Source organism: Enterovirga aerilata (assembly GCF_013044135.1).
In the GTDB taxonomy this organism is placed as follows: domain Bacteria; phylum Pseudomonadota; class Alphaproteobacteria; order Rhizobiales; family Beijerinckiaceae; genus Enterovirga; species Enterovirga aerilata.
This window is the reverse complement of the sequence record NZ_JABEPP010000002.1, coordinates 1-224,523: the sequence shown is the minus strand read 5'-3', so window position 1 is coordinate 224,523 and position 224,523 is coordinate 1. Positions and strand designations below refer to the sequence as shown.

Here is a 224,523-nt window from a genome sequence, read left to right as displayed (position 1 = left end):
CGGCTGGCGCGGCGCCCGCCGGTCGACCGGCGGGTCCGGCTCGACCTTGATCCCGGCGGCGTCGTAGGCGGACATGGGGGAGCCGGGACTGGCCAGCGTCGCCGAGAGGCTCGGGAAGCCGTGATCGTCCGAGGCGACGCGCATGAAGAGCTTGCGGTTCGGCGGCACCTCGCTCGCTTCCCGGAGAATGCGGCGCGAGGCGCGGTCGCTCGCCTGGAACTCGCGGTCGCCGATCATCGTGATGATGGCGGTCGAAGGGTCGATCTTCGACAAGCTCGCGAGCTGGATGCCGCGCGACTTCTCGTCAGACGCGATGCCGCCGACCATGGTGATGAAGACGAGCTTCGGCACGGGCAGGTCCGCCGCCGCGGCCTCCGCCGCGAGATTGGCGGCGACGCCGCCGCCCGCGGAATGACCCAGATACGCCACTCTGGAGAGATCGGGCCTCGCCGCCGGATCTTCGGCGAGGGCCGCGAGCGCATCCTTCACGAGCGCGGCCGCATTCTTGGTCGCATCGACCGGCCGGGTGCGGCCGACGGTCTGGAAGGCGGGATAGAGAACGAGGTAGCCCCGCCGGGCGAGGTGGTCGATCCAGCCGCCGTACAGCGATGGGTTCACCGCACCCCAGGCGTGAAGGAAGACCACGACCGGACGTGCGGCCTGCGGCTCGCTGGCCATGTGGAAGACGTAGGTGGCGGCGCTCGCCCGCCCGACGGATCGCTTGACGATCTCGGCATCGGGATTGTCCGCCCCGCCCGGCATGCCGGCCTTGGGCTGAGGCGGCTGGTTGGCCGCGAGAGCCGGGCCGGGCAGCGCCAGACAAGCGAGAAGACCAAGGACGAAGCGGCGTTGCATTCCGAAGGCGCTCACATGCGCGGAAGGGACCGCCCGATCCTGTAGCAGAGATTGCCGAAGCGGTCGTTACGCTTTTCGGGTGCGGCGCAGCTCGGCGAGGGCCCGGATCGCTCCGCGCCAGGTGCGCACGTCCTGCTCCGTCGGGCCCATGCGGTGGAACATGTCGCGCATGTTGCGGGCCATCACGGGTTTCTTGTCGGGCGGGTAGAACGCCGCGGCCTCGAGCTCCGCCTCGAGGTGCTCGAACAGCCCGATCAGGGAAGCCCGGCTCGCGGGCGGGGTCGCGGGATTGGCCTCGAACGGCAGCGCGAGGCCGCGGCTCGCGCGCGTCCATTCGTAACCGACGAGCAGGACGGCCTGGGCGAGGTTGAGCGACGCGAAGGCGGGATCGACCGGAAAGGTGACGAGCGCGTCGCACAGCGAGATATCGTCGTTCTCGAGGCCCGTCCGTTCGCGGCCGAACAGGATGCCAGTCCCCTGCCCTGCCCGGCTGCGCAGCGCGAGATCGGCCATGGCCGCATCCGGGGCGAGAACGCGCTTCATCTGGCCGCGCGAGCGGGCACTCGTGGCCAGAACGCAATGGAGATCAGCGACGGCAGCGGCGGTGCTCGGGTAGACCTTCGCCTTGTCGAGCAGTGCGGTGGCTCCCGCCGCGGCTGCCACGGCGGCCGGGTTCGGCCAGCCGTCCCGCGGTGCGACGAGGCGCAGCTCGGACAGGCCGAAATTCGCCATCGCCCGCGCCGCCATGCCGATATTCTCGCCGAGCTGCGGCTCGACCAGGATGATGGCGGGGCAGCCGGCTCCGCTGTCCGTGACGCTGTTCACGGCTGCCATTTGCCACGGCGGCCCGGGGCTGCGCTATGGTGGGCGAACAATGCTGGGAGGATCTCGCATGCGTGTTCCGATGGTCGCAATGGCGCTCGTCGCCACCCTGCCCGCCGCGGCTCAGGCGGCCTGCCCCTCCGACCAGGAGGTCGCCCGCTTCACCTCCGAGTGGCTGGGGAAGCAGCCTGCCAAGGGTATGCCGGTCGAGACGATGGAGGATGCCGCCTGCGCCCGCGACAAGGTCGTCGCAGCCCTGGAGAAGAGCGGCGGCAAGGTCGTCGGCTACAAGGCTGCGCTTACGGCCAAGGCGGTGCAGGAACGCTTCAAGGCGAGCGCGCCTGTCGCCGGCGTGCTTCTCGACACCATGATCCTGCCGGACGGTGCGACGGTGCCGGCGAGCTACGGGGCCCGTCCGGTCTTCGAGGCCGACATGCTGCTCGTGGTCAAGGACGAGGGCATCAACGATGCCCGGAGCCCGGAGGAAGCGATCAGGCATATTTCCGCCATGCGGCCCTTCATCGAGCTGCCTGACCTCGTGCTCGCGCCGGGTGAGAAGCTCGAAGGCGTGCAGCTCCTGGCCATCAATGCCGGCGCCCGGCTCGGCGTGGCCGGAGCCGAGGTGCCGCTCCAGCCGACACCCGAGACCGTGAAGCTGCTGGCGGAGACCAAGATCGTCCTCGCGGACGCCTCCGGTCAGACGATCGCCGAAGGAACGGGCTCGGCCACCCTCGGCAATCCGCTCAACTCGGTGATCTGGCTCGCCACCGATCTCGCGAAAGTCGGACGCAAGCTGAAGGCCGGCGACCTGGTGAGCGTCGGCTCGTTCTCGCCCCTCACTCCCCCAAAGCCCGGCCAGACCGTCAGCGTGCGCTATGACGGCTTCCCCGGCACGCCCAAGGTCTCGGTCACCTTCAATTAGCCGGGCTGCCTCTACGGCATCTCGATCAGGGCCCCGAGCTTCGCCGGGTCGGGATTGTCGCCGAGCTTCATGCGCTTGGCCGCGATGATGGTGCCGTTGAGCTCGCCGCCGAACAGGAACATCGCCGCAAGCCAGTAGAGGAAGACGAGCGCGATCATGGCGGTCGCAAGGCCGCCATAGGTGGTGAAATAGGCGCCCGCGAAATTGTCCAGGTAGCGGCTGAAGGCCAGGCCGCCCAGCAGCCACAGCACCAGCGTCACGGTGATGCCCGGCAGGGTATCGCGCAGGCGGCGCCGGCCGGCCGCGATGAACTTGTGCGCGACGGCGAGCGCGCCGACGATGAGGAGAGTCGCGATCCCGTAGCGGAGGAACGTGATGGTGACCCCGAAGGGCTCGAGCGCCGGCACGCGCGCGGACAGCCAGCGGTACAGGAAGGGCCCGAGCACGACCAGGAACGCGAAGCCCAGCATCGCGAAGGCGCCGAGGATCACATAGGCGATCGACTCGAGCCGGGTGACCCACCAGGCCCGGACCTCGCGGATGCCGTAGGCCCGGTTCAGCCCGACGCGCAGGCTCTCCACGCCCGAAGACGAGAAATAGAGTGCGAGCACCGCGCCGAAGGTGACGACGTCCCGCCGGCTCTGGCTCAGGACGTTGTGCACCTCGCCGGCGATCGGGCCCGCAACCTCCTTGGGCCACGCCTCCAGGATGATGTTCGCAGCCTCGTCCGCGAGCGGGGCCGTGCCGAAGAGCGGCGCGAGCGCCGTGAGCAGGATGAGGAACGGAAAGAGCGATGTGAGCGCGGAGAGCGCGATGTGGCTCGCGATCGCCCAGCCGTCATGCAGGACGAAGCGCTGGAAGGCGAGCGAGAGCAGTTCGAGAAAGAATCGCGGACGGAACACGGGGCGGCCTTCCGGCCGGCAGATGGCAGCCGCTGCCGTGAGGCGCAAGTCGGGCGCCGCCTGCGCCCAAAGCCGGATCGCCTGACCGTCCGGGCTGGGCTACAGCCCGGGACCATGCCGGCGCGCCTCGACCAGATCCTGATCCCCGGTGCGTTCGTCCTCATCTGGGCGACCGGCTTCGTGGTGGCGCGCCTCGTCGCACCCTATACCGAGCCGCTCATCTTCCTGGCGATCCGGTTCGGGCTCGCCACCGCGATCCTGGCCGGCGCGGCGCTTGCGGCGGGAGCACCGTGGCCGCCGACCGGGCGGGCCTGGCGGGATGCGATCATCGCCGGGATCCTGCTGCACGGGATCTATCTGGGCGGCGTCTTCTGGGCGGTCCGGCACGGACTTCCCGCCGGCATCTCCGCGCTGATCGTCGGGTCGCAGCCGCTGCTGGTTGCCCTGCTCGCGCGTCCACTTCTCGGCGAGCACGTTCCGCCCCGACGATGGGCGGGAGTGGGCGCCGGCTTCATCGGCTTGGGGCTCGTCCTCGGGCCGAAGATCGGCGGAGCGGGCGGCTATTCCGTCGCGCCGCTTCTCGTGTGCCTGGTCAGCTTGGCCGGCATCACGGCCGGAACGCTCTGGCAGAAGCGGACGGGTGGAGCGCTCGACCTCCGGTCCGGAACCGCCGTGCAATATGTGGGGGCGACGCTCGTGGTCCTCGCCGGAAGCCTCGCGACGGAGGAGATGCGGATCGAGCCCGCGCCCGCCCTGCTGTTCGGGCTCGCCTGGTCGATCTTCGGCCTGTCGATCGGGGCGATCGCGTTGCTGCTCGTCATGCTGCGGCGCGGGGCAGCGGTGGGCGTCTCGTCGCTGCTCTTCCTCGTGCCGCCGGTCTCGGCGCTCATGAGCTACGCTTTGTTCGGGGAGACGTTGACCGTCATCCAGCTCGTCGGGATGGCGCTTGCTGCTTTCGGCGTAGCGCTCGCAGCCCGGGCCTGACTACCCGTCGCCGCCATTCCGCGTATTGTGCGCCGCACAGCCGAGCTTTCAGGGTCCCGCATGTCCGCTGCCTCACCGACGCCCCGCCCCGTGGGCGACCTCGCCTCCTTATCGCGGACGGCGGCACCGGATCTGCACGCGCTCGTCGCCGAGGCCGGGCGGCGTCTCCGCTCGAAGCTGCTGGAGGGTGGGCGGCTCTCCCCGGCCCGCCTCGATGCCGAGCAGCACGCGGCCCATGCCCTCGCGTGGCTCTCGACCTACGCGACCGCGATCGGAGAGCTCGCAGCCTATGCCGAGCGTATGGCCGCCGAGGGCCGGTTCGGCGAGACGGAGGAGCTGCTGGTCCGGATCGGGATGGGCGAGTATCTCGACCAGGCCTTCTCGGGGATCCCGATGAGCCAGGTCGAGACGGCCCGCCTCGCCGATCTCGGGCTCGTCGCTCGCGAGGCCGCACGCTTCCGGACGGACGCGATCGAGACGCTGATCGAGGCCGGGAACACCCCCGCGAACCGGGCGCGGCTCGCCGAGTTGATCGGCCAGACCGGCGGCGGCGTGGTCGGCGATCCGGGGCTCGACGAGACGCTGGAGGCCATCCGCACGGAGATGCGGCGCTTCGCGGAAGCCGAGGTCGAGCCGTACGCGCACCAGTGGCACCTGAGGAACGAGTACATCCCGCTCTCCGTCATCGGCCAGATGGCGGAACTCGGCGTCTTCGGCCTCACGATCCCCGAGGAGCACGGCGGCATGGGCCTCTCGAAGGTCTCCATGTGCGTCGTGTCGGAGGAGCTGTCGCGGGCCTATATCGGCGTCGGCTCGCTCGGCACGCGATCGGAGATCGCGGCCGAGCTGATCCTCGGCGGCGGGACGGAGGAGCAGAAGGCGCGATTCCTGCCCCGCATCGCCTCGGGCGAGCTCCTGCCGACGGCCGTCTTCACCGAGCCGAATACCGGCTCCGATCTCGCCTCGCTGAAGACGCGGGCCGTGAAGGAGGGCGAGGTCTGGCGCATTTACGGCAACAAGACCTGGATTACCCATCCGGTCCGGGCGGACATCATGACGATCCTCGTCCGAACCAATCCGGACGAGCCGGGCTACAAGGGCCTTTCCATCCTCATCGGCGAGAAGCCGCGCGGCACGGACGCCGATCCCTTCCCGGTCGAGGGTCTCACGGGCGGCGAGATCGAGGTGCTCGGCTATCGCGGCATGAAGGAATACGAGCTCGCCTTCGACGGCTTCGCGGTGCCCGCCGCGAACCTGCTGGGCGAGGTCGAGGGCCAAGGCTTCCGCCAGCTCATGCAGACCTTCGAATCCGCCCGCATCCAGACGGCCGCGCGAGCGGTCGGCGTCGCGCAATCGGCGCTGGATGTCGGGTTGAGATATGCGCAGGAGCGGCAGCAATTCGGACGGCCGCTGATCGCCTTCCCGCGCGTCGCGGACAAGATCGCCATGATGGCGGTCGAGACCCACATTGCCCGCCAGCTCACCTATTTCGCGGGCCGCTCCAAGGACGAGGGAAGGCGGTGCGACCTGGAGGCCGGCATGGCGAAGCTGCTCGCCGCGCGCATCGCCTGGTCCGCCGCCGACAACGCGCTGCAGATCCATGGCGGCAACGGCTTCGCGCTGGAATATCCCGTCAGCCGCCTTCTCTGCGACGCCCGCATCCTGTCCATCTTCGAGGGTGCCGCCGAGATCCAGGCCCAGGTCATCGCCCGCCGGATCCTCGAAACGCAGTAAGGCGGCGTTCGGTACATGGCCGGGCTCGTCCCGGCCATTCGATCGTCGGGATCCTCGGGTCGAGCCCGAGGATGACGCGCCCCGCGCGTCACTTCGTGATCTTCACCGAGACCGGGTCGCTGCCCGGAAAGGTCTCGTCGACGGCGTTGTCGAGCTTCTCGTCGAGGTTCTCCTGCGAGTTCTCGGGCAACTTGTGGTCGTCCGACCTCGCCTTGGCGCCGAAGCCCGTCTTGCGATCGCCGTCTGTCTCCGCGGCCTTGCGCGTATCCAGGTTCATAGGTCGTCTCCGGTCTGTTTCGTACGGAGGCAACGCCCGCCGGCCGGAACCGATCCAGTCCGGGCCCGCATTCAGGAACCGAGCGCGGCCCGGATCAGCGCGAGCGCCTCGGGCGAGGCCCACTCGGCCGGGCCCGACATGTGGCCGAGCCGGCAGCCCGCCGGGTCGACCAGGACGGTGGTCGGCATGCCTTCCGCCAGGCCGGCGCGGCGCAGGTCCTGGAAGATCTTCGCCTCGTGATCGGTGTAGTAGGCGAGGTTGTTCACGCCGGCCTGGGCGAGCCAGAGCCTCGGCCGTTCGACGTTGCGCGTATCGATGTTGACGGCTGCGACCTCGAAACGCGGGCCGCCGAGTTCGGCCTGCAGCCGGTCGAGCGCGGGCATCTCCCGCTTGCAGGGCTCGCACCAGGTCGCCCAAAGATTCAGGAGCACCGTCCGCCCGCGGAAGCTCGCGAGGTCGCGCCGCGTCCCGTCCGGGGCCTGGAAGGAAAAACCGGGCGCCTGCACCGGCTCGCGCGAGACCTCGAAGGCTGCGACCTCTCCCCGCGCGAGCGGCCGCAGGCGCTCAAGGACGGACGCGGAGGCGGCGCAGCTCGCCTCGCCGCGGTTGCCCCACAGCCGAGCCGTCCCGTATAGGCCGGCCCCTGCGGCGAGAAAGGCGAGCACGGCGATGCCGGCCAGGATGGGCCGGCGCAGAGGCGTGCGGGCGAGGATCTTCAGCATGTCGAACCGGATGTGGGGCGGGCGCTACGAGAGCGGCCCAGCCGAGATCATGGAGGAGATCAACGCCTCCATCGATTTCGACAGGAAGCTCGCGCCGCAGGACATCCGCGGCTCCCTGGCGCATGCCGCGATGCTCGGCAAGACGGGCATCCTGCCTCAGAGCGATGTCGAGGCGATCACGCAGGGGCTTCGGACGGTCCTCGGCGAGATCGAGGCCGGAAAGATGGCCTGGTCGCGCTCGCTCGAGGACATCCACATGCATGTGGAGAGCCGGCTCAGGGAGCTGATCGGTCCGGCCGCGGGCCGCCTTCACACCGCGCGCTCGCGCAACGATCAGGTCGCGACCGACATGCGGCTCTGGATGCGCGACACGATCGACGCCGTCGACGGGCAGATCGCCGACCTGATGCTGGCCTTCGCGGAGGCGGCGCGCGCCCATGCCGGTCTCGTCATGCCGGGCTTCACCCATCTGCAATCGGCGCAGCCGGTGACCTTCGGCCATCACCTGCTCGCCTATGTCGAGATGCTCTCGCGCGACCGCGGCCGCTTTGCCGATGCGCGGCGGCGGCTGAACGAATGCCCGCTCGGCGCCGCCGCGCTTGCCGGCACGTCCTTCCCGATCGACCGGCACATGACGGCGGAAGCGCTCGGCTTCGACCGGCCGACCGCGAACTCGCTCGATTCCGTGTCCGACCGGGATTTCGTGCTTGAGGCGCTCGCGGCCGCGGCGATCACGGCCGTGCATCTCTCGCGCTTCGCCGAGGAGATCGTCCTGTGGACGACGCCGCAATTCAACTTCATCGCGCTGTCGGACGCCTTCACGACCGGCTCCTCCATCATGCCGCAGAAACGCAATCCGGATGCAGCCGAGCTCGTGCGCGGCAAGACCGGGCGCGTCGCCGGCGCGCTCCAGGGTCTGCTCATGGTCCTGAAGGGGCTACCCCTCGCCTATGGCAAGGACATGCAGGAGGACAAGGAGGGCGCCTTCGACGCCATGCAGACGCTGTCCCTCTGCCTTGCCGCGACCGCCGGCATGGTGCGCGACATGAAGCCGAACGCGGACGCGATGAGGAAGGCTGCCGGCGCGGGCTACGCGACCGCGACCGACCTTGCCGACTGGCTGGTCCGTGCGCTCGGCCTGCCCTTCCGGGACGCGCACCACGTGACCGGCCGGCTCGTCGGCCTCGCCTCGGCGCGCGGGATCGGGCTGGAGGAGCTTTCGCTCGCCGAGATGCAGGGCGTCGAGCCTCGGATCACCGACGAGGTATTCGAGGTGCTGGGGACCGAGGCATCCGTCCGCAGCCGGCGCTCCTACGGCGGAACGGCGCCCGACAACGTCCGTGCGCAGGCAGAAGGCTGGCTCGCCCGTCTTCGCGGCAGCGCGGCCACTTAGGCGATCTCGCCTCCGCATCCGCCCTGTGCTTATGGTGCCTCGCGACCGCCGGGATCCCTCGATGACGACACGACTCCACCCCCTCGGACGAGGCCTGCTCCTCTCCCTGGCGGCGCTGCTTGCGCTCGGGCTCTCGGGCTGCGGCCGGCGCGGACCGCTCGAACCGCCGGAGGCCGCCGCCTCCGCTCCCCCCGCCGCGGCGGCTCCGGCGGACCCGCGGCTGCGGCGAGGCGGGACCGCGGCGGGCCAGGCGGCCCCGCCCTCGACCACCCTCGCGACGCGGCCGGGTGCCGTGGTCGAAGACGCGCCCGACGACGAGGACGACGAGGCGGAGACGCTGCAATCGGTGGTCCCGACGCCCAATCCGACCCCGCGCAAGCGCAACCGCGGCTATGTCGTCCCGAACGAGCCTTTCGTCCTCGACCCGCTGCTCTAGCCGATGCACCATTTCGAGTACCGGCGCGGCGTGCTTCATGCCGAGAACGTCGATCTGCGCATGCTCGCCGACGAGGTCGGCACGCCGTTCTACTGCTACTCGACTGCGACGCTCGAGCGGCATTACCGCGTCTTCGCAGCTGCCTTCGCAGATGCCGATGCGCTCGTCTGCTACGCGCTGAAGGCGAACTCGAACCAGTCGGTCATCGCCACCCTCGCCCGCCTCGGCGCCGGCACGGACATCGTCTCCGAGGGCGAGCTCCGCCGCGCGCTCCTCGCCGGCGTGCCGGCCGAGAGGATCGTCTTCTCGGGGGTCGGCAAGACAAAGGCGGAGATGGCGGCCGCACTCGATGCCGGCATCCTCTGCTTCAATGTCGAGAGCGAGCCCGAGATGGAGGCGCTCTCGGAGGTGGCGGTCTCGAAGGGGACGGTCGCGCCGGTCTCCGTCCGGGTGAACCCTGACGTGGATGCCAGGACGCACGCCAAGATCTCGACCGGCAAGAGCGAGAACAAGTTCGGCATACCGATCTCGCGCGCCCGGCATGCCTATGCCAGGGCCGCGGAGCTCCCGGGCCTGCGGGTGACCGGCGTGGACATGCATATCGGCAGCCAGATCACGGATCTGGATCCATATGCGAACGCGACCGAGCTCATGGTGGAGCTCGCGCGCGACCTCATGGCCGAAGGGCACCGGCTCACCCATCTCGACCTGGGTGGCGGCCTCGGCATCCCCTACAAGCACGACGATCCGCCGCCCCCCGACCCCGCCGCCTTCGCGGCCGTCGTCAAGGAGAAGACGCGCGGGCTCGGCCTCAAGCTGATCTTCGAGATCGGCCGCATGATCGCCGGCAATGCCGGCATCCTCGTCACGCGTGTCGTCTTCGTGAAGGAGGGCGAGGATCGGACCTTCGTCATCGTCGATGCCGGCATGAACGACCTCATCCGGCCGACGCTCTATGAGGCTCATCACGATATCGTGCCCGTGGCCGAGCCTGCGGCGGGCGCGGCCCGGATCACGGCCGACGTGGTCGGTCCGGTCTGCGAGACCGGCGACTATCTCGCCCTGGGACGCCGCATGCGGCAGCCCGCACCGGGCGACCTCCTCGCCGTGATGACCGCCGGCGCCTATGGCGCGGTGCAGGCCGGCACCTACAACACGCGCCCGCTCGTTCCCGAGATCATGGTGCGCGCCGAGAGGTACTCCGTGGTCCGGCCGCGCCAGACCTACGATGAGCTGATCGGCATGGACCGCCTGCCGGACTGGCTGGTCTGACGACGCCAACCGGACGAAAGGGGGCGCGCCCGTCGGCCGCGCTGGCCAGGGCGGATAAAGTTGCTATCTTGCCCGGGTGAGCGCTCCTGCTTCCTCGGGGCCGAGATGCGCCTGACTCGCGGCCCGAATCCCGCCGAAATCCCGGACAGCCCTGCCCGGGCGCGGCTCGACGCCCTCGTTGCGGGCTCCCGCCGTGCGCTTCTGTGGGAGCGGCTCTGGCCCGCCCTTTGGGCACCCTTCACGGTCGTGCTCGTGTTCCTCGCCGCGTCCTGGCTCGGGCTATGGCTCGACCTGCCGGTGACCTGGCGGCAGGTCGGTCTCGCCCTGTTCGGGCTCGCCTTCCTGACGTCGCTCTACCCGCTCCTGCGGGTTCGGCCTGCGCCGCGGGATGCGGCGCTTGACCGACTCGACCGCGATTCGGCCACGGCGCACCGCCCCGCGCGCAGCTACGAGGATAGCCTCGCGCTCGGCGCGGATGACCCGGCGAGCCGCGCGCTCTGGGACCTGCATCGCAGGCGCGCCGAGGCGGCGATCGCCCGCCTTGCGGTCGCGCCGCCCCACCCAAACATGCCGCGGCGCGACCCGCGCGCCATCAGGGCCGCTGCGCTCGTCGGTGCCGTCGCCGCCCTGTTCGTCGCGGGACCGGAAGCGGGGCGCCGCATCGCGGCGGCTTTCGACTGGCGCGGCCCGGCCGCGGCGGGGCCGATGTTCCGCGTGGATGGCTGGATCGACCCGCCGCTCTACACGCGGCTGCCTCCGCTGATGATCGATCTGGCGGCGGGCGAGCAGCGTCTCAGGGCACCGGTCGGATCCACGCTCGTGATCCGCGTCGCCGGGCGCGGCGACGCCGAACTGCAGCCCGGCGGCGGCTTCGCTCCGCTCAAGCCCGCCGAGGACCAGAAGCCTGATCTGAAGGAAACCCGCTTCAAGCTGACCGGATCGGCGGAGCTCGGGATCCGTACCGGGCTCACCGGTGCGATGCGGCTCTTTGTCGAGGCTATCCCGGACCGTGCGCCGGAGGTGACGATCGCGGGGCCACCCGAGGTGAACGCCCGCGGCACCTTCTCCATCACCCATACGATGAAGGACGATTACGGGATCAGCGCCGCCGAGGGCCTGGTCGAGAAGCCGGACCTCGCAGGCCGCCGCTCGCTTGTTCCCCCTCCTCGGATCACCCTGACCCTTCCGGCCGATTCCCGCTCGGGCGAGGAGACGAAGTCGGGGGTCGACCTTACGGCCCATCCCTGGGCTGGCGCGCGGGTGAAGATCACGCTCCTCGCCAAGGACGAGGCCGGTCAGGAAGGCCGCAGCCAGGCGATCGAATTCACGCTGCCGCAGCGCCCGTTCACGAAGCCGCTCGCCAAGGCGCTCGTCGAGCAGCGCCGGAACATCATCCTCGACCCGGACAATCGCCGTCCGGTCCAGATCGCGCTCGATTCGCTCCTCATCGCGCCTGAACGGTTCACGCCCGAATGGGGCGTGTTCCTCGGGCTGCGCGCTGCAGCGGAGCGCTTCCGTCGGGCCCGGAGCGACGCCGACCTGACCGAGGTCGCCGACTGGCTCTGGGCCATGGCGCTGCAGATCGAGGACGGCGACCTCTCCGACGCGGAGCGGGAGCTCCGCGCCGCGCAGGAGCGGCTGCGCGAGGCGATGGAGCGGGGCGCGAGCGAGCAGGAGATCGCCCGGCTCACCGAGGAGTTGCGCCAGGCGATGGACCGCTTCCTGCGCGAATTCGCCGAGCGCATGCAGAACCAGCCGCAGGACGGACAGCAGCAGATGTCGCGCGCGCCGGACCGCGTCATCAGCCAGGACGACCTCAACCGCATGCTGAACGAGATGCAGGAGGCAATGCGGCGCGGCGACATGGCCGAGGCGCAACGCCTGCTCGATCAGCTCAGGAATATTTTGGAGAACCTCCGGACGGCACAGCCGAACTCGCGCATGAGCGATCCCATGGCGCGCGAGATGAACCGGCAGATGGAGGAGATGGACAACATGATCCGGGAGCAGCAGCAGCTCCGGGACGAGACCTTCCGGCAAGGCCAGAACCGCCGCGACCGCCAGGGTGCCCGCCAGGGACAGCGGCAGCGCGGCCCGGGCCAGCGGCAGCAGCCTGGGCAACAGGGACAGCAGGGCGACCAGAGCGAGGACGGCGAGCAGGACAGCGCCGAGAACGGCCAGGACGGTCAGAACGGCCAGGGCCTGAGCCGGCGCCAGCAGGCGCTACGCGAGCGCCTGCAGGAATTGCAGCGCCGGATGCGCGGCATGGGGATGCAGGGCGAACAGGGTCTCGCGGACGCCGAGGGCGCCATGCGGGAGGCGGAAGGTCAGCTCGGCCAGGGCCGCGAGGGCAGCGCTGTCGAATCGCAGGGTCGCGCGCTGGAAGGCCTCCAGCGTGGCATGCAGGGCATGGCCCAGCAGATGCAGCGCATGATGGGCCAGAACGAGGGCGAGGGCGAAGGCGGCGAGCCTTACGGGCCGGGCAACCCGCAAGGCCGCGCTCAGAACGATCCGCGCAACGACGATCCGCTCGGGCGCCCCACCCGCAGCCGCGAGTTCTCGGACGGGCGCGTACGCATTCCCGGTGCAAACGAATCTGCGGTCGAGCGTGCCCGCCGGATTCTCGAGGAGCTGCGCCGCAAGCTCGGCGATCCGACGCGCCCCCAGGAGGAGCTCGATTATTTCGAGCGCCTGCTCCGCCGCAACTAACTGGACATCTAGGACCTGCCACCCGTGTCGGGATCGAGCTTCGTCGTCCTCCTTGCGACGCTTGCCGTCGCGGCCGTGCTGCTTCTCGGCCTCGGCAACATGATGCGGGGCGGCCCCGCGCAGAGGTCGCAGAGCCTGATGCGCCTCCGCGTCCTGCTCCAGTTCGGCGCGATCGTGCTGATCATGATCGTGCTGTGGTGGCGCGCCGCCTCCGGGGCGTGAACTGCGCCGATTGAGACGGTCCATGGTCACGCTCAACCGCATCTACACCCGCGCCGGCGACGGCGGCCGCACCGCGCTGATCGGCGGAGAAACCCGCCCGAAGCATGATCTCAGGATCGAGGCCTATGGCACTGTCGACGAGACCAACGCGGCGATCGGGCTTGCCCGGCTGCATACAGGATCCGAGCCCTCGCTCGACGCCATGCTCGCGCGGATCCAGAATGATCTCTTCGATCTCGGGGCGGACCTCGCGACGCCGCAGGTGGAGCGGAAGGGGCGACAGGACCTTCGCATCGCGGAGAGCCAGGTCGAGCGGCTCGAGGCCGAGATCGACGCGATGAACGCCGAGCTCCAGCCGCTCCGCTCCTTCGTGCTCCCCGGCGGAACGCCAAGCTCCGCCTATCTCCATCTCGCCCGCACGGTCTGCCGGCGGGCGGAGCGGCTGGTCACCGCGCTCGCCGACAGGGAAGGCGAGTTCGTTTCGCCCGGCGCGATCAAGTACCTGAACCGACTCTCGGACCATCTCTTCGTGGCGGCGCGCCACGCAAACGCGCGTGGTGCTTCGGACGTGCTCTGGGTGCCGGGGCAGAATCGTCAAGGGTGATCGCGGCTCGCGTTGCTTTCGGCCAGTCGCGACTTTACCGTCCGCCCCCTTTCGTGATTGAGGGTCCGCAAGCGGTCGCGCTCCCCAGTGCGGCGCAGCCCTCCTGGCAGGTCGAGATCGAAGGACGCGTTTGCGATGAAGGTGCTTGTGCCCGTGAAGCGGGTGATCGACTACAACGTGAAGGTTCGCGTGAAGCCCGACGGCTCCGGCGTCGAACTCGCGAATGTGAAGATGTCGATGAACCCCTTCGACGAGATCGCCGTCGAAGAGGCGATCCGGCTCAAGGAGGCCGGCAAGGTCACGGAGATCGTCGCAGTCTCCATCGGTCCGCAGCAGGCGCAGGAGACGATCCGCACCGCCCTCGCGATGGGCGCCGACCGGGGCATCCTGGTGAAGACGGACCAGACGGTCGAGCCGCTCGCGGTCGCCAAGCTCCTCAAGGCCGTGGTCGCCGAGGAGAATCCCTCGCTCGTGATCCTCGGCAAGCAGGCGATCGACGACGACGCGAACCAGACCGGCCAGATGCTGGCTGCTCTGCTCGGCTGGCCGCAGGGCACCTTCGCGTCGAAGGTGGAACTTTCGGACGCCTCCGTCGACGTGACGCGCGAGGTGGACGGCGGCCTTCAGACCCTCACGCTCAAGCTGCCGGCCATCATCACGACCGACCTGCGGCTCAACGAGCCGCGCTACGCGTCGCTGCCGAACATCATGAAGGCGAAGAAGAAGCCGATCGCGGAGACGAGCCCGGAGACGCTCGGGGTCGATATCGCGCCGCGGCTGAAGGTGCTGAAGACCGTCGAGCCCGGTGGCCGCAAGGCGGGCGTGAAGGTGGGCTCCGTCGCCGAGCTCGTGGACAAGCTGAAGAACGAGGCGGCCGTCCTCTGACGGCGGCGCGGACAGGAACGGATTGATGACAACGCTGCTCGTTGCCGACCACGACAACGCGTCCGTGGCGGATGGAACCAAGAAGGCGCTCTCCGCGGCGAGGGAGCTCGGCGCGCCGGTGCACGTACTCGTGGCCGGCGCGGGCTGCCGCGCCGCGGCGGAGGCCGCCTCCAAGCTCGAGGGTGTCGAGAAGGTGCTCCTTGCCGAGGAGGCCCGCTACGACCACGCGCTGGCGGAGCCGCTGGCCGCCCTCGTCGTCTCGCTCGCACCCCAGTACGACGCGCTCGTTGCGGCCGCGACCACGACGGGGAAAAACGTGATGCCCCGCGTCGCGGCCCTGCTGGACGTGATGCAGGTGTCGGACGTGACCAAGATCGTCTCGCCCGATACCTTCGAGCGCCCGATCTATGCCGGGAACGCCATCCAGACCGTCCAGGCTACGGATGGAAAGAAGGTGATCACGGTCCGGACGGCGGCCTTCAAGGCGGCCGGCGAAGGCGGCTCCGCGCCGATCGAGACGGTTTCTGCCGGCGAGGATCCAGGGCTCTCCACCTTCAAGGGCGAGGCGATCGCGCATAGCGAGCGCCCGGAGCTGACCTCGGCCAAGATCATCATCTCGGGCGGACGCTCGCTCGGCTCCACGGAGAACTTCAAGACCTATATCGAGCCGATCGCCGACAAGCTCGGGGCCGCGATGGGCGCCTCGCGCGCCGCTGTCGATGCGGGCTACGCGCCGAACGACTGGCAGGTGGGCCAGACAGGTAAGGTCGTCGCTCCCGACCTCTACATCGCGGTCGGTATTTCCGGCGCGATCCAGCACCTCGCCGGCATGAAGGACTCGAAGGTCATCGTGGCGATCAACAAGGACGAGGAGGCGCCGATCTTCCAGGTCGCCGATTACGGTTTGGTCGGCGACTTGTTCAAGATCCTGCCGGAGTTGGACCAGGAACTCGGCAAGGCGCAACGCTGACCAGGTCGCGGCGAGGATAGGCAAAGGGGCCATGGCTACTGAGATCAAGACGGTCGGCATCATCGGCGCGGGGCAGATGGGCAACGGGATCGCCCATGTCTGCGCCCTCGCGGGGCTCGATGTGCGGCTGAACGATCTCACGCTGGACCGGATCAACCAGGGTCTCGCGACGATCAACGGCAACCTCGCTCGCCAGGTTGCTCGCGGCGCGATCACGGACGAGGAACGCAAGGCGGCCCTCGCCCGGATCAAGCCCGCCGAGAGCTACGAGGAACTCGGGAGCTGCGACCTCGTGATCGAGGCCGCGACCGAGGACGAGAAGATCAAGCGCGAGATCCTGCAGAAGCTCTGTCCCGCGCTTCGGCCGGACACGATGATCGCGACGAATACCTCCTCGATCTCCATCACTCGCCTCGCCGCGGCCACGGACCGGCCGGAGAAGTTCATCGGCATCCATTTCATGAATCCGGTGCCGGTGATGCAGCTCGTCGAGCTCATCCGCGGCATCGCGACGGAAGAGCCGACCTTCGAATCGGCCTGCGAGCTGATCGCGAAGCTCGGCAAGACCTCGACCGTCGCGGAGGACTTCCCGGCCTTCATCGTCAACCGCATTCTCCTGCCGATGATCAATGAGGCGATCTATACGCTCTACGAGGGCGTGGGCTCGGTCGACGCGATCGACACGGCCATGCGGCTTGGTGCGAACCATCCGATGGGCCCGCTGCAGCTCGCGGATTTCATCGGGCTCGATACCTGCCTCTCCATCATGCAGGTGCTGCACGAGGGGCTGGCGGATTCGAAGTACCGCCCCTGCCCGCTCCTGGTGAAATACGTCGAAGCCGGCTGGCTCGGCCGCAAGACGAAGCGCGGCTTCTACGATTACCGCGGCGAGACCCCCGTCCCGACACGCTGACGGCCCAGGCCGCTTCACCGGCCCGAAAGGCCCCTCGGCGAGGATGGGCGCATGTCGATATCTCCCGCAAGCCTCGCCGCGACGCTCCTCTCCATGCATGCCGCAGCTACCCAGCAGGCGATCTCGGCTGCGATGGTGAAGCAGGAGGCGGATGCCGAAGCATCCGTGGTCGGGCTCGTCGAACGGGCGCTCGAGGCGAGTAAGACGGGCTCGCCGCCTCCCGGCCAGGGTCTCGCGGTCGATCTCACGGTGTGAACGTCACTCGACCCACAGATCGCAGGAGAGGTGCCACTCGATCGCGAGCGAGGCGGCATCGGCGCCGAGATTGATGCCGTATCCGCCTCCGCCGCCGGTCTTCCGACAGATCGAGCAGTAGCAGAGCTGACGGGGGGCACGGCGTGTGGCTCCTGGACGGAGAATCTGACCGCGCCGCAGCGGCACGATCCCTCGATCGTGACCGGGGCATGTCCGCCCCTCCCTCAACCCCTTGTGAATGCGGCAACTCTGCTCGGCGCCCAAGCTTCACAACCCCGTCACGAAACCTGTAGATTGCTCCCGTGCGAGCCCCGTGGCCTCTCGTCCATCCGGAGGAGGTGTTTTGACGGTTCACGTGCAGCCTACGGTCAGCGCGGAAGCGTGTCCGGCGCTGGTGCTCAACGCCGATTACAGACCGCTCAGCTATTTCCCCCTGTCGCTCTGGTGCTGGCAGGACACGATCAAGGCGGTGTTCCTCGACCGCGTGAACATCGTGTCGGAATACGACAGGACCGTGCGGAGCCCTTCCTTCGAGATGCGGCTTCCCTCCGTCGTCTCGCTCAAGACCTACGTCCAGCCTGCCCGCAATCCCGCCTTCACCCGCTTCAACGTGTTCCTGCGCGACCGCTTCACCTGCCAGTATTGCGGCGCGCGCGAGGATCTCACCTTCGACCACGTCATCCCGCGGTCGAAGGGCGGGCTTACGACCTGGGAGAACGTCGTCGCGGCCTGCTCTCCCTGCAATCTCCGCAAGGGCGACCAGCTTCCCCGCGACGCAGAGATGTGGCCCCGTCAGGCGCCCTATGCGCCGGACCTCCACGACCTCCACCGGGCGGGCCGCCATTTCCCGCCGAACTTCCTGCACGAGAGCTGGCTGGACTACCTGTACTGGGATACCGAGCTCGAGCCCTGAGGCCCTATCGCCCCCATCGCCGCGATCGCGGCGATCAGGAGCGAGGCGAGCACGTTCCAGCCGGCGAGCGAGAGGCCGAGAAGGCGCCACGCAGCCTCCGTGCAGCTCACGACCCGAACGTCGTCGAGCTGCTTCAGGAAGTCTCCGACCGCGCCCGGCGCCTCGCCCGTCCCGCCGCCGCAATCGGAGGGGCCGAGGAACCAGCCCCATTCGACCCCGGCATGGTAGGCGCCGAGGCCCGCGCTGCCGAGAAACACGAGCGCGAGCACGACGAGGCCGGGCCGCAGCAGGGAGGCTGGCGCAACCGCAACCAGAAGCGCGAGGGGGATGCCCCAGTAATAGGGCTGGCGCTGCCAGAGGCACAGCTTGCAGGGCACGAGCCCTAAGACGTGCTCGGAGACGAGCGCGCCGCCGATCGTCGCGAGGGCGAGGGCGAGAACCGCGGCCGCCGCCCGGCGCGGGCTGATGCTGTCCAGCATGCGGCGCCTCAATACAGGAACTTGATGGCCGCGAACCCGCCGATGATGAAGACGGCGAGGATTGCCGTCACGGCCCCGAGATGGCGATCGAGCAGGAGCTTGATCGGTCCGCCATACCGTCCGAGGAGCGCCGCCAGCACGGCGAAGCGCGCCCCGCGCGTGATGATCGACAGGACGGTGAAGGCCAGCAGGTCGTAGCCGGCGAAGCCCGACGTAATCGTGACCAGCTTGTAGGGGATCGGCGTGAAGCCCTTGAGCAGGATGATCCAGGCTCCGTACTGGTTGTAGGCGGCCCGGAACGCCTCGGCGCCGGCCTCCAGGCCGTAGAGCTGGAACAGCCACTTGCCGACCGAATCGTAGAGGAGCGCGCCGATCGCGTAGCCGACAAGGCCGCCCGCTACGGAGGTCACCGTACAAAGCGCGGCATAGAACCAGGCGCGGTCCGGCCGCGCGAGCGCCATGGGGACGAGCATCACGTCCGGCGGAATCGGGAAGAACGAGCTCTCCGCGAAGGAGACGGCGCCCATCACGTAGGGCGCGCTCGGCCGCCCGGCGATGCGGAGCATCCAGTCGTAGGTCTTGCGCAGCATCCAGTCTCGGCCCCTCGAACGGCGCGCCGTTTGACCACACCGCCGGAAGGCTGGCCAGCGCGGCACGGTCGCAGCCTGCGCCCGGTTTGACCCTTCGATCCCGCCCATGATAGGCGCGATTTGGCCCCTGTGGCGGAACTGGTAGACGCGCCCGACTAAAAAGAGGTTTGTCTACCAATCCACAGAAATCACGACGAGTTGAAATTGTCGTATTTTTAGGCGGTTGCGGAAGGTGAAGGAAGAGAGGTTGAAGCTGTCGAAAGTGGGCTAGGTGCATTATAGGTGCAGAGAGCCTGGGCTACTAACGGCGGCAAAAGTGCGGGCGTGGCGAAACGGTAGACGCAGCGGATTCAAAATCCGCCGTAGCAATACGTGTCGGTTCGAGTCCGACCGCCCGCACCATGAAGCAAAGTCTCCAGACGATTGGTTCAGACTCCAGCCAGGGGCGCCGGCTGCGCAGCCGGCCATGATCGGCAGCGTTCGGTCAGCGTGGTCTAACAGGTTCGATACAGGCCGCGTCGCGCGCCGGATTGCCTAATTCCACGCGCATCGAAGACTTGCCGCGCCGCTTCGATCTCAGCTCGTTTGTCCGTCGCCCACCGTGCCAGGTGAGCTAGCGGCCTGGTGAGCGACCGACCGAGTTCCGTCAGTGCATAATCGACGCGCGGCGGCACGGTCGCGCGCGAGCCTCTCGGAATAATGGCGGGGCGCGCTCGGGAATGCCGGATGAGGCCAATCCGGCCGCTTGCGGCCGGACGGTCTTCAAGCAGAAGCGCGGAAGCGCCTCGTCCCTCCGCACCGCACCGGCATAGGTGTTGAGGCGCAGTCCTGTCAGCGATCCACCGAGAGGTCTACCTTGGACGTACCGCCCTCGCCGGCAATTTCGGCGCCACGAACGCATGGTCGGCCGGGTAACGGCCTCGGCGATCACCTCGGCGCGCTCGCCGTCGGTCTTCCGGGCTTCATATGGGCCTTCACGTACGCTCGCGGCATGAACCGCATCTCGTGGCCGATCGCCATCAGTTCATGCGCCCAGTGGTGGACTGAGGCGCAAGCTTCGATCTGGCGAGGCAGGATCCGATTGACTCGAAGAAGGCCAGCACCTGGCCGTCCCGCAGCTGCGCCTCACGACGATCGTGCCGTCTGCGGCTACCGGTATTCAGGCAAGTCGACGCTTTCGGCGGGAGGCATCGCCAACTTGGTTAGAACCTTCTGGATGCCGGGCTTCGACGCAATGCCGAGTACGGATCGCTGTAGCGATACACCCAGACGACTATGCGGCTGCATCAGGCGCGGTCCGATCTTGGGAACGTTCTGACCCTTCTTGACGAAAGGACGCATGACGTCTTCGTAGCGCTGGAACGCCTGCTCGATGTCGTCCGTCTCCGACAGCTCGCCGGCGAGCACATAGGCGCCGACGATCGCCAGCGTCGTGCCGATGCCGCTGAGCGGCGTCGCGCACCACGCCGCATCGCCGGTGACAGCGACCCGACCCTTGTGCCACCGCTTCATCTTCACTTGCCGCAGAAGGTCGAAGTAGAGATCGTCGGCCACTTCGAGCCCGTCGAGCACCCGGGGCGTCTCCCAGCCGGCATCGGCAAACCTTTCCCTCAGCCACCGCTTCTGCTCCTCCGGTGACTCCGGCGCCTCGCGAACCGGGGCTTGCAGCGTCAGGACCGCGCGCGTCGTTCCCTTGTTGTCCGGGCGCAGGAAGACGCTCCTTCCCCCCGGCGCATTGTACCAGCGGGCGTCGCTGCCGTCGCCGGGGCCCTTCGGGATGGTGAAATAGCCCATGGTGACGTCCATCCAGCGCGGCTGGTTCTCGCCCGGGAAGACCAACTCGCGCGTCGACGATCCCACCCCTTCGGCGATCAGCACGAGGTCGTAATCCTCCTCTCTGCCGCTCCTGAACCGGACATGGGCGGCATCAGCGCCATCCTCGATCGCGGCGACGGCGTCGCCGAAACGATAGTCGACGCGGTCGCGGACGCTCTCGTAGAGCAGCCTGGCTAGGTCGCCGCGCAGAATCTCCAGCTCGGCCGTCGGGCCGTTCGCGCCCAGGTCCTTCAGCGCGAACCTGGCGATGACCTCGCTGTTCTCGTCGACGAAGGTCCAGGACGTCTCCCCGGTGCCGCTTCGATCGACCTTGTCTTCAAGACCCATGCGCCGCAGCACGCCGCGCGCCACGCCGCGCACGTCGACATTCTGCCCGCCATCGCGGAACTCCGGCGCCTTCTCGACCACCGTGACCTCGAACCCGCCCTTGACCAGCCACCACGCCAGCGTGTTCGCGGCGACGCTGCCGCCCGTGACAAGAACCCGCTTCGCCATACCTGTCTCCTTAGACTCGACTGTCCGACAGCAGGCGCTTGCCGCGTCGCTTATATTTGCTGATCAATCCGGGGCGCCGGCCGCGCCCGGCCGCGCCGAGGCGCCTCATTGAAGGAACCGCAGCAGCCGCTGTGTGAAAGCCTTGGCTTCATCGACGTTTGCGAGGTGCTTCGCCCCCGGAACCTCGTCGTACCGGGCATTCGGCGGTGCGGCGGACAGCGCCCTCATCTGCGCGGCGGCAGGATCCGCTCCACCGCCGAGAAACAGCGTCTCGGCAGCAATGGCCGGGAGACGACCGGTGATGTCGAAGCCGGCAACGCCCTCGACCACATGAGCCATCGCGGGGCCGTCCACCTTGGCGGCGATCGCGTGCCAGAGCTGATAGGTCTGACGACCTTCATCGCTTTCGCTGAATTCCTCGTTCACCGAGAACGACCACAGCTCGTCGAGCAGCTTCGAGGGACCGTCCTCGCCGCGCAGCGTGGCGGCCCACTTGGACAACATCGCCTGAAACTCGGGCACAGCCGTGGACGGGCCGGCGTTGACGACAACCAGCCGGTTGACGCGCTCGGGCGCCTCGACCGCCGACGCGAGCGAAACCGTGCCGCCCATCGACACGCCGACCAGATCGGCCTTTTCGACCCCGAAATGGTCAAGAACCGCTACGAGATCGGAAACCAGATCGGGAACGGTGACGGGGCGGCGATCGATCGGATCGGAGGCGCCGTGCGCCACCATGTCCGGCACGATGACGCGGAAGCCCGCGCCCGCCAGCGCGGTGACCTGCGAGCGCCACGCGATCCCCGCATTCGCCATCCCGTGCAGCAGGACCACTGGAGGCCCCTTGCCCGTCTCGAAGCAGTAGAGACGCCGACCCGCGAGCGGCACCCACCCCGCATGCATGTGTCCATCCTCCGTGGTGGGTCTCTCTTAGGATAGGATTATATCGATGTTGATGTATTGTACTGTCAAGGCCGCCCGACCAGGGCGGCGCTCCAGCCTCAGCCGTCGCTTTCGAGGTTGGCGATCAGCCGCTGGAGCAGAGTCGTCAGCGTGCGGCTTTCCTCGGCGGTGAACCCTGACAAGGCGTGCGCGTTGGCCTCAACCAGGAAGGGCGAAGCGACCTCGACAGTTTCCCTGCCTTTGTCGGTCAGTTCGATGATCGTGGCGCGGCGGTCCTTCTCGGCCGGCCGGCGCGATATGAATCCCCCTTCTTCGAGCCGGGCGATGGCATGGACCATGCCGGGCTGCCCCACCCCCAGCCCACGGACGAGGTCGCGCTGAAGCATCGGCCCGTCCCGGTGGAGAAGCATCAGCGGCGACAGGTGCGCCAACACGAGCCCGAGCGGCCGGAGCAGGGTATCCATCCGGCGATTGAACACACGCGCGGCGTGGTTGGTCAGAAGACCCGGGGCCTTGCCGGGAGAGCAGGCGTCGACGTTCTTCACTTGAAAGGTTTCCGTCCGGCCGCCAAGCTTATCAAATCAACGGCAGTGATATCTGCAGGCTTTAGGCGGCGGATCCCAGTTTCGGCGAGACCGAGCAGCTGCACGGAACCGAGGCGCGATCGCCAATGAGCTATCGCTTACATTGACGCCACACGAGCCGAGCCCTCGTCCTGCTGCCTGCCAAGCCCGTTCACCTTTGCGGCCGAGTGAAGCGCTCGACGTCAGGTTTCCTGTCGTCAGCGCTTCTTGCGAAGCAGGCCGGCCGCCATCAGGCGGAACGCTTCGACCGCTTTGGGCAACAGGCTCGGCGGATCATCGGCAGCGGCGACCCAGAGCGCGGCGCTGAGCGCCGCGCCGTTCAGCAGCCGCGCGGCCGCCTCGACATCGACCGGCTGCACGACGCCCGCCTCGATGAGGGACTGGATCGTTCGCATGGTGACCTGCAGGCAGGAGTTCTCGCCGGGCCATTTCGACGGGTCGCCAAGCACCGCGGGACCGTCGAGGAGCATGATCCGCTGGATCTCGGGCTCGCATGCCATTTCGATATAGGCGGCTCCCTCGTCGATAAGGCCCTGCCAGGGATCGGGAGCCTGCTCGCGGACCGCGCGCAGCCGCTCCGCCATCTCGCCGTCGATCTGCTCGACGACAGCCCAGAGCAGCCCCTTCTTGCTGCCGAAATTATGATAGAGCGCGCCGCGGGTCAGCCCGGCGGCGGCGGTGAACTCATCCATTGACGCCGCAGCATATCCCTGCGTCGCGAACGCGCGTCGCGCAGCGCTGACCAGCTTGTCGCGGGTCTCCGCCATTCCCTCCGCGCGTTTGTTGCTCCCCATATCTGCTGCCCTCAACGCCTCCACGTCGGTTGACATACGCGATGTATGCAACCTACCTCCGGCATACGGCGCGTATATCGAAGGCGCGCGATCGTTCAAACAACCGGCTCGGTTCAGGAGACACGTATGGCAAAACGCGACGCGATCTTCCCCGCTGATCGGCACGCGCTGTACGAGGCGCATCGCTACTCGGCCGCCATTCGATCCGGCGACATTCTCTTCGTGTCCGGTCAGGTCGGCAGCCGCGAAGACGGGTCTCCCGAACCACTGTTCGAGGATCAGGTTAGGCGAGCGTTCGCGAACCTGCGCGCTGTGCTGTCAGCGGCCGGATGCACCTTCGACGATGTGGTCGACGTGACCACATTCCATACCGATCCCGAGGCACAGATCGAGACCGTCATGGCCGTGCGCGAAGCGGAAATCGGCGAGCCGCCGTATCCGAACTGGACTGCGGTCGGAGTGAACTGGCTCGCCGGTTTCGACTTCGAGATCAAGGTCATTGCCCGGATTCCCCAGTCGGAGTGAGCGCGAATCTACGCTCTTGGATGCAAGTCGGTTTCAGGCTGCACGCTGCCGGACGTCTTCGATTGACACAGTCATCGATGACCAACGGCGGGTGACTGACCTCCCGCCATCTCCGCACAGTGTGGTGCGCCGTCTTGCAGACAAACACAAGCTAGGCTCCCCTTTATTCCGGCAGGCCTGTCCGCTCGTAACGCCGCTGCATCTCCTCGGGCGAGACCTCCTCGATCGAATGACCGATCATCCATTCGTAGCCAAACGGGTCCCGGACTCGGCCTGACCGCTCGCCCCAGAATCTGTCGGCGGGGTCCACTACGATCCGTCCGCCGGCCGCAACGGCGTCCGCCATCATGCGGTCGGCGTCCTCGACATGGAGGTGGATGAGAAACGTACAGGGACCATCTGGATCGGGCGCGTGAATGCCGAGTTCGGGAAACGGCGCCGAGAGCATCACCGTGGTCTCGCCGAACAAGAGTTCGACATGACCGATCCTGCCGCCCGGCTCGACCAGCCGGAATTTCTCGGTCGACAGCCATGTGCCGGCCGAGCACCTGTTGCGCTCCGTCGACCGCTTCGTCCACCTCGCGGGCGGCCGTTACGGCTGCCAGCCGGAGATCGGCTGCGACCGACGCGACAGAACCGCTGTGATCTCTGCGCTCGGTGCCGGCGTCCCCATTGAGGGCGGCGGCATCCGGCAAGCTCTTCGCCGCACCGGGTGGACAGGACAGGGCGCCTTTGCTAAGTGCCCGGTCTCGTCGGTGCATGCCGCCGACGGTCGGGTGTATAGCTCAGTTGGTAGAGCAGCTGACTCTTAATCAGCGGGTCCAAGGTTCGAATCCTTGTACACCCACCAATCAGATCAAGCACTTAGCACAGGTCCAAGGGGAACGCAGCGGGAACGTGTGATCCGCGATTTCGGGTCCTAAAGGTCATACGTGTGACCTTGACCCTCATGGATGGCTGTTTCCCGTGGGACTTTTCCGCTAGTTTCTCGGGCCCGCGGAGCGTCCTCAGGCAGCGCCGTCCGGCGGCGTCAGGACCGGACCATCAGAGGCGCAAGTCGCTTCTTCGACGGCGGATCGAGACGTTGATTGCGCGGTCGACGCCCCTCTCCAAAAGCGTCTCGGCAAAAGGGTACAAGCAACCAGCCGCAGGGTCGCCTCGGCGCAGGGCCAGGATGCGGCAGCGCCGTCCCAGCTTTCCACAGGCGCTCGCATTTCGCTCAAATGCGAGCGATCCTCTTCACCATAGCTCCATGGCCGAGCTCCAGACCGGTTGCGCGGGACGGGAGAGATTCGCATGGCGTGGCTGTTCCAAGGCTCGGAGACGGAGCTTCTCGGCCTGAGCGACTTGGATTTCATCGAAGTCTGGTCCGCCCTGTTCGGGGAGCCGCCCGCGGCCATGATCGACCGGGCGCAGATGGTCGGGCTGATGCGGTCGGCGCTCGAGCCCGATGCAGCGCCGGCCTTTCGCTCCGAAGCCCGGGCCGTGGCCGCCCGTCATGCCTGGGCCGCGTTCGGGGCTAGGGAAGCGCCTTCACGCCGCCCGTGAGCGGCTCGCGCACGCCGGTCGTCGACGGGAAGGTGATCGGCAGCCCGAGCAGGCTCAGGACGGCCAGATAGGCGAAAGCCTGCGCCTCGAGATAGGCCGAGGACCATCCGACTGCGTCCGCCGTCGTGATCTCGGTCCGCAGATGGTAGTTCAGGAGCCGCATCAGTTCGCCGTTGCGGGCCCCTCCCCCGGCCACGATCCAGCGCAGCGGCGGCTCGGGCGCGTGATCGAGCGCGCGGGCGACCGCCTGGGCTGTGAAGGCCGTGAGCGTCGCCGCGCCATCCTCGGTCGAGAGCTGGCCCGCCAGCTTGTGCGAGAACCAGTTCCGGTCGAGCGACTTGGGCGGCTTCCTGGCGAAGAACGGATGCGTGAGGAGCCACGCGAGCAGCGCCCCGTCGGGCCGCCCGCGCGCCGCCGTACGGCCGCCGTCGTCCAGCGGGCGTCCGGTCCGCTCGCGCATCCAGTCGTCGATCAGCGCGTTGCCCGGGCCGGTATCGAAGGCGAGGAGGTCGCCCCTCTCGGTGATGAGCGTGACGTTCGCCACCCCGCCGAGATTGAGGATGCCGAGCGGCCCGGCGAAGCCAGACGCCTCCGCGAGGGCCCGGTGGAACACAGGCACGAGCGGCGCGCCCTGGCCGCCCGCCTCGATGTCCGCCCGCCGCAGCTCGTACACGACCGGGATCCCAAGCCGTGCCGCGAGCCTTTGCCCGTCCCCGATCTGGATCGTCATGCGCTGGTCCGGCCGGTGCACGACAGTCTGCCCGTGGAAGCCGATCACGCCGATTTGGCCCGGATCGAGCCCGTTCTCGGCCAGGAAGGCCTCCACGGCCTCCGCGTGGCTCCGCGTGACGAGCTCCTCCGCCTCGGCGAGGCAGCCCGGGCGCTCGTCGCGCGCCTCGATCTTTTCCGCATCGACCAGCGCCTGGCGCAGGAGCGCACGCTCCTCGTCCGAATAGGCCCGGTAACCCGTCGGCCCGAGCGGCTCGATGAACCCGTTTTCCGTGCGGGCCACCTTCAGAGCGGTGCCGTCCGTGTCGATCAGCGCGACGTCGACCCCGTCGAGCGAGGTCCCGCTCATCAAGCCGATCGCCCGCATCATCTGCTCCCGTGAAAATCGCCGCCGAAGCTGTTACACGCGCCGGCTTGCACTCCCAACGACCAACAGAGTGATGTCCGCGACCCTCTCCTCGCCGAGCTCGGCCTTTCTCCGCATCCTGACCGAGCGCGGCTTCATCCATCAGGCCTCCGATCTCGCCGGCATCGACGCGGCGGCGCGCGAGGGCCGGCTCACGACCTATGTCGGGTACGACTGCACCGCGCCCTCGCTTCATATCGGGCACCTGCTCTCGATCATGATGCTGCACTGGCTCCAGGAGACGGGCGCCGGCCGGCCGATCGTGCTGATGGGCGGCGGTACGACCCGCGTCGGCGACCCGTCCGGGCGCGACGAGACTCGCAAGATGCTCACCGTCGAGCAGATCGAGGAGAACAAGAACTCGATCAAGGAGGTGTTCTCGCGCTTCATCCGCTTCGGCGAGAGCGGTCACCTCGCCGCGATGGCGGACAATGCCGAGTGGCTGACCAAGCTCAACTACATCGACATGCTGCGCGAGATCGGGCGCCACTTCTCCGTCAACCGCATGCTGTCGATGGATTCGGTGCGGCTCCGGCTCGAGCGCGACCAGGAGCTCTCCTTCATCGAGTTCAACTACATGATCCTGCAGGCCTACGATTTCACCGAGCTGCACCGCCGCTACGGGGTCGTCCTGCAGATGGGCGGCTCTGACCAGTGGGGAAACATCGTCACCGGCATCGACCTCGGCCGCCGTCTCGGGACCGGGCAGCTCTACGCGCTGACCTGCCCGCTCATGACCACCGCCTCCGGCGCGAAGATGGGCAAGACGGCCTCGGGCGCCGTCTGGCTGAAGGGCGAGATGTTCTCGCCCTACGACTACTGGCAGTTCTGGCGAAACACCGAGGATGCCGATGTCGGCCGCTTCCTCAAGCTCTTCACGACACTTCCTATGGAGCGCATCGCCGAGCTCGAGCGGCTGCAGGGCGCGGAGATCAACGAGGCCAAGAAGGTCCTCGCGACGGAGGCGACCGCCCTGCTGCACGGCCGGGAGGCCGCGGAGAGTGCGGCCGAGACGGCGCAGAAGACGTTCGAGCAGGGCGTCACGGCGGATACCCTGCCCTCCGTCGAGGTGCCGCGGGAGGACATCGAGACGGGGATCGGCATTGCGCCGGCCTTCGTCCGGGCGGGGCTTGCGGCCTCCAACGGGGAGGTGATCCGTGCGATCGCCAATGGCGCGATCTCGGTGAACGACGCGCGGGTCACCGACCGGAGCCGCATCGTCGCCGCTTCCGACCTCAAGGACGGGGTGGTGAAGCTCTCCTTCGGCAAGAAGAAGCACGTGCTGCTCCGGGCGGTGTGAGCCGCGTGCAGCGTGCCAAACCGCACAACAGACCGCCGCGTCCTGATGTAGAACATTCCTGTCGCCCGGAACTGATCTTCTCCGGGGCAAAGACAGGAGGTTCACATGGCGGTCGACATCTTCCTGAAGCTTGACGGCATCAAAGGCGAGGCGATGGACGACAAGCACAAGGACCAGATCGACGTGCTGGCCTGGTCGTGGGGCATGGCGCAGTCGGGCACCACGCACATGGGTTCCGGCTCCGGCTCGGGCAAGGTCTCGGTGCAGGACCTGTCGATCACCAAGTATGTCGACAAGTCGAGCCCGACGCTGGCGCTGCACAGCTGCAACGGCAAGCACATCCCCAAGGGGCAGCTCATCATCCGCAAGGCGGGCGAGAAGCCGCTCGAATACGTCAAGCTCGACATGGAGGACATCATCGTCACCCACGTCTCGCTCGGCGGCACGGGCAGCGAGGACCGCCTGACCGAGAACGTCACGCTGAACTTCGGCAAGTTCAAATACGTCTACACCACACAGACCAAGGACGGCTCCGCCGGCCCCGAGATCGAGGCCAAGTGGGACATCCAGAAGAACACCTCGGCGTGACGAGCGGCGCCTGACGCCCTTCCGCACAGGAGGGGCATGCCGACCTCCTGCGAGCCGTCCCCGGGGCGGCTCTTGCTTCAGTCGGCCGGCTCCGGCTCGGCGCGGGGCCTACGCAAAGCCCGCTCTTTCCGTTCCGGCGGTGGCGCAGTGGCCCCGGTCGCCTCTTCCTCCGGGAGCATCCAGCTGAACAGCTTGCGCAGGATCCCGGGGGCGACCGCCGTAAGCGGATTGACCGTCAGGGTCGGCGCGCTCGCCTGGCCGGACACCTTGAAGTCGATCGCGAACAGGCCCTCGTTGCGGTTGCCGCCCCCGAGGAGCAGGCCCACGATCGGGACCTGGCTGAAGGCGTTGTTCAACCCATACGCCGGCACGAAGGTCCCCAGGATCTCGGTGCGGTCGCGCCCGTAATCGACATAGCCGGCCAGCGTGAAGCCGACCTGCGAACCCCAGATCACCACGTCCTTGTACTCGACGCGCGATGCGCTGCGCCTGAACTCGGCGTTGAGCTTGGCGAATTCGACGATATCGGCCTCAAGGCGTTCGGTGATCGCGCCCGTCCGATCCTCCGAGCCCGACTGGGTCGTGTTCGCCGCGATGGAGCGCAGCGCCGGCTCGTTCCTCACCGAGAACGAGCTGATCGCGACGGTCCCGCTCTGCACGGCATCGCCGAGGCTCGTCTTCACGACGAGATCGCCCCCGACCATGCGGCGATATAGGTCCAGAAAGCGGAGCGTCGCCCCGGCATCGTCGGATCTGACGACAAGCTGCGGCTGGCCCGCCTCCCGCACGAGCTGCGCGTCCACGGCGGCGGAGCGGAACTTGCCGCGAAGCTGAAGCGCCCGTAGGTCGCGGCCGCGGGTCCCGATCCTGGCCACGACCCCCGTCAGCGCCTCCTCGTTGTAGCCCGTGACGATGTTGACGGTCGCCTCGATGTCGAGATCCGGCGGCTCGCGCCCCTTCTGGCCGCCCCCCTCTGAGCCGGTGAGCCATTTCAGCACCGGCCGGGCGTCCCCGACATTCCCCTTCAGGGCGACCTTGTAGAGTTGCCCGCTCCGGTCGACCGAGGCCCGCATATCGTCGCCGGACGAGAGCTTGAACGTCCCAAGCTCCGCCTTCTCCAGGACGCCGTCGGTCGCGAAGGTGACGGTTCCGCGCAGCTGCACCGGCCCGGATTCCACCACGAGGTCACGCAGCTCGGTCCCCTCCCCCTCGCCGAAGGCGAAATGGATGCGCCCCGGCCGGCCCGCCGGCTTGCTCCAGCCCGGCAGCAGGCCCTCGATGGCGACCTTGGAGAGGTCCGCCTCGACCTTGGTGGGTCCCTTCGCGCCGGCTCCGAAAGGCACGACGAGCTTTACCGGAACGGTGCCTGAGACCTGAGGCGCGGTCGGGAGCGACCGCCGCGCCCGTGCCGCCTCGTCGAGGCTCAGATGGACCGCCACGTCGCCCGGCGCGGCCTTCGGCTGACGCAGATCGAAGGTCGCCGGCGCCCCTCCGAGCCGGCCCTCGCCACGGATTGAAAGCGCTCCCGCCTCGTAGCCTACGGCGAGCTGAGCGCCTTCCAGTTTCTCCCGGCCGACGATGCGCTCGACCGAGATGTCGGCGAGCGTGCCGGAGACGCTCACGGGAAGATCCGACAGCGGGGGAATTCTGTGCACGGTCAGCGGCAGCGAGACCCGCAGATCCGCCCTGCCCTTCACGTTCGCGGGGTCGATGTCGAAGGAGCCGAGCTCGCGGAAGACGGGAGAGCGTAGGAACGAGGCGAGCGCGTCGGCCCCGCCGTCGAGCCGGAAGTTGATCTGCGCCACGCTCGTGGCCAGATGCTCGTCAGCCTGACGGAAGCTGCCCCCCGAGAAGTTCAACCGGCGCCCGTCCGACATCTCGACCCGGCCCTGCCCGCTTGTCAGCGTCGTCGTGTTCCCGGTCGCCGCACCCACGAAGCTCAGCCCCGTCAACGGCGGGAGCCCGTCGATGACGTTCATGCTCGCGCCCGAGATCGTGAACGAGAGGCTGAGCCCGTTGTCGGAGATCGGCCGCCCCGAAAAGGCGCTCCGCAAGTCCTCGGGAGCGAGCTCGGTGCGGAGCTGCATGTCGCCGAGCCGCCCCGCCGAGAGGTTCCGGGCGAGGTAGCTGCGGAGTTCCGGATTCACGTTGCCCGGCCAGAAGGCGAGGAGCCGGCGCACGCTCGTCTCCTTCGCCTGGATGAGCGCGTGGAGCGAGACCCCTTCCGGCGACGTCGTTGCGGCGCCCTCGAGCGCAAGGTCCAGCTCCTCGCCCGTGAACCGGATCCGGTCGATCCGGATCCCCGTCTCGGCGAAGCTCGCCTCCGCGTTGAGCTCGGCGACCTTGAACGCCGGGTCCCGCGCCGTTGCACCTGCCCAGGTCGCGTCGCGCCCGGCCAAGCTGAGCCGCCAGGCACCATCTTCCCTGGAACGGAGTTCCCCGGCCAGCCGTGCTTCGATCGCGCCGCTTTTCACGTCGAGATCGGAGAGGTGGAAACTCCGCGCAGCCTCGTCCCAGGCGGCCGTGACTGCAAAGCGGTCGACCGGGATCGGCGTCTGCCCGGTTGCCGCCAGCGTGCCCTGCGTGCTCTCGAAATGGCCTGCGAAGCGGGTCAGGCGGCCCTCCGCCAGCTCGGCCGAGACCGCGCCGGAAAGCTTCAGGTCTGCGATCGCGGGGAAGTTCGCCATGCCGGTCAGCAGCATCGCGTCCTGGAGCGGGATCGCGGAGGCTTCGAGCTCCGCCCGTCGACCGGCCGCGCTCTCGCCGATCTCGCCGCCGAGCCGCCACGCCCCGCCCGGCCCTTCGAGCGAGATCGACATGCGCCGCAGCCCGTCGCCTAGGCGCTGGAACAGCGCGTTCACGCGCCCGAAGGCAGCCCGCTCGCGGCCATCCGACCCGATCACGATCAGCCGGGCATTGGCCACGGAGGCGCGGTCGAGCGCGGCGATCAGGCTGGCGGACCCGAGCACCGGATCGAGGAGGGAGGCGACCGCGCGGGAAACGGATGAGGGGCCCACCTCGCTGGCGGTCCCCTTTGGCTCCTCGGGACTCCGCTTGTCGGCGCCGACCGGCGCCGGCGCCGGGGGGCCGGACCCGCCTTCCGCAGGGGGCACGAAGGACAGGCCGCCGTCGCGCGCGACCTGAACCACGAGCTGGAGGTCGCGAAGCTCGATCTCGCGCGGGGAAAGCGCGCCGAAGACGAGCCCTGAGGGGTCTAAGCTCACCACCGCATAAGGCGCGCGGATGACGAGCTGGCCGGCTGGGTTGCGGATGTCGAGCCCCGTCGTCCGCACGGCCGGCATGGCGCCCTGGAGCTCGATCGCCGTGTCTGCCAGTTCCACCCGCCAGCCGGGGCCGATACGGCCGGCGAGCGCGGCCTCGAGCTGTTCCGAATAGTCCTTGAGGCTGACCGGGCCGGCCACCAGGCGCAGGTAGAACGCGAACGCCACGAGGAGGAGGCCGAAGGCCACGCTCAGCTTGACGTAGAAGGTGCGCCGCACGACCCGCCGCCAGCGGGAATCATGCCGGGTCCGTCTTGCGTTCCTGGTGGCGAGCAGCTTCATCCCCCCTCGAACAAAGTCACTCGCCCGGATCAGCGGTCCGTGATTCGGCCGGCAGCGTGCGATGGATTAGAAAACACCTCGTTTCCGGGCGAAACCGCCAGCGGCAGGCACCGGCATCACAATCAAGCCAATAGGTCGAAAGGAAGGCGAAGAATGCAGCTTCAGGTTGGTTCTCCGGCACCCGCGTTCACGCTTCCCGGACCCGGTGGACGCGAGATCGCCCTCTCGGGCTTCGCCGGGCGCAAGGTCGTGCTCTACTTCTATCCCAAAGACGACACGAGCGGCTGTACTCAGGAGGCTCGGGAATTCAGCGCGCTCAAGGCCGATTTCGAGGCGGCCGGGACGGAGGTGATCGGCATCTCCCCGGACAGTCCCAAGAGCCACGAGAAATTCGTCGGCAAGCACGGGCTGGAGCTGACGCTCCTGTCCGACGAGACGAAGGAGATGCTGCAGGCCTACGGAGTGTGGGTCGAGAAGAGCATGTACGGCCGCAAATATATGGGGGTCGAGCGAACGACCCTCCTGATCGACGGCGACGGCAAGATCGCCCGGATCTGGTCCAAGGTGAAGGTCCCGGGCCATGCCAAGGAGGTGCTGGAGGCCGCGCGCGCCCTCGGCTAGCCCGTCCGGCACGGCCGGCGTTGCGGGATCCTTAACCCTAACGATGTGTGATGGGGCCCGACCTCGACAGACGGTGCCCATGCGTCCCCACGCCTCCCCGGTCCATCGCCATGCGCATCGCCCGGCGCCAGCCCCGGGCACGGTCCTGCTCAGCCGCCGGGCCCTCCTGACGGCGGGCTTCCTGGCTACGAGCGCCCTCGCCTGGGCGGCCGCTACGACCTGGTACATCGCTTCGCGCGACGAGCTCGCGCAGCGCGTCTTCGTTCGCGAGACGGAGATGAGATTTGCGTACGAAGACCGGATCGCCCAGCTCTCCGCGCGGCTCGAGCGCGAGGTGACCGGGAACATGGTGGAGCGGCGCAGCTTCGAGGCCCGGATCGCGGCGGTCGCGGCCCGCCAGGCCGAGATCGAATCCCGGCAGGCATGGCTGCGCGCCGCCGCCGAACAGGCGGGCCTGACGGCTGCCAGCCCTGCCCTGACGGTCGCGGCCGGAATGCCGGAGCGGAGCGCGCGCAGAGTTCCGGCCGGCGAGGAGGCCAGGCCTGCGCCGCTCCTCGATTTCGGGCTTCGCCTGCGCGACGGCCGTGGCGAAGGGCCGCGGCCGGAATCCCCGCGCGACCGGCTGTCCGCGCTGGAGCGCAAGCTCGAGGCGACGGCAGCGGAGGAGGCGGAGATCAGCAAGACCGTGGGGCGGATCGCGCGCCAGCGGCTCGTCCGGCTTCGCTCGGCTCTCGACGCCACCGGACTCGATCTCGCCGGTTCTCCCTCTCCCGAGCGCGACATCGGCGGCCCCCTTGTGCCGGTCGACGTGAAGCCCGGATCCGGTCCCCTGGGCTTCCTCCTCTCGGATCTCGGCTCGAGCCTCGCCGAGATCCGGCGGCTCGACGCGCTGGCGCGCACGCTGCCGCTCGGCCAGCCGCTCGCAGGCGAGGTCGAGCAGACGAGCGGCTTCGGAACGCGCTTCGATCCGTTTACGCGCGGCCCGGCACTCCATACCGGGCTCGACTTCCGGGCCGAGCCGGGCACGCCCGCACGCGCGACGGGCGATGGCCGAGTGGTGTCGGCGGAGTATTCGGGCGGTTACGGGAACATGGTCGAGCTCGACCATGGGAATGGCGTCACGACGCGCTACGGTCACCTCATGTCCATTGCGGTGACCCCGGGCCAGCGGGTTCAGGCTGGCCAGATCGTCGGCCTGACCGGGTCGACCGGCCGCTCGACGGGCCCTCATCTTCATTACGAGACGCGAGTCGGCGGAGAGCCGGTCAATCCCGTCCGGTTCATCGAGGCGGGCAGGCTGAGCGGCCGCCTGAACGGGTGATCGGCTCGCAGGTCGGCCCGGCACAGGACGCGGCACCGCCACGGCGACCGATAACGGCTGGATAGCCCCGACGGGGCTCTGCCCCAGCCCTGCCGACACTGGATCGTCCGCCTTTCAGGCGAGCGGGTCCGGTCCGAAACGGTTCGGACCCGGGGTGCCGCGCAGGAAGCCGTTCTCCACGAAGGCCCAGATCCACCCGATCACAGGCACGAAGACGATCAGCACCCACCAGCCCGACTTGTCCCGGTCGTGCCACCGCTTCACCGCGACGGCGATGCTCGCCACAAAGGAGACGAGCCCAACGACCATCGAGGCGAGGCTGTTCGACCGGCCGAAGAGGAGCCAGTCGACAACGGACGCCGCGAGGGCCGCGGCGAGCAGCACCACGACCGCAAACCAATAGGCCTTGCGGCCGATGCGGCCCTCGAAGCCGAAGAGGAGCTGCGATAGCGTCATCGCCCTCCTGGCTCCGCTTCACGTCGCGAGCTCAGTTGCTCGCGAGATACTGCATCGGATCGACAGGGGTCGAGCCCTTCCGGATCTCGAAGTGGAGCTGCGGCGAGGTCACGTTGCCGGATTGGCCCGACTTCGCGATGACTTGGCCGCGGGACACCCTCTGGCCGCGCTTCACCTCGATCTCGCCGTTATGCGCATAGGCGGAGACGTAACCGTTGTCGTGCCGGATGAGGACGAGGTTGCCGTAACCCTTCACCTCGTTGCCGGCATAAGCGACGGTTCCGGCTTCCGCCGCCTTCACGGGGGTTCCGTCCGGGACCGCGATGTTGATGCCCTCGTTCCCCCCTGCCCCGCCGAAGCCGGAGATCACCCGGCCGCGCGCGGGCCACCGGAACTCGGCGGAGGGCGTCGCGGGCTGCACGGGTAGCGAGGCGGTCGATTCCGGCTCCCTGGCCGGCTTGGCGGGCTCGGGCTTCGGAGCCGCAACCGCCGCGACCTTCTGCGGCTCCGGCTTGGCCGCGGCCTTGACCGGCTCGACCGATTTCGGCTGCGCAGCAGCCATCTGAGCGGGCTTCGCAGGCTCCACCTTCGCCAGCCTAGGAGCTTCCTTCACGGCGACAGGCTTCTCCGGCACGGCCGCCATCTTCTGCGCGGAGCGCGGCTGAGCCTTCGGCTCGGGAACGGCTGCGGCCTTGGCCGGCTCGGGGCCCTTCTGCCAGGTGAGCTGGCCCGGGCGGATGCGCGCCTTCTCGGCTGCAGGCGCCGGGGCCGGCCTGACCTCCGCCATCTGCGAGCGCGAGACGAGCCGCCCCTGCTCGGGGCGCGTCGCCGGAGCCGGCACAGACTGGGCGACACGGGCCGGAGCCGCAGCGCGAGGTGCGGGGGCGCTCACGGCCGGGTTCAGACCGGCGACGGCCGGCCGCGATGCGTTGGCGCCTTCGACGGGAGCCGGCCGGTTGTACGCCGGGGCGGAGGCAACCTTCTGGGCGGGCGGGGCGAGCGGCACGGAGCGGACTGAGCTGCGGGGCATCGGAGCCGCAGTCGACGGCGCGTCGACGCTGCCCGTGAGGCTCGGCTCCTCGCTCTGCTCGGAGGCGAATGGGTTGGCGAAGGGGGTGCTGGAGAGACGCATCGCGTCCGAGCTGCAGGCCGCCGCCAGACTGCCGACCGCTCCGATCATCGCGAACCGGGACACGGTACGAGCCAACTCGCTCACCACACCGTTACGCATCGAACCCACCCGCACTGAACGCCTAACGCCACGATCCGATTAAAGCCGGATTCAGGTTAAACTTCCGTTGTGCCTCCGCCTGCGCGCTTAAGGGTCGTGACGGCACGCGACGAGGGGCGACAGCCTGACGGGCGCGCCGAAGGCGTGCGAAAGATCGCCCTCCTCGTCCCGAAAGATCGTGAGCAGCTGGGGCACCCCGTTCTGGATGGCCCCCCCCACCAGGCGGCCGCCGGCGACGAGGCGCGACGTGAGTGCGGGACTGAGATAGGGCAGCACGCCATTCAGAAGAATGCGGTGATAGCGGCCCTGCGTATCGCCGCCCTCCAGCCCGTCGCCGCAAACATGCTTGATGCGGGAAAACCCGGCGAGCTGCAGGCGCCGCTCCGCGCTTTCAGCGAGGATCGGCTGCCGCTCGATCGTATGGACCTCCGCCCCGATCCGGGCGAGGAGCGCGGTGACGTAGCCCGTCCCCGTTCCGACTTCGAGGATGCGCTGGCCCGGCTTGACCTCGAGCGCCGCCAACATGGCGGCGACCACGGCCGGCGCCGTCATCGTCTGGCCGCAGGGGATCGGGAGAGCGACGTCCGAACGCGCGAGGTCGGCGAAACGCCGGGGCGCGAAGAAGTCCCGCGGCACCGTCTCCATGGCGCGCAGCACGTTGAGGTCGAACACCCCGCGCTCGCGGAGAGACAGTACGAACGCGGCGGTCCCCTGCCGGAGGAGTTCGAACTCCGACGGCGGATCCAGGCTCAGAGCTGCGGACACGATACGCTACTCGACAGCTACGATGCCGCCGAAAGTAGCAAGGGCCGGTTAGGGAAAGGTTTTGGGTCTGGCCTCGCCCCAGCTCCCGTCACGGAGTGCCGCCGCTGCATGCGAGACGCAGCGCTCGAACGTCCCGAGGTCCCGCCCGGGATCGCTCCTCGCGGGCGCGGCCGGCGTGAAGACGCCCGTCCCGCCATGGGCGAGCAGCGCCTCGGCCAGCATCAGATTGTCGAACAGCTCGAAATTTTCGACCGCGTAGCCGTCCGCAGCGAAGAACTGCCCCCGCTCGGTCCGGAGCGGGCCGAAACCCGACCGCACGCGCTCAAGATGCGCGAGGGGATCGTTGGTGTAGCCGAAGACAGGCCGACCGAAGGCAAGCATGTAGCCGAGCTCGAACGCGGTGCCGGGATCGGCACCGACGCCGCGGAACGGAGTCAGGTTCGCGATCACCGCGTCCGCCTCTCGCATGGCGGCGCAGCAGGCCTGGAAGATGGCTGACGAGGTCGGCGCGACGGCTGGCCCGTCGAGATCGAGCGGGAAGAGACCGGCAAGGCCGTATCGCGCACAGATCGCGACCTTGCGCCGACCGACCTCGACGGCGTCGGGCAGGAAGACCTCCGGCCCGGCGAGATAGACCTTGGGCGTCAAGCGTCCGGGCCGAGGCTCAGACGAGCATCGCCATCGGGTTCTCGACGAGCTGCCGGAAGGCGGCGATCACCTCCGCGCCGAGCGCGCCGTCGATGGCCCGGTGATCGCAGGAGAGCGTGGCGGACATGACGGTCGCGACCGCAGGAGCGTCGCCCCGGACCACGACCCGCTTCTCGCCGGCGCCGACGGCCAGGATTGACGAATGCGGAGGGTTGATGATCGCGGTGAATTGTTTGATCCCGTACATGCCGAGATTGGACAGCGCCGTGGAGCCGCCCTGGTACTCGTCCGGCTTCAGCTTCCTGGCCTTCGCGCGGGCGCCGAAATCCTTCATGGCGTTCGAGATGGCCGAGAGGCTCATCGTGTCGGCCTTGCGGACAATGGGCGTGATCAGCCCGTCCGGGATTGCGACGGCCACGCCGATATCGACGTGCTTGTGGCGCAGCATCGAGCCCTCGGTCCAGGAGACGTTTGCGGCCGGCACCTGCATCAGGGCTAGCGCGTGCGCCTTGATCATGAAGTCGTTGACCGAGAGCTTGTAGGCGGGCTTGCCGTCCTTGTCCTTCGGGGCCGCGGCGTTCAGCTCTTCGCGCAGCTTCAGCAGCTTCTCCAGGTCGCAATCGACGGTCAGATAGAAGTGCGGCGTCGACTGCATCGAGGCGGCGAGCCGGCGCGCGATGGTCTTGCGCATATTGTCGTGCGGGATCTCCTCGAAGGAGCCCGGCTGGAAGAACTTCTTGATCTGCTCGTCCGACATGGCAGGCGCGCCGGCCGGAGCCTGAAGGGGCGCGGTCGATGGCGCACCAGCCTGGGGGACCAGGGGCCGTTCGGCCGCGGGCTTCGCTGCTCCTCCCTCGATTGCCGCTTTCACGTCGGCCTGAACGATGCGGCCATGCGGGCCGGACCCGGAGATCTGCGACAGGTCGAGCCCGCCCTCCTTCGCGATCCGTCGGGCGAGCGGAGAGGCGAAGATCCGTCCGCCCGGGGTACCGGCCCCGTTCGGCCGCGCGGCCTGCTGCGCTGCCGAAGCCTGGGTTGCCGGCTCGGCCGGGCCCTGCGGCGCCTCGTTCGAGCGGGCATAGCTCTGCTGCGCCTCGGCCGAGACCTTCATGTCGTCGTCGGCCTTCTTGGGCGCGGACGCCTCCCCTGGCCCGGCCTGCGAGCCGGGTTCCGTTGCGGCGATGCTCGTCGGGTCTTCGCCCTCGGCCGCGATGACGCCGATGACCTGGTTCACGGGTACGTCGGGTGTCCCGTCCGGGACCGTGATCTTGGCGAGCACACCCTCATCGACCGCCTCGACTTCCATGGTCGCCTTATCGGTCTCGATCTCGGCAAGGACGTCGCCGGACTTGATCCGGTCGCCCTCCTTCTTCAGCCACTTGGCGAGGTTGCCCTTCTCCATGGTCGGAGACAGCGCGGGCATGAGGATGTTGGTCGGCATCTGTTCAGGCCTCTGTCGAGGGCGGCGTATCGAAGGGGAAGAGATCGTCGAACGGAAAAGAGATCGCATCGAACGGTGGCGCTTGAACGAGCTCGCCGGCTTCGATCGTCGCAACCAGCAGCCATCGTCGCCCCATAAGCGAGAAAACCTCAAGCACGCGCTGCTCCGGGTCGAGCAGCCAGAGATGTTCAACACCGGCTTCCGCATAGAGGCGACGCTTGCCGCCGCGATCAAGCCTTGCCGTTGACGGCGAAAGTATCTCGCAGACCCAATCCGGCGAGACCTCGAAATAGGCCGTCTCCGGCAACCGCGGCAGACGCTCACGTCTCCAGCCGGCGAGATCCGGCACCACGACATTCTCCCGCAGGTGAAGCTCCGGCTCGGCAGCGAAGACCCAGCCGCCCGGACCGCCTCGACCGCGCCCGAACGGCATGTCGAGTTCGCCGCCCAAACGGAGCGACGTCGTGACGTGAGCCGGCCGCGGCCGCGGATGGGTCTCCAGCACGCCGTCGATGATCTCGGCGACGAGATGCTCCGGGACGGCTTCGAGATCGGCATAGGTGGCCGGTCGGCGCACGGGCTGCGACATGTCAGGCTCGGCTGGCGGCGGAGGCCGGATCATACGTCATCAGGCGGAACGTATCATCGAGCAGCACGGGATCCGCCGCGGCGCCATCAGTTGACCGCCCGGGTGGACCCGAGATCCGTCGGCCTGTTCAGCTCGGCCTCCATGCCCTGCCTGATGGCGGCGAGCGCCTCGTCCTCCGACATCCCGGTCTCGAGCGCGTAGATGCGGCTGGCATGCCGGGCGAGGTCGACGAGCAGGATCCCCCAGGTGAAGGGGTCGTCGAAGCTCCGCCTCAGACCGACGCTGACCGCCCCCTCGACGATCGAGGCGCGCAGGATCTCGACCCCGCCGCGCTCCACGGCGTCGGGCGGGACGGCGAGTTCCTCGAATTTCGGCTGGCTCACGACCTCACCGATACAGGACGGCTTTCGCCGCCTGCACCACCTCGCCGACGTTTGGAAGCGCGAGCTTCTCGAGATTGGCGGCATAGGGCATTGGCACGTCCTTGCCGGTGATGCGGGCAACCGGCGCGTCGAGATAGTCGAACGCCTCCTCCATGATGCGCATCCCGATCTCGGCCGTGACGCCCGATTGCGGGAAACCCTCCTCGACCGCGACGCAGCGGTTCGTCTTCTGCACGGAGCGGATGACCGTCTCGACATCCATCGGCCGAATGGTGCGGAGGTCTATCACCTCCGCCTCGATCCCTTCCTTGGCAAGCTCCTCGGCCGCCTTGAGGGCATAGGTCATGCCGATGCCGAAGGAGACGATGGTGACGTCCTTGCCCGTGCGGTGGATGCGCGCCTTGCCGATCGGCAGGACGAAGTCGTCCAGCTTCGGCACGGGCATGGACTGCCCGTAGAGGATTTCGTTCTCGAGAAAGATGATCGGGTTCGGGTCGCGGATCGCAGCCTTGAGCAGGCCTTTGGCGTCCGATGCGGTGTAGGGCATGACGACCTTCAGGCCCGGCACGTTGGAGTACCAGGCGGCATAGTCGTGGCTGTGCTGGGCGGCGACGCGCGCCGCCGCGCCGTTCGGCCCGCGGAAGACGATCGGTGCGCCCATCTGGCCACCGGACATGTAGAGGGTCTTCGCGGCCGAATTGATGATCTGGTCGATCGCCTGCATGGCGAAGTTCCAGGTCATGAACTCGACGATCGGCTTCAGTCCCGCGAGCGCCGCGCCGACACCCAGTCCGGTGAAACCGTGCTCCGTGATCGGCGTGTCGATCACACGCTTCGGGCCGAATTCCTGGAGAAGGCCCTGGGTGACCTTGTAGGCGCCCTGGTATTCCGCGACCTCCTCGCCCATGACGAAGACGTCCTTGTCGCGGCGCATCTCTTCCGCCATGGCGTCCCGAAGCGCCTCGCGGACGGTCATGGTGACCATCTCGGTGCCTTCCGGGATTTCGGGGGCGGCGGTAGTCTCGGGCTGAGGCGGAGATCCTGCCGCCGAGGGCGCCTTCGGGATGGCGGGGACGGTCGCGGGGGCGCCGCCTCCGGCCGGCACCTCCCCCTTGGCCTGCCCGCCGCCCGAGCCCGTACCAGACCCCGTCTCGCTGGCTGGCTCGACATTGGGCGCGACGCCCTTCGCCTCGGCCCCGTTCGGCTGGCCGGACCTGGCAGAAACGTCCTCGCCCTCCGCGGCGATCACGCCGATCGGCGTATTGACCGCAACGTTCTCCGTCCCGTCGCCCACGAGGATCTTGGCGAGCACGCCCTCGTCGACCGCCTCGACCTCCATGGTCGCCTTGTCGGTCTCGATCTCGGCCAGGACATCGCCCGACTTGATCCGGTCGCCCTCCTTCTTGAGCCATTTCGCGAGCTTGCCCTGCTCCATCGTGGGAGAGAGGGCGGGCATCAGGATGTCGGTGGCCATGGGTGCTCTGTTCGTTCGACGGGCAGGGCGGCGCGGACGGCGATCAGGCCTCGCGGAGCACGTCCGTCCAAAGCTCGGATACGTCGGGCTCGGGATCGTGAGTGGCGAACTCGGCGGCGTCGTTCACGATCTCACGGACCCTCCCGTCCAGCGTCTTGAGCTCGTCCTCGCCGATCTTGTGCCGCTCGATCAGGCGGCGGCGCACCATCTCGATCGGATCATGCTCCTCGCGCATCCGCGAGACCTCGTCCTTCGACCGGTACTTCGCCGGGTCAGACATCGAATGGCCGCGATAGCGGTAGGTCTGCATCTCGAGGATGTAGGGACCCTGGCCCGAGCGCGCGAAGTCGATGGCCCGCCGCCCGGCTGCATAGACCGCGCGGACGTCCATCCCGTCCACCTGCTCGCCCGGGATGTTGAAGGACACGCCGCGCTTGGAGAAATCGGTCTGCGCGGAGGCCCGGGACACGGATGTGCCCATGGCATAGCGGTTGTTCTCAATGACGTAGACGACCGGAAGCTTCCACAGCTCCGCCATGTTGAAGCTCTCGTAGACCTGCCCCTGGTTCGCCGCCCCGTCCCCGAAATAGGTCAGGGAGACGCGGCCGTCCTCGCGGTACCAGTTGGCGAAGCCGAGGCCCGTGCCGAGCGAAACCTGCGCGCCCACGATGCCGTGGCCGCCATAGAAGTGCTTTTCCTTGGAGAACATGTGCATCGAGCCGCCCTTCCCCTTGGAGTAGCCTCCACGGCGGCCGGTGAGCTCGGCCATCACGCCGCGCGCATCCATCCCGCAGGCGAGCATGTGCCCGTGGTCGCGATACCCGGTGATGACCTGGTCGCCCTCCTTGGCGGCCATCTGCATCCCGACGACGACCGCTTCCTGGCCGATATAGAGGTGGCAGAACCCGCCGATCAGGCCCATGCCGTACATCTGGCCCGCCTTCTCCTCGAAGCGGCGGATCAGCAGCATGAGGCGGTACGCTTCGAGCTCCTGGTCCTTGTTCAGCTCCGGCAGCTCGCCCTGTCCCTCGGCCTCGGTCGCATTCGAGGCCGCGCGGCTCTGCTTACGCGCTGCGACTGCCATCCAGGTTCCTCCGACGGATCTTGCGGCGACGGTAGACCACTCGGAGGCCGAAATCGAGTATGCCCGTCAAGGTTCCGCGGAGAGCGGCTGCACGATCACGAGGTCGTTCCTGTGCACGCGGCCCAGCATCACACGCGCGCGCTCCTCCAGGAGATCGCGATCGACCTGGTCGGAACGCAGCAGCGCCAGCCGGCGGTCCCAGGCGGCATGCTCGGCCTGCACGGCTTCGAGCTCTCCGCGCAGCTCGAAGACCTGCGTCTTGAGCGCCCGCTTGGCCGCCAGGCCGCGATTGCCCACCTGGGCGTTGTGGACGAAGTAGCCGACCGCCGCCGCCGCGACCGCGTACAGCGCGAGCGGGATGAGGAAAGCACGGAATCGTCGGCGAACGACCATGGCCCGAGCATCGCCCGGCCATGGTTAAGGCGGCGTTGAGCAACCGCCCGGCCACTCCGGAGCGATCCGGCGGGCACAGCTGCGCAGCTCAGTGTTCGGCAGGCCGCCGAAGCCGCATCCCGAACAGGGACGCGACGATCCCGCCCACGATCAGGACGAGGCCCAGCCACTGAGCCGGGCCCGGCACCTCGCCGAGGACCGGGATCGCGAAGAGCGCCCCGAGCACCGGAATGAGCGGCGGAAAGAGCTGCGTGCGGGAGGCTCCCAGCGTCCTGACGGCATGGCCCCACAACCAGAGGCCGACGATGCTGTTCAGCACGCCCTGGTAGAAGCACTGGAGGATGATCATCCAGAGCGGCACGGCCGCAAGGTGCGACACGCTGCCTGCAAGCCAGACCGGCAGGTACACGAGGGAAAGCACCGCGACGACGGCGGCGGACACGATCGGGCCGATCCGCCAGCGGTGCAGCAGGATGGGGTAGAAACCCCAGAGCAGGCCCGTGGTGAAGAACAGGAGGTCGCCGAGGAGGACATTGCTTCCGCCCGCCGACGAGCCCGCGATCGCGATGGTCGCAAGGCCGGCGAGGATCGTCACGAGACCCAGGACCGTGAGGAAGGGCGGCATCCCGCGCGCGGCGAAGACACCGTAGAGGACGCCGACCGTCGTCACCGTGCCCGGGCCGAGCGCCGCGCCATGGACGGCTGGGGCGAGCTTGAGGCCGGTATTCATGCAGAGCGTCATCACCACCCCGCCGGTCACGGCCAGGAGGATGCCGCGACGCCAGCCTAGCCCCGCGCAGGTGACCGCGTCGTGCCGGACGAAGACCGGCAGCAGCAGGAGCCCGGCCACCCCGAACCTTGCCGCCGCGAGATCGCCGGGTGTCAGGCCGTATTGCGTGCCCAGTCGCGTGACCGCGAAGTTCGCGCCGAAGATGACCATCGCGCCCAGGATGGCGAGGACGGCGAGGCGCGGGCTCACGAAAGGATGGAGAAAGTCGGCATCGCAGCCGACCTATCAACTCCCGTGCCGCTCGGCACTCCTCAGGCCGCCGATCTCACCTTCAGGGCGGACCGGCCGGCATAGCGCGCGGCCGAGCCCAGCTCCTCCTCGATGCGGATGAGCTGGTTGTACTTCGCCAGACGGTCGGACCGCGCGAGCGAGCCGGTCTTGATCTGCCCGCAATTGGTCGCGACCGCGAGGTCGGCGATGGTCGAGTCCTCCGTCTCGCCGGAGCGATGGGACATCACGGCCGTGTAGCCCGCACGCTGCGCCATCTCGACGGCGGCAAGCGTCTCGGTGAGCGAGCCGATCTGGTTCACCTTCACCAGGATCGAGTTGCCCAGGTTCATCTCGATGCCCTTCGAGAGGCGCTCCACGTTGGTCACGAAGAGATCGTCCCCGACCAGCTGGCAGCTCTCGCCGATGCGGCGGGTCAGCTTGAACCAGCCGTCGAAATCGTCCTCCGCCATCCCGTCCTCGATCGAGACGATCGGGTAGGAGCCGACGAGCTTCGCCAGGTATTCGGCCTGCTCGTCGGGCGAGCGGGTCACGCCTTCCCCCTCGTAACGGTAGGCGCCGTCCTTGAAGAATTCGGTCGAGGCGCAATCGAGCGCGAGGAGGACATCCTCGCCCGGCCGGTAGCCGGCCGCCTCGATGGATTTCATGACGAAGTCCAGCGCCGCCTCGGCCGACGGCAGATTTGGCGCGAAACCGCCCTCGTCGCCGACATTCGTGTTGTGCCCGGCATCCTTCAGGGCCTTCTTCAGCGTCTGGAAGATCTCGGCCCCGGTGCGGACCGCGTCGGCAAGCGTCGGCGCGCCGACCGGCATGATCATGAATTCCTGGAAGTCGATCGGATTGTCCGCATGCGCACCGCCATTGATGATGTTCATCATGGGCACCGGCAGGACGCGCGCCTGCGTTCCGCCGACATAGCGATAGAGCGGCAGGCCGGAGGCGTCCGCCGCGGCCTTCGCGACCGCAAGGGAGACGCCGAGTATCGCATTCGCGCCAAGGCGCGACTTGTTCGGCGTGCCGTCGAGCTCGATCATCGCCTCGTCGATCTCGACCTGGTCCTCGGCCTCCATCCCGCCGAGCGCATTCATGATCTCGTTGTTGACGGCCTCCACCGCCTTCAGCACGCCCTTGCCGCCATAGCGCTTCCTGTCGCCGTCGCGCAGCTCGACCGCCTCGTGAGCGCCGGTCGAGGCGCCGGACGGGACCGCCGCCCGGCCCATCGAGCCGTCCTCGAGCACCACGTCCACCTCGACCGTCGGGTTGCCGCGGCTGTCCAGAATCTCGCGGGCGACGATGTCGATGATGGCGGTCACAGGGCTCTACTCCAGAGGGAACGGCCGGCAAGCGCGGGGCCGGAATGCCCGCGGCTTATTGACCGAAAGCGCTGACCGGGCAAGCGAATGGGGCTATCTGGAACCGAGCTTCCCTGCGCGACAGACAGATGACCGACGACCTTTCCCGGGCGGGCCTCCAGCTCGGCCAGCCGACCCCCCTGCCCCGCTCGCCCGAGGAGGCGCGGCTCGACCGGGTGCCGAACCCGCATCCCGACACGGATTACCTCGCGCGGTTCACGGTGCCGGAATTCACCTCCCTCTGCCCGGTGACCGGACAGCCAGACTTCGCAACGCTCGTGATCGACTACGTGCCGGATCGCTGGCTCGTGGAATCGAAGTCGCTGAAGCTCTATCTCACGAGCTTCCGCAACGAGGGGGCGTTCCACGAGGATTGCACCGTCAAGATCGGCAAGAGGCTCGTCGCACTGCTCGAGCCGCGCTGGCTCAGGATCGGCGGCTACTGGTATCCGCGCGGGGGCATCCCGATCGACGTGTTCTGGCAGACCGGCGAGCCTCGCCAGGGGGTGTGGCTGCCGGACCAGGGCGTGCCGGCCTACAGGGCGCGCTGACGGGGGAACAGCACCGCGGCCGAGACGATCCCGAGAGCGAGGACGCCGCAGGCCGCCGCCGCCAGCGTCGGCATCACGCCGGCGGCGACGAGCCCGGCCCCGATCACGGGCGCACCGATCGCCTGTCCGGTGAAGTAGCTGAAGGCATGGAGCGAGACCGCGGATGCCCGCGCCTCGGCCGTGAGCTCGGTCACCTGCGTCTGGTAGCTGTTGTGCAGCATGTAGAAGCCGACGCCGAGCAGCAGCATCGCCGCGGCCTGGAGGGGCCAGCCCGGCCCGGCGGCGATCACCAGGAAGGGGCCGGCCCCGAACGCGCCCGCCGTCATCAGCATGCGCCGGACCCCGAGAACCCGAAGGAGCGCCCGTACCGAGAGCGTATAGAGCATGCCGCCCGCCGCGAAGCAGGCGATCATGATCCCCGCTTCCGGCGCGCCGCCGAGCCCCCGCTCATCGAGGAGCGGGGCCAGATAGGGCTGCACGCCGAAGATGATCCCACCCTCGACGAAGACGAAGGCGAAGAGGGCGCGCGCCCGCGGCATGGCGAGGATCGCCCCGTATCGCCGGACTGCGACCCGCACACTGAACGTGCCCGAAGCGGGGCGGGCATGGCGCAGGCCGACAAAGGCCGCCACGGTTGCGGCCGCACCGAGGAAGCCGGCGAGCGCGAAGACGCCCCGCCAGCCGATGGCCGCCGTCAGCACCCCGGACAGCGACCCCCCGAGGAGCTGGCCGCTGATCGAGAACAGGAGGAAGCGGCTGATCGCGACCTGCCGCTCCGCCATCGGCACCCTGTCCCCGATCGCCGCGAGGACGAGCGGGATGATGCCGCCTCCGGCCGCGCCCGACAGGATCCGCAGGGCGAGCAGCGTGTCGAGATCGGGCATCAGGCTCGCGAGGCCGAGCGACACCGCCAGCACCAGGAGGCAGATCTTGATGATGCGCTCCTTGCCGAGCGCGTCCCCGACGGGTCCGAGGATCGGCTGGACGAGCGCGTAGGGCAGCGCGAAGGCGCTCGCGAGGAGGGCGACGTCGTGCGCCGGCCGGGCGAGATCGCGGGAGATCTCGCCGACCATCGGGTCGACGAAGCGCATCGCGAAGGTCGACGCGAAACCCGAGAGCGACAGGACGAAGAGGAGCCGGCGCGTCTCCGCCCCGTCGTCCGAGCCGTGGCTCACCGTGCGGCCAAGCCCGAGGAGGATCGGTGCCTCTTGGCGAGCTCGTCGAAGGCCTTCAGCTCGGCGAGCAGGGCAGGCATGTCCCGCAAGGGCACCATGTTCGGGCCGTCGGAGGGCGCCTTGTCGGGGTCCTGATGCGTCTCGATGAAGAGCCCGGCGACCCCGACCGCGACCGCCGCGCGGGCGAGAACCGGGACGAAGCGGCGCTCGCCGCCAGAGCTGGTCCCCTTGCCGCCGGGCTGCTGCACCGAATGGGTCGCGTCGAAGATGACCGGCGCGCCCGTCGTCTCGGCCATGATCGGCAGCGAGCGCAGGTCGGACACGAGGGTGTTGTAGCCGAACGAGGCGCCGCGCTCGGTCACCAACACGTTGGGGTTGCCCGAGCTCGTTACCTTGGCGGCCACGTTCGCCATGTCCCAGGGTGCGAGGAACTGGCCCTTCTTGACGTTCACCACGCGGCCGGTCCGGGCGGCCGCGACGAGCAGGTCCGTCTGCCGGCACAGGAAGGCCGGGATCTGCAGGATGTCGGCGACCTCGGCGACGGGGGCGCATTGCTCGGCTTCGTGCACATCCGTCGTGACCGGGAGCCCGAGCCGCTCCTTGATCTGCGCGAACACCTCCATGGCCGGCGCAAGTCCGATGCCCCGCGCGCTCGAAGCCGAGGTGCGGTTCGCCTTGTCGAAGGAGGACTTGTAGACGAGCCCGATCCCGAGATCCTCCGCCATCTCCTTGAGGGCGGAGGCGATCTCCAGGGCGTGGTCCCGGCTCTCCATCTGGCAGGGCCCGGCGATGAGCGCGAGCGGCAGGCCGTTGCCGAACCGGACCGGCCCCGCCGCCACGATCGGGGCGGCGCCGGTCACGTCGGCGTCCTCAGGCGGGCAAGCGCCTCGTCGATCTTCGCGCGCCGGGCCTCGGCTTCCGCGCGGCGCTCGCGCTGCTCCTCCACGACCTCCTCGGGCGCCCGGGCCAGGAAGTCGGGATTGCCGAGCTTGGCGTCGATCTTGCCGATCTCGCCGTCGAGCTTGCCGCGCTCCTTCGTGAGCCGCGCGACCTCCGCCGCGATGTCGACGATGCCGGCGAGCGGGAGCGCCGCGACCTCGCCGCGCACGATGAGCTGCAGAGACTGCTCGGGCGCGACATCGGCGGCAGAGATGGCGGAGACGCGGGCGAGCCGGCGAATCGTCTCGCCCCAGGCCTCGACGCGCGAACGCGTCGCGGGCGACGGCGAGAGGAGAACGAGCGGAACCTGAGCGCCGGCGGGCACGCCCATCTCGGAACGGACGGAGCGGATCTCGGAGACGAGGTCGACGACCCAGCCGATCTCGGCCTCCGCCGCCGGATCCGCAAGGTCCCGAGCCTCTGGCCAGGCTGCGAGCGCGAGCACCCCTCCCCCCACGGCCGGGCTCGCGGCGCCGCCACGCCCCTCCTCGAGCAGCTCGAGCGAGGCCCCCAGCGCGTCCGCGGAGCGCACGGACCAAAGCTCCTCCGTCAGGAAGGGCATGAAGGGATGGAGCGTCTTGAGGATCAGCTCGAACACATGGGCGATCGTCGCCCGGGTCTCGTCCTTCTCCGGCCCGTCCGCGCCCTGGAGGACGGGCTTTGCGAGTTCCAGATGCCAGTCGCAGAAGGTGTTCCAAACGAAGCGATAGGCTGCGCCCGCGCCGTCGTTGAAGCGGTACTCGTCGATCGCCGCCGTCACCGCCGCGACCGCGCTCGCCGCCTCGCCCAGGACCCAGCGGTTCAACGGCAGTCGGACGGCAGCGGGATCGAACCCGCGCACCGGGACGCAGCCGTTCATCTCGGCGAAGCGGGCCGCGTTCCAGATCTTGGTCGCGAAGTTGCGGTATCCCTCCACCCGCTGCAGGGAGAGCTTGATGTCCCGCCCCTGCGCCGCCATCGCCGCGAGGGTGAAGCGGAGCGCGTCCGCGCCGTACTTGTCGATCAGCTCGAGCGGATCGATGACGTTGCCCTTCGACTTCGACATCTTCGCCCCGCGCTCGTCGCGGACGAGAGCGTGGATATAGACCGTGTCGAACGGCACGCGGTCCATGCAGTAGAGGCCCGTCATCATCATCCGGGCGACCCAGAAGAAGATGATGTCGAAGCCGGTGACCAGCGTGTTGGTCGGATAGTAGCGCGCGAGCTCCGGCGTCTCCTCCGGCCAGCCGAGCGTCGAGAAAGGCCAGAGCGCGGAGGAGAACCAGGTGTCGAGGACATCCTCCTCCCGCGTCAGATAACCGGCGGCGCGCTCCGGGTCGGACGCGATCGCCGCGCCCTCCTCTTCGGTGAGGGACCCCTCGACGACGTCCCGCGCGAGCGCCGCGGCGAGCGCCTCCTCCTCCGTCTCAGCGACATAGACGTGGCCGTCCGGGCCGTACCAGGCCGGGATCTGGTGGCCCCACCAGAGCTGGCGCGAGATGCACCAGGGCTCGATGTTCTCCAGCCACTGGAAGAATGTCTTCTCCCAGTTCTCCGGCACGAAGCGCGTCTCGCCGGAGCGGACGGCGGCGAGCGCCCGCTCGGCGAGCGGCTTCACGTTCACGAACCACTGATCGGTCAGATAGGGCTCGATGACGACGCCGGAGCGGTCCCCATGCGGCACGGCATGCGTGTGCGGCTCGACCTTTTCCAGGAAACCCTGCGCCTCCAGCATCGCCACGATGCTCTTCCGGGCGGCCTCGCGGCTCTCGCCCTCGAGATGGGCGAGGTTGAGCTGGGCTTGCTCCGCCGCTTCGGGCGAGAGGTCGTCCCAGAAGCCCTCGCTCTCCAGGATGCGTATCTCGGCCGCCGGCCCGAGGACATTGATCGGCCTGAGGTCGTGGCGCCGGCCGACCTCGAAGTCGTTGAAGTCGTGCGCCGGCGTGATCTTGACCGCGCCGGTGCCCTTCTCGGGATCGGAGTAGTCGTCGGCGACGATCGGGATGGGCCGCCTGACGAGCGGCAGGATGGCCCGCCTGCCGACGAGGTCCGAGAAGCGCTCGTCCTCCGGATGGACCGCCACGGCGACGTCCCCGAGCATCGTCTCGGGACGGGTCGTCGCGACCGTGATGAAGCGTTCCGGCTCACCCTCGATCGGATAGCGGATGTACCACAGGCTGCCCCGGGTCTCGACCTGCTGCACCTCGAGATCCGAGATCGCCGTCCCGAAGGCCGGATCCCAGTTCACGAGACGCTTGTCCTTGTAGATCAGGCCGTCGCGGTAGAGCTGGACGAAGACCTTCAGGACGGCGCGCGACAGGCCTTCGTCCATGGTGAAGCGCTGGCGCGACCAGTCGCAGGAGGCGCCGAGCCGCTTGAGCTGGCTCACGATCGTGCCGCCGGACTCCTCCTTCCAGGCCCAGACCCGGCGGACGAATTCCTCGCGTCCGAGCGTGCGGCGGTCGGGCTGCCTCTGCTCGGCCAGACGGCGCTCGACCACCATCTGGGTCGCGATGCCGGCATGGTCCATGCCCGGCTGCCACAGCACGTCGCGCCCCCGCATGCGCTGGTAGCGGCAGAGAACGTCCTGGAGCGTGTTGTTGAGGGCGTGCCCCATATGGAGCGAGCCCGTGACGTTCGGCGGCGGGATGACGATGCAATAGGGCTCCGCACCCTGCCGGTCGGGCCGGCCGGCCTTGAATGCATCCGCCTCTTCCCAGCGCCGGGCGATGCGCGCTTCGACGGCGGCGGGGTCGAACGTCTTGTCCATGATCTCGCGCGTGCAATCCCGATGGCCCCGGGCGCAGCCAGGGGGCGTCAGGGGGCTTTGGAGCCCTGTGCCGGGTTCGTCAACCGCGGCCGGCCGCGGGGTGGGCGGTCCGAGGCGCGGATCAGCCGCGCCCGCGCGCGACGCGCTCGATCTCGGCCCGGACGAGGCGTTCCACCAGGGGCGGAAGGTTGTCGTCGAGCCACATCTTCAGCATCGGCTTGAGCATGTCCTTGACGAGGTCCTCGAGCGTGCGCGCGTTCTGCGTCAGGACCGTGTGCGACAGCATCTGGAACGCCTGCCCGACGGAGGCGCCGGCGGCGCTGGACAGGAGCGCCTCCGTGATCGCCGCATCCTCGACCGGCGGCGGCGACGGAGGGGGCGGCGCGGCGGCCTGCAGGACGGCCGCAAGCGGCCGGACCGGCTGAGGCTCGGGCGGGGGCGGCGCGGCGGGTTCCGGCGCGGGTGCCTCCTCCGCGAAGTCGATCTCGGGAACCTCCAGATCGAGGTCGGGGAGCGGCTCGGGCTCGGCCTCGGGCGGCGGAACGGCGAGGCTTACGGGCTCGGCGAGCTCCAGCACGTCATCGGTTTCGGGGTCCTCGGCTGGCCCGGTTTCCCCACGCGCCGGCTCGGGCTCCTTCGCGACGTCCTGATCCTCGGCGATGATGCGCCTGATCGATGCGAGGATTTCCTCCATCGACGGTTCTTGCGTCTTCGCGCTCGCCGCACTCATCCAACAGCCCAGTTCAGGTGAGGGCCGCCGGCGGAATCATCGGCCGACCCTCCTCAATATCCCCGCGCCGAATCGGACGATCAAGCAGCCCCTGCTCCGGACCACAGCGGAATCGATCAGCGGCCGTCCGGGGTGCGCAGACCCCAGGGCAGATCCTTCACCTGGTCGAAATGCTGCTTGGCGCTGTAGATGGCCGTGTTCAGGCCGAGCGACTGGGCGCTGAGCCGGCCGATCGAGTTCACCACCGAGAAGGACGCGACGACGCGGTCGCGCTGCGCCGTGATCAGGTTCACGCGGGCGTTCAGCAGCTCCTGCTGCTGGTTGAGGACGTCGAGCGTGGTGCGCTGGCCGACGCGCGCCTCCTCGCGGACGCCCGTGAGGGCCACCTCGGCGGCGGCGACCTGCGCCTGCGCGGCCTGCACGTTCGCCTTCGCGGCCTCGAGCTGGCCCCAGGACGAGATCACGGCCGCCCGGACGGAATCGCGCGTCGCCTCCGCCTCGATCCGGCGCTGGCCGGCCGTCTCCTTGGCCTGCCGCACGCGGGCATAGACCTCGCCGCCCGTATAGATCGGCACCGTGATCTGCCCAGCGATCGTGGCGCTGGTCGCCCGGTCCCCCGGAAAGGACGATTCGAAGGCCTGGTTGACCTGCCCGACGACGTTCACGGTCGGCGCGAGCTCGCCCTCCGTGACCTTCACCTGGAGTTCGGCCACGTCCACCGCGTGCAGGGCGGACAGGACGGCCGGATGCTCCTCGAGGCCGATCTGCACGGCCGCCGCGAGCGTTCTCGGAACCAGCCGGTCGACGGGGCGGCCCGGCGCGAGCTGACGAGGCTCGACCCCGACGATCTGACGGTAGATGGCGATTGAGGATTGGAGGTTGCCCTCCGCCACGCTCACCTGCGACCGCGCGGCCGCCAGCCGGGACTCGGCCTGCGCGACGTCTGTTCGCGTCACCTCGCCCACGTTGAAACGGTCCCGCGTCTGGCGAAGCTGCTCCTCCAGAACCTCCACGTTGTTGCGCTGGAGATCGAGGATCGCCGTGTCGCGCAGGACGTTCATGTAGGCCTGCGCGCCGTTGAAGAGCGTGGTCTGCTCCGTGGAGCGAAGGGACTCGCGCGCGCCGAGCACCTGCGATTCGGCCTGGCGGACGGAGTTCGCCGTCCGGAAGCCGTTGAACAGGTTCTGCTGGACGGTCAAGCCGATCGTACCGGGAAACAATCCCCGATTCAGGTCGGTCAATCCCCCGCCGGCGCCGCCTGCCGTGCGCGCCGTCTGGTAGCTCGCTCCGACCGTGCCGCTGGCCGAGACGCTCGGACGGTAGCCGGACAGCGCGCGCGGGACGTTCTCATCCGTGGCGCGCACGGCCGCACGCTGGGCGTCCAGCGTCGGGTTGCTCGAATAGGCTCGCGCGAGCGCGCTTAGCAGCGTTTCCGCCGAGGCAGGCCCGGACGTGCCGAGCGCGGCCAACGCCAGGAGGATGAGCCGCCGTTTGGGATGATACTTGATCGACACGCCTTGCCCGTTCCGCCGGCGCGACGCGGCTCCTTGCCGGCCGGAATCGCGTTTCGCCGCGCCGCTATTCGTAGCGCTTGCCCGACGAAGGGGAAACGGCTCGGCCTGCAATGCACGCCGTTTCTCGATGCAGTGCCGCAAATTAGCGACACCGGCGACCGAAATGGCGGGACGGCCTAGAACTGAAAGCTCGGCTCTGCCCTGAACTCGCGCAGAACGGGAGCGGAGGCGTCGAACAGCCGGCGTAGACCGAAGCCGCTGCCGGCGCGCACATAGAGCATGGCGTGTCCCGCGGCCCCCTCGCGCACGAGGCAGGCGAGACGCCCGCCTTCCTTGAGTTGCGCGAGCAGCGCGTCCGGCCGCTCCTCGACCGCACCGTTGACGAGGATCACGTCATAGGGCGCGCGTGGCGGGTGACCCTTGGCGAGCGGCCCGACCACCACCTCGGCCGGCCGGCCGGCCCCGGCGAGTGCCGAGCGCGCGGCGGCCGCGAGCGCCTCGTCCGATTCGAGCGCCACAACCTCCGCCCCGAGCGTAGATAGCAGCGCCGCGGCATATCCGTGCCCCGTCGCGACATCCAGCGCCCTCGCCCCGGGCTCGATCTCGAGCTCCTGCACCATGCGGGCGAGCACCATCGGCTGCAGCATCCAGCGCGGCTCGGCACCGCCTTCGGCGACGTTCACGTTCCGGTCGAGATAGGCGAAGGCTGCCTGGCTTTCGGGCACGAAGCGCTCGCGCGGGATCTCGGCCATCGCGGCAAGGACCGCGCGGTCCGTCACGTCGAACGTCCGCAGCTGGTTGTCGACCATGTTGCGGCGCGCGCGGGCGAAATCCAACATCCGGTTCACTTCCTGGCGGATCGATGGCGGGGTTCTCCGGGATCATGCCCGCAAACGCAAGGCGAGTGCTGGCCCGCATCGCGAGCAGGCGCTGACCCGCTTCGCGCGGCGATCTTTTCCGCTTAGGCTCGCCACGGCCGCAGGACGGCGCAGGCCCGCCCGTCCCGGCTTGGGGGAGAGAAGCATGAAGAGAGTGGTCATTGCGGCGGCGGTGCTCGCGGCCGTCTCCGGGCCGGTTCTGGCTCAGAGCAGAGCAAGTGGCACCAGCGCGGGCGGTCCCGCCCGCGTCGGCCCGCCCGGGCAGATCGGCGGCGGAGTTCCGGGAACGCAGCCAAACGTCGTCGAGCAGCGCATGATCGAGCGCAAGGCCGCCACCCCCGCCCCGAGAACCGCGCGGAAGGCGAAGAAGAGCAGGAAGGCGATGTGAGGGCGCCCCGCCTCGCGCCTTCCGCGGGGCCAGCGCCTTCATTCCGGTTTGGAGGCCTCGCCCGGAATCGAACCGGGGTGCAAGGATTTGCAGTCCTCTGCGTAACCACTCCGCCACGAGGCCGCCGGAGAGGCAGCCGATATATCGCCATTGGGGAAAAGAGCAACCGGGATCGGCAGGTCGGCTGGGGGCGGCAACACAATGGTCGCAGATGCGCCGATCCCGGCCTCGACCCGCTTGCGCCCGCCGCTCCGGCTGTATATGGCAGCCGCACTGATCCGCGGTAGCTCAGTGGTAGAGCAGCCGGCTGTTAACCGGCTGGTCGTAGGTTCGAATCCTACCCGCGGAGCCAGTTCCCATCAATCCTGAGAGCATCCCTCGCCTATAGGTCGCGATACGCTTCGCCGACCGGCGCGAGACTTTGGCGCGTCCGACACCATTCCCGCAAGGCATGCCGACGCATAGCATCGGGGCGGCGGGTCAGGCCGCCGCGCGCGTGGCCGCCTCGCTCGCGAGGCCCAGCATCAGCTCGGCATTCTGGACGGCCGCGCCGGACGCGCCCTTGCCGAGATTGTCCAGCCGCGCCACGAGCAGCGCCTGGCCGACATCCTCCCGGCCATAGACCCGCAGCTCCATCAGATCCGTGCCGTTCAGCGCCTCGGGCTCGAGCCGGTCGTCCGGAGACGACTGGACGACCTTCACCTGGCCCTCGGCCGGGTAATGGTTCCGCAGCGCCGCCTCGAGATCGCGCAAGCCCGGCCGGGCAGGCAGAGCCCCAAGGTGGAGCGGCACCGAGACCAGCATGCCCTGCCGATAGTTCCCAACCGAAGGAATGAAGATCGGCCGGGCCGCGAGCCGTCCATAGGTCTCGATCTCCGGCAGATGCTTGTGTGCGAAGCCGAGCCCATAGAGCTCGAATGAGGATGCCTTGCCGGTCTCGAAGCTCTCGATCATCTGGCGCCCGCCGCCGGAATAGCCCGACACCGCATTGATCGAGAGCGGATGGTCCGCCGGGATCAGCCCGGCATCGACGAGCGGGCGGATGAGCGCGATCACGCCCGTCGAGTAGCAGCCAGGGTTCGAGACCTTCCGGGCGGAGGCGATCGCGTCGGCCTGCCCCTTCGCCATCTCGGCGAAGCCGTAGGTCCAGCCGGCTTCCGTCCGGTGAGCCGTGCTGGCATCGAGGATGCGGGGCGCATTCGCTCCGAGTTCCTCCGCCAGAGCCACCGCCTCCCGGGCCGCGGCGTCCGGAAGGCAGAGGATCACGAGGTCCACCTCGGCCATCATGGCCTTGCGTGCGGCCGGATCCTTGCGCCGCTCCGGATCGATGCTGCGGATGACGAGGTCGGAGCGACCCTCCAGCCGCTCGCGGATGCCAAGGCCGGTCGTGCCGGCTTCGCCATCGATAAAGACCGACTTCATCGCAAATCTCCGTGCGGAGCGGCGGGCGGCGCTCGCCCATCCGGAATGTCAGTTGCAAGGAGCCGTCCCGGTTCCGGGACGGAAAGGTGGCCAGCCGAGACGGCCGGACGAGCCGCGATGCGGCGCTCTCAGGCGCGGCGTCGTCGAAGGGCGGCTCGGGTCGACATGCCGCACATATGCGGGCGCGCCCCGGAGGTGTCAATCACGGGCTCCTGACCGGAATGCCGGAACCACCAAAGCCGAGCCGATGCGGAAGGCGCGGGCCAAGAACATCAGCGGACGCTCGAAGATGAGCGAGGCGGAAGTCGCGAAGGCCCTCGCCTGATCTCCTTGTCAGGCCTGCGGGCGACTGCCATCCTCACCTCATGGGCGAGGCTCTCGACCTCTACGAGACCGATTTCATCCGCTGGGCCGAGAGCCAGGCCCAGGCCCTGCGCGCGGCCGCCGGTGCGCGCGTGAACCTGCCGATCGACTGGGAGAACGTCGCCGAGGAGATCGAGAGCTTGGGCAAGTCGCAGCGCAGGGAGCTGCGCTCGCGGCTCGATACGATCATCGAGCACCTCCTGAAGCTCGCCTATTCGCCGTCCGTCGATCCTCGCGAAGGCTGGCGGAGCACGATCTCGCGCGAGCGCCGCGCCATCCAGCTTCTCCTGGACGACAACCGATCGCTGCGCCGCGAAATACCGGTCATCCTGGAGAATGCATTGCCGGGCATGGCCGACCTCGTCGCCGAGGAGCTGCTCCATCGCGGCGAGATCACGCGCGCGGGGGCCGAGAAGATCAGGACGACCCGCTTCTCGGAGGCGGAGGTTCTCGAAAGATGGTTCCCCACCCCCGGGGGCGACCGCTGAAACGAGAAAGGGCGCCGCGCGGCGCCCTTTCCATGTTCCGATCCGGTCTGGCCGATCAGCGCTTGGAGAACTGGAAGCTCCGGCGCGCCTTCTTCTTTCCGTACTTCTTGCGCTCGACCACGCGCGGGTCGCGGGTGAGGAAGCCCTCGCGCTTCAGCGGCGGACGGAGCTCCGGCTCGTAATGGGTCAGCGCCTTGGCGAGGCCGTGGCGCACGGCGCCGGCCTGACCCGAGAGCCCGCCGCCGGCCACCGACACGACGACGTCGTATTGAGTGGCGCGGTTCACCAGCTGCAGCGGCTGCTGGATGATCATCTGCAGCACCGGGCGGGCGAAATAGACCTCGACCGGCCGGTCGTTGACCGTGATCTGGCCCGAACCGGGCTTCACCCAGACGCGCGCGACGGCGTCCTTGCGCTTGCCTGTCGCGTAGGCGCGGCCCTGGGCATCGACCTTCTTCTCGTAGCGGGGCGCCTCGGGCTGGACCGCCTGGGTGGTCTGGCCGAGATCGGCGAGGGACTGGAGGACCGCCATGATCAGGCTCTCACGTTCTTGCTGTTGAGGGCGCCGACATCCAGCGTCTCAGGCTGCTGGGCGGCGTGAGGGTGTTCGGCGCCCTTGTAGACGCGCAGATTGCCGAGGATCTTCCGGAAGAGCGGGCCGCGCGGCAGCATGCGCTCGACGGCCTTCTCCACCACGCGCTCGGGGAAACGTCCGTCGAGGATGGCCTTCGCCGAGCGCTCCTTGATCCCGCCGATATAGCCGGTGTGATGGTAATAGACCTTCTGCTCACGCTTGCGGCCGGTGAACACCACCTTGTCGGCGTTGATGACGACGACGTTGTCGCCGCAATCGACATGCGGGGTGTAGTTCGGCTTGTGCTTGCCGCGCAGCCGCATCGCGACGATCGAGGCAAGGCGGCCGACGACGAGGCCCTGGGCGTCGATGACGACCCACTTCTTGTCGACCTCGGCCGGCTTCAGGGAAAACGTCTTCATGGGTTCTTCCGAGGCGGCCGGGCCGCCGAAAAGCAAAGCCGCCGCAAGGCGCGACGGCGAGTGCTGTCGATCTAGGGAGCCGCGTGCCGCACGTCAAGAAAAATGTGAAAGTCGGGAGCGAGGCGATTCTCAACAATCTCAATATGTTGGGAGTTAGTGGTATTATGATACCGTTATTTTCTCGGCGGGATCGAATAGGTCCCGGTGGCATGGCAGACGGGATCGTCCCTGCCCTCGCTGAACAGGCTGACCTCGCCCACGGCGAGGCGGGCGCCGAGCTTCAGCAGCCGGCATTCGGCGACGAGGTCGCCCGGCTCTGGCTTCCGCAGGAAGTTGAAATTCAGGTTGGTCGTCACGGCGAGGCCGACGGGGCCGATCTGCGCCAGGATCGCGACGTAGAGCGCGAGGTCGCACAGCGTCATCATGGCCGGGCCGGATACGGTCCCGCCGGGCCGGACATGTCGCGCGCCGGCCTTCATGCGCATGCGTGCGGAACCCGGTCCGACCGCCTCGACGGCGAAGATGCGGCCGTCGAGGTGGATCTGCGGGAATTCCCGGTCGAGAAACGCCTCCACGTCCTCCACGCTCATCACCGGCTGCATGGCGCCCCTGCTCGCATACTCGTGTCCGGCGCTTGCAGCATGGCTTCGGGCGCCCGACAATAGCTCCCAGAGGCTGAACCCTGGGACAGGACGTTGATGAACGCGCAGGCAATGCTTGCATCCTCGCCGCTCAGGCGGGCCGATCGCGGCGGCATCGCGATCCTGACCCTCGATCGGCCCCAGGCCCGCAACGCGCTGTCGGAGGGTTTGATCGGAGCGCTCACGGCCGAGCTCGACGCGATCGCGCAGGACCGCGACGTGAAGGTCGTGCTCCTCGCCGCAAACGGGCCGGTCTTCTCGGCCGGGCATGATCTGAAGGAGATGACGGCGCGCCGGGCCGACCCGGATCGCGGCCGTGCCTATTTCGCCGACATCCTCGAGCGCTGCTCGGCCATGATGAAGCGCATCGTGCGCCTGCCGCAGCCGGTGATCGCAGCGGTCGAGGGAATCGCCACGGCGGCCGGCTGCCAGCTCGTCGCGAGCTGCGACCTCGCCGTCGCGGGCGCCGAGGCGCGCTTCTCGACGCCGGGCGTGCATATCGGGCTCTTCTGCTCGACCCCGATGGTCGCGCTCTCGCGCAACCTCGCCCCGAAACACGCCATGGAGATGCTGCTGCTCGGCGAGATGGTCGGGGCGGAGGCCGCGGCCAGGATGGGCCTCGTGAACCGGGTCGCGCCCGCAGGTGCCGCCCTGGACGAAGCGCTCCGGATGGCCGAGATCATCGCGTCGAAGTCAGCCCATACGGTCCGGATCGGCAAGCGCGCCTTCTACGAACAGAGCGAGATGAACCTGGACGAGGCCTATGCGCACGCCTCTCACGTGATGGTCGAGAACATGCTGGCGCGCGATGCCGAGGAGGGTATCGGCGCCTTTGTCGAGAAGCGCCAGCCTGTCTGGGTCGGAGCCTGAGATGTCCGACGCTCTGCCCGTCGCCTCCCGGCACGACAGCTATCCGGACGCGACCATCCGCGCGATCCTGCAATCGGTGAAGTCGATCGCGATCGTCGGCGCGAGCAACAACCCGGCACGACCGAGCTACATCGTCTTCAAGTACCTGCTCGAACGCGGCTTCGAGGTCATTCCCGTCAACCCGCGCCTTGCCGGCCAGGACATGTTGGGCGTGAGGGCCTATGCGAGGCTGTCCGAGATCGGGCGGCCGCTCGACATGGTCGAGATCTTCCGCAGCTCCGCCGAGGCCGGCGGCGTCACGGACGAGGCCCTTGCGCTCGACCCGCTGCCCAAGGTGATCTGGATGCAGCTCTCGGTGCGCGACGACGAGGCCGCCGCACGCGCCGAAGCGAAGGGCGTCCAGGTGGTCATGAACCGCTGCCCCAAGATCGAGTATGGCCGGCTGTCGGGCGAGATCGGCTGGCAGGGGATCAATTCCCGCGTGCTCTCCGCCAAGCGCCCTGCCCTCTCCGGCAAGGGCTTTCAGAAGCTCACGATCGACCGCAAGCTCTGACCTGCCTCACCTCAACTTGAACTCGGGCGCACCCCGGATCTCGGCTTCCGTGGCGCGGATCTCGGCGTGTCTGATCGATCCGCCGGCCGGGACCAGAAGCGCCGTGGCGCGCCCGCCCTGCTCCGGAGCTGCGACGGGACCGGTGGCGGGGTTCACCGCACCCGAACTCTGATCGGCCGTCGATCTGAGCACCTCGTTGCTGATCTGGGCGCCCGGCATGCGGTCCAGCACTTTCGGCGGGGTCGAGTCCGGGCCCGTCTCCTTCGTCGGGGCGGTGCTCGCGCCGAGGTCGGATGCCCGGGTCACGTCGCCCGTATTCCAGAGCACCTGGCCGTAGGGCACGGCGACGTGCCGTTCGCCGAAGCCGAGCACCCCTCCGACCCCGATCACCACGGCCTGAACCCTGCCCTCTCGGTCGATCAGGAGATCCGCCACCTCGCCGAGCCGCGTATGGTCCTGCCCGATCACGGCCGCCCCCTTCGCCTTGCTCACGCCGAAGGTGTTGGGCGCCTCCGTCAGGAACTCGGGGGCGCCTTCTCCCCCAGCCTGGGCGAGAGCCGAACCGGCGAGGAGCGTTGCGGCAAGGCCCGGCGCGATGAAGCGCAGCGAGATGATCATGATGTCCTCCGGCACGCAGACGGCCCGGAGACAATGAGTTCGAGCCGTTCGGGTTCGGGCCTCACTCCGCCCGATACGCCGCAGCGATGGCGAGGAAATCGGCCGCGACGAGGCTCGCGCCCCCGACCAAAGCACCGTCGACGTTCGGCACCGAAAGGAGCTCGCGCGCATTGGCGGGCTTCACCGAGCCGCCGTAGAGGATGCGTATGCCGGCCGCCTCCTCGCCGGCTAGAGCGGCGAGATCGGACCGGATGCGGGCGTGCATCTCCGCGACGTCGGCGGCGGTCGGCGTGAGGCCCGTCCCGATCGCCCAGACCGGCTCATAGGCGATCACCGTATCGGCCGCATCGGACCCCGGCGGCACCGAGCCACGGATCTGGGCCGACACCGTGTCGAGCGCGCGGCCGGCTTCCCGCTCCTCCCGGGTCTCGCCGACGCAGATGATGGCCGTCAGGCCTGCCCGCCGTGCGGCCTCGGCCTTAGCCCGGACGAGTGCGTCGGTCTCGCCGTGATCGGCCCTGCGCTCGGAATGGCCGACAATCACGTATGTCGCGCCTGCATCCGTCAGCATCTCGGCAGAGACGTCCCCCGTATGCGCACCGGACGCCTTGGGATGGCAATCCTGCCCGCCGACGGCGACCTTCGACCCGAGCGCGATCACCGCGAAGGTCGAGACCAGGGTCGCGGGTGGGCATACGAGCAGATCGACCCTGGCGCGCAGGTCCGGCGTGTAGCCCTCCATGATCTCGCCGAGCGTCTTCGCCGAGCGCTTGACGCCGTTCATCTTCCAGTTTCCCGCGACGAGCGGCCGCGGCGATACCTTGTCCATCCTTGTTCCCCCGGGTCGGCCGGGCCGTAACAGAGCCTCCCCTGCCCCGCAACGCTCGGCCGCGGCGGCCTTTCGCCGATCTCCCGCATGGGCTATCGGCGGCCGCAAAGCGCGAAAGGTGATGGATGCTGCAGGGGATCAACAGGATCGGACGGAGCTGGGTCGGCCGCGTGGTCGTCGGCGTGCTGTTCGGGTTCCTGATCATCAGCTTCGCGATCTGGGGCATCGGCGACATCTTCCGCGGACAGGTCCGCACGCAGGTCGCCACGGTCGGCAAGCAGGACATCACGGCCGAGGCCTACCGCACCGCCTATCAGAACGAGTACCAGAGCCTGATCCGCCGCACGCGCCAGTCCATCACGCCCGAGCAGGCGCGGGCGCTCGGGCTCGACCGGAGCGTACTCGCGCGGCTGGTCACCGAAACCGCGCTCGACCAGAAGGCGCGCGAGCTGAAGCTCACCGTTTCCGACCAGCAGGTCGTGGATGCGATCCAGAACGACCCGAACTTCAGGGGACCTAGCGGCGAGTTCGACCGCGCCCAGTTCACGGACCTGCTCCGGTCCAACGGCCTCTCGGAGGCGCAATATGTGCGCGACCAGCGCGCCGTCATGGCGCGCCTGCAACTCGCCGAAGCCGTCTCCGGCGAGCCGCCCGTGCCGACGGCCATGCGCGAGGCCGTGCATCGTTTCCAGAACGAAAGGCGCAGCCTCGACTACGTTGCGCTCACCCCGGCTCAGGCCGGGGAGATCCCGGTCCCGACGGAGGCTCAGCTCCAGAGCTTCTTCGACGAGCGCAAGGCGACCTACCGCGCGCCGGAATACCGAGGCTTCACCTATCTCGTGCTCGACGCCGCGGCGCTAGCCAAGCCGGAAGCGGTCACGGACGAGGAGGCGCGCCGCCATTACGAGCAGGTCGCGTCGACCCGCTTCGGCACGCCGGAGCGGCGCACCGTGCAGCAGATCGTGTTTCCGACCGTCGAGGAGGCGAACGCCGCGAAGGAGAAGCTGCAGGCCGGCACTTCCTTCGAGGAACTCGCCAAGGAGCGGAACGTCGACGAGGCGACGCTCAATCTCGGCACCTTCGCCAAGGCCGAGATGATCGATCCGGCCGCGGCCGAGGCGGCCTTCGCGCTGGCCGAAGGAGCGGTCAGCGATCCCGTTCCCGGCCGTTTCGGCCCGGTGATCCTGCGGGTCACCAAGATCGAGCCGGGCTCGCGGAAGCCCTATGACGAGGTCGCGGCCGAGGTGAAGCGCGAGCTTGCGACGGAGCGCGCGAAAGCGGAGATCGAGCGCGTCCACGACGCGATCGAGGACCAGCGCGCCGGGGCGAAGCCGCTGGCCGAGATCGCCAGGGAGCGTGGCCTGACGCTCGTGACCGTCGCGGCGATCGATCGCGGCGGCCGCGACAAGGCCGGCAACCCGGTCGCGACGATCCCGGAGCCGACCACGCTCGTGCCGGCCGTGTTCCGCTCCGACGTCGGCGCGGATAACGAGGCGCTCCGCACGCCGGGCGGCGGTTACATCTGGTACGACGTGACGGGCGTCGAGCCCGCCCGCGACCGCACCCTCGCCGAGGTGCGCGACCGCGTCGCCGAGGACTGGAAGGCGGACGAGGTCCAGCGTCGCCTGGCCGACAAGGCGCGCGAGATGGTCGAGAAGCTGAACGGCGGCGCCGAGATGGCAGCCGTCGCGGGCGAGGCGGGGCTGACGCCGGTCAGCGCCGGCGACGTCACGCGTGCCGATGCGCGGCCCGACCTTCCCCGCGCGGTCGTCACCCGCGCCTTCGCGACCCCGGTCGGCAAGGCGGCGGATGCGGCGACCGAAACCGGCCGGACGGTCTTCAAGGTGACGGCCGCGAGCGTGCCGCCCTTCGTGACGAGCACCCAGCAGGCCGCCGCTGTGGAGAACCAGCTCCGGCAGGCGGTCGCCGAGGATCTCTTCTCCCAATACGTCGCCGAGGTGGAGAGGCAGATCGGGGTCCGGACCTATCCGGAGAACATGCGCCGCGCCATCGGCGCCGAGAGCTGAGGACGGCCGGCTCCGGATGCCCGAGCACCGGGACAGGGAGGGGTTCCTCGGCCGCTACCGCGCGGGTCGTCCCTTCGCGGTCTGGGCCAGGATGGACGGGGACCTCCTGACGGCGGTCGCGGCCTTCATCAAGCTGCGCGCCGCGCGCAGCGGGCCGGCCTTCCTGCTCGAATCGGTGGAGGGCGGCGCCGTCCGGGGCCGCTACTCGATGATCGGCCTTTCGCCGGACCTGATCTGGCGCGTGCGCGACGGGCGGGCCGAGCTGAACCGAGACGCGCTTGCGCGGCCGGACGCCTTCGAGCCCGCGCCCGATCCGCCTCTGCCCAGCCTGCGCAAGCTGGTCGCGGAAACCTGCTTCGAGCTGGACCGGGAATTGCCGCCGATGTCGGCCGGCCTCTTCGGCTATCTCGGCTACGACATGGTCCGTCAGATGGAACGGCTTGGTCCCGCCAAGCCCAGCCCGATCGGCGTGCCGGAAGCAGTGATGGTCCGCCCGACGGCCATGGTCGTCTTCGACAACCTGCGCGACGAGATCTCGATCGTGCTCCGCATCCAGCCGGAGCCCGGGGGCGATGCTGAAGCGGCCTACGATGCCGCGAATGCCGCGATCTCGGAGCTGATCGCCTGCCTGGAGGCGCCGGCCGCGATCGACTCCACGCCGCCGCCCGCCGGCGGGATCGGGGCCCCGGTCTCGAACATGGCGCCGGGCGAATACGAGGCCATCGTCGCACGCGCCAAGGAATACATCCTGGCCGGCGACATCTTCCAGGTCGTGCTCTCCCAGCGCTTCGAGGCGCCCTTCCCGCTCCCGCCCTTCGCGCTCTACCGCTCCCTGCGGCGGATCAATCCGGCGCCCTTCCTCTGCTATCTCGACTTCGAGAGCTTCCAGATCGTCTGTTCCAGCCCCGAGATTCTCGTCCGCGTGCAGCAGGGGCGCGTGACCGTCCGGCCGATCGCCGGCACGCGTCCGCGCGGCGCCACCCCTGCCGAGGACGCGCGGCTCGCGGAGGAGCTTCTGGCGGACCCGAAGGAACGGGCCGAGCATCTGATGCTGCTCGACCTAGGCCGGAACGACGTCGGCCGCGTTGCCGAGCTCGGCTCCGTCCAGGTGACGGACAGCTTCTTCATCGAGCGCTACAGCCAGGTCATGCATATCGTGTCGAATGTCGAGGGGCGGCTCCGGCCCGACCGCGACGTGCTGGACGCCCTGGTGGCGGGTTTTCCGGCCGGCACCGTGTCGGGCGCGCCCAAGGTCCGGGCCATGCAGATCATCGACGAGCTCGAGCCGGACGGCCGCGGACCCTATGCCGGCTGCATCGGCTATTTCGGCGCCGACGGCCAGATGGATACTTGCATCGTGCTGCGCACGGCCGTGGTGAAGGACGGCCGCATGTATGTGCAGGCGGGGGCCGGGATCGTGCACGATTCCGACGCCGCTTCCGAGCGCCAGGAATGCGAGAACAAGGCGCGCGCCCTGTTCCGTGCGGCCGAGGATGCCGTCAGGCGCGCGGGGCTGACGAACTGACGAGGTCCCTTCCGGCCGCTAGAAGCCCCCACCCCCGCGGATCGCGGTCCGAATCCCCTGGATGAGGGCAGTCGGCGTGGTGCCGAGTGCGTTCAGGCCGGACTTGATCCCCCAATAGACCGCCACGACGATGATCGGCACGAGGATCCAGCCCAGAACCTCCTCGAACATGCGGCGCCGACGCCGCCGCTCCCAGCGCTGCTCGCGCCAGGTCTTCCTGTGCTTCTGCGCCCGCGCCGGCTGCGCCCCGTCCTCCTCGGCAGCCACTGCCGGAACGGCGGACGCGGTCGTCGCCGGTCCGAGCGAACCGCCGACCCTGAAACGCATGCGGGACCAGGAGCGGCGGAAGCGCTGGGCCGACTTGCCCTGAGGCGCGGCGGGCCGCTCCTCCGGCGCCAGCGTCAGCCCGAGCGACTCGCTCTTTGCGGTTTCCGCATTCATGCCCTGACGAGCGGCACCTTAGGCACCGTCCGGATGCCGCCGCTCGCGCCGCCCGGCCCCTTGGGCTTGGGCGGCTTCCTGGCGAAGAGCTTCGGCTTCCGCTTCGTCTTCTTCGCCTCGACCACCTTCTCGGGCTTCGGCGTGACCGGCCCTTCGGGATACTCGAAGCCCAGCGTCTGCTTCCCGGCCTCGTCGGTCTGGACCACGACGCGGACCGCGCCGCCGTTCTTGAGCCTGCCGAAAAGGACCTCGTCCGCGAGCGGGGTCTTGATGGTCGACTGGATGAGCCGGGCCATCGGCCGGGCGCCCATCGCCTCGTCGTAGCCGTGCTCGCAGAGCCAGTCCCGCGCCTCGTCGGAGAGCTCGATGACCACGTTGCGGTCTGCGAGCTGCGCCTCGAGCTGCAGGACGAACTTGTCGACCACCTTGGCGACCACCTCCTTCGGCAGCCGGCCGAACGAAATGATCGCATCCAGGCGGTTGCGGAATTCGGGGGCGAACAGCTTGTTGATCGCCTCCGTGTCGTCGCCCTCGCGCTTGTTCTGGGTGAAGCCGTAGGCGGACCGGGCGAGGTCGGCGGCGCCCGCATTCGTCGTCATGATGATGATGACGTTGCGGAAATCGACCTGCTTGCCGTTGTGATCGGTCAGCTTCCCGTGGTCCATCACCTGCAGCAGGATGTTGAACAGGTCGGGATGGGCCTTCTCGATCTCGTCGAGCAACAGCACGCAATGCGGGTGCTGGTCGACGCCGTCGGTCAGAAGCCCGCCCTGGTCGAAGCCGACATAGCCGGGCGGGGCGCCGATCAGGCGCGACACTGTGTGCCGCTCCATGTACTCCGACATGTCGAAGCGCAGCATCTCGACGCCGAGCGAGGAGGCGAGCTGGCGCGCGACCTCCGTCTTGCCGACGCCCGTCGGCCCGGCGAACAGGTACGAGCCGATCGGCTTCTCGGCATCGCGCAGCCCGGCGCGGGCGAGCTTGATCGCCGAGGTGAGCGCCTGGATGGCGGCGTCCTGGCCGTAGACGACGCGCGCCAGGTTCGATTCGAGGTTCGACAGCACCTCGGCATCGTCCTTGGAGACGGTCTTGGGCGGGATCCGGGCCATCGTGGCGATGGTCGCCTCGATCTCCTTGATGCCGATCGTCTTCTTCCGCCGGTGCTCGGGCACGAGCATCTGCGAGGCGCCGGTCTCGTCGATGACGTCGATCGCCTTGTCCGGAAGCTTGCGGTCGTTGATGTAGCGGGCGGAGAGCTCGACGGCGGCCTTGATCGCATCCCCGGTGAAGCGGAGCTTGTGGAACTCCTCGTAATAGGGCTTCAGGCCCTTCACGATCTCGATCGTGTCCGGGATCGAGGGCTCGTTCACGTCGACCTTCTGGAACCGGCGGACGAGCGCCCGGTCCTTCTCGAAATACTGCCGGTACTCCTTGTAGGTCGTCGAGCCGATGCAGCGCAGCGTACCCTGCGCCAGGGCCGGCTTCAGCAGGTTCGAGGCGTCCATCGCCCCGCCCGAGGTCGCACCGGCGCCGATGACCGTGTGGATCTCGTCGATGAACATGATGGCGTTGGGATGCGCCTCGATCTCCTTGACGACCTGCTTCAGCCGCTCCTCGAAATCGCCGCGATAGCGGGTGCCGGCGAGCAGGGTTCCCATGTCGAGCGAGAAGACGGTGGCGTTCTCGAGCACCTCCGGCACCTCGCCGCGCACGATCTTTCGCGCGAGACCCTCCGCGATGGCCGTCTTGCCGACGCCGGGGTCGCCCACGAGCAGCGGGTTGTTCTTCTGGCGGCGGCACAGGACCTGGATCGTCCGCTGGACCTCGGCCTCGCGGCCGATGAGCGGGTCGATCTTGCCCTCGCGGGCCTTCTTGTTGAGGTTGACGCAGTAGGTCTCCAGCGCCTCGCCCTTCTTCTTCTGCCGGGACTCGTCGTCGCCCGAGGGCCGCTCGGTCGATTCATCCTCGGCGCCGCGGGCCGGCCGCGCCTCGCCGAGGCCCGGCCGCTTGGCGATGCCGTGGCTGATGTAGTTCACGGCGTCGTAGCGGGTCATCTCCTGCTCCTGCAGGAAATAGGCCGCATGACTCTCCCGCTCGGCGAAGATGGCGACGAGCACGTTCGCGCCCGTCACCTCCTCGCGGCCGGAGGACTGGACGTGGATCACGGCCCGCTGGATGACCCGCTGGAACCCGGCGGTCGGCTTGGAATCCTGCCGCCCGTCGGTCACGAGGTTCACGAGCTCGGTCTCGACATATTCGATGAGGTTGCGGCGCAGGACGTCGAGCTCGACGTTGCAGGCCCGCATGACGGCTGCCGCGTCCTGGTCGTCGATGAGGGCGAGCAGGAGATGCTCCAGCGTCGCGTATTCGTGGCGTCGTTCGCCGGCGAGCGCCAGGGCGCGGTGGAGTGCCTGTTCGAGGCTGCGTGAGAAGCTAGGCAAGCGTGCCCCTCGGGTTTTCGGAAGAGGTTACTTCTTTTCCATGACGCACTGAAGCGGATGCTGGTGCTTGCGTGCGAAATCCATCACCTGTGTCACCTTTGTCTCGGCGACCTCGTAGGTGAAGACGCCGCACTCGCCGACACCGTTCTGGTGGACGTGGAGCATGATGCGGGTCGCGTCCTCGCGCGACTTGTTGAAGAACCGCTCGAGGACGAGCACGACGAACTCCATCGGGGTGTAGTCGTCGTTGAGAAGAAGAACGCGGTAGAGGTTCGGGCGCTTGGTGCGCGGTTTGGTCTTCGTGATGATCGCCGTGCCGGTGCGGCCGTCGTCCCCGCCCGCCGAACGGGGACCCGCCCCTGTGATCTGGAACTCGTTTGAGCCGCTTCGCCCGCTCATGCCGCCCGTGACCAATGACCCTGCGTTCAGGGATGTTCCGAACGCGCCCCTGAAGGCCGGCCCTGGTCGATTCCCTTCGGGAAGCAATCTAGGGACGCTGCCGCCCCCTCGCCAGATGCCGCGCCGTCTCGACGCATACTCGCGGTCAATTGTGCCCGAGGCAAGGCCGGGACCGGATCGCCGCCCCGGTAGCGCAAACGAAAACGCCCGGCAGAGCCGGGCGTCCGATGAACCGATCTGAACTCGACGTTCAGGCGGCGCGCGCCTTCACGACGAGGGTCTCGACCGGCGCGTAGGCCTCCTTGGCGGTCGCCGCGGCGAGCTCGCCCATCTTGGTCGCCTGCGCGACGAAGTTCTCGTAGGCCGCGCGGAGGTACTCGCCCTGGATCTCCACGGCGGTGTCCAGCGTGCGCGCCCCGGCGAGCTTCTCGACCGTCTGGCTGCCCTGCTCAAAGGAGCGCTTGGCGTAATCGACCGCCTCGACCGCGGCAGACTGGATGCCGCGCGACAGGGCGCCGAAGGACGTCATCGCGGCGTCCATCCCATCCTTGCTGAACTTCTGAAACGTATCGAATTGCAACATGCTCGCTCCCCGGCCCTTGCGGTGCCGTCCTCTGCTTTGCGGTTGAGGCCCTCCTTCACCGGCGGCCAGCCCGGATATATGCGATGCACAAATTTTCGTCAACGAGATTTTGTGCATCGCAACATGACACGCCTTTGAAGCGCATTTAACCCATCTGTAACTGCGTCCGCCTACCGTCCTGGACTGTGTCGCGCCGGCGTCAGCCCCTCTGTGGAGCTGCCCTCGGCCAGGTCAGCCGACGAGTTCGGGGGCGGATGATCATGATGTTGCGTTGCGTCGGTGGGCGTGGAACGCGTGCTCTCGTTATGGCCGCGGTCGTCGGCCTCGCCGCGTCGCTCGTGACGGCGGACGAGGCGGAGGCGAGGAGCAAGAAGAAGGTCTCCCGCAAGAGCCACAAGGCGAATGTGACGCGCGCGAGCGGCGGCTATTCCCCGCCCTTCGCGGCACTCGTCGTTGACGCCAATACCGGCCGCACGATGTACGCGGTGGACGAGACCGCGCCGCGCCACCCCGCCTCCGTCACCAAGGTGATGACGCTCTACATGCTCTTCGAGCAGCTGGAGCGGGGCACGCTCTCGCTGGATTCCGAGCTCCGCATCTCGGCGCGCGCCGCGGCCATGGCGCCCTCCAAGATCGGCTTCCGGCCGGGCGACACCATCTCGGTCGAGGACGCCATCAAGGCGCTCGTCACGAAATCGGCCAACGACGTCGCCTGCGCGATCGCGGAGAACCTCGCCGGGAGCGAGGAGGAGTTCGCCGAGCGCATGACCCGCAAGGCGCGCCAGCTCGGCATGACGAGCACCGTCTACCGCAACGCTTCCGGCCTGCCGGACCGGGAGCAGATCACCACGGCACGGGACCTTGCGATCCTCGGCCGTGCGATCCAGGATCGGTTCCCGCGCTACTACAAGTTCTTCCAGACCCGCACCTTCCACTATGCGGGCCGCGCCATCGGCAACCACAACCGGCTGCTCGGCAAGATCGAGGGCGTCGACGGCATCAAGACCGGCTTCACCAACGCCTCCGGCTTCAACCTCCTGACCTCGGCGAAGCTCAACGGCCGCCACGTGATCGGCGTCGTTCTCGGCGGCAAGTCGGCCGCAAGCCGGGACGCCATCATGGCGAACCTGATCCGCACCAATCTCGCGAAGGCCTCCATCGGCTCCTCCTTCGCAAGCCGGGACGACGACGACCGTCCCGAGCCGCGCGCCCGCGTCGTATCGGCGGCCGAGGTCGAGAGCGCGTCCAGCACGACGGCATCCATCAAGCCGGGCCGCCCTCTCGAGCTGATGCGCCCGGCCGTCGCCACCGCGCCGAACGGCGCCTCGACCACCACCCCGAGCTCGTCCAGGCCCGCACTCGCGGCGGCTCCGACGCCGCCCTCCCCGTCGCAGAAGATCGAGGCCCGCCTTCCCCTTCTGCCGGCCGTGCCTGAGCCGCCGGCCCGGTCCGAGGTCGCGCTGAAGGCCGAGCCGGTCGAGACGAAGCGCGAGACCGTCTCCCGCCCGGCAGCGGTGACGCCCTGGGTCATCCAGCTCGCGGCCGAGGGCGACGAACGCCAGGCCCGCGCGATCCTGGACGAGGCGCGCTCCCGCTCGGGCCGGCTCCTCGCCAAGGCGGCACCCTTCACCGAGAAGGTGAATCGCGGCGGCTCGACCCTCTACCGCGCCCGCTTCTCGGGCTTCAGCGAAGCCGACAGCGCCCAGGAGGCCTGCCGCGCGCTGAAGAGGAACGGCTTCGCCTGCTTCGCCACCAGGAGCTGAAGCAGCCACCGTCAACCCGGGGCGGCACGCCCCGGCCGAATGTTCCGACCCCGGTCCGTCCGACCGGTCGCGCGTGGAGTATCAGCGATGTCGGTCCAGCAAGAGGTCCTTCGCCTGGTTGACGCGGCTTGCAAGATAGGTCGACCCGCCCTGGTCGGGGTGAAGCTTCTTCATCAGGCGCCGGTGAGCCGCCCGGACGTCGTCCGGACCCGCTCCTGGCTGAAGCCCCAGGATCTCGTAAGCTTCCTGCTCCGTCATCGCGCCGCGCTGAAGATCGGCCCCGCCCCGGCGGTGAGGATCTCCCTCAGCGTCTTCACGCCAGCCGGGAAACCGGCGGTCCAGATAGGCTTCGAGGAGCCGTCCGCCCTCAACGTCGCCTGCTAGGCCGGCAGTCAGCAGCCGGCGCAACTGCGGCAGGCCGAGCTCCGCAAGGTCGCGACCGGCGAACTCGCCCGCCAGCACGCGGCCCGACATGGCCCCGGTCTCATGGTCGAGCGCCATCTCCAGCGTGGCCGAGCGGACGCGCGAGGTTCCGCCCCCCGTCCGACGCTGGCCGATTCCGGCGGGCCACCAGTTCGGCGGAGCGGCCCAGCCAAGGAGCCAGGCGCCGATCCCGCCGGTCAGCACGGCCATGTCGAGCCGTCCGCGCAGCACGAGCAGCCCCGTGGCGGCGAGCGCCGCCGCCCCGCCGACGAGCTTCACCGTCTGCACGACACGGGCCGGATTGGCGCGGGCGAAGCTCTTGATCAGCCACCAGAGCAGGAACGCCGTGAGGAGCCCGGCGATTGCGGTCATTGCGGCATGGCGGCGATGAGGCGCCGGGCTTCACGATCCCCCTGGGCGAGCCGTTGGAGCGCGGCCCGCCCGCCGGCAGCATAGGCCGCCACGGCCCGCAGCAGCGAGGCCAGGGAGGCGGGAGCGGAGGCGTCGAAGCGCATGGCCGCCCCGCCTGCAAGCCGCGCGATCTCCGCGAAAGCGCCCGCGGCGGCCGGATCGCCACCCTCGTGGAACATGAAGACCTTGGTGTTCAGAAGGCCGAGCTCGCCGGCGGTGGCGCAGACGGGATCGATCGGCTCCTCGAAGGCGTCGCCGACGAAAACGAGCGCCGCGACCGGGGACCGGCTCGCCTCGGTGCGGACATGCGCCAGCACGCGGCCGATCTGGGTGCGCCCGCCGCGGACGGAGATCCTGGCCATCATCGCCTTGAGCTCGCGCGCGTCGCCCACCCAGCGGGAGGCGCGGCACTCGCCGAACCCGCGGTAATAGACGAGCTGGACGGCGAGGCCGCCGATCTGCGCCGCGCTCTCGAACATGCCGGCCTGGACCTCGGCGGCGAGATCCCAGGTCGGCTGGCGGCTCATCGTGGCATCGAGCGCGAAAACGAGCCGGCCGGCCCTCTCGGGCGCGATCGCCTCGAGCCGCCGAGCGTCGCTGAGGAAAGCCGAGATTTCCCCGGCCGATGATGTCGGCGCGTGCTGGCGCGCCAGCGCGCCCGGACCAGGCTCGTTCCGCTTGCTCATGCGGGACAATGTGGCGGCTCGGTCACGCGGCGCAATCCACCGCATCTCAGCGGCGGGTGTCGTAATCCATCTGCACCCGCCCGCCGATCCGGACCTCGGTGCCGTTGCCGAGGTCGATGAAGCCCGGCCGGCGCCCGACCCGCTGGCCTTCCGGATCGTGCGGCCTGAGCCTCTCGCCGTTGTCGCAGCTCGGCCTGCCCGCAGCGGAGAAGCGCGGCGCCTCGCCCGGCCGGCACGGCCGCGCCTCGGCTGCGCCCGTCGAAAGAACCAGCAGAACGCAGGCGGCGGAGCGGTACATGGTGCGAGGCTAGCGTCAGAGGAGGCCGAGCGCCACCAGCTCGCGTCGCATGGTCTCGGGCAGCACACCGACATCCGCGGCCTCGTCGCCGAGATCCGGCGGCGCGTCGTCCGGCTCGAGATATCGCCAGCCCTGGAACGGCCGATATGGCCGCGGCCGGACCGGGACGACGGCCGGCTCGAGCACGAGGCGGCAGCGCCCGATCCCGTCCGCATCCGTGAAGGGCCGCACGTCCAGCAGACGCTGGCGGCAGGCGAGCTGGCCCTTGATGACCCAGTAAAGCGAGCCGCCGTCGAGCAGCGCCTCGCAGCGCTTTGGCATCATCCGAGTGGTGTGGATATGCTCGCCCGGCGAGCCGCCCGGCATGCGGCGCCGCTCGAGGACCCACGCCTCCAGATCCTGGATCGAATCGCAGCCGACGCAGAGCTTGATCAGGTGAAGCGGCATGGCCCGCCTATGCAGCGGGCCGATGCGGGCGTCGAGCGGCGCGTGGTCGCGCCGCCTAGCTTATCAACCGTTTCGGAACGGGTCAGCCGACGTGTCGACGACGTCAGCGCTCGGGCGGTCGTCTCCGCGGGCGACCTCCTCCCGCCACTCGCCAGACGCATCCTGGTACAGGATATAGGCGACCTCGCCCGGGACGCTCTGCTCGGCCGCGACGGCCCGGGCCGCCCGGGCCGCGAGATCGTGCGTCGGGAAGGTCTCGGAGAACACGTCGCCGAGCTTGTAGGCCCAGCCGCCATCGTGCTCGACGATGCGGTAGGTGATCTTCGACATCCCGCCTCTCGCCCATTCCGTTCGGACGGAAACGGGACGCTGCGCCCCCGGTTCCGCTCAGCTCTCCGCCGCCGGCGCGAGGACGATGAGGCGCGCCCCCTCCGCCACCTGCGCCCCGGCCTCCGCCAGCACCTCCGCGACCTCGCCGGCGCGGGGGCTCACGAGCGCATGCTCCATCTTCATCGCTTCCACGATGGCGAGCCGCTGCCCCTTCTCCACCTGATCGCCCGGCGCGACGAAGACGGCGACCAGCTTGCCGTGCATCGGCGCGGTGATGCTGTCGCCGCTATCCAGGTGCTCCAGGTCCACCGCGAAGGGATCGTAGCGCTGGACCAGGGTCTGCCGCCCGTCGGCCAGGACGACGACGCCGTCCGGCGTGCGGGCGAAGACGCCCGCCTCGGCATCCCGCGCGCGGGCCGTCGCACCGCCCGCCGTCACCGCGAGTTCGCCCTTCGGCCAGGCGAGCGTGACCTCCGTCCGCGCCCCGTCGACCAGGATCGGGAAGGCCTGGCGCCGCTCCCCGACCAGCTGGAAGCCGTCGCTCGCGTCCCACGGGGAGCCGTGCTCCGAACGGGACGCGTGCGACGCCGCCAGATCGTCGAGCTCCTCCTGGATGAGCCGCAGCGCGCCGAGCGCCACCGCCTTCTCGTCCGGCCCGCGCTCGACCGCGCCGAGCGCATCGAGGTTGCGGTCGATGAAGCCCGTGTCGAAGGCTCCGGAACGGAAGCCGGGCGCGTCGCACAGAGCCCGCAGGAAGGCCGTATTGGTCTTCGGCCCGGCAACGATCGTCCGTCCGAGCGCCGCCGACAGCCGGTCGAGCGCCGTGCCGCGGTCCGGCCCGTGGGCGATCACCTTGGCGATCATCGGGTCATAGAAGGGCGTGACCTCGTCGCCGGCGCGCACGCCCGTATCGATCCGGATTCCGGGCGCCTCGGGGAAGCTCAGCGCCCAAAGCCGGCCGGTCGAGGGAAGGAAGGAGCGTTCGGGATCCTCGGCGTATAGACGGGCCTCGACGGCGTGGCCGTCGAGGCTCAGATCGTCCTGCCCGAAGGGCAGCGTCTCGCCCGCCGCGACGCGGAGCTGGAGCTCGACGAGATCGAGCCCCGTGACCGCCTCGGTCACCGGATGCTCGACCTGGAGCCGCGTGTTCATCTCCATGAAGAAGAATCGATCGGGCCGCAGTCCCTGGCGCGCATCGGCGATGAACTCGACCGTGCCCGCCCCGACATAGCCGACCGAACGCGCCGCCTCGACCGCGGCACGGCCCATCGCGTCCCGCATCTCGGCCGTCATGCCGGGCGCAGGCGCCTCCTCGATGACCTTCTGATGCCGGCGCTGGAGCGAGCAGTCGCGCTCGAACAGGTGGACGACGTTGCCGTGCGCGTCCGCGAAGACCTGCACCTCGATGTGGCGGGGGGACAGGATGTACTTCTCGACGAGCACCCGCGGATCGCCGAAGGCGTTCGCCGCCTCCCGCTGCGCGCTCTCCAGCGCCGCCTCGAATTCGAGCTGCTTGTCCACGCGGCGCATGCCCTTGCCGCCGCCGCCGGCCACCGCCTTGATAAGGACCGGATAGCCGATCTCGTAGGCCTTCTGGCGCAGGAACTCCGGGTCCTGCCGGCTGCCATGATAGCCGGGGACGACGGGCACGCCTGCCTGTGCGACGAGCGCCTTGGCAGCGTCCTTCAGGCCCATCGCCTTGATGGCCGAGGCGGGGGGCCCGACGAAGACGATGCCCGCCGCCGCGCAGGCTTCGGCGAACTCCGCGCGCTCCGATAGGAAGCCGTAGCCCGGGTGAATCGCCTCGGCGCCCGAGCTTTTCGCCGCCGCGATGATGCGATCGACCTGGAGATAGCTCTCTCGCGGCGGCGGCGGACCGATCTCGTGCGCCTCGTCTGCCATCTCGACGAAGAGCGCGTTCCGGTCCGCCTCGGAATGGACCGCGATCGTCCTCAGGCCCATCCGCCTGGCGGTCCGGATGATGCGGCAGGCGATCTCGCCGCGATTGGCGATGAGGACGGAGGAGAACAAGGCGGGCTCCGCTCGTTGGCAGGGAGCCCGTTTAGAGCCCTGGCGCGGCCCGGTCGAGAGGTCCGCCGAGCCGAGTCCCGGTCAAAGCTCGAGCTGCCCGTCCTTCTTGCCGGCACCTGCTCCGCCCGGCTTGTCGGTGACCGTGATCTTGACCGTGTAGGTCTCGGTCCCGCCTTCCGGCGTGCGCGTCTCGTAGGATACCTCGTCCGGCCCGGAGAAGTTCGGCCGCGACTGGTAGAAGAGGCCCTGAACGGGCGTCTCGACATTGGGGCAGCGGAAGCTCGCGGGCGTCTTCAGCTTGCCCGACCGGACGGCGAGCTGGCCGTTCTTCGGAGCGGTGATCACCCGCACCCCGCCGACCTCGCCCACCGTACAATCCTTCTTCAGGGCCGTCACGACGGCGAGCCGGACCGTCTTGCCCTTCTCGACACTGACGCTCCGGTAGAGGTTGGTCGTGGTCTGGGCCAGGGCAGGCCCGGCCGCGACAGCCGCCGCCATCGTGAGAACCGCCACCAGCTTGTGCATCGCCATCGTGCTCCGAACCGCCCTGTCCTGGCCGGCCGGCTCCAAATGGGGTGCCGCGGGAATTGTTCCAGCCTCGCTCAGCCGGCGACGAAATCGGCCACGACCTTCACGTTGAGCGCGACGATCACGGCCGCGATGACGGCCGAGGCCGCCGTCAGCCATCTCGGCGAGACGAGCACTCCCATCTTCTCCCGGCTCGCCGTGATCAGCACGAGCGGGACGATGGCGAAGGGAAGCTGCAGGCCGAGGATGACCTGGCTCAGGATCAGGAGCTTCGCCGTCCCGCTCTCGCCATAGGCGATGGTGACCGCCGCCGCCGGCAGAATGGCGAGGCCCCGCGTGATGAGGCGCCTCAGCCAGGGCGGGAGGCGGAAGTCGATGAAGCCCTCCATGACGATCTGCCCGGCCATGGTAGCGGTCACGGTGGAGTTCAGACCGCAGCAGAGGAGCGCGATGGCGAACAGCGTAGGCGCCAGCGCCGAGCCGAGAAGCGGAGTGAGCAGCGTGTGCGCCTGGCCGAGTTCCTCGACCCCGGTATTGCCCGACTTGTGGAAGGCCGCGGCGGCGAGGATCAGGATCGAGGCATTGATGGACAGAGCGAAAAGCAGGGCGATGGTCGAGTCGATGGTCGCGAAGCGGATCGCCTCCCGCTTCTCCGGTATCGTATGCCCGTAGGCGCGGGTCTGCACGATGCTCGAATGCAGGAACAGGTTGTGCGGCATCACGGTCGCGCCGATGATCCCGAGCGCGAGATAGAGCATGTCCGGGTTCCGAACGAGCTCCGTGGTGGGCGCGAAACCACGGATCACCTCGCCCCAATCGGGATCGGCCATCGCGATCTGGACGAGGAAGCACGCCGCGATCACGCCGATCAGCGCCACGACCATCGCCTCGATCCAGCGGAAGCCCTTGTTCTGGAGGTAGAGGATCAGGAACACGTCGAGGGCGGTGATCACGACGCCGATCTCGAGCGGGATCCCGAACAGGAGATTGAGGCCGATCGCGGTGCCTATGACCTCGGCGAGGTCCGTCGCGACGATCGCAAGCTCGGCAAGGACCCACAGGGCCCATCCGACGGGCCGCGGATAGGCATCGCGGCAGGCCTGGGCGAGATCGCGGCCGGTGGCGACCGCAAGCCGCGCGCAGAGCGCCTGCAGCAGGATCGCCATGATGTTGGAGAGAAGCGCGATGAAGAGGAGCGCGTAACCGAATTTAGACCCGCCCGCGAGCGAAGTCGCCCAGTTGCCCGGGTCCATGTAGCCCACGGCGACGAGATAGCCCGGGCCGAGAAAGGCCATCAGGCGCCGCCACGGCTTCCCCGCGACCGGGATGGAGGCGTTGACCTCGGAGAGCGAGGGCAGCCCGCGGCCGCGCCGCCACCCGGCCTCAGGCGCCGGGGTGGCGGAGCCGTCCGGCGTGCCTGCCGCGCCCAGATCGTGCGAGACGTCCCGGAGCATAGACCGACCCACTTCTTATAGCACAAGCTATGTTAGCATTAGCACGCTAGGTTTCAGAGTGGAAGCTGGTTTCCGGACGCCGGGCCGGCTCGTCTGAACAGCGCGCATCTGGTAAGCGGGTTCCCGTTTCGATCGCGAGGTCCCGCGTGCCAGCTCCGTCACCGCAACCCGACCGGCAGGAGATGCTCGTCGATGCGGACGTGCATGCGCACGGCTTCCGCCAGGCTCGCAAAGCGCGCCGGCTGGAACTCGTGGAGGATTATCTGGAGCTCATCTCCGACCTCATCGCCAGCGGCGGCGAGGCGCGGCAGGTGGATATCGCGGCCCGGCTCGGGGTGGCGCAGCCCACGGTCGCCAAGATGCTGAAGCGCCTCGCGGAAGACGGCCTCGTCTCGCAGAAGCCGTATCGCGGCGTGTTCCTCACCGAACGGGGCGAGGAACTCGCAAAATATGCCCGCAAGCGCCACCAGATCGTCGAATCCTTCCTCCTCGCGCTCGGCATCGAGCCCGAGACCGCGCGGCGCGATGCCGAGGGGATCGAGCACCACGTCAGCCGCGAGACCCTCGAGGCGTTCCGCCGCTTCGCCAAGAAGAACAAGGCGCGGTGATCAGCGGACGCCTCCCATCTGGCGCCCGAATCGCTGCTCGAACCATTCGGCGAGCATCGCCTTCTCGAAGCGGAGCGGATCTCCGGCAAAGCGCGCGGTCGCGCGCTGAAGGTAGTCCCGCCAGCTCACGAGTTCCTCGGCGCGCGCGAGGACCCGGCCGCCCCGGGTGAGCTCGTAACGGACCCGGACGCGCGGCCAGGTCGCGTCCGTCATGATCCGCCGCGAGCCGGCCGGGTCGAGCTCGGGCGCAAGCCGGCCGGCAAGGTCGATGTCGAGGATCACGATCCGGAGGTCCTGCCCGGCAGGCAGCGTCCGCCCCAATGCTCCAAGATGGCCTGCGAGCGCCTGCGCGGCGCCCTCGGCCGTCATGAGCCCGCCGGCGCGATCGGCATCCGTGAAACGGCCCGGATCCGAATAGCCGACCTCCACGGCCGCCTGGGCCGGCAGCGCCGAGACGGCAGCAAGCAGGACAACAGGAAGGATTCGGCGCATCGGATGACGACCCCGGGGATGAACGCGGGTCGGCCATCCTGGTTCGCCGGGTGCGGCAGGGCGGGACTCGCCGCCCTGCCGCCGCGCCAGCAGGCTCAGCCCGCGTCTCTCAGCCCGATCGCGACGAAGCGCGTGCCTTGGCGGTTCTTCACGCGCATCACGACCGCCTTCTTGCCCTCGTCACGGGCGGCCTTGATGCCGGCCGCGACCTCCGACGGATCGGACACGGCCTTGCCGCCCACCTCGAGGATGACATCGCCCTCGGAGATGCCCCTCTGGGCCGCCGGCCCGTCCGGGTCGACCGCGACCACCGCAACGCCCTCCTCGCCTATGCGGCTGCCCGGCGCGAGCTGCAGCCCGAGGCGGAGCGAGCTCCTGCCATCGTCCTGCCGCTGCAGCGAGGCAGTCTCGTTCGGCAGGGTCCCGAGCTCGACCGTCGCGGTGCGCTGGCCTCCGTCCCGCAGGTAGCCGATCTCGACCTTGCTGCCGGGCTTCAGGCTCGCGATCTTACGGCTGAGCTCGCGCGCATCCGAGATCGGCTCGCCGTTCACCGAGGTCACGACGTCGCCGGCCTGGAGGCCTGCCTTCGCGGCCGGCGTGCTCGCCTGGGCCGAGTTCACCAGCGCGCCCTTCTGCGTCTTGAGGCCGAGCCCTTCCGCCAGATCGGGCGTCAGCGCCTGGATCTGCAGCCCCAGATAGCCGCGTTCCACCTTGCCGTTGGTCCGGAGCTGGTCGACGACGGCCTGGACGGTCTGCGACGGGATCGCGAAGGCGAGGCCGACCGAGCCGCCAGAGGGCGACGCGATCGCGGTGTTCACCCCCACGACCTCGCCCCTCAGATTGAAGGTCGGGCCGCCCGAATTGCCGCGGTTGATCGGCGCATCGATCTGCAGGAAGTCGTCATAGGGCCCGGCCCCGATGTCGCGGCCCCGCGCCGAGACGATACCCGACGTGACCGTGCCGCCCAGTCCGAAGGGGTTGCCGATCGCCACGACCCAGTCGCCGACGCGCGGGGCGTTGGTGGCAAGCTTCACATAGGGGAACGGGCCGCCCTCGGTGACCTTCAGCAGCGCCAGGTCGCTCTTCGGATCCGTGCCGAGCACGGTTGCGGTCAAGGTGCGGCCGTCATCGGTGGTCACCTCGACGGACTTCGCATCGTCGACGACGTGGTTGTTCGTGACCACGTAGCCGTCGGCCGAGATGAAGAAGCCGGACCCCTGCGCCATGCCGCGGCCGCCGCGGCGCGGACCGTTCGGAACCCCGTTCTCGCCGAAGCGGCGGAAGAACTCGCGCAGCTGCGGCGGCAATTCGTCGAGGCGGGAGCCCGGGCCGTCTCCGTCCCGGAAACTGGCGCGCTCGGTACGCACCCTCACCGACACGACCGCCGGCTTCACCTTGTCCACGACATCCGCGAAGGAGGCGGGGGCCTGGGCGCTCTCGACCGTGATCGGCGCGCTCTGCGCAAGAGCCGGATGCTGGCCCTGGAGAACCGTGGCGCCGAGCGCGCCGGAGGCGACGATGGCCACCGCCGCCACCGAAGCGAGCGCCCGGCTGCGCAGCGTGCCGGTCGTCCTGACTGTGTTCGACATTGACTTGCCGCTCCCGAAATCCTGGATCGGACGACGCGGGAACATCCCTGCGTCTCCATCACGTCCCACAATTGCGAAGCGGGCGTGAAAGGCTCCTGGCGTCCGGATTAAATTTTGTTCAGGCGCGCCCGGACGGAATCCAGCGAGGTGCAATTCGGCTCCGCCGCTAACGATCCGGTGAGCACGCCTAGGCAGCATGGCCGCCAAGCGCCTCGCGCAGCTTGCATTTGAGCCATCGCGCCCCTAACTACTCGCTGTCGATCCCAGCCGGAATCGGGCATCCTTCGCCCCCAACCCCGGGCGTCGAGCAGTTTCGGCCATCGGCATCGCGCGGCCGCCTCCTAGGCGGCTTTTTCGCGTTCCCAACAAACCAGGCGAAGACGAGGGTTTCGACACAGATGGCGTTTGCGAAACGCAACGATTTCAACGACCGCCGCGAGGCTGCGGAGAACGCCAGAAAAGCCATGCTCGAGCGCTTCAAGGCGCGCCCGCCGGCCGACGATCCGGTGATGCTCGCCAAGCAGGCCGAGCGCATCGCCATCGCCGAAGCCCGCGAGAAGCGCCGCGCCGAGCGCGAGGCTGCGCGCAGGGCCGAGGAAGAGCGGATCGCCGCCGAGAAGCTCGCGGCGGAACTGGCCGAACTGCAGCGCAGGGAAGAGGAGGCGCGCCGCCGCGCCGAAGCCGAGGCTCTGCTCGACGCCGCCCGCAAGGCCGCGCGCGACCTCCGCTACGCCAACAGGAAGAGCAAGAAGCGGCGTTGAACGGGAGCCGGACAGGGGGAGACCCGACCATGCACGCTCCCCCAGATCCGGACATCCAGACGAAGCGGCGTCCGCCTTTCGGCGAGTTCGTCGCTCTCGTCGCCTTCATGATGGGTCTGACCGCCTTTGCGGTCGACAACGTCCTGCCGGCCTTCCCGGCGCTCGGGCGAACCTTCGCGGTGAGCGATCCGAACCGGCTGCAGCTTCTCGTCTACGTGTACATGATCGGGTTCGGGGCGACGCATCTCGTCTACGGCCCCGCCTCCGACATCTTCGGGCGCAGGCCTGCCTTCCTGGCGGGCCTCGCCGTGTTCCTGCTCGGCTGCGTGGCAGCCATGTTCGCCCCCGATTTCGAGACCCTGCTCGCCGCGCGCTGCCTGCAGGGCTGCGGCGCCGCCGCCGGCCGGGTGGTCGCGGTCGCGATCGTGCGCGACCGCTTCGTCGGTCGTGAAATGGCACGGGTCATGTCGCTCACCATGATGGTCTTCATCACGGTGCCGATCTTCGCGCCCGCGATCGGAGGGTTGCTCCTCCTTGTCGGCGACTGGCACGCGATCTTCGCGTCCATGCTGGTTCTGGGCGTCCTCCTCGGCATCTGGTTCGTCCGCCGCATGCCCGAGACGTTGCGGGCGGAGAACCGGCAGAGCTTCTCGGTCGGCGGGATCGCCGCCGCGTTCGGCCAGACCGCGACCTGCCGGCCGGCGCTTGGCTACGCGACGGCGTTCGGGCTGATGTTCGGCTCCATCATGTCCTATGTCGGCTCGGCCCAGCAGATCTTCGCCGAGGACGTCTATGGCCTCGGGCCGTATTTCCCGGTGGCGTTCGGCTTGATCGCCATAACGATGGGCTTCGCATCGCTTCTCAACTCACGCCTCGTGCGTCGCTACGGCATGCACCGCATCTCGCATATCGGCATGCTCTGCTTTGTCGGGCTGTCCGTCCTGCAATGCGGCTTCGCCTTCCTCTTCGCCGGCAGGCCGCCGCTTCTCCTGTTCGGAGGCATCCTGGCGCTGAGCCAGTTCGTCACGAGCCTGACGATGCCGAACTTCAACGCGCTCGCCATGGAGCCGCTCGGCCGCATCGCCGGGACCGCCTCCTCTCTCATTGGCTTCTACACCACCTTCCTCGGCGCGATGTGCGGAGCCTTTGTCGGCCAGCACTATGACGGCACCGTCATCCCGCTGGCCCTCGGCTATGCCTCGCTCAGCCTCACCGTCGTAGCCGTGGTGCTCGTCACCGAACGCGGCCGGCTGTTCAGACCGACGCATGTCGAACCGCTGCGATAGGCTGCCCGAGGTGTGAGCGGAGCCAGACCGAGGACCGAGGAAAGCGAGCCGAACCTTTTTTTCGCGTCTTGGTTGTATATGCCGGATTGCGCGGAGGACCCGCCATGCCGGACCTGCACGGGGCACTGATCCAGCATCCAGAGATCGAGTGGGCCGACGAGGTGGCGCGCCTCGAGGACAAGCTTCGCGAGTTCCGCCTTCCCGCACCTCGGACCGGCAGATCCGGCCGCCGGATCGTGCCGGGGCTGGGCATCGCCGCGGCGACGCTTGTCGTCGCGGGAGCCTTCGCAGCCACGGGCCATTTCCCGCCGCTTCACTGATCGCGGTCGACTACCAGCATGCGTTTCGGCTCTCGACCCCGATCTGTCCTGGCGACGATCACGGGAGGCCCCGGTCGGGCGACCGCCGCCCGCGACATCATCGAAGCAATCGCGCTGAAACACGTCCAGGCAAACCTTGCGCGCCTTAGGGCCTCCCGGCAGCGAACGGGGTGATCCAGATGACCAACGGAGAGCGTCGCGGCGCCATCCGCGCCCACGTCAAGCGCCTAATCCTCGGCATCGGACCCGATTGGGGGCGGGTGCTTGTCCTCGGAACGCCCTACAAAGTGCGTCCCACCTATCGGGTGGATGACCGAGCTGAGGCGGATCGTCGACAGCGCCCGGCCAGCCTCGTCGACGATGCGTAGCTGCCAGCCGTGCCACTCGTGCTGAAGTGGAGGCTCCTCGCGACGGAGCTCGGCAATGGCCTTGAGCGCCTCCGTCCGAGCCTCCTCCAGGCTCTCGACCTCGATTCCGTGTTGGTCGAGGATCTCCTCCCCGCGCCCATTGAGATGGAAGAAGCATCTCATGCGCGTCTCCCCGGCGTTTCAGGACTGCCCGCTTCTTAGACCAGAGCCACTCGGTAGCAAGGTTTGGGCTGAAAGCAACTTTCGTTCGGCGTCTGGACCGCTGGACCTTGGAAAGTGGGGATCGCTCCGGGACGGGCTTGTGACGTCGGAGCCGGGGCGCCATCCCTCCGGCCAGCCTGAACAGAGCGATCCGACCGACCCTCGGGGCCAGGCTGAAACCGATGGTGGGCGGTGACGGGATCGAACCGCCGACCCTCTCGGTGTAAACGAGATGCTCTACCGGCTGAGCTAACCGCCCGGAAAGGTGCGGCCACGCCGCACGAGGCTCTTACTGCGAATTGACGGCGCTTCTCAACTGCGCGCCGGCGCGGAATCTGGGCGTCCGCTGGGCTGGCACCTGAACCTTCTCGCCCGTGCGCGGATTGCGCGCTTCCCCGGCGGCGCGCTGGGCCACGAGAAAGCTGCCGAAGCCGACGAGCTTCACCTCGTCGCCGCGCTGCAGAGCCTCCGTGATGACCTGGAAGGTGATGTCGACGGCCCGGTTCGCGTCTCCCTTGGACAGCCCGGCCTGTGCGGCGACGGCGTTGACGAGCTCGCCCTTGTTCATACCGCCCTCCCTGTCCGCCCACCCGCGCGCGAGCGGGGCCAGGGGGGTACCGTCTGGCGCAAAGCTAGCCGGCAGGCAAGCCCTCTCACGGGGCCGAACGAAAAGGGGCCCCCGGCCCGTGCCGGGAGCCCCCATTTCGTCGAAGCAGGGGTTCAGTGGGCGACGACGCCCCGGTCCTCCTCGGCCCCGTTCCGCGCGATCGGGAGCGTCTCCTCCCACTCGATCGGCTCGGGCATGCGCGTCAGCGCCCGCTCCAGCACCTGGTCCATGCGTGATACCGGCACGACCTCCATCCCGTTCTTCACCGAATCCGGGATCTCGGCCAGGTCCTTCGCATTCTCCTCGGGTATCAGCACCATCTTGATGCCGCCACGCAGGGCCGCCAGCAGCTTCTCCTTCAGGCCGCCGATCGGGAGCACGCGCCCGCGGAGCGTCACCTCGCCGGTCATGGCGATGTCGCGCCGAACCGGGATACCGGTCGCGACCGACACGATGGCGGTCGCCATGGCGATACCAGCCGACGGACCGTCCTTGGGGGTCGCGCCCTCCGGGACGTGGACGTGGATGTCGCGCCGGTCGAAGAGCGGCGGCTCCACCCCGAAATCGAGCGCCCTCGACCGCACATAGGAGGCGGCGGCCGAGATCGATTCCTTCATCACGTCCTTCAGATTGCCCGTGACCGTCATCTTGCCCTTGCCGGGCACCATGACGCCTTCGATCGTGAGCAACTCGCCCCCGACCTCGGTCCAGGCAAGACCCGTGACGACGCCGACCTGGTCCTCGGTCTCCACCTCGCCGTAGCGGAACTTCGCCACGCCCAGATAGTCGCCGAGATTGGCCGCCGTGACCTCGACGGTCTTGGCGTTGGAGATGACGATCTCCTTCACGGCCTTGCGGATCAGGTTCGACAGCTCGCGCTCGAGATTGCGCACGCCCGCCTCGCGGGTGTAGCGCCGGATGAGCTCGAGCAGACCCTCGTCCGTGATCGACCACTCCTTCTCCGTCAGCCCGTGCTTCTTGAGCGCGTTCGGGATGAGGTGGCGGCGCGCGATCTCGCTCTTCTCCTCCTCCGTATAGCCCGCGATACGGATCACCTCCATGCGGTCGAGCAGCGGAGCCGGGATGTTGAGCGTGTTCGCGGTCGTCACGAACATCACGTCCGAGAGATCGTAATCGACCTCAAGATAATGGTCGTTGAAGGTGTGGTTCTGCTCCGGATCCAGCACCTCGAGGAGCGCCGCGGAGGGATCGCCGCGGAAATCCATGCCCATCTTGTCGATCTCGTCGAGCAGGATGAGCGGGTTGGAGGTCTTGGCCTTGCGCATGGACTGGATGATCTTGCCCGGGAGCGAGCCGATATAGGTCCGCCGGTGGCCGCGGATCTCGGCCTCGTCACGCACGCCGCCGAGCGACATGCGCACGAACTCGCGGCCCGTCGCCTTGGCGATGGACTTGCCAAGCGAGGTCTTGCCGACGCCGGGAGGCCCGACGAGGCAGAGGATCGGCCCGGTCATCTTGTTCACGCGCTGCTGGACGGCGAGATACTCGACGATCCGCTCCTTGACCTTCTCCAGGCCGAAATGGTCGTTGTCGAGCACCGCCTGGGCGCCGACCAGATCCTTCTTGATCTTGGAGCGGCGGCCCCACGGAATGCCGAGCAGCCAGTCGAGGTAGTTGCGTACCACGGTCGCTTCGGCGGACATCGGCGACATCTGGCGCAGCTTCTTCAGCTCGCCCTTCGCCTTCTCGCGCGCTTCCTTGGTGAGCTTCGTCTTCTCGATCCGCTCCTCGATCTCCGAGAGCTCGTCCTTGCCTTCCTCGTCGCCGAGCTCCTTCTGAATGGCCTTCATCTGCTCATTCAGGTAGTACTCGCGCTGGGTCTTCTCCATCTGGCGCTTGACGCGCGTGCGGATGCGCTTCTCGACCTGCAGGACGGAGATCTCGCTTTCCATCAGCCCGAGCACCTTCTCAAGGCGCGCGGCGACGGTCGGGGTGGCGAGCACCTCTTGCTTGTCGGAGATCTTGACCGCGAGGTGCGAGGCGATGGTGTCCGCGAGCTTCGAGGGGTCCTCGATCTGCGTCACCGCCGAGACGACCTCCGGCGAGACCTTCTTATTCAGCTTCACATAGTTCTCGAACTCGGACACGACCGAGCGGGCGAGCGCCTCCGCCTCGACCTGGTCGCCCTTGGCGTCGTCGAGCGCGACGGCCTCCGCCTCGTAGAACTCGTCCGTGCGCACGTATTTGCGCACCTTGGCGCGGGTCGCGCCTTCCACAAGCACCTTCACGGTTCCATCGGGCAGCTTGAGCAGCTGCAGCACGGTCGCGAGCGTGCCGACGTCGTAGATGGCGTCGGTCGCCGGATCGTCGTCCGTGGCGTTGACCTGGGTCGCCAGCAGGATGTGGCGATCGCCCTTCACGACCTCCTCGAGCGCGCGGATGGACTTTTCGCGGCCGACGAAGAGCGGGACGATCATGTGCGGGAACACCACGATGTCCCTCAGCGGAAGGACGGCGTAGTTCCCCACGGTGCCAGGTTCGACGGGCTGGCGGGTCTTCTGATCTGTCATGGAACGTCCTTAGGGTCCTCGCCCTCGCCTTCCCCCCGGATGGGCGGGAGCTCGGGCGGTCAACCGGCCGCTCACGCCGCAACATAACGGCTGCGGCCGGTACGCTGGAACGCACCTCGGTGGAATGAGCGTGCGCTTTCGGCGCACCGCTAAAGTGGCGAGCGGAAGCCCGGCTTTCAAGCAACCTTCCGTCGCAGCCGGGTCTCCGCTCACAGGCTATGCCCTACGCGCTCGCCGCGCTGGGCGCCTCGCGCTCGCGGTCCGAATAGATGAAGAGCGGCTTCGTCTTGCCCTCCACCACCTCCGGACCGATCACGACCTGCTCGACGGATTCGAGGCCCGGCAGGTCGTACATCGTATCGAGCAGGATGCCCTCCAGGATGGAGCGGAGGCCGCGTGCGCCGGTCTTCCGCTCGATCGCCTTGCGGGCGACGACCGACAGCGCCTCCTCCTGGAAGGTGAGCTGCACGTCCTCCATCTCGAAGAGGCGCTGGTACTGCTTGACCAGCGCGTTCTTCGGCTCCTGGAGGATGCGCTTCAGCGCGGTCTCGTCCAGATCCTCGAGGGTGGCCAGCACCGGCAGGCGGCCGACGAATTCGGGGATCAGGCCGAACTTCAGCAGGTCCTCCGGCTCGACCTCGCGGAAGACCTCGCCCGTGCGCCGGTCGTCCGGCGCCTGCACGGAGGCGCCGAAGCCGATCGAGGTCCCCTTGCCGCGCGCCGAGATGATGCGCTCGAGCCCGGCGAAGGCGCCGCCGCAGATGAACAGGATGTTGGTCGTGTCGACCTGCAGGAACTCCTGCTGCGGATGCTTCCGGCCGCCCTGCGGCGGGACGGACGCGACGGTGCCTTCCATGATCTTCAGGAGGGCCTGCTGCACGCCCTCTCCCGACACGTCGCGCGTGATCGACGGGTTGTCGGACTTGCGCGAGATCTTGTCGATCTCGTCGATATAGACGATGCCGCGCTGGGCCCGCTCGACGTTGTAGTCGGACGCCTGGAGCAGCTTCAGGATGATGTTCTCGACGTCCTCGCCGACATAGCCCGCCTCGGTCAGCGTCGTCGCATCGGCCATCGTGAAGGGCACGTCGAGGATGCGGGCGAGCGTCTGCGCGAGCAGCGTCTTGCCCGAGCCGGTCGGCCCGATCAGCAGGATGTTCGACTTGGCGAGCTCGACGTCCGAATGCTTCGTCGCATGGGCGAGCCGCTTGTAGTGGTTGTGCACCGCGACGGAGAGCACCTTCTTCGCGTGGTCCTGACCGATGACGTAGTCGTCGAGGACGCGGCGGATCTCCTTCGGGGTCGGCACGCCGTCGCGCGAGCGCACCAGCGAGGATTTCGATTCCTCGCGGATGATGTCCATGCAGAGTTCGACGCACTCGTCGCAGATGAAGACCGTGGGGCCTGCGATGAGCTTGCGGACCTCGTGCTGGCTCTTGCCGCAGAAGGAGCAGTAGAGCGTGCTCTTCGAGTCGGTGCCGCCAGCCTTGCTCATCTTGATTCTCCGCTCGAACCGCCGGCGCCGGAGCGCCAGCGAATCATCACATCAGGGTAGGTGGCGCCGGGCTAAGAAAAGGTAGCCACCCATGCCCCCCTCGGCTCAGCCTCTCGCAAACGCGAGAAACCGACGAAGGATGCAAACACGCGGGGGGAGCCGTTTCAATAGGAACGAAAGCGGTCTAAGGGCGCAGGTGGCCCTCCCTGCCGCCTCAGGGGGCCGGGACTTCCGGCCGCTTCACGAGCACCTGATCGATCAGCCCGAACTCCTTGGCAGCCTCCGCAGTCATGAAGTTGTCGCGCTCCAGTGCCTGCTCGACCGCGTCGAGATCGCGGCCCGTATGCCTGACATAGATCTCGTTGAGGCGCCGCTTGAGCGCCTCGATCTCGCGGGCATGGATCAGGATGTCCGTCGCCTGGCCCTGGAACCCGCCCGAGGGCTGGTGGACCATGATGCGCGCGTTCGACAGCGCGAAGCGATGGTCCTTCTCGCCAGCCGCGAGCAGGAGGGACCCCATGGAGGCCGCCTGTCCGACGCAGAGCGTCGCGACAGGGCAGCGGATGAACTGCATGGTGTCGTAGATTGACAGGCCCGAGGTCACCACCCCGCCCGGGGAGTTGATGTAGAAGGAGATCTCCTTCTTCGGGTTCTCCGCCTCAAGGAAGAGGAGCTGCGCCACGATCAGCGAGGCCGAGTAGTCCTCCACCGGGCCGGTCAGGAAGATGATGCGCTCCCTGAGCAGCCGCGAATAGATGTCGAAGGCGCGCTCGCCGCGGTTCGACTGCTCGACCACCATCGGCACGAGCGTGTTGTTGTAGACGTCTACCGGATCTCTCATCTGTCGCTTCGCTCCAGGAGCGGCCCGGCCGGGCATCCTGCCCGGTCCGGACGACCCCATCCCCCAATCACGCCGCGGCGTTCTCGGCCGCTTTCGTCTCGTCCTCGTCCCGGAAGAGCTCCTCGCGCGAGGTCTGCTCCTCGACGACGTTGATCCGCTCCAGCAGGTGGTCGACCGTCTTCTCCTCCAGGATGGGTGCCCGCAGCTCGGCCTTCGCGGCCGGGTTTTTCTGGAAGTACTCCCAGACTTGGCGTTCCTGGCCGGGATATTGCCGCACCCGCTCGATCAGGGCCCGGTCGACTTCCTCGTCGGTCACCTTGATATCGGCGCTGGAGCCGACCTGTGCAAGGACGAGCCCGAGACGCACGCGGCGTTCGGCGATGCGGCGATATTCCGCACGGGCCTCCTCCTCGGTCGTGCCCTCGTCCGCGAAGGTGCGGCCGTTGCTCTTCAGGTCGGCCTCGACCTGCGACCAGACGGCGGCGAATTCCTGGTCAACGAGCCCCTGCGGCAGATCGAAGGAGTATTTCGCGTCGAGCGCGTCGAGGAGCTCCTTCTTGAGCTTGCGGCGCGCCTGCGCGTCGAAGTCGCGCTGGATCGCGGCGCGCACGCCGTCGCGCAGCTTCTCCAGCGATTCCATCCCGAAGCCCTTTGCGAACTCGTCGTCGATCGTGACCTCGCCCGGCGCCTGGACCTCCTTGGCGGTCACCTCGAATTCCGCCTCCTTGCCGGCGAGTTCGGCCGAGCCGTAGTTCTGCGGGAAGGTGACCGTGATGGTGCGGCTCTCGCCGGCCTTGATGCCGACGAGCTGCTCCTCGAAGCCCGGGATGAAGGAGCCCGAGCCGAGCTCGACCGTGATGTCGCTCGCGGTACCGCCCTGGAAGGCCTCGCCGCCGATGCGGCCGATGAAGTCGACGACGACGCGGTCGCCCTGGGCCGCCTCGGCGCCCTCGCCCTTGCTGGAGAAGGAGCGGTTCTGGGCGGCCATCCGCTGGAGGGCCTCATCGACCTCCTGGTCCGTCACGGGCGCCACGAGCTTCTTCACCGAGACGTCGGAGAGGTCGACGAGGTCGAAGGTGGGCAGGACCTCGACCGCGACGGTGAAATCGAGGTCGCCCTTGGCGTCGAGCGCCTTCTCGACCTCCGCCTGGTCGCCGGTCATGTCGATCTTCGGCTCGAGCGCGAGCTTCAGATTGTTCTCCTCGACGATCTTGCGGTTCGCCTCGTTGACGGCGTTCTGGACGACGTCCGCCATCACCGAGCGGCCATAGAGGCGGCGCAGATGGGCGATCGGCACCTTGCCCGGCCGGAAGCCGTTGATGCGGACGCGGTCCTTCAGCGTCGAGAGCTCGCTGGTGAGCCTCTGCTCGAGCTCGGTGGCAGGCAGGGTGACCTTGAACTCCCGCCGCAAACCCTCTGATCTCGTCTCGGTCACCTGCATCGAATTCGCCTCTTGTTCCCTTTGCAGCAGCGCGCCTGTGACCGCCTCGCGGCCGGCGCCGGCTACCAAAATCTCGAACCTGTCGCGACGGAATGGTGCGGGCGGAGGGACTCGAACCCCCACGACTTTCGCCGCTGGAACCTAAATCCAGTGCGTCTACCAGTTCCGCCACGCCCGCTTCACGCCGCGTCGCGGTCGTGGCGGCTCTTCCCATAAGTGTCGAATTCCGGCAACCCTGAGGCCGAAACCCTCCCATTCGACCGACATCTCAGATAGGCGCGGAGCCGAAGACGGCCAAGGCTTCGGAACGCTGCGCCGCCGGGCGCGTCGTCCGTCACCTGGATCGAGCCATCATGACCGAGACGTACAGCCTTCACCGCCGCGCCGCACTCGCCGGGCTCGCGGCCTCCCTTGTCCCGCTCTCGGCCAGGGGCCAGGCGGCACCCTCGGCCGCAGCCACCCTCCGGGCCGCCCCGGCCCGGCGCAGGCTCCTGCCGGACGGGCCGGAAGAGGCGGAGCTCTGGCTTTTCGAGGGTCCGAGCCCGGTCCCGGTCCTCCGGGCGAAGCAGGGCGAGGATTTCGCGGCCCGACTTGTGAACGACACGCCGGCGCCCCTCACGCTGCATTGGCAGGGCCTGCGTGGGCCCAACGCGGTCGACGGGGTTGGCGGCCTGACGCAGGAGCCCGTGCCTCCGGGCGGCTCCTTCGAATACCGTTTCCGGCCGCCTGATCCCGGACTCATCCTGATCCGCCCCATGGTTCCCGGCCGCGCCGGAGAGGCAGCCGGACGGGGGCTCTGCGGGCTCCTCGTCGTCGAGGAGCGTGAACCGCCGAAGGTCGCGGCCGACCATGCGCTGGTCCTGCGCGACTGGCGTCTGGAGCGCTCCGGCGCGCTCGCCCCCTTCGGCGCCCCGATGGAGGCCGCGATCGCCGGACGGCTCGGGAACCGCCTGAGCCTCGATGGCCAGGATCCGCCGCGCCGGATCGAGGCGCCGGCGGGATCGCAGGTCCGGCTGCGGCTCGCGAACGGCAGCAACGCCCGCATCCTGCGGATCCGGTTCGACGACCTGAAGGTCTATGTGGCGGCCGTCGACGGGCAGCCGACCGACCGCTTCGAGCCGCTGCGCGCGAGCCTGCCCTTCCCGCCCGGCACCCGCTACGACCTCCTTCTCGAACTCGGGCCCGAGGCCGGGCGGACGGGGCGTGTCGTCGCGATGCTCGGCGACGGCGTTCCGCTCGTCGAGATCGCCGCGACCGCCCCCGCAGGCGAGCCGGTCGCGCCGGCGAACCTGCCGCTGAACCCGCTGCTGCCGCCGGAGATCCGCCTGCAGAACGCGCTGCGCAGGGACCTTGCGATCACGGGCGGGGCCACCCGCGGGCCCTCCGGCGAGCCGGTCTGGTCGGGCGAGCCCGGCGCGATCTGGAAGATCAACGGCGCCGCGGGAGGGCCCGGCTCCCCTCCCCTGTTCACGGCGAAGCGCGGCCAGCCGGTCGTGCTGGCGCTGCACAACCAGACCGGCTTCCCGCAGCCGATCCACCTGCACGGCCATGTCTGCCGCCTGCTCCACGCCCTGGACGACGGCTGGGAGCCCTATTGGCTCGACACCGTTCAGATCGCCGAGGGCAGAACCGCCCGGATCGCGTTCCTGGCCGACAATCCGGGAAAATGGGCGATCGGCTCGAGCGTGCTGGAACGTCTCGACACCGGCCTCTGGGGCTGGTTCGAGGTGACGTGAGGGCGTTTCTCGCAGCACGCAGATGAGTTACGATACGGTCGATGGACCACCCCACGTCCTACGACGACGACGTCTATGCCTGGGCCTATGAGCAAGTCGCGATCCTGCGCGACTTGGCGGCCTCGCGACGCGATCTGCCGAACGCGCTCGACGTCGAACATATCTGCGAGGAGATCGAAGGCGTGGCGCGAACCGACCTCCGCGAGGCGGAAAGCTTCATGCGGCTCGTGCTCCTTCACCTGCTCAAGATCGCATCGGTTCCCGATGCTCCATCGGTCGACCACTGGCGCGACGAGGTCCTGGTCTTTCAGTCGGACTTCCAGACCGTCGTCACGCCGAGCATCCTCCAGAAAATCGATACGGGTCGCGTCTGGAGACTGGCTGTCCGCCTGGCAACCAGTCAGCTTGCGCGCGAGGGCGACCAGATCCTAGGCGGTCTTCCGGTAGAATGCCCCATCTTACCCGCTGATCTCGCGGGACAGCCCTTTGACCTTGGGGTCGCGTTGGACCGCATCGTCACCAGCACCGAACTGGGTCGTCCGTGACTCTGCTGTTTCGACAGGCACCTGATCCATCGTGAGCGAGCGACTGCACCGCCGAGTTGGACCAGAAGCGTCGAAGGTGCTTGTGACCGCCGGTGCGTCCGGCATCGGGCTCGCGATCGTGCGGGCCTTCGCGGAAGCCGGCGCGAGCGTCTTCACCTGCGACATCGATCAGCCGGCGCTCGAACGGGTTCGGGCCGAGATTCCCGGCCTGCACACGACGGTCTGCGACGTGGGCGACCGTGCGGCCGTCGGCGAGATGGTGGCCGACGCGGCCGCCCGGCTCGGGGGCATCGACGTGCTCGTGAACAATGCCGGCATCGCCGGCCCGACCAGCCCCGTCCAGGACGTCGATCCGGACGAATGGGAGGCCGTGCTCAGGGTCGATCTCACCGGTGCCTTCCTGGTCGCCAAACATGCCATCCCGCACCTGATCCGGGCCGGCGGCGGCACGATCATCAACATGGCCTCGGCCGCCGGGCGCTTCGGCTATGCCAACCGCAGCCCCTACGCGGCCGCGAAATGGGGCCTCATCGGCCTGACGAAGACGCTCTCCATGGAGCTCGGCCAGCACGGCATCTGCGTGAACGCGATCGCGCCCGGCGCCGTGGACGGCGAGCGCATCCGCCGCGTCTTCGAGGGCCGGGCCCAGCTTTCGGGACGCAGCCCCGACGAGGAGATGCAGGGCGCCCTCGCCCATCAATCCGTGAAACGCCTCGCGCAGGCCTCCGAGATCGCCGCGCTCGCGCTGTTCCTCGCCTCTCCCGCCGCGCGGTCCATCTCGGGCCAGGTGATCCCGGTCGACGGCGACCAGCAGCGGAACTAGGCGGCGCACTATCCCAGGAGGTCGCGCAGCACCGCGGGCAGCCCTTCGGGGATGTCCTCCGCGATCAGCCCCGGGCCGAAACGCGCTCCCGCCTCCGCATGCATCCACACGGCGCAGGCCGCGGCCTCGAAGCCCGGCATGCCCTGCGCCATCAAGCCCGCGACGATGCCGCCCAGAACGTCGCCGGATCCCGCCGTGCCGAGATAGGGCGAGCCGTTCTCGTTGATCACCGCGCTGCCCTCCGGGCTGGCCACGACGGTATCGGCGCCCTTCAGGACGACGATCGCGTTCGCGAAGGCGGCGAGCCCGACGGCGCGGTCGAGCTTCGAGGGGCGGCCGGCGATCTCCCGCGCTTCGGCCGAGACCTCGCCGGGCCCGGCGAGGAGCCGCCTCAGCTCGCCCTCGTGCGGCGTCAGCACGACCGGATGCTCTCGCGGCGCCCGGGCGAGCGCGGCGAAGCCCTCCGCCATGCCCGAGAAGCTCGTGAGCGCATCCGCGTCGAGCACGGTCGCACGATCCGCCTCGAGCGCGGCCTCGACCCAGCGGCGGGTCGCCTCGCCCACGCCCAAGGCCGGCCCGAGCGCGAGCGCATTGAAGCGGTCGTCCGTGAGGAGGTCGGAGAACTCGTCCGGATCGTCGCAGACCCGCATCATGATCGCCGTGAGATGCGCAGCGTTGACGGCAAGGGCACGCGCAGATGTCACGACCGAGACGAGCCCGGCCCCGGCGCGGAGCGCGCCGCGGGCGGCGAGCCGCGCCGCGCCGGTATGGCCCGGCCCGCCCGACAGCACGAGCGCATGACCCCGATCGTATTTATGCCCGGCCGGATCGATCCGGGGAAAGGCGGGCAGCCAGATCTCGGGCCCGTTCGCATGCACCGCCGGGCCGTCGAGCCCCATGCAGGACACGCCGATATCGGCGACCTCGACCGCCCCGGCATGGGCCCGGCCGGGATAGAGCAGATGTCCGGGCTTGCGGCAGGCGAAGGTGACGGTTCGCTCCGCCTTGACGGCGGCCCCGCGCACGAGGCCGGTATCGGCATCGATGCCGGACGGGACGTCGATGGCGAGGACCGGCCGCCCGGCCCCGTTCACGCGCGCGATGGCCTCGACCACTTCGCCTTGGAGGTCCCGGGCGAGCCCCGTCCCGAAAAGAGCGTCCACGACCAGATCCGCTCCGGCCGGATCGGCGGCGGCGAGCGGGCACACCGCCTCGCCCCAGAGATGGCCGGCCTCGGCCGCATCGCCCGAGAGGTCCGCGACCGGCTTCATCGCTGCCACCGTCACACGGTGGCCGCGATCGGCCAGGATGCGTGCGGCGACGAAGCCGTCGCCGCCATTGTTGCCGGGGCCGCAGAGGACGAGCACCCGCCCCGCCTGGGGAAGCATCCGGCAGGCGGCGTCCGCGGCAGCCTCGCCCGCCCGCAGCATCAGCGTGAAGCCGGGCGTGCCGTTCTCGATCGTCCGCCTGTCCGCCTCGCGCATCTGACGCGAATTGAGCAAGGGCTGCATCCTCATTCATCGCCCCTTACGGCCAAGCTGCACGTCCAGCCGTCTATTGCCGAAAAAATAGGCTGTCAGTGCATGTTTGTTGGGCGGGCCGTCCGGTCCCGATCAGGATTCGCCGTGGCACGGCTCCTGCCCGGATGGTAAGAGCCGAGGAACTGACGCCGCGCACCCGGAACTCCATCTGCATGAAGAAGATCGAAGCCATCATCAAGCCGTTCAAGCTCGACGAGGTGAAGGAGGCGCTTCAGGACGTGGGGCTGCAGGGCATCACGGTCGTCGAGGCCAAGGGCTTCGGGCGTCAGAAGGGGCACACGGAACTCTACCGCGGCGCCGAGTACGTCGTGGACTTCCTGCCCAAGGTGAAGCTCGAGATCGTGCTGGCGGACGAGCAGGTCGACGCCGCGGTCGACGCCATCCGCAAGGCGGCCCAGACCGGCCGCATCGGCGATGGCAAGATTTTTGTATCGAGCGTCGAGGAAGCGATCCGTATCCGAACCGGAGAAACCGGCACCGACGCCATCTAAGCGTCGACGCTCCCCGCCCGGCCGCTGCCGGGTGCATTTTCAGTCAGTATGGAGAGGACCACGTGGCCACGAAGACAGCCAAAGACGTGCTTGCGGCGATAAAGGACAACGACGTCAAGTACGTCGACCTGCGGTTCACCGATCCGCGCGGGAAGTGGCAGCACGTGACCTTCGACGTCTCGCTCGTCGACGAGGACCTGTTCGCCGAGGGCACGATGTTCGACGGCTCCTCGATCGCCGGCTGGAAGGCGATCAACGAGTCGGACATGATCCTCATGCCGGATCCCGAGACGGCGCAGATGGATCCGTTCTTCTCCGCCTCCACGATGTCGATCGTCTGCGACATCCTGGAGCCCTCGACCGGCGAGCCCTATGAGCGCGACCCGCGCGGCATCGCCAAGAAGGCCGAGACCTACATGAAGTCGCTCGGCATCGGCGACACGACCTATTTCGGCCCGGAGGCCGAGTTCTTCATCTTCGACGACGTCAAGTTCATGGCCGACCCGTACAATACGGGCTTCAGGCTGGACGGCTCCGAGCTGCCCATCAACGGCGACACGGATTACGAGGGCGGCAATCTCGGCCACCGCATCCAGACCAAGGCCGGCTACTTCCCGGTCCCGCCGCTCGATTCCGCGCAGGACATGCGCGGCGAGATGCTGGCCGCCATGCAGGCCATGGGCGTGAAGGTCGAGAAGCATCACCACGAGGTCGCCTCCGCCCAGCACGAGCTCGGCATGAAGTTCGACACGCTGGTGCTGATGGCCGACCAGATGCAGATCTATAAGTACTGCATCCACAACGTCGCGCAGAGCTACGGCAAGTCCGCGACCTTCATGCCGAAGCCGGTCTATGGCGACAACGGCTCGGGCATGCACGTCCACCAGTCGATCTGGAAGGACGGCAAGCCGGTCTTCGCGGGCGACAAGTATGCCGACCTGTCGCAGGAATGCCTGTGGTACATCGGCGGCATCATCAAGCACGCCAAGGCGCTGAACGCCTTCACCAACCCGTCGACGAACTCCTACAAGCGGCTCGTCCCCGGCTACGAGGCCCCGGTCCTGCTCGCCTATTCGGCCCGCAACCGCTCGGCCTCCTGCCGTATCCCGTGGACGCATAACCCGAAGGCGAAGCGCGTCGAGGTCCGCTTCCCCGATCCGACCGCGAACCCCTATCTGGCGTTCTCGGCCATGCTGATGGCCGGCCTCGACGGCATCCAGAACAAGATCGATCCCGGTCCGGCGATGGACAAGGACCTCTACGACCTGCCGCCGCGCGAGCTGAAGGAGATCCCGACGGTCTGCGGCTCGCTCCGCGAGGCGCTCGAGAGCCTGGACAAGGACCGTTCGTTCCTGAAGGCCGGCGGCGTGTTCACGGACGCCTTCATCGACAGCTTCATCGAGCTGAAGATGACGGAGGTCGCCCGCTTCGAGATGACCCCGCACCCGGTCGAATTCGTGATGTACTACTCGGTGTGATCCGAGCCAGGGAATGACTGGAGAACCGACGCCGGGGCCTCACCGCCCCGGCGTTTTTCGTGCTGCGCTGAGGTCAGATGATTGGATCGGCTGGAGCTTGCACCGAAACCATGCGAACGATAGGCTGATTACTAGGGCGCAGGCCGATGGCCCCCCCTCTGTGAAGAGAGCCGATGTCGAGTAAGCTTGCCAATGGTCTCCTGGTTGTAACGGGCGCTGTTATCATCTTGGCTTATCTCGGCTCGCAAGCCGATCAGCAGCGCTCGAACGTAGCTGATGGTACGAGGGGTGCCGCGAACCTTGTGTCGTATGATCGGGTCCGCGACCTCATGCCCGACACGGAGAGAGCGCTCATTGCAGCCGTCGAAAGGGGCCGGGCCGCATACATCAGCGGCTCCAACGACATGGCGAAGGGCGCATCAAGGCCGTCTCGGGCACGGGACCTATGCACAATTAGCGGCTTACAGACAGCGACCCGATGGGTGGGTAGAATCAGTGAACTCTCCTCCAACTCAGAAGGCAGAGGTGTGCTCGCCGTCGAGATTGCGAAAGATATCTCTCTGAAGACCTGGAATAACTCGATATCTGATGCCGGTGATCGGACGCTTATCGAACCTGACAGTCTACTCTACGGCAAAGCCGTGGCCCTATCCAAAGGTCAGTACGTTGCCTTCTCTGGTACCTTCCTGCGTTCGGCGACTGACTGCATCAAAGAGAGCAGCTTGACGATTTCGGGTTCGATGACTGATCCAGAGTTCGTCTTCAGATTCACAGACATCGGTCCGATCACCTTCTGAGCTTTCTTCGTGGCGATCACCGCCCCCCGGTGACCCTGAGATTCGCGCCCGTCGTATAGGACGCTCCGTCCGACATCAGGAACAGCACGGCCTCGGCGATCTCCTCCGGCTGGCCGATCCGCCCCATCGGGATCAGGGGCGCGATGCGGTCCATGCGGCCGGCATCGCCGGTCGAGCGGGCGTGGATTTCCGTCTCGACGAGGCCGGGAGAGACGGCATTCACCCGCACGCCCTCCTGGGCGAGCTCCTTGGCGAGCCCGATCGTCAGCGCGTCGACCGCGCCCTTCGAGGCGGCGTACCAGACATATTCCCCGGGCGAGCCGAGGGTCGCCGCCACGGAGGAGATGTTCACGATCGAGCCGCCCGGCCCGCCCTGCCCCGTCGCGAGGCGGCGCGCCGCCTCGCGCGCGACGAGGATCGCGCCCGTGACGTTCAGGTCGATGCAGGCCCGGATCACGGCCGTATCCGCAGCCTCGAGCCGGCTCGAGCGGCCCGTGATCCCGGCATTGTTGACGACGTGACGGACGGGCCCGAGCAGACGCTCGGCCTCGTCGAAGACCCGCACGATATCCGCCTCCACGGACATGTCTCCGGCGAGCGTGCAGGCGGCGGCGCCGAGGGCGCGGCACTCCTCCGCCACGGCTTCGGCCGCGCCGCGCTCGGTGCGGAAATTGACCGCGACGTCATAGCCGCGCCCGGCCGCGAGCCGCGCGACCGCGGCGCCGATGCCGCGGCTGCCGCCGGTGATGAGGACGACCTGGCGCGACACGGCTCAGCCCTGCCGCTCGGGCGTGTGGACCACCAGGCCGTCGATCTCCGGCCTGACCTTGATCTGGCACGAGAGCCGCGAATTGGAGCGCAGGTCGGAGGCGAAATCGAGCATGTCGGCCTCCATGGGCTGCGGCTCCCCGACGATCTCCATCCAGGGCTCCTCGACATAGACGTGGCAGGTCGCGCAGGCGCAGGCGCCGCCGCATTCCGCCTCGATGCCGGGCACGTTGTTCTTCACCGCCGCCTCCATCACCGTCCAGCCGACGGGCGCGTCCACGCTGCGGGACGTCCCCGCGACATCGATGAAGGTGATCTTCGGCATGGGGTCTCCGGACGGAGCGGCGCGACCGGCCGCAGCACCGTCTTACGCATCGGGAGCGGGCCTGAGAACCCGTCCTGCCGCATGCGGGGGCCTATCCGGCGCGCCGCCACGAGGCGATCGCGCGGCAGGTCTCCTCGAGCGCCCTGTCGAGGGCGGCGAGAAGATCGGCGACCTCTGAAGAGGAGCCTTGGCCGAGCTTCGCTTCGAGCTCCCCCGCGATCCGCATCACGGCCGTGGCCCCGACCGCGGCGGCGCCGCCCTTGAGGGTGTGGGCTGCGCGCGAGCGTTCCTGCGCGTCCCCGGCGCCGGCGATCACCGGCCGGAGCCGCAGCGCCTGCAGCTCGAACAGCTCGAACAGGTCGGCTTCCAGCTCCCGGTCGCCGAGGGTCTGCCGCGCGAGGAGCGCGAGATCGAGGACCTCCGAGCCGGGCTGATCTTGTCCCATCCACGCAATCCCCAGGAGATTCGCGGGCGGCCATCGACGCCCGGTTCCGCCCGCCCGCCGGACCGTCCCTCTAGGCGCGCTCAGCAGACAGGCCGCATCGCGCCGACATCGTCACCAAGTCGTTAACGACGTTCCGACGAGGAGGCCGCGCGCGGGTTCCCATGAGCCGGGGCCAATCCTACACTGGCCATGGTAAACGCGGGTTAACCTCTTTTCGCTGCGGCTCCGGATCCAGCCGCGCGAGCGGAGGCGCAGGAGGCATGCGCGCCCGCGCGTTGCGTTATGAGGCGGCACGGCACATGGCCACAGAACCCAAGCTCGCGAATCCGACACAGGCGGCGATGTCGGCCGTAGAGCAGGCCCTTTCGGAGCATCTGGCCGAGGCGACGGCAGGGACGCGCGCCGGGCCGCAGGGCGGAAGCGCCCCGTCGGCGGGCGATGCGGCCGCCCCGCGGCCGCGACCGGCGAGCGAGGCCGGGCAGGTGGTCTCTCCCGATCGCGAGAAGGTCGCGAACGACGACCGCGAGGAGGTCGGCCTCTTCCTTCAGGCGCTCAAGGTCCGCCCGTCCCGCTCCGCCTACGTGGTCGCGCTTCTTGCGAGCCTCGGCTGGCTCGGCGGCCTCGCCTTCCTCGTCATGGTGCAGGCCGGCGCCCCCGTAGCCGAGTATCTGGCCGGGCTCGCTCCCCTGCAGCAGGCGACGCTGGCCGCGCTCGCGGTCGCGCCCGTCGTTCTCTTCTTCGTGGCCGCGATGCTGGCCGTCCGCTCGGCCGAGATGAAGCTCGTCGCGCGCGCGGTCGGCGAGGTCGCGGTGCGGCTGGCGCAGCCGGAGCATTTCGCGACCGATGCGGTGATGAACGTCTCGCGCGCCGTGCGCCGCGAGGTGGCCGCCGTCGGCGACGGGCTCGAGCGTGCGCTCGCGCGCGCCGGCGAGCTCGAGACCATCGTGCGCAGCGAGATCGCAACCCTCGAGCGCGCCTATTCCGACAACGAGATCCGCATCCGGTCCCTCGTCGAGGAGCTGGTCAGCCAGCGCGAGGCGGTCATCGGCAATGCCGACCGGATCCGGGCCGCGATCTCCGGCTCGCACGAGCATGTGGCGAGCGAGCTCGCCGGCGCGTCCGAGCGGATGGTCCAGGCCCTGGAGACCGTCGGCGACCGTATCGCCGGCTCGCTCGACAAGCGCAGCGAGGATCTCACGCGCGCCCTCGCCCAGGCGGGCGAGCGGCTCGTCGCCGAGCTGGGGCTGCGGGGAACGGAGCTCGTGGAGCGCCTCGCCGCCACCACGGACGACGTGAAGGTCGGCGTCGCGGCCGTCGGCGACGAGGTCACGGCGTCGCTGGAGCGCAAGGCGCAGGACGTCACGACGGCGCTGGAGCGCACGGGCGACATCCTCACGCGCAGCCTCCAGGACGGCGCGACCCACGTCACCCGCACGCTGGCCCAGACCGGCTCGGAGGTCATCGGTTCGCTCGCCGCCCAGGGCAGCGACGTCCGCGCCTCGCTCGAGCAGACGGTCGAGGCGCTGGCGACCAGCTTCGTCGCGCGCGGGGCCGAGCTGAACGAGAAGCTCGCCGCGGCCGGCGAGACGATCGTCAGCTCCATCGCCTCCCAGACGGGCGAGCTGCGCCGCGGGCTGGAGATCGCCGGGTCCGGGATCGCCGAAGAGATCGCGAACCGCGGCAACGCGGTGCGCGAGTCGATCGAGACGACCGGCGCGAGCCTCGTCGAGAGCATCACGACCCGCGGCGCCGAGCTGCGCAACGAGTTCTCGGCGACCGGGACCGGGCTCGTCTCGGAGATCATCCTGCGCGGCACCGAGGCGCGCGACGGCATCGCGACCGCGACCCGCGCCGTGCTGGAGGAGCTGACCGCGCGGACCGGCGAGTTCCGCGAGCATATGGACGGGGCGGGCTGGACCATCGTCGAGCGCATTTCGGGCGAGGGCCGGAAGGCGCGCGAGGACATCGAATCCGCGACCGCCGAGATCCTCGACGCCATCGTCGAGCGCGGCGGCCGGCTGCGCGAGGAGCTCGCGGCGACCGGCACGGGCCTCGTCGGCGAGATCGTGCTTCGCGGCGGCGAGGCCCGTCAGGAGATCGAGCGCACCGGCCTCGGCCTCGTGGAGGCGATCTCCGCCCGCGCCACCGAGCTGCGCGACGGCGTCGCGATCTCCGGGACCGCGCTCGTCGAGGAGATCGCGCGCCAGGGCACGACGGCGCGGGAGAGCTTCGCGGGCGTCGGGGCCGGGCTCGTCGAGGAGCTGCGCCAGCGCAGCGAGGAGGCCGCCCGCGCGGTCGACGAGGCGGGCCGCACGGTCAGCGAGATGATCGTGACCCAGAGCCTGGACGTGCGTGACCAGATCGGGACGGCAGGAGCCTCGGTCGTGGACGAGCTGCGGGCACGCGCGACGGAGGTCGGCAGCGAGATCCGCAGCTCCGGCTCGCGCGTCGTGGACGACATCGTCGCGCGGACGGAGGAAGCGCAGACCCGTCTCAGCGCAGCCGGTGCCGAGCTCGCAGGTGCCTTCGCGCGCGCCGGCGACGAGCTGCGCGACCGCCTGGAAGGGGTAGTGCAGGCCGGCACGGCGAACCTCGCCGAACGTGCGGACACCCTGGCGGAGCGGCTGGAGGCCGCGGGGCGCCAGATCGACGAGACGGTCCGCATCAAGGGCACGGCGCTGCAGGACAATCTTGCCGGCTTCGAGGAGCGGCTCGGCCACGCTTTCGAGAGCCAGGCGCGCGAGGCCGCCGGAACGCTGGAAGCCGTCATCGACCGCGTCTCGGGCGAGCTTTCGGCCCGCCTGGGGGCGGTCGGGTCCTCCTTCGAGGAACGCGGGCGCGAGATCGCGGAGGCGCTGGCGCGCCAGACCTCGCAGTCGAACGAGTCGCTTGCCGGCACGGGCAAGGACGTGGTCCTCGCCATCGCGTCGCAGAGCGCGCGGATCATCGAGGTTCTCGCCAAGACCGGGAAATCCCTGGCCGAGACGGCCGAGAGCGGCGGCCGCGAGATCGACGCCGCGCTCGGCGCGCGGCTCCAGGCCCTGGAGGAGACGATCGTTGGCCGCGGCGGCAGCCTCGTCGACCGGCTGTCGCAGGAGGTCGGGACCTTCGCTCAGACCGTGACCGGGCGGCTGGAGGAGCTGCACGCGCTGGTCGCCGTCGAGGCTGCGGGCGTCGCGGCCACGATGGGCGACCGCGCCCGCGAGACCCGGGAGGCTCTGGACCAGGGCCTGTCGCTGCTCGACACGCGCGCGACCGAGCGCACGGCGGATATCCGGCGCGCCTTCACCGGGATCACCGAGGCGCTCGACGGCGGCACCGCCGCCCTCGCCCGCACCCTCTCCGAGCGCGGCCGCGAGCTCGAGCAGGCGCTCACCGCGCAGGTCGACGAGATCGGCCGCGGTGCGCTCATCCGCACGACCGAGGCCGCCGACCTCCTGTCCGCCCGCACGGCCGAGCTCGACCGCGTGCTCGGCGACCGGACCAGCCAGATGAGCGATGCGCTGGAGCGCGGGGTCGAGACGCTGCAGACCCGCGTCGTCGAACGGCTCGGGGCCCTGGCCCTGCAGCTCGACGAGCACACCCGCGCGATCGACCGGCGGCTCGGGGACGGCGCGGACGGGCTCGTCGGCACGCTCGAGACCCGCAGCAAGGCGATCGAGCAGGCGCTTGCCCAGCATGCCGAGACGCTCGTGCGCGTCGTGGACGAGAAGAGCCGCGAGGTGGGGGCGACCATCGCATCGACCTCGCAGGACTTCGCCCGCATCGCCGAGGAGCGCGGCAGGGCGGTGGTCGACCTCGTCGACCAGCGGGCCGCCGCCTTCACGGGCGAGATCGAGGAGAAGGGACGCGCGATCTTCGGCACGCTCGGCGGGCGCATGACCGAATTCGCCGTGCTCTTCGACCGTGGCGCAGCCTCCATCGCGGAGCTTCTGGAGAAGCGCGGCCAGTCGATCGTGGGGGCGCTCGGCGCCCGCGTGCAGGAGCTTTCGGGCCTTCTCGACTCCGGCACCGGCTCGCTCGTCGGCACCTTCGACGGCAAGGTCGAGGCGTTCACGCGGGCGGTGGACGAGCAGACGGCGCGGCTCAGCACCCTGCTCGACGAGCGCCGCTCCCATCTCGCCGACGAGGTCGCCCGGACCGGGCAGTCGCTCCTCGGCACCCTCGGCAACCAGATCGCCGAATTCGACCGGCTGGTCGAGCGCCGCGGCTCGGCCCTCACGGACGCCATCGACGCGCGCCGGGCGCAGCTCGTCGAGGGCCTGGAGACGACGGGCCATGCGGTCCTGGAGCGCCTGGACGGTTCGGTCGCCGGCGCGCGGACCCTGCTGGAGACCGGGACGAGCACGCTGGGCGACCTTCTGCGCGACCGCGGCGCCGAGCTCGTCGGGCGGCTCGACGCGACCGGTCGGGCCGTCTCCGGCACGCTCACCGTCCGCATGGACGAGATCACGGCCGCGCTCGACACCCGCACCGGCGCGCTCGCGACCATGCTTCAGGAGAAGAGCAACCGGCTCGCGGACGTGGTCGACCGGTCGGGACAGATCGTCGTCACGACGCTCGGCATGCGGCTCGCCGAGGCGACCAAGCTCATCGACGACAGGACCACGGCGCTGGGCGGGCTCGTCTTCGAGCGCGGCGCCCGGCTGGCGGCCGATTTCGAGGCCCGCGGCCAGGGCGTGATCGGAACGCTGGGGAACCAGCTCACCGAGCTCGAGCGGCTGTTCGACGACCGCTCCAAGGCCTTCGCCGATCTTCTGCAGAACCGCGGCTCCGAGATCGCCGACGGCATCGACCGCACCGGCCAGACGGTCGCGGCCTCGCTGTCGAACCAGATGGCGGCCTTCGCCGACGTCCTCGACAGCCGCACGGCGACGCTCTCGGCGATCGTCGGCGATCGCGGGACCGGGCTCGCCGACCTCATCCACGAGAAGGGCCAGGCGGTCATCGGCACGCTCGGCAACCAGGTCGAGGAGGTCGCGCGCACGCTCGATGCCCGCACGGCCACCCTGTCGACCCTGCTCGAGCGGCGCTCGAACGACCTCGTCTCGGCGGTGGACCGCTCGGGGACCGCCGCGGCGGCCCGCATCGGCGAGCACGTGTCGAACTTCCAGGATGTGCTGGACAACCGGACCGAGACCCTCGCCGGGCTGATCGACGAGCGCAGCTCCCGGCTCGCCGACATCCTGGCGAACCGCGGCGACGCCATCGTGGTCTCGCTCGAGAGCCGCGTGAATGCCGTCACGGACAAGCTCGACGAGCGCTCGGCCGCCCTTTCCAACCTCATCGAGGTCAGGGGCAATGCGCTCGCCGACGCGATCGAGACCAAGGGCCAGGGCGTCATCGGCAGGCTCGGCGAGCAGGTCGACGTCGCGACCGGGCTCCTCGATTCCCGTCTCGGCGCGATCGGCCGCATCCTCGACCAGCGCGGGACGGGGCTCGCGGAGATCGTGGCCAAGCAGGGCCAGGGGATCGCGGCCACGATCGGCGGCCAGATGGCCGAGATCACGCGGCTCTTCGACGGCGGCGCCCGCTCGTTCGGCGAACTCCTGGAACAGCGCGGCGGCGAGCTCGTCGGCCGGATCGAGGCGCAGGGCGCCTTCATCACCGGAGCCGTCGAGGGCCGGATGGCGGAGTTCAGCCGCCTGCTCTCGGAGGGCGGCGCCAACCTCCTGGACGGGCTCGGCCAGCACGGCCAGGCCGTCGCCACGACCATGGCCGAGCAGCTCAAGGAGACGGCCCGGCTGTTCGACAGCGGGTCGGCGGCCTTCACCCGGCTCCTCGACGAGCGCGGCACGGGTCTCGTCGAGCGCCTCGGCCGCGAGGGCGAGACCATCACGGCCACCCTCGACGGGCGCATCGCGACCGTCACGGACGCGCTGCGCGGCGGCACGGATGCGCTGGCCCGCCTCCTTGAGGAGCGCGGCAGCGGCCTCGTCGAGCGGCTCGGCCGCGAGGGCGAGACCATCACGGCCACCCTCGACACCCGCATCGCGGCCGTCACCGAGGCTCTGCGCGGCGGCACGGATGGCTTCTCGCGCCTTCTGGACGAGCGCGGAATCGGCCTCGTCCGACAGCTCGAGGAGCGCGGCCGGAGCGTGACGGTCACCCTCGACGAGACCACGGATCGCCTCGCGAACCTCTTCCAGACCCGGACGGAGGCGTTCAGCGAGATGGTCGAGACCCGCGGCGGCGAGCTCGCGGACCTGGTGGAAGCGCGGGCACAGGGCGTCGTCGGCACGCTCGGCAACCAGATGGCGGAGATCAGCGCCGCGTTCCAGCGCCACTCGGGCGAGTTCGGCGAGCTGGTGCAGCGCTCGGGCGCGACGCTGGTGACCGAGCTCGACGAGCGCGGCGCGGCACTGGTCGCCCGCGTGGGCGAGAAGATGGACGGCGTCGCCCGCATCTTCGACGAGCGCACCTCGTCCTTCACCGACCTCCTCGACAAGCGGAGCGCCACGCTCTCCGCCATCCTGGAGCGCCGGAGCGACTCGATCGCGGTCAATCTCGGCAAGCAGATGTCCGAGATCTCGACCCTGTTCGACGGGCGCACGAGCGAGCTCGCCTCCATGCTGGAGACGCGCTCGGCCGCCGTCGCGGAGATGCTCGACAGCCGCGGCGCGAGCGTCGCCGAGACGCTCGAGCGTCACGGCCGCGCCGTCGCGGACGTGCTCACGATCCGCAGCCAGGCCGCGACCAGCCTCCTCGATGCGAGCGGGGCGCGTATCGCTTCCGCCCTCGAGACGGGCAGTACGAAGGCCGCCGAAACGGTCGAGAGCCGTGTGACCGAGCTGACCCGGCTCCTCGACGAGAGCACGGCCGCCCTGCGCGAGCTGATGGACGGGCGCGGCACCGAGCTCGCCCAGACGATCGAGCAGCGCGGCCGGGCAGCGGCGGACGCCATCAACCAGCGCACGCAGGAGTTCCACATCGTGCTCGACGGCCGCACGGCCGCTCTGCGCGACCTCGTCAGCTCCCGCGGGACGGAGCTTGCGGAGACGATCGAGGCCCGCTCCCAGGAGGTCGCCGACACGCTCGCCCGGCGCACGGACGAGCTCGAGGCGGCGTTGGCGACCGGCGCGGCGACGCTGCGCGAACTCCTCGAGACGCGCGGCGCCGAGCTCACGGCCGCCATCGACAGCGGCGGCCGCGCCGCGGCGGGCGCGCTCCAGGCGCGCATCGGCGAGGTCTCCACCCTCTTCGGCGAGGGCGGCCGCACCGTGGTCGAGGCGATCGGCTCGCGCGGCGACGAGATCGCCGCCGAGATCAGCGGCACGGTCGACAAGGTCGTCCGGGTGCTCAACGACCGCGGCGAGGCGATCCTGGCGGCGCTTCGCCAGCGGCTCGTCGAGATGACGACGCTCTACACCAACTCGGTGGAAGCGCTTCGCAGCGCCGTGGACGACGGCGCCTCGCAGGCCGTCGTCAGCCTCTCCTCGACGCAGGAGAGCCTGCGCTCGGAGTTCAGCGCGATCCTCGAGCGGCTACAGGAAGCCAACCAGCTCCTGCAGCAGGTCTCGGGCGAGGCGAACGGCAACCTCGCCGCGATCGAGGACGGGCTCGCGCAGCGGATCGAGCAGCTCCGCGGCGTCCTGTCGGAGATGACGGCGGAGACGGCGCGCGCCTCCACGGAGCTGACGGAGCAGGTGGACGGGCTGAAGGCCGTCTCGACGAGCGCACTGGGCGATGTCGCCTCGCTCGTCGAAGCGCTCGACGAGCGAGGCCGCAACCTGACGAGCGGGACGCGCTCGCATCTGGCCGCCCTGTCCGAGGCGACCGCCGAGTTCGGCCGCGCCGAAGAGCTGATGAGCCGTGCGCTGAGCGAGCGCAAGGCGACGCTGGAGACGCTGATCGGCCGGATCGAGCAGAGCTCGACCGGGCTCGCCCAGGCCAACGGCGCGATCTCGGAAGGCATGGAACGCGCGCTGCGGCTCGCCGAGACGCGCGCCCGCGAGATCGGCTCCGCTCTGGCCTCGACGGCGGAAGAAGCGTCCCGCGTCATCGCCGAGCACCTTGAACGGGTGCGCGCCGAGGCGCAGGTGGAGACCCGCAGCACGGCCGAGCAGCTTCGCGCCGCGGCCGGCGAAGTCTCGGCCGAGCTGAAGGACCGGCTCAACGACGCGCTGTCGAAGTTCCGCGCGGCGGCCGGTGAGCTGCGCGGCGTCTCGCAGGCGATCCAGACGGAGCTCGAGCGCACGCGCGAGGACCTCGCCCGGGGTGTGATGGGGCTGCCCGGCGAGACCCAGGCCACCATGGCCGAGATGCGCCGCGTCGTCCTCGACCAGATCAAGGCGTTGAACGAGCTCTCGACGATCGTCGCTCGCTCGCATCGCGCCGTCGACGTCGCGCCCGCGGTCGAGCCTGCCGCCCGTGCGCCGGAACGGCCCGCTTCGTCCTTCCAGCCCCGGACGAGCGCCGCGCCGGAACAGCGGACCACCGCAGCGCCGGAACCGCCGCCCGTCGAGCCGCCGCCCGCCCCGCGCCGACCCGAGCCGGCCGAGCCGCAGCGCCCCGCCCGGCCTGAGCCTGCACCCGAGCCGCGTGCCGTCTCGCCACGCCGGGAGGAGCCGGCGCAGCCTGCACGCAGGCCGGCCGCCCCGAAGGCCGAGAGCGAGCGGGAGGATGTCGGCGCGCTGAGCTCGATCTCGGCCGACATCACCGGCATGATCGAGGGCGAGCAGGCCTACCGGCTGTGGTCGCGCCACCGGGCCGGCGAGGCGGGCGTCTTCTCCCGTGAGCTCTATGCCGAGGCGGATCGCGAGACCTTCGACGAGATCCGGCGCAAGCACGAGACCGAGCCGGGCTTCCGGCGTACGGTCGAACGCTATGTCGGCGAGTTCGAGCGGCTGCTCAACAGCCTGCCCGAGGGCGAGGCCGGCGACCGGATGCGCCAGACCTACCTGTCCTCCGAGACAGGCAAGGTGTTCCTGATCCTGGCGCATGCGAGCGGCCGGTTCGGCTGAGCCGGGTTTTGGGCGGGGCGCGATCGTCCCGCCCGAAGCTCGAGGGCGTGGGGCGCCGAGGCGGAGGAGCGGACGTGGACCAGACCGTTGCGCCCTTCCTGATGTTCGAAGGTGCCGCCGAGGAGGCGGTCGCCTTCTACGTCTCCGTGATCCCGGGCAGCCGCATCGTCGAGCTTCGCAGGCACGGGCCCGAAGGACCCGGCCCGAACGGGACGGTGATGCTCGGCCGCGCCCTGCTCGGCGGGATGGAGGTGCTCTTCAGCGACAGCTACGTGAAGCACGCCTTCACGTTCACGCCGTCGCTCTCGCTCTTCGTGACCTGCCGGTCGGAGGCCGAGATCGAGCGGGTGGCGGCTTCGCTCGGCGACGCCGGCAAGGTCCTGATGCCGCTCGGGGAATACGGCTTCAGCCGCAAATTCGCCTGGGTGAGCGACCGCTTCGGCGTCTCCTGGCAGATCAACCTGCCCTGAAGCCCGGAGCGGTCGCGCGATCGATCGCGCGCCGGATCCGCGGCCGCCCCTGCCCTGGGCTCGTCAGAGCGACCCGACCCTGAGGCTCGGGTCCTGCGGCAGGCTCTGCGGGCCGGAGGCCAGCCAGCGGGCGATGCTGGCGAAGACGGTGCCGGCGGATCTGTCGAGCGCCGGCGCCACCTCCGCGACATTGGCGGAGCCGACGGGCGTGCGGGCCGTGAACACGCGGCCGTTCAGCACCCGGCCCGACCTGATATCGACGAGCTTCGCCGAGATCTCGACCACGGCCTCGCCGGTGCGGGCGTCGAAGTTGAAGGCGCGGATCTCGGTGTTGAGCTGGTTGTCGCCCGTGATCCCGTCGCCCGGGCGGCCGACCGCCCGGGTGCGCGACGCGCCTTCCAGCGTCTCGATGAGGCGCGATTGCACCAGGCGCGGCAGCCGGTCGGCCCATTGCCCGCCCCCGAGCAGCGAGACGGTGCCGGCCTGGTCCTTGGCGACGATGCGCTCGGCCTCGAAGGCCTGCACGGTCGTGGGCTCGGCCACGATCAGCTGGCCGGCGATTCGGCCGCTGCGTGCCGCGCCGCGCGCTGCGCTGAGGTCGAAGGCCGTGGAGGGCGCCGAGCCGCAGGCGGCCAGCCCCAGCATAAGGGCGCCGGCCGCGGCGCGCGCGGCAGACAGGCCCGCAGACGCGAGCCCGGGCCGGTGGCCCGGGATGGTTGGCTGATCGGGCATGTCGGTCAGGTACGCTTTTACCGGCCGTATTCGGGGAGGGATGGACGCCCGCCGAAAATGATCGATTGCGGATTGCGTTCCAAGTTCTGCGCCGCCCGCCCGACCGTATTTAGCGTCCGGCGTGCGTCGACGGCCACACCTTCGACCTGCCGCGTGCCCGATCCCGTGAAGCGGGTGACGCCCTGCGCGATCTCGGTCGCGCGCCGGCTGAGATTGTCGGAGGCGGCGCCGAACTTCTCGGCCGCCTCGCGGATCGTCGCGAAGGTGCTCTTGCCCTCCTCGCCCGCGGCCGAGCCGAGGAAGTTCTCGGCCGCCTTCAGCACCCCGTCGATCCGGCTCGACGCGGCGTCGAGCTTGGCGGTGAGCGAGTTCGCGTTGCGGATCGTGTTCTCGACGTCCCGGGCCGAGTTGCCGAGCGCGGTGGCGAAGCGGCTCGCGCCCTCCACGATGCCGTTCAGCTTCACCGGGTCCACGGCCGCCATCACGCGTCCGGCATCCGTGATCGTCTGCTGCAGGTGCGGCACCGCATCCGCGAGGCCGCGGACGAGAGTGGAGGCGTCCTGCATGACGTTGGCGATCCTCTGGCGGTTCTCCCCGACCGTCTGCAGCACGCCGTCGACGTTCTCGACGATGCGGGCGACGCGCTGGCGGTCGACGGAGCGGATGAGCGCGGTCGTCTCGTCCGTCAGCGTCTCGAGCTTGCCGGCGACGGGACCGATGCGCTCCGCGGCCTGGCCGATGGAGGCGAGCGCCCGCTCGATCTGCGGCGCGTTCGCGCTCAGCGCGCTCGAGAAGGTCTCGACGTTCTGGACCGTGCGGGTGATGCTGTCGCGGTTGGCGGCGACGATGGAATTCAGGTTCTCGATCAGGACGTTGGCCCGCTCGGCCGTACCCTTGGCGGTCTCGATGATGGAGCCGAGCCCGCCGCGCTCGGCCACGATGGTGGCGATGTCCTCACCCGGCCGCTTCTGGATCGGGCCCGCCTCCGGGCTGCCGCCCGTGAGCGCCACGACGGCGGTGCCGGAGAGGAGCGCGACGTCGAGATTCGCCCTGGTATCCGCCTTGATGGGGGTGTCGGGCTGGACCTCGATGCGGGCGAATGCCTGCTGCGGCTTGTCCGCCTCGAAATAGACGTCCGTCACGTCTCCGACCCGGATGCCGTTGAAGAGCACGGGGGCGCCCTTCGACAGCCCGGCGACGGAGCCGGAGAACTCCACCTTGTAGGGCGTGCGGCGGGCGCCGGTATCCGACCCGGAGAACCAGTAGACGAAGCCGAAGCCGGCGATGATCACCGCGAGCGTGAAGACGCCGATGATCGCGTAGTTGGCGCGGGTTTCCATGTGTCTCACTGTCCTGCGGCAGCGCGGGCGCGCTTGCCGTGGAAATAGGCCCGAACCCAGGGATGGTCGGAGGCCAGCATATCCTCGATCGGCCCGGCCGCGATGATTTTCCCCTCGCCGAGCGCCGCGATGCGGTCGCAGACGGTGTAGAGGCTGTCGAGATCGTGGGTGACCATGAAGACGGTCAGGCCGAGGGTCCGCTGCAAGGTCGCGATCAGGTCGTCGAACTCCCCGGCCCCGATCGGGTCGAGCCCCGAGGTCGGCTCGTCCAGGAACAGGATCTCGGGGTCGAGCGCGAGAGCGCGGGCCAGGGACGCACGCTTGATCATACCCCCGGAGAGCTCGGACGGAAGCTTGTCGGCCGCGTCCGGCTTCAGACCGACCATCTCGATCTTGAGCATGGCGAGTTCGTCGAGCAGCCTCTCGGACAGCTTGAGGTGCTCGCGCATCGGCACCTGCACGTTCTGCCGGACGGTGAGGGACGAGAAGAGCGCGCCCTGCTGGAAGAGCACGCCCCAGCGCCGCTCGATGGCGCGCCGGGAGGCGATGGACATCGCGTCAAGGTCCTCCCCGAACACCTCGATGCGGCCGGCGCGCTTCGGGATGAGGCCGAGGATCGTGCGGGTGAGCACCGACTTGCCCTGTCCGGACGGGCCCACGAAACCGAGGATCTCGCCGCGATAGACGTCGAGATCGAGCCCGTTCAGGACCAGCCGCTCGCCGAACCCGACATCGAGCCCGCGCACGCGGATCACCGCCTCGCGGTCGCGCTCGGTCATGGTCCGCTCGGGGAGGGTCTGCAGCATCGCTAGTAGTTTATCGCCGCGAAGAACACGGCGAAGAAGCCGTCCAGGACGATCACCATGAAGATCGCCTTCACCACGGAGGAGGTCACGTGCCGGCCGAGCGACTCGGCCGAGCCCTGCACGGCAATGCCTTCGATCGATGCGATCACGCCGATCACCAAGGCCATGAACGGGGCTTTGATAAGGCCGACCAGGAAGGTGTTGAGGCCGATCGTCGCCTTGAGCCGCGCCAGGAACGCATCGGGCGGGATGTCGCCGTAGATCCAGGCGACGAGCCCCCCGCCGACCAGCGCCGCGATGGAGGACAGGAAGGTGAGGAGCGGCAGGCCGATCACCAGCGCCAGCACCCGCGGGACGATCAGCACCTCGATCGGGTCGAGCCCCATGACCCGGAGCGCATCGATCTCCTCGCGCATCTTCATGGAGCCGATCTCGGCCGTGAAGGCCGATCCCGAGCGGCCGGCCACCATGATGGAGGTGAGGAGCACCCCGAGCTCGCGCAGGATCAGGATGCCGACGAGGTTCACGACGAAGGTCTGCGCGCCGAAGCGCTGCAGCTGGAAGATGCCCTGCTGGGCCACGATGCAGCCGACCAGGAACGAGATCAGCACGATGATCGGCACGCCGCGGAAGGCGATCTGCTCGAGCTGGTTGGTGAGCGACGGCAGCCTGAAGCGGCTCGGGACCAGGAGGACGCGGATCAGCGCCGTCACGATCTCGCCGAGGAGGCTGATGCCCTGCACGAAGTCGCGGCCGGCGCGGACGATCGCCTCGCCGACATCGGCGAAGACGTCGACGAGGGTGGTGGCGCGCTTCTCGGTGCGCGGCTGGAAGCCCCGGTAGGCGACCTCGTTCAGGAGGATGTGGTGCTCGGGCCGGGCGCCGACGAAATCCACCGCGATGCCGCGGCCGCCGAGATCGTGGCGTGTGCGGTCGAGCACCCAGGCGCCGAGGGTGTCGAGCCGCTCGATGCGGGACAGGTCGAGGAGGGCGCGCCCTTCGCCCTCTGCCGCGGCGACGAGCTCGTTGATCTCGTGCTCGACCCGCTCGGCATGCTCGACGGTCCAATTCCCGGAAAGCTCTGCCCGAAGCTCTCCGCCGGACCCGTCGAACTCCGCCCGCGGCTCGTTCGCTGCCGTCTCCTGCCGCAACGCGGTCCGTCCCTTGGCACGATGGAGGCACGGTGATAGCGCGCCGCCATCGCGCAAGTCGAGCGCGCCGGAGGTCACATGCGCCGCGAGCTGCTGGTCGAGGTCGAGCGGTTCCCCGTCGCCGGCCGTTTCACCATCGCGCGCGGCTCGCGGACCGAGATCGCCGTCGTCACGGCGACGATCTCCGAGGGCGACGCGCGCGGACGCGGCGAATGCGTGCCCTATTCCCGCTACGGCGAGACGGTCGAGAGCGTCTGCGCCCTGATCGAGGGTCTGCGCGGGCGCATCGAGGCGGGCCTGGGCCGCGCCGAGCTGCAGACCGCCCTTCCCGCCGGGGCCGCGCGCAACGCGGTCGATTGCGCCCTGTGGGATCTCGAGGCGAAGCTCACGGGCGTGCCGGCCCATGTCGCGGCGGGCGTCGACCGGCTTTCGCCCGTCACCACGGCCTTCACGATCAGTCTCGACACGCCGGAGGCGATGGCCGAAGCGACGGCGCGCGCCGCCTCGCGCCCGATCCTCAAGATCAAGCTCGGGGCGCCGGACGGCGACCTCGAGCGGATCGCGGCCGTGCGCGAGGCGGCACCCGACTCGACGCTCATCGCCGATGCCAACGAAGGCTGGACGGAGGAAAACCTCGCCGAGCACCTCGCCGCCTGCGCCAAGGCGGGCTTCGCCCTGATCGAACAGCCGGTCCCCGCCGACCGCGACGCGATCCTGGCCGGCCGGCCCCGGGAGGTGATGATCTGCGCCGACGAGAGCCTGCACGACCGGCACAGCCTGCCCGGCCTCGCCGGCCGCTACGACGCGATCAACATCAAGCTCGACAAGGCCGGCGGGCTGACGGAGGCCCTCGCGCTCGCCGCGGAGGCCCAGCGGCTCGGCTTCTCCCTGATGATCGGCTGCATGCTGGGCACCTCGCTCGCGATGGCGCCCGCCCTTCTCCTCGCGCCCAGGGCGCGGTTCGTGGATCTCGACGGCCCGCTCCTCCTCGCCCGCGAGCGCGAGAACGGGCTCCGCTACGACGGCTCGACCGTTTATCCCCCGGCCGCCTCGCTCTGGGGCTGAGAAGCGCGGATCGGGGATGGCGCCGGGCTGCCAGCCTCCGTAAGAGGGACGCAGCGGGGTCCCGGAGAGCCATGACGGACAGGCGCCAGCAGCAGCCGCTGGACGAGCGCGATTTCGACGCGATCGAGGCGGCCGTGATGGAAACCGAGCGCGGCCGCTGGTTCCTCGGCGAGTTCGCCCGGCGCAACCGCCTTGCGGAGACGCGGCTCCTCCTGGATGCCATGACCCGCCTGGAGCAGAGCGTCGCCAAGCCCCATCCCGACGAGGGAAGCGAGCTCGTCCGCCGGGAGATCGCGGCGATGGCCGCAACGATGTCGCGAGCGCTCGATGCGGCCGATGGCGGCCGCGATGGCGGGGCGGCGGGCCTCGATGGCCTGTTCGCCGCGATCGGCAGGGTCGAGGCCGCAACCGCCGACATTCACGACGCGGCCGAGCGCGTGAGCGAGACCGCGTGGCGGCTGCGCGAGGCCGGTGCGAGCGGCGAGCTCTGCGGCGAACTCGACAAGGCTGCGGCCGATATCGCCACGGCCTCGGCCTTTGGCGGGCTCACGGCCGGCCGGGTGAAGGCGCTCGCCGAGGCAGTCCGCGACATCCGGCAGCGCCTCGATGCCCTGCCCCCCACCTGGAAGCCCGTGCCCGACCCGCCTTCCCGACGCGTCGCGCATCCCGATTCCCGACCCGGCGGCGCATCGTCCCGGGCTGCAAAGGCCGGTCAGGCCCGGGGCGCAGCGGACCATTCCCCTGAGGCAGCCGGCGTCTCCGCGCCGCCGAGCGCCCCGGCCGCTCCCGCGGAGCCCGAGGCCCGTCGTCGCAGCACGGCGCCGCCCGTTCGGATGCCCGTGCCGAGCCTCGCCGCCTTCGACGGGATGGACCTGAAGGAGCGGCTCAGGCTTTTCACCTGATTAACCAATCGCCGGCACATCGGGGGCTTCGGACGCGGCGGACCCGCCGCCCTCCTCCCGAGCACCCGGTAGCGCCTTGGCCACGACCGCCCCTTCCACCCCCGCACCAGCCGAGGCTCTGTCCGGTCCCGTGAACCCCCTGATCGGCGTGGGCCTGAAAGTCCTCTCGGCGCTCGCCTTCACGCTCATGTCCGCCGGCATCAAGTGGGTCGGACCGGACTTCCCGACCGGGCAGATCGTGTTCTTCCGGTCGGCCTTCGCGCTCGTGCCGCTCCTCGTCTGGCTCAGCCTGCGCGGCGATCTCCTAGCCTCCGTGCGCACGAACGACCTGCGCAGCCACATCATGCGCGGTCTCATGGGAAGCTGCGCCATGTTCGCAGGCTTCGTGTCGCTCGCCTATCTGCCGCTCTCCGATTCGGTCGTGATCGGCTATCTGTCGCCACTGCTCACCGTCGTGCTCGCGGCCCTGTTCCTCGGCGAGACGGTCCGGCTGTACCGCTGGACCGCGGTCGCGGCCGGCTTCGTCGGGGTGGTGATCATGGTCTCGCCGCATCTCGGCGGCGCCTCCCTGTCCGGCAACATGCAGGCGACGACGATCGGCGTCGCCTTCGGCCTTCTCGGCGCATGCTGCGCTGCGGGCGCGACGATCCAGGTCCGCAAGCTCACCTCGCGCGAGAGCACGGGCGCGATCGTGCTCTACTTCACCCTCCTCACGACGGCGCTCGGCGCCTCCACGGTCGTCCTCGGCTGGAAGGTGCCGAGCGCGTCGCAGTTCGGCCTCCTCGTCACGATCGGCATCCTGGGCGGGATCGGGCAGATCCTGATGACGCAAAGCTACCGCTATGCCGATGCCTCGCTCATCGCGCCGTTCGACTACACGACGATGATCTGGGCCTTCCTGCTCGGGTGGTTCCTGTTCGGCCAGCTCCCGAGCACGGCGGTGGTCGCCGGCGGCGTGATCGTGGCGGCGGCCGGCCTCTTCGTCATCTGGCGCGAGCGCCGGCTCGGACTCGAGCGAGCCAAGGAGATGGAGACGAGTTCCCGGCGCGCGACCTGACCCCGTTTCGATGTAGGATGGCCGGGTGAGCCAGAACGCCATTCCCGTCGACGGGTCCGAGACCCGGTTCCGCAGCACGCCCGAACGTCCGGCGGACGAGCGGACGCCGGTCGCGCTGACGATCGCCGGATCGGATTCCGGCGGGGGGGCCGGCATTCAGGCGGACCTGAAGACCTTCTCGGCTCTCGGGGTCTACGGCGCTTCGGTGATCACGGCGCTGACGGCGCAGAATACCCGCGGGGTCCAGGGCATCCATGACGTTCCGGCCGAGTTCGTGGCCGCCCAGATGGACAGCGTCTTCTCCGACCTGAACGTAGCGGCCGTGAAGATCGGCATGCTGGCGAGCCCCGACGTGATCGAGGCGGTCGCGGCAGGGCTGGAGCGGCACCGGGCACGGAACGTCGTGCTCGACCCCGTCATGGTGGCGACCAGCGGCGACCGGCTGATCTCGGAGGCCGCCGCGCTCCGGCTGCGGGACCGGCTCCTGCCGATGGCGCTCGTCCTCACGCCCAACCTGCCCGAGGCGGCTGCCCTCCTGGGGGAGGAGATGGCGACCGACGAGGAGTCCATGCGGGTCCAGGGCGAGAAGCTGATGGCGCTCGGCGCGCTGTCTGTCCTGATGAAGGGCGGCCATCTCACCGGGCCGCAGAGCGTCGACATCTTCGTCTATCCGGGCGGCTCCGGGCGGCTGGAAGCTCCGCGCATCCCGACGCGAAACACGCATGGCACAGGCTGCACGCTGTCCTCGGCGATCGCCGCGATGCTCGCATCCGGGTCGAACCTCGTCGAGGCCGTGGTCCAGGCCAAGGACTACCTGACGGATGCGCTCCTCGCGGCCGACAGGCTGAGGATCGGCGCCGGGGCCGGCCCGGTGCATCATTTCCATGCGAGCTGGAGCAAGGGGGACGAGGCCCAGCGGCAAAGCATTCCTTGATCTTTTCGCCCCACCGCGATTTCGTCGGCGCATGCCGGCGCGGGTCCGGCAGCGGAGCTGGTGAGCCGGATGGCTGTGGAAGGACGTGAGCGGGCGCGCGAGCTCGAGGCCGGCGCGCAGGTGCTGTCCGGCCAGCTGGGCAAGACCATCCAGCGCCTGCGCAAGGCCTACAGCCTGTCCCTGTCGGAGCTCGCCGAGCAGTCGGGCGTCGCCAAGTCGATCATCAGCCAGATCGAGCGCAACGAGACCAACCCGACGCTCGCCACGATCTGGCGGCTGAGCCAGGCGCTCGACATCTCGATCGAGCGCGTCCTCGCGACCGTCGACGAGGAGCCCTTCATCGAGAAGTCCTCCAAGCCGGACACACCGATCCTGGTCTCGGACGACGGACGGATGCGCCTCGCCATCATCGGCTGGATCAAGACGGTCGAGTGGCTGCAATGGTACGACGTCACCTCCCAGCCCGGCGGCGTCCTCGAAAGCGACGCGCATCAGAGGGGCTCGGTCGAGTGCCTCTCCGTGCTGGAGGGCGAGTTCGAGGTCGAGATCTCGGGCGTGGTGCAGACCGCCCGGACCGGCGAGACGCTCCGCTACCGCTGCGACCGGCCCCACACCGTGCGTTGCGTTGGCGACGCTCCCGGGCGCGCGACGATGGTCTGCATTCTCAAGGCTGCCGTTATGGAGTGAAGGACGGCACGATCCCTCCCGTCCAGTCCGGAGACATGTCGCACGGGAAGGAACAACGAGAGTACCCCGGATGCACGATTGTCGCGGTACCGGCATCTCCCTGAGATGGTGATCGTTTCGGCGGCAGGGCGATCTCCATGGCCATACCAGACGATCAACGTCGCAGCGACTTCGCCTTTCCCCGTTCCGCTTCCGAACGGATGAGGCGAAGGGAAACCGCCTGCAGGCGTCCAGATGTCGTCCGGGAACATCCGGCAACGTATTGTAGACCGCAAGCATAGCGACGCCTCAGCGCAGTTCGACGGAGGCGCCGCATGTTCAGCCCCCCGCTCAATCTCGATCTCGCAGGCCTCCCGGACCGTCAGCACGGCAGCACGGCAGCGAAGCGGCACGCGGGGCATCCGCTGGAGACAAGTCTGCCGCACGGGCCGGAAGGTCAGGCGGACTTGCGCCCGACAATCACGGTCGAGATCGCCGATGCAGCCCGCCTGGAGGCGCTCTCCGTAGAATGGCGCGACCTCGTCTTGCGATGCGCGGAACCGAACGTGTTCATGGATCCGGCGGTGGCCGTGGCGGCGGCGGCGGCCGGAACACCCGTTCGGGCGGTCATCGCGTGGCGCCGGGAGGATTCTGCGGCTACGAGGGTGGTCGGAATATGGCTGCTGATCCCGACCCGTCCGTCGTCGCGTCTGCCCATCCGGATTCTCGGCTGCCCGACCAACTCGCTCACCTTCCTTGGCACGCCGGTGCTCGACGCCGACGATCTCGTCGGCACGCTCGGTGCGATGTTCGCTGCGCTCGCAGCCGATCCGGACGGACCGAAGATCATATGCGCCTGCGACATCGCGGCCGACGGTCCCGTTCTGGCCGCCATGCGCGAGGCGCTCGCGCGGCAGGGCTTCACCTGGGTCCGGATCGAAAGCCGCGCCCGAGCGAAGCTCGATGTGCCGGGAGGCGGCGTCCCAGCCGCGTCGAAGTCCGTCACGCCCTGCAAGCCCGCCGAACTGCGGCGCCTCCGCAAGAGGCTCGGGGAACTCGGCGATCTCGTGCATGTCCGCCACAGCGAGCCTGAAGAGGTCGCCGGGGCGCTCGACGAGTTCCTCCTCCTCGAAGCCGCGGGCTGGAAGGGGCGGAGCGATGCGATCCTGGCCGCGGGCGCGCGCGCGCCCTTCGCGCGTGCGATGATCGCGGGGCTTGCCCGCAACGGCAGCGCCGGGGTCGATGCCCTGCGGCTCAACGGGCGCGCCATCGCGATGAATGTTTGGCTTCGTTCGGGGCACGGCGTGTTCGGCTGGAAGATGGCCTATGACGAAGCCTACCGCCGCTTCTCCCCCGGGAACCTGCTGCTCGATGAGGTCGCCAGGCACCTGTTTGCGGACGGGGTGGTGCGCTTCATGGATTCGTGCAACCGCAACGAAAACACCCCGCTCGCGCAGATCTGGACGGAGCGCCGGATGGTCGAGGACATGGTCATCGACCTGCATTACGGCGGCTCGTCCCTCGGCCGCTTCGTGGCCGCGACGGAGCTCTGCTACCGGACCGGCAAAGCGTTCGCCCGACGGCTGAAACGCGCCGCGATCCGGAGGCTCCGATCCCGACGCCCGGCTACGACGAGGGAAGAGCCGGCGCGCCCGGATGCGCGGCAGGCGGGCTGATCCCGGGCTAAGGCAGGCTGCCGCCGAAGAGCTTCACGCCTCCGAAGACGACCATCGCGGCCGCGGCCAGGCACAGGACCGCCCGAAGCCAGAGCGCCCGGCCCGGCCGCATCTCGGGCTGGTCGGCGAAGGGCTCGACCGGCTTTCGCCCGGTGATCATGGCGCCGATCACCGGGTCCTTCTTCACGAACTGGTAGAACAGGTTCACGGCGACATGGATCGCCACGAAGGCGAGCAGGATATTGAACGCCATGTGGTGGTAGCGCGACAGCGCCTTCTGCACGGGCGTCGGGTCGCCGAAGTCGAGATTCGCGAAGGGGCCGCCGTAGAGCCCGTTATGGTCGACGGTGAACAGCCCCGCGATGCCCTGCGAGGCCACGACCGCCAGGAGCAGGATGATCATCCAGCCGCCGAGCGGGTTGTGACCGAGATACGGGCGTCCCCTGCCCCGGAGCAGGTCGAGTCCGTACCGCAGCGCCGTCCAGGGCCAGGTCACCCAGTTCGCAAAGCGCGCGGTGGAGGAGCCGAACAGGCCCCAGAAGAGCCGAAACACGACCAGGACGAGGATCGCGTAGCCGTTCCACATATGCCAGGCGATGCCGGCATCGCCCCACTGGTTCGTCAGCCAAGCATTCAGCACGAGAAGGACCAGCGTCCATTTGAAGAGACGGGTCGGAAGGTCCCAGGCCCGGACCTCGCGGGCCGGGCCCTCGCTCGCCCGCTCGTCCCGTCCGGGTCGGGCCCGCGCCGCCTGGATGCTCACGGCTCCCGCACGCTCAGGTCTTGATGCGGTAGGTATTGTGGCAGCTGGAGCAGGCTTTCGTCACGTTGCCGAAGGCCGCCCTGAAGCTGTCGAGATCCTTGGTCTGCGCGGCGGCCGCCTGGATGTCCTTGGCCCAGGCATCGAACCGCGCCCGGAAGTCCGCCTGGTTCTCCCAGATGGCGGGCGCCGCCGTCGTCTGACCGCCTGTCTTCGCGGTCGGCGGGAAGTGGTTATGGAAGCCGTCCGCGGCGGCTGCGTAGGTCTTGAGGACCTCCTGCGCCTTGGCGAGGTCGAACGAAATCTCTCCCTTCACCATCTGAGTTCCGGTCCGGGTGGCCGCCCCGACGCCCTTCATGATGTTGCGCCGGGTCTCGATCGGGTCGCTCTGGGCCACAACCGCACCGGTCACCGCGACGAGCGCGGCCACGGCCAGGACAGATCGGAGCATCGGCATCCTCACGAGGGGCCCGCGCGGCACGCGCGCGGCTGACCTGCGCTGAGACGCCACGCAGCCTCGGATTATTCCAGCTTCAGGCTCAGGCCGCGCGCCGGGTCGGGCCGGCCGCACGGATCGCGGCCATCACGGCGTCGGGCGTTGCCGGCATGTCGATGTGGCGGATGCCGTAGGCGTGATCGAGCGCATCGACCACGGCGTTGATGACCGCCGGGCAGGAGCCGATCGCGCCGGCTTCCCCAGCGCCCTTCATGCCGAGCGCATTCGTGGTCGAGGGCACGTTGCGCGTCTCGAAATGGATGAAGGGGACGTCCTGCGCCCGCGGCAGGCGGTAGTCCATGAAGGAGGCCGTCACGAGCTGTCCGTCCGCATCGTACACGGTGTGCTCGTGCAGCGCCTGCCCGATCCCCTGCACGATGCCGCCATGGACCTGGCCGGCGAGGAGCAGCGGGTTCAGCGTGACGCCGAAATCGTCCACGACGTGGTAGCTGACCACCTCAACGTCGCCGAGATCCGGATCGATCTCGACCTCGCAGACATGCGTTCCGTTGGGGTAGGTCGCCTCGGGCGGGGTCCATTTGTCGTCGCTCTTCAGCGCCGCCGAATCCGGTCCGGCCTTGGCGGCGAGCTCGGCGAAGGAGATGGCGCGGTCCGTCCCGACCACGTGCACGCCGCCGTCGGCGATCTCGAGATCCGCCACTCCCGCTTCGAGCGCGTCCGCCGCGAGTTGCTTCAGCTTGTCGCCGAGCTTGCGGGCCGCGGAGGACAGGGCCGCGCCGCCGATCGGGATCGAGCGCGAGCCGCCGGTCCCGCCGCCGGTCCGCAGCGTGGCCGTGTCGCCCTGCTCGACCCGGATGCGGTCGAGCGGCAGGTCGAGCTCCTGCGCCACGAGCTGCGCATAGGCGGTCTCGTGCCCCTGCCCCGTCGATTGCGTGCCGATGCGCACGAGCGCAGAGCCGTCCTGCTCCAGGCTGACATAGGCGCGTTCGCCCGAGCCGCCCGCGCAGGCCTCGATATAGGTCGCGAACCCGAGGCCGCGGAGCTTGCCGCGCCGGGCCGAGGCCTCGCGGCGGGCCGGGAAGCCGGCGCGGTCGGCCCGCTCGAGGGCGAGGCGCATGTGTCCCTCGAACTCGCCGGTGTCGTAGACCTTCCCGGTGCAGGTCCGGTAGGGCATCTGCTCCGGGCGGATGAAGTTGAGCGCGCGGAGCTCGGCCGGATCCGTCCCGGTCTCGCGCGCGATGTGATCGACCAGCCGCTCGATCGCGTAGGCCGCCTCCGGCCGGCCCGCACCGCGATAGGCATCGACCGGGAGCGTGTGCGTGTAGTAGCCGCGGATGCGGATATCGATCGCCGGGATGTCGTAGACGCCCGGCGACATCAGCGATCCGCCGGTGGGGATGAAGGGCCCGTAGGCCGAAAGATAGGCCCCGATATCCGCCTTGAGGTCCACCCGCATGGCGAGGAAGCGGCCGCTCCCGTCCAGCGCCATCTCGAGCGTGGTGAAGTTGTCGCGGCCCTGGGCGTCGCCCATGAAATGCTCGGTCCGTTCCGAGATCCACTTCACGGGCCGCTTCACCCGCTCGGCCGCGATCGCGGCAAGCGGATATTCCCGGAACATGAACATCTTGGTGCCGAAGCCGCCGCCGACATCGGGGGTCACCACCCGGATGCGGTCGCGCTCGACCTTCAGGATCTCGCGCGCGAGCGTGTCGCGGATCCCGTGGCTGCCCTGGCTGCCGAGGGTCAGCGTCCAGCGGCCGCTCGCCTCGTCGTACTCGGCGATGCAGGCCCGCGGCTCCATGTAGTTCGTCACGAGCCTGTTGTTCACGAGCGAGAGCGAGACGGTCCGGGCCGCCCTGGCGAAGGCGGCGTCGGTCGCGGCCTTGTCGCCCTCCGCGCAGTCGAAGGCGACGTTGCCGGGCACCTCGTCCCAGACGAGCGGCGCGCCGGGCTTCCCGGCGCCCGCGATGCCGATGGCGGGCGGGAGGGTCTCCCAGTCGATCGGCATGGCCTCCGCCGCGTCGCGGGCCTGCCCCTCCGTCTCGGCCACGATGAAGGCGACCGCGTCTCCGACATGCCGCGCCACGCCGTCCGCGAGAAGCGGATAGGGCGGGAGCGTCATCTGCGTGCCGTCGCTGTTGGTGGCCGGCGCGCCGCAGGGCAGCCCGCCGTACCCGCTCACGTCGGCGGAGGTCAGGACCAGCAGGACGCCCGGCATGGCGCGCAGCCCGGCGAGGTCGCCGATCGCGAACCGCGCATGGGCGTGCGGGCTGCGCACCACGACCGCGTGCGTGCAGCCCGCCGGCTGCACGTCGTCCGTATAGCGCCCCCGCCCGGTGACGAACCGCACATCCTCCTTGCGCAGGGCGGGCTGGCCGATGCCGAACTTCATGGGACGCATCGAGGAAACTCCGTCAGAGTTGGGCTGCAGGGTTGTGGCCTCAGGCGTCCGGCGTCAATGCGCGGGTTCGGGCGCCCGGGTCGCCGGCATCGGCTCGCCGCCCTTCCGGCCGCCGCGGATCCACAGCACGAAGGAGCGGATCGCGACGTAGAAGACCGGCGTCAGGAACAGGCCGAAGAAGGTCGCGCCGATCATGCCGAAGAACACCGCCGTGCCGAGCGCCTGGCGCATCTCGGCGCCGGGGCCGGTCGCGATCACGAGCGGCAGCACGCCGAGGATGAAGGCGAAGGCCGTCATCAGAATCGGGCGAAGCCTGAGCCGCGCGGCCTCCACGACCGCCGGCACCGGGCCGACGCCGTCGCGATCCTCGATCTGCTTGGCGAACTCGACGATCAGGATGGCGTTCTTCGCCGCCAGGCCGATCAGCACCACGAGCCCGACCTGGGTGAGGATGTTGTTGTCCTGCCCCCGCAGCACGACGCCGCCGAGCGCGGCCAGCACGCCGGTCGGGACGACCAGGATGATGGCGAGCGGCAGCGCCCAGCTCTCGTACTGGGCCGCGAGGACCAGGAACACGAAGAGCACGCCGAGCGCGAAGATGAAGATCGCGGTGTTGCCCGTCGCGCGCTCCTGGAAGGCGAGCTCCGTCCACTGGTAGCTCGTGCCGGGCGGCAGGCGCGAGGCGATCTCCTCCATGGCCGTGAGGCCCGTCCCGGACGAGACGCCGCGCGCCGTGTCGCCCTGGATCGGCACGGAGGTGTACATGTTGTAGCGCTGGACGAGGTCCGCACCGGCCGTGTCGCGGATCGTCACGAGCGAGCCGAGCGGGACGAGCGCACCCGAATTCGAGCGCACCTTGAGCTGCAGGATGTCGTCCCGCTCCTGCCGGAAGCGCGCATCCGCCTGCGCCCGGACCTGGTACACGCGCCCGAACACGTTGAAATCGTTCACATAGGCGCCGCCCAGATTGACCTGCAGCGTCGAGAAGATGTTGGAGAGCGGCACGTCGAGCATCCGCGCCTTCGTCCGGTCGATCTCGAGGAAGATCTGCGGCGTGTTGTTGCCGAAGGTGGTGAAGACCCGTGTGAGGTTCGGGTTCTGGTTCGCCTGGGCGATCACCTCCCCGGCCGCCGCGAGCAGCGGGCCGAGGCCGTTTCCGGCGACGTCCTGGAGCTGCATCTTGAAGCCGCCCGCATTGCCGAGGCCCTGAACGGGAGGCGGCGGCAGCGCGAAGATCATCGCGTCCTGGATCACGGCGAGCCGCTGGATCACCTGGCCTGCCAGCGCTTGCGCGCTGAGCTCCGGAGCCTTGCGTTCCTCGAACGGCTTGAGCGGGAGGAACATGACGCCCCCGCTCGGGGTGTTGGTGAAGGTCGCCCCGTCGAAGCCCGCGATGGAGATCACGTTCGCGATGCCGGGGATCTCCTTGATGATCGCCTCCGCCTTCTTCATCACCTCGTCCGTGCGGTTCAGCGACGAGCCGGGCGGAAGCTGCACGACCGCGATGAGATAGCCCTTGTCCTGCGCCGGGATGAAGCCGGTCGGCGTGGTACGGGTGAGAAACACCGTCCCGCCGATCAGCCCGCCATAGATCAGGAGCATGACGGCCAGCGTCAGCTTGTGGCCGACGAGGCTGCGCACGCTCACCGAATAGCCGTGCGAGGTCTTGTCGAAGGCGCGGTTGAATCCGTTCGCGAAGGCCCCGCCGACCCGGGCGAAGATGTTGCGCGGCCGGTGGTTCGTGTGCGGCTTGAGGAGCAGCGCGCAGAGCGCCGGCGAGAGCGTGAGCGAGTTGAAGGCCGAGATGATCGTCGCGGCCGCGATCGTCAGCGCGAATTGCCGGTAGAACTGGCCCGAGATGCCCGGGATGAAGGCGGTGGGCACGAACACGGCCGAGAGGACGAGCGCGATCGCCACGACCGCGCCGCCGACCTCGTCCATCGTGATATGCGCCGCCTCGCGTGGGGTCTTGCCCTCGGAGATGTTGCGCTCGACGTTCTCGACCACGACGATCGCGTCGTCGACCACGATGCCGATCGCCAGGACGAGCCCGAACAGGGTCAGGTTGTTGAGCGAGAACCCGAAGGCGCTCATCACCGCGAAGGTGCCGATCAGCGAGACCGGGATCGCCACGATCGGGATGATCGCCGTGCGCCAGCTCTGCAGAAACACGATCACGACGATCACGACGAGCGCGACCGCCTCGAACAGGGTCTTGTAGACCTCCCGGACGGATTCGGCGATGAACTCGGTCGGGTTGTAGGCGATGCGGTATTCGAGCCCGGGCGGGAACGTTCCGCTGAGTTCCTTCATCTTCGCGATGATGGAATCGGCCGCATCCAGCGCGTTGGTGCCCGGGCGCTGGAAGATGCCGATGCCGATCGCCGGCCTGCCGTCGAGATAGGAGTTCGAGCTGTAGTCACGCGCGGCGAGCTCGACGCGCGCGACGTCCTGCATGCGCACGAGCCGTCCGCCGACCGACTTCACGATCACGTTCTCGAACTGGCGGACATCCGTGAACCGCCCCTGCGTCTGGACGGTGAGCTGGTAGGCGTTCCCGGGCGGGGATGGTGCGGCCCCGAGCGAGCCGCCCGCCACCTGGATGTTCTGCTCCTGGAGCGACGAGACGACGTCCGTCGTCGTCAGTCCGTAGGCCGACAGCCGGTCGGGATTGAGCCAGACGCGGAGCGCGTATTCGCGCGCGCCGAACACGATGACGTCGCCGACGCCGTCGAGGCGCAGGAGCTCGTCGCGTACGCGGATGAGGGCATAGTTCGAAATGTAGAGTTCGTCGAAGGCGTTGTTCGGCGACAGCATGTGGACGACCATCAGGAAGTCCGAGGACGCCTTGCGCGTGGTCACGCCCAGCGACCGCACCTCGGCCGGCAGGCGCGGCTGGGCGGTCGCGACCCGGTTCTGGACGAGCACGTTCGCCTGGTCGAGATTCGTCCCCGGCTGGAACGTGATCGTCAGCTGCATGCTGCCGTCGCCGGTGGAATACGAGGACATGTAGAGCATGCCCTCGACGCCGTTGACCTCCTGCTCGATCGGCGTCGCGACCGTGGCCGCCACCGTCTCGGCATTGGCGCCCGGGTAGCTGGCCCGGACCGTGATCGTCGGCGGCGCGATCTCGGGATACTGGGCGACGGGCAGCCGCGCATAGGCGACGTAGCCGACCAGGACCAGGACGATCGACAGGACCGACGCGAAGATCGGGCGGTCCACGAAGAAGTGGGCGAATCTCATCGGACTATGCTCTGCGCGGTGCCGCGGGGGGTCACTGCTGGCGGACCGGCGGCAGTTCCTGCCGCTGCGGCGTGACCTTGGCGCCCGGCCGGACGCGCTGGAGACCGTTGATGACGATGGTTTCGTCGCCCGTCAGGCCGCTCCGGATCAAGCGGTATCCGTCGATCTTCGGGCCCGGCCGGACCACCTTGGCGGTCACGGCACCGTCATCCTCGACCGTCCAGACGAGCCGGCGATCCTGATCCGTCGCGATCGCCTCGTCCGGAACGAGCACGCCGCGGTGAGGCGGCGAGCCTGCGACCTGGATCGTGCCGAACAGGCCCGGAAGCAGGAACAGGTCCTTGTTCTCGACGATGGCGCGGAGACGGATCGTGCCGCTCGCCTGGTCGACGCGATTGTCGACGAAATCGATCCGGGCCGGGCGGTTCTGCTCGCGCTCGTCCGTCAGGCGGACGCGCGCCCCGTCCGTCACCGTGTGGCCGGCGGCCTTCGCCTGCACGTGCATGCGCGAATAGGCCAGGAAGGAGCGCTCATCGACGTCGAAATAGAAGTAGATCGGGTCGAGCGACACGATGGTGGTGAGCAGCGTCTCGTTGGCGTTGACGAGGTTGCCCTCGGTCACGAGCTTGCGCCCGATGCGGCCGGAGATCGGCGCCCGGATGTCCGTGAAATCGTAGTTGAGCTGCGCGTTGCGGAGGGCCGCCTCGGCATTGTCCATCTCGGCGCGGGCCGTGATGAAGGCCTGCCGGCGCTGATCGACGAGCTGCTCGGCGATGTTGCCCGAGCGCTGCAGCGCCTGCGCGCGCTCGAGATCCGCTTGCGCGAAATTCAGCCGTGCCTGGGCGGACACGACGCTCGCCTGCGCCTGGTCGAGCGCCGCCTTGTAGGGCCGGCGATCGATCACGAAGAGCGGATCGCCCTTCTTCACGATCGCGCCATCCTGGAAGCCGACCTTCTCGAGATAGCCGGAGACGCGGGCCCGGATCTCGACGAAATCCGTCGCGTCGAAGCGTCCGGTGAAGTCGTCGTACTCGACGACCTCCTTCACGACGGGCTTGGCCACCGTGACCGGCGGCGGCGGTCCCCCGGGCATCTGTGCCTGGGCGCCAAAGCCTGCCGCGAGCCAGGCCGCCGCGACCAGGGCTGCAAGATACCGTCTCATCCAAATCTCCGCCGGCCGGCCGCTCGAAGGGCCGAAACCGCCTGTGCGTGTGCCTGTGCCGAGTTCAGCTGTCGCCCGCCGCAATCGGCATGCCCGAGGCAGCCCAATCCTTGAAGCCGCCCGGAAAATGCTCCGACCACGGCAGCCCTGCCGCCCGGCAATGGCCGATGGCAGCCTTGGACCGCACTCCCGCCGCGCATGAGAACACCACCCGCCCCTCTTTAGGCAAGCTCCGCACGTCGAAGCGCGACAGCGGCATGGAGACGGAGCCCGGAATGTGCCCGGCCGCGAATTCGTGCGGCTCGCGGACATCCACGAGCGTGATCGTTCCCTCGCGCAGGCCGGCCACGACCTCGTCCAGAGCCACGTCACGGATCTCGCCGCTCAAGGCCGGCAACCTTCTGCTGTTCGGAAACGGGAATCGTCGGTCGGACGATGCGGCGCAACATAGCTCGTACGCCGGCCTTCTTCAGGCAACATCGCCGGTCCGTCCGATGTGCGCTAGCGCACATCGCGGGGAGCAGGCCGAACTGCGCCGTCATTACGGAAGCGCCGGCGGCGCGGCCGGCGTCATCAGGGCGAGCGCGTCCCGCAGGGCGACCGGCTGGAGCGCAAGCGGGCCGTCGAAGGGGCGCTCCTTGACGGCCACGAGCCCGAGCGCCACCACGGCGGCCATGGAGAAGACCGCGATCGCGGCCGCCTGGGCACGCGGCCGCTCGAGGTGGACGAGCGCGAGCGCGAGCTGCGTCAGGCAGGCGAGGATCAGCACCGTCCACCATTTCGGATGGTCGGAATATTGCTCGCTGAGGGCGAGCCGGTCGCTCCGGGCGCTTCTCGCCCGCAGCGCCTGCTCCAGCAGCGCCGTATGGGCGACCTGCCCGAGATTGTCGGTCAGCTTCGGGTCGGAGACCTCGCGCAGAAGCTCGCGGAGTGCCCCGGCGGCCTTGGGCGAGGCATGGCCGTCCTTGAGGAGCGGCCATTCGTCGTCGACCACGGCGGCGAGATAGGCCCGAACGGCGGAACGGAGCTCGGCCATGTCCGCCGCGGCCGCGAGGCTGAGCTCCCGGACGGCGACGAGCGCGTCGCGCTCGCTCAGGACGGAGCGCGAGGCCTGGCGGTTGCGCTCCCAGGCGTCGCTCGCCAGGAAGCCGGTAAGCAGCGCGAAGAGGATCGCGACGGAGCCGAAGAAGGGCGCGACCACGCCCGTCAGCGAGGCGGAGAAGCTCTGCGTGAGCCGCCCCTGCGCGAGCCAGAAGATGAGAAGACCCGTCGCCGCGAGCAGGCCGGCAAGGCCGCCGAGGATGAGCCAGACCGGCTGGTCGAGCCAGAATTCGATGAGCATGGCCGCCCGCCCTCCCCCGCGGAGGAAAGCCGGGCGGCTTTAACGTTGGCTTACGGCCGGCAGGCCGGAACCGGCGCTACTTGGGGTTACGGGCGATGCGATCCGATCCGGCTCCGCCAGCTCACCCGAAGGTGTTGGTCTTCGGAAAGCCCTTCGGCGGCAGGCGGCCGGCTTCCGCGCGGTTGCCGATCCAGTCGCGCAGCTCCGCAGCGGGCACCGTCCAGGTCCGGCCGGACGTGTCCTTCCAGGTGAGACCCTTCTCCAGCGAGAAGACCTTGGCGTCGGAAACGCCGCCGTCCTTGTAGCGCTGCAGCCGCACGCCCTTGCCGCGGCTCATCTCCGGCAATTGGGAGATCGGGAAGACGAGCAGCTTCCGATTGGCGCCGACGATCGCGACATGGTCGCCGGCCGCCTCGGTCGCGACCACCGCGCGCTCCGCGGCGTCCACGCCGAGCACGTTCCGGCCCTTGCGGGTATTGGCCACGAGGTCGTCGGCCGACGCGACGAAGCCGCGCCCGTCCGAGGCCACGAGGAGCAGCTTCGAGCCCGGCCTGTAGGCGAAGGCGGTGACGACGTCCGTGCCGTCGTCCAGATCCGCCATCAGCCGGATCGGATCGCCGAAGCCGCGCCCGCCGGGGAGCTTGGACGCCTCGAGCGTGTAGAACTTCCCGTTCGTCGCCATGACGAGGATCTTGGAGGTGGTCTCGGCGAAGAACGAGGTCTTGAGCCTGTCGTCCCCCTTGAACTGGACGGTGGAGAGGTCGGCGACATGGCCCTTCATGGCCCGGATCCAGCCCTTCTCGGACACGATCACGGTCACCGGCTCGCGCTCGACCATCGCCTCCGCGAAGTCGATATCGCCGAGATCGGGCGCGTCCGCGAAGGTCGTGCGGCGCTTGCCGAGCGGCGTCTCCGGCCCATAGGCCTTGCGGATCCCGCGGATCTCCCAGGCGACGGTCTTCCACTGCTTGGCCTCGGAGCCGAGCAGCTCCTCGATCTCGCCCTTCTCTCCGGTCAGCTGGTCGAGCTCGGTCCTGAGCCCCTCCTCCTCCAGCTTCCGCAGCGCGCGCAGCCGCGTGTCGAGGATCGCGTTCGCCTGCACCTCCGTCAGGCTGAAGACGCGCATCAGCTCGGTCTTCGGCTCGTCCTCCTCGCGGATGATTTTGATCACCCGGTCGAGGTCGAGATAGATGATGAGGAGGCCGCGCAGGATCTCGAGCCGCCGGTCGATCGCGGCGAGCCGATGCTTCGAGCGCCGGATCAGCACCTCGCGCCGGTGGTCGATCCATTCGCGCAGGCATTCGGCGAGGCCCAGCACCTTCGGCACCTTGCCGCCGGACAGCACGTTCACGTTGAGCGGGATGCGGGCCTCGAGCTCCGTCAGGCGGAACAGCGATTCCATGAGCACGGTCGGATCGACCGTGCGGGCGCGCGGCTCCAGGACGATGCGGATGTCCTCGGCCGATTCGTCCCGGACATCGGCGAGGAGCGGCAGCTTCCGCTCGTTCACCAGCTCGGCGATCTTCTCGATCAGCCGCGCCTTCGGGATCCCGTACGGGATCTCGGTGACGACCGCCGCCCAGGTCCCCCGGCCCGTATCCTCCTTGGTCCAGCGCGCGCGCACGCGGAAGGAGCCGCGGCCCGTCCGATAGGCCTCCTCGATCGCGTCCCGCTTGTCGACGACGATGCCGCCCGTCGGGAAATCCGGCCCGGGCACGAAGTTCACGAGGTCGGTCGAGGTCGCCTTGGGATGGCTGATCAGATAGAGCGCCGCGTCGCAGAGCTCGGCCGCGTTGTGCGGCGGGATGGAGGTCGCCATCCCGACCGCGATCCCCTGCGCGCCGTTCGCGAGGAGATGCGGGAAGGCGGCCGGGAGCACCACCGGTTCCTCGGTCGTGCCGTCGTAGTTCGGCCGGAAATCGACCGCGTCCTCGTCGATACCCTCCAGCAGGCGGCGCGCGACGTCGGTGAGGCGAGCCTCCGTGTAGCGGTCGGCCGCGGCGTTGTCGCCGTCGATATTGCCGAAATTGCCCTGGCCGTCGACGAGCGGATAGCGGGACGAGAAATCCTGCGCGAGCCGCACGAGCGCGTCGTAGATCGCCATGTTCCCGTGCGGATGGAACGAGCCCATCACGTCGCCGACGATCTTGGCGGATTTCCTGAACGGGGTGTTGGGGCCGAGCCGCAGGAGGTTCATGCCGTGCAGAATGCGGCGGTGGACCGGCTTCAGCCCGTCGCGCGCATCCGGCAGCGCGCGGTGCATGATCGTCGAGAGCGCATAGGAGAGATAGCGCTCCTCCAGCGCCTCGCGCAGATTGACGACCTCGACGCCGTCATCCGGCGGGTCGATGGGCTTGTTCATGCTCTGTCTCGGACCGAATCAGCAGGCAGGTCGGGCGGGACCATAGCCGATCCGGGTTTGTTCCGGGTTGCGGAGGCCGCTTGCGCGACAAATCGCGCCCGCTCGTCGGGCGCCGTCCGGCCCTGCGGCCCCCAGACATGGGATTCGAGGAAGAAGCCAGTCAGGCGGAATCCGGCCGCGATCTCGGCCTCGTCGGGATGCGGCAGCTCCGCCTCGCCGCGCAGGAAGCCGGGCAGCGGGAGCAGGCGGTCGCGGTAGGGCGCCCCGGCCTCGCGGCTTACCGCCCGCCCGCTGCGCGGCGAGACGTAGACGAGGTCCTCCGTCCGGCCGGTCGCGGCGCAGGTCGAGAGGTCGAGCCCGTAGCCGAGTTCGGCCAGCAGCATCAGCTCGAACCGGATGAAGAGCGCCGGCGCGAGCGCCGCCTCGTCCAGGTGGTCGAGAAGGAACAAGGCCGCCGCATAGAGGCCCGGATGGGGATCGCGCTCGGGCAGGAGCCGCAGGTGCAGCGCCAGCGTCCCGATTCCGTAGAGCGCCATCGGCGAGCCGAGCAGCCGCGCCGAGCGCAGGGTGTCGGCCTCGACCGCGAAATGCCCGATATGCTCGTCGAGCCGCGCACGCCAGGTGACGGCGACGCCGTTGCCCGGCTGCAGCACGGGCGCCATCCGCCGCGAGCGGCCGCCATGCACCAGGCCGAGATGCCGGCCGTGCTCCCGGGTCATCAGTTCCAGGATGACGCTCGATTCGCCGTGAGCGCGCGCCCCGAGCACGATCCCCTGGTCAGACCATTGCACGGCCCGGCGCCCTCCCCTCACGGTTGCAGGACAGCCCGCCCTCCGCCTGCTAGCAGCGGAGGCCCTGCCCCAGAAGGACGACCCATGCTGCCCGATCGTGTCGAGAACAAGTGGATCGAAGCCCTGTGCGAGCTCTTCCTCCGCTGCGGCGTGGGCCAAGGCGATGCGGCCGCGATCCTGTCGGAGACCGGGTCGCGGCCGATCAACGTGCATCTCGCCGAGCTCGCCCTGCTGCGGCTCGGCGCGAAGCCGTTCCACCTCGTCGTGCCGACGGCCCGCAATCCGCATCCCGTGCCGGTGCGCTCGACCGGCGCGAGCGAGGCGATCGGCGGCTCGCGCCCGGTGATCGAGGCCTGCAAGGCGGCGGGCTTCGTCGTGGACCTCACGGTCGAGGGCCTGATGCACGCGCCGGAGACGGCCGAGATCCTGAAATCGGGCGCCCGCATCCAGGTCATCTCGAACGAGCATCCCGAAGCCTTCGAGCGCTTCCGGCCCGACGACGCGCTGGAACGCAAGGTGCGGGCGGCGGCACGCCGGCTGCGGGCGACCAAGGTGATGCGGGTCACCTCGGCGGCCGGGAGCGATCTCACCGCCCGCATGGAGGGCGCCTCCACGGTCGGCGTCTGGGGCTGGACCGACAGGCCGGGCACGCTGGCGCATTGGCCCGGCGGGATCGTCGTCTCCTTCCCGAAGGCGGGTTCGGTCGACGGCACGCTCGTGCTCGCGCACGGCGACATGAACCTCACCTTCAAGCGCTATATCGAGAGCCCGATCCGGCTGAGGCTCGAGGCGGATTACGTCACCGAGATCGAGGGAACGGGGCCGGACGCGATGATGATGCGCCGCTATCTCGAAGCCTGGGGCGACCGCGAGGCCTATGCGGTGAGCCATGTCGGGTTCGGCCTGAACGAGGGGGCCCGCTACGAGGCCCTCGCCATGTACGACCGGCGGGACACCAACGGCACGGAGCTGCGCGCGGTGGCCGGCAATTTCCTGTTCTCGACGGGCGCGAACGAATTCGCCGGCCGCCATACGGCCGGGCATTTCGACCTCCCGATGATGGGCACGACGATCGAGCTCGACGGCGAGGCGGTCATCCGCGACGGGGTGGTTCAGGACGTGTTCGGCTGACGCTCCTTGCCGGACAGCCCTGCGCTGCCATCATGGTGCTGGCGTCCACTCGCAGCGAACTGGGAGATGTCCCTCATCACGGCCGCCGAGCGGCAATACGCCGTCGCCCGGCAGGCCCGCATCGAGGCGCGCCTGCTCTGATCCGTCAGGCGGCCGAGCGGAGCTTCCCAATCGGCGCAGCCGGCTTGGACGCGGCCGCGCGCATCGCATCGGACGCCGCCGGCTCGTGCGCGGCGGCCCGATCGGCCAGCGCGCAGCGCGACTTTCCGCTCGATTTCGCCTCGTAGAGCGCCTTGTCGGCCGCCGCGATCAGGCCGTCGAAGTCGCGGCCGTGCTCCGGCGCGAAGGCGATGCCGACGCTCACGCCGATCTCGACCGCGAGATCCTTTCCCAGCTCGTAGGGACGGCCGCCGATCTCGGCGATCAGGCGCTCGCCGAGCCGGAGCACGGCCGCACGGTCCTCGGCAGCCGCGAGGACCACGAACTCGTCGCCGCCGACCCGGGCCGCCACGTCGCCGTTCGGAACCATGTCCCGCAGGCGCTCGGCTACGAGGCAGAGCAGCCTGTCGCCCGCCACGTGACCCAGGCTGTCGTTCACGCCCTTGAAGCCGTCGAGATCGAGATACAGCAGCGCGAGCCGCTTCGGCCCGAGGCTGTCGGCGAGGCCCTTCTCCTCCAGAGCGCGGGCCAGCCCGGCCCGGTTCGACAGGCCCGTCAGCTCGTCATGTCGGGCGCGCCGGTCGTTGTCGCGCTCGGCCTTGATCGTCGAGACCAGGATCCCGTTCAGCTTCCAGGAGGCGGCGCCCATGCTGAGCAGGTAGAAGGGAATCTGGAAGAGAACGAGCCAGAGGATCGGCTCTCCGGACAGCGCGGCGCCGGCGCAGCACGGGCCGAGGCTCACGAAGATCATCGCGCAGGCGAGGCGAGGCGCGCCGAAATTGCGGAAGCAGATGCCGCCGACCATCGCGGCGGCCGACAGGCAGGCGAGAGTCGCCACCACCCAGTCGCCGCTCTGCATGGAGATGAAGGTGCCGAAGCCCACGCCGGCGGCCCAGAGCAGCGCCAGCGTCATGTAGAGGTCGGTGAAGGTCCGGCCGCCCCGACGGGCCGCGCGCTGCGCGTGGACGAGCACGGCGAACCGGGCGAGGCAGACGCAGATCTCGAAGCCGAGCCAGAGCGCGAAGACCGGCTGCCCGAGCCGGATGGTGCAAACCAGCGCAACGAGGATCGTATTGATCACCCCGCCGGCAAAGATCGGCAGCGTTCCGTAGAGGCTTTGAACCAGCGTCCGGCGGATGTCCTCCGGTACGTCCCGACCGGCATCGGCAAGCCAACGCGTGAAGCGCCAACGGGGCAGGCTGTATGCCCCGGCGCCCGTATCGATCGCCAATAATCCGCCTCCGATCGGGCGCCTTCATGCGGGCGCTGGTCGCCGCGAACATAGCCGAACGATCCTGAGGGCTTCCTTAAGCCGGAGGCGAAAACCCGCGCCTTCGTTCCCGCCGCGGAGCCTTGCTAGGACTTGGCACCTAGAAGAACCGGCTTCCGCCGGACGCGGGCGCCCCGTTGCGAACGGTAGAAGAAGCGGAGGCGGCTGCGGGCGCGCCCGTCACGGGCTCGAATACCGGGCGCAGTCGCGCCGGCGTGCCATGAGGCATTGCTCGAGCTTGCCGCGGCGGTCGAGCTCGCTCATCAGCCACCAGGTCGCGAGGATCAGGGCGGCAGCGACCCCCGCGATGGCGAGATGGAGGCGGTCGCGGCCGTCCACCGCTCAGCGGCGCTTGGCCTGATGACGCTCGAGGAAGGCGGTCGCGGTGCGCCGGTCCGTCTCGCTCGCCGATTCGAGCGCCTCCGCATGCATGGCCCAGATCCAGGCGTCGCGCTTCGGGTCGGCTGCCTCCTTGGCCAGCATCAGCCACATCAGGCCGCGCGCCCGTTCCCGCGGCACGCCCTGGCCGTTCACGAGCATCCTCCCGAGGAGCGCCTGCGCGCCGGCATGGCCCTTCTCGGCCGCGAGATTGAACCACCGCGCCGCCTGCCGCTCGTCGCGGTCCACCCCGCTTCCGTTCAGGTAGAGCTGCGCGAGGCTGTACTGCGCGTTGGGGTCGCCGAAATACGAGGCCGCGTAGAAATAGAGCTCGGCCGCCTTCTCCGGGTTGACGACCACGGAGGAGTTCTTGATCCCCTCCAGGAAATAGGTGCCGAGCGCGACGAAGGCGCTCGCCACGACGCCGGCCCGCGGCGAATCCGGCGCCTCGTCGGCGTTCTCGTCCGCGATGCGGGAGAAGTACTCGAAGGCCTTCAGGTCGTCGCGCGGAACGCCGTCGCCCTCCGCATACATGCGGCCGAGCTTCCAGGAGGCGAGCGCATAGCCCTGGTCGGCCGCATATTCGAGCGCCTTCACGGCGGCGATCTTGTCGCCCGCATTGTAGTTGCGGACGCCGGAGCGCAGCGCGTCCTTGGCCGAGGCATAGCCGTCCTGGGGGGCGGCCGCGCGCGGGCCGGGGCGGGGCCCCATGAAATCGCTCGCCCGGGCAGGCCCCGCCGCGGCCGCGGCGAGGCAGAGCAGCGACAGGAGAAGCGGCCTACATATCCGCATAGGTCGCGATGTCCTTAGCCCCGCCTGGATGCGTGACAGCGCCGTAGAGCGCGGACCCGACCCCCTGTGCGTATTTCCAGAGATAGCCCGAAAGCCGTGCGCGCTCGGGCGCCTTCCACTCGGCGCGGCGGCGGGCGAGCTCCTCGTCGGAGAGATCGACCGTGAGCGTGCCCTTGATCGCGTCGAGCGTGATCATGTCGCCGTCCCGCAGGAGCCCGATCGGCCCCCCGACCGCCGCCTCCGGCCCGACATGGCCGACGCAGAAGCCGCGGGTCGCGCCGGAGAAGCGCCCGTCCGTGATGAGCGCGACCTTGTCGCCCATGCCCTGGCCGTAGAGGGCGGCCGTGGTGGACAGCATCTCCCGCATCCCCGGCCCCCCTTTCGGGCCCTCGTAGCGGATCACGAGGACGTCGCCCTCCTTGTAGGTGCGCTTCGTGACCGCCTCGAAACAGGCCTCCTCGTTGTCGAAGACGCGGGCCGGGCCGGTGAAGACCTGCTTCTCCGGCGGCATGCCGGCGACCTTCACGATCGCGCCTTCCGGCGCGAGGTTGCCCTTCAGGCCGACGACGCCGCCGGTCGGCGTGATCGGGTCGTTCGCCGGGCGGACGACGTCCTGGGCCGGGTTCCACTCCACCTTGGCGAGGTTCTCGGCGATCGTGCGGCCGGTGACCGTGATGCAGTCGCCATGGAGGAAGCCGTGGTCGAGCAGCGTCTTCATCAGGAGCGGGATGCCGCCGACCTCGAACATGTCCTTGGCGACGTAGCGGCCGCCCGGCTTCAGGTCGGCGACATAGGGGGTGCGCTTGAAGATCTCGGCCACGTCGAAGAGCGTGAACTCGATCCCCGCCTCGTGGGCGATCGCCGGCAGGTGCAGCGCCGCGTTCGTCGAGCCGCCCGACGCCGCCACCACCGTCGCGGCGTTCTCCAGCGCCTTGCGGGTGACGATGTCGCGCGGGCGGATGCCCTTGGCGAGGAGATCGACCACCATCTCGCCGGCCGTGGCGCAGAACCGGTCGCGGATCTCGTAGGGAGCGGGCGCGCCGGCCGAATAGGGCAGCGCGAGGCCGATCGCCTCCGAGACCGTCGCCATCGTGTTGGCCGTGAACTGCGCCCCGCAGGCGCCGGCGGACGGGCAGGCGACCTGTTCGAGCTCGTCGAGGTCGTCGTCCGACATGTCGCCGACCGAGTGCTTGCCGACCGCCTCGAACAGGTCCTGCACGGTGACCGGCCGCCCGCGGAAGGAGCCCGGCAGGATCGAGCCGCCATAGATGAAGATGGACGGCACGTTGAGGCGCACCATCGCCATCATCATGCCCGGCAGGGACTTGTCGCAGCCGGCCATGCCGACGAGCGCGTCATAGGCGTGGCCGCGCATCGTCAGCTCGACGGAATCGGCGATCACCTCGCGGGACGGGAGCGAAGCCCGCATGCCGGCATGGCCCATGGCGATGCCGTCCGTGACCGTGATGGTGCAGAACTCGCGCGGCGTGCCGCCGGCGGCCGCGACGCCCTTCTTCACCGCCTGCGCCTGGCGCATGAGCGAGATGTTGCAGGGCGCCGCCTCGTTCCAGCAGGTCGCGACCCCGATGAGCGGTTGGTGGATCTGCTCCTTGGTCAGACCCATCGCATAGAGGTAGGAGCGGTGCGGAGCCCTCGCCGGTCCCTCGGTCACGTACCGGCTCGGCAGCTTCGACTTGTCGATCAAACGCGCGTCCATACCCGATCTCGCTCACACACACCGCTCAGCGGCAGATACGGCCGCTCCTAACACCCGCGCGACGGCGCAACGAGACTCGCGAAGAGCTTGGACCGACGGCCGGGGCCGCGGCTCGAGCCCCTCTCAAAGACGCTCTAAACCGTTGTGGGGTAACGACTTCTCGTGAGCCTCGACTGATCCCGGTTTATGGCGGGATCGGGGCGAAGCCTTGAGGGTTCCGCGGCGTGATCGGGATGTTTTCCCGATGTGGCAAAGCTACAACATACCTTCGGCCAAGGTGGCCCGCGCACCCGGCTCAGACGTCGCGCGAAGAGAACCAGACCTCGCCGTAGAGCGCGGTGGCGGTGTCGTCGGGCGGATGCTCCGCCGCGAGCCAGACCGAGCGGGTCTCGACCAGCGGCTGGGCCGGCTTGCCGCGGGCCCGCACGTCCCGCGCCTCCGCCCCGATGCAGCCGACGAAGGCGACGCTGCCATGGGTGCGCACGGCGAGCCCGCCGGGCTGGCGCCGCACGAGGAGCGTGCGCCCCTCGAAGGGCGAAGGCTGCCAGGGCATGACGAGGCGCCCGCCGGGCTCGAGGCAGCGCAGCCAGGCGGGATCCGGCGCGGCCGCGCCGGCGGACACGTAGACGACGTCCGCCTGCGGCAGCTCGGCCCCGACCGCGGAGACGGCGTGAACCCGGACCTGCGGCAGGGAGGACAGGTTGCGCCGCGCCAGCTCGGCGAGACGGGTCTCGATCTCGTAGGCCTTGATGCGCCCGCCCTCCCCGACGAGCTCGGCCAGGATCGCCGTGTAGTAGCCCGCCCCGATCCCGATCTGGATCACCGTCTCTCCCGGCCGCGGGTCGACCTCCGCCATCCAGGCGGCATGCAGCGAGGGCTGGCCGTTGTTGATGCCCTTGGCGCGGTCGAGCACGACGAGGACATCCTGGTAGAGCCGGGCCGGATCCGACGTCTCCTCGTCGAGGATGCCGCCGCCCGGCGAGAAGATGCGCCAGGGCGGCGGCGTCAGGTAGCTCTCGCGCGGCACGGCGGCGAAGGCCGCCTCCACCCGGGAATTCTCGAGCCCGTCCCGCCGGGCCCAGGCCATCGCGTCGGCCGCGTAGCGGGCCCGGATGGCGGCGAGATCCCGGCCTTCGCTCATCGCGGCACCATGGCGGCCGGCGGCGGCGGGACCTTGGGCTGACGGACGATGGTCGAGAAGGTCGAGCCGATCAGCCGGAGCAGCGCCGCCGCACGCCAGTTGATGCCGGAGGGAGATCGCCACCAGGACCGCATGAGCGGTCAACTTGGCGGGCGGCGGATGGGTTGCGGCGCGAGTTGCTGCCTCATAACGTCATGCGTTATAGTGTGGGCGATGATCGTCAGCTTCCGGGGCGCTGCCGAGGAGATCTGGGCGGGCCGCCGAAGTCGGCGGCTTCCCCCGGAGATTCAGGACACGGCGCTTCGCAAGCTACGCCTCATCAACAACGCGGCCCGGCTCGACGATTTGAAGGTGCCGCCCGGCAACCGCTTGGAGGCTCTGAAGGGCGACCGTGTGGGTCAACACTCGATCCGCATCAACGGCCAGTGGCGCGTTTGCTTCGTGTGGAAAGAGGGACATGCTCACGATGTCGAAATCGTCGACTACCACTGAGTTCCTGCGCAACCCGCATCCGGGCGAGATCCTCGCGGAGGAGTTCCTGAAGCCCATGGGCCTGTCCCAAACCGCCCTCGCCCGGGCGCTCGGCGTGCCGCCGCGCCGCATCAACGAGATCGTGCTGGGAAAGCGGTCGATCACGGCCGACACGGACCTGCGTCTCGCCCGCTATTTCGGCGTGTCGGAGGGGTTCTTCATGGGCCTCCAGCGCGACTACGAACTGATGGAGCGTCGCCGGGTGATCGGGGAGCAGTTGGAGGCGATCAGGCCGCGGGCGGCGTGAGATTCGCGAGCTGCGGTGTCGTCTTACAGCAGGACTCTTTTGTTGCTTGAAGCCAGCCTGCAGTGCGAATGTTCAGTGAACGACCGCCTCGCAGATGCCCACGCACACTCGCTTCTACGGCATTGGACTCAGGGACCTTCGGCTTGCACTTGGGTGCTCTCAGCTCGAGTTCTCCGAACTTACCGGGATCCCGAGGGCCAGCATAAGCAGGATCGAAAACGGTCAAGCCTGCACGCCGTCCCGGGCTTCACGTCTGTTTGACGCCATATGGAAGCTAGATGGGCTCAGGCACGTTCAGTTCAACTCGATTTTCGGTACCGATCCACCGGAATTGGACTTTCCCAAACCCGATATCAAATTCCTTCTTCTGAATGAGAAGGTCTATGTCGATCAAGGCGGCACTCAGCCGACTGATCCAGATCTCACCGCCAAACTGAAGAAGACACAAATCGAACTCGCTTCCGCCATCGGGGAGACGGCGGAGACGTTGAATGCATCTACTTCATTCAAATCAGCTATACGACTGTATATCCAATCCGTTTCCGGCAGCACAGATATTTTCCTGCTAGACTCGATATATCTAGCCTTGCGTACATATCTGAGATCCGAGCGCGACGCGCTCGATGAAATCAACATCGTCCTTCTTGGAAGGCTCTTCCACAACCACGTCCGCCTTCGCGAACAGTTTCCTGATTACGTCCTGTACAACGAGAGCTTGCGTACGACTGAAATCTCCAAAAATCTGACCAATGACGAGCTCGCAGACATAAGAGCGACCCTCGAAGAAGGCGCACGCAAAGACATCTTTGATCCGTCTGTATCTCTTGAAATCAACAAAACCACATCCACAGAGACTCAATCTCCCGAGATTGAACATCGAAATGATTATGACATACGGTCTCGCGTGTTAGCGCTTTACAAATTCATGAAAGAGACCGATCCATCAAAGGTCATGTCAAAACTGCAGGGATGGAAAGATCTCTCTGACAAGCTCCAGGACACAATCAACAAGATCCTAAGCACGATGCATTGGTGAGCCCTCTCACATCCTGAACACGCCGAACTTCGTCTCCGGGATCGGCGCGTTGAGCGCGGCGGAGAGGGCGAGCGAGAGCACGCGTCGCGTCTCGGAGGGCAGGATGATGCCGTCGTCCCAGAGCCGGGCGGTGGCGAAATAGGGGTTCGACTCGCGCTCGAACTGGTCCCGGATCGGCGCCTTGAACGCCTCCTCCTCCTCGGCCGGCCAGGAGCCGCCGGCGGCCTCGATATTGTCGCGCCGGACCTGGGCGAGGACGGAAGCCGCCTGCTCGGAGCCCATCAGCGCCACACGCGCATTCGGCCAGGTGAACAGGAAGCGCGGCGAATAGGCCCGGCCGCACATGCCGTAATTCCCCGCCCCGTAGGAGCCGCCGACGACCAGCGTCAGCTTCGGCACGCGCGCGGTCGAGACGGCGGTCACGAGCTTGGCGCCGTTCTTGGCGATCCCGCCCGCCTCGTAGTCGCGCCCGACCATGAAGCCCGAGATGTTCTGCAGGAACAGGAGCGGGATGCGGCGCTGGCAGCAGAGCTCGATGAAATGCGCGCCCTTCTGGGCGCTTTCCGAATAGAGGATGCCGTTATTGCCGATGATGCCGACCGGCATGCCGCCGAGCCGGGCGAAGCCGGTGACGAGCGTCGTACCGAAGAGGCGCTTGAACTCGTCGAATTCCGAGCCGTCGACGAGCCGCGCGATCACCTCGCGGATGTCGTACTGCTTCTTCAGGTCGGTCGGGACGAGCGCCTCGATCTCGGAGGCGTCGTAGCGCGGCGCGAGCGCCGGCTCGATGTCGATCTCCGGCCGCTTCACCGTGTTCAGCGTGCCGACGATGCGGCGCAGGATTGCGAGCGCGTGGACGTCGTCGGTCGCGTAATGGTCGGCGACGCCGGAGAGCCGCGCATGGACGTCGGCGCCGCCCAGATCCTCGGCGGAGACGACCTCTCCCGTCGCGGCCTTCACGAGCGGCGGGCCGCCCAGGAAGATCGTGCCCTGCTTGCGCACGATGATCGCCTCGTCCGACATCGCCGGCACATAGGCGCCGCCCGCCGTGCAGGAGCCCATGACGCAGGCGATCTGCGGGATCCCCTCCGCCGACATCGTCGCCTGGTTGTAGAAGATGCGGCCGAAATGCTCCCGGTCCGGGAAGACCTCCGGCCATTCGGGCAGGTTGGCGCCGCCCGAATCGACCAGGTAGAGGCAGGGCAGCCGGTTCTCGCGGGCGATCTCCTGCGCCCGCAGATGCTTCTTCACCGTCATCGGGAAGTAGGTGCCGCCCTTGATGGTCGCGTCGTTGCAGACGATCACGACCTCGCGGCCCATCACGCGGCCGATCCCGGTGATCACCCCGGCCGCATGGATGTCGCCGTCATACATGCCGTTCGCGGCGAGCGGCGACAGCTCCAGGAAGGGCGAGCCGGGATCGAGCAGCCGCTGCACGCGGTCGCGCGGCAGCAGCTTTCCGCGGGCGAGGTGCCGGTCGCGGGCGCGCTTCGGCCCGCCCTGCCCGGCCGCCGCGCGCTTCGCCAGCAGCTCTTCGCGCAAGGCCGCCCAGGATTCGCGGTTCGCCTTGGCCGCGTCCGACACGAGATCGGCCGAGGACTGGATGACGGGCATGCGCTCTCCCTGACGCGTCTTGCCTGCGGCTTATCGTGCGCGGCTGGGACGGGCAAATGCCATCCGCCGCCGGCCGCGGCTTCGCCGAGATACCCGGTCGTCGCCTTGCGCTTCGCCCGGGGCGCTCCCTCGCTGTCATTCCTGGCCGGAGGGGAGGGAATCCAGGAGGTTCGCGCTTTGGCTAGGGTGTCTGGATCCCCTTCCCGGCCCTTTGGGCCGCCGGGGATGACACGCGCAACTGTCATTCCCGGCCGGAGGCGGCGGAGCCGCCGGAGGGGAAGGGAATCCAGAGGCGTCGCGCAGCGGGTAGGTTTCCTGGATCCCCTTCCCGCCTGCTGCGCAGGCGCCGGGGATGACACCGAGGGCTTCCCGGAACCTGCACGCTACCGAAGAGGACGTGGTGCCGGCGTCTCCACTGTCATTCCCGGCCGGAGCAGCGCGTCAGCGCTGCGAAGGGGAAGGGAATCCAGGGACGTCGTCCGCGGTGGGAGGTGTGCTGGATCCCCTTCCCGGCCCTGCGGGCCGCCGGGGATGACGGTGGAGCCGCCTTTCCCGCCTGCTGCCCGAGCGCCGGGGATGACATGCGGCTTGACATTTATAGGAATATAGTCTAGATCGGCTTCGTCCTCTTCGCCGAGGGGCGCTCTCGCGAGGCGTCAACAGAGCGGAAGAGCTTGAGTGGGCCGGAATGGGCGAGAGCCCAGGCCGGCTGACGCGGCGCCTGCGGGCGGGTTTCGCGAACCCGCACTCGGGAAGCCGGACCAGCGCCGCCCTCCGGGTAATACGGCCCGGGCGCCAGTGCAGCATGGCTAGTGTTCTCTCGTCCGGCAACGGGCGAGGGGGCGGAAGAGCGGCAGGTCCGGTCCAAAATCGCCGCCCGTGCCGGGGCAACCCGGACGCGGTCAGGGCTCCCTTCGTGGATGGCCGGGACAAGCCCGGCCATGACGCGGAGAGGGTTCCGGATCGCGGGGACGCCGAAAGGCTCCTCTATAAAATTGATCGAGCGTTTCGGCGTCCCACGCCCCTCGACCAATTCACCCGCTCTTTGAACCGCCGAGACACCAGACCCCGGGCCGGGGAAGGACGGCGCGTGCCTGCTCGTGCCCCCCTCTCCCCTTGCGGGAGAGGTCGAGTCGACCGCGGCAGCGGGCGACCGGGTGAGGGGTCACCCCTCATCCGTCGTCGCGGAGCCTGTCGCCGGGCCGGCCAGAGGCCGAACCCGATGGCGCCGAAACGTTCTCCCGCAGGGGGAGAGGGAAACGCACTCTTCCGCTTCACTCCCGCTCGGTCGGCCCGAACACCTCCTCGAAGGCGGCGCGGAGCGCGACATCCGCATCCGCCATCGTCACCGGCAGACCGAGATCGACGAGGCTCGTCACCCCGTGCTGCGTCACCCCGCATGGCACGATGCCGGAGAAATGCGTCAGGTCCGGCTCGACGTTCAGGCTGACGCCGTGGAACGTGACCCAGCGGCGGACGCGAATCCCGATCGCGGCGATCTTGTCCTCGACGCCCTCGCCCTTGTCCGGACGCCGCACCCAGACGCCGACGCGATCCTCCCGGCGCTCGCCGCGGATGTTGAAGGCCTCGAGCGTCAGGATCAGCCATGCTTCGAGCGCCGCCACGAAGCGGCGCAGGTCCGGCGTCCGCCGGTTCAGGTCGAGCATCACATAGGCCACGCGCTGGCCCGGGCCGTGATAGGTATATTGCCCGCCGCGCCCGCTGCGGAAGACGGGGAAACGGTCCGGCTCGACGAGATCGGCGTCCCGCGCCGAGGTGCCGGCCGTATAGAGCGGGGGATGCTCGAGCAGCCAGACGAGCTCGGGCGCCCTCCCCTCCGCGATCGCCGCGACGCGCGCGTCCATGAACGCGAGCGCCTCCTCGTAGGGCACGGGCCCGTCCGCGACCCGCCACGCGACGGGCGGGGAGCCCGCGGCGGCCGGCATCGCGGCGCCGAGTCGGTCCCGCTCGTTTACCGGAGCTTCACCCTGTTTCGGTGACATCGTCCTCGGAAGCACGCGACGGAGTTCGCGAGGGGCCAAGCACAGGTGACCGAGCTCGACAACCTGCATGTTGACCTGACCGTGCGGCTCGGCACCACCAGCATGCCGCTGCACCAGCTCCTGAAGCTCGGGCGTGGCGCGATCGTCGAGCTCGACGGCAGCGACGCGGAGATCGTCGACATCCTGGTCAACGGCCACCCGATCGCCCGCGGCAACGTTGTCGTGACGGGCCGCGCGATCTCCGTCCGGGTGACCGAGATGGTCCGCAAGGAGGCCGTGATCCGGAAGGCCGGCACCCGGATCGGCGGTGCGGCCGCCCCGCCCCTCCCGGCCCCCGCGCAAGCGGCGGCGGCTGCGGCCGCATAGTCGCCGGACCGGGCTTGTTCGGCCGGATTCGATCTGTTACCAGCGCGGCTCCGGCGAGGCCCTCGGGCCTCGTTTCCGTTGCGGCCGTGGCGGAATTGGTAGACGCGCTAGCTTGAGGTGCTAGTTGGGAGACCAGTGGAGGTTCGAGTCCTCTCGGCCGCACCACCTTCCTGAATCAGGAACGGGCTATCCGAGCGAGGCCGCTGCCGGCTTCGACCCGATCCGGACGGGAGCCGACCGAACATGACCGAGCATGTCGCCCTCACGCGCGAGGACGGGGGCGTCCTGCTCGTCCGGCTCGCCCGCCCCGAGAAGAAGAACGCGCTCACCGGCGCGATGTACGAGGCCATGACCGTGGCGCTCGCGGAAGCCGACGCCGACGAGGGGATCGGCGCGGTGGTGCTCGCGGGCTCCGGCGGCGTGTTCACGGCCGGCAACGATCTCGGCGATTTCCTCGCCGTCGCCCAGGGCGCGGTAGGCGACCTGCCCGCCTCGCGCTTCATCCGCCAGCTCGCCCGGACGGAGACGCCGCTCGTGGCCGCCGTCGAAGGGCTCGCAATCGGCGTCGGGACGACGCTCACCTTCCACTGCGACCTGGTCTATGCGGCTCCGGACGCGCTCTTCCGGATGCCCTTCGTCGATCTCGGCCTCGTGCCAGAGGCGGGGTCGAGCCATCTGCTGCCGCGGCGGATCGGGCTCGCGAAGGCGACCGAGCTGCTGATGCTCGGCGAGGCCTACGACGCGGCCGAGGCGCTCCGGCTCGGGCTGGTCAACGCGGTCGTCCCAACCGATCGGATCCTCCCGCATGCGCTTATGCAGGCGGCCCGGATCGCCGCGAAGCCGCGTGCGGCGGTCGCGGCAACGCGCAGGCTGATCCGCGGAGACGGCGCCGAGCTCGCCCGGGCCATGGAGAACGAGCTGCGGGCTTTCCGGGAAGCGCTCGTCTCGCCGGAAGCCCGCCAGGCTTTCGAGGCTTTTCTCGCGAAGGCCGGAACAGCGCGCCGCTGATCCGCGTTGCTGTCGAAGGCCGGAACAGATCAGGCGAACATCACCATCAGCGTGATCGTCGCAAGAGTCGACGCAAAGAAACCGGCGAGCCTGGTGGCGAGCCCCATGGTGTTCGGGACCGCCTCGGCCTTCGGCATCTCCATCTGCAGGCTCCGATAAGTCAGGTTGCTGCTTTAGCGCAGAACAACCACTTTGGTTCCGACGGAAACGCGGCGGTAGAGATCGACCACATCCTCGTTGAGCATGCGGATACAGCCGGAGGAAACGGCCTGCCGATCGAGTCGGGCTCGTTCGAGCCGTGGATGCGGTAGAGCGAGCCGCCGAGATAGAGCGCCCGCGCGCCGAGCGGATTGTCGATGCTGCCCTTCATGAAGCGCGGGAGATCCGGGCGGCGCTTCAGCATGGCGGCCGGCGGCGTCCAGTCGGGCCATTCCTGCTTGGCCGTGACGGTCCTCACGCCGGACCACTCGAAGCCGGGACGCCCCACGCCGATTCAGCGGGAGGCGAGCGCCTTGACTTCGCCGTCCCGGATGAGGCTCGAGACATTGCCCGGGGCGCGCAGTTCGACGGTGCGGGCGGGGGAGGCGTCGAAGTTCGGCGCGCAATCGGCCGGCACCAGGAGCCAGGCCGCATCGGTACAGCGCACGTCCTCGCGCGTCCGGACCCGGTCGGTCTTGCCGGTCCGGTTCACCTCGACCGTCGCGAGCGCCCGCGGATCGATCGAGGCAAGCGCGACGGAAGCCGCGGCACTGTCGCCGGCGCGGTCATGGAAGATCTTGCCCGACGGCGCGGGAACACGCTGCTCGGGACCCGAGAAGCCCGTCACGAGGCCGGCGGACAGAAGGGCGCTGATGCCCGCGAGCTTGAGGGTGGTGATCACGCGAGCCTCCATCGGCGGCCCTTCCGGCCTTGTTCGACGGACACCCTTCTAAGCGTGGCCTTTTTCAGCGCTCTTGCGCGACGGCGGGATCAGGTTTCGGCAACGGCCCGGTTTGTTTCGGACCGCAGGCACCGGCGCAACAATCCGCCGGTGGGATGCCAGGCGAGGCGCCGCACCTCGCAGGGTCAGCGCTCGCGGCCCTCGGGCGAAAACAGGTAGCCCGCTCCGCGGACCGTCTGGATGATGCGCGGCTGGCCGGGATCGGGCTCGATCTTGCGGCGGATGCGCGTGATCCGGACGTCGATGGCACGGTCGAACGGCTCGTCGTCCCGAGCGCTCGCCAGGTCGAGCAGGCGCTCGCGCGTCAGCACCCGCTGCGGATTCTCTGCAAAGGCCTTCAGCAGGCTGAACTCGGAGGCCGTGAGCGGGTGAATGGTATCCTCGTCGTCGCGAAGGTGGTGCGCGTCGAGGTCGAGCCATTTCGTGCCGAACCGGACACGGCGGTTCTTCTGGCCGGGTGCCGCCTCGGCCTGCACGCTCCGGCGCAAGACGGACCGGATGCGAGCCACGAGCTCGCGCAGCTCGCAGGGCTTGGCGACATAGTCGTCCGCCCCGATCTCGAGACCGACGACCCGGTCGATCGGGCTCGCGGTCGCGGTCAGCATGATCACGGGGGCCCCGTTCTGGCGCTTCAGGTCGCGCACGATCGAGAGCCCGTCCTCCTCGGGCATGTTGAGATCGAGCACGATCAGGTCGGGACTTGCGGCCTTCAGCTCGCGCCGAAGGCTGGCGCCTCCGTCGCAGAGCGTGACGGTGAAGCCGTGCATCTTGAGATAGTCGCCCACCATCTCGCGGGCGGGAGCCTCGTCGTCCACGACCATGATGTGGGGGTTCGCAGCCATCGCGGTCTACTCCGCATCCGGAATGGAGATGGTGAAGGTGGCCCCCTGCCCCGGGCCGGGGCTCTGGGCCGAGATGCGGCCGCGGTGCAGGTCGATGATGCGCTTGGCGATCGAGAGGCCGAGCCCGGTCGAGCTCTCGCCCGCCGTGGGCTTCGCCGAGAGACGCTGGAAACGTCCGAAGACGCGGCCGACATCCTCGGGCGAAAGGCCCTGGCCGTTGTCCTGCACCTGCACCACCGAATCGGTGCCCTCCCGCGCGAGCGTGATCCTGACCAGGCCTTCGCGCGGGCTGTACTTGATGGCGTTCGACACGAGGTTGTCCACCGCCTCCCAGAGCCGGTCCTGGTCGCCGCAGGTCATCAATGCCTCGGGCCCGAGGACCGCGACCGTCTGCTCCTTGCGCTCGGCAAGCGGCCGGTTCGCCTCCACGACATCCGCCACCAGCGCGGCAAGATCGAGCGGCTCGCGCCGGACCGTGATGTCGAGCGCATCGTTCATCGCGTCCGAGATGAGGGAATCGACCATCCCGGTCAGGCGCTTCGCCGAATCGCGGATATGCCGGATCTGGTCGCGGATCTGGCTCTCCGGGGCGGGCTGCATCACGAGCAGGTCGGAGAGCATTTCCGAGCGCCCCATGATCACGCCGAGCGGGTTCTTCAGGTCGTGCGCGATGGTGCCCAAGATCTCGGTCTTGAAGCGATTGGCGCGGCGCAGCTCGGCGGTCTGGGCGGAGAGCCGGCGGTTCGTGCTCTTCAGCTCGGCCGTGCGCTTCAGAACGCGCTCCTCGAGACGGAGATTCGCATCCTGGAGCTGCTGGTAGAGGATCACGTTGTCGAACGCGATCGAGAGACGGCTGGAGAACACCTCGACCAGCGCGCGGTTCGTCTCGGAGAGCGTCTTCGCCGCTTCCAGCACGACGATCACCTCGCGCCCGCTTCCCGTTCGGACGTAGAGGACCGAGCGGCGATCGACGAATTCGTGCGAGCGGCGCTCGCAGGCCTGGCGCACGACGTCCCGGAGCTCGCGCTCGCTGTCGAACTCCTCCTCGTGTTCCATGAAGCGCCGATAGCAGCCCGAGCCTGCGAGGATCGAATAATGCTCCCGGTCCGTGCCGTCCTCCCGCAGCACCAGGATGCCCGCGCAGTCGACCTCCAGAAGCGAGGCGAGTTGCGTCAGCACGCCCTCCGCCAGACGCTGCATGGAGCGGAAGTCGAACAGGGTCGACGCCGCTTCGATGATGATCTCGAGACCGCGGCGAGTCTCGACCATGCGCTGCAGCTGCTGGTAGCTGCGCAGGGCGGCCGTCATGCTCGTGAAGAGCTTGTCGGCGGTGAGTTCCGTCTTGGCCTTGTAGTCGTTGATGTCGTAATCGACGATCACGCGGCGCTCGGGGGCTTGGCCGGGCTGTCCCGTGCGCAGGATGATGCGGACCGTCTCGTTGCGGAGCTCGTTCCGGATGTAGCCGACGAGGTCGAGACCCGCCGTCTCCGTCTCCATCACGACATCGAGGAGCACGACCGCGATGTCGGGATGCTCGGCCAGCAGCTTGCGCCCTTCACGCGCCGAGTGCGCCGAGAGGATGTCGAGGCCCTGGCCGCCGAGCTGGTAGTCGTACAGGGCGAAGCGCGTGCCCTCATGCACGGCCGGATCGTCGTCGATGACGGCGACCTTCCAGGCGGGCATCGGCTCGGCCGAGGAGGCCGGCTCCGCATCGTCGAGGAAGGAGATCAGCTCGTCTGCGTCAGACATTCCCGGCCTCTGCCCGCACCGTCTCGCTTCTGGAGGTCTCGCCGGGGGCGACGAGCGGAAGCACGATCAGGAAGGTCGTGCCGAGCCCCGGGCTGGAGGACAGGACGATCCGTCCGCCGAGCCGGGCCGTCACGAGGTTATAGACGATGTGCAGGCCGAGTCCCGTGCCTCCCGAGCCTCGGCGGGTCGTGAAGAACGGGTCGAAGGCGCAGCGCTGCACCTCCTCGCTCATCCCCTGCCCGTCGTCGCGGAACAGGATCTCCACCTCGTCGCGGCCGCGCCGGCGCGCGGAGACCGAGATGGTCCCGCCCTGCCGCCCATCGAAAGCATGGTGCAGCGAGTTCAGGAACAGGTTCGTGAGGATCTGTCCGAGGGGCCCCGGATAGGAGTCCATCTGGATCCCGGGCGGGACCTCGACCAGGAGCTGCACGTCCGAGGTCTTCAGGGTCGGCCGGAGGCTCGCGAGGATCTGTTCCACGGCCTGGCCGAGGTCGAAGCTCCGCCGCTCGGCCTGGCTTCGGTCGACCGCGACCTGCTTGAAGGACTGCACGAGCTCGCCGGCCCGCATCAGGTTCGCGACCAGTTGCTTGGCGGCCGTCGCCGTGGACCGGGTGAACTCCTCCAGCCGCGAACGCCGGATCTGGCCTGAGGCGACCTCGCCGGCGAAGTCATCGCAGCGCCGGGCCAGGCTGGAGGCGACAGTCAGGCTGATGCCGACCGGATTGTTGACCTCATGCGCCACGCCGGCCACAAGCCCGCCCAGCGCGGCAAGCTTCTCGGCCTCGATCAGGCTCGTCTGGGTCGCGCGCAGCTCGGCGAGCGCCGTCTCGGCGCTCTCCTTCGCCTGGCGGAGATCCTCCTCCGCGCGGCGCTTCGCAATGGCGTTCTCGCGGAAGACTTCCACCGCGCGTGCCATCTCGCCAATCTCGTCGCCCGCCGTGAGGCCGCTGACCCGGCGATCGTAGTTGCCGGACGCGATGGCGAGCATCGCGTTCCGAAGATCGGCGAGCGGCTCGCTGATGCTCTTGGCAATCTGAATGCCCATGAGGACGACGAGGACCACGAAGGCGAGCGCGAGGAGGCTGAGCCGCACGGCCACGTCCTCCAGCGTCTGGTCGAAGCGGCGCTGGGCCGATTGCTCCAGGGCGTGGATCCCGCCCGTCAGGTTGTCGATCGCGGCCGACATCGCGTCCGCATTCTCGTCGATCGCCTCTCGAAGGAGCCGGGCCTGCTTGGCAAACGCATCCTGCAGCTCGTCGATGCCGTTTTCGAAAAGATCGGCCCGCTGCTCCAGCTCGAGAAGCGCCTTGCGCTGGATCTCGTCCCCGCCCGATAGGTCCGCCATGATCGGGGCCGTGCGCTTGATCACCTTGGCGTAGGATTTCGCCTCGCGCGCGGCGGACGCCGTATCCGACAGGTAGAAGGCGTTCGCGGCGAGCACCATGGCATTGTAGGCCTCGCGTGACTTGCTCAGGGCTGGCCAGACCAGCGAGGTCGGATCGGTGGTGGCGTTCGTGACGAGGCCGTACAGGCCCGCCATGTCCCGCGAGGGGCGGAGGACCTTGTTCTCGTAGATCAGCGAGATGGCCGCGCGGGTATCCCGCAGCTGGTCGAAACCCGCGATGAAGCGCTCCGTGATCGCCGCGAGCGGCCTGCTCGCCTCGGTCAGGAGTGGGTCGAGCCGGGCCTGGACCCTGAGCTGGCTGATGAGCGTCTCGCGGATGTCGATGATCTTGGCGTGAACGTCAGGGTCGCTCTGGGCGAAGTAGCGATGGATCAGGCTCTGCAGACGCTCGGCGTCGCTGTCGAGCGAGCGGAGGAAACGCTCGGACTGGCGCACGCGCCGCAGGTCCGACCAAGCGTCTCCGAGCACGCGCGCGCCGTTCCAGATGAGCCCGAGCAGGAGGAGAGCGACGGCCGAGTTGAACACCGCGATGGCCAGAATGCGCCAGCGGATCGGCGACCGGCGCACGACACGCTCCAGCACCGCGGAGGTCCGCTGCTCGGGACCGGCATCGAGGGCGAGGAGCTCCGGACGCGCGAGCATGGGTCAGCGCACCGCCTGGATGCGATCTGCCAGCGCCTGCAGGCGCGGATCGGCGAGATGCTTCTCCCGCACGGGCCGGGTTGCCGCCTCGAAAGCGGCACGGTCCACCTCCGTGATGACGGAGGTTCCGGCCCCAAGCTCGCGCATCTCGCGCTCGTAGGCATCCCAGCGGGCCTGCATGAACCGGCTCGATTCGCGCGCGGCCTCCCTGAAGATCGCCTGATCCTCCGGCGAGAGCGCATCGAAGCTCTTCGCCGACATGACCAGTATCTCCGGCGCCATCACGTGCTCGGTCAGGGCGACGTAGCGGGCGACCGAGCTGTGGCCCGTCGAGACATAGGAGGGCCAGTTGTTCTCGGCGCCGTCGATCAGCTTCATCTGGAGAGCTGCGAGGACCTGCCCGTAGGAGAGCTTGACGGGCCGAGCGCCGAGGGCCCGCACGAGATCCTCCATCACTTCGGAGGCCTGGACGCGGATGGTAAGGCCGTGCAAGTCCGCGGGCGTCCTGACGGGACGGACCTCATTGTATACCGATCGGGCGCCCGAAGCGTAGAAGGCGAGGCCAACGAGCCCGGCGGCCCGGAAGCTCTCCAGGATCTCCTCGCCGATCGGGCCCTGCAGAACCCGGTCGAGATGCTCCCGCGAGCGGAACAGGAAGGGCAGCACAAGCACCTGCGTCATCGGCGACAGGTGCCCGAGCGGGGTCACGTTCACCCGGTTGATGTCGATTGCGCCGGCGCGGGTCTGCTCGATCGTGTCCTTCTCTTCCCCGAGCTGCCGGGAATGGAAGACCTGGATTCTATGGCGGCTGCCGGTCCGCTCGCGCACGAGCCGGTCCATCAACTGCAGCGCCTGGACCGTGGGGTAGCTTTCGACCTGGTTGTCGGCGGCCCGGAAGGTGCGTGCCTCGGCCAGGCTCGCGCAGAGGCAAGCCGCGGCAGCGGCTGCGACGATCCGGAGCCTGTCTCGCAACCTCTGCAAGGCCTGCCCTTCCCCCGGGACGTTCTGTTGCGATCCTACGCCAATCCCGAAGACGGACGCCAGCGCGCGGCCGGGGACTGCCCGGCCGGAGAGGCCTCCTAAGCGCCGCCTGTTTCAGACGAATTGCGCGGACGCTGGCCGCGCTGGCCGCCTCCGGCCGTGATCGGGCTAGCGGGAGCCCGGACGAAAGCCTGCGGGAGGTTCCTACCAGGCACGTCAGGCGCGGATCCAGATCGCCCTGGAGGACGCGTCACCGTCTCTGGCTGGCGAATGGCAGCGTGCTGGACAGCCCGCCATCGACCGCGATCGCCTGACCGTTGACATAGGAGGATTCGTCGCTCGCCAGAAACAGAGCGGTCGCCGCGATCTCGTCCGGCGAGCCGGCGCGGCCGAGAGGGTTCAGCTGCCCGATCCGCCCCTCCGTGCCGCGGGCCCGCGCCGCCTCGAAGAGCGGGCGCGTCATGCCGGTCTCGATCAGGCCAGGGCAGATCGCGTTGACCCGTATGCCGGTCCCCGCGAGGGCGTTCGCGGAGGTCTGGACGAGGCTGATCACCCCGGCCTTGCTCGCGCTGTAGGGCGCGCCGGCCGCATTCGCCCTGAGGCCAGCCACCGAGGCCGTACAGATGATCGAGCCGCCGCCGGACGCCTTCAGCACCGGCGCGCCATGCTTGACGGCGAGGAACGCGCCGACGAGGTTCACCCGCAGGATCTCGGTCCAGAGTTCGACGGCCTGCTCCAAAAGCGGCACGAGACCGCCGCTGATCCCGGCATTGGCATAGATGACGTCGAGACCACCGAACTCGCTCACCGCACGCGCGACGTAGTTCTGGACGTCAGTCTCGCATCCCGCATCGGCCGGATGGGCCAGGATCGCCCCGCCGCAGGCCGACGCATCCGAGACCATCTCGGCCAGCGCATCCTCGTCGCGGTCGACGGCAAGTACCGACGCGCCCTCCCGCGCGAACAGGAGGACGGAGGCGCGGCCGATGCCGCTGCCCGCGCCGGTTACGATTACGCGCTTGCCCGCGAGACGCCCCATGGCGCGCTCCGATGATAGGCTGCTCGGCCCGAAATCGCTTCAGCCGCCGACGACCGTCGTCATCACCTGCCCACCCCGGCTGATCGTGATCCGCCAGACCTGCGCGCCGGCGCGGGCCATCCGGTCCAGCTCGCGCGTGGACGCGATCTTCTCGCCGTTGAGGCTGAGGAGGACATCCCCCTTCTGCAGCCCGATGCGCGAGGCGAGGCTTCCGTCCTCGACATCCGCGATCACGACGCCATCCTGAAGATCGAGTTGCATCTCCTCGGCGACGGCAGGCGAGGCGTTGAGAACGGTCGCGCCCGAGAAGGGCGAGCGGCCCCTCAGCGTGAGCTGGTCCCGCGGCGGGATCTCGGGCGCGGGCTGAAGCCGGACGGACAGAGTGCGACGCAGGCCGCCGCGGTTCACCGTGACAGGCACCTCGCCCGAGATGCCCTTCAGGGCGAAGCGCCAGCCGAATCCGTCGGGATCGTCCACCTGACGTCCGTCGACCTCGAGGATCACGTCACCGCGCCTGAGTCCCGCGGCCTCCGCCGGGCTTTTCTCGTGGACGGAAGCGACGAGGGCGCCCGTCGGGCGCTCGAGCCCGAGCCCGTCCGCCAGCTCCTGGTTCACGGCCTGGAGGGACGCGCCGAGATAGGGGCGGCGCACCGTCCTCGAGCCGGCCCGGGCGGAATCGACCACCACCTTCACCATGCTGGCCGGGATGGCGAAGCCGATCCCGACGCTGCCGCCGGACTTCGAGAAGATGGCCGAGTTGATGCCGACAAGGCGGCCCTGCATGTCGACCAGCGCTCCGCCGGAATTCCCGGGATTGATCGCGGCGTCCGTCTGGATGAAGTAGCCGTAGTCGGAGACGCCCACGTTGGTGCGTGCGAGCCCTGACACGATGCCCTGGGTGACCGTGCGCCCGACGCCGAAGGGATTACCGATCGCCAGGACGATGTCGCCGACCTCGAGCGCGTCGTCGTCCCCGAATTCCAGCGCCTTGAGCCCCGGGGTCGGCTTCAGCTTCAGTACGGCGAGATCGGTGCGGGGGTCGCGCAGGACGATCTCGGCCTCGATCTCCCGGTTGTCGGGCAGCGCGACCTTCACCTCCGTCATCTCGGCGATGACATGATGGTTCGTGACCACCAGTCCGGAGGCATCCACGATCACCCCGGAGCCCAACGAGCGCTGCACACGCTCGGCAGGCGTCGACGGCAGGTCGCCGAAAAAGCGCCGGAAGAACTCATCCATCGCGGCGCTGCGCCGCGTCCGCTCCACGCGCGCGCCGTAGACGTTCACAACGGCGGGCGCCGCCACCTTCACGACGGGCGCGAAGGAGAGCTGCACCTGCGCCTGGCTCGCCGGAGCCATCCGGGTCTGGGCCTCTGCGCCGGCGAGCGGAGCGAGGATGGCCGCTAGTACGAAGGCAGCGCGTCGCATGGAGCACGGATTCCGATCGAGGTCGGGCCGCTATAGGCCGCCCGACAAGGGCTAGAAAGCGGGCAATCGGGGCCGATCCGCCAGCAACCCCGCATAGAGGCGGATCAGGGCCGCTGCGTGGCGCTCAGGGCTGAGCGGCGCCTGCCAGTAGCGCTCATGGGCGGCTCGGCCCATCCGGCGGACGAGGGCCGTATCCGCGAGGCGCCGGAAGGCGGAGGACAGCGCCTCGAGTTGCGGCTCGACCACGAGCCCTGTCTCGCCCGAGACGACCTTCTCGGCGGCTCCAGTCCGATCCGACGCGATGGCCGGCACCCCGGCCGCAAGCGCCTCGTAAACCGTTAGCGGACCCGTCTCGTACCAGCGGGACGGCGCCACGACCGCCCTCACCTCTTCGCGCATGAGCCGGTCGAGCTCGGCACGGCTCCGCCACCCCAGCATCTCGGCGGCTGGGTTCGCAGCTCTGATCGCATCCGCAGCCGGCCCCTCGCCGACGAACATGGCCGGCATCCCGGCCCTTCGGGCCGCCGAGGCGACGAGGTCGGCCCCTTTCTCCCGGGTCAGGCGGCCGATGAAGGCGAGCTTCGAAGCGGCGCCGATCTCGGCAGGAACGTCTTGCTCGACCTCGACAGGGTTGTCGATCCGATGCTGGCGGACATGTGAGGGGAGGAACGGCGCCACCGTGTCGCGGGCGCGATCTGAGACGTGGACGACGTCGAGCCTATGCCCATGCAAGGCAGCGCGGGTCAGGACAGCCCGCAGCACGCGCACGCCCTTGTGCGCCACCGAGCGGGGATCGCAGGGCGCGGCGACGCAGGCGGCCGAAAGCGGCCGCAGCGAGCACGGCTCGTCACGCTCGAAACGGTAATAGACCCCGTTCGGACACGCGACGAAGTAATCGTGCAGCGTGAGGACGAGAGGGTGCCCCGATCGGAGCAGGACCGGGAACGCCGCCGGCGACAGCGAGCGCGTCCATTGATGGAGATGCAGGACGGTGCGCCCGGGGGGAAGCCCGTCGAGGACAGCCGCGAGCCGCGCGGCTGCCGGCCGGTTCCAGAGGCCGGCGCCGAGCCCACCGAGCGCGGACCTGTCCCAGATATCGGCCTGGCCGAGGCTTACGACCGCGATCCCCGCGCTTGCGAGGCGTGGATCGGCCGGCCCTTCGATGCCGTGAATGTAGGTGACCCGAAGCCCTTCGGCTGCGAGCGCGAGTGCCGATTGGATGGCGACAGACTGGGCGCCCCCGGACGCTTCGGCGAAATCGGCTATGACGGCGATGTGCATGGCTCTCGGACCAGAGCCGATCTTCTCATGCCTTCATTGCCGATCCGTCGCCGGAGCCGACGAACGAAAAAGGCGGCCCGGAAGCCGCCTGGATCTCGAAGAGAAGTGCCGGAGCTCACTCGCTCTCGACGATCTCCGTCTTCTGGGTCGGGCCGGAATCCTGGCCCCGCGCATCGACGTCGCGGTCGACGAACTCGATCACCGCCATCGGGGCATTGTCGCCCTGGCGAAAGCCCGCCTTCAGCACCCGGGTATAGCCGCCCGGACGGGCCTGGTAGCGCGGCCCGAGCACGTCGAAGAGCTTCCTGACCATCGCCTCGTCGCGCAGCTGCGCGATGGCCTGCCGGCGGGCATGGAGGCCGCCGCGCTTGCCGAGGGTGACCAGCTTCTCGACGACGGGACGCAGGTCCTTCGCCTTCGGCAGCGTGGTGACGATCTGCTCGTGTTTGATCAAGGCCGCCGACATGTTGGCGAACATAGCCTTGCGATGCTCGGCCGTGCGGTTGAACCGGCGACCGCGAAACCCGTGACGCATGTGGCTCTCCTATCCTTCACGGCCGCCGTGCCAAGGGCCGGCCGTTCCTTCTGATCTTGCGGAGGTGGGTGTCATGGCCGGGCTTGACCCGGCCATCCCAAAACCCGCGCCTCCTGTGGCGCGAGATCCTCGGATCAAGCCCGAGGATGACGAGGAGCGCGCGAACGCGCTCCTCGTCAGTAATGCTCCTCGAACCTCTTGGCGAGGTCCTCGATGTTCTCCGGCGGCCAGCCCGGCACTTCCATGCCGAGATGCAGGCCCATGCCGGCGAGGACTTCCTTGATCTCGTTCAGCGACTTGCGGCCGAAATTCGGGGTGCGCAGCATCTCGCCCTCCGACTTCTGGATCAGGTCGCCGATATAGACGATGTTGTCGTTCTTCAGGCAGTTGGCCGAACGGACCGAGAGCTCGAGCTCGTCCACCTTCTTGAGGAGGGCGGGATTGAACGGCAGCTGCGGCGCGAGCGCCTGCGCCTCCTCGCGGCGCGGCTCCTCGAAGTTCACGAACACCGCGAGCTGGTCCTGCAGGATGCGCGCCGCGTAGGCGACCGCATCCTCGGGGCTCACCGCACCATTCGTCTCGACCGTCATGGTGAGCTTGTCCTTGTCGAGATCCTGGCCCTCGCGGGTGTTCTCGACGCGGTAGGAGACCTTCTTCACCGGGCTGAACAGGCTGTCGACCGGGATGAGGCCGATCGGCGCATCCTCCGGGCGGTTGCGCTCGGCCGGCACGTAGCCCTTGCCCGTGGTCACCGTGAACTCCATCCGGATCTCGGCGCCCTCGTCGAGCGTGCAGAGCACGAGTTCGGGGTTGAGGATCTGGATGTCGCCTGTCGTCGCGATGTCGCCGGCCGTCACGACGCCCGGACCCGTCTTGCGCAGCGTCAGGCGCTTCGGCCCCTCGCCCTGCATGCGGATCGCGATCGTCTTGATGTTGAGGACGATGTCCGTCACGTCCTCGCGGACGCCGGGGATGGACGAGAACTCGTGCAGCACGCCGTCGATATGGACGGAGGTGACCGCCGCGCCCTGGAGCGAGGAGAGCAGGACGCGCCGCAGCGCGTTGCCGAGCGTCGTGCCGAAGCCGCGCTCCAGCGGGCTCGCGACGATGGTGGCGACGCGGCGCGGATCGTCGCCCTGCGCGACCTGCAGCTTGTCCGGCCTCGTCAGCTCTTTCCAGTTCTTCTGTATCACGGCTCTTCCCCTCGGACGGCGGACGCGGGGCGACGGCAAAATGCCGGCCCCGCCAAAGTCATCAGCAATAGGTGGGGCCAAAGCCCCGGAAATCAGACGCGGCGGCGCTTGCGCGGGCGGCATCCGTTATGCGGGATCGGCGTCACGTCCCGGATCGAGGTGACGGTGAAGCCCGCGGCCTGCAGCGCGCGAAGCGCCGATTCACGGCCGGAACCAGGGCCGGAGACTTCGACCTCCAGCGTCCGCATCCCGTGCTCGGCGGCCTTGCGGGCGGCGTCCTCGGCCGCGACCTGTGCCGCATAGGGGGTCGACTTGCGCGAGCCCTTGAAGCCCATCGAGCCGGCCGACGACCAGGAGATGGTGTTGCCCTGCGCGTCCGTGATGGTGATGAGCGTATTGTTGAACGAGGCGTGCACGTGGGCGACGCCGGAGACGATGTTCTTGCGCTCGCGGCGGCGGACGCGGGTTGCTTCTTTGGCCATCGAAAGATCCTTCAGGCGCGCCCGTACTCCCAGGCGCTCGGGATGTGGAGGTGATCTCTCCTCTCCCCGCTGTCATAGCCGGGCTTGACCCGGCCATCTCGAGCCGAAAGAGGCGCAAACTTGTCTCGAGATCCTCGGGCTTCGCTTCGCTGCGCCCGAGGATGAGCTGCCGCCGCGACCGCGGCGTCAGCTCACTTCTTCTTGCCGGCGATCGGCTTCGCCTTGCCCTTGCGGGTGCGGGCGTTGGTGTGGGTGCGCTGGCCGCGGACCGGCAGGTTGCGGCGATGGCGCAGGCCACGGTAGCAGCCGAGATCCATCAGCCGCTTGATGTTCATGGACACTTCGCGGCGCAAGTCGCCTTCGACCAGATAGTCGCGGTCGATCGTCTCGCGGATCTGCAGCACCTCGGCATCCGTCAGCTGGTTGACCCGGCGCTCGGGCTCGATCGAGACCTTCTCGACTATCTCCTGCGCCTTCCTGGGGCCGATGCCGTGGATGTACTGAAGCGCGATCACGACGCGCTTGTTCGTTGGAATATTGACGCCTGCGATACGGGCCACGTCCGCCTCTCCTCGCGCCGGCCTCGCCGGCGCTCGATCATTCCTGACGCCGCCGGCGTCCGCTCAATCACCAAAAAGAGCGCGCCGACACCTACTTGCGGAGGCGCCGCGCGACTCTCGAAAAGCTCGATTGACGGGGCTGCGTTATCCACGCTGCCGCACGATGTCAACCTGTGGCGAGTTCCAGCCGGGGCGAGCGCCATGCGGGCTCGGCGATCCGGCGGGACGTACGCCTATATAGGGACGCTTGACCCACCTGACCAGACCTGCTGAGCGGGACGACGTGCCGCGCGCCGACCAGCAACCCGCCCCGTGGCGGCCGAACTTCTCCTGGATCACCGATCACCTGGCGGTGGGCGGCCGGTTCCCGTCCGAGCGGGCCGAGGCGCTCGCGCGTGAATACGCGATCCGGGCGATCGTCGATCTCCGCAGCGAGGATCGCGACGACGAGGCCGTGCTGCATCGGCACGGGGTGGCCCTTCTCCACCTGCCCACCGACGACCATCAGGCGGTGAGCCAGCCGATGCTCGAGGACGGAGTTGCGTTCGTGAGACCTTACCTCGACCGGGGAGAGCGGGTCCTCATCCATTGCGAGCACGGGATCGGCCGCTCGGCGACGCTTGCTCTCTGCGTGCTGGTCGAGCGCGGCTTCGACCCGCTGGAGGCGCTGGAGCTTTCGAAATCCCGCCGTGCGCTCATTTCGCCCTCGCCGGCTCAGTACCATGCCTGGACGGAATGGCTCGCCCGGTTCGCCCACGCGAACCGGAGCAACTGGGAGATTCCCTCCTTCGACGCCTTCAAGGCGATCGCATACCGCCACCTCCAGCCGGTCACTTAGGGCCTGAGCTTGGGCGGTTTCGCCACCCTCGGCCCGGTTCCGACCGTTGCTGTCCCTCGCCCACTCCGGGTACTGGAAGGCTGGCGTTTGCGACATGGGGGACCCGGAATGGCGGCAGGTCAGGTCGTCACCCTGAGGCTCAGGATCCGGGATCCACTCCCCGGCGTCGCCTATAGCCTTCAGAACAAGAGGAGCGAGCCGGTGGGACAGGTCACCGCCGGCGACGGGCCGATCTCATTCGACGTGCCGGTGCGGATAGCGCCGGGGCCGAGATTCTATGGGGACTTCGTCCGTAGTGAAGGGGCGACTAGGCGCTTCGTCTACATCGCGATCGGCGGGCAGGCCGGGCAACGTCCGTCAGCCTGGAGCCGGCGGGCCAAGATCGACATCCACGGACTCTCCGCTGAGCTGCTGGAGGAGGCTCTGGCCGGCGGCGTTCTTGCGGCCGAGCTCCCCGGGAGGGCAGAGGACGGCGGCCCAGCCTGCGCGACGGTGCGCCCGATCGGAGCCTGGCAGGTCGTCGAATGACCGCGACCAGACGATCTGAAATCCGCCTCCCCGCACAACTCCGACGGTCACTCCGTCAAGCCGATTGAATACAGACCCTCATGCTCGTCTACGGCGACGCCGTCCGGCGTGAGACGATCGCGGCTAAGGTCGATCGGATCCGCCGTTATCTGGATGAGGCAGGTCTCCGGCAGCTCTGGATTGTCGCGCATGGGCTCCTCGTCGCTGCGCTGATCGAGGCCGGCGAGCTGGCGCAGGGGATCGCGGATCGCGCCTTCCAGGCGCGCGGCAGACGCGACGCGCCTTCCCCCGAGGCGGATGCCGCAATGGCGGTCACGCTCGCCCTCGCCCGGCTCGTCGGTGCGTCGTGGCGGGATTCCTGGCGGGACACGGAGATCGCAACGGCACCTGCGCTCGACGCGCTCGCGAGGCTCGAGGCCGTCGCGGCGTCGGGTGAGATCACGATCAAGCTGCCCGAGGGATTTGCGCATTACGCGCTCTACCCGGAGAGCTATTTCGAGGCGGCGCTTCCTCTCGCGGGGCGCAATCTCACCGTCATCGGCATCCGCTCGATCGGCACCACGCTCGCGGCGATGGTGGCCGCCGCCGCGGATGCGCCCTGCCCCGTCACGGTCAGGCCGGTCGGCCATCCATTCGGCCGCGAACTCGCGCTGGCGGATGGGACGCTCGGCCTCTCGCCGGATGCGGAGCTGGCGATCGTCGACGAGGGCCCCGGTCTCTCCGGCTCCTCCATCGGTGCCACCGCCGAGGCGGCGATGCGCGACGGCGCCGAACCACGGCGCGTCCACGTCTTTCCGAGCCATATGAACGGGCCGGGCCCACAGGCGGGCGAGCGGGCGAAGAGCTTCTGGCGCAGCGCGCAGATCCGCTTCCGCTCCTTCGACGAGCTCGCGCTTTCGACGGAAGACGCGCGGCACCGGCTCGACCACTGGGTTGCGGATCTCGTCGGCGAGCCCGTCGCGCCGATCCGGGAAATCTCGGGCGGCGGCTGGCTCAGTCTTCGATTCACCGAGGCGAGAGACTGGCCGCCGGTTCATCCCTGGCAGGAGCGCCGCAAATTCCTGGTCGAGACGGCGTCAGGAAAATGGCTCATGAAATTCGCTGGTCTCGGCAGGATCGGCCTGGACAAATACGAACGTGCCAAAGCGCTCGCCGAGACGGGCCTCGTGCCTCGGCCACTCGGGTTTCGGCACGGCTTCATCGTCGAACGCTGGCATGGAGACGCTCGGCCGCTCGATCCCTTCGGCCCCTACCGTCCCCGCCTTGTCACCCTTCTCGGCGAGTATCTGGGCTTCCGCGCGAAGAACTTTCCGGCCGGCCGCGATTGGGGCGCATCCAGCGAAGACCTGTTCGAGATGCTCCGCTTCAACACCGAGGAGGAGTTCGGCGCTGAGCCGGCCCGCAGCCTCGAGAACTGGCGTCCTCTCCTGCCGCGGCTGGGGGACGGCGCACGCCGGGTCGTGACCGACAACCGCCTGCAAGCCTGGGAGTGGCTGCTCCTGCCCGACGGACGAATCCTCAAGACGGATGCCGTCGACCACCATGCCGCGCACGATCTCGTCGGCTGCCAGGACATCACCTGGGACATCGCCGGAGCTTCCGTCGAGTTTACTTTATCGCCAGGAGAACAACGCGATTTGATCGAGGCGGTCGAACGAGTCTCCGGCTTCGCAGTTGATCGCGCACAGATACGATACGCCGCACTTTGCTATCCCGCCTTCCAGCTCGGCTACTATCGCGAGGCGACGTCCTCAGCCGTGGATTCGACCGATGCTGCCCGCCTCCGCGACGCGGCCGACCGATATGGGAGCGTCCTGCACGCCCTCCTCTTGTCACCGGACGAACCGAATCCAGGTCCAGCGAATTAATGCCTGAAGGAATAGAGTCTTTCTGCTCTGTGAAGAACCTGCTTTGTTCCTGCCCTGAGCTGGCCTATCCAACCTTGCCGGTTCCGTCCGCTCGCCGCAGGTCCCGCGGAGGACGGCAACTCGAAAGGATGACGCCATGAGCGCCTCATCGAAAACCGTGGATCACGACGAGATCAGGAAATGGGCCGAGGCGCGCGGCGGCCGCCCCTCGATCGTCCGTACCGGCGGCGGCAGGGGGAAGAACAAGTCGGGCGGTGTGCTCCGCATCGATTTCGGCCCGAAGGAGGACAAGTTCGAGGAAATCTCCTGGGAGGAGTTCTTCGAGGTTTTCGACCAGTCTCATGTCTCCTTCCTGCACCAGGACCAGACGACGGGCGGCAGGGAGAGCCGTTTCAACAAGTTCGTCGAACGCTCCCCGGAAGAGGACAGAGCCGCGAAGAGGAGCGGCGCCAAGGCCGGTGCTGCGAAGAAGGCTGCTCCCGCGAAGTCGAGCGTGAAGTCCGCTCCGGCGAAGTCCACCACGAAGGCCGCATCCGCCAAGGCGGGCGAGGAGAAGCCGGCCGCGAGGAAAACCGCAGCCAGATCGGGTTCATCGAAGTCGAGCGGAAGCGCCGCCAAGTCTGGCGCCAAGTCCGATGTGAAATCCGGCACGAAGACCGAGGCTAAAGCGGCTAAAGGCACCGCATCCAAGAGCACGGCGAAAGGCGGCGCGAAGAGCGCTGCTGCGGCCTCGGGCGGCGCGAAATCGGCGAAGGCGAAGGGCTGAGAAAAGCAAGGTGGCAGAGACGATCCTCATCACGGGCGGCGCGGGTTTCATCGGCCGCTACGTCTCGCGCGCGCTGCTCGACCGCGGCGACCGCGTCATCATCCTGGACAGCCTCATCGAGCAGGTTCACGGCGGAAAGGCCGAGCCCGACGGGCTCGATCCACGCGCGGAGCTGATCGTCGGCGATGTCAGGGAGGACACCGTCGTCCGTGCGGCGCTGAAGGGCGTCGACAAGGTCGTGCATCTCGCCGCCGAAGTCGGCGTCGGCCAGAGCATGTACGCGATCGACCGCTACGTGTCGGTGAACGACCTCGGAACCGCGGTGCTGTTCCAGGAACTCATCGCAAAGCCGGTGAAGCGCGTCGTGGTGGCCTCCTCGATGAGCATCTACGGCGAAGGGCTCTATCGCACGACCGATGGCGAGCTCGTCGAGGATGCGATCCGGCAGCCGAATGGCGGAGCGCCATGGGACCCGCCGGACCGGCAGGGCCGGCCCATGATCCCGGTGCCCACGCCGGAATGGAAGCGGCCGACGCTCGCCTCCGTCTATGCGATCACCAAGCACGTGCAGGAGCGCCTCACGCTCACGCTCGCACCCTATTACGGCATGGAAGGCGTCGCGCTCCGGCTCTGGAACGCCTACGGGCCGGGCCAGGCGCTCTCGAACCCCTATACGGGCGTGCTCGCGATCTTCGCGTCGCGCATCCAGAACGGGAACCGACCGATCATCTTCGAGGACGGGAAGCAGCGGCGCGATTTCGTCCATGTCGAGGACGTGGCGCAGGCCTTCCTGCTGGCGCTGGACCGGCCTCAGGCCGCAGGGCAGGTCTACAACATCGGCAGCGGCGTCGACCGGACGGTGCAGGAGGTGGCGGATCTCCTCGCCGCGGCGATGGGGCGGCCGGACATCACGCCCGAGATCGCGGGCAAGGCGCGCGCGGGCGACATCCGGCACAACATCCCGGACATCACCAAGGCCCGGACGGAGCTCGGCTACGAACCCCGCAAGGATTTTGCCGAAGGCCTGCGCGAGTTGGCGGAATGGGTGGCCCAACAGCAGGCGCAGGACCGCGTCAGCGAAGCCCGCAGAGAACTCGAAGCGCGGGGCCTCGTGGCATGAACGGCGCGGCACCCGCCATTATCGGCCGTCGGCCGATCCTGGTGACCGGGGGCGCCGGGTTCATCGGCTCGAACCTCGCCGACCGGCTCGCCCGCGACGGGCACGACGTGCTCGTCTACGACGCGCTGGCCCGGCCCGGGGTGGACCGCAATCTCGCCTGGCTGACGGAGCGCCATCCGCGGCGCATCTCGGCAGTCGTCGCGGATGTCCGATCCGGCGCCGAACTTGCGGCCGCGGCGCGCGACGCCTCGGCCGTCTTCCACATGGCGGCGCAGGTCGCGGTCACCACGAGCCTGGTCGACCCCGTCTCGGATTTCGACATCAACGTGAAGGCGACCCTCTCGCTGCTCGAGGCACTCCGCGCCCGGCCGGATCCCGCCCCGCTTATCTTCGCCTCCACGAACAAGGTCTACGGCGACCTTGCCGATATCGGGCTCGCACTCACCGACGACGCCTACTTGCCGGTCGACCCGGCGGTGCGGATGCAGGGCATCGGCGAGAGCCGCCCGCTCGACTTCCATACGCCGTACGGCTGCTCAAAAGGAGCCGCCGACCAGTATGTGCTGGATTATGCGCGGTCCTTCGACGTGCCCACCTCCGTGATCCGCATGAGCTGCATCTACGGCCAGCGGCAGATGGGGACCGAAGACCAGGGTTGGGTGGCGCATTTCGCCATCCGGGCCATCGAGGGCCAGCCGATCTCCATCTACGGCGATGGCGCGCAGGTTCGCGATATCCTCGACGTCTCAGACGCGGTCGAGGCCTATGTGGCGGCGCTACGCGACATCCGCGCGATATCGGGTCGTGCCTTCAACCTCGGAGGCGGGCCTCAGAACGCGATCAGCCTGCGGCACCTTCTCCGGCACCTTTCTGACCTGACCGGCCGGAAGGTGGAAGCGCATTACTCCGACTGGCGGCCCGGCGACCAGCGCTACTTCGTGGCCGACGCCCGCTCCATCCGGGCGGCGCTTGGCCTAAAGGCGCCGTTGCCGTGGCGACAGGGCGTAGCGAACCTCGTGGCTTGGCTCCGGGCCGAGCGCGGCGATCCGGCCGAGACCCAGGCGAAGCGCGTGGTCCGTGTCGGCGCGCTCTCGTGATGGCGGCCCGCGCCGCTTCGACCTGATGGCGAACCCGCTCAGAGTACTGATGACTGCCGACGCGGCCGGAGGCGTATGGACCTACGCCCTCGACCTCGCTTCGGGGCTGCGGGAGCGTGGCGTCACGACGATCCTCGCCGCGCTCGGTCCTCCGGTGTCGGATGCGCAGCGGGCGGCCGCGGAAGCGGTTGCAGGGGTGAGGTTGATCGAGACCGGCCTTCCGCTGGACTGGACAGCCGAAAGTCGCACCCAGATCGTGGATGCCGGCCGGGCGATAGCCGCCCTCGCGGCAGAACTTGGGTGCGACCTCGTTCATCTGAACAGCCCGGCCCTCGCCGCCGAGGCCCGCTTTCCCTGCCCGGTGATCGCCGTCTGCCATTCCTGCGTCGCCACCTGGTGGGCGGCGGTGCGCGGCGGCCGCCTTCCCGACGATTTCGCGTGGCGAACGGACCTCGTGCGCGCGGGCTACAAGGCGGCAGACATGCTCCTCGCGCCGACCGCTGCCTTCGCCCGGACCACGGCGGAGGCCTACTCGCTGAGCAAGCTGCCCCGTGCCATTCACAACGGTCGCGCCGCCCGGCCGGCGCCAGCGGCCGCCGATCGCGCAACCGAGCCCTTCATACTCACAGCCGGCCGCCTCTGGGACGAGGGCAAGAACGTCGCGACCCTAGACCGCGTCGCCGCTCATCTCCCCTCTCCTGTCCTGGCTGCCGGACCGACGGCTGGACCGAACGGCGCCGCTATCGCGATTCGTCACGCGAAGGCGCTCGGCCATGTTCCGACGGCGGCCCTCGACGCGCTGTTCGCGGCTCGCCCCGTCTTCGTTTCGCCGGCGCTCTATGAACCGTTCGGGCTTGCCGTGCTCGAGGCCGCGCAAGCCGCCTGCCCGCTTGTCCTCTCCGACATAACGACCTTCCGCGAATTGTGGGACGGCGCCGCCCTGTTCGTCGCCCCCCGAGCGGAGGATAGCGCGCTCGGGGTCCTGGAGCGCCTTCTCGCGGATCCTGAGGAGCGAAACCGGCTCGGCCGCGCGGCGCAGGAGCGTGCGGCCCGCTACACGGTCACCGCGATGGTCGACCGCGTGGAGAAAGCCTATCGGGACGTCCTCGCGCGCAAGCGCACCAAGCTGATGACCGCCGCCTGATGCGCTTGGTCTATTTCACCCACTCGCTCCTCTCCTGCTGGAACCACGGAAATGCGCATTTTCTGCGCGGCGTCTTCCGCGAGCTGATCGCTCGCGGGCACGAGACCCGGATCTATGAGCCGACCGGCAACTGGAGCCTCGGCAATCTCCTCCGCGACCATGGCGAGGCGGGGCTCGAGGCCTTTCGCGCCGGCTACCCGGAGCTGAGTTCGGAGAGCTACGGCCCAGACCTCGATCTTGACCGAGCGCTCGACGGCGCCGATGTCGTGATCGTCCACGAGTGGAACGAGCACGCGCTCGTGGCCGCCCTCGGCGCGCACCGCGCCCGCGGCGGGCGCTACACGCTTCTCTTCCACGACACGCATCACCGCGCGGTCAGCGATCCAGGGTCGATGCGTGCCTACGATCTCTCCGGCTATGACGGCGTGCTCGCCTTTGGCGAGACGCTGAGCGAGGTCTATCGCGGCTGGGGTTGGGGCGGGCGCGTCTTCACCTGGCACGAGGCCGCCGACACGCGCCTGTTCCGGCCGCCAGCTTCCGAAGGGGAGCGGAGCGGGCTCGTCTGGATCGGTAATTGGGGCGACGACGAACGCAGCGAGGAGTTGGAGGCGTATCTCTTCCGCCCGGCCGCCGAGCTCGGGCTGCCGCTCGACATCTACGGCGTCCGCTATCCGGAGACGGCGCTCGCCACCCTCGCCCGCCACGGCGCGCGCTATCTCGGCTGGCTGCCGAACGCCCGCGCGCCGGACATCTTCGCGCGCCACCTCGCCACGGCGCATGTGCCGCGACGGCTCTACGTACAGCAGTTGCCGGGCATCCCGACGATCCGAGTCTTCGAGGCGCTCGCCTGTGGCATCCCGCTCGTTTCCGCGCCCTGGCGCGACGACGAGAACCTGTTCCGGGTCGGTCTCGACTTCCTGATGGCGAAGGATCCGGCCGAGATGCAGCAGCATCTCAGGGCCGTACGCGACGACGCGGATCTGCGCGCTTCGCTCGTCCGACACGGGCTCGAGACGATCCGCGCCCGCCATAGCTGTTCACACCGGGCCGACGAGCTGTTGGCCATCCTCAGCCGCGTGACGCAGAGTCGCCCGCTGGAGCACGTCGCATGAGAATCGCCTTCTACGGCTCGAGCCTCCTCTCCTCGTATTGGAACGGGGCAGCCACCTATTACCGCGGCCTGCTCTCGCAGCTCGCCAAACGCGGTCACCAGATCACCTTTTACGAGCCGGATGCATTCGACCGGCAGCAGCACCGCGACATCGACCCGCCGGATTGGTGCACCGTGAAGGTCTACCCGGCGACGGACGAAGGCGTGCGCTCTGTCATCGCGGAAGCGGCGCTTGCCGATGTCGTCGTGAAGGCGAGCGGCGTCGGGGTCTATGACGACGTCCTCCTGCTCGGCCTCCAGGAGGCCGCGCGCCCGGGCGCGATCCGCATGTTCTGCGACGTGGACGCCCCCGCGACCCTCGCGGAGCTGCGCGCCCACCACGACCATCCGATGCACCGCGTGCTCCCGGAGCTCGACCTCGTCATCACCTATGGCGGTGGCCCGCCCGTGATCTCGGCCTATGAAGGTTTCGGTGCACCGCTCTGCGTGCCGATCTACAACGCTCTCGATCCCGAGACGCACCATCCGGTGCCGCCGGATGACCGCTTCCGGGCGGATCTCTCCTTCCTCGGCAACCGGCTGCCGGACCGGGAGGCGCGGGTCGACACCTTCTTCCTGGACGCCGCCGCACGGCTGCCCGAGCGCTCGTTCCTGATCGGCGGCAACGGCTGGGAGACGAAGGCCATGCCCGCCAACGTCCGCCATATCGGCCACGTCTACACGCGCGATCACAACGCCTTCAACACCTCCTCCATGGCCGTCCTGAACATCGCCCGCGACTCCATGGCCAGCGTCGGATACTCGCCTGCAACGCGCGTTTTCGAGGCTTGCGGTGCCGGCGCCTGCCTGATCACGGATTCCTGGGTCGGGCTTGAGATGTTCCTGAAGGAGAACGAGGAGGTGCTCGTCGCCCGCGACGGCGTCGAGGTCGCCGAGCACATCCGCACGCTCACTCCCGAGCGTGCCCGGGAGATCGGCGAGGCCGGCCGCGCTCGTATCCTGAAGGAGCATACCTATGAGCGCCGCGGCGCCGAGCTCGACCGGCTGCTCCGGAACGTGGCGGCGGCCAAGCGCGAGCGGAGCGCGGCGTGACCACGCGCAAGATGAAGGTCGTCGTACTCGGCCTCAGCCTTTCTTCGTCGTGGGGCAACGGCCACGCGACCACCTACCGGGCGTTGCTCAAGGCCTTCGTCGCGCGCGGGCACGAGGTGACATTCCTCGAGCGCGACGTCCCGTGGTATTCCGGCCCGCACCGCGATCTCGCCGATCCGGCTTGGTGCCGCCTGCTCTTCTACAGGGAAGTCGCGGACCTGGAGCGCCACCGCGAGCTGATCGCGGATGCCGATGCGGTCATCGTCGGCTCCTACGTGCCGAACGGCGTCGCGGTCGGCCGGCTCGTGCAGGACTGGGCGCGCGGCGTGACGGCGTTCTACGACATTGACACCCCCGTGACGCTGGCAAAGCTCGCCCGGGGCGACACGGAGTACATCGCGCCGGACCTGATCCCGGGCTACGACGTCTACCTGTCCTTTACCGGCGGCCCGACGCTGGACCTGATCGAGCGTCGCTACGGCTCTCCCGCCGCCCGCGCGCTCTACTGCTCCGTCGATCCGGCAAGCTACCCGCCGCTCGAGCGGGAGAGGCGCTGGGACCTCTCCTATCTCGGCACCTACAGCCCGGACCGGCAGCCGGTGCTGGAGCGGCTGCTGATCGAGCCCGCACGGCGTCTCCCGCATCTCCGGTTCGTGGTCGCCGGCCCGCAATATCCGGACGACATCGTCTGGCCGGACAACGTCGAGCGTTTCCAGCATGTCGGTCCAGTGGACCATCCCGAATTCTACGCCGCGAGCCGCTACACCCTGAACGTCACCCGCGCCGACATGGTCGCGGCGGGCTGGAGCCCCAGCGTCCGCCTCTTTGAGGCGGCCTCCTGCGCGACGCCCGTGATCTCGGACGTATGGAGCGGCATCGAGGACATCCTCGCCCCAGGCCGCGAGATCCTGCTCGCGACGAGTTCGGATCAGGTCGTCGCGATCCTGAGCGATGCCGACGGAACGAGGCCGGCCCGCATCGGCCAGGCGGCCCGGGCCCGCATTCTCGGCGCGCACACCGCCGATTGCCGCGCCACAGAGCTGGAGAGCTATCTCCGGGAGGCGATGCAGCGCGGGCGCCATGCGCCTTCACGGCGCGAAGCGATGGCGGTCTAGCTCGTCTTCCGGACCAGGAAGACTGCGCCGTCCCAATGGCGGAAGGAGGGACGTCGCTGCTCTGGCCGCGCCAATCCCGCCGGTTCCGCCGCCGCCGCGATGTCGCGCCAATCCCGATCCGGATCGCCGCGATACGAGTAGTTCAAGATGGCGAGCGTGCCGCCGGGTCGCAGCACGCGCCCGGCCTCGGCGACGTGCCTCGCCGCCAGCCCGCCGCCGGCCTGCACGAGGTAGGGAAACACGTCCGCCGCGAGCACGAGATCGAAACTGCCCCGCTCGAAATCTGCGAGGTCGCGTCCGGACGAGACCTCCAGTCGTACATTCGCGAGCCCGGCGCAGCGCTGACCGGCCGCCGCGATCATCGCGCCCGAGACGTCGACACCCGTCACATGGCCCACCTTCGGCGCGAGCGCGCGCACGAAGCGGCCGATTCCGCAGCCGATCTCGAGAACGCGGCAGGCGGCGCTCAGCAGGCACCAGCCCTCCAGGGTCTCGACGATCTCGGCCGTCGCGGCGTCGAGCAGTTCCGGCGAGCCGAGCGCATACAGTGCCACCCCGGCTTCGGGCTGCGCCTGAGCCAGCCTGTCGAAGACGGCCGCCCAATGCGCAACGGCCTCGTCTTCGCTGTCCGGCGTTCGGTCGTGCTCGGCCTGGGCCAAGACGGCCCGGACCGTGGCGAATGCGCCAGGATTGCGACGCAGCAGCTCGCGGGCCCTCTCGATTGCGAGCTGTCCCGACAACCCGCCGAAGGCGGCCGCCCCGACGTCGAGCGCCGCTTCGGCCTCCTCGACAGAACGAGCCTCCATGAGGAGCCGCATCAGGGCAACGTTGACGGGCAGCTCGCCTATCGCGCAGGCGAGAATCGCCGGCCGAAGCTCGGCCCGAAGCTCCGAGAGATCGGGCGCGACCGGATCAGGCACGTGCGGGGTGCCGGAAGCTGCGGCGCCGGTTCCAGCGATCCACGGCGCCCCATTCGTACTTGTAGGCCTCGCGGCCGCGCAGGAAGTGGAACTCGGTCGCGCCCTCCTGCCGGGCCGCCTCGATCGCCCCTCCGACCAGAACGGTTCCGGGGCTCTCGAACGCGAAGTCCGGGTCGAACCCGCCGAGATAGGCGTAGGCCCGGCGACCGTGGTGCAGGCCGTAATAGGCCCCGACCACCCGGCTCTCGATCGTGAGCGTCGTGAGGCGGGCGAGGCCCGCGGCAACGAGCTGCGGCAGGGCTGCGGCATGAAAGCGCCGGACCGGATCGTCCGCGAGCACGCCGTCCTCGCCGCGGCTCGCCCAGCGCGCGCCGTGGAGGCGGATGAGGTGGTCGAGGAAGTGCGGCACGCCGTCAGGCCCGATGCTCGCCACCTCCCCTCCCCGTCGCGCGACGCGGTTCTCGGCCATGCGAAACTTGCGTCTCTTGCCGGCGGGAACTGGGACTTCCCCGGCGAGAACCAGGACCGGGCAGGCGCTCTGCTCGGCACTCTCCTCGATGGTGCGCGGCGGGGCCGGCAAGCCGAGAGCGGCGGCGCCGGGCATCAGCTCCTCCAGCTCCCAAACGTCCCAGTCGGGGACGAGGTCGGCGGCAGCATCCACGAGCGCAGCAGCTGCCTCGGGGGTCTCCGGATCGAGCAGCACGTCGAGGTAGTCGGTGATCCCGATCCCGATCGGCAGGAGGCGGCGGCCGAGCGGACCGACCTCGAGATAGACAGGCGCGAGAGCGACGAGCTGCCTTTCATCGCGGACCACGACGGCACAGAGCCGGCCGGGTCGAAAGGCGCCCCACCAAGGCAGGAGCCAGGCAGGCGACTGAAAGGGCGTCGCGACCGGGCAGCGGCGCCATAGGTCCCACCATTGGGGGCCAAGCGCCTCCAACCCCGCTTCGTCCTCGACGAGGGCCGCCGCGAGCCTTCCCGTCATGCCGCGCCGTGCAGGGCCATGCGCCGGGCCGCGAGCTTCGCGTAGAGATCGAGATAGGCCGCGGTCATGATGTGCCTGGAGAAGCGCCGGCGAGCGGTCTCCCGGCATGTCTCGGGATCGATCTCGCCGGCTCTGTGGATGGCCGCGGCCATCGCCTCGACATCGTGGACGAGGAAGCCTGTCCGCTCATGCTCGACCGCGTCGCTCAAAGCGCCGTTCGGGAAGGCGATGACGGGCGTGCCGCAGGAGGCGGCTTCGCGGGCGACAAGCGACGAGGTTTCCGGCGCAAGCGACGGCACGAGCAGGCAGCGGGCGGCCGTGAGCAGGCGGCGCTTCCTGGCGAAGCCGATCGGGCCGACGAACCGGCGCTGCCGGTCGAGCCGCGGCCGGACCTCTTCGTCGAAATAGCGCCGATGCGAGTCGTAGGGGAACACCTCGCCCGCCACCAGGAGCGGGACGCCTGCCAGCTTGGCCGCCTCGAGCGCGACATGCACACCCTTTTCCGGGCAGATCCGGCCGAGGACCATCGCATAGCCGCGCTTCGCATGCCGTGCCTGGAGCGCCTCGACATCGACCCCGTTCGGGATGGCCGGAAGCAGGCGCGGACCCTCGCTGCAGGCGGCGTGCTGTATGTCGGAGACGCAGTGGAGCCACGTATCCGGCCGAGACGGGCGGAGCGCCTCGGCCGGATACCACGAGGGCGGGAGGTGCAGCGTCGCAAGAACCGGCGGGCCGGGCGGCGGCAGGTAGGCGTGGAAGTCGATCCCGTGCAGATGGACGAGGTCCACGGGGAAGCGCGCGAGAGCCGAGCCGATCGCCGCGCGGGTCGCCGCATGCGCGCGGGCTTTCGCGCCTTCGTCCAGATCGCCGGAGACGGCCGGCACCGGCACGAGCGTTCCCGCAATCTTTGAGCCCTCCTGCGCCACGACCACGGAACGGTGGCCGGCTTCGACGATGGCTCGGTCGAGCATGGACAGGACCTGCTCCGCCCCGCCGGCGGCGTCAGGCGAGACCGGCGCGAGCGGATAGGCGACGCTCAGGATCGTGAGGCTCACGCGGCGCGCTCCAGCCGGAGCTCCCGGGCGGCTGCCGCCGCGAGTTCGAGCCACTGGCCGCCGGCAAGGCCCCAACCGTAGCGCTCATACAGCAGCGCGCCGCGGTTCGGCAGCGATCCGAAATCGTAGGCCGGCGCCGCGCGATAGCACTCGTCCGCAACCCCGAAGCCGGCCAGCGTTCCGGCCTGGCTCGCATGGGCGGCGATCATGCGGGCCTTCAGCGCCCGCTCGGCCGGGGTCAGGTGGAGAACGGCCGCGCCGTCCTCGTCGCCGAAACTCCCGCGCAGCCAGCCGCCGTCCGGACCGAGGCGATAGAGCGGCACTTCGAGGAGCACCGGCCGGCGCGCGCCAACGCTCTCGCCGCCGGGGAGAGAGCCTGCCCGCGCAGCAGACCGGGTGAGGGGGAGCGACCCTTTCGGAGACGTGACAGCCCCATCACCCTGCCCTCTCCCTCTCGCGGAGGGGGTTCCGGCGCCACATCCGGCAGCGTCGGAGAGGCCAAGGGCGGCGTGCACGGCCCAGCAGACCGCGTCGTGGTCGGGATGCCCGCCCTCGTAGGCATGCGCGATCACGAGATCGGCGTCCTGGACCACCGGCGCGAGGCGGCGGGCGATGTCGGCCAGCGCGAAGGCGGCGCCCTGGTCGGCGACGTCGAAGCAGATCAGCCGCTCTTCCGGGACGCCGGCGAGCGCCGCCGCGGCCCGCAGCTCCTCGCGCCGCGCCGCTGCGTATTCGGTGGGAGTGGAATAGCCGTGGCGGCGGGCATCCTCGCCGTTCCGCGGCGCGCCATCGGTCACGTGGACGATGCGGACATCCTCCAGCCGCGGCAACAGCGCGCCGCAGGCCAGCGTCTCGTCGTCGGGATGAGCGAAGACGAGGACCGTCCGGCCCGGGATGCGTGGCCGGGCCGGGTCGGCGATGGCGGCCAACACCCGTGCGGCGTCCTGGCCGGGCTTGGCCCGGCCATCCACGTCCCGGTGGTTCGTCTCACAGAGCGAGGACAAATCTCTGATCGCTCCTCGGATGGCCGGGCCAAGCCCGGCCATGACAGCGAAGTTCGCTACTCCGCGGCCACCGCCGGCGTCGCGGCCGAGGACGGCGCGTAGCGGCGGATCATGCTGGCGCAGAACTCGGCGAAGAGCTCGGGCTCGCGCGGCGGGCTGGTGTGATGCGGCTCGATGCCGAGGTGCTCCGGCGTGAAGCAGAACGTCACCGTCACGTCGAAATCGGCGAGCGCCTCCATCTGCCGGTCGAACCAATCCAGCGCGTTCGGCCGGAACGAATCCGCCCAGGACAGGCCGGTCCGCAGATACGTCACGCCGAGGCGCTTCATCCAGGCGACCGCCTCGTCCAGACGGTGGTCCTCGAAATGGAACCACTGGCAGAGCCCGATGGCAGGCGTGAACTCGGGGAAGATCTCGGCCGCGGGCTTCGGCGAGCCGTCCTCGCGCAGGATCCCCATATGGAAATGGCGGTAGTAGGAGGAGCCCTCCGCCTCCTTGTGCCGCGTCGTCGCCTCCCAGGCCTTGGGCAGGTCGTAGAGGCTGTACCAGTGGATGCGCGGAGCCTTGCCGATCAGGAGCTCGGCCGTGCGGCGCAGGCCCCACACCTGGACCTCCTCGGCCCCGAAGGTCGAGATGCCGACCTCGCTGACCCAGACCGGCTTGTCGGTCACGGCGCGGATCTCGTCGACCTTCGCCGGCCATTCGTGGATCTGCCAGAGGTTCCAGTCGAGCGGGAAGCCGTGGACCGCGATCGCGTCCACGTTGTCCATCACGCCATAGCCCGTGAGCAGGTTCACGAAATGCGGATCGATCGGCGACATGCCGCCCACCACACGGGGCAGGCGCGGATTCTCGGCCCGGATCGCCTGGCCGGCGAGGTTCACCATGTGCCCGAACCTGGACCAGTCGGGATCGAGGTTCGGGTCCCAATGCGACTTGTTGTTGGGCTCGTTCCAGATCATCGCCGCTTCGATCACGGGCGGGCTCCTTTCGCGGGATAGACCGGCCCGGTCCAGGGCTTGGCCTCGACCTCGACGCGGCGGCAGACGAACACCTCGTCCTCGGGATGGGCGAGGATCTCGAACCCGGCCGAGCGCAGCATGGCGGCCGAGCAGGCGGCGTTCGGCGCCCACCAATTGGTCGGATCCTGAGAGTAGCTGTGCTCGATGAAATGCAGCTTCGGGTAGCCCGGGCTGTCGAACATCGCCGTGTCCCAGAAATCGGCGTCCTCGGGCACTTGGTCGATCTGCGGCGAGCCGCGCTGCAGCGACTGGTAGACAAGAAGATCGTTCGCGACGTGCTCGTGGATCAGGTCGAGCGCGAGCAGCGGGTGCCGCAGGTGGTACAGCACCCCCATGAAGATCACGACGTCGAAGCGCTCGCCGAGCGCGCCCACGTCGTAGACCGAGAGCTGCCGGAACTCGATGTCGTGCCCCGTGACCTCGGCCGCGAAGCGCGCCTGGGCGAGATAGTCCTCGTCGAAATCGATGCCGAGCACGCGGGAGGCGCCGCGCTTCTTCATCTCGATCGAGTAGAAGCCGCCGTTGCAGCCGATATCGAGCACGGACTTTCCCGTCAGATCCTCCGGGATCGCGTGCGCGAAGCCGCGGAACTTCACGCCCGGATAGTCGCCGAGGAAATGGTCCGGCGCGGTCCAGACGCCGCCGAGATCCATGTTGTGAAACCAGGGGCCGAGGGACTCCGCTCTCCGGCGTATGTCGTCCGGCGCGATCGGCTTGTTCATCCGGCGGGAACCTCCTTCTTCAGCACCGTGGGGACAGCGCCGGCCGGCCCGTGGGTGCCGGGAGGATGCCCGCCCGAAAGCAGCGTGATTGCCGAGCGATAGCCGCCGAGTGTCCCGACATCGACATAGGATTGCCCGGCCTTCACCCCGACGGCGCGGCCGCCGCGTGCCAGATAGGCGTTGACGAGCGTACCGATATACTCGTCCTCGCATTCCCGCTCGCGCCACAGAGCATGGAGTTCGTGGAGGACGGCGCCAGGCATCTTGAAGGCGCCCCAGATCCAGCGGGAGGCCGCGTCGCGGCGCTTCACCTGGATTTCGAGCACGCGGTCCGCCTCGTCGAGGAGCACCGCGTCGAAGAACTCGGGCCGCTCCACCGGGAAGAGGAGGAAGGACAGCGTGTCGTCTGGCAGCTCCGCCAGCGCCCCGTCCGGGAACCAGACCGTATCCGGCAGGCCCACGACGACCGGCTCGTCCACCCGCACGAAGGGCACGGAGCGGAAGATCGCATCGCACAGCCCCGCCGCCTGCGGCTGGACCACATAGGCGATGGCCGCCGAGCCGAAGGCCGCGCCGAAATAGGCCAGGATGTCCGACTTGCCCGGCGAGATCACGAAGCAGATCTTGTCCGCCCCGCCCTTGATCATGCGCTCGGCGAGATACTCAGAGACGGCGCAGGGGCGTTCCACCCCGTCCTGGAGGCGGCTGCCGACCGGCAGCAGCTCCTTCGAGAAGGCGAGCGGCTGGATGCGCGTGCCGCGGCCGGCGGCCGGGATGATGCCCCACATGGTCAGGCCTCCACGAGAAGCGGCTCGGACCGGCGCGCCTCCGCGACCAGCCGCTCGAATTCGATCGCGCGGCGCTCCGACGTGTGCTCCGCCAGCGTGCGCTCGCGCGCGGCCTTCGCGATCCGGCCGAGCTCGGCATCGGGCAGGTCGATCGCGGCGAGGGCATCCGCCGTGGTTTCCGCGGTCAGGATCTCGGAGCCCGGCACGAAGAAGGCGTCGAGTCCCTCCCAGGTGTCGGACAGGATCGGCACGCCGCAGGCCGCCGCCTCGAACAGCCGGCCCGAGGGGCACCAGCCCATGGCGGCCATGGCCTCGCGTGTCACGTTCAGGGTGAGCCGGCCCGACGAGAAGAAGGCCGGGTGTTCGTCCGGGGGCAGGTGGCGGACGAAGAAGATGTTCTGCGTCCAGGGGAAATCCTGCGGGTATTGCGCCCCGCCGATCAGGAAGCGCCGCTCGGGCCGGAGCCGCGCCGGCTCGACGAAGAGCCGCTCGAGCGCCGCCTGCCGGTCGGCCGCGTAGGTGCCGAGATAGGAGAGGTCCGCGCGGAAGCGTTCGAGCTTCTCCGCAGGGCGATGCGTCGCCGGGTCGACATGGCCGTAGAGCGGCGCGACGCGCCGCGCGCCGAGCCGCCGCGTGAGCTCCTCGAGCGCTCCGCCGCCCGTGTAGCTCAGGACGAGGTCGAAGCCGCCGAGCCCGTCCGGGCCGATATAGCCGGTCGCCTCGCCGCGGGCCATCCGGGAGAGCGTGACGGGGGTGTCGAGGTCGTAGAAGACGCGCAGCGCCCGCCCCGCGGCGAGCACGGCATCGCTCGCCGCAAGACCGTCCGGGCAGTAGGACGTGACCATCGCGACATCCGCCTCGCCGACCTCCTCGGCCGCACGGCCGCGAGCGGCCTCCCAGTCCGGATAGAGGACCAGCTCGCTGCGGCCCGGCAGCTCGCGCAGATCGCGGTTCTCGGCGTAGTAGGCCGCGTCGCGCTCGAAGAAGACGACCCGGTGCCCGCGCGCGGCGAGCGCCCGGATGAGCCCGCGCCAGAGCGTGGCATGGCCGTTGCCCCAGGAGGACGAGACGGTGAGGCCGAAGACGACGATCTTCATGCGCCGCAGCGTTCGTTGAGGGCGACCACCTTCCCCCCGCCCTCCCAGAGGACGAGGGAGGTGATGGAGGCCGGCTCGATCTCGAAACTGTGATAGCGGTCGAGCGAGAGACCGAGCACGCCGCAGACGGCGGCCTTGATGACGTCGCAATGCGACACGGCCGCTGCCGTCCTGCCCGGATGCCTGAGACGGATCGCTTCGAGCTCGGCCAGCACGCGGCGCTGGACCGCCTCCATCCGCTCGCCGCCTGGCGCCTCCCCCGCGGCACGACCGATGTTCCAGCTTCGCCAGCGAGGATCGGCCTGGAGTTCGTCGAAGCTCCGGCCCGTCCATTCGCCCATGTCGATCTCGTCGAGCCCCGGCGCGATCCCGACCGGAAGACCCGTCTCGGACGAGATAGGCGCCGCCGTCTCGCGGGCCCGCTCCAGCGGGCTCGAATAGATCGCCGCCAGGCTCTCTCGCGAGAGCCGCTCCGCCACGCGGGCCGCCTGGGCCCGCCCCCTCTCGCCCAGGCTCACGCCCGGCATGCGTCCGCACAGGATGCGATCGACCCGTTCATGCGCGGCATGACGCACGAAAAAGATCGTTGTTCCCGGATTCCCCACCGATTCAGGCGGTTCCTTCCACGAAGGCCTCGGCAAGCTCCCGCGCCTCGTGGTCGGTGAATTGCTGCGGCGGGGACTTCATGAAGTAGCTGGACGGCCCGACCAGCGCACCGCCGATGCCGCGGTCGAGCGCGATCTTGGCGCAGCGCACCGCGTCGATGACGATGCCGGCGGAGTTGGGCGAGTCCCACACTTCGAGCTTCAACTCGAGGTTCAGCGGCACGCCGCCGAAGGTCGTCCCCTCCAGGCGGATATGCGCCCATTTCCGGTCGGTCAGCCAGGGCACGAAGTCGCTCGGGCCGACATGGACGTCGGAGGCCGGAAGCGGGATGTCGAGCTGGCTCGTCACGGCCTGGGTCTTGGAGATCTTCTTCGATTCCAGGCGCTCGCGCTCGAGCATGTTCTGGAAGTCGGAATTGCCGCCGAAATTCAGCTGGTAGGTGCGGTCGAGCCGCACCCCGCGCTCGCGGAACAGGTTGGCGAGCGTGCGATGGACGATCGTCGCCCCGACCTGGCTCTTGATATCGTCGCCGATGATCGGGAGCCGCTTCGCCTCGAACCGCTTCCGCCATTCGGGATCGGAAGCGATGAAGACCGGGATGCAGTTGACGAAGGCGCAACCGGCTTCGAGCGCCTGCTCGGCGTAGAACCGGGTCGCCTTCTCGGAGCCGACCGGCAGGTAGGAGACGAGGATCTCGGTCTTCGTCCGGTCCAGCACCTCGGCGACGTTGCAGACGGGGGCGTCGGACTCCTCGATCTCCTCGCGGAGATAGCGGCCGAGCCCGTCGAAGGTGGGACCGCGCTCGACGGTCACGCCCGTTCGCGCGACCTCGGCGAAGCGGTGGGTGTTGTTCGGGGGTGCCCAGATCGCCTCCGCGACGTCCCTGCCGACCTTCTTCGCGCTGATGTCGAAGGCCGAGGCGACCTCGATGTCGCTGACGTGGTAGCCGCCGAGCGTGACGTGCATCAGCCCGGGAACGGGCTCGTTGGAGCGCGCGTCGCGATAATAGGTCAGGCCCTGGACGAAGGAGGAGGCGCAGTTCCCGACGCCGACGATTCCAACCCTGAGGCTGCCGCTCACTGCGTTTCTCCGGCTGTCCGGCACGCGGTCGCCCGCGGCATCGACTCAGACATGTTCCACCGAACAAGCCGACGCTCGCACGTGGTTCCGACCCCACCCCGAAGCGGGTTCCGGGAGGGGAACTTACCTTCCATGACGTTGTGCCGGAAGCAAGCAAGCCAACTCCAAGTCGATATTCCCCCTTTGGTCCAGCGCCGTACCCAACTCGGAACTCACCTCTTTGCTCCAGGTTCTCCGCTGCGCCCGCCCCAGATTCTTCCAGATGGCAATTGCGACCCGCGCCCGGAGCGCCGCCTCTCATCGAGGAGAGGCGGCCGACCTCGTCCTGCCCGCACATGAGGCGCTGCGCGCCATCCGCCTGGTCGCCGAGGGACGCGAGGCGGGCCGAGCGGGGCTCGTTCTGGCGGTCGGGAGCGAGGGCCGGATCGAGCGCCTCGCCCGTCTGATCTGGGCACTCGCGCCCGACATCCAGGCCCTGATCTTCCCGCCCTGGGACTGCCTGCCCTACGATCGCTCGCCGCCCTCCGCCCGAGCGATGGGGCTCCGGATCGCCGCCCTGTCCTGGCTGGCGGGACAGCCGGACCGGCCCTGGATCCTCATCACGACCTCCGAGGGCCTTCTCCAGCGCGTTCCGCCGCGGGATCTGTGGGAGAGCGCGACGGTCCGGCTCTCGCGCGGCGGCGCGATCGATGTCGGGCATCTCGGCGCCGAGCTGACGCGGATCGGCTACCGCGAGGACGACCGCGTGGACGAGGCCGGGGAATTCGCGGTCCGCGGCCACGTCGTCGACGTGTTTCCGGCAGGCTACTACCTCCCCGTCCGGATCGAGCACGAGGACGGGCAGGTCACGGCGATATCCTCCTACGACGCCGCAAGCCAGCGCCGCACGGACGAATTCGACGAGCTGATCCTCAGGCCGGCGTCGGAGGCCGTCACGGCGGATCGCGCGGGTGCGGAAGCCTCGCCGCTCGAGCATCGGCTGCCCCTTCTCTACCCGTCGCTGGAGACGATCTTCGATTATGCCCCGCGCGCGACGATCCTGGTCGAGCCTCGCGCCGAGGAGCGCCGGCTCGCCTTTCTCGAACAGGTGGCGGATGCGCAGGGAAGCCGCGCGCGGCTGGACGGCGGGCAGCACGCGCCCGCATCCGGCCGCCTCTACCTGACGGAAGAGGACTGGCAGGATCTCGTGCGGAAGAGGTCCCTCAGGCATGTCGTCGATGCGGCGGACGGGGCAGACGAGACGGTCCCCTCCTTCGCAGCCGAGGCACGCCCCGCCCAGGCTCTCGCGCGCTTCCTGAAGGCGCAGGTCGAGGAGGGACGGCGGGTTCTGGCCGCTGCGGGCTCCGACCGCGACCTGCGCGGCGTTGCGCGCTCCGTCGAACGCGCCCTCGGGAGAGACGCGGAGCGGGTGCGGAGCTGGGACGAGGTTCTGGCCGCCAAGCCGGGCGCGGCGCTCGCGATGGTGCTCGACCTGGACCGCGGCTTCGTCGACCCGCGGGCGGGAGTAGCGGCGATATCGCCGCCGGATCTCCTGGGAAGCCGGGCGCGGAGGGCCGGCGCGGAACGGGCCGAGGCCGAGATCTTCGACGATGAGGAGTTCCGGGTCGGCGACGCCGTGATCCATCTCGAGCACGGACTCGGTCTGCTCGAGGGGATCGAGGCCGTCTCGGCCGACGGTTCGGACGTGCAGGACACCATCCGCCTCTCCTATGCGGGAGACGCCAAGCTCATGGTGCCCGTCTCCGACATCGACCTCATGTGGCGCTACGGCTCCGCCGAGGGCGTGAGCCTCGATCGGCTCGGGGGCGCCTCCTGGCCCAAGCGGCGCGCAAAGGTCGAGGCCGAGATCAACAAGGCTGCCGTGGAGCTCGCGCGTATCGCGGCCGAGCGCCGGGCCATCGAGGCGCCCGCGATCCACCCGCCCCGGCGCGATTACGAGCGCTTCGTCGCCCGCTTTCCGTATAGCGAGACCGCCGACCAGAACGCGGCCGTCGCCGACATCCTGCGCGATCTCGCCTCGGGCCGGGCCATGGATCGGCTGGTCTGCGGCGATGTCGGGTTCGGCAAGACCGAGGTCGCGCTCAGGGCGGCGGCGGCGGTCGCGCTCTCGGGCAAGCAGGTGGCGATCGTGGCGCCGACCACCGTGCTCGTCCGCCAACACCTGCAGACCTTCCGGCGCCGCTTCGCCGATTTCGGGATCGAGGTGGCGCATCTGTCCCGCCTCGTGAAGCCGGCCGAGGCGAAGGCGGTGAAAGCGGGCCTCGCGGACGGCTCCGTCCGGATCGTGGTCGGGACCCACGCTCTTGCCGGCAAGGGCGTCGCCTTCGCTGATCTCGGGCTCCTCGTCATCGACGAGGAGCAGCGCTTCGGCACGGCGCACAAGGACCGGCTGCGGGCGCTCGGCGCCCATGCGCATGTGCTGACGCTCACGGCGACGCCGATTCCGCGCACTCTCCAGTCGGCCCTGGTCGGCCTGCAGGACGTGAGCGTGCTCGCGACCCCGCCGGCCGAGCGCCAGCCGGTCCGCACATTCGTCGCGCCCTTCGACGGCACGACGATCCGCACCGCGCTTCTGCGCGAGCGCCGCCGCGGCGGACAGAGCTTCGTGGTCTGCCCGCGGATCGAGGATATCGAGCCGATGGCGGCGCAGCTGAAGGGGCTCGTCCCCGAGCTCGACATCCTGGTCGCGCACGGCAAGCTCCCGGCCGAGCAGATCGACGAGACCATGGTCCGCTTCGCGGACGGCGAGGGCGACGTGCTGCTTGCGACCAACATCATCGAAAGCGGGCTCGACGTGCCGCGCGCCAATACGATCATGGTGTGGCGCGCCAACATGTTCGGGCTCGCGCAGCTCCATCAGCTTCGCGGCCGCGTCGGCCGCGGCCGGCCCCGCGGCATCGCTTATCTGCTGACCGATCCGGACGAGGAGGTCTCGGACGAGACCCGCAAGCGGCTCGGGACTCTCGAACGCCTCGACCGGCTCGGGGCCGGGTTCGCCATCAGCGCCGAGGATCTGGAGCAGCGCGGCGGAGGCGACCTTCTCGGGGAGATGCAGGCCGGGCACGTCAAGCTCATCGGGGCGGGCCTCTATCGCCGCCTGCTGGAACGGGCGCTTCTGACCGTCCGGGGGGAGACGCCGCCCGAGGAATGGGTGCCGGAGCTGAACATCGGGGTTTCCGCCCGGATCCCGGCGGACTACGTCCCGGAACCGGAGGTGCGGCTCAACCTCTATGCGAAGATCGCCCGCAGCCTCGACGGCGCCGCCGAAGCCCGGATCGCGGACGAAATCGAGGACCGCTTCGGCCCGCCCCCGGAAGAGGTCGCCGCGCTCCTGGCGCTGAACCGCCTGAAACGGCTCTGCCGGCAGGCGGGAATCGCGAAGGTCGATGCCGGCCCGCAGGGGATCGCACTGACGTTCAAGGACCGGACGGAGCAGGATCTCGCCGTGGAGGCGGCCCTGAAGGAAGATGACTCGCTCGGCTGGCGCAACGGCCGGCTCGTCTCGGCGAGGCCGACCGAGACGATGGAGGAGAGGCTCGAGGAGCTGGAGGCGCTGCTCCAGCGGTTCCGGCTCGACGCCCGAAGGTGATTTGACGGGACAAGCCCGGCCGCGTGGCGTAAGTCTCGGCCCCGACCATCACCTGTCAGCCAGATGCTCCGGACGCTTCTCCTCTCCGCCGCAGCCCTGCCGCTCCTGGCGGGCTGCTCGATCGACGCCTTCACCTACACGATCGACCGCTATGGCGAGGTGAAGAGCGTCCACGTCCATCTGGGCTGCAAGGACACCTACGAGGTCTATGACCGGCCGGAGGCGCGCAGCTTCGTGGTGGTCACGAACGGGGTGAACGAGGCGCTGCTCAATTCCTGCGGCGGCCTGGCCGGGCTGCCGACGGCGGAGCGGATGCGGCGCGTCGCGGAGATCTATCTCGAGGAAACCAGCGCCCGGCCGCAATGCCGGATCACGCGCGAAAGCGCGCTGACCGATTTCCACACCGAGTACGGCTACCGGTGTCCAGAGCCGCCCGGCTCAGGGAGCCCGCTCGCCCATCGGCGCCGGTAAGCGCCTTCAGCAGCCGTCGCAGAGCGAGCGGGTCGCGCGGCGCATGCGCTCGTTCCAGCGCTTGTGGCGCTCCTCCTCGGCCCGGCGCGCCGCGGCATTCACGTCGCCCGGCGTGGGTGCCGGCTGAGCTTCCGCTGCCGAGGAAGCCGGCTTCGCAGCCCGGGGCGGGCTGGTTTGCGCCATCGCGCCCGGCGCCGGCAAGGCCAGTCCGATCACGCCGGCAAGCATGAGTAGCCGCATGGTTGCTCCTCCCCCCGGGCCCTGCCCGGACCCGTTCACCTAGCATGCCGATGTCAGGTTGACCTCTCGTTGCGCTTCCGCCAAGCGGTCCCTTTCCTTTAGACCAATGTGAATGCTTTGACGCAGAACGACTTCTTCGCTCGGCTGGACGGCACCGCGCGGGCGATCGAAACCCTGCTGGACGGCCTGCTCGCGCCGGAGCCCCTGCCCGGCGAGATCGAACGACCGGCGCGGCTGCTCGAGGCCATGCGATACGCCATGCTCGGCGGCGGCAAGCGCCTGCGCCCGCACCTCGTCGTCGAGACGGCAAGGCTCTTCGGCGCCGGAGACGAGGGCGCGCTGCGGGCCGGTGCGGCCGTCGAATGCATCCACGGCTACAGCCTCGTCCATGACGACCTTCCGGCCATGGACGACGACGCGCTCCGCCGCGGCAAGCCGACGCTTCACAAGGCCTATGACGACGCGACCGCCATCCTGGCGGGCGACGCCCTCCAGACGCTCGCCTTCGACATCCTGGCCGACGAGGCGACCCATCCCGATCCGGCGATCCGGGTTGAGCTGACGCTCGCCCTCGCCCGCTCCTCGGGGCTCGGCGGCATGGTCGGCGGCCAGATGCTGGATCTCGAGGCCGAGGGGCGCTTCACGCCGGAAGGCAAGCCGATCCCCGGCGACGAGACCTCGACGCTCCGCCTCCAGGCGATGAAGACGGGCGCGATCCTCGCCTCCTCCGTGCAGATGGGCGCGATCCTCGGCCGGGCGAGCGAGGCGGAGCGGCAGGCGCTTGCGGTCTATGGCCGCGCGCTGGGGCAGGCCTTCCAGATCGCGGACGACCTGCTGGACGCGGAGGGCGAAGCCGCGACGGTCGGGAAGGCGACCGGGAAGGACGCGGCCAGAGGCAAATCGACGCTCGTTTCGCTGCTCGGGGCAAGCAACGCCAAGGCACGCCTCTCCGGGCTGGTGGATGAGGCCGAAGGCGCCCTGTCCGTCTTCGGACAGCGCGGCGATGTCCTGAGGCAGACCGCCAGATTTGTTGCAGAAAGGCGGAGCTGAAGACCCGAGCGGTCACCTTAACGTCGATTCCGGTTCTCTTTTTGGCAGAAACGGTGCAGGACGTATGGTAACCAGAACGATCAGCGAGAGTCCGGCGTTGGCAGTTACTCCTTCCATTCTCGACAGAATCCCCACACCGGAAGAGCTCAGGCGCCTACCCGAGAGCGACCTGCAGGCGGTGGCGGACGCCGTACGGGCCGACATGATCGACTCCGTGTCGGTCACCGGCGGGCATCTCGGCGCGGGGCTGGGCGTCGTCGAGCTGACGGTGGCGCTCCACTACGTCTTCGACACGCCCCGCGACCGCCTGATCTGGGACGTCGGCCATCAGGCCTATCCGCATAAGATCCTGACGGGGCGGCGGGACCGCATGCGGACCCTGCGCCAGGGCGGCGGCCTGTCTGGCTTCACCAAGCGCTCGGAGAGCGAGTACGATCCCTTCGGGGCGGCGCATTCCTCCACCTCGATCTCGGCCGGCCTCGGCATGGCGGTCGCGCGCGATCTCCAGGGCGGGACGAACAACGTCGTCGCCGTCATCGGCGACGGCGCCATGTCCGCCGGCATGGCCTACGAGGCGATGAACAATGCGGGCGCGGCGAATTCGCGCCTCATCGTCGTTCTGAACGACAACGACATGTCCATCGCGCCTCCCACGGGCGCCATGTCGGCCTATCTCGCGCGGCTCGTCTCCGGCAAGACCTACCGCTCTTTGCGCGAGATCGGCAGGCAGCTCGCGAACCATCTGCCGAAGTTCTTCCACGACAAGGCAGTCAAAGCCGAGGAATATGCCCGCGGCTTCGTGACCGGCGGCACGCTGTTCGAGGAGCTCGGCTTCTACTATGTGGGGCCGATCGACGGTCACAACCTCGACCACCTTCTGCCCGTCCTGAAGAACGTCCGCGATTCCGAGACCGGACCGATCCTCGTCCATGTCGTGACGCAGAAGGGCAAGGGCTACGCGCCCGCGGAGGCGGCCGCCGACAAGTATCACGGCGTCGTGCCCTTCGACGTGGTCACCGGAACGCAGGCCAAGGCCAAGGCGAACGCACCCGCCTACACGAAGGTCTTCGCCGAGAGCCTCGCCAAGGAGGCGCGCGAGGACGAACGCATCGTCGCGATCACGGCGGCCATGCCGTCCGGGACGGGACTCGACCTGTTCGGGAAGGAGTTCCCCACCCGCACCTTCGATGTCGGCATCGCCGAGCAGCACGCGGTGACCTTCGCGGCGGGGCTCGCCACGGAGGGCCTGAAGCCCTTCTGCGCGATCTACTCGACCTTCCTTCAGCGCGCCTACGACCAGGTGGTGCACGACGTCTCGATCCAGAAGCTGCCGGTCCGCTTCGCGCTCGATCGGGCCGGGCTGGTCGGCGCCGACGGCCCGACGCATGCGGGTTCCTTCGACATCTCCTATCTCGGCTGCCTGCCCGACATGGTGATCATGGCGGCGGGCGACGAGGCGGATCTCGTGCACATGGTCGCGACGGCGGCCGCCTATGACGAGGGCCCGATCGCGTTCCGCTTCCCGCGCGGCGAGGGCGTCGGCGTGGACATGCCGGAGCGCGGCATCCCGCTCGAGATCGGGCGCGGCCGGATCGTCAGGGAGGGAACGCGCGTTGCGCTCCTCTCGCTCGGCACCCGGCTCGCGGAGGCGCTCAAGGCGGCCGAGGAGCTCGAGGCCCGCGGCCTGTCCACGACCGTGGCCGATGCGCGCTTCGCCAAGCCGCTCGACGAGGAGATGATCCTGCGCCTGGCGCGCGACCACGAGGTTCTCATCACGATCGAGGAGAACTCGGTCGGCGGCTTCGGCTCCTTCGTGCTCCACCTCCTGGCCGACCGCGGGATGCTCGACCGCGGCCTCAAGGTGCGCTCGATGGTGCTGCCGGACGTCTATATCGACCACGACAAGCCCGAGCGGATGTATGCCCGGGCCGGCCTGGACGCGCAGGGGATCGTCGCGCGCGTGTTCGAGATCCTCGGCCGCAACGCAGGCGCGCTGAAAGCTCGCGCCTGAGGCGGGTCGGGGGCGGATGGCCGAAAGGGCCGGAGAGCGCGATCGCGTCCTGGTGACCGGAGCCTCCGGTTTCCTCGGGTCGGCGATCGCCAAGGTCTTCCGCGATGCGGGCTTCGCCGTGCGCGTGATGGTGCGCGCGAGCTCGCCCCGCACCAACCTGTCCGATCTGGACGAGGTCGCCACAGGCGACCTGACCGACCCGGCGACGCTCGGGCCCGCGCTGAAGGGCGTGCGCTACCTCGTCCATGCCGCCGCCGATTATCGGCTCTGGGCGAAGCGCCCGCAGGACCTGGTCGAGGCGAATGTCGAGGGGAGCCGCAACATCATGCGGGCGGCCCTCCGGGAGGGCGTCGAGCGGATCGTCTACACATCCAGCGTAGCCACCATCGTGCCGGGCGGCGACGAGACGCGCCCGCTCACGCCCGAGACGGCGATCGGAATCTACAAGCGCTCGAAGGTCATGGCCGAACGTGCGGTCGAGGAGATGGTCGCGCGCGACCGGCTGCCGGCCGTGATCGTCAACCCGTCGACGCCGATCGGCCCTCGCGACGTGAAGCCCACGCCGACCGGGCGCGTCATCGTCGAGGCCGCATCGGGGAAGATGCCGGGCTTCGTGGATACCGGGCTGAACCTCGCCCATGTGGACGACGTCGCGGCGGGGCACCTGCTCGCCCTTCGCCACGGCAGGATCGGCGAGCGCTACATCCTGGGGGGCGAGAACGTCTTGCTGTCCCGCATGCTGGCCGATATCGCGGAGATGGTCGGCCGGCGGCCGCCGAGCCTGCGCATACCGCGGCTGGCGGTCTGGCCGATCGCGGTTGGGGCGGAAGCGGTGGCGCAGATCACGGGGCGGGAGCCTTTCGTGTGCCGCGACGCGCTGAGGATGGCGGCCTACAAGATGTTCTTCGACGACGCGAAGGCCCGCCGCGAGCTCGGCTACACGTCCCGACCCTACCGGGAAGGTCTCGCCGACGCGATCGGCTGGTTCCGCAAGGCGGGATATCTGCGGTGACGACCGCCACCGCCGCGAGATCCGGCAAGGGCCATAAGGACGAGAATTTCCCCGTCGCGTCCCGGCTCGTCAGCCCGCGCCATCGCGGCCCGATCCTCGCCTTCTACCGCTTCGTCCGGGCGGCGGACGATGTCGCCGACCACCCGACGCTCGCGCCGGACGAGAAGCTTCGCCTGCTCGACGCGCTCGAGGCGGCCCTGACCGGGAAGGGCCCGGCCGATCCCGAGGCCGAGCCGCTCCGGCAGGCGCTCGCCGAGCGCGGTCTCTCGCCCCGCCACGCTCAGGACCTGCTGGACGCCTTCCGCCAGGACGCGCGCAAGACCCGCTACGCCGACTGGGGCGAGCTCATGGGCTATTGCGCCCTCTCCGCCATGCCGGTCGGCCGCTTCGTCCTCGACGTTCACGGCGAGGACCGCCGGAGCTGGGCCGCGTCCGACCCGCTCTGCGCGGCGCTTCAGGTCATCAACCACCTGCAGGATTGCGCGAAGGACTACCGGTCGCTCGACCGCGTCTACCTGCCCGCGGACGCGCTCCTCCGGCATGGCGCACGCATCGAGGAACTCGCGGCAGGGAAGGCCTCCCCGGCCCTCCTGGCCGTGATCCGCGAGCTCAACGACAGCTGCGCCGGCCTCTTGCGCCAGAGCGCGGCGTTTCCTTCGATCATCGCGGATCGGCGGCTCGCGCTGGAGGTCGCCGTGATCCAGAGCCTCGCCGGATCGCTCGTCCGCAAGCTGCGGACGCACGATCCGTTGAGCGAGCGCGTCCACGCGACGAAGCCGGAGGCGCTCATTGCCGCCGCCGCGGGTGTGATGAAGGCCATCCTCCAGCGGACCGGCCGCAGGAGCGGTCGCGCTCAGGCGAAGCTCACGCCATGACGTCCGCCGCCTTGCCAACCGAGGGCGCTCCGGCACCGGCTGCGACCGGAAGCTCGTTCTATCTCGGCATGCGCATCCTGCCGAAGGCGCAACGCGAGGCGATGTACGCAATCTACGGCTTCTGCCGGGAGGTCGACGACATCGCCGATTCGCCCGGGCCGCGCGAAGGCCGCATCGGCGCCCTGGACCGCTGGCGGGAGGACATCGAGGCGCTCTATCGCGGCGAGGTCCGGCGCGGCACCGCTGCGCTGGCGCCCCATGTCCGGCCGTTCCGGCTGCAGAAGCAGAGCTTCCACGACGTGATCGACGGCATGGAGATGGACGTCGTCGACACGGTCCGGGCGCCCGACTGGCAGGTTCTGGATCTCTACTGCGACCGGGTCGCGAGCGCCGTCGGCCGGCTCTCGGCGCGCGTCTTCGGCCTGGCGGACGCCGATGCCGACCTCCTCGCGCACCATCTCGGGCGGGCGCTGCAGCTCACGAACATCCTGCGCGACATCGACGAGGATGCCGAGATCGGGCGCCTCTATCTCCCCCGCGAGGCGCTCGAGCGCGTCGGGATGCGTGACCTCGCGCCCGCGGCCGTGCTCGCTCACCCGCGTCTTGGGGAGGTCTGCGCGGAAGTCGCCGAGCGGGCCCGCACGCACTATGCGGGGGCCGACGAGGTCATGTCCCGCCAGCCGCGCCGCCTCGTCCGGGCACCCCGGATGATGGAGGCCGCTTACCGCTCGGTGCTGGAACGCACGATGGAGCGCGGCTTCGCGCCGCCTCGGACGCGGGTCGGCACGGGCAAGCTGCGCGTGCTCGCAGCCTTCCTCCGGCACGGAATCCTCTGACGATGCGCACCGTCCATGTGGTCGGCGCGGGTCTCGCCGGCCTCGCCGCCGCCGTGCGTCTCGCCGAAGCAGGGGAGCGCGTCGTCCTCCACGAAGCCGCCAAGCAGGCCGGCGGCCGGTGCCGATCCTATGTCGACGCGACGCTCGGCCTCGAGATCGACAACGGCAACCACCTGCTTCTCTCCGGGAACGGATCGGCGCTCGCCTATGTCGAGCTGACGGGCGGCGGTGGCGCCCTGAGCACGGCCCCCGAGGCGGTCTTCGACTTCGCCGACGTTCGATCGGGCGAAAGGTGGCAGCTCCGTCCGAACCCCGGACGCCTGCCGTGGTGGATCTTCGTTCCTTCCCGGCGCGTCCCGGGCACGACGCCCGTCAGCTATCTGGCGCCGGCCCGTCTTCTCAGGGCGAAGCCGGAGGCCCGGATCGCCGACCTGATGCCGTGCTCCGGTCAGCTCTACGATCGCCTCTGGAAGCCCGTTCTGCTCTCCGCCCTGAATACGGAGGTGCCGGACGCCTCGGCGAAGCTCGCCGGGGCGATCATCAAGGAGACGTTGGGCGCCGGCGGGGAGGCATGCAGGCCGGTGATCGCCACGGGCGGTCTCTCGGCTGCCTTTGTCGACCCGGCGCTCGCCTACCTGAAGCGCAAGGGCGCCGAGATCCGGTTCGGCGAGCGCCTTCGTGCGCTCCATGCGGCTGGCGCCAGGATCGCGAAGCTCTCCTTTCCGAGCAGAGACGTCGCGCTCGAACGGGACGATTGCGTCGTGCTGGCCGTGCCACCCTGGGTCGCGGCGGACCTGTTGCCCGGCCTCCAGGCGCCGGACGAGTATCGCGGCATCCTGAACGCCCATTTCCGGATCGCGCCTCCTCCCGCCCAGCCGCTCCTGCTCGGGATGGTCGGCAGCATGTCGGAATGGCTCTTCGCCTATCCGGACCGGCTGTCGGTGACGATCAGCGCCGGGGACCGCCTCTTCGACGCCGACCGGGAGGAACTCGCGCGCGCGATCTGGCGCGAGGTCGCCGGCGTGACGGGACTCCCGGCCGAGCTGCCGCTCTGGCAGATCGTGAAGGAGAAGCGGGCGACCTTCGCGGCCACCCCCGCGCAGGATGCGAAGCGGCCCGGAGCCACGAGCGCTTACCCTAATCTCGTGCTCGCCGGCGATTGGACCAGAACGGGGTTGCCGGCCACGATCGAAGGAGCCATACGCTCAGGCGAAAATGCCGCCCATGTGTTGCAGCGCGGCGATATCGGTATTTCGCGTTTCGTGTCAAAGGCGTAGGCGTGAACTTCATCTCACCGCTCCGCGACGGAGCCTTTTCCAACTCGCTACCGGCCAACCTCGACGAGCGGATCGAATCCGCAACGGAGGCGCTGCTGCGCGCGCGCCGCAGCGACGGCCACTGGTGCTTCGAGCTCGAGGCGGACGCGACGATTCCGTCCGAGTACATCCTGCTTCGCCATTTCCTTGGCGAGCCGGACGATCTCGAGCTCGAGCGCAAGATCGGCAACTATCTCCGGCGCATCCAGGCCGATCACGGCGGCTGGCCGCTGTTCCACAACGGCGGTTTCGACATCAGCGCGACCGTGAAGGCCTATTTCGCGCTGAAGATGATCGGCGACGATCCGGACGCTCCGCACATGGTGCGTGCGCGCGAGGGCATCCTGGCGCGCGGGGGCGCCGCGGCCGCGAACGTGTTCACGCGGTTCCAGCTCGCGCTCTACGGAGAGATCGGCTGGGACCAGCTCCCCAACATGCCGGTCGAGCTGATGCTCGCGCCGAAATGGTTCCCGATTCATCTCTCCAAGATGTCCTACTGGGCGCGCACCGTGATCGTGCCGCTCCTCGTGCTGCAGGTCTTGAAGCCCCGTGCGCGAAACCCGCGTGGCATCCATGTGCGGGAGCTCTTCGCTCCTCCCGGCTCGCCGCCTCCGCCGAAGAAGCCGAGCCACGCCCACCCGGCCTGGGCGACCTTCTTCAACGGCCTCGACGTCGTCCTGAAGAAGGTGGAGCCGCTCTGGCCCTCGTTCCTGCGCGGCCGCGCCATCGCGCGCGCGGTGGCCTTCACGACCGAGCGGCTGAACGGGGAGGACGGCCTCGGCGCGATCTACCCCGCCATGGCGAATTCCGTGATGATGTTCGATGCGCTCGGCTATCCCGAGACGCATCCCGACCGCGCCATCGCGCGGCGCTCGGTGGAGAACCTGCTCGTCGTCAAGGAGGACGAAGCCTATTGCCAGCCCTGCGTCTCGCCCGTGTGGGACACCGCGCTGGCAAGCCACGCGCTTCTGGAGACGGGAGATCCGCGCGCCGAGGCGGCCGCCCTGGACGGTGCCAAGTGGCTGCGGCCACGCCAGATCCTCGACGTGGTCGGCGACTGGGCCGAGAATCGCCCGGGCCTGCGGCCGGGCGGCTGGGCCTTCCAGTACGGCAACGATCACTACCCTGACACCGACGACACAGCCGTGGTGGCGATGGCGATGGATCGGCTGCGCGCAAAATACCCGGAGGGGGCCGAGAACGACGAGTCGATCGCCCGCGCCCGTGAATGGATCGCCGGGATGCAGAGCCGCAACGGCGGCTGGGGCGCCTTCGACATCGACAACACCTACCACTACCTGAACAACATTCCCTTCGCGGATCACGGCGCCCTGCTGGACCCGCCGACGGTCGACGTGTCGGCGCGTTGCGTCGGCATGCTCGCCCAGCTCGGCGAGCCGAAGGACAGCCCGCGCATGCAGCAGGCGGTCGCCTACCTGATCAACGATCAGGAGCCGGACGGGAGCTGGTTCGGACGCTGGGGCGTCAACTACATCTACGGCACCTGGTCCGCGCTCTGTGCGCTCAACGCAGCCGGGATCGATCCGCAATCCGAGACCGTCCGAAAGGCCGTGAACTGGCTCGTCTCGATCCAGAACCCGGACGGCGGCTGGGGCGAGGATTGCGACAGCTACAAGCTCGACTACCGCGGCTACGAGCCGGCTGAGTCGCGCGCCTCCCAGACGGCCTGGGCGCTGCTCGGGCTGATGGCGGCCGGCGAGGCGGACCATCCGGCGGTCGCGCGCGGCATCGCCTATCTGGCCGCGAAGCAGCAGGAGGACGGGCTCTGGCCGGAAGAGGACTACACGGGCGGCGGTTTTCCGCGCGTGTTCTACCTCCGCTATCACGGCTACGCGAAGTATTTCCCGCTCTGGGCGATGGCGCGCTACCGTAACCTGAAGCGGTCCAACTCGCGGCAGGTGACCTGGGGGCTCTGAACGACCGCTCCCGCCGAGCCCGGACGGAACGCCGATGACCCCGGTCGTCCTCGCCGTCACGGGTCTCGCGAAGGAGGCCCGGATCGCGGCCGGGCCCGGTATCCTGCCGCTTGCGGGCGGCGGCCTCCGCACGGGGCTGGAGCGCCGGCTTGCGGCCGTCGATCCCTCGGCGCTCCGGGCGGTCGTGAGCTTCGGGATCGCGGGCGCGCTGGAGCCCGGGCTCAGGCTAGGCGACGTCGTGCTCGCGACCGCGATCGTCGACGGGAACCGCCGCTACCCGGCCTCGCCGGAGTTCCGAAAGCTCTGGGCGGAACGGTTGGGCGGAGAGGCCATCGCCGTCGCCGAATGCGCGATCGCCGGCGTGGACGAGCCGGTGCTCGCGCCGGACGCGAAGGCAGCGCTGCGGGCACGCTCGGGTGCGGGCGCGGTCGACATGGAATCCCACCTCGCGGCGGATTTCGCGGCGCGTCATGGGCTGCCGTTCGGGGCGGTCCGGGTCGTATCCGACCGCGCCGACCGTGTCCTGCCGCCGGCCGCGGGCATTGCGATGCGGCCCGACGGGTCCGTCGACGTCCTCGGAGTGATGCGGTCGGTGGCGCGGGATCCAGGCCAGATCCCGGCGCTCGCGGCGACGGCGCGCGACGCGGCGGTCGCGTTCCGCGCCTTACGCCGCGTTCGCGGCCTTCTGGGCGACCTTCTCGGCCTGGAGCTCTGACAGCTTCTGCTGCACGTTCCGCGAAAAGACGTACTCGGCCGGACGCTGCTTATCGAGCGGGATCTCAGGCGCGAAGGCGCCGTCGGTCCTGACGCCGAACAGGGCGACCTTCGCGGCAACCCAGGGACGGCGCACCGTATCCATCACGGCCGTAGCCTCGAAGCCCGAATGGACCATGCAGTCGGCGCATTTCTCGTAATTGCCGACGCCGTAATTGTCCCAGTTCGTGTCCTCCATCAGCTCCTTGAAGGTCTTCGCATAGCCTTCGCCGAGGAGGTAGCAGGGCTTCTGCCAGCCGAAGACCGTGCGGGTCGGGTTGCCCCAGGGCGTGCACTTGTAGGTCTGGTTGCCGGCCAGGAAGTCCAGGAACATGCCGGACTGGTTGAACGCCCATTTCCGGCCGCCGCGGCCGCGCGAAAGGATGCCGCGGAACAGCTCCTTCGTGGTCCGGCGGTTGAGGAAGTGCTTCTGGTCCGGCGCGCGCTCATAGGCGTAGCCGGGCGACACCGTGATCCCGTCGACGCCGAGCTCGGTCACCGTGTCGAAGAACTTCGCCACGCGCTCCGCATCCGCGTCGTTGAAGAAGGTGCAGTTGATCGTGACGCGGAAGCCCTTCTGCTTGGCGAGCTTCAGCGCGCTGACGGCCTTCTCGTACACGCCGGCCCGGCAGACCGACTTGTCGTGCATCTCCTTGTCGCCGTCGAGATGGATGGACCAGGTGAAGTAAGGCGACGGCTTGTACTCGTCGATCTTCTTCTCGAGCAGCAGCGCGTTCGTGCAGACGATCGCATATTTCCTGCGGGCGATGATGCCCTCGACGATCTTCGGCAGGTCCTTGTGGATGAGCGGCTCGCCGCCCGCCATGACGACCACCGGCGCGCCGCATTCGTCGACCGCGCCGAGCGCGTCCTCGACCGAGATGCGCCTGTTCAGGATCTCGTCCGGATAGTCGATCTTGCCGCAGCCCGCGCAGGCGAGGTTGCAGCGGAAGAGCGGCTCCAGCATCAGCACGAGCGGGTAGCGTTTGTTGCCCTTCAGGTGCTGCTTGACGATGTAGCTGCCGACGTCGACGACCTGACGGAGAGGGATACCCACGGAGCTTCTCTCGCTTCTCTTACGCGCTCGCCGCGGCCGGCTGGCCGGCATCCGGGATGCGGAGCACTTGGGGGAGGTTGAAGGTGATGTTCTCCTCCGTGCCGTCCAGCACGGAGACTTCCAGCGGCCCGAGCCGGCGCAACGCCTCGATCACGCTGTCCACGAGCACCTCCGGGGCGGAGGCGCCTGCGGTGAGGCCGACACGCTCCACGCCTTCGAGCCACTTGGGATCGACCTCGCTGCCGTCGTTCACGAGATAGGACGGCACGCCCGCCTCCTCGCCGACGTCGCGCAGGCGGTTGGAGTTGGACGAGTTGCGGGCGCCCACGACGAGGAGCACGTCCACCACCTTGATCAGCTCGCGCACGGCCGCCTGGCGATTCTGCGTCGCATAGCAGATGTCCTTGGTGTCCGGGCCGATCACGTCCGTGAAGCGCCTCTTCAGCGCCTCGATGATGTGGCGCGTGTCGTCCACCGACAGCGTGGTCTGGGTGATGTAGGCGATCGGCGTGTCGAGCGCGAGCGGAAGCGTCTCGACCTCCGCGGCCGTCTGGACGAGGTGCACGGGCCCATCGATCTGGCCGAGCGTGCCGACCACCTCGGGGTGGCCGGCATGGCCGACGAGGACGAGCGTACGCCCCTGCGTGACGTAGCGGCGGCCCTGGTTGTGCACCTTGGTCACGAGCGGGCAGGTCGCGTCGAGCACCGGAAGCTGGCGCTCCTGCGCCTCCTTCTGGACCGAGCGCGCGACGCCATGCGCGGAGAAGACCGTCACGGCCCCGGTCGGAACCTCGGACAGCTCCTTCACGAAGACCGCGCCCTTGGCCTTCAGCGTCTCGACCACGTGGCGATTGTGGACGATCTCGTGCCTGACGTAGATCGGCGCGCCGTATTTGGTGAGCGCCCGCTCCACGATATCGATCGCGCGAACGACGCCAGCGCAGAAACCGCGCGGCTGCGCGAGGACGACCTTCATGCCCCTACCCGTTTGCTGAGTGTCGCGCCCAGAGGGCTTCGGATCGCCCGCGCATACAACATTCGACCCGTCACGGACAGCATTATGACCTCTTCGACGCCGCTCGTCGAGAAGCAGACCCAACGCGGCCGGATTCGCGCTCATCGCCGTGCCATTCCCATGCCGTCGCGGCGGCCGAAGCGGGACACCCTCTCGTTGATCGCCGGCCATCGCGCCGCTACGAGGTCGAGCTCTCCGCCGAAGCCAGACATGATGGCACGAAGCACCGGTGATCATGCGACCCGTTGAAGCGATCGTCGACGTTTGCGTCAGGCGGCCCTGGCATGTCCTGGCGGTCGCCGCGCTGCTGACCGGGCTGAGCCTCTGGGTCGCCCTCACGCGCTTCGCGATCAACACCGACACGGCGAGCCTCATCTCGCCCTCGCTGCCCTGGCGGCAGGCGGAAATCGCGTTCGACCGCGCCTTTCCCCAGCGCACGGAGCTGATCGTCGTCGTCGTCGACGGGAGGACTCCCGAGATCGCCGAGGAAGCCGCGGAGCGCCTCTCGGAAGCCCTCCGCGGAGATCCGGGAACGTTCCGGAACGTCGATCGCCCCGACGGGGGACCCTTTTTCGCGAAGAACGGCCTCATCTTCCTGCTGGAGCAGGAGCTGAAGGCGACCCTCGATTCGATTTCCGAGCAGGCGGGCCTGCTCTCGATCCTCGCCGCGGACCCGACCCTGCGGGGGCTCGCCCGGACGCTCGGCGCAACCCTGGTCGGCCTCAGGACGGGCGATATCACCCTGGAAGAGCTCGCGCCGCGCTACGAAGCCTTCGCCGAGGCTATCGAGGCGGCGCTCGCCGGGAAGCCGGCCCGTCTCTCGTGGCAGTCGCTGGTCAGCGGGCATCCGCCCGGGCCGGGCGACCTGCGCAAGATCGTGCTGGTCCGCCCGGTGATGGATTACGGCGCGCTGCAGCCCGGCGCGGCCGCCACCGACGTGCTGCGCCGGAAGGCGGCGGAACTCGGCCTCCTGCCGGAGAACGGCGTCACGATCCGGCTGACCGGGCCCGTGCCGCTGGCGGACGAGGAATTCGCGACGGTCGCCGAGAACATGACGCTGAATATCGGGCTCACGCTTCTCGCCGTCGGCATCATCCTCTGGCTGGCGCTGCGCTCTCCGAAGCTGATTCTGGCCGTCCTGGTCACGCTGTTCGCCGGGCTGATCGTCACGTCCGCGCTGGGTCTCCTCGCCGTGGGGCGGCTGAACCTGATCTCGGTCGCGTTCTTCGTTCTCTTCATCGGGCTCGGGGTGGATTTCGGCATCCAGTATGCCGTGCGCTACCGCGCCGAGCGGCACAACCACGGCGGGCTCGGCTTCGGCCTGCGCGCGGCCGGCCGCGAGGTCGGCTTCCCGTTGACCCTCGCCGCCCTCTCGCTGATCGCCGGCTTCCTCTCCTTCCTGCCGACGGATTTCAGCGGCGTCTCGGAGCTCGGCCTCATCGCCGGCATGGGCATGGCGGTGGCGTATCTCGCCAGCTTCACGCTGCTGCCGGCATTGATCGAAGTGCTCCGCCCGGGTCCGGAGCGTGCGCCCGTGGAGACGGCCTGGCTCGCGCATGTGGACCACTGGATCGCGCGCCACCGGCCGCTGGTGATCGGGATCACGGCGGCGGTCGTCCTCGCCGGAATGCCGGCGCTCCTGAACCTGCGCTTCGACTCGGACCCGATGAACCTGCGCGATCCCCGCGTCGAGTCGGTCGCGACCTTCCGGGATCTGGCGAGCCGGCCGGAAACGAGCCCGACCACGCTCGACATCCTTTATCCCTCGCTGGAGGCGGCCCGCGCGGATGCGGTGCGGATCGCTGCGCTCCCGGAGGTGCAGCGCGTCGCCTCGCTCGACAGCTTCGTCCCGCCGAACCAGGAGGAGAAGCTCGCCATGCTGCGCGCGGCCGAGCCCGGCCTCGCCGCCGTCCTGGATCCCGACGCGGTGCCGCCGCCGAACCCGGACGAAACCGCGACCGCGCTCCGGCAGACCGCGGAGGCCTTGCGCAAGGCGGCGGAGGGCGCATCCGCTCCGGGCGGCCCGGCGGCCTCGCGCCTTGCGGCGTCCATGGACCGGCTCGCGGCAGCTCCGGCGGAGGGCCAGCAGGCCGCGCTCAAGGCCGTCCTGACCGACTTCGATCGTCTCGTCGCGACGCTCCGGACGGCGTTCACGGCCGAGAAGATCACGCACGAGACCCTGCCGCGCGAAATCGTGGAAAGCTGGGTCGCGCCCGACGGCAAGGCCAGGCTGGAGGTCCAGCCGAAGCACGACCTCTCCGATCCTGCGGCCGCCGAGGCCTTCGTGGCCGCCGTCCGGTCCATCGCGCCGCATGCCTCCGGCGCGCCCGTCACGATCAGGGAATCGGGGGCCACGATCGTGCGCGCCTTCACCGAGGCCGGCCTGTACTCCCTCGTTGCGATCACGATCATCCTCTGGATCGCGATGCGGCGCCTGTGGGACGTCGCGCTCGCGATCGGGCCGCTGATCCTGGCCGGCATCCTGACATTGCAGACCGCCCAGCTCGTCGGCCTGCATCTAAACTTCGCCAACATCATCGCGCTGCCGCTGATGTTCGGCGTCGGCGTAGCCTTCCACATCTACTACCTGATCGCGTGGCGGCAGGGCGTCGCCGACGTCCTGGCTTCCAGCCTGACCCGGGCGATCTTCTTTTCGGCGCTGACCACCGGGATCGCCTTCGGCTCGCTCTGGGCATCGAGCCATCCGGGCACGGCCTCGATGGGCGAGCTGCTGGCGATCTCGCTCGTCTTCACGCTGCTCGCGGCCTTCTTCGTCGTGCCCGCCTTCCTCGGCCCGCCGAGGAAGGACCGTCAGCTCCAGGCGGCGTAGCCGGAGCGGCGGATCGGACGCGCCGCCTCGATCGTCTCGGGATCGGTCAGGGCGGCGAGTTCCTCCGCATAACGATAGCCCGGCGCGGCGCCCGCGAAGCCGCCGGCGGTCGCCGGATGGGCGTAGAGCTCGGTCCGCCCCGGCGGAAGATGCCGGAGCAGACCCGCCACGCGGGACGGCGTCATGGCGCCCGACCAGGCAAGCCCGAGAACCTGGTCCGCGACGACCAGCCCCGCCCTCCGCGCGCGGGCGCGCAGCAGCCTGGCGTAGGGGCCGGCGATCCGGGCCTCGGTCCCCGGCCTGCCCGGTTCGACCGCAGCAAGCGTCTCCAGCGGCTCGACCGGCACGCGCAGCGCCCGCATGCCGAACTCCCGCCCGATCTCCAGGACGAGGCCGGCGATCGTCGGATGAAGGTGGTAGTGCTTGTGGGCGTTCACGTGATCGAGCGGCAGCCCGGTCCGGGCGAAGGCCTCGAACTGCGCCCGGATCTCGGCCGCGATCTGCCGCCTGACGCCCGGCCGGAAGAAGATCTCGGCGCCGTAGCGCGCGAGGTCGGTCCGCAGCTTCCCGCCTGGCCCGATCAGGTCCGGGATCTCGGACGGGGGCAGGACCGCCCTCCCCTCGACCAGGGTCAGGTGCAGCCCGACCGCGAGATCCGGGAGCCGACGCGCACGCTCCACCGCATCCGCGCACCAGGGCTCGGCCACCATGAGGCTCGCCGCGCCGAGGATCCCGTCCCGATGGGCGATCTCGACGGCCTCGTTCACCTCGCGCGCGAGGCCGAAATCGTCGGCCGTGACGACGAGGGAGCGCTCAGGCTGCTTCATGTCATTGGGCGATGAGGCGATCGTAATCGGCGTGAGAGCCGATCCAGAACCAGACGAGATCGCCGTCCTGTTGCACCGCCAACGCTCGGTAGCGCAGCCCGACGCGAACGGACCAGAACCGCCCGACCTTCTTCAGGTGCAGCGAAGGATGCTGCGGATCGCGTTTGAGCAACTCGTAATTGCGATCGGCGAGTTCACGAACAGTCGATGGTAAAGCCTCGTAAGCCGCCCAGAAGCGATGGCTCGCAAAATGTCTCACAGCTCGCGGGCAGCGCCGGACCGGAACTCGGCCAAGGCCTCGTCAGCAAGCCGATCGAGCCGACCAGCAGCGCTGTCCTGCTCGATTCGACGATCGAAACGCTCAGCCTCGAAGCGTTCGAACCAAGCGCGGAATTCAGCGAGCTCCGTCGCAGAGAGTTCAGCGACCGCCTTCTCGATCTCGGCGACGTTCGCCACTGCCAGCCCGCCCCTACGCCGCCTGCGCCACCCCGCGGCGCTCCTTGAGGAAGCGGAAGAACTCCACGCCCTCGCGCAGCCGCCGCTTCATCATGTCGGGCTCGGTCACCATCTCCCCGACGATGGAGGCGATCTTCGGGATGCGGAAGTAGAACTTCCGGTAGAAATCCTCCACAGAGGTGAAGATCTCGGTGTGGCTGAGCCCCGGATAGTGCAGCGGCGCGATCTGGATGCCGTTGCCGTTGATCAGCTCGGCGTTCTTCTCGTCGAGCCAGCCGTTCTCCATCGCCTGCTTGTAGAGGAACGTGCCCGGATAGGGTGCGGCGAGCGAGACCTGGATCGTGTGCGGGTTGATGCGGGTCGCGAAGGCGATCGTTTCCCGGATCGTCTCCTGGGTCTCCCCAGGCAGCCCCAGGATGAACGTGCCGTGGATCTTGATCCCGAGCTCGTGGCAATCCTTCGTGAACTTCTCCGCGACCTCGACCCGCATGCCCTTCTTGATGTTGTGCAGGATCTGCTGGTTGCCGCTCTCGTAGCCGACGAGCAGCAGGCGCAGGCCGTTGTCCTTCAGCACCTTCAGGGTCTCGCGCGGCACGTTCGCCTTGGCGTTGCAGGACCAGGTGACGCCGAGCTTGCCGAGCTCGCGGGCAATGGCTTCGGCCCGCGGAAGATCGTCCGTGAAGGTGTCGTCGTCGAACATCAGCTCCTTCATCTGCGGGAACGCCTTGAGGATGTATCTCACCTCCTCGATGACGTGCCCGACGGAGCGCGTGCGGTAGCGGTGGCCGCCGACCGTCTGCGGCCAGAGGCAGAAGGTGCAGCGGCTCTTGCAGCCCCGCCCGGTATAGAACGAGATGTAGGGGTGCTTCAGATAGCCGATGAAGTAGTTCTCCATCTTCAGGTCGCGCTTGTAGACCGGCGTGACGAAGGGGAGCGTGTCCATGTCGTGCATGACCGGGCGGTCCTCGTTGTGCACGATCACGCCCTGGCCGTTGCGGTAGGACAGGCCCTGGATGTCCGACCAGGGCTTGCCGTCGGCGACGTCCTTGATGGTGAAGTCGAACTCGTTGCGGGCGACGAAGTCGACGACGGGCGCCTGTTCCAGACTCTCGTTCGACTGGACGGCCACCTTGGCGCCGATCAGCCCGACCTTCAGGTTCGGATTGGTGGCCTTCATGGCCTCGATGACCTTCACGTCCGAATCGAAGGACGGCGTCGAGGTGTGCAGCACGGCAAGGTCGTAATCGCGCACCTGGCCGAGCACCTCCTGGAGGGAGGTCCGGTGCGGGGGCGCGTCGATCAGCTTGGAGTTCTCGACCAGCGCCGCCGGCTGAGCGAGCCAGGTGGGGTACCAGAAGGACTGGATCTCGCGGCGGGCCTGATAGCGGGAGCCAGCGCCGCCGTCGAAACCGTCGAAGGACGGCGCCTGAAGGAAGAGCGTGCGCATCATCTCGGGTTCAGTGCCTCGTCTTGGCCATCAGGACGCCCGCGGGCGTCACGTCGTAGCTGTGCCCTCTCCAACTGACGTCGCGGCCGAAGAAGCTCGCCACGAAGATGCCGAAGGAGAGGAGGTCGCGCAAAGGCGCGAGCCCGTAACCCCCTGCCTTTACGCCGAAGGCCTGCCTAACGGCAAGGCAGAGCGCGATCCGCAGGGCCAGCGCGGCCGCCGCGAAGCCCGCGGCGAAGGCGCCCGGAGCGATGCAGAACGCAAGAACCGCGAGCGGGAACGGGTGCGACACCACGGAGCCGGCATGCCCAAAAGGATCGATCTGGCGGATCGTGCGCACCCACCGGAGTTCCTGGCGCGCAAGGTCCGCGAAGGACGTCTCGTTGCAGGCATGCCCGATCGTGAAGGGCGTCACCGCCACGGCGAGCCCGAGACGGCGAACCGCCGCGCCCAGGCGGTAATCGTCCGCGAGATCGTCCGCGAGGGACCGGAAGCCGCCGATCGCCTCCAGGGTCTCGTGGCGCAGCGCGATCGTCGAACCCATGCAGGGACTGGCCAGCCCGAGCCCGAGCCCGACCGCGACGCTGGGGAGGAAGTGGGAATCGATCGCGAGCGCCGAAAGGCGCGACGGCAGCGTCCCGCAGGGAACGCCATGATAGAGACAGGTCACCGCGCCGACGCCCGGGCGCTCCAGCTCGCCGAGAAGGCGAGCGAGATAGCCGGGCCCGACGATCATGTCGCTGTCGGCCAGGACCACGATCTCGTGCCTGGTCCGCTCGGCCATGTTGATGAGGTTGGAGACCTTGCGGTTGCTCCCGTGGAGGCGGGAATCGACGACCAGCTCGATATCGGCCTGCGGGAACGCCGCCTCCAGGCGGCGCACCACCGCGATCGCGGGATCGCGCGGATCCTGCACCCCGAACACGATCTGCACCGGCCCGCGATAATCCTGGTTCAGGAAGGTCGACAGATTCGCGAAGAGACCGGGCTCCGCCCCGTGAAGCGGCTTCAGGATCGTGACGGAAGGCGCCGCCCCGGGGGACGAGGCGGGCCGCGCCGCGAGCCGCCGCACGAGCACGATCGCGGCCACGAGGTAGGCGAGCCCCGCGGCCGAGAGGAGCAGCAGCAGGCCGGCCAGGACCTCGGCGAAGCTCAACGGCGGCCCTCCGCGAGGCCCGTGTCGCCGGCGAGATCGGGGCCCTTCCCGAGCGCTCGTCGCGCCTCGATCCACTGCCAGACGACCAGGCCCGGAAGACCGATCGCGAGGTCCGAGACGCGCTTCACCAGGGAGAGAGCCACCGCCGGCCCGGCCGGGATGCCGAACAGCGAGCAGATCGCAACGAAGCCGCCCTCCTGAACCCCGAGCCCGCCCGGGACGGCGAAGGCGGCCCCGCGCACCGCCTGCCCAAGGCTCTCGATGACGATCGCCTCGGCGAAGCCGATCGGGTAGCCCATGAAGTGGAAGGCGATCCAGACTTCAAGGGAGCCGAAGATCCAGACGCCTGAATGGATCGCGACCGAGGCCGCCACCCCGCGCGGGTTCTCGTAGATCTCGCGCAGACGCTCGTAGAAGCGCTCGACCGCAGCCAGGGCGGCCCATTCGCGCCCTGCGGCGAGCTTCTGGCCGATGGCGAGGAAGAGCTTCGCGCCGCCCCTGCGCTGCAGCAGCACGAAACCGCCCAGGCCGAGAGCGGCGATTCCGATGCCTGCCGCGACATAATGGACGAGCTCGCTGTCCCCCACGAGCCAGACGAGAAGTCCGAGGCCGAGCACTGCGAAGAGGAGCTGCGTTCCGGCCTGCACCCCGATATCCGCGATCACGCTCGCCCAGGCCATCGCACCCTCGCACCGCCAGAACGTGGCAAGGCGCGCACCGATGAAGTCGCCGCCCACCGCCGCCACCGGCAGGAGCTGGTTGATGCTCTCGCGCACCCAGCGCAGGAGCATGGCGACCTGGCTCTCCAGGCGTCGGCCGGGCGGGAAGAGGACATTCCAGCCGATCCCGTCCGCCGCGATCGCGATCGCCCGGACGAGGACCACGAGCGCCGTGCCCCAGCCGGCGCTTTGGACAGCCTGCAGGATCTCGCCTGCGCCCGAGAACGCCACGACGACGCCGAACAGGACGAGGCCGGCAACCGCGGCGAGGATCGTCAAACGCTTCATCTTGCCCGGGGTCCCACTCTGGCCTTCGGGCCGAACTCGTGTTTTAGGCAGGCGCTATCTATCCGAGGTCGTTCAACAATGCCGCCTATTTGTGGTCGCATTGCCGGAAAATCAGCCGGGTGGAGCGACCGGGCAGAAGCTGGAGAGAGGCGACGTGGACCTCGGGGTAACCTCGCAATCGGACCTGTTGGAGCGGGACCTGCCTGAAACGGGTTCGGAGGCGGCAACTGCCGCGGCCGCACGCATGCCCGAGAAGGCGGACGCCTCTCCGGTGATGTCCTACAACGAATGGGACCCGCTGGAGGAGGTCATCGTCGGCCGCCTCGAAGGCGCGACCATCCCGTCGAACCACATCACGGTCACCTACAACCTGCCGCCCTCCGTCATGGGTCTGTACCGGCTGGCCGCCGGCTTCAAGTACCCGGGCTGGATGAAGAAGCTGGCGCAGAAGGAGCTCGACGGCTTCATCGCGCTGCTCGAGGCGGAGGGCGTCAAGGTGCGCCGGCCCGAGATCATGGACTTCTCCAAGAAGTACCGGACGCCGAACTGGTCATCCCGCGGCTTCACGATCGCCTGTCCGCGCGACGGCTACATGGTGGTGGGCGACGAGATCATCGAAAGCCCGATGTGCTGGCGCTCGCGTCATTTCGAGCAGGAGGCCTACCGGCCGCTGTTCAAGGAATATTTCAAGGCGGGCGCCCGCTGGACCTCGGCGCCGCGGCCGCAGCTGACGGACGACCTCTACCGCTACGATTACAAGCTGCCCAAGAAGGGCGGCCCGATCGAGTACACGATCAACGAGTTCGAGCCGGTCTTCGACGCGGCCGACTTCGTGCGCTGCGGGCGCGACCTCTTCGTGACCGTCTCGAACGTGACGAACCGCTTCGGCATCGCCTGGCTGCAGCGGCATCTCGGCCACACCTACCGGATCCACGAGATCCCGAGCCTGTGCACCCAGCCGATGCACATCGATTCCACCTTCATGCCGCTCGCGCCGGGCAAGGTGCTGGTGAACCCGGATTACTGCGACGTCGAGAACCTGCCGCCCGCCCTCAAGCGCTGGGACGTCCTCGTCGCCCCGCGCCCGGACCCAGTATCGGGCATCATGGCCAAGATCTCGATGTGCTCGCCCTGGACCTCCATCAACGTGCTCTCGCTCACGGAGAAGAAGGTCGTGGTGGATGCCTCGCAGCCGACCCTGATTCGGGCACTCAAGGATTGGGGATTCGAGCCGCTGCCGATCCCGTTCCTGGCCTACGGACCGTTCGGCGGCGCCTTCCATTGTGCGACTTTGGACATCCGCCGGCGCGGCACGCTCGAGGACTACACCTGAACGGCCAAGCCTGATGTGCGGAAAGCACAGGTGGCGGGAGATCGCCCGCCGCCCGGCTCCGGCGCGTTGATGCGCCGGGACGCAGATCGTTAACTGCGGCCCGACACATTGGGCGCGCCGGCGGGCGCCGCCTCGGGATTGCACACGATGACGTTTCGTTTCGCGGCGCTGCTTGCCGCGCCGTTCGCGCTCTGCTCGACGCTCGCGCCGGCCGCCGATCTCGGCAGCTTGCGTACCCTCCGCAGCCCCATGATGGTGCAGGCGGAGACCTACGTCGTCACGCTGACCGCGAACGGGCAGTTCATGCCCCGCTTTCCCGGCTCCGATAAGCTGACGGGGATCGGCTACCCCTCCCTCAACATCCGACGGGCGGGCGAGCCGCCGCGATTCGCCGCGCCGGACGACGGGTTCAGCATCTCGCTCTATGACGAGATTCCCGAACTTCGCTTCGGACCTGTGGTCCGCGTGCAGGGCGGCCGCTACTACTCCGACGACCGCCGTCTCGTGGGCTTGAGGAAGATCAACTGGAGCGTCGAGCCGGGCATCTTCCTGGAGTACTTTCCCGTCAGCTTCATCCGTGCGCGCGTCGAGCTTCGCTACGCGCTCAACGGCGCGGAGGGCTTCGTCGGCAATGCGGGCCTCGACTTCATCGCGCCGATCGACCGGCTGACGCTGTCCGTCGGACCGCGGCTCAGCTTCGGCGACGCCAATTACGTGCGCCGCTATTTCGGCGTGACCCCGGCCGAGGCGGCCGCCAACGCGATCATCCCGGCCGCCTATCGGCCCGGAGCGGACGTGACCGCTGCCGGCGTGCTCGCCGCCGCCTCCTACCAGTGGAACGAGACCTGGGGCACGACCATCTATGGCGGCTACAATCGCCTGATCGGGGATGCCGGCCGCAGCCCGATTCCGCGCCTCATCGGCTCCCGCGATCAGTGGATCTTCGGCGCGAGCGTCTCCTACTCGTTCAACTGGACCCGCTGAGCGCCACCCGATCGTGCCCGGGCTCGGGAGCGTCAGGGCGCTCGCCTTCGACGTCTTCGGCACCGTCGTGGATTGGCGGTCGGGCGTGGCTCGCGACGCGGCCGCGATCCTCGGGGCACGCGGCCTTGACCTGGACTGGGGTGCATTCGCGGACAGGTGGCGCGCGCTGTACCAGCCGAGCCTCGAGCGCGTGCGCAGCGGCGAGCGGCCCTGGACGCGGCTGGACGATCTCCACCGGGAAAGCCTGCTGCAGGTACTGGAGGAGTTCGGCGCGAGGAGCCTGTCCGAAGCCGAGATCGAGGATCTGAACCGCGCCTGGCATCGGCTCGATCCCTGGCCGGATGCCGTCGAAGGACTCGGTCGGCTGAAGAGGCGCTACGTCATCGCCACGCTCTCCAACGGCAATGTCTCGCTGCTGGTGGACATGGCCAAGCGCGCCGGCCTGCCCTGGGACGCGGTGCTCGGGGCCGAGGTCGCGCGAGCCTACAAGCCGCTGCCCGAGAGTTATCTCACCACCGCCCGGCTGCTGGATTGTCGCCCGGAGGAGTGCCTGATGGTGGCGGCACATCATCACGATCTTGTCGCGGCGCGATCGTGCGGCTTTCGGACCGCCTACGTGCACCGGCCGCGCGAATTCGGACCGGCGCAGAAGGACGACCTGCCGGCCGAGCACGGGCACGACCTGGTCGTGGCCGATTTCCTCGAGCTTGCGGACGCGCTCGGCGCCTGAGCGCCTCAGATGATCTCGAAATAGCGCTTCAGCTCCCAATCCGTGACGTGGCGGCGGAACTCGCGCTCCTCCCACTCCCGTGTCGCCGCGAAATGCTCGACGAAGGCCGAGCCGAACATCTCGCGTGCCGGCCGCGAGCCCTTGAGCCGCTGTGCCGCATCCCAAAGGGTGCGCGGCAGGTCCCACCCGCCGCCGTCCTTAAGATCATAGGCGTTGCCGGCGATGGGCGCGTCCGGCTCGATCTCCTTCTCGATGCCATGGAGGCCGCTGGCGAGCGCGGCCGCGAGGGCGAGATACGGGTTCGCATCCGCCGCGGCGATCCGGTACTCGACCCGCTGGGAGGCGGCAGAGCCCGGGATGGCCCGGAGCGCCGTCGTGCGGTTCTCGATGCCCCAGGTGGCGGAGACGGGCGCCCAGAAGCCGGGGATCAGTCGCGAATAGGAATTCACCGTCGGGGCCACCATCGCCAGCACCTCTGGCATGAGCGCCTGCTGCCCGCCGATGAAATGGCGCATCGCGCGGCTGACGCCGTGCCCCTCGCGCTCGTCGCGGAAGAGCGGGCGCCCGTTCGCCTTGTCCTTCAGCGACAGGTGGATGTGGCCGCTCTGGCCCGGCCAGTCGTTCGACCACTTGGCCATGAAGGTCGCCATCAGCCCGCGCCGTTGCGCGAGAACTTTCGTGAACGTCTTGAAGAGCAGCGCCTTGTCGGCCGCGCGAAGCGCGTCGTCGACCGCGATCGCTGCCTCCAGCACGCCCGGGCCTGTCTCCGTGTGGAGGCCCTCCAGGGCCATGTCCATCGTCTCGCAGGTCTCGATCAGCTCGCGATAGAGCTCCGCCTGAACCGAGGAGCGGAGGACGGAATAGCCGAAGAAGCCCGGCGTCATCGGCTTCAGGTCGCGATAGCCCTTCTGCCTGACCGAATCGGGCGTCTCGTCGAAGAGGAAGAACTCGTATTCGAGAGCCGCCGAGACCATGAAGCCCATGTCCTCGGCCTTGGCGAGCACGCGCCGCAGAACGCCGCGCGGGCAGATCTCCTCGGCCCTGTCGGCCAACTCGCAGAGGAAAAAGGGTGCATCGTTCTCGAAGGGGAGCGTGCGGCAGGTCTCGGGAAGGATCCGGACCGGCGCATCGGGATAGGCGGTGTGCCAGCCCGTATAAGCGACGTTGTCGTAGAGCTGATCGTTGGAATCCCAGCCGACGATCACGTCGCAGAAGCCGAAGCCCTTCTCCAGCGCGGACAGGAACTTGGTCCGTGAGACGTATTTGCCGCGCAGGATGCCGTCGATGTCCGACACCCCGAGCTTCACGAAGGTATGCCCGCCCTCCTCCACGAGGCGGCGCGCCTCGGCGGCATCCTTGATACGGACGGGTTCTGCCATGGGCGGCTCCTTCCCGTGCGCCGCCTTCAGCGCCCTGCCCAGAGTGTGAACTCCCGCGCGACATGCGCGTAGATGTGCCGCTTGTAGGGGACCACGATTTCGGCCGCACGGTCCAGCCTTTCCCAGCGCCATGCGTCGAACTCGGGTTCCGCGTCGTTGCCCGCGATCGCGAGGTCGATCTCGCTGTCGTCGCCGGTGAAGCGCATCGCGTACCAACGCTGCTCCTGGCCGCGGAAGGCCGCGAGCTTGTGCGGCGGCCCCGAATAGGGAGGGAAATCGTAACGGACCGGCTCGGAAAGCGACCCGAGAACCGCGGCCGAGACGACACCCGTCTCCTCCCAAAGCTCGCGCCGGGCCGCGGCCTCCATGTCCTCGTTCGGATCGACGCCGCCCTGCGGCATCTGCCATTCGTATCCAGACATAATGATCTCCGGTCCATCATCCTTGATACGGCGCGCGATCAGCACACGCCCGTTCGCATTGAATAGAGCAATTCCAACATTCTGCCGATATAATCCGGAGGTGATTCTACCTGCATGCACCGCGAGCAACCTTATTGGTTGAAAGTTGAGCTTGATTTGAAGCGTGCACGACAGCAGGTTTGAGGACGAGATCACAACGTTCCAATATGCCTCGCACCATCGCAGCGCGCCGCCAGGACGAAATCTTGGCACGCTTACGGATTTCCGGTACCGTCAGCGTCGAAGAGCTGGCCGAATCCTTCTCGGTATCGCGCGAAACGATCCGAAGAGACCTGAAAAACCTCGCGAAGCGGGGATGTCTCGAGGTCGTTCATGGCGGTGCCTCCCGGCGCAGCTCCGAGACGGCCCTTGTCGAGCGGCTCGGAGAAAATCCGCAAGGCAAGGCCGCGATCGGCCGCGCCGCCGCGGAACTGGTCGATAACGGGATGGTGGTGCTCCTCGATTCGGGCGCGACCACGTTGCGGGTTGCGGAGGCCCTCGCGGCCAAGCTCGACTTGACGATCGCCACGAACTCGCTCCCGATCGCGCTCATGATGTGCCGCGTTCCGGGCACGCGGGTCCATATGCTGGGCGGCGAGGTCGATTCCGTCGACGAGGCGGCCTTCGGCATCGAGGTGATCGAGGCGCTGGAGCGGTTCCGCTTCGACATCGCCTTCGTCGGGGCGGCCGGCATCTCGGAGGAGGGCGAAGTGACCGACTTCACGCGCGTGGCCGCCGAGCAGCGCAGCCGCATGCTGAAGGCGGCCAAGCGCGCCTATCTCGTCGCCGATCACGGCAAGTTCGGGCGGCTCACGCCGATTCGCATCCGGGACTCCGAGATCGCAGCCGGCCTGATCGTCGACCGCCCCCCGGCCGAGCCCTTCTTGGAGGCCTTCCGGACTCGCGGCACCCAGATCATCGTGGCCGAATGATTTGTGGCTTTGTGCGATGTGTCGTGCTCTCCGTCGACCCGGTCACCCTAGCCTGATCCCCTCGCGAGCACTGTAATGATGGACGATGGCGGCGCGCCGTCACCTGCCGCTCTCCGTTCCGGAATCGGCGCGTCCGCAGGGTCAGGCCGCGGATCTGCGGGCGCATGACGACCGGCGTATTCTTCGCCGTGCTGCTGGCTGCCGCCCTGCATGCAGGCTGGAACGCGGTTCTCAAGGTCCGGCTCGAGCCCTTCCTCGCGATGACCCTGGTCACGGGTCTCGCGGGCGTGATCGGGCTTCCGTTCCTGCTCCTTCTCGGCCCGCCTCGCGTCGAGGCCTGGCCCTGGCTCCTCGGCTCGGTCACGATCCACCTCGCCTACTACCTTGCGCTGTCCGAGGCCTATCGGCAGGCCGGTATGGGGCAGGTCTATCCGATCGCGCGTGGCGGAGCTCCGCTGCTCACCACGGTCGCTTCGCTGTTTCTCATCCGCGAGCCGATCGCACCTCTGGCCGCGGTCGGCATCGGGGTCCTCGGGACCGGCATCGGCCTCATGTCCGTCAGGGGCAAGGGGGCGCATTTCGACACGCGGGGCGTAGCCTTCGCGCTCCTCACCTCGGTGATCATCTGCGGCTACACGATCGTGGACGGGATCGGAGCCAGGGCGTCCGGCGATCCGCACGCCTATTCGGCCGCGCTCTTCGTGGCGAATGCGATCCCGCTGCCGCTCTACCTCCTGTGGCGCCGCGGCAGGGCCGCCTTTCTGCCCATGCGCCGCTTCCTGCTTCCGGGCCTTGCCGGTGGCGGAATGTCGCTCGCTGCCTATTGGATCGCGATCTGGGCCATGACGGTGGCGCCGATCGCGCTCGTCGCCGCGCTCCGGGAGACGAGCGTGCTGTTCGCGACGCTCATCGCGATCTTCCTCCTCAAGGAGCCTCTCGTCCCGGTCAGGGTCGTCGCGGCGCTCCTCATCGTCGCCGGCATCGTCACGATCAAGGTCGGCTGAAAGGTCCGACATGGCCGATCTGCACGCGCGAGGCGCCGGCGGAGACGAAGGAGGGTGCGACGGCGCTCCGCAGGATGGGCATCGAGCCTCGCACCGCCTAAGAATCCCCCATGAACATGCAGTCCCGCTTCGGCCAGGAGGTCGCGGTCAATGGCCGGACCTATCGCTGGCCGAAGACCCCCACCGGGCGGCCGCGAGGCACGACCTCTCCGGGCTCACCGAGCCGCTGCGCTCGCATGGCGGGCTGACCGAGCAGGTCGTGCCGCTGATCGCGAGCCGGAAGGTCGACGTGCCCGCAGGCCGCGTGTTGCGCAATTTCGACGCGTTCGACATTGCGCTGAACCATGCCGCCTGAGGCTGCCAAGGATGCCCCCGTGAGACCGCAGCGCTCCAACTGGAATTTTCCGACCTCCGTGCGCTTCGGCGTCGGGCGCATCTGCGAGCTGCCGGAAGCCGTGCGCAGTGCGGGCATGGAGCGGCCGCTCCTCGTCACCGACCCGCGCCTTGCGGCCATGCCGATGGTCCAGTCCGCCCTGGCCTCGCTGGATGCGGCCGGGCTCGGCCGGGCCGTGTTCTCCGACATCAGGCCGAACCCCGTCTCGGCCAATGTCGAAGCCGGTATCGCGGTGCTGCGGGAGGGCGGGCACGATGGGGTCGTCGCCTTCGGCGGCGGTTCCGCGCTGGATGCCGGCAAGGTCATCGCCTTCATGGCCGGCCAGACGCGGCCCATGTGGGACTTCGAGGATGTCGGCGATTGGTGGACGCGGGCCGACCCGAGCGGGATCGCGCCGGTCGTGGCCGTGCCGACAACGGCGGGCACAGGCTCGGAGGTGGGCCGCGCCGGGGTCATCACGGACGAGGCGAGCCACGCCAAGAAGGTCATCTTCCACCCGAAGATGATGCCAGCGATCACCATCTGCGATCCCGAGCTGACGGTCGGCATGCCGCCATCGATCACGGCCGGGACCGGCATGGACGCGTTCGCGCATTGCCTCGAAGCCTATTGCGCGCCGGGCTACCACCCGATGGCGGACGGCATCGCGGCGGAGGGCATGCGGCTCGTCGCCGAGGCGCTCGCGCGCGCCGTGGCGGACGGAACGGACATCGATGCGCGGGCGGACATGATGTCGGCGGCCGCCATGGGCGCCACCGCCTTTCAGAAGGGGCTCGGCGCCATCCACGCCCTCTCGCACCCGGTCGGCGCGCTCTACGACACCCATCACGGCATGACCAATGCCGTATTCATCCCCTATGTGCTCGCCTTCAACCGGCCCGCGATCGAGGAGCGGATCGGCCGCGTGGCGGCCTATCTCGGGCTCTCCGGCGGGTATTCCGGCTTCACCGATTGGGTGCTCGGGCTTCGCGAGCGCATCGGAGTGCCGAACACGCTCAAGGAGCTCGGCGTCGACGACGAGAAGGCGGAGCTCGTCGCCGACATGGCGCCGAGAGATCCCACGGCAGGCGGCAATCCCGTCCCGCTCGATCGGGACGCTTCGCTGAGGCTCTTCCGCGCCGCCTATGAGGGGCGACTCTGAACGGCTTCAGCCGTTGGGGCCCGCCTCGGCCATCACCTTGACGGGCCGGAACATCTCGAGCCGGGCGTCGATCATCCGGTCGATCTTGGCATAGACTTCCGGCACGGACAGACCCTTGCGGCGGCCTTTCCGGCCACGCTCGAAGAAGATCGACGCATTCGCCCGCGCAGCGGCCGGGAAGGCCGCAGTCGCGCTCTTCGCCTTCCTGGCGGCCTTCATGGCGATGAAGCGCGTCGCCCCGTCGAGCCCGAGGAAATGGGCGAGATACATCTCGGTCGCATTGAGCTCGCGTCCGATCTTGAGCCCGATCAAGGCAGCGTCACGCCGCAGCATCTCGGCCGCCATCACGGCCGCCACATAAGGGTCGCGACGGAGATTGAGGATGCGGGTGCGGTCCGCGTCGTCGGCCACGGTCGGCTTGTCGTCCACGGTCTCGATCAGCGCCGCCTCGGCCCCGAGCCCGTGCTTCGGCCCGAACGCCTTCACCGTATCGAGCCACGTGCGCTCGATGAACTGGAACAGCCCTTCCGCGCTGGACGTCGCGGCTCTGACCTCGGTGCGGAAGCTCGATTCCTTGTCGGCCAGCGCCATCAGGTAGATCGGGTCCACATCGGTCGCATGGGCCGCCTTCACGATGGTCTCGACCAAGCGGCGGGGAAGCTCGCGCGAGCCGAAGCGCAGGTAGTCCTCGACCTCGTCTCGGCTCTCCTCGAAGCTCGGATGCCTGATCTCGCCGGGCGAGGGCGAAGCCGCAGCGATCTCCGAACGCGGCGTCGCTGCCGGCATGGCAAGCTCGGCGGGCCGGTCCGGGGCACTCTGGGTCACGGCACGCATATCCTCGACAGCCGTGACCGTCGCCGCCGGCGGGATCGCGACCGCAGCCGGCACGGCCGTCACCGGACGGATCGGGTCGATCCCGCGAACGGTCGGCTCATTCACATGCTCCACGAGCACGGGAAAGACGGGCTGCAACTTGAAACGCTCGCCGGCCGCGTGCGCCGATCCGACCGGAGCGAGCGCTGAATTCGGAATGGCGCCGCTCGCCAGGAACCCGAAGCCGATCACGGCCGTGATGCGCCCGACACGGGATCCCGCCCGGTCGATAGCATCGAGCACCGTGCCGAGCCGCCGCCCGGGTTCGCGGGAAGAAAGCCAGAGGACGGGGTCTTGCGTGTCCGGATCGAGCTCTGCCGCTTCCCTGAACGTCGCCTCGGTCCAAACCCGCATCTCACCTCCGTGTCGCTCAGCCCGGTAATCGGGCCGCCGCGGCGCGCCCTTTCGCCGGGGCATGTGGCTGGAATGCGACCGGATGAAGATTTTTTGGAACGCCCTGCGCCGTTATGCGTTGTAGAAACTTTGCCATTCGCAAGTAGCTGCACCGCGACACGGTGATGATCCCGGCCAGCGAAGGCTTGCATCGGCGCAAGCGGCAGCCCGATGCGGCCGTCTCGTCGGAGATTTACCTCATCGGCCAAGCCTCAGAGCTTAGCAGGAGCGATCCGATGACGAACGGCATCCACCACGTGACCGCGATCTCTGGTCTGGCCCGCCGCAACCTGGACTTCTATACCCGCGTCCTGGGACTGCGTCTCGTCAAGAAGACCGTGAACTTCGACGATCCGAGCACGTACCACTTCTACTATGGCGACAGCGCGGGCAGCCCCGGCACGATCCTCACATTCTTCCCGTGGGAGCATGCCGCGCCCGGCCGGCTCGGCATCGGCGAGACCGCCGAGACCGCCTTCCAGGTTCCCTCTACGGCTATCGGCTACTGGACCCACCGCTTCGTTTCGGAGGGCGTCGAGCACGACAACCCGGTGCGGCGGTTCGGCGAGACGGTCCTGCCGTTTCGCGATCCGGACGGCACGCGGCTGGCGCTCGTCTCGACGGATTTGCCGGACCAGGATGAGGGCCTGTGGAGCGGCGCGGATGTTCCCGTCGAGCATGCGATCCGCGGCCTCCACTCGGTCACGCTGCTGCTGAAGGAGGCCGGCCCGACCGGCGCCATCCTGCAGGATGTCTTCGGGCTTGCGGAAACCGGCCGCGAAGGCTCGGTCCTGCGCTTCGCTTCGGGCGCGAGCCGCGGCGGCATCGTGCAAATCCGCGAGGTCGGCGACTTTCTCAAGGGCCGTCCGGGCGGCGGGACCGTACATCACGTCGCCTTCCGGGCGGCGGACGACGAGGCCGAGCGTGCGATGGTCGAGAAGCTCGCCCGCGATCACGGTCTGGCGACCACGGAGCAGCGCGACCGCAACTACTTCCGGTCGGTCTATTTCCGTGAGCCCGGCGGGGTGCTGTTCGAGATCGCGACCGACATTCCCGGCTTCGCGGTCGACGAGGCGCCGGAGGAGCTCGGCCGTGCGCTGAAGCTGCCCCCGGGCCTGGAGGAGCGCCGGGCCGAGATCGAGGCCGTCCTGCCCAAGGTGGCGTGATGTCCGCCCCTGCCCTCTCCTTCGTCCACCGCTTCGAGCCGGCGGTTCGTCCCGGCCCGCCGCCGGTCCTGCTTCTGCACGGGACCGGCGGCGACGAGACAGACCTCATCCCACTCGGCCGCACCGTCGCGCCCGGCGCCGCTCTCCTGTCGCCGCGCGGCAAGGTGCTGGAGGGCGGTATGCCGCGCTTCTTTCGCCGCCTTGCCGAAGGAGTCTTCGACGAGGACGACCTCCGCCGGCGCGCCGACGAGCTTGCCGGTTTCGTGGATCAGGCGCGCAAAGCCTACGGCCTGTCGGCACCGGTGGCGCTCGGGTTCTCGAACGGGGCGAATATCGCGGCCGCCATGCTCCTGCTCCGTCCAGATGCATTCGCCGGGGCGATCCTGATCCGGGCGATGGAGCCATTCCGCGAGGCGTCGCCGGTCCGGCTTCCGGGCACGCCCGTGCTGATCCTCTCGGGATCGGCGGATCCGATCGTGCCGATCGACAACCCGAAGCGGCTCGCCGCGACGCTCGCCGCGGCCGGCGCAGCGGTGGAGCACGAGATCCTTCCCGGCGGCCACGCCCTGATCCAGGCCGACCTCGTGCGCTCCCGCGCCTGGATGGACAGGCTTGCTGCCGGGTGAGCCGGGGCCTCAGCCGTTCGGCAGGTTGCGGGCGAGAGCTTCGAGCACGGCCATCCGGACGGCGACCCCCATCTCGACCTGCTCGCGGATGAGGGACTGCGCGCCGTCCGCGACCTCAGACGATATCTCCACGCCGCGATTCATCGGCCCGGGATGCATGACCAGCGCGTCCGGCTTGGCTGCCGACAGCTTCTCGGCATCGAGGCCGTAATAGCGGAAATACTCCTTCACGGAGGGCACGAAGGAGCCGTTCATGCGCTCGCGCTGAAGGCGCAGCATCATCACGATATCGACCCCTTCCAGGCCCTTGCGCATGTCGCGGAAGACCTCGACGCCGAAGCGCTCGATCCCGGCCGGCATCAGGGTCGAGGGGCCGATCACCCGCACGCGGGCCCCGAGCGCCTGGAGCAGGATGATGTTCGAGCGGGCGACGCGCGAATGGAGGATGTCGCCGCAGATCGCGACGAGCAGGCCCTGGATACGGCCGCGATTGCGGCGGATCGTCAGCGCGTCGAGCAGCGCCTGGGTCGGATGCTCGTGCGCGCCGTCGCCCGCATTGACGACGGAGCAGTCGACCTTGCGGGCCAGCAGATGAACCGCACCTGCCGCATGGTGACGCACGATGATGATGTCGGGCCGCATCGCGTTCAGGGTGGCGGCGGTGTCGATGAGGGTCTCGCCCTTCTTCACGGAGGAGGAGGCCACCGACATGTTCATCACGTCGGCGCCGAGCCGCTTGCCTGCGATCTCGAACGAGGACTGCGTCCGGGTCGACGGTTCGAAGAAGAGGTTGATCTGGGTCCGGCCGCGAAGGGTGGCCTTCTTCTTCTCGACCTGGCGGGAGACGTCGACCGCCTCGTCGGCCATGTCGAGCAACGCCTCGATGTCGATCGGCGAAAGCCCTTCGATGCCGAGGAGGTGGCGATGCGGGAAGACGGCGCGGGCGGGGTCCATGCTGAGGCGACCGCTATAGGGTTCGGCAGAAGGGCCAGCAAGCCTTGCGGATGACCGCCTGCCGGTCCCGGCGCCACCGCGATTTGACTTGGGGCCGCCGCTGCACCAGTTAAGCCGGCCGGCCACGAGCCGATCCCCTTCATCGCAGCGGACAAGGCGCTATCGGCGCATGAAAGTCGTCGTCGTGGAATCGCCCGCCAAGGCGAAGACGATCAACAAGTATCTGGGCCCGGGCTACGAGGTCCTGGCTTCGTTCGGCCATATCCGCGACCTGCCGGCCAAGGACGGCTCCGTCGATCCGGATCACGATTTCCGCATGATCTGGGAGCTCGAGAGCCGCGGCGCGAAGCGTGTCTCCGAAATCGCCAAGGCGGTGCGCGGCGCCGAGAAGCTCATTCTCGCCACGGACCCCGATCGCGAGGGCGAGGCGATCTCCTGGCACGTCGTGGAGGCCCTCAAGGAGAAGAAGGTCCTCAAGGACACGCCGATCGAGCGCGTCACCTTCAACGCCATCACCAAGGACGCGGTCGCGGCGGCCATGCGCGCCCCGCGCCAGATCGACGGCGCCCTGGTCGATGCCTACCTGGCGCGCCGGGCGCTCGACTATCTCGTCGGCTTCACGCTGTCCCCGGTGCTCTGGCGCAAGCTCCCCGGCGCCCGCTCCGCCGGGCGCGTCCAATCCGTCGCGCTCCGGCTGATCTGCGACCGCGAGCTCGAGATCGAGACCTTCGTGCCGCGCGAATACTGGTCGATCGTGGCGCATCTCGCCACGAGCCAGGGTGCCGTGTTCGAGGCGCGGCTCGTCGGGGCCGACGGGCGCAAGATCGCGCGCCTCGACGTGGGCACGGGCGAGGAGGCCGAGCGCTTCCGGCGCGACCTGGAGCTGGCGACCTTCCGGGTCGTGTCGGTCGAGGCGAAGCCCGCCAAGCGCCACCCGCAGCCGCCCTTCACGACGTCCACCCTGCAGCAGGAGGCCTCGCGCAAGCTCGGCTTTGCGCCCGCCCATACGATGCGGGTAGCGCAGCGCCTGTACGAGGGCGTAGAGATCGGCGGCGAGACGATCGGGCTCATCACCTATATGCGGACGGACGGGGTCGACATGGCCCCGGAGGCGGTTCAGGCCGCGCGCCGCGTGATCGGCAAGGAATACGGCGACCGGTATCTCCCGTCCGCGCCGCGCCGCTACGTCACGAAGGCCAAGAACGCGCAGGAAGCGCACGAGGCGATCCGGCCGACGGACATGGGCCGCCTGCCGGCTTCGGTGGTGAACCGGCTCGATCCGGACCAGGCGAAGCTCTACGACCTGATCTGGACCCGCACGGTGGCGAGCCAGATGGAATCAGCCGAGCTCGAACGGACCACGGTCGAGATCGAGGCGCAGGTCGGCCCGCGCCGGCTGGAGCTGCGGGCCACCGGCCAAGTCGTGAAGTTCGACGGCTTCCTGCGCCTCTACCGCGAGGATCGCGACGATCCCGAGCCCGGCGCGGGAGGCGGGGAGGATGACGACGAGCGCCGGCTGCCTCCGATGCGGCAGGGCGAGGCGCTGGAGCGCCGCCGCATCGCGGCGACGCAGCACTTCACCGAGCCCCCGCCCCGGTTCTCGGAGGCAAGCCTCGTCAAGCGCATGGAGGAGCTCGGGATCGGCCGCCCCTCGACCTATGCGGCCATCCTCGCCGTGCTGCGCGAGCGCGAATATGTCCGGCTGGAGAAGAAGCGGCTCGTGCCGGAGGACAAGGGACGGCTGGTCGTCGCCTTCCTGGAGAGCTTCTTCCGGCGCTACGTCGAGTACGACTTCACGGCCGACCTCGAAGAGCAGCTCGACCGGATCTCGAACAACGAGATCGACTGGAAGCAGGTCCTGCGCGACTTCTGGATCAGCTTCGCCAAGGCCGTGGAGGAGACCAAGGAGCTTCGCACCGGAGAGGTGCTCGAGGCGCTGAACGAACTGCTCGGGCCGCACATCTTCCCGCCGAAACCCGACGGCTCCGATCCGCGTCTCTGCCCGAACTGCAACCAGGGCCAGCTCTCGCTCAAGCTCGGCAAGTTCGGGGCCTTCATCGGCTGCTCGAACTATCCGGAATGCCGCTACACGCGGCAGCTCGCCGCCTCCGCGCCGAATGCGGAGGACGCGAACGGCGGCGCCACGCCCGGCATCCGCCATCTCGGGGAAGACCCCGAGACAGGCCTGCCCGTGACGATCCGGGACGGCCGCTTCGGCACCTTCATCCAGCTCGGCGAGGCCGAAAACGGGGAGAAGCCGAAGCGTTCCTCCATTCCGAAGGGTGTCGATCCGGCCTCGATCGATCTCGAACGCGCCCTCGCCTATCTGGCGCTTCCGCGCGAGATCACGCGACATCCGGAAACGGGCGAGCCGATCCTGGCCGGAATCGGGCGCTACGGTCCCTATGTCCAGCACGGCAAGACCTATGCGAGCCTCGGGCCCGGCGACGACGTGCTCCAGATCGGCGCGAACCGTGCGGTCGATCTGGTGATGAGCAAGGAAGCCGGCGGCGGGCGAGGCGGCCGCGCCGCCGATCCGGGAAAGCCGCTCGGTCAGGATCCGGAGACGGGCAAGACCGTCGCCCTGAAGGCGGGCCGCTACGGTCCCTACGTGACCGACGGCGAGACCAATGCCACCTTGCCAAGGGAGAAGAGCCCCGACGCCTTGACTCTGGAGGAGGCGCTGCAGCTCCTCGCCGAGCGGCGGGCCGCGGGTCCCTCCAAGGGCAAGCGTGGCGCGGCCAGGACGCGGACACCTGCCGCGAAGACCCCGGCCAAACGCTCGGCCGGATCGAAGGCATCGGCAGCCCCGAAGGCGAAGAAGGCTGCCGCGCCCAAGCGGACGAAGGCGAAAGGCTGAGCCGGCCAGCTCGGCTCAACTTACCGCGACGAGCGGCCCCGGACGGCGAGGTTTACGGTTCGTTCTCTTTACCCGCGTTGCGGTAGAGTGCGGGTTGGCGAATCACCCCTGTTGAGTACGAGATGGCCGATAGCGACCTCTTCGGCGGCGGCGCAGCCCTGCGCAAGCTTGCACAGTCCCGGACTGCCGGCACAGCGGCGAATGCCTCGGCCGCCCCTCCCGCCCGGCCGGCCCGCACGCGGCCGCTTTCGCCCCCGCCCGCCACTGCGGAGGCAGGCTACGATGCTTCGGCGATCGAGGTTCTGGAGGGTCTGGAGCCGGTCCGCCGCCGCCCGGGCATGTATATCGGCGGGACGGACGAGAAGGCCCTTCACCATCTCTTCGCCGAGGTCATCGACAACTCGATGGACGAAGCGGTCGCGGGGCATGCCACCTTCATCGAGGTGGAACTCGAGGAAGGGGGATTCCTCACCGTCACCGACAACGGCCGCGGCATCCCGGTCGACCCGCACCCGAAATTCCCGAAGAAGTCCGCGCTCGAGGTGATCCTCACCACGCTCCATGCGGGGGGGAAGTTCGATTCCAAGGTCTACGAGACGTCCGGCGGCCTGCACGGGGTCGGCGTCTCCGTCGTGAACGCGCTCTCCGACGTGCTCGAGGTCGAGGTCGCCCGCAACCAGACCCTCTATCGCCAGTCCTATTCGCGCGGCCTGCCCCAGGGCCCCGTGAAGGAGGTCGGCCGCGTGCTCAACCGCCGCGGCACCAGGGTTCGCTTCCATCCGGACGCGCAGATCTTCGGGGCTGACGCGAGGTTCAGCCCGCGGCGCGTCTTCAAGATGGCGCGCTCCAAGGCCTATCTGTTCGGCGGGGTCGAGATCCGCTGGAAATGTGCGCCCTCGCTCCTCGCCGGAATCGACAACGTCCCGCCGGAGGCGACCTTCCGGTTCCCGGGCGGCCTGCGCGACTACCTGATGAAGGAGATCGAAGGCTCGACCCCGATCGCGGAAGGCATCTTCTCCGGCAAGGTCACCAAGCCCGGCGGGCACGGCTCGCTCGAATGGGCGGTGGCCTGGCTCGCGGACGCGGACGGCTTCTCCTCCTCGTACTGCAACACGATCCCCACGCCCGAGGGCGGCACGCACGAGAGCGGGCTGCGCGTGGCGCTCCTGCGCGGGCTGCGCGAATACGCCGAGCGCGTGAACCAGGGCAAGCGGATGGCCGCGGTCACGACGGACGACGTGATGGCGCAATGCGCCTCCATGCTCTCCGTCTTCATCCGCGAGCCGGAGTTCCAGGGCCAGACCAAGGACAAGCTGGCGACCCAGGAGGCGTCGCGTATCGTGGAGGGCACGGTCCGCGACGCCTTCGACCACTGGCTCGCGGCCTCTCCCGCCCAGGCCAACAAGCTGCTCGACTGGGTCGTCGAGCGCGCCGAAGAGCGCCTGCGCCGCCGGGCCGAGAAGGAGGTCGCCAGGAAGAGCGCGACTCGCAAGCTCCGCCTCCCCGGCAAGCTCGCCGACTGCACCAAGGCGGGCGCGGCCGGATCGGAACTGTTCATCGTCGAGGGCGACTCGGCGGGCGGCAGCGCCAAACAGGCGCGCGACCGGAATACCCAGGCCGTGCTGCCGCTGCGGGGCAAGATCCTCAACGTCGCCTCGGCGGGCCGCGACAAGCTGGTGCAGAATCAGCAGCTCTCGGACCTAATCCAGGCCCTCGGCTGCGGCACGGGAAGTCAGTACCGGGACGAGGAGCTCCGCTACGAGAAGGTCATCATCATGACCGACGCGGACGTGGACGGCGCGCATATCGCCTCGCTTCTCATCACCTTCTTCTACCGGCAGACGCACAAGCTGATCGACAACGGCCACCTGTATCTGGCCGTGCCTCCGCTCTACCGGCTCACGCAGGGCGCCAAGACGGTCTATGCGCGCGACGACGCGCACAAGGAGGAACTGATCCGTACGGTCTTCAAGGGATCGGGCAAGGTCGAGGTCGGGCGCTTCAAGGGGCTCGGCGAGATGTTGCCGGCGCAGCTCAAGGAGACCACGATGGATCCGAAGAAGCGCACGCTGCTCCGGGTCACCGTCGTCCCCGAGGACGAGGCCGGCACGGGCGATGCGATCGAGCGCCTGATGGGCAACAAGCCCGAGGCCCGCTTCGCGTTCATCCAGGAACGCGCCGCCTTCGCGGACGAGGCCGCCCTCGACATCTGACGAGCGCCGCCCCGCAGCTTGCGGGCGGACCTGAAACGAGAAAGGCCCCGGCAGCGATGCCGGGGCCTTTCTCGTGGTGCCGCCTACCCCTGCCGGACGACGGTCCACCGTCGTAGGTGCCGAAACGAAAAAGGCCCGGCGTCGCCGCCGGGCCTTCGGTCCCAAGCCGGTTAGGGCTTAGAAGGTGCCGAACTTGTAGTTCAGGCCAGCACGGACCACCACGAACTCCTCGTCGCGGGCGCCACGGCCGTTGACGAAGACCGGGGTGGCGGTGCCGCCGGCAACGAAGTCGCCCACATAGCGGGAGGCCGCGTTCCGGTCGAGGTTCACGTAGAGAGCCTCGAGCTTGCCGGTCAGGTTCGGGGTGAAGGCGTACTCGACGCCGCCACCAGCCGCCCAGCCGGTCCGGATGTCGTTGTTGCCGACGCAGCGGCCAGCCGCGAAGGTGGAGTTGCAGTTGTCCGGCCCGTCGCCATAGGCGAAGCCACCCGTGCCGAACACGAGGAGGCGATCCCAGGCGTAGCCGACGCGGCCGCGAACCGTGCCGAACCAGTCAACGCCCTGGCGGTTGCCGGTGGCGCCGAAGAAGCCGGCGACCCCCGGAACCAGGACGGTCGTGCCGGAACGGTTGCTGACGAGGTCGGCATACTGGATGTCGGCCTCGAGACCGACGACGAAGTTGCCGATCTGGTAGTTGTAGCCGATCTGGCCGCCGCCGACGAAGCCGTCACGGTTGCCGTTCCCGCCCGGGAACACCGTGCCCGTGTAGCCGCCGAGCGGAGCGCTCAGGGTAGCCGGGCCGGCCGGAGACACCGCGTACGGGTTGTTGGCGTTCGTGCCGACGTCGAAGCCGTAGCCGGCGTTCACACCGACATAGAAGCCGGTCCAGGTGAAGACCGGGACCGCGACGTACGGGGCCGGAGCTGCCCGGCGGGAGGGAAGATCGGCAGCCATCGCGCCGGCCGTGAGGCCGAGGAAGGCGACCGAAGAGAGTAGAATTTTCTTCATATGGGAATCCAATCTGAGGTCAGTGGTCCGGGTGCTCTTGTATCGGATGGTGGCTTTGGCGTCTGTCACTTCCAGGCAACATCCGCCCGCAACCCCCTCCGGCGTTCTCAAGCAACAACCCTTCCAAAGTCCTAAACCGCCCCGGTCCCGTGCCAGAGCAGGTCTGAGACTTCGCCGGCCCGAATGGCACCAGGAGCGTGGCAACGCAACCTTTACCTTGACTGGCGAAACTCTTCCCAGAGACGACGCGAGGCGGCGATGTTGGGCGGCGAGGAGGGGGGACGGCGCTCAGTCCTTCTGTGGACGGTCAAGACGGCGGCGGCGATCGCCTTTCTGTCCTTCCTGGCCTCCAACTGGCTGGCGGGCCCCGCTCTCGACAACGGGACGCTTGCCCGCCTGGCCGCGATCACGGCGGGCGGCGCCGCAGATCCCACTACGACCGGCTCCATCCTGCGAGGCGGGTCGGCCACGAAGCTGGACCCCTGCGCGGTGCCGCGCCGCCCCTGAAGGGAAGCTCGACCGTCGAGGACGCGCCGAATCCTGCTTCAGATTTGACAATGGAGGCCGTGGACCCGAAATAGCCGAGGTCGGCCTCATTCCGCCTCTGGATCACAACCAAAGGCGCCCGCCGGCGTTTTCCTCGCATTCTCTCTTTCGATCGTCGCCCGTGGCGGCGGCACGGTTACCCCAACGGAATGTCTTTCGCTGACCTCGGGCTAAGCGACAAGGTGCTGCAGTCGGTCGCAGCAGCCGGCTACTCGCAACCGACCCCCATCCAGACCCAGGCGATCCCGCACATCCTGGCGCGCCGCGACGTGCTCGGCATCGCCCAGACGGGCACCGGCAAGACGGCGGCCTTCGTGCTCCCGATGCTCACGCTTCTGGAGACGGGACGCGCGCGGGCCAGGATGCCACGTACGCTGATCCTCGAGCCGACGCGCGAGCTCGCCGCGCAGGTCGAGGAGAACTTCGAGCGTTACGGGGTGAATCACAACCTGTCGGTCGCTCTCATCATCGGCGGCGTCTCCTTCGCCGATCAGGACGCGAAGCTCACCCGCGGCGTCGATGTCCTGATCGCCACGCCGGGACGGCTGCTCGACCATTTCGAGCGCGGCAAGCTCCTTCTCACCGGGGTCGAGCTCCTCGTCATCGACGAGGCCGACCGCATGCTCGACATGGGCTTCATCCCGGACATCGAGCGGATCGTGAAGCTCGTCCCCTTCACGCGGCAGACGCTCTTCTTCTCCGCGACGATGCCGCCGGAGATCACCCGTCTCGCCGACACCTTCCTGCACAATCCCGTGCGGGCCGAGGTTGCCAAGCCTTCCAGCACGGCCGCCACCATCACGCAGCGGCTCGTGGCCACGCCCGCGGACCCGGCCGACAAGCGCCAGCGCCTCCGCGAGCTCATCCGCACCGCCTCCGATTTCAAGAACGCGATCATCTTCTGCAACCGGAAGCGCGACGTGGCCGTCCTGCATCGCTCGCTGCAGCGGCACGGCTTCAACGCCGCCGCCCTGCACGGCGACATGGACCAGCGCGCCCGCATGGCGGCGCTCGACAGCTTCCGGACGGGCGCGGTGGCGCTGCTGGTCGCGAGCGACGTCGCGGCACGCGGGCTCGACATCCCGGCCGTGAGCCACGTCCTCAACTACGACGTGCCGCACCATGCGGAGGACTATGTCCACCGCATCGGCCGGACGGGCCGCGCCGGCCGCTCCGGCCATGCCGTGACGCTCGTCGCACCCGGGGACGAGAAGTCGCTCGCCGCGATCGAATCGCTGATCGGCCAGTCCGTCCCGTGGGAGGGTCCTCCCGTCGCCGAGGGCGGTGCCGAGGAGCGTCCCCGTCGCGACCGCGGGTCGCGCCGCGTATCCAGCCGCTCCGCCGCACCCCGTCGGGAGGAGCGCGAGGCGAAGCCGCGCGAGGCCCGAGCGGGCCGGGAGCCCCGTCCGGCTCGCGAGCGGGGAAGCCGCCCCGTCTCGGGCGGCAGCCGAGAGGCTGCGCATCGGCCGGTCCGCCAGGCCGCGCCGGCCGCCGAAGGGCGCGTCCTCGGGATGGGGGACCACGTCCCGGCCTTCCTGGCTCGCCCGGTCCCGAAGAAATCCGACAAATAGGCCGAGCCCAGCCCGCTTAACGGGTTCTTCGCTTTCCTCCCGCATCGTCGCCGTCCGGCGCGATCTGCGCGCCAGAGACCTCGCCGACGATGTCGAGGAACGGCATGCAATCGCCCAATCGGACCTTCTCGATCGCGGAGCGGGCGAACGAGCTGATGCGGGCCTATTCGGACACCGCCTCCCCGCACAGCTACGAGATCTGGTTCACCTACGTCGCCGGCGCGAAGCCCTTCCTGAACGACGCGGTGAAGAACGCCCTCAAATCCGGCGAGAAGCTCACCGAGGAGCAGATCGAGGCGCTCTACGACGCGCATCTGTCCACGGTACGCCTCGGCGTGCAGGCCGAGCGCGCCGGGACCGGCATGCTGAGCGAGATCGAGCAGGTCGTCGCGATGATCGACGACGCGCTCGGCTCGACCACCAGGTACGGGGCCTCGCTGCAGGCGATCTCGGAGGACCTCGCCGCGCCGCAGGAGCGCAGCGGCCTGCGCGACATTCTCGAGGCGCTCGTCGCGGCGACGCGCGAGGTCGCGGCCAACAACCGCTCGCTCGAGATGCGGCTCCGCGATTCCCGCGGCGAGATCGAGGCGCTTCGCGAGGCCCTCGAACGCGTCCGCGTCGAGACGCTGACGGACCCGCTCACCGGGATCAGCAACCGCAAGCATTTCGAGGAGATGCTGATCTCGGCGACAATCTCGGCCCGGGCGAACGAGAGCCCGCTGTCGCTCGTCGTGATCGACATCGATCATTTCAAGCGCTTCAACGACACCTACGGGCACCTCACGGGCGACCAGGTGCTGCGCCTCGTCAGCACGGCCATGGGCGAGCAGGTCCAGGGCCAGGCGACGCTCGCCCGCTTCGGCGGCGAGGAATTCGCCATGATCCTGCCCGGCCTCTCCCGCGAGCAGGCCTTCGAGGTCGCCGAGAAGGTCCGGCGCAACGTCGAGGCGCGCGAGCTCATGAAGCGCTCGACGGGCGAGTCGCTCGGCCGCATCACCGTCTCGCTCGGCGTCGCCGTCCTCCGCCGCCACGAGACCGCGACCTCCCTCCTCGACCGTGCCGACACCTGCATGTACCGGGCGAAGGGCTCGGGCCGGAACCGCACCGTCACCGACCTCGATCCGGCGGAGGCGGCCGCCCTGTCCGACGCGGCCTGACCTGCCCGATCCCGGGCTGCGAAACCGGGGCGGCGACAAGGCGGTTGCGGTCCGGCGCGGAGGCGGTATGGTCCCCGCCCCTCCCCGAACTTCCTCGAAGGCATGCCGCAGCCCGTCCGGATTTCGCTCGACGCCATGGGCGGTGATTCGGGCCCTCCCGTCGTGATCGGCGGGGCGGCGCTGGCGCTGGAGCGCCACCCGGAGATGCGCTTCATCCTGGTCGGGAACGAGACCGTCATCCGCCCTCTTCTCGCCGGCCGCGAGAAGCTCGCCGCCGCGAGCGAGATCCGGCACACCGACGTGACGATCGCGATGGACGCCAAGCCGAGCCAGGCGGTCCGGAGCGGCAGGCGCACCTCCTCCATGTGGATGGCGATCCAGGCCGTGCGCGACGGCGAGGCGGATGCCGCGGTCTCGGCCGGGAATACCGGGGCCCTCATGGCGATGGCGAAGATCTGCCTGAAGACCATGACCCATATCGAGCGTCCCGCGATCGCGGCGATCTGGCCGACGACGCGCGGGGAGAGCATCGTGCTCGACGTGGGCGCCTCGATCGGTGCCGACGCGGCCCACCTGGTCGACATGGCCATCATGGGCGCCGCGATGGCGCGCATCGTCTTCGACATCCCGGTCCCGACGGTCGGGCTCCTGAACGTCGGGACCGAGGAGATGAAGGGCGTCGAGACCGTACGGGAAGCCAGCCGCATCCTGCACGAATCGAACATTCCCGGCCTCGCCTATCACGGCTTCGTCGAGGGCGACGATATCGGCCGCGGCACGGTCGACGTCGTCGTCACCGAGGGCTTCGCCGGCAACATCGCGCTCAAGACCGCCGAGGGCACCGCCAAGCAGGTCGGGGAATATCTCCGGGCCGCCATGAGCCGCACCTGGACGGCGAAGCTCGGCTATCTCCTGGCCAAGGGCGCCTTCGACGCGCTCCGCGAGAAGCTCGATCCGCGCAAGGTCAACGGGGGCGTCTTCCTCGGCCTGGAAGGGATCGTGGTAAAGAGCCACGGGGGGACGGATGCCGTTGGCTTTGCCAGCGCCATCGATATGGCGCATGACATGGCGCAACACCAATTGATGCGCACGATCCGGGACATGCTCGACGACGATCCCGGATCCGGGCCGGCCTGAGACCATCCCTTGACCCGACTGAGATCGATCCTGCGCGGCTGCGGCTCCTATCTGCCGCCGCGTGTCCTCACCAACAAGGACCTCGAGGCGATGGTCGCGACCTCGGACGAGTGGATCGTCCAGCGTACGGGCATCCGCGAGCGTCACATCGCGGCCGAGGGCGAGACGACCTCCGTGCTCGGCATCAGGGCGGCGGAGGCGGCGCTCGCCGATGCCGGGTTGGAGGCAGGCGACATCGACCTCGTCGTCTGCGCCACCTCGACCCCGGACTACACCTTCCCGTCCACCGCCACCCAGATCCAGCACGGGCTCGGCATCCATGGCGGCGCCGCCTTCGACCTGCAGGCCGTCTGCACGGGATTCGTCTACGGGCTCGCGACGGCCGACAAGTTCCTCGTCTCGGGCTCGCACAAGCGCGCGCTGGTCGTGGGCGCGGAGACCTTCTCGCGCATCCTCGACTGGACGGATCGCGGCACCTGCGTGCTCTTCGGCGACGGCGCGGGCGCGGTCGTGCTGGAGGCCGCGGAAGGCCGGGGCACGAGTGCCGATCGCGGCGTGCTCACAACCCAGCTCCGCTCCGACGGGCGCTACCGCGACAAGCTCTATGTCGATGGCGGGCCCGGCTCGACCGGCACCACCGGCCACCTCCGCATGGAGGGCCGCGAGGTCTTCAAGTTCGCGGTCGGCAAGGTGATGGACGTCGTCACCGAGGCCTTCGCGGAGGCCGGCGTCACGGTGGACGACCTGTCCTGGTTCGTCCCGCACCAGGCGAACCGCCGCATCATCGAGGCCTCCGCCGACAAGCTCGGGATCCCCCGCGAGAAGCTCGTCATCACGGTGGACCGGCACGGCAACACCTCCGCGGCCTCGATCCCCCTGGCGCTGGACGCGGCCCGGCGCGACGGCCGCATCAAGGAGGGCGACCTCGTGATGCTGGAGGCGATCGGCGGCGGCTTCACCTGGGGCAGCGCGCTCCTGCGCTGGTAGTGCGCGCCGCGCCCCTCATCCGGGCACGCGCCGTCCGTCCCCGGCGCGGGGTCGGTCAGGACGGGCGACTTCAAAGAGCGGGTGAATTGGTCGAGGGGCGTGGGACGCCGAAACGCTCGATCAATTTTATAGAGGAGCCTTTCGGCGTCCCCGCGATCCGGAACCCTCTCCGCGTCATGGCCGGGCTTGTCC

The 224,523-nt window shown here is 69.0% G+C and carries 207 protein-coding genes, 7 tRNA genes and 4 pseudogenes (1 of these 218 only partly in view); 94 read left to right on the top strand and 124 right to left on the bottom strand.

The annotated features are described in order from the left end of the window. A protein-coding gene (locus HJG44_RS06285) for an alpha/beta hydrolase family protein (protein WP_171217515.1) crosses the window boundary here: on the bottom strand, positions 1-855 show its 5' portion. The gene continues 342 nt to the left of window position 1, outside the view; only the first 855 of its 1,197 coding nucleotides appear in the window; it begins with the start codon at positions 853-855; its stop codon lies off the left edge, out of view. Between the two features lie 66 nt (positions 856-921). Then, entirely contained in the window at positions 922-1,680 is a 759-nt protein-coding gene (locus HJG44_RS06280) for an RNA methyltransferase (RefSeq protein WP_346767108.1), read from the bottom strand. A gap of 67 nt (positions 1,681-1,747) precedes the next feature. Between HJG44_RS06280 and HJG44_RS06275 the strand changes: the two genes are divergently transcribed. Beyond that, on the top strand, positions 1,748-2,599 hold the full coding sequence (locus HJG44_RS06275; RefSeq protein WP_171217513.1) for a 2-keto-4-pentenoate hydratase: 852 nt from the start codon (positions 1,748-1,750) through the stop codon (positions 2,597-2,599). 11 nt (positions 2,600-2,610) lie between these two features. On the opposite strand, the gene HJG44_RS06270 is transcribed toward HJG44_RS06275, so the two are convergent. Then, complete coding sequence (locus tag HJG44_RS06270; protein WP_346767107.1) at positions 2,611-3,501, bottom strand: YihY/virulence factor BrkB family protein; 891 nt, start codon at positions 3,499-3,501, stop codon at positions 2,611-2,613. A gap of 114 nt (positions 3,502-3,615) precedes the next feature. Between HJG44_RS06270 and HJG44_RS06265 the strand changes: the two genes are divergently transcribed. Both HJG44_RS06265 and HJG44_RS06260 read left to right on the top strand, forming a co-directional pair. Continuing rightward, entirely contained in the window at positions 3,616-4,485 is an 870-nt protein-coding gene (locus HJG44_RS06265; protein WP_171217512.1) for a DMT family transporter, read from the top strand. A 60-nt stretch (positions 4,486-4,545) separates the two neighbouring features. Then, positions 4,546-6,219 carry an acyl-CoA dehydrogenase family protein gene (locus HJG44_RS06260; protein WP_171217511.1) on the top strand — a complete coding sequence of 558 codons (1,674 nt, stop codon included), beginning with the start codon at positions 4,546-4,548 and terminating at the stop codon, positions 6,217-6,219. 88 nt (positions 6,220-6,307) lie between these two features. Here HJG44_RS06260 and HJG44_RS06255 read toward each other — a convergent pair whose 3' ends face one another. Beyond that, on the bottom strand, positions 6,308-6,496 hold the full coding sequence (locus tag HJG44_RS06255; protein WP_246736093.1) for a hypothetical protein: 189 nt from the start codon (positions 6,494-6,496) through the stop codon (positions 6,308-6,310). A 71-nt stretch (positions 6,497-6,567) separates the two neighbouring features. Further along, on the bottom strand, positions 6,568-7,218 hold the full coding sequence (tlpA, locus tag HJG44_RS06250; RefSeq protein WP_171217510.1) for a thiol:disulfide interchange protein TlpA: 651 nt from the start codon (positions 7,216-7,218) through the stop codon (positions 6,568-6,570). Between tlpA and argH the strand changes: the two genes are divergently transcribed. The 10 genes from argH (at position 7,217) to HJG44_RS06200 (ending at position 16,877) form a co-directional block, all read left to right on the top strand. Beyond that, positions 7,217-8,611, top strand: a complete 1,395-nt coding sequence (gene argH / locus HJG44_RS06245; protein ID WP_171217509.1) for an argininosuccinate lyase — start codon at positions 7,217-7,219, stop codon at positions 8,609-8,611. The genes tlpA and argH overlap by 2 nt on opposite strands. Positions 8,612-8,672: 61 nt before the next feature. After that, entirely contained in the window at positions 8,673-9,047 is a 375-nt protein-coding gene (lptM, locus tag HJG44_RS06240) for an LPS translocon maturation chaperone LptM (RefSeq protein ID WP_171217508.1), read from the top strand. Between the two features lie 3 nt (positions 9,048-9,050). Continuing rightward, on the top strand, positions 9,051-10,319 hold the full coding sequence (lysA, locus tag HJG44_RS06235; RefSeq protein WP_171217507.1) for a diaminopimelate decarboxylase: 1,269 nt from the start codon (positions 9,051-9,053) through the stop codon (positions 10,317-10,319). Positions 10,320-10,424: 105 nt separating this feature from the next. Further along, positions 10,425-13,028, top strand: coding sequence for a TIGR02302 family protein (locus tag HJG44_RS06230; protein WP_171217506.1), 2,604 nt, complete (start codon positions 10,425-10,427; stop codon positions 13,026-13,028). Positions 13,029-13,052: 24 nt separating this feature from the next. Then, positions 13,053-13,250: a twin transmembrane helix small protein gene (locus HJG44_RS06225; RefSeq protein WP_171217505.1), complete on the top strand. Its 198-nt coding sequence runs from the start codon at positions 13,053-13,055 to the stop codon at positions 13,248-13,250. A 22-nt stretch (positions 13,251-13,272) separates the two neighbouring features. Next, a complete protein-coding gene (locus HJG44_RS06220) occupies positions 13,273-13,854 on the top strand; it encodes a cob(I)yrinic acid a,c-diamide adenosyltransferase (protein ID WP_171217504.1) in 582 nt (193 codons plus the stop codon). Positions 13,855-13,989: 135 nt separating this feature from the next. After that, entirely contained in the window at positions 13,990-14,739 is a 750-nt protein-coding gene (locus tag HJG44_RS06215) for an electron transfer flavoprotein subunit beta/FixA family protein (RefSeq protein WP_171217503.1), read from the top strand. A gap of 25 nt (positions 14,740-14,764) precedes the next feature. Next, positions 14,765-15,709: an electron transfer flavoprotein subunit alpha/FixB family protein gene (locus tag HJG44_RS06210; protein WP_171217502.1), complete on the top strand. Its 945-nt coding sequence runs from the start codon at positions 14,765-14,767 to the stop codon at positions 15,707-15,709. 31 nt (positions 15,710-15,740) lie between these two features. Beyond that, positions 15,741-16,622 carry a 3-hydroxybutyryl-CoA dehydrogenase gene (locus tag HJG44_RS06205; RefSeq protein WP_171217501.1) on the top strand — a complete coding sequence of 294 codons (882 nt, stop codon included), beginning with the start codon at positions 15,741-15,743 and terminating at the stop codon, positions 16,620-16,622. A gap of 51 nt (positions 16,623-16,673) precedes the next feature. Beyond that, positions 16,674-16,877 carry a hypothetical protein gene (locus tag HJG44_RS06200; protein WP_171217500.1) on the top strand — a complete coding sequence of 68 codons (204 nt, stop codon included), beginning with the start codon at positions 16,674-16,676 and terminating at the stop codon, positions 16,875-16,877. A gap of 36 nt (positions 16,878-16,913) precedes the next feature. Here the strand turns inward: HJG44_RS06200 and HJG44_RS23575 are convergent. Then, positions 16,914-17,074 (bottom strand): annotated as a pseudogene (locus HJG44_RS23575) (GFA family protein); the annotation flags it as partial. Between the two features lie 146 nt (positions 17,075-17,220). Here HJG44_RS23575 and HJG44_RS06195 point away from each other — a divergent pair. Then, positions 17,221-17,790: an HNH endonuclease gene (locus HJG44_RS06195; protein ID WP_171217499.1), complete on the top strand. Its 570-nt coding sequence runs from the start codon at positions 17,221-17,223 to the stop codon at positions 17,788-17,790. Here the strand turns inward: HJG44_RS06195 and HJG44_RS06190 are convergent. Continuing rightward, the gene (locus HJG44_RS06190; protein WP_171217498.1) at positions 17,757-18,269 is read right to left on the bottom strand and encodes a disulfide bond formation protein B; all 513 of its coding nucleotides are present in this window, start codon (positions 18,267-18,269) and stop codon (positions 17,757-17,759) included. The two genes, HJG44_RS06195 and HJG44_RS06190, sit on opposite strands and share 34 nt — an antisense overlap. Before the next feature lie 8 nt (positions 18,270-18,277). Further along, positions 18,278-18,859 carry a YqaA family protein gene (locus HJG44_RS06185; RefSeq protein WP_171217497.1) on the bottom strand — a complete coding sequence of 194 codons (582 nt, stop codon included), beginning with the start codon at positions 18,857-18,859 and terminating at the stop codon, positions 18,278-18,280. A 318-nt stretch (positions 18,860-19,177) separates the two neighbouring features. Between HJG44_RS06185 and HJG44_RS06180 the strand changes: the two genes are divergently transcribed. Further along, positions 19,178-19,261: transfer RNA gene (locus tag HJG44_RS06180), tRNA-Leu, on the top strand. A gap of 92 nt (positions 19,262-19,353) precedes the next feature. On the opposite strand, the gene HJG44_RS23975 is transcribed toward HJG44_RS06180, so the two are convergent. From HJG44_RS23975 to HJG44_RS06155, 5 genes are all read right to left on the bottom strand, one after another. Further along, positions 19,354-19,557: a winged helix-turn-helix transcriptional regulator gene (locus tag HJG44_RS23975; protein WP_346767133.1), complete on the bottom strand. Its 204-nt coding sequence runs from the start codon at positions 19,555-19,557 to the stop codon at positions 19,354-19,356. Positions 19,558-20,008: 451 nt separating this feature from the next. Continuing rightward, positions 20,009-21,190, bottom strand: coding sequence for an FAD-dependent monooxygenase (locus HJG44_RS06170; RefSeq protein ID WP_171217496.1), 1,182 nt, complete (start codon positions 21,188-21,190; stop codon positions 20,009-20,011). A gap of 105 nt (positions 21,191-21,295) precedes the next feature. After that, positions 21,296-22,093, bottom strand: a complete 798-nt coding sequence (locus tag HJG44_RS06165) for an alpha/beta fold hydrolase (protein ID WP_171217495.1) — start codon at positions 22,091-22,093, stop codon at positions 21,296-21,298. A 98-nt stretch (positions 22,094-22,191) separates the two neighbouring features. Beyond that, positions 22,192-22,638 (bottom strand): MarR family winged helix-turn-helix transcriptional regulator, encoded by a 447-nt coding sequence (locus tag HJG44_RS23565; RefSeq protein WP_210260973.1) that lies wholly within the window; start codon positions 22,636-22,638, stop codon positions 22,192-22,194. Positions 22,639-22,874: 236 nt separating this feature from the next. Beyond that, complete coding sequence (locus HJG44_RS06155) at positions 22,875-23,444, bottom strand: TetR/AcrR family transcriptional regulator (RefSeq protein WP_246736092.1); 570 nt, start codon at positions 23,442-23,444, stop codon at positions 22,875-22,877. A gap of 153 nt (positions 23,445-23,597) precedes the next feature. Between HJG44_RS06155 and HJG44_RS06150 the strand changes: the two genes are divergently transcribed. Beyond that, the gene (locus tag HJG44_RS06150; protein ID WP_171217494.1) at positions 23,598-23,996 is read left to right on the top strand and encodes a RidA family protein; all 399 of its coding nucleotides are present in this window, start codon (positions 23,598-23,600) and stop codon (positions 23,994-23,996) included. Between the two features lie 163 nt (positions 23,997-24,159). Here HJG44_RS06150 and HJG44_RS06145 read toward each other — a convergent pair whose 3' ends face one another. Next, positions 24,160-24,465, bottom strand: a complete 306-nt coding sequence (locus HJG44_RS06145) for a VOC family protein (RefSeq protein ID WP_210260972.1) — start codon at positions 24,463-24,465, stop codon at positions 24,160-24,162. A 305-nt stretch (positions 24,466-24,770) separates the two neighbouring features. On the opposite strand from HJG44_RS06145, the gene HJG44_RS06140 reads away from it, so the two are divergent. Together HJG44_RS06140 and HJG44_RS06135 are read left to right on the top strand one after the other, a co-directional pair. Further along, positions 24,771-24,846 (top strand) — tRNA-Lys (locus HJG44_RS06140). Between the two features lie 446 nt (positions 24,847-25,292). Further along, entirely contained in the window at positions 25,293-25,544 is a 252-nt protein-coding gene (locus HJG44_RS06135; protein ID WP_171217493.1) for a hypothetical protein, read from the top strand. Here HJG44_RS06135 and HJG44_RS06130 read toward each other — a convergent pair. Next, the gene (locus HJG44_RS06130) at positions 25,516-26,643 is read right to left on the bottom strand and encodes an anhydro-N-acetylmuramic acid kinase (RefSeq protein ID WP_171217492.1); all 1,128 of its coding nucleotides are present in this window, start codon (positions 26,641-26,643) and stop codon (positions 25,516-25,518) included. The two genes, HJG44_RS06135 and HJG44_RS06130, sit on opposite strands and share 29 nt — an antisense overlap. 70 nt (positions 26,644-26,713) lie before the next feature. Between HJG44_RS06130 and tyrS the strand changes: the two genes are divergently transcribed. Then, complete coding sequence (gene tyrS, locus HJG44_RS06125; RefSeq protein WP_171217491.1) at positions 26,714-27,979, top strand: tyrosine--tRNA ligase; 1,266 nt, start codon at positions 26,714-26,716, stop codon at positions 27,977-27,979. 105 nt (positions 27,980-28,084) lie between these two features. Then, a complete protein-coding gene (locus HJG44_RS06120) occupies positions 28,085-28,567 on the top strand; it encodes an Hcp family type VI secretion system effector (protein WP_171217490.1) in 483 nt (160 codons plus the stop codon). Positions 28,568-28,644: 77 nt separating this feature from the next. On the opposite strand, the gene HJG44_RS06115 is transcribed toward HJG44_RS06120, so the two are convergent. After that, complete coding sequence (locus tag HJG44_RS06115) at positions 28,645-32,130, bottom strand: YhdP family protein (protein WP_171217489.1); 3,486 nt, start codon at positions 32,128-32,130, stop codon at positions 28,645-28,647. A 153-nt stretch (positions 32,131-32,283) separates the two neighbouring features. On the opposite strand from HJG44_RS06115, the gene HJG44_RS06110 reads away from it, so the two are divergent. Then, positions 32,284-32,751, top strand: a complete 468-nt coding sequence (locus tag HJG44_RS06110; RefSeq protein ID WP_171217488.1) for a peroxiredoxin — start codon at positions 32,284-32,286, stop codon at positions 32,749-32,751. Positions 32,752-32,830: 79 nt separating this feature from the next. Then, positions 32,831-34,072 (top strand): peptidoglycan DD-metalloendopeptidase family protein, encoded by a 1,242-nt coding sequence (locus HJG44_RS23970; RefSeq protein ID WP_174873171.1) that lies wholly within the window; start codon positions 32,831-32,833, stop codon positions 34,070-34,072. Positions 34,073-34,186: 114 nt separating this feature from the next. Here HJG44_RS23970 and HJG44_RS06100 read toward each other — a convergent pair whose 3' ends face one another. The 12 genes from HJG44_RS06100 to eno form a co-directional block, all read right to left on the bottom strand. Continuing rightward, positions 34,187-34,528, bottom strand: a complete 342-nt coding sequence (locus HJG44_RS06100) for a DUF805 domain-containing protein (RefSeq protein WP_171217486.1) — start codon at positions 34,526-34,528, stop codon at positions 34,187-34,189. A 31-nt stretch (positions 34,529-34,559) separates the two neighbouring features. Further along, positions 34,560-35,744, bottom strand: coding sequence for a M23 family metallopeptidase (locus HJG44_RS06095; protein ID WP_346767132.1), 1,185 nt, complete (start codon positions 35,742-35,744; stop codon positions 34,560-34,562). A gap of 102 nt (positions 35,745-35,846) precedes the next feature. Continuing rightward, entirely contained in the window at positions 35,847-36,524 is a 678-nt protein-coding gene (locus HJG44_RS06090; RefSeq protein WP_346767106.1) for a protein-L-isoaspartate O-methyltransferase family protein, read from the bottom strand. Between the two features lie 48 nt (positions 36,525-36,572). Further along, the gene (locus tag HJG44_RS06085; protein WP_171217484.1) at positions 36,573-37,172 is read right to left on the bottom strand and encodes a nucleoside 2-deoxyribosyltransferase; all 600 of its coding nucleotides are present in this window, start codon (positions 37,170-37,172) and stop codon (positions 36,573-36,575) included. Between the two features lie 16 nt (positions 37,173-37,188). After that, positions 37,189-38,613 carry a pyruvate dehydrogenase complex dihydrolipoamide acetyltransferase gene (locus HJG44_RS06080; RefSeq protein ID WP_171217483.1) on the bottom strand — a complete coding sequence of 475 codons (1,425 nt, stop codon included), beginning with the start codon at positions 38,611-38,613 and terminating at the stop codon, positions 37,189-37,191. 4 nt (positions 38,614-38,617) lie between these two features. Continuing rightward, the gene (locus HJG44_RS06075) at positions 38,618-39,202 is read right to left on the bottom strand and encodes a Uma2 family endonuclease (protein ID WP_171217482.1); all 585 of its coding nucleotides are present in this window, start codon (positions 39,200-39,202) and stop codon (positions 38,618-38,620) included. Positions 39,203-39,288: 86 nt separating this feature from the next. Beyond that, complete coding sequence (locus HJG44_RS06070; RefSeq protein ID WP_346767105.1) at positions 39,289-39,585, bottom strand: DUF5076 domain-containing protein; 297 nt, start codon at positions 39,583-39,585, stop codon at positions 39,289-39,291. A 4-nt stretch (positions 39,586-39,589) separates the two neighbouring features. Then, positions 39,590-41,059, bottom strand: a complete 1,470-nt coding sequence (locus tag HJG44_RS06065; protein WP_171217480.1) for a pyruvate dehydrogenase complex E1 component subunit beta — start codon at positions 41,057-41,059, stop codon at positions 39,590-39,592. A gap of 43 nt (positions 41,060-41,102) precedes the next feature. After that, positions 41,103-42,143 (bottom strand): pyruvate dehydrogenase (acetyl-transferring) E1 component subunit alpha, encoded by a 1,041-nt coding sequence (gene pdhA / locus HJG44_RS06060; protein ID WP_171217479.1) that lies wholly within the window; start codon positions 42,141-42,143, stop codon positions 41,103-41,105. Between the two features lie 66 nt (positions 42,144-42,209). After that, positions 42,210-42,536, bottom strand: coding sequence for an FtsB family cell division protein (locus HJG44_RS06055; protein WP_171217478.1), 327 nt, complete (start codon positions 42,534-42,536; stop codon positions 42,210-42,212). A gap of 88 nt (positions 42,537-42,624) precedes the next feature. Continuing rightward, positions 42,625-43,515, bottom strand: coding sequence for an EamA family transporter (locus HJG44_RS24170; RefSeq protein WP_171217477.1), 891 nt, complete (start codon positions 43,513-43,515; stop codon positions 42,625-42,627). Positions 43,516-43,577: 62 nt separating this feature from the next. Beyond that, positions 43,578-44,867, bottom strand: coding sequence for a phosphopyruvate hydratase (eno, locus tag HJG44_RS06045; RefSeq protein ID WP_171217476.1), 1,290 nt, complete (start codon positions 44,865-44,867; stop codon positions 43,578-43,580). A 128-nt stretch (positions 44,868-44,995) separates the two neighbouring features. Between eno and queF the strand changes: the two genes are divergently transcribed. Further along, on the top strand, positions 44,996-45,457 hold the full coding sequence (queF, locus tag HJG44_RS06040) for a preQ(1) synthase (RefSeq protein WP_171217475.1): 462 nt from the start codon (positions 44,996-44,998) through the stop codon (positions 45,455-45,457). On the opposite strand, the gene HJG44_RS06035 is transcribed toward queF, so the two are convergent. From HJG44_RS06035 to HJG44_RS06010, 6 genes are all read right to left on the bottom strand, one after another. Then, complete coding sequence (locus HJG44_RS06035) at positions 45,442-46,632, bottom strand: MFS transporter (RefSeq protein WP_346767104.1); 1,191 nt, start codon at positions 46,630-46,632, stop codon at positions 45,442-45,444. The two genes, queF and HJG44_RS06035, sit on opposite strands and share 16 nt — an antisense overlap. Further along, positions 46,629-47,492 carry a 3-deoxy-8-phosphooctulonate synthase gene (gene kdsA, locus HJG44_RS06030; protein WP_171217474.1) on the bottom strand — a complete coding sequence of 288 codons (864 nt, stop codon included), beginning with the start codon at positions 47,490-47,492 and terminating at the stop codon, positions 46,629-46,631. Before kdsA ends, HJG44_RS06035 begins: the two co-directional genes overlap by 4 nt. Next, positions 47,489-50,323, bottom strand: a complete 2,835-nt coding sequence (locus HJG44_RS06025; RefSeq protein WP_171218160.1) for a valine--tRNA ligase — start codon at positions 50,321-50,323, stop codon at positions 47,489-47,491. The genes kdsA and HJG44_RS06025 overlap by 4 nt, the downstream gene beginning before the upstream one ends. Positions 50,324-50,441: 118 nt before the next feature. After that, entirely contained in the window at positions 50,442-51,014 is a 573-nt protein-coding gene (locus tag HJG44_RS06020) for a PopZ family protein (protein WP_171217473.1), read from the bottom strand. A gap of 152 nt (positions 51,015-51,166) precedes the next feature. Further along, positions 51,167-52,564 carry a TolC family outer membrane protein gene (locus tag HJG44_RS06015; protein WP_171217472.1) on the bottom strand — a complete coding sequence of 466 codons (1,398 nt, stop codon included), beginning with the start codon at positions 52,562-52,564 and terminating at the stop codon, positions 51,167-51,169. A 176-nt stretch (positions 52,565-52,740) separates the two neighbouring features. Then, a complete protein-coding gene (locus HJG44_RS06010; protein WP_171217471.1) occupies positions 52,741-53,403 on the bottom strand; it encodes a protein-L-isoaspartate O-methyltransferase family protein in 663 nt (220 codons plus the stop codon). Between the two features lie 184 nt (positions 53,404-53,587). Between HJG44_RS06010 and HJG44_RS06005 the strand changes: the two genes are divergently transcribed. After that, positions 53,588-53,830: a hypothetical protein gene (locus tag HJG44_RS06005; protein ID WP_171217470.1), complete on the top strand. Its 243-nt coding sequence runs from the start codon at positions 53,588-53,590 to the stop codon at positions 53,828-53,830. Positions 53,831-53,879: 49 nt separating this feature from the next. On the opposite strand, the gene HJG44_RS06000 is transcribed toward HJG44_RS06005, so the two are convergent. After that, positions 53,880-53,953 (bottom strand) — tRNA-Cys (locus tag HJG44_RS06000). A 154-nt stretch (positions 53,954-54,107) separates the two neighbouring features. On the opposite strand from HJG44_RS06000, the gene HJG44_RS05995 reads away from it, so the two are divergent. After that, a tRNA-Asn gene (locus HJG44_RS05995) sits at positions 54,108-54,182 on the top strand. Between the two features lie 128 nt (positions 54,183-54,310). Here the strand turns inward: HJG44_RS05995 and argC are convergent. Next, positions 54,311-55,252: an N-acetyl-gamma-glutamyl-phosphate reductase gene (argC, locus tag HJG44_RS05990; protein ID WP_171217469.1), complete on the bottom strand. Its 942-nt coding sequence runs from the start codon at positions 55,250-55,252 to the stop codon at positions 54,311-54,313. Positions 55,253-55,617: 365 nt separating this feature from the next. Between argC and HJG44_RS05985 the strand changes: the two genes are divergently transcribed. Further along, positions 55,618-56,103: a DUF29 domain-containing protein gene (locus HJG44_RS05985; protein ID WP_171217468.1), complete on the top strand. Its 486-nt coding sequence runs from the start codon at positions 55,618-55,620 to the stop codon at positions 56,101-56,103. 55 nt (positions 56,104-56,158) lie between these two features. Here the strand turns inward: HJG44_RS05985 and rpsI are convergent, their stop codons facing one another. From rpsI to HJG44_RS05970, 3 genes are all read right to left on the bottom strand, one after another. Then, a complete protein-coding gene (gene rpsI / locus HJG44_RS05980) occupies positions 56,159-56,635 on the bottom strand; it encodes a 30S ribosomal protein S9 (protein ID WP_171217467.1) in 477 nt (158 codons plus the stop codon). A 2-nt stretch (positions 56,636-56,637) separates the two neighbouring features. Next, on the bottom strand, positions 56,638-57,099 hold the full coding sequence (gene rplM, locus HJG44_RS05975; protein ID WP_171217466.1) for a 50S ribosomal protein L13: 462 nt from the start codon (positions 57,097-57,099) through the stop codon (positions 56,638-56,640). Positions 57,100-57,272: 173 nt separating this feature from the next. Further along, entirely contained in the window at positions 57,273-57,701 is a 429-nt protein-coding gene (locus HJG44_RS05970) for a PaaI family thioesterase (protein WP_171217465.1), read from the bottom strand. A 96-nt stretch (positions 57,702-57,797) separates the two neighbouring features. Between HJG44_RS05970 and HJG44_RS05965 the strand changes: the two genes are divergently transcribed. Beyond that, positions 57,798-58,610, top strand: a complete 813-nt coding sequence (locus tag HJG44_RS05965; protein ID WP_171217464.1) for an enoyl-CoA hydratase — start codon at positions 57,798-57,800, stop codon at positions 58,608-58,610. Between the two features lies 1 nt (position 58,611). Continuing rightward, on the top strand, positions 58,612-59,163 hold the full coding sequence (locus HJG44_RS05960; RefSeq protein ID WP_171217463.1) for a CoA-binding protein: 552 nt from the start codon (positions 58,612-58,614) through the stop codon (positions 59,161-59,163). A 6-nt stretch (positions 59,164-59,169) separates the two neighbouring features. On the opposite strand, the gene HJG44_RS05955 is transcribed toward HJG44_RS05960, so the two are convergent. Both HJG44_RS05955 and tpiA read right to left on the bottom strand, forming a co-directional pair. Next, positions 59,170-59,781: a PRC-barrel domain-containing protein gene (locus tag HJG44_RS05955; protein WP_171217462.1), complete on the bottom strand. Its 612-nt coding sequence runs from the start codon at positions 59,779-59,781 to the stop codon at positions 59,170-59,172. A gap of 61 nt (positions 59,782-59,842) precedes the next feature. Continuing rightward, complete coding sequence (tpiA, locus tag HJG44_RS05950) at positions 59,843-60,610, bottom strand: triose-phosphate isomerase (protein WP_171217461.1); 768 nt, start codon at positions 60,608-60,610, stop codon at positions 59,843-59,845. Positions 60,611-60,735: 125 nt separating this feature from the next. Between tpiA and HJG44_RS05945 the strand changes: the two genes are divergently transcribed. Beyond that, entirely contained in the window at positions 60,736-62,637 is a 1,902-nt protein-coding gene (locus HJG44_RS05945; protein ID WP_171217460.1) for a peptidylprolyl isomerase, read from the top strand. Between the two features lie 16 nt (positions 62,638-62,653). After that, the gene (gene trpE / locus HJG44_RS05940; RefSeq protein WP_171217459.1) at positions 62,654-64,162 is read left to right on the top strand and encodes an anthranilate synthase component I; all 1,509 of its coding nucleotides are present in this window, start codon (positions 62,654-62,656) and stop codon (positions 64,160-64,162) included. Positions 64,163-64,180: 18 nt separating this feature from the next. Here trpE and HJG44_RS05935 read toward each other — a convergent pair whose 3' ends face one another. The 4 genes from HJG44_RS05935 to HJG44_RS05920 form a co-directional block, all read right to left on the bottom strand. Continuing rightward, positions 64,181-64,603: a hypothetical protein gene (locus tag HJG44_RS05935; RefSeq protein ID WP_246736090.1), complete on the bottom strand. Its 423-nt coding sequence runs from the start codon at positions 64,601-64,603 to the stop codon at positions 64,181-64,183. Further along, positions 64,600-67,044: an ATP-dependent Clp protease ATP-binding subunit ClpA gene (gene clpA / locus HJG44_RS05930; RefSeq protein WP_171217458.1), complete on the bottom strand. Its 2,445-nt coding sequence runs from the start codon at positions 67,042-67,044 to the stop codon at positions 64,600-64,602. Before clpA ends, HJG44_RS05935 begins: the two co-directional genes overlap by 4 nt. 27 nt (positions 67,045-67,071) lie before the next feature. Next, a complete protein-coding gene (clpS, locus tag HJG44_RS05925) occupies positions 67,072-67,443 on the bottom strand; it encodes an ATP-dependent Clp protease adapter ClpS (protein ID WP_171217457.1) in 372 nt (123 codons plus the stop codon). A 250-nt stretch (positions 67,444-67,693) separates the two neighbouring features. After that, the gene (locus HJG44_RS05920; RefSeq protein ID WP_171217456.1) at positions 67,694-68,026 is read right to left on the bottom strand and encodes a phasin family protein; all 333 of its coding nucleotides are present in this window, start codon (positions 68,024-68,026) and stop codon (positions 67,694-67,696) included. A gap of 305 nt (positions 68,027-68,331) precedes the next feature. Here HJG44_RS05920 and HJG44_RS05915 point away from each other — a divergent pair, with 305 nt between their 5' ends. Further along, positions 68,332-69,789: a D-alanyl-D-alanine carboxypeptidase gene (locus HJG44_RS05915; RefSeq protein ID WP_246736089.1), complete on the top strand. Its 1,458-nt coding sequence runs from the start codon at positions 68,332-68,334 to the stop codon at positions 69,787-69,789. Between the two features lie 81 nt (positions 69,790-69,870). Here HJG44_RS05915 and HJG44_RS05910 read toward each other — a convergent pair whose 3' ends face one another. The 8 genes from HJG44_RS05910 to HJG44_RS05875 form a co-directional block, all read right to left on the bottom strand. Then, on the bottom strand, positions 69,871-70,584 hold the full coding sequence (locus HJG44_RS05910) for a DnaJ domain-containing protein (protein WP_171217454.1): 714 nt from the start codon (positions 70,582-70,584) through the stop codon (positions 69,871-69,873). Beyond that, positions 70,581-71,309, bottom strand: a complete 729-nt coding sequence (locus HJG44_RS05905) for a VWA domain-containing protein (RefSeq protein ID WP_246736088.1) — start codon at positions 71,307-71,309, stop codon at positions 70,581-70,583. The genes HJG44_RS05910 and HJG44_RS05905 overlap by 4 nt, the downstream gene beginning before the upstream one ends. A gap of 46 nt (positions 71,310-71,355) precedes the next feature. Further along, a complete protein-coding gene (locus tag HJG44_RS05900; RefSeq protein WP_171217453.1) occupies positions 71,356-71,607 on the bottom strand; it encodes a hypothetical protein in 252 nt (83 codons plus the stop codon). A gap of 15 nt (positions 71,608-71,622) precedes the next feature. Then, positions 71,623-72,054, bottom strand: a complete 432-nt coding sequence (locus tag HJG44_RS05895; protein WP_171217452.1) for a DUF1489 family protein — start codon at positions 72,052-72,054, stop codon at positions 71,623-71,625. 63 nt (positions 72,055-72,117) lie between these two features. Further along, positions 72,118-72,384, bottom strand: a complete 267-nt coding sequence (locus HJG44_RS05890; RefSeq protein ID WP_171217451.1) for a DUF2188 domain-containing protein — start codon at positions 72,382-72,384, stop codon at positions 72,118-72,120. A gap of 57 nt (positions 72,385-72,441) precedes the next feature. Beyond that, positions 72,442-74,415: an acetyl/propionyl/methylcrotonyl-CoA carboxylase subunit alpha gene (locus tag HJG44_RS05885; RefSeq protein ID WP_171217450.1), complete on the bottom strand. Its 1,974-nt coding sequence runs from the start codon at positions 74,413-74,415 to the stop codon at positions 72,442-72,444. A gap of 81 nt (positions 74,416-74,496) precedes the next feature. Continuing rightward, positions 74,497-74,946, bottom strand: coding sequence for a 4-aminobutyrate aminotransferase (locus HJG44_RS05880; RefSeq protein ID WP_171217449.1), 450 nt, complete (start codon positions 74,944-74,946; stop codon positions 74,497-74,499). A 71-nt stretch (positions 74,947-75,017) separates the two neighbouring features. Further along, positions 75,018-76,397: an Nramp family divalent metal transporter gene (locus HJG44_RS05875; RefSeq protein WP_171217448.1), complete on the bottom strand. Its 1,380-nt coding sequence runs from the start codon at positions 76,395-76,397 to the stop codon at positions 75,018-75,020. Between the two features lie 146 nt (positions 76,398-76,543). Between HJG44_RS05875 and mntR the strand changes: the two genes are divergently transcribed. Continuing rightward, positions 76,544-77,005: a manganese-binding transcriptional regulator MntR gene (mntR, locus tag HJG44_RS05870; RefSeq protein ID WP_346767103.1), complete on the top strand. Its 462-nt coding sequence runs from the start codon at positions 76,544-76,546 to the stop codon at positions 77,003-77,005. Here mntR and HJG44_RS05865 read toward each other — a convergent pair whose 3' ends face one another. Both HJG44_RS05865 and HJG44_RS05860 read right to left on the bottom strand, forming a co-directional pair. Continuing rightward, entirely contained in the window at positions 77,006-77,497 is a 492-nt protein-coding gene (locus HJG44_RS05865) for a DUF3016 domain-containing protein (protein WP_171217447.1), read from the bottom strand. A gap of 95 nt (positions 77,498-77,592) precedes the next feature. After that, entirely contained in the window at positions 77,593-79,086 is a 1,494-nt protein-coding gene (locus tag HJG44_RS05860) for a Do family serine endopeptidase (protein WP_171217446.1), read from the bottom strand. A gap of 398 nt (positions 79,087-79,484) precedes the next feature. Here HJG44_RS05860 and HJG44_RS05855 point away from each other — a divergent pair, with 398 nt between their 5' ends. From HJG44_RS05855 to HJG44_RS05845, 3 genes are all read left to right on the top strand, one after another. After that, positions 79,485-79,847: a DUF6481 family protein gene (locus tag HJG44_RS05855; RefSeq protein WP_171217445.1), complete on the top strand. Its 363-nt coding sequence runs from the start codon at positions 79,485-79,487 to the stop codon at positions 79,845-79,847. Positions 79,848-79,876: 29 nt separating this feature from the next. Continuing rightward, positions 79,877-81,133, top strand: coding sequence for a multidrug effflux MFS transporter (locus HJG44_RS05850; protein ID WP_171217444.1), 1,257 nt, complete (start codon positions 79,877-79,879; stop codon positions 81,131-81,133). 104 nt (positions 81,134-81,237) lie between these two features. Continuing rightward, entirely contained in the window at positions 81,238-81,453 is a 216-nt protein-coding gene (locus HJG44_RS05845) for a hypothetical protein (RefSeq protein ID WP_171217443.1), read from the top strand. A 227-nt stretch (positions 81,454-81,680) separates the two neighbouring features. On the opposite strand, the gene HJG44_RS05840 is transcribed toward HJG44_RS05845, so the two are convergent. The 8 genes from HJG44_RS05840 to HJG44_RS05805 all read right to left on the bottom strand — a co-directional run bounded on the left by HJG44_RS05840 (position 81,681) and on the right by HJG44_RS05805 (position 89,115). Further along, positions 81,681-81,983, bottom strand: a complete 303-nt coding sequence (locus HJG44_RS05840) for a DUF6894 family protein (protein ID WP_174873169.1) — start codon at positions 81,981-81,983, stop codon at positions 81,681-81,683. Between the two features lie 222 nt (positions 81,984-82,205). Next, positions 82,206-82,281: transfer RNA gene (locus HJG44_RS05835), tRNA-Val, on the bottom strand. Between the two features lie 30 nt (positions 82,282-82,311). Further along, positions 82,312-82,590: an HU family DNA-binding protein gene (locus HJG44_RS05830; RefSeq protein WP_171217442.1), complete on the bottom strand. Its 279-nt coding sequence runs from the start codon at positions 82,588-82,590 to the stop codon at positions 82,312-82,314. Positions 82,591-82,742: 152 nt separating this feature from the next. Next, positions 82,743-85,160 carry an endopeptidase La gene (gene lon, locus HJG44_RS05825; RefSeq protein ID WP_171217441.1) on the bottom strand — a complete coding sequence of 806 codons (2,418 nt, stop codon included), beginning with the start codon at positions 85,158-85,160 and terminating at the stop codon, positions 82,743-82,745. 223 nt (positions 85,161-85,383) lie between these two features. Continuing rightward, a complete protein-coding gene (clpX, locus tag HJG44_RS05820) occupies positions 85,384-86,655 on the bottom strand; it encodes an ATP-dependent Clp protease ATP-binding subunit ClpX (protein ID WP_171217440.1) in 1,272 nt (423 codons plus the stop codon). A 214-nt stretch (positions 86,656-86,869) separates the two neighbouring features. Next, positions 86,870-87,496: an ATP-dependent Clp protease proteolytic subunit gene (locus HJG44_RS05815; protein ID WP_171217439.1), complete on the bottom strand. Its 627-nt coding sequence runs from the start codon at positions 87,494-87,496 to the stop codon at positions 86,870-86,872. Between the two features lie 67 nt (positions 87,497-87,563). Next, positions 87,564-88,937 carry a trigger factor gene (gene tig, locus HJG44_RS05810; protein ID WP_171217438.1) on the bottom strand — a complete coding sequence of 458 codons (1,374 nt, stop codon included), beginning with the start codon at positions 88,935-88,937 and terminating at the stop codon, positions 87,564-87,566. 93 nt (positions 88,938-89,030) lie between these two features. Next, positions 89,031-89,115 (bottom strand) — tRNA-Leu (locus HJG44_RS05805). A 175-nt stretch (positions 89,116-89,290) separates the two neighbouring features. Between HJG44_RS05805 and HJG44_RS05800 the strand changes: the two genes are divergently transcribed. The 3 genes from HJG44_RS05800 (at position 89,291) to HJG44_RS05790 (ending at position 92,041) form a co-directional block, all read left to right on the top strand. Next, positions 89,291-90,673: a multicopper oxidase family protein gene (locus tag HJG44_RS05800; protein ID WP_171217437.1), complete on the top strand. Its 1,383-nt coding sequence runs from the start codon at positions 89,291-89,293 to the stop codon at positions 90,671-90,673. Between the two features lie 41 nt (positions 90,674-90,714). Continuing rightward, on the top strand, positions 90,715-91,218 hold the full coding sequence (locus tag HJG44_RS05795) for a DUF29 domain-containing protein (RefSeq protein WP_171217436.1): 504 nt from the start codon (positions 90,715-90,717) through the stop codon (positions 91,216-91,218). Between the two features lie 76 nt (positions 91,219-91,294). Then, positions 91,295-92,041: an SDR family oxidoreductase gene (locus HJG44_RS05790; RefSeq protein ID WP_346767102.1), complete on the top strand. Its 747-nt coding sequence runs from the start codon at positions 91,295-91,297 to the stop codon at positions 92,039-92,041. 8 nt (positions 92,042-92,049) lie between these two features. Here HJG44_RS05790 and HJG44_RS05785 read toward each other — a convergent pair whose 3' ends face one another. Continuing rightward, complete coding sequence (locus HJG44_RS05785) at positions 92,050-93,552, bottom strand: NAD(P)H-hydrate dehydratase (protein WP_246736087.1); 1,503 nt, start codon at positions 93,550-93,552, stop codon at positions 92,050-92,052. Between the two features lie 182 nt (positions 93,553-93,734). On the opposite strand from HJG44_RS05785, the gene HJG44_RS05780 reads away from it, so the two are divergent. The 3 genes from HJG44_RS05780 to HJG44_RS05770 all read left to right on the top strand — a co-directional run bounded on the left by HJG44_RS05780 (position 93,735) and on the right by HJG44_RS05770 (position 96,348). After that, positions 93,735-94,073, top strand: coding sequence for a P-II family nitrogen regulator (locus tag HJG44_RS05780; protein WP_171217434.1), 339 nt, complete (start codon positions 93,735-93,737; stop codon positions 94,071-94,073). A 62-nt stretch (positions 94,074-94,135) separates the two neighbouring features. Continuing rightward, positions 94,136-95,551, top strand: a complete 1,416-nt coding sequence (gene glnA, locus HJG44_RS05775) for a type I glutamate--ammonia ligase (protein WP_171217433.1) — start codon at positions 94,136-94,138, stop codon at positions 95,549-95,551. 173 nt (positions 95,552-95,724) lie between these two features. Then, positions 95,725-96,348, top strand: a complete 624-nt coding sequence (locus HJG44_RS05770; protein WP_171217432.1) for a hypothetical protein — start codon at positions 95,725-95,727, stop codon at positions 96,346-96,348. 16 nt (positions 96,349-96,364) lie between these two features. Here HJG44_RS05770 and HJG44_RS05765 read toward each other — a convergent pair whose 3' ends face one another. From HJG44_RS05765 to HJG44_RS05755, 3 genes are all read right to left on the bottom strand, one after another. Further along, positions 96,365-97,117 carry an SDR family oxidoreductase gene (locus tag HJG44_RS05765; RefSeq protein WP_171217431.1) on the bottom strand — a complete coding sequence of 251 codons (753 nt, stop codon included), beginning with the start codon at positions 97,115-97,117 and terminating at the stop codon, positions 96,365-96,367. Between the two features lie 3 nt (positions 97,118-97,120). Beyond that, positions 97,121-97,441 (bottom strand): 2Fe-2S iron-sulfur cluster-binding protein, encoded by a 321-nt coding sequence (locus tag HJG44_RS05760; protein ID WP_171217430.1) that lies wholly within the window; start codon positions 97,439-97,441, stop codon positions 97,121-97,123. Positions 97,442-97,532: 91 nt separating this feature from the next. After that, positions 97,533-97,886, bottom strand: coding sequence for an Hpt domain-containing protein (locus HJG44_RS05755; protein ID WP_171217429.1), 354 nt, complete (start codon positions 97,884-97,886; stop codon positions 97,533-97,535). 299 nt (positions 97,887-98,185) lie between these two features. On the opposite strand from HJG44_RS05755, the gene HJG44_RS05750 reads away from it, so the two are divergent. Next, positions 98,186-106,849 carry an apolipoprotein A-IV repeat region-like domain-containing protein gene (locus tag HJG44_RS05750; protein ID WP_171217428.1) on the top strand — a complete coding sequence of 2,888 codons (8,664 nt, stop codon included), beginning with the start codon at positions 98,186-98,188 and terminating at the stop codon, positions 106,847-106,849. 74 nt (positions 106,850-106,923) lie between these two features. Continuing rightward, positions 106,924-107,319 (top strand): VOC family protein, encoded by a 396-nt coding sequence (locus tag HJG44_RS05745; protein ID WP_171217427.1) that lies wholly within the window; start codon positions 106,924-106,926, stop codon positions 107,317-107,319. Positions 107,320-107,382: 63 nt separating this feature from the next. Here the strand turns inward: HJG44_RS05745 and HJG44_RS05740 are convergent, their stop codons facing one another. Genes HJG44_RS05740 through HJG44_RS05725 form a run of 4 tightly spaced genes read right to left on the bottom strand, consistent with a single transcriptional unit; the run spans position 107,383 to position 111,348 of the window. Beyond that, on the bottom strand, positions 107,383-108,051 hold the full coding sequence (locus HJG44_RS05740; RefSeq protein WP_171217426.1) for an ABC-type transport auxiliary lipoprotein family protein: 669 nt from the start codon (positions 108,049-108,051) through the stop codon (positions 107,383-107,385). Positions 108,052-108,068: 17 nt separating this feature from the next. Continuing rightward, a complete protein-coding gene (locus HJG44_RS05735; RefSeq protein WP_171217425.1) occupies positions 108,069-109,391 on the bottom strand; it encodes an MlaD family protein in 1,323 nt (440 codons plus the stop codon). A 5-nt stretch (positions 109,392-109,396) separates the two neighbouring features. Beyond that, positions 109,397-110,197 carry an ABC transporter ATP-binding protein gene (locus tag HJG44_RS05730; protein WP_171217424.1) on the bottom strand — a complete coding sequence of 267 codons (801 nt, stop codon included), beginning with the start codon at positions 110,195-110,197 and terminating at the stop codon, positions 109,397-109,399. Positions 110,198-110,199: 2 nt separating this feature from the next. Next, positions 110,200-111,348 carry an ABC transporter permease gene (locus HJG44_RS05725; protein WP_171217423.1) on the bottom strand — a complete coding sequence of 383 codons (1,149 nt, stop codon included), beginning with the start codon at positions 111,346-111,348 and terminating at the stop codon, positions 110,200-110,202. A gap of 78 nt (positions 111,349-111,426) precedes the next feature. Between HJG44_RS05725 and dgcA the strand changes: the two genes are divergently transcribed. The 6 genes from dgcA to HJG44_RS05695 all read left to right on the top strand — a co-directional run bounded on the left by dgcA (position 111,427) and on the right by HJG44_RS05695 (position 117,648). Beyond that, positions 111,427-112,413 carry an N-acetyl-D-Glu racemase DgcA gene (dgcA, locus tag HJG44_RS05720; RefSeq protein ID WP_171217422.1) on the top strand — a complete coding sequence of 329 codons (987 nt, stop codon included), beginning with the start codon at positions 111,427-111,429 and terminating at the stop codon, positions 112,411-112,413. A gap of 71 nt (positions 112,414-112,484) precedes the next feature. Next, complete coding sequence (locus HJG44_RS05715) at positions 112,485-113,315, top strand: hypothetical protein (protein ID WP_171217421.1); 831 nt, start codon at positions 112,485-112,487, stop codon at positions 113,313-113,315. 130 nt (positions 113,316-113,445) lie between these two features. Then, positions 113,446-114,372 carry an EamA family transporter gene (locus HJG44_RS05710; protein ID WP_171217420.1) on the top strand — a complete coding sequence of 309 codons (927 nt, stop codon included), beginning with the start codon at positions 113,446-113,448 and terminating at the stop codon, positions 114,370-114,372. A gap of 115 nt (positions 114,373-114,487) precedes the next feature. Next, positions 114,488-115,306 (top strand): bifunctional hydroxymethylpyrimidine kinase/phosphomethylpyrimidine kinase, encoded by an 819-nt coding sequence (gene thiD / locus HJG44_RS05705; RefSeq protein WP_210261004.1) that lies wholly within the window; start codon positions 114,488-114,490, stop codon positions 115,304-115,306. A gap of 69 nt (positions 115,307-115,375) precedes the next feature. Beyond that, a complete protein-coding gene (locus HJG44_RS05700; protein ID WP_171217419.1) occupies positions 115,376-115,993 on the top strand; it encodes a helix-turn-helix domain-containing protein in 618 nt (205 codons plus the stop codon). Positions 115,994-116,307: 314 nt separating this feature from the next. Beyond that, positions 116,308-117,648 carry a GNAT family N-acetyltransferase gene (locus HJG44_RS05695; protein ID WP_171217418.1) on the top strand — a complete coding sequence of 447 codons (1,341 nt, stop codon included), beginning with the start codon at positions 116,308-116,310 and terminating at the stop codon, positions 117,646-117,648. Positions 117,649-117,655: 7 nt separating this feature from the next. Here HJG44_RS05695 and HJG44_RS05690 read toward each other — a convergent pair whose 3' ends face one another. From HJG44_RS05690 to recO, 9 genes are all read right to left on the bottom strand, one after another. Further along, the gene (locus HJG44_RS05690) at positions 117,656-118,411 is read right to left on the bottom strand and encodes a cytochrome b/b6 domain-containing protein (RefSeq protein WP_346767101.1); all 756 of its coding nucleotides are present in this window, start codon (positions 118,409-118,411) and stop codon (positions 117,656-117,658) included. A gap of 13 nt (positions 118,412-118,424) precedes the next feature. Continuing rightward, positions 118,425-118,859, bottom strand: a complete 435-nt coding sequence (locus HJG44_RS05685; RefSeq protein WP_171217417.1) for a c-type cytochrome — start codon at positions 118,857-118,859, stop codon at positions 118,425-118,427. Between the two features lie 88 nt (positions 118,860-118,947). Continuing rightward, positions 118,948-121,266: a xanthine dehydrogenase family protein molybdopterin-binding subunit gene (locus HJG44_RS05680; RefSeq protein ID WP_171217416.1), complete on the bottom strand. Its 2,319-nt coding sequence runs from the start codon at positions 121,264-121,266 to the stop codon at positions 118,948-118,950. Between the two features lie 54 nt (positions 121,267-121,320). After that, positions 121,321-124,512 (bottom strand): efflux RND transporter permease subunit, encoded by a 3,192-nt coding sequence (locus HJG44_RS05675; protein WP_171217415.1) that lies wholly within the window; start codon positions 124,510-124,512, stop codon positions 121,321-121,323. A 31-nt stretch (positions 124,513-124,543) separates the two neighbouring features. After that, complete coding sequence (locus HJG44_RS05670; protein ID WP_171217414.1) at positions 124,544-125,674, bottom strand: efflux RND transporter periplasmic adaptor subunit; 1,131 nt, start codon at positions 125,672-125,674, stop codon at positions 124,544-124,546. 64 nt (positions 125,675-125,738) lie between these two features. Next, positions 125,739-126,062, bottom strand: coding sequence for a rhodanese-like domain-containing protein (locus HJG44_RS05665; RefSeq protein ID WP_171217413.1), 324 nt, complete (start codon positions 126,060-126,062; stop codon positions 125,739-125,741). Between the two features lie 153 nt (positions 126,063-126,215). After that, the gene (locus tag HJG44_RS05660; RefSeq protein WP_171217412.1) at positions 126,216-127,016 is read right to left on the bottom strand and encodes a bestrophin-like domain; all 801 of its coding nucleotides are present in this window, start codon (positions 127,014-127,016) and stop codon (positions 126,216-126,218) included. Positions 127,017-127,137: 121 nt separating this feature from the next. Further along, entirely contained in the window at positions 127,138-129,378 is a 2,241-nt protein-coding gene (parC, locus tag HJG44_RS05655; RefSeq protein WP_171217411.1) for a DNA topoisomerase IV subunit A, read from the bottom strand. Next, positions 129,375-130,169 carry a DNA repair protein RecO gene (gene recO, locus HJG44_RS05650; RefSeq protein WP_171217410.1) on the bottom strand — a complete coding sequence of 265 codons (795 nt, stop codon included), beginning with the start codon at positions 130,167-130,169 and terminating at the stop codon, positions 129,375-129,377. The genes parC and recO overlap by 4 nt, the downstream gene beginning before the upstream one ends. 84 nt (positions 130,170-130,253) lie before the next feature. On the opposite strand from recO, the gene HJG44_RS05645 reads away from it, so the two are divergent. Together HJG44_RS05645 and HJG44_RS23955 are read left to right on the top strand one after the other, a co-directional pair. Beyond that, the gene (locus tag HJG44_RS05645) at positions 130,254-131,300 is read left to right on the top strand and encodes a 2,5-dihydroxypyridine 5,6-dioxygenase NicX family protein (RefSeq protein WP_171217409.1); all 1,047 of its coding nucleotides are present in this window, start codon (positions 130,254-130,256) and stop codon (positions 131,298-131,300) included. A gap of 6 nt (positions 131,301-131,306) precedes the next feature. Further along, complete coding sequence (locus HJG44_RS23955) at positions 131,307-131,441, top strand: hypothetical protein (RefSeq protein WP_281411486.1); 135 nt, start codon at positions 131,307-131,309, stop codon at positions 131,439-131,441. A gap of 4 nt (positions 131,442-131,445) precedes the next feature. On the opposite strand, the gene HJG44_RS05640 is transcribed toward HJG44_RS23955, so the two are convergent. The 5 genes from HJG44_RS05640 to HJG44_RS05620 form a co-directional block, all read right to left on the bottom strand. After that, complete coding sequence (locus HJG44_RS05640; RefSeq protein WP_210260968.1) at positions 131,446-132,690, bottom strand: GGDEF domain-containing protein; 1,245 nt, start codon at positions 132,688-132,690, stop codon at positions 131,446-131,448. 219 nt (positions 132,691-132,909) lie between these two features. After that, positions 132,910-133,068, bottom strand: a complete 159-nt coding sequence (locus HJG44_RS05635) for a hypothetical protein (RefSeq protein ID WP_171217408.1) — start codon at positions 133,066-133,068, stop codon at positions 132,910-132,912. A 3-nt stretch (positions 133,069-133,071) separates the two neighbouring features. After that, the gene (locus HJG44_RS05630; RefSeq protein WP_171217407.1) at positions 133,072-133,899 is read right to left on the bottom strand and encodes a tetratricopeptide repeat protein; all 828 of its coding nucleotides are present in this window, start codon (positions 133,897-133,899) and stop codon (positions 133,072-133,074) included. Then, complete coding sequence (ilvD, locus tag HJG44_RS05625; protein WP_171217406.1) at positions 133,886-135,616, bottom strand: dihydroxy-acid dehydratase; 1,731 nt, start codon at positions 135,614-135,616, stop codon at positions 133,886-133,888. Before ilvD ends, HJG44_RS05630 begins: the two co-directional genes overlap by 14 nt. Before the next feature lie 295 nt (positions 135,617-135,911). Beyond that, positions 135,912-136,757, bottom strand: coding sequence for a protein-L-isoaspartate O-methyltransferase family protein (locus tag HJG44_RS05620; protein ID WP_171217405.1), 846 nt, complete (start codon positions 136,755-136,757; stop codon positions 135,912-135,914). A gap of 213 nt (positions 136,758-136,970) precedes the next feature. On the opposite strand from HJG44_RS05620, the gene HJG44_RS05615 reads away from it, so the two are divergent. The 3 genes from HJG44_RS05615 (at position 136,971) to HJG44_RS05605 (ending at position 138,571) form a co-directional block, all read left to right on the top strand. Continuing rightward, positions 136,971-137,249, top strand: a complete 279-nt coding sequence (locus tag HJG44_RS05615) for a type II toxin-antitoxin system RelE/ParE family toxin (protein WP_171218152.1) — start codon at positions 136,971-136,973, stop codon at positions 137,247-137,249. Continuing rightward, positions 137,224-137,535: a HigA family addiction module antitoxin gene (locus tag HJG44_RS05610; RefSeq protein WP_171217404.1), complete on the top strand. Its 312-nt coding sequence runs from the start codon at positions 137,224-137,226 to the stop codon at positions 137,533-137,535. Before HJG44_RS05615 ends, HJG44_RS05610 begins: the two co-directional genes overlap by 26 nt. 94 nt (positions 137,536-137,629) lie before the next feature. Further along, positions 137,630-138,571, top strand: coding sequence for a helix-turn-helix domain-containing protein (locus HJG44_RS05605; protein ID WP_171217403.1), 942 nt, complete (start codon positions 137,630-137,632; stop codon positions 138,569-138,571). 6 nt (positions 138,572-138,577) lie between these two features. Here HJG44_RS05605 and HJG44_RS05600 read toward each other — a convergent pair whose 3' ends face one another. Both HJG44_RS05600 and lipB read right to left on the bottom strand, forming a co-directional pair. After that, the gene (locus tag HJG44_RS05600; RefSeq protein ID WP_171217402.1) at positions 138,578-140,185 is read right to left on the bottom strand and encodes a carboxyl transferase domain-containing protein; all 1,608 of its coding nucleotides are present in this window, start codon (positions 140,183-140,185) and stop codon (positions 138,578-138,580) included. Between the two features lie 1,274 nt (positions 140,186-141,459). Continuing rightward, a complete protein-coding gene (gene lipB, locus HJG44_RS05595) occupies positions 141,460-142,131 on the bottom strand; it encodes a lipoyl(octanoyl) transferase LipB (RefSeq protein ID WP_171217401.1) in 672 nt (223 codons plus the stop codon). Between the two features lie 102 nt (positions 142,132-142,233). Between lipB and HJG44_RS05590 the strand changes: the two genes are divergently transcribed. The 3 genes from HJG44_RS05590 (at position 142,234) to HJG44_RS05580 (ending at position 143,562) form a co-directional block, all read left to right on the top strand. Beyond that, positions 142,234-142,554 (top strand): FliM/FliN family flagellar motor switch protein, encoded by a 321-nt coding sequence (locus HJG44_RS05590; protein WP_171217400.1) that lies wholly within the window; start codon positions 142,234-142,236, stop codon positions 142,552-142,554. A gap of 80 nt (positions 142,555-142,634) precedes the next feature. Then, positions 142,635-142,719, top strand: a tRNA-Leu gene (locus HJG44_RS05585). Between the two features lie 78 nt (positions 142,720-142,797). Beyond that, positions 142,798-143,562, top strand: a complete 765-nt coding sequence (locus tag HJG44_RS05580) for an enoyl-CoA hydratase-related protein (protein ID WP_171217399.1) — start codon at positions 142,798-142,800, stop codon at positions 143,560-143,562. A 173-nt stretch (positions 143,563-143,735) separates the two neighbouring features. Here the strand turns inward: HJG44_RS05580 and HJG44_RS23555 are convergent. From HJG44_RS23555 to rpsM, 13 genes and pseudogenes are all read right to left on the bottom strand, one after another. After that, positions 143,736-144,055, bottom strand: a pseudogene (locus HJG44_RS23555) (L,D-transpeptidase); the annotation flags it as partial. Beyond that, complete coding sequence (locus HJG44_RS24165) at positions 144,056-144,442, bottom strand: hypothetical protein (protein ID WP_171217398.1); 387 nt, start codon at positions 144,440-144,442, stop codon at positions 144,056-144,058. A gap of 185 nt (positions 144,443-144,627) precedes the next feature. Then, positions 144,628-145,344 carry a response regulator gene (locus HJG44_RS05565; protein WP_171217397.1) on the bottom strand — a complete coding sequence of 239 codons (717 nt, stop codon included), beginning with the start codon at positions 145,342-145,344 and terminating at the stop codon, positions 144,628-144,630. 6 nt (positions 145,345-145,350) lie between these two features. Further along, on the bottom strand, positions 145,351-147,093 hold the full coding sequence (locus tag HJG44_RS05560; protein WP_171217396.1) for an ATP-binding response regulator: 1,743 nt from the start codon (positions 147,091-147,093) through the stop codon (positions 145,351-145,353). After that, complete coding sequence (locus tag HJG44_RS05555) at positions 147,086-149,140, bottom strand: sensor histidine kinase (protein ID WP_171217395.1); 2,055 nt, start codon at positions 149,138-149,140, stop codon at positions 147,086-147,088. Before HJG44_RS05555 ends, HJG44_RS05560 begins: the two co-directional genes overlap by 8 nt. A 3-nt stretch (positions 149,141-149,143) precedes the next feature. Then, complete coding sequence (locus HJG44_RS05550; RefSeq protein WP_171217394.1) at positions 149,144-150,121, bottom strand: TRAP transporter substrate-binding protein; 978 nt, start codon at positions 150,119-150,121, stop codon at positions 149,144-149,146. A 250-nt stretch (positions 150,122-150,371) separates the two neighbouring features. Beyond that, positions 150,372-151,160 carry an SDR family NAD(P)-dependent oxidoreductase gene (locus HJG44_RS05545; RefSeq protein WP_171217393.1) on the bottom strand — a complete coding sequence of 263 codons (789 nt, stop codon included), beginning with the start codon at positions 151,158-151,160 and terminating at the stop codon, positions 150,372-150,374. A gap of 39 nt (positions 151,161-151,199) precedes the next feature. After that, a complete protein-coding gene (locus tag HJG44_RS05540; RefSeq protein WP_171217392.1) occupies positions 151,200-152,588 on the bottom strand; it encodes a Do family serine endopeptidase in 1,389 nt (462 codons plus the stop codon). A gap of 51 nt (positions 152,589-152,639) precedes the next feature. Beyond that, a complete protein-coding gene (locus tag HJG44_RS05535) occupies positions 152,640-153,869 on the bottom strand; it encodes a glycosyltransferase (RefSeq protein ID WP_171217391.1) in 1,230 nt (409 codons plus the stop codon). 115 nt (positions 153,870-153,984) lie between these two features. Continuing rightward, complete coding sequence (rplQ, locus tag HJG44_RS05530) at positions 153,985-154,404, bottom strand: 50S ribosomal protein L17 (protein WP_171217390.1); 420 nt, start codon at positions 154,402-154,404, stop codon at positions 153,985-153,987. 176 nt (positions 154,405-154,580) lie between these two features. After that, positions 154,581-155,597: a DNA-directed RNA polymerase subunit alpha gene (locus HJG44_RS05525; protein ID WP_346767100.1), complete on the bottom strand. Its 1,017-nt coding sequence runs from the start codon at positions 155,595-155,597 to the stop codon at positions 154,581-154,583. A gap of 92 nt (positions 155,598-155,689) precedes the next feature. After that, positions 155,690-156,079 (bottom strand): 30S ribosomal protein S11, encoded by a 390-nt coding sequence (gene rpsK, locus HJG44_RS05520; protein WP_171217388.1) that lies wholly within the window; start codon positions 156,077-156,079, stop codon positions 155,690-155,692. A gap of 191 nt (positions 156,080-156,270) precedes the next feature. Further along, complete coding sequence (gene rpsM, locus HJG44_RS05515) at positions 156,271-156,639, bottom strand: 30S ribosomal protein S13 (RefSeq protein ID WP_171217387.1); 369 nt, start codon at positions 156,637-156,639, stop codon at positions 156,271-156,273. 247 nt (positions 156,640-156,886) lie between these two features. Here rpsM and HJG44_RS05510 point away from each other — a divergent pair, with 247 nt between their 5' ends. From HJG44_RS05510 to HJG44_RS05465, 10 genes and pseudogenes are all read left to right on the top strand, one after another. Further along, positions 156,887-157,477 carry a protein-tyrosine phosphatase family protein gene (locus HJG44_RS05510; protein WP_210260967.1) on the top strand — a complete coding sequence of 197 codons (591 nt, stop codon included), beginning with the start codon at positions 156,887-156,889 and terminating at the stop codon, positions 157,475-157,477. Positions 157,478-157,585: 108 nt separating this feature from the next. Further along, positions 157,586-158,005 carry a DUF5990 family protein gene (locus HJG44_RS05505; RefSeq protein WP_171217385.1) on the top strand — a complete coding sequence of 140 codons (420 nt, stop codon included), beginning with the start codon at positions 157,586-157,588 and terminating at the stop codon, positions 158,003-158,005. 80 nt (positions 158,006-158,085) lie between these two features. Beyond that, positions 158,086-159,873: a hypothetical protein gene (locus HJG44_RS05500; protein ID WP_171217384.1), complete on the top strand. Its 1,788-nt coding sequence runs from the start codon at positions 158,086-158,088 to the stop codon at positions 159,871-159,873. A gap of 136 nt (positions 159,874-160,009) precedes the next feature. Continuing rightward, positions 160,010-160,288, top strand: a pseudogene (locus tag HJG44_RS05495) (hypothetical protein); the annotation flags it as partial. A 361-nt stretch (positions 160,289-160,649) separates the two neighbouring features. Next, positions 160,650-161,759 (top strand): SDR family NAD(P)-dependent oxidoreductase, encoded by a 1,110-nt coding sequence (locus HJG44_RS05490; RefSeq protein ID WP_171217383.1) that lies wholly within the window; start codon positions 160,650-160,652, stop codon positions 161,757-161,759. Then, positions 161,756-162,856 (top strand): NAD-dependent epimerase/dehydratase family protein, encoded by a 1,101-nt coding sequence (locus HJG44_RS05485; RefSeq protein ID WP_171217382.1) that lies wholly within the window; start codon positions 161,756-161,758, stop codon positions 162,854-162,856. The genes HJG44_RS05490 and HJG44_RS05485 overlap by 4 nt, the downstream gene beginning before the upstream one ends. Positions 162,857-162,905: 49 nt before the next feature. Further along, entirely contained in the window at positions 162,906-164,000 is a 1,095-nt protein-coding gene (locus tag HJG44_RS05480; RefSeq protein WP_246736085.1) for a glycosyltransferase family 4 protein, read from the top strand. After that, on the top strand, positions 164,000-165,112 hold the full coding sequence (locus tag HJG44_RS05475) for a CgeB family protein (RefSeq protein WP_171217381.1): 1,113 nt from the start codon (positions 164,000-164,002) through the stop codon (positions 165,110-165,112). The genes HJG44_RS05480 and HJG44_RS05475 overlap by 1 nt, the downstream gene beginning before the upstream one ends. Further along, the gene (locus tag HJG44_RS05470; RefSeq protein ID WP_171217380.1) at positions 165,109-166,203 is read left to right on the top strand and encodes a CgeB family protein; all 1,095 of its coding nucleotides are present in this window, start codon (positions 165,109-165,111) and stop codon (positions 166,201-166,203) included. The genes HJG44_RS05475 and HJG44_RS05470 overlap by 4 nt, the downstream gene beginning before the upstream one ends. An 11-nt stretch (positions 166,204-166,214) precedes the next feature. After that, positions 166,215-167,318 carry a CgeB family protein gene (locus tag HJG44_RS05465; RefSeq protein WP_171218150.1) on the top strand — a complete coding sequence of 368 codons (1,104 nt, stop codon included), beginning with the start codon at positions 166,215-166,217 and terminating at the stop codon, positions 167,316-167,318. Here HJG44_RS05465 and HJG44_RS05460 read toward each other — a convergent pair. Genes HJG44_RS05460 through HJG44_RS05415 form a run of 10 tightly spaced genes read right to left on the bottom strand, consistent with a single transcriptional unit; the run spans position 167,315 to position 176,597 of the window. Beyond that, positions 167,315-168,238 (bottom strand): methyltransferase domain-containing protein, encoded by a 924-nt coding sequence (locus HJG44_RS05460; protein WP_171217379.1) that lies wholly within the window; start codon positions 168,236-168,238, stop codon positions 167,315-167,317. The genes HJG44_RS05465 and HJG44_RS05460 overlap by 4 nt on opposite strands. After that, complete coding sequence (locus HJG44_RS05455) at positions 168,231-169,223, bottom strand: GNAT family N-acetyltransferase (RefSeq protein WP_171217378.1); 993 nt, start codon at positions 169,221-169,223, stop codon at positions 168,231-168,233. The genes HJG44_RS05460 and HJG44_RS05455 overlap by 8 nt, the downstream gene beginning before the upstream one ends. Beyond that, positions 169,220-170,278, bottom strand: coding sequence for a glycosyltransferase (locus tag HJG44_RS05450; RefSeq protein WP_171217377.1), 1,059 nt, complete (start codon positions 170,276-170,278; stop codon positions 169,220-169,222). Before HJG44_RS05450 ends, HJG44_RS05455 begins: the two co-directional genes overlap by 4 nt. Next, entirely contained in the window at positions 170,275-171,282 is a 1,008-nt protein-coding gene (locus tag HJG44_RS05445) for a PIG-L deacetylase family protein (protein ID WP_171217376.1), read from the bottom strand. The genes HJG44_RS05450 and HJG44_RS05445 overlap by 4 nt, the downstream gene beginning before the upstream one ends. Positions 171,283-171,338: 56 nt before the next feature. Further along, positions 171,339-172,259 carry a glycoside hydrolase 5 family protein gene (locus tag HJG44_RS05440; protein ID WP_171217375.1) on the bottom strand — a complete coding sequence of 307 codons (921 nt, stop codon included), beginning with the start codon at positions 172,257-172,259 and terminating at the stop codon, positions 171,339-171,341. Further along, entirely contained in the window at positions 172,256-173,026 is a 771-nt protein-coding gene (locus tag HJG44_RS05435; RefSeq protein ID WP_171217374.1) for a TIGR04290 family methyltransferase, read from the bottom strand. Before HJG44_RS05435 ends, HJG44_RS05440 begins: the two co-directional genes overlap by 4 nt. Next, complete coding sequence (locus HJG44_RS05430) at positions 173,023-173,814, bottom strand: sugar phosphate nucleotidyltransferase (protein ID WP_171217373.1); 792 nt, start codon at positions 173,812-173,814, stop codon at positions 173,023-173,025. Before HJG44_RS05430 ends, HJG44_RS05435 begins: the two co-directional genes overlap by 4 nt. Before the next feature lie 2 nt (positions 173,815-173,816). Beyond that, positions 173,817-174,911, bottom strand: a complete 1,095-nt coding sequence (locus HJG44_RS05425) for a CgeB family protein (RefSeq protein ID WP_171217372.1) — start codon at positions 174,909-174,911, stop codon at positions 173,817-173,819. After that, positions 174,908-175,486: a histidine phosphatase family protein gene (locus HJG44_RS05420; RefSeq protein ID WP_171217371.1), complete on the bottom strand. Its 579-nt coding sequence runs from the start codon at positions 175,484-175,486 to the stop codon at positions 174,908-174,910. The genes HJG44_RS05425 and HJG44_RS05420 overlap by 4 nt, the downstream gene beginning before the upstream one ends. Before the next feature lie 34 nt (positions 175,487-175,520). After that, positions 175,521-176,597 carry an inositol-3-phosphate synthase gene (locus HJG44_RS05415; RefSeq protein ID WP_171217370.1) on the bottom strand — a complete coding sequence of 359 codons (1,077 nt, stop codon included), beginning with the start codon at positions 176,595-176,597 and terminating at the stop codon, positions 175,521-175,523. A gap of 262 nt (positions 176,598-176,859) precedes the next feature. On the opposite strand from HJG44_RS05415, the gene mfd reads away from it, so the two are divergent. Together mfd and HJG44_RS05405 are read left to right on the top strand one after the other, a co-directional pair. Then, the gene (gene mfd, locus HJG44_RS05410; RefSeq protein ID WP_171217369.1) at positions 176,860-180,186 is read left to right on the top strand and encodes a transcription-repair coupling factor; all 3,327 of its coding nucleotides are present in this window, start codon (positions 176,860-176,862) and stop codon (positions 180,184-180,186) included. Positions 180,187-180,249: 63 nt separating this feature from the next. After that, positions 180,250-180,657 carry a hypothetical protein gene (locus HJG44_RS05405; RefSeq protein WP_171217368.1) on the top strand — a complete coding sequence of 136 codons (408 nt, stop codon included), beginning with the start codon at positions 180,250-180,252 and terminating at the stop codon, positions 180,655-180,657. Positions 180,658-180,663: 6 nt separating this feature from the next. Here the strand turns inward: HJG44_RS05405 and HJG44_RS05400 are convergent, their stop codons facing one another. Next, entirely contained in the window at positions 180,664-180,897 is a 234-nt protein-coding gene (locus HJG44_RS05400) for a hypothetical protein (RefSeq protein WP_171217367.1), read from the bottom strand. Between the two features lie 108 nt (positions 180,898-181,005). Between HJG44_RS05400 and HJG44_RS05395 the strand changes: the two genes are divergently transcribed. The 8 genes from HJG44_RS05395 (at position 181,006) to HJG44_RS05360 (ending at position 190,649) form a co-directional block, all read left to right on the top strand. Then, entirely contained in the window at positions 181,006-181,947 is a 942-nt protein-coding gene (locus HJG44_RS05395) for a polyprenyl synthetase family protein (RefSeq protein WP_171217366.1), read from the top strand. Between the two features lie 64 nt (positions 181,948-182,011). Further along, the gene (gene dxs, locus HJG44_RS05390) at positions 182,012-183,958 is read left to right on the top strand and encodes a 1-deoxy-D-xylulose-5-phosphate synthase (protein ID WP_171217365.1); all 1,947 of its coding nucleotides are present in this window, start codon (positions 182,012-182,014) and stop codon (positions 183,956-183,958) included. 16 nt (positions 183,959-183,974) lie between these two features. Continuing rightward, the gene (gene hpnA, locus HJG44_RS05385; RefSeq protein WP_171217364.1) at positions 183,975-184,970 is read left to right on the top strand and encodes a hopanoid-associated sugar epimerase; all 996 of its coding nucleotides are present in this window, start codon (positions 183,975-183,977) and stop codon (positions 184,968-184,970) included. Next, positions 184,967-185,845, top strand: coding sequence for a squalene synthase HpnC (hpnC, locus tag HJG44_RS05380; RefSeq protein ID WP_430395034.1), 879 nt, complete (start codon positions 184,967-184,969; stop codon positions 185,843-185,845). The genes hpnA and hpnC overlap by 4 nt, the downstream gene beginning before the upstream one ends. Next, positions 185,842-186,681, top strand: a complete 840-nt coding sequence (gene hpnD, locus HJG44_RS05375) for a presqualene diphosphate synthase HpnD (RefSeq protein ID WP_171217363.1) — start codon at positions 185,842-185,844, stop codon at positions 186,679-186,681. The genes hpnC and hpnD overlap by 4 nt, the downstream gene beginning before the upstream one ends. A 2-nt stretch (positions 186,682-186,683) precedes the next feature. Further along, complete coding sequence (gene hpnE, locus HJG44_RS05370) at positions 186,684-187,958, top strand: hydroxysqualene dehydroxylase HpnE (RefSeq protein WP_171217362.1); 1,275 nt, start codon at positions 186,684-186,686, stop codon at positions 187,956-187,958. A gap of 2 nt (positions 187,959-187,960) precedes the next feature. Then, the gene (gene shc, locus HJG44_RS05365; RefSeq protein WP_346767098.1) at positions 187,961-189,934 is read left to right on the top strand and encodes a squalene--hopene cyclase; all 1,974 of its coding nucleotides are present in this window, start codon (positions 187,961-187,963) and stop codon (positions 189,932-189,934) included. 34 nt (positions 189,935-189,968) lie between these two features. Continuing rightward, positions 189,969-190,649, top strand: coding sequence for a phosphorylase family protein (locus HJG44_RS05360; RefSeq protein WP_171217361.1), 681 nt, complete (start codon positions 189,969-189,971; stop codon positions 190,647-190,649). Here the strand turns inward: HJG44_RS05360 and hpnH are convergent. Further along, entirely contained in the window at positions 190,599-191,744 is a 1,146-nt protein-coding gene (gene hpnH, locus HJG44_RS05355) for an adenosyl-hopene transferase HpnH (protein WP_171217360.1), read from the bottom strand. The genes HJG44_RS05360 and hpnH overlap by 51 nt on opposite strands. 19 nt (positions 191,745-191,763) lie before the next feature. Further along, a complete protein-coding gene (gene ispH / locus HJG44_RS05350) occupies positions 191,764-192,720 on the bottom strand; it encodes a 4-hydroxy-3-methylbut-2-enyl diphosphate reductase (protein ID WP_171217359.1) in 957 nt (318 codons plus the stop codon). A gap of 274 nt (positions 192,721-192,994) precedes the next feature. On the opposite strand from ispH, the gene HJG44_RS05345 reads away from it, so the two are divergent. Beyond that, positions 192,995-195,589, top strand: a complete 2,595-nt coding sequence (locus HJG44_RS05345; RefSeq protein WP_171217358.1) for an MMPL family transporter — start codon at positions 192,995-192,997, stop codon at positions 195,587-195,589. Here the strand turns inward: HJG44_RS05345 and hpnK are convergent. Genes hpnK through HJG44_RS05315 form a run of 6 tightly spaced genes read right to left on the bottom strand, consistent with a single transcriptional unit; the run spans position 195,571 to position 200,482 of the window. Continuing rightward, positions 195,571-196,416: a hopanoid biosynthesis-associated protein HpnK gene (gene hpnK, locus HJG44_RS05340; RefSeq protein ID WP_171217357.1), complete on the bottom strand. Its 846-nt coding sequence runs from the start codon at positions 196,414-196,416 to the stop codon at positions 195,571-195,573. The genes HJG44_RS05345 and hpnK overlap by 19 nt on opposite strands. A gap of 1 nt (position 196,417) precedes the next feature. Beyond that, positions 196,418-196,675 carry a ParE family toxin-like protein gene (locus HJG44_RS05335; protein WP_171217356.1) on the bottom strand — a complete coding sequence of 86 codons (258 nt, stop codon included), beginning with the start codon at positions 196,673-196,675 and terminating at the stop codon, positions 196,418-196,420. Then, positions 196,672-196,872, bottom strand: coding sequence for a hypothetical protein (locus HJG44_RS05330; protein WP_171217355.1), 201 nt, complete (start codon positions 196,870-196,872; stop codon positions 196,672-196,674). Before HJG44_RS05330 ends, HJG44_RS05335 begins: the two co-directional genes overlap by 4 nt. A 13-nt stretch (positions 196,873-196,885) precedes the next feature. Then, positions 196,886-198,319, bottom strand: a complete 1,434-nt coding sequence (hpnJ, locus tag HJG44_RS05325; protein ID WP_171218147.1) for a hopanoid biosynthesis associated radical SAM protein HpnJ — start codon at positions 198,317-198,319, stop codon at positions 196,886-196,888. A gap of 10 nt (positions 198,320-198,329) precedes the next feature. Further along, on the bottom strand, positions 198,330-199,475 hold the full coding sequence (gene hpnI / locus HJG44_RS05320; protein WP_171217354.1) for a bacteriohopanetetrol glucosamine biosynthesis glycosyltransferase HpnI: 1,146 nt from the start codon (positions 199,473-199,475) through the stop codon (positions 198,330-198,332). After that, on the bottom strand, positions 199,472-200,482 hold the full coding sequence (locus HJG44_RS05315; RefSeq protein ID WP_171217353.1) for a flippase-like domain-containing protein: 1,011 nt from the start codon (positions 200,480-200,482) through the stop codon (positions 199,472-199,474). The genes hpnI and HJG44_RS05315 overlap by 4 nt, the downstream gene beginning before the upstream one ends. Before the next feature lie 244 nt (positions 200,483-200,726). Between HJG44_RS05315 and HJG44_RS05310 the strand changes: the two genes are divergently transcribed. The 3 genes from HJG44_RS05310 to HJG44_RS05300 all read left to right on the top strand — a co-directional run bounded on the left by HJG44_RS05310 (position 200,727) and on the right by HJG44_RS05300 (position 203,529). After that, complete coding sequence (locus HJG44_RS05310; RefSeq protein WP_246736124.1) at positions 200,727-201,815, top strand: amidinotransferase; 1,089 nt, start codon at positions 200,727-200,729, stop codon at positions 201,813-201,815. A 147-nt stretch (positions 201,816-201,962) separates the two neighbouring features. Then, entirely contained in the window at positions 201,963-202,799 is an 837-nt protein-coding gene (locus HJG44_RS05305) for a MipA/OmpV family protein (protein ID WP_171217352.1), read from the top strand. A gap of 13 nt (positions 202,800-202,812) precedes the next feature. Beyond that, positions 202,813-203,529, top strand: coding sequence for a haloacid dehalogenase type II (locus HJG44_RS05300; RefSeq protein WP_171217351.1), 717 nt, complete (start codon positions 202,813-202,815; stop codon positions 203,527-203,529). A 5-nt stretch (positions 203,530-203,534) separates the two neighbouring features. Here HJG44_RS05300 and HJG44_RS05295 read toward each other — a convergent pair whose 3' ends face one another. Continuing rightward, positions 203,535-204,908 (bottom strand): glutamine synthetase family protein, encoded by a 1,374-nt coding sequence (locus tag HJG44_RS05295; RefSeq protein WP_171217350.1) that lies wholly within the window; start codon positions 204,906-204,908, stop codon positions 203,535-203,537. Positions 204,909-204,934: 26 nt separating this feature from the next. Then, on the bottom strand, positions 204,935-205,435 hold the full coding sequence (locus HJG44_RS05290; protein ID WP_171218145.1) for an RNA pyrophosphohydrolase: 501 nt from the start codon (positions 205,433-205,435) through the stop codon (positions 204,935-204,937). Positions 205,436-205,536: 101 nt separating this feature from the next. Between HJG44_RS05290 and HJG44_RS05285 the strand changes: the two genes are divergently transcribed. The 4 genes and pseudogenes from HJG44_RS05285 to HJG44_RS05270 all read left to right on the top strand — a co-directional run bounded on the left by HJG44_RS05285 (position 205,537) and on the right by HJG44_RS05270 (position 208,840). Further along, positions 205,537-206,301 (top strand): DeoR family transcriptional regulator, encoded by a 765-nt coding sequence (locus HJG44_RS05285; protein WP_171217349.1) that lies wholly within the window; start codon positions 205,537-205,539, stop codon positions 206,299-206,301. A 164-nt stretch (positions 206,302-206,465) separates the two neighbouring features. Next, positions 206,466-207,305, top strand: coding sequence for an EamA family transporter (locus HJG44_RS05280; protein WP_171217348.1), 840 nt, complete (start codon positions 206,466-206,468; stop codon positions 207,303-207,305). A 196-nt stretch (positions 207,306-207,501) separates the two neighbouring features. Next, positions 207,502-207,660, top strand: a pseudogene (locus HJG44_RS05275) (phosphonoacetate hydrolase); the annotation flags it as partial. 19 nt (positions 207,661-207,679) lie between these two features. Beyond that, positions 207,680-208,840, top strand: a complete 1,161-nt coding sequence (locus tag HJG44_RS05270) for an iron-containing alcohol dehydrogenase (RefSeq protein WP_346767097.1) — start codon at positions 207,680-207,682, stop codon at positions 208,838-208,840. A gap of 6 nt (positions 208,841-208,846) precedes the next feature. On the opposite strand, the gene HJG44_RS05265 is transcribed toward HJG44_RS05270, so the two are convergent. After that, positions 208,847-210,067, bottom strand: a complete 1,221-nt coding sequence (locus HJG44_RS05265; RefSeq protein ID WP_171217346.1) for a transglycosylase SLT domain-containing protein — start codon at positions 210,065-210,067, stop codon at positions 208,847-208,849. Between the two features lie 275 nt (positions 210,068-210,342). Between HJG44_RS05265 and HJG44_RS05260 the strand changes: the two genes are divergently transcribed. Next, positions 210,343-211,272, top strand: a complete 930-nt coding sequence (locus HJG44_RS05260) for a ring-cleaving dioxygenase (protein WP_171217345.1) — start codon at positions 210,343-210,345, stop codon at positions 211,270-211,272. Further along, positions 211,272-211,898 (top strand): alpha/beta hydrolase, encoded by a 627-nt coding sequence (locus tag HJG44_RS05255; RefSeq protein ID WP_171217344.1) that lies wholly within the window; start codon positions 211,272-211,274, stop codon positions 211,896-211,898. Before HJG44_RS05260 ends, HJG44_RS05255 begins: the two co-directional genes overlap by 1 nt. Before the next feature lie 9 nt (positions 211,899-211,907). On the opposite strand, the gene HJG44_RS05250 is transcribed toward HJG44_RS05255, so the two are convergent. Beyond that, positions 211,908-212,852 carry an aspartate carbamoyltransferase catalytic subunit gene (locus tag HJG44_RS05250; RefSeq protein WP_171217343.1) on the bottom strand — a complete coding sequence of 315 codons (945 nt, stop codon included), beginning with the start codon at positions 212,850-212,852 and terminating at the stop codon, positions 211,908-211,910. A gap of 169 nt (positions 212,853-213,021) precedes the next feature. On the opposite strand from HJG44_RS05250, the gene topA reads away from it, so the two are divergent. Further along, positions 213,022-215,712, top strand: a complete 2,691-nt coding sequence (gene topA, locus HJG44_RS05245) for a type I DNA topoisomerase (protein WP_171217342.1) — start codon at positions 213,022-213,024, stop codon at positions 215,710-215,712. 122 nt (positions 215,713-215,834) lie between these two features. Beyond that, on the top strand, positions 215,835-217,925 hold the full coding sequence (gene parE, locus HJG44_RS05240) for a DNA topoisomerase IV subunit B (RefSeq protein ID WP_171217341.1): 2,091 nt from the start codon (positions 215,835-215,837) through the stop codon (positions 217,923-217,925). Positions 217,926-218,102: 177 nt separating this feature from the next. On the opposite strand, the gene HJG44_RS05235 is transcribed toward parE, so the two are convergent. Continuing rightward, positions 218,103-218,933 (bottom strand): outer membrane protein, encoded by an 831-nt coding sequence (locus HJG44_RS05235; protein WP_171217340.1) that lies wholly within the window; start codon positions 218,931-218,933, stop codon positions 218,103-218,105. 258 nt (positions 218,934-219,191) lie between these two features. Between HJG44_RS05235 and HJG44_RS05230 the strand changes: the two genes are divergently transcribed. The 5 genes from HJG44_RS05230 to HJG44_RS05210 all read left to right on the top strand — a co-directional run bounded on the left by HJG44_RS05230 (position 219,192) and on the right by HJG44_RS05210 (position 224,331). Beyond that, positions 219,192-219,440, top strand: a complete 249-nt coding sequence (locus tag HJG44_RS05230; protein WP_171217339.1) for a hypothetical protein — start codon at positions 219,192-219,194, stop codon at positions 219,438-219,440. 188 nt (positions 219,441-219,628) lie between these two features. Further along, positions 219,629-221,050 (top strand): DEAD/DEAH box helicase, encoded by a 1,422-nt coding sequence (locus HJG44_RS05225; RefSeq protein WP_171217338.1) that lies wholly within the window; start codon positions 219,629-219,631, stop codon positions 221,048-221,050. A 104-nt stretch (positions 221,051-221,154) separates the two neighbouring features. Then, positions 221,155-222,207 carry a GGDEF domain-containing protein gene (locus tag HJG44_RS05220; RefSeq protein WP_246736083.1) on the top strand — a complete coding sequence of 351 codons (1,053 nt, stop codon included), beginning with the start codon at positions 221,155-221,157 and terminating at the stop codon, positions 222,205-222,207. Between the two features lie 102 nt (positions 222,208-222,309). After that, positions 222,310-223,344, top strand: a complete 1,035-nt coding sequence (plsX, locus tag HJG44_RS05215) for a phosphate acyltransferase PlsX (protein WP_171217337.1) — start codon at positions 222,310-222,312, stop codon at positions 223,342-223,344. A 9-nt stretch (positions 223,345-223,353) separates the two neighbouring features. Beyond that, the gene (locus HJG44_RS05210; protein ID WP_281411485.1) at positions 223,354-224,331 is read left to right on the top strand and encodes a beta-ketoacyl-ACP synthase 3; all 978 of its coding nucleotides are present in this window, start codon (positions 223,354-223,356) and stop codon (positions 224,329-224,331) included. Positions 224,332-224,523: the final 192 nt, after the last annotated feature.

Excerpts from the sequence above, each read along its gene's own strand:
- tig (WP_171217438.1), bottom strand. The coding sequence starts at position 88,937 with ATGCAGGTGACCGAGACGAGATCAGAGGGTTTGCGGCGGGAGTTCAAG.
- trpE (WP_171217459.1), top strand. The coding sequence starts at position 62,654 with ATGCCCGAGCACCGGGACAGGGAGGGGTTCCTCGGCCGCTACCGCGCG.
- HJG44_RS05875 (WP_171217448.1), bottom strand. The coding sequence starts at position 76,397 with ATGCTCCGGGACGTCTCGCACGATCTGGGCGCGGCAGGCACGCCGGAC.
- HJG44_RS05545 (WP_171217393.1), bottom strand. The coding sequence starts at position 151,160 with ATGGGGCGTCTCGCGGGCAAGCGCGTAATCGTAACCGGCGCGGGCAGC.
- HJG44_RS05905 (WP_246736088.1), bottom strand. The coding sequence starts at position 71,309 with ATGAGCAAGCGGAACGAGCCTGGTCCGGGCGCGCTGGCGCGCCAGCAC.
- HJG44_RS05265 (WP_171217346.1), bottom strand. The coding sequence starts at position 210,067 with ATGCGGGTTTGGACCGAGGCGACGTTCAGGGAAGCGGCAGAGCTCGAT.
- HJG44_RS05600 (WP_171217402.1), bottom strand. The coding sequence starts at position 140,185 with ATGCCCGTCATCCAGTCCTCGGCCGATCTCGTGTCGGACGCGGCCAAG.
- HJG44_RS06130 (WP_171217492.1), bottom strand. The coding sequence starts at position 26,643 with ATGATGCGGGCGATCGGCTTGATGAGCGGGACCTCGCTCGACGGGGTC.
- hpnE (WP_171217362.1), top strand. The coding sequence starts at position 186,684 with ATGCGCACCGTCCATGTGGTCGGCGCGGGTCTCGCCGGCCTCGCCGCC.
- HJG44_RS05475 (WP_171217381.1), top strand. The coding sequence starts at position 164,000 with ATGCGCTTGGTCTATTTCACCCACTCGCTCCTCTCCTGCTGGAACCAC.
- HJG44_RS05425 (WP_171217372.1), bottom strand. The coding sequence starts at position 174,911 with ATGAAGATCGTCGTCTTCGGCCTCACCGTCTCGTCCTCCTGGGGCAAC.
- HJG44_RS05675 (WP_171217415.1), bottom strand. The coding sequence starts at position 124,512 with ATGAGATTCGCCCACTTCTTCGTGGACCGCCCGATCTTCGCGTCGGTC.
- HJG44_RS06080 (WP_171217483.1), bottom strand. The coding sequence starts at position 38,613 with ATGCCGACCAACATCCTCATGCCCGCGCTGTCTCCGACCATGGAGAAG.
- argC (WP_171217469.1), bottom strand. The coding sequence starts at position 55,252 with ATGAAGTCGGTCTTTATCGATGGCGAAGCCGGCACGACCGGCCTTGGC.
- HJG44_RS06020 (WP_171217473.1), bottom strand. The coding sequence starts at position 51,014 with ATGGAGGAAATCCTCGCATCGATCAGGCGCATCATCGCCGAGGATCAG.
- queF (WP_171217475.1), top strand. The coding sequence starts at position 44,996 with ATGACCGACGACCTTTCCCGGGCGGGCCTCCAGCTCGGCCAGCCGACC.
- HJG44_RS06165 (WP_171217495.1), bottom strand. The coding sequence starts at position 22,093 with ATGCATGCGGGGTGGGTGCCGCTCGCGGGTCGGCGTCTCTACTGCTTC.
- HJG44_RS05920 (WP_171217456.1), bottom strand. The coding sequence starts at position 68,026 with ATGTTGCAATTCGATACGTTTCAGAAGTTCAGCAAGGATGGGATGGAC.
- HJG44_RS05455 (WP_171217378.1), bottom strand. The coding sequence starts at position 169,223 with ATGACGGGAAGGCTCGCGGCGGCCCTCGTCGAGGACGAAGCGGGGTTG.
- HJG44_RS05890 (WP_171217451.1), bottom strand. The coding sequence starts at position 72,384 with ATGTCGAAGATCACCTACCGCATCGTCGAGCACGATGGCGGCTGGGCC.
- HJG44_RS05750 (WP_171217428.1), top strand. The coding sequence starts at position 98,186 with ATGGCCACAGAACCCAAGCTCGCGAATCCGACACAGGCGGCGATGTCG.
- HJG44_RS05235 (WP_171217340.1), bottom strand. The coding sequence starts at position 218,933 with ATGAAGAAAATTCTACTCTCTTCGGTCGCCTTCCTCGGCCTCACGGCC.
- HJG44_RS05285 (WP_171217349.1), top strand. The coding sequence starts at position 205,537 with ATGCCTCGCACCATCGCAGCGCGCCGCCAGGACGAAATCTTGGCACGC.
- HJG44_RS06100 (WP_171217486.1), bottom strand. The coding sequence starts at position 34,528 with ATGACGCTATCGCAGCTCCTCTTCGGCTTCGAGGGCCGCATCGGCCGC.
- HJG44_RS06265 (WP_171217512.1), top strand. The coding sequence starts at position 3,616 with ATGCCGGCGCGCCTCGACCAGATCCTGATCCCCGGTGCGTTCGTCCTC.
- HJG44_RS05755 (WP_171217429.1), bottom strand. The coding sequence starts at position 97,886 with ATGGGACAAGATCAGCCCGGCTCGGAGGTCCTCGATCTCGCGCTCCTC.
- mfd (WP_171217369.1), top strand. The coding sequence starts at position 176,860 with ATGGCAATTGCGACCCGCGCCCGGAGCGCCGCCTCTCATCGAGGAGAG.
- HJG44_RS05540 (WP_171217392.1), bottom strand. The coding sequence starts at position 152,588 with ATGCGACGCGCTGCCTTCGTACTAGCGGCCATCCTCGCTCCGCTCGCC.
- HJG44_RS05970 (WP_171217465.1), bottom strand. The coding sequence starts at position 57,701 with ATGCAGCCGGTGATGAGCGTGGAGGACGTGGAGGCGTTTCTCGACCGG.
- HJG44_RS06115 (WP_171217489.1), bottom strand. The coding sequence starts at position 32,130 with ATGAAGCTGCTCGCCACCAGGAACGCAAGACGGACCCGGCATGATTCC.
- HJG44_RS06155 (WP_246736092.1), bottom strand. The coding sequence starts at position 23,444 with ATGGCGGAGACCCGCGACAAGCTGGTCAGCGCTGCGCGACGCGCGTTC.
- HJG44_RS05260 (WP_171217345.1), top strand. The coding sequence starts at position 210,343 with ATGACGAACGGCATCCACCACGTGACCGCGATCTCTGGTCTGGCCCGC.
- HJG44_RS06005 (WP_171217470.1), top strand. The coding sequence starts at position 53,588 with ATGAAGAGAGTGGTCATTGCGGCGGCGGTGCTCGCGGCCGTCTCCGGG.
- HJG44_RS05305 (WP_171217352.1), top strand. The coding sequence starts at position 201,963 with ATGACGTTTCGTTTCGCGGCGCTGCTTGCCGCGCCGTTCGCGCTCTGC.
- ilvD (WP_171217406.1), bottom strand. The coding sequence starts at position 135,616 with ATGGACGCGCGTTTGATCGACAAGTCGAAGCTGCCGAGCCGGTACGTG.
- HJG44_RS05485 (WP_171217382.1), top strand. The coding sequence starts at position 161,756 with ATGAACGGCGCGGCACCCGCCATTATCGGCCGTCGGCCGATCCTGGTG.
- HJG44_RS05480 (WP_246736085.1), top strand. The coding sequence starts at position 162,906 with ATGACTGCCGACGCGGCCGGAGGCGTATGGACCTACGCCCTCGACCTC.
- HJG44_RS05670 (WP_171217414.1), bottom strand. The coding sequence starts at position 125,674 with ATGAGACGGTATCTTGCAGCCCTGGTCGCGGCGGCCTGGCTCGCGGCA.
- HJG44_RS05860 (WP_171217446.1), bottom strand. The coding sequence starts at position 79,086 with ATGTCGAACACAGTCAGGACGACCGGCACGCTGCGCAGCCGGGCGCTC.
- HJG44_RS05430 (WP_171217373.1), bottom strand. The coding sequence starts at position 173,814 with ATGTGGGGCATCATCCCGGCCGCCGGCCGCGGCACGCGCATCCAGCCG.
- dxs (WP_171217365.1), top strand. The coding sequence starts at position 182,012 with ATGGTAACCAGAACGATCAGCGAGAGTCCGGCGTTGGCAGTTACTCCT.
- HJG44_RS06150 (WP_171217494.1), top strand. The coding sequence starts at position 23,598 with ATGGCAAAACGCGACGCGATCTTCCCCGCTGATCGGCACGCGCTGTAC.
- HJG44_RS06210 (WP_171217502.1), top strand. The coding sequence starts at position 14,765 with ATGACAACGCTGCTCGTTGCCGACCACGACAACGCGTCCGTGGCGGAT.
- HJG44_RS05310 (WP_246736124.1), top strand. The coding sequence starts at position 200,727 with ATGCCCGAGAAGGCGGACGCCTCTCCGGTGATGTCCTACAACGAATGG.
- HJG44_RS06010 (WP_171217471.1), bottom strand. The coding sequence starts at position 53,403 with ATGTTGGATTTCGCCCGCGCGCGCCGCAACATGGTCGACAACCAGCTG.
- HJG44_RS06275 (WP_171217513.1), top strand. The coding sequence starts at position 1,748 with ATGCGTGTTCCGATGGTCGCAATGGCGCTCGTCGCCACCCTGCCCGCC.
- HJG44_RS05565 (WP_171217397.1), bottom strand. The coding sequence starts at position 145,344 with ATGGCTGCGAACCCCCACATCATGGTCGTGGACGACGAGGCTCCCGCC.
- HJG44_RS06110 (WP_171217488.1), top strand. The coding sequence starts at position 32,284 with ATGCAGCTTCAGGTTGGTTCTCCGGCACCCGCGTTCACGCTTCCCGGA.
- lipB (WP_171217401.1), bottom strand. The coding sequence starts at position 142,131 with ATGCCGGCCGCCGCGGGCTCCCCGCCCGTCGCGTGGCGGGTCGCGGAC.
- ispH (WP_171217359.1), bottom strand. The coding sequence starts at position 192,720 with ATGAAGGTCGTCCTCGCGCAGCCGCGCGGTTTCTGCGCTGGCGTCGTT.
- HJG44_RS05580 (WP_171217399.1), top strand. The coding sequence starts at position 142,798 with ATGACCGAGCATGTCGCCCTCACGCGCGAGGACGGGGGCGTCCTGCTC.
- HJG44_RS05985 (WP_171217468.1), top strand. The coding sequence starts at position 55,618 with ATGGGCGAGGCTCTCGACCTCTACGAGACCGATTTCATCCGCTGGGCC.
- HJG44_RS05225 (WP_171217338.1), top strand. The coding sequence starts at position 219,629 with ATGTCTTTCGCTGACCTCGGGCTAAGCGACAAGGTGCTGCAGTCGGTC.
- HJG44_RS06220 (WP_171217504.1), top strand. The coding sequence starts at position 13,273 with ATGGTCACGCTCAACCGCATCTACACCCGCGCCGGCGACGGCGGCCGC.
- HJG44_RS05760 (WP_171217430.1), bottom strand. The coding sequence starts at position 97,441 with ATGCCGAAGATCACCTTCATCGATGTCGCGGGGACGTCCCGCAGCGTG.
- HJG44_RS05345 (WP_171217358.1), top strand. The coding sequence starts at position 192,995 with ATGCGACCCGTTGAAGCGATCGTCGACGTTTGCGTCAGGCGGCCCTGG.
- dgcA (WP_171217422.1), top strand. The coding sequence starts at position 111,427 with ATGCGCCGCGAGCTGCTGGTCGAGGTCGAGCGGTTCCCCGTCGCCGGC.
- HJG44_RS05685 (WP_171217417.1), bottom strand. The coding sequence starts at position 118,859 with ATGCTCCGATCTGTCCTGGCCGTGGCCGCGCTCGTCGCGGTGACCGGT.
- HJG44_RS05850 (WP_171217444.1), top strand. The coding sequence starts at position 79,877 with ATGCACGCTCCCCCAGATCCGGACATCCAGACGAAGCGGCGTCCGCCT.
- HJG44_RS05680 (WP_171217416.1), bottom strand. The coding sequence starts at position 121,266 with ATGCGTCCCATGAAGTTCGGCATCGGCCAGCCCGCCCTGCGCAAGGAG.
- lon (WP_171217441.1), bottom strand. The coding sequence starts at position 85,160 with ATGACAGATCAGAAGACCCGCCAGCCCGTCGAACCTGGCACCGTGGGG.
- HJG44_RS23970 (WP_174873171.1), top strand. The coding sequence starts at position 32,831 with ATGCGTCCCCACGCCTCCCCGGTCCATCGCCATGCGCATCGCCCGGCG.
- lysA (WP_171217507.1), top strand. The coding sequence starts at position 9,051 with ATGCACCATTTCGAGTACCGGCGCGGCGTGCTTCATGCCGAGAACGTC.
- HJG44_RS05795 (WP_171217436.1), top strand. The coding sequence starts at position 90,715 with ATGGACCACCCCACGTCCTACGACGACGACGTCTATGCCTGGGCCTAT.
- clpX (WP_171217440.1), bottom strand. The coding sequence starts at position 86,655 with ATGAGCAAGGCTGGCGGCACCGACTCGAAGAGCACGCTCTACTGCTCC.
- HJG44_RS05435 (WP_171217374.1), bottom strand. The coding sequence starts at position 173,026 with ATGAACAAGCCGATCGCGCCGGACGACATACGCCGGAGAGCGGAGTCC.
- HJG44_RS05785 (WP_246736087.1), bottom strand. The coding sequence starts at position 93,552 with ATGCAGCCCTTGCTCAATTCGCGTCAGATGCGCGAGGCGGACAGGCGG.
- HJG44_RS05610 (WP_171217404.1), top strand. The coding sequence starts at position 137,224 with ATGTCGAAATCGTCGACTACCACTGAGTTCCTGCGCAACCCGCATCCG.
- topA (WP_171217342.1), top strand. The coding sequence starts at position 213,022 with ATGAAAGTCGTCGTCGTGGAATCGCCCGCCAAGGCGAAGACGATCAAC.
- tpiA (WP_171217461.1), bottom strand. The coding sequence starts at position 60,610 with ATGGACAAGGTATCGCCGCGGCCGCTCGTCGCGGGAAACTGGAAGATG.
- hpnA (WP_171217364.1), top strand. The coding sequence starts at position 183,975 with ATGGCCGAAAGGGCCGGAGAGCGCGATCGCGTCCTGGTGACCGGAGCC.
- HJG44_RS05560 (WP_171217396.1), bottom strand. The coding sequence starts at position 147,093 with ATGTCTGACGCAGACGAGCTGATCTCCTTCCTCGACGATGCGGAGCCG.
- HJG44_RS05280 (WP_171217348.1), top strand. The coding sequence starts at position 206,466 with ATGACGACCGGCGTATTCTTCGCCGTGCTGCTGGCTGCCGCCCTGCAT.
- rpsK (WP_171217388.1), bottom strand. The coding sequence starts at position 156,079 with ATGGCCAAAGAAGCAACCCGCGTCCGCCGCCGCGAGCGCAAGAACATC.
- HJG44_RS05555 (WP_171217395.1), bottom strand. The coding sequence starts at position 149,140 with ATGCTCGCGCGTCCGGAGCTCCTCGCCCTCGATGCCGGTCCCGAGCAG.
- hpnK (WP_171217357.1), bottom strand. The coding sequence starts at position 196,416 with ATGAAGCAGCCTGAGCGCTCCCTCGTCGTCACGGCCGACGATTTCGGC.
- clpS (WP_171217457.1), bottom strand. The coding sequence starts at position 67,443 with ATGAGCGGGCGAAGCGGCTCAAACGAGTTCCAGATCACAGGGGCGGGT.
- HJG44_RS05845 (WP_171217443.1), top strand. The coding sequence starts at position 81,238 with ATGCCGGACCTGCACGGGGCACTGATCCAGCATCCAGAGATCGAGTGG.
- argH (WP_171217509.1), top strand. The coding sequence starts at position 7,217 with ATGTCGAACCGGATGTGGGGCGGGCGCTACGAGAGCGGCCCAGCCGAG.
- lptM (WP_171217508.1), top strand. The coding sequence starts at position 8,673 with ATGACGACACGACTCCACCCCCTCGGACGAGGCCTGCTCCTCTCCCTG.
- HJG44_RS05800 (WP_171217437.1), top strand. The coding sequence starts at position 89,291 with ATGACCGAGACGTACAGCCTTCACCGCCGCGCCGCACTCGCCGGGCTC.
- rplM (WP_171217466.1), bottom strand. The coding sequence starts at position 57,099 with ATGAAGACGTTTTCCCTGAAGCCGGCCGAGGTCGACAAGAAGTGGGTC.
- plsX (WP_171217337.1), top strand. The coding sequence starts at position 222,310 with ATGCCGCAGCCCGTCCGGATTTCGCTCGACGCCATGGGCGGTGATTCG.
- hpnD (WP_171217363.1), top strand. The coding sequence starts at position 185,842 with ATGACGTCCGCCGCCTTGCCAACCGAGGGCGCTCCGGCACCGGCTGCG.
- HJG44_RS05935 (WP_246736090.1), bottom strand. The coding sequence starts at position 64,603 with ATGAATGCGGAAACCGCAAAGAGCGAGTCGCTCGGGCTGACGCTGGCG.
- HJG44_RS05230 (WP_171217339.1), top strand. The coding sequence starts at position 219,192 with ATGTTGGGCGGCGAGGAGGGGGGACGGCGCTCAGTCCTTCTGTGGACG.
- HJG44_RS06190 (WP_171217498.1), bottom strand. The coding sequence starts at position 18,269 with ATGCTGGACAGCATCAGCCCGCGCCGGGCGGCGGCCGCGGTTCTCGCC.
- HJG44_RS05470 (WP_171217380.1), top strand. The coding sequence starts at position 165,109 with ATGAGAATCGCCTTCTACGGCTCGAGCCTCCTCTCCTCGTATTGGAAC.
- HJG44_RS06065 (WP_171217480.1), bottom strand. The coding sequence starts at position 41,059 with ATGGCCACCGACATCCTGATGCCCGCCCTCTCTCCCACGATGGAGCAG.
- HJG44_RS05605 (WP_171217403.1), top strand. The coding sequence starts at position 137,630 with ATGCCCACGCACACTCGCTTCTACGGCATTGGACTCAGGGACCTTCGG.
- pdhA (WP_171217479.1), bottom strand. The coding sequence starts at position 42,143 with ATGGCAGTCGCAGCGCGTAAGCAGAGCCGCGCGGCCTCGAATGCGACC.
- HJG44_RS05315 (WP_171217353.1), bottom strand. The coding sequence starts at position 200,482 with ATGAAGCGTTTGACGATCCTCGCCGCGGTTGCCGGCCTCGTCCTGTTC.
- HJG44_RS05630 (WP_171217407.1), bottom strand. The coding sequence starts at position 133,899 with ATGCGGATATGTAGGCCGCTTCTCCTGTCGCTGCTCTGCCTCGCCGCG.
- parE (WP_171217341.1), top strand. The coding sequence starts at position 215,835 with ATGGCCGATAGCGACCTCTTCGGCGGCGGCGCAGCCCTGCGCAAGCTT.
- HJG44_RS05770 (WP_171217432.1), top strand. The coding sequence starts at position 95,725 with ATGTCGAGTAAGCTTGCCAATGGTCTCCTGGTTGTAACGGGCGCTGTT.
- HJG44_RS05960 (WP_171217463.1), top strand. The coding sequence starts at position 58,612 with ATGTCCGACGCTCTGCCCGTCGCCTCCCGGCACGACAGCTATCCGGAC.
- HJG44_RS06055 (WP_171217478.1), bottom strand. The coding sequence starts at position 42,536 with ATGGTCGTTCGCCGACGATTCCGTGCTTTCCTCATCCCGCTCGCGCTG.
- HJG44_RS05695 (WP_171217418.1), top strand. The coding sequence starts at position 116,308 with ATGTTCAGCCCCCCGCTCAATCTCGATCTCGCAGGCCTCCCGGACCGT.
- HJG44_RS05880 (WP_171217449.1), bottom strand. The coding sequence starts at position 74,946 with ATGGCGATGCACAAGCTGGTGGCGGTTCTCACGATGGCGGCGGCTGTC.
- HJG44_RS05700 (WP_171217419.1), top strand. The coding sequence starts at position 115,376 with ATGGCTGTGGAAGGACGTGAGCGGGCGCGCGAGCTCGAGGCCGGCGCG.
- HJG44_RS05295 (WP_171217350.1), bottom strand. The coding sequence starts at position 204,908 with ATGGCAGAACCCGTCCGTATCAAGGATGCCGCCGAGGCGCGCCGCCTC.
- HJG44_RS05830 (WP_171217442.1), bottom strand. The coding sequence starts at position 82,590 with ATGAACAAGGGCGAGCTCGTCAACGCCGTCGCCGCACAGGCCGGGCTG.
- HJG44_RS06075 (WP_171217482.1), bottom strand. The coding sequence starts at position 39,202 with ATGTCGCAGCCCGTGCGCCGACCGGCCACCTATGCCGATCTCGAAGCC.
- HJG44_RS06260 (WP_171217511.1), top strand. The coding sequence starts at position 4,546 with ATGTCCGCTGCCTCACCGACGCCCCGCCCCGTGGGCGACCTCGCCTCC.
- HJG44_RS06185 (WP_171217497.1), bottom strand. The coding sequence starts at position 18,859 with ATGCTGCGCAAGACCTACGACTGGATGCTCCGCATCGCCGGGCGGCCG.
- HJG44_RS05955 (WP_171217462.1), bottom strand. The coding sequence starts at position 59,781 with ATGATCATCTCGCTGCGCTTCATCGCGCCGGGCCTTGCCGCAACGCTC.
- HJG44_RS05740 (WP_171217426.1), bottom strand. The coding sequence starts at position 108,051 with ATGCCCGATCAGCCAACCATCCCGGGCCACCGGCCCGGGCTCGCGTCT.
- rpsI (WP_171217467.1), bottom strand. The coding sequence starts at position 56,635 with ATGGCGGTCCTCCAGTCCCTCGCCGATCTCGGCCAGACCACCCAGGCG.
- HJG44_RS05660 (WP_171217412.1), bottom strand. The coding sequence starts at position 127,016 with ATGCTCATCGAATTCTGGCTCGACCAGCCGGTCTGGCTCATCCTCGGC.
- HJG44_RS05645 (WP_171217409.1), top strand. The coding sequence starts at position 130,254 with ATGCTGCCCGATCGTGTCGAGAACAAGTGGATCGAAGCCCTGTGCGAG.
- parC (WP_171217411.1), bottom strand. The coding sequence starts at position 129,378 with ATGAACAAGCCCATCGACCCGCCGGATGACGGCGTCGAGGTCGTCAAT.
- HJG44_RS05815 (WP_171217439.1), bottom strand. The coding sequence starts at position 87,496 with ATGAGAGATCCGGTAGACGTCTACAACAACACGCTCGTGCCGATGGTG.
- hpnJ (WP_171218147.1), bottom strand. The coding sequence starts at position 198,319 with ATGCGCACGCTCTTCCTTCAGGCGCCGTCCTTCGACGGTTTCGACGGC.
- HJG44_RS06120 (WP_171217490.1), top strand. The coding sequence starts at position 28,085 with ATGGCGGTCGACATCTTCCTGAAGCTTGACGGCATCAAAGGCGAGGCG.
- tlpA (WP_171217510.1), bottom strand. The coding sequence starts at position 7,218 with ATGCTGAAGATCCTCGCCCGCACGCCTCTGCGCCGGCCCATCCTGGCC.
- HJG44_RS05730 (WP_171217424.1), bottom strand. The coding sequence starts at position 110,197 with ATGCTGCAGACCCTCCCCGAGCGGACCATGACCGAGCGCGACCGCGAG.
- HJG44_RS05400 (WP_171217367.1), bottom strand. The coding sequence starts at position 180,897 with ATGCGGCTACTCATGCTTGCCGGCGTGATCGGACTGGCCTTGCCGGCG.
- HJG44_RS05855 (WP_171217445.1), top strand. The coding sequence starts at position 79,485 with ATGGCGTTTGCGAAACGCAACGATTTCAACGACCGCCGCGAGGCTGCG.
- HJG44_RS06215 (WP_171217503.1), top strand. The coding sequence starts at position 13,990 with ATGAAGGTGCTTGTGCCCGTGAAGCGGGTGATCGACTACAACGTGAAG.
- HJG44_RS06135 (WP_171217493.1), top strand. The coding sequence starts at position 25,293 with ATGGCGTGGCTGTTCCAAGGCTCGGAGACGGAGCTTCTCGGCCTGAGC.
- HJG44_RS05895 (WP_171217452.1), bottom strand. The coding sequence starts at position 72,054 with ATGCCGCTTCACCTGATCAAGCTCTGCGTCGGCTGCGATTCGATCCAG.
- rplQ (WP_171217390.1), bottom strand. The coding sequence starts at position 154,404 with ATGCGTCACGGGTTTCGCGGTCGCCGGTTCAACCGCACGGCCGAGCAT.
- HJG44_RS06230 (WP_171217506.1), top strand. The coding sequence starts at position 10,425 with ATGCGCCTGACTCGCGGCCCGAATCCCGCCGAAATCCCGGACAGCCCT.
- HJG44_RS05915 (WP_246736089.1), top strand. The coding sequence starts at position 68,332 with ATGGCCGCGGTCGTCGGCCTCGCCGCGTCGCTCGTGACGGCGGACGAG.
- HJG44_RS05360 (WP_171217361.1), top strand. The coding sequence starts at position 189,969 with ATGACCCCGGTCGTCCTCGCCGTCACGGGTCTCGCGAAGGAGGCCCGG.
- HJG44_RS05620 (WP_171217405.1), bottom strand. The coding sequence starts at position 136,757 with ATGAGCGAAGGCCGGGATCTCGCCGCCATCCGGGCCCGCTACGCGGCC.
- HJG44_RS05405 (WP_171217368.1), top strand. The coding sequence starts at position 180,250 with ATGCTCCGGACGCTTCTCCTCTCCGCCGCAGCCCTGCCGCTCCTGGCG.
- HJG44_RS05945 (WP_171217460.1), top strand. The coding sequence starts at position 60,736 with ATGCTGCAGGGGATCAACAGGATCGGACGGAGCTGGGTCGGCCGCGTG.
- HJG44_RS05900 (WP_171217453.1), bottom strand. The coding sequence starts at position 71,607 with ATGTACCGCTCCGCCGCCTGCGTTCTGCTGGTTCTTTCGACGGGCGCA.
- HJG44_RS06170 (WP_171217496.1), bottom strand. The coding sequence starts at position 21,190 with ATGGCGAAGCGGGTTCTTGTCACGGGCGGCAGCGTCGCCGCGAACACG.
- HJG44_RS05505 (WP_171217385.1), top strand. The coding sequence starts at position 157,586 with ATGGCGGCAGGTCAGGTCGTCACCCTGAGGCTCAGGATCCGGGATCCA.
- HJG44_RS05255 (WP_171217344.1), top strand. The coding sequence starts at position 211,272 with ATGTCCGCCCCTGCCCTCTCCTTCGTCCACCGCTTCGAGCCGGCGGTT.
- HJG44_RS05865 (WP_171217447.1), bottom strand. The coding sequence starts at position 77,497 with ATGCGCCGAATCCTTCCTGTTGTCCTGCTTGCTGCCGTCTCGGCGCTG.
- HJG44_RS05220 (WP_246736083.1), top strand. The coding sequence starts at position 221,155 with ATGCAATCGCCCAATCGGACCTTCTCGATCGCGGAGCGGGCGAACGAG.
- HJG44_RS05465 (WP_171218150.1), top strand. The coding sequence starts at position 166,215 with ATGAAGGTCGTCGTACTCGGCCTCAGCCTTTCTTCGTCGTGGGGCAAC.
- HJG44_RS05840 (WP_174873169.1), bottom strand. The coding sequence starts at position 81,983 with ATGAGATGCTTCTTCCATCTCAATGGGCGCGGGGAGGAGATCCTCGAC.
- HJG44_RS06205 (WP_171217501.1), top strand. The coding sequence starts at position 15,741 with ATGGCTACTGAGATCAAGACGGTCGGCATCATCGGCGCGGGGCAGATG.
- HJG44_RS05535 (WP_171217391.1), bottom strand. The coding sequence starts at position 153,869 with ATGCACATCGCCGTCATAGCCGATTTCGCCGAAGCGTCCGGGGGCGCC.
- tyrS (WP_171217491.1), top strand. The coding sequence starts at position 26,714 with ATGTCCGCGACCCTCTCCTCGCCGAGCTCGGCCTTTCTCCGCATCCTG.
- HJG44_RS05715 (WP_171217421.1), top strand. The coding sequence starts at position 112,485 with ATGACGGACAGGCGCCAGCAGCAGCCGCTGGACGAGCGCGATTTCGAC.
- HJG44_RS05250 (WP_171217343.1), bottom strand. The coding sequence starts at position 212,852 with ATGGACCCCGCCCGCGCCGTCTTCCCGCATCGCCACCTCCTCGGCATC.
- HJG44_RS05735 (WP_171217425.1), bottom strand. The coding sequence starts at position 109,391 with ATGGAAACCCGCGCCAACTACGCGATCATCGGCGTCTTCACGCTCGCG.
- HJG44_RS05965 (WP_171217464.1), top strand. The coding sequence starts at position 57,798 with ATGAACGCGCAGGCAATGCTTGCATCCTCGCCGCTCAGGCGGGCCGAT.
- HJG44_RS05615 (WP_171218152.1), top strand. The coding sequence starts at position 136,971 with ATGATCGTCAGCTTCCGGGGCGCTGCCGAGGAGATCTGGGCGGGCCGC.
- HJG44_RS05500 (WP_171217384.1), top strand. The coding sequence starts at position 158,086 with ATGCTCGTCTACGGCGACGCCGTCCGGCGTGAGACGATCGCGGCTAAG.
- HJG44_RS05910 (WP_171217454.1), bottom strand. The coding sequence starts at position 70,584 with ATGACCGCAATCGCCGGGCTCCTCACGGCGTTCCTGCTCTGGTGGCTG.
- HJG44_RS05780 (WP_171217434.1), top strand. The coding sequence starts at position 93,735 with ATGAAGAAGATCGAAGCCATCATCAAGCCGTTCAAGCTCGACGAGGTG.
- HJG44_RS06255 (WP_246736093.1), bottom strand. The coding sequence starts at position 6,496 with ATGAACCTGGATACGCGCAAGGCCGCGGAGACAGACGGCGATCGCAAG.
- HJG44_RS06200 (WP_171217500.1), top strand. The coding sequence starts at position 16,674 with ATGTCGATATCTCCCGCAAGCCTCGCCGCGACGCTCCTCTCCATGCAT.